The sequence below is a fragment of the Pseudoxanthomonas sp. PXM01 genome, from assembly GCF_014851815.1.
Lineage (GTDB): Bacteria > Pseudomonadota > Gammaproteobacteria > Xanthomonadales > Xanthomonadaceae > Pseudoxanthomonas_A.
This window is the reverse complement of the sequence record NZ_JACVAJ010000003.1, coordinates 280,666-508,856: the sequence shown is the minus strand read 5'-3', so window position 1 is coordinate 508,856 and position 228,191 is coordinate 280,666. Positions and strand designations below refer to the sequence as shown.

The window sequence follows — 228,191 nt, the reverse complement described above, 5'->3', positions numbered from 1 at the left end:
TGACTGCATCGCGCGCGTGCTGGCCGCCAACGGCTGGAACGCGAAGCGCGAGTTCTATTACAACGATGCCGGCGTGCAGATCGACAACCTGGCCAGGTCCACGCAGGCACGCGCACTCGGCCTGACGCCGGACAGCGAAGGCTGGCCTGAGGGCGGCTATCGCGGCGACTACATCGCCGACGTGGCCCAGGCCTACCTCAACGGCGATTCGGTCGAGGTCGAGGGCCACGTGGTGATCGGCGAAAAGGATCCGCAGGACCTCGACGCCATCCGCCGCTTCGCTGTGGCCTATCTGCGCCGCGAGCAGAACCTCGACCTGGCCGCGTTCGGCGTCTCGTTCGACCGCTACTTCCTGGAGAGCTCGCTGTACGCCGACGCGAAGGTCGAGGAAACCGTGCGCAAGCTGGTCGCCTCCGGCCACACCTACGAGGAAGGCGGCGCGCTGTGGCTGAAGTCCACCGACTTCGGCGATGACAAGGACCGCGTGATGCGCAAGTCCGACGGCAGCTACACCTACTTCGTGCCGGACGTCGCCTATCACCTCAGCAAGTGGCAGCGTGGCTACGAGCGCGCCATCACCGAACTCGGCGCCGACCATCATGGCTCGCTGGCGCGCGTGAAAGCCGGCCTGCAGGCGCTGGGCGAGGGCATCCCGCAGGGCTACCCCGAATACGTGCTGCACCAGATGGTCACCGTGATGCGCGGCGGCGAGGAAGTGAAACTCTCCAAGCGCGCCGGCAGCTACTTCACCCTGCGCGACCTGGTGGAGGAAACCAGCGCCGACGCGACGCGGTGGTTCCTGATCGCGCGCAAGCCGGATTCGCAGCTGACGTTCGACATCGATCTCGCCCGCCAGCAGAGCAACGACAACCCGGTGTTCTACGTGCAGTACGCGCACGCCCGCGTCTGCAGCCTGCTGCGCCAGGCCGGCGAGAAGGGCTACGCCTACGATCAGGCCAACGGCCTGGCGAACCTGGCGCGCCTGGACGACGACACCTCGCTGCAGCTGATGGCGGAACTGTCGCGCTATCCGGAAGTCGTGGAAGCCGCAGGCGAGTCGCTGGAGCCGCACGTCGTGGCGCAATACCTGCGCGAGTTGGCCTATGCTTTCCATACGTGGTACGCCGGCACGCCGGTGTTGATCGACGACGCGGCGGCGCGCGATGCGCGACTGGCGCTGGCCTTGGCGGTCCGCCAGGCGCTGGCGAATGGACTGGACCTGTTGGGCGTCAGCGCGCCCGAGAAGATGTGAGCGGAGAGCAGTAGATGGCAGCAAGGCGCGGCAAGAACCAGGCCACCCGCAATTCCGGCCATGCCACCCCACCCTGGGTGTGGCTGATCCTCGGCTTGCTGATCGGCCTGGCGGTGTATTTCATCGTGCCCGGCCTCGGCAAGAAGGACGGCGACGGCTTCTTCCGTCCGCAGCCGAACCCGGATGCCCAGCCTGCACCGATCGACAGCGCCGATGTCGATGCGGTGGTGCCGGATGCACCGGCCGATGCGCCGGCCACGCCTTCGACCGATGCAGGCGCGCCGAAGGAGACGCAGTACGATTTCTATACGCTGCTGCCGGGCAAGGAAGTGCAGATGTCCGATGCGGAACTCGCCGCCAGCGCGCGCGAGGAGGAAGCCCGCAAGGCCCGTGCCGCGCTGAATGGCCAGTCGCCGATCGCCGCCGCCACGCCTGCCACGACCGGGCCCGCGGCGCAGCCCGCGCCCATCGATGAATCGCCAGCCCCGCGTACGCCGGAAACGCCGCGGCCGGCGGATGCACCGCCGCCGCCCCGGGCCGCCACGACCGTGGCCAGCGCCGACACAGGGGCCCGCTACATCCTGCAGGCCGGTGCCTTCGGCGCCTCCGGCGACGCCGAGGCCACCAAGGCCAAGATCGCCATGCTCGGCCTCAGCGCCCGCGTGGAATCCGCGCAGATCAACGGCAAGACCGTGTACCGCGTCCGCATGGGGCCCTATGGCACCGCCAGCGAACTGGCCGAAGCGAAGCAGAAGCTCGCCAGCGGCGGCCTGCCCGCGATGGCGGTGAAAGCGCAGTGACGGCGCCGCGTCCTTCCTGGCAGCGGCTACTGCTGGCGACACTGCTGGCGCTGTTCGCCCTGTTGCTGGGCGCCACGCTGAGCAGCCTGCTGCCGGAAGCTTGGCGCCGTGGCGTTCCGACGGGGATGGGCTACCTGGCGCCCATGAGCTATCTCATTACCGCCGGCTGCATGGCGCTGGGTGGCGCGCTGGCCGGGCACCGGTTCGTCATCATCGCGGTAGGCCTGAGCGTTGCGTTGTGGACCAGTACGCTGGTGATGCTGGCGGGAGTCGGCGGACTTCAACCCGACGGCGCCTCGCCCCTAAGCCAAGTGCTGCGTGGCAACGCGTTGAACATGCTGCTCTCGGTCGCCGCAGCGACCTTGGGTACCCTCGCCGGCGCACGTTGGCGCGCCCAGCGCCGGGCTCGCAGCGCGCCAGCATCCTGATTCCCCCTTGCTGGAAACGCCATGACTCGTACTGCTCTCATCACCGGCGCCACGTCAGGCTTCGGCGCCGCTGCTGTCCGTCGTTTCGCAGCCGCGGGCTGGCGCGTGGTCGCCACCGGACGCCGCGTGGAGCGCCTGCAGGCGCTGGTGGATGACGTCGGTGCCGACAAGATGCATGCCGCCGCCTTCGACATCCGCGACGAGGCCGCCATGGACGCTGCCCTTGAGGCGCTGCCCGAGGGCTTCCGCGACATCGATCTGCTGGTGAACAACGCCGGCCTGGCCCAGGGCACGCTGCCCGCGCAGACGGCGTTGCTGTCGGACTGGCGCACGATGATCGACACCAACATCACCGCACTGGTCACGCTGACGCACCGGCTGCTGCCGACGCTGGTCGAACGCAAGGGCGCCATCATCAACATCAGCTCGGTCGCGGGCGTGTATCCGTACCCGGGCGGCAATGCCTACGGCGGCAGCAAGGCGTTTGTCAGCCAGTTCTCGCTGGGCCTGCGCAGCGACCTGCACGGCACCGGCGTGCGCGTGACGACGATCGAGCCGGGCATGGCGGAAACCGAGTTCACCCTCGTGCGCACGCATGGCGACCAGGCGGCGTCCGACAAGCTTTACACCGGCGCGAACCCGATGACGGCCGACGACATCGCCGAGTCGATCTTCTACGTCGCGACGCTGCCGCCGCACCTCAACGTTAACCGGCTGGAGATCATGCCGGTGACGCAGTCGTTCGCAGGCTTCCAGGTCGCACGCGAAGCGACCTGACGCTGTCCTACTTGCAGGGCAGCAGCTTCGCCGCCAGCCGGCCACCGCGGGTCAGCGCCGTCTTCACGGTCGTGTCGCCCGGCTTGATCTCGACATCCTTGATCATCTCGTCGTTGCGCGCCACGGTGTAATCCTGGCGCTGGTAGTGGTTCACCGCGCCGTATCCTGTATTGCTGGTGCCCGCATAGACATCCCGCGACATCGCCTGGTTGAAGGCGAACTGCATGAACAGGTAGTAGCGCCCCGGCTGCATTTCCTGGAACCGGAAATTGCCCTTCGCGTCGGTTTCCGTTTCGACCCGCGTGGCGTACGCATCGTCCGACATCGTGACCACGCGGTTCCGCTGATCCTTCTTGCGGAGCCTGACCCACTCGTCGAGATAGGGCGTCGCCGGGAACAGCATCACCTGTGTGTTGTCGGCCAGATAGACGTAGCCGTCGTGGTACGAGCATGCGACGCCCGTGATGCTGGCATTGCCCTTGTCCAGCGCCGCCACCGCCTGCGCCTTGTCGAAGGCGATCTGCGGCTGTACTTCTTCCACCTGTGGCCGCGTATCCACCTTGGGGGACGTCCTGAGCTGCGCCGCGGCGGGCCATGCCACCATCACGCAAGCCACGACACTCCACCACGACACGCGCCTGATCGTTCTGCTCATCCCTGACTCCCTGGTTGCTTCATGCATGTAGTCGCGCTCGCCATTTCGCAGGCGATGCCGCTCGCTGCCTGTCTATCATCGCGCCAACACCATGACAAGCCGACAGAGACTGCATCCAACGCCGTCAAGGCGACGTGCAGGATTCAGCCCAGCGGCTCATCCGACAGGTAGGTGTAGCCGGTCAGTCCGGCCTCAAGGGCATCGGCCAGGCGCTGCGATTCGTCCGCCGACAGGCCGGCTTCGTCCACGCGCTGCTGGTACACCGCGCGCAGGTCGTCCAGCCTGTAACCCACGTAATCGAGCATCACATCGGTGGTGTCGCCACGGCGCTGCTGCGTGAGCAGATAACCGGTGCCCGCATCGGCACTGACTTCCACCGCGTCGGTATCACCGAACAGGTTGTGGATGTCGCCGAGGATTTCCTGGTACGCACCGACCAGGAAGATGCCGAGGCGATAGCTCTCGCCGGGCTTCATCGCATGCAGCGGCAACGAGGAGTCCAGGCCCTCGTTCTCGACGTAGGTCTTGACCATGCCATCGGAATCGCAGGTCATGTCCGCGATGATGCCGCGACGCTGCGGCGCTTCGTCCAGGCGCTCGATCGGCACGATCGGGAACACCTGGTCGATCGCCCACACGTCGGGGATCGATTCGAACACGCTGAAATTGACAAAATACTTGTCAACCAGGCGCTCGTTCAGCTCGTCCAGCAGGTCGCGATGGCTGCGCTCCTCGCTGCTCAGGCGGCCACGCACGGCATGCGCGATGGCGTAGAACAGGTCGTCGATGCGCGCGCGATGCACCAGGTCGATCTGGCCCAGCGCGTACAGCGACAGGCCTTCGCTGTGGTGGTGCTGCGCCTCGTGGAAGAGCTCGACGGCCGGCCGCGTGTCGAGTTCGCCGTGGATCTCGCGCAGGTGGCGGATCACCGCCGGTTCGTCGTCGTGCGCGGGCGGCACGCGGCCTTCCGGCGCCTGCTCGACTTCCGACACGTTGACCACCAGCACGGCGTGGTGCGCAGTCATCGCGCGGCCGCATTCGGTAACGATGCGCGGCGGGTTCAAGCCATGCTGTTCGCAGGCTTCGGCCAGCGGCTGCACGATGTTGCTAGCGTACTGGCCGATGCCGTAGTTGATCGAGCAGTAGCTGCGCGACCGCGTGCCTTCGTAATCGATGCCCAGGCCACCGCCGACATCGACGTGGCTGATGGTCGCGCCAAGCTTCGACAACTCGACGAAATAGCGCGTCGCCTCGCGCATGCCGTTGGCGATGTCGCGCACGTTGCTGATCTGCGAACCCATGTGGAAGTGCAGCAGGCCCAGCGTGTCCTGCAGCCCGGCGTCGCGCAGCTGCTTCCACAGGTCCAGCACCTGGCGCGGGGAAAGGCCGAACTTGGCCTTGTCGCCACCGCTGTTCTGCCACTTACCCGCGCCCAGCGTGGCCAGGCGCATGCGCACGCCGAGACCGGGCTTGACGCCCAGCGCGCGCGACTCCTCGATGACCAGCGCCAGCTCGGACGGCTTCTCGATGACGATGAAGGTCTGCAGGCCCAGCTTGCGGCCGATCAGCGCCAAACGGATGTATTCCCGGTCCTTGTAGCCGTTGCAGACGATCAGCCCGCCCGGGCGCGACAGCGCCAGCACGGCCATCAGCTCGGGCTTGCTGCCCGCTTCCAGACCGAAGCCCTCACCCGCATGCGACGCCAGCGTGCCGGCGACGCCGCGATGCTGGTTGACCTTGATCGGATACACCGCGGTGTAGCCGCCCTTGTACTCCCAGTCGGCCTGTGCCTGCGCGAACGCCGCCTGCAACTTGCCCAGGCGGTCGCCGAGGATGTCGGGGAAACGCACCAGCAGCGGCAGCTGCGCGCCCTGCGCGCGCGCGGCGTCGACCACCTCGGGCAACGGGATCACCGGCCCCTGTACGCCCTTGGGCGACACCACGATGCGGCCGGCGGCGTCCACGTCGAAATACCCTTCGGCCCAGTGCGGGACGGAGTAGGTCTTGCGGGCGTGGTCGGTGGACCAGGACATGGCGGTTTTCCAGTGGGGTGGCGAACGGAGGCGCATTCTACAGGCTGCGGTCACATGGGTCCGTTACAATGCGCCCCCGCGCTCAAGCCCCTCTCCCGTCGGGAGAGGGGTTGGGGTGAGGGTTCGGCGAAGTCCCGATCACGCGGACATCGCTGCACTCACCGCACCCTCATCCGGCGCTACGCGCCACCTTCTCCCGACGGGAGAAGGGAACAGACTCCATCCTCCATCCGCAGGACATCGCCCCATGACCGCCAACGACACCTGGTTCATCGAACACTTCTCGCACACCGGCTCGGCCATCGGCTTCCGCACCACCGGCAAGCTGGACGAGGTGCAGTCGCCGTTCCAGAAGATCGAGATCTACGACAGCACCGACTGGGGCAAGCTGATGGTGATCGACGGCGCGATGATGCTGACCACGCGCGACAACTTCTTCTACCACGAGATGATCAGCCACCCGGTGCTGTTCACCCACGCCGCGCCGAAGCGCGTGGTGATCATCGGCGGTGGCGACTGCGGCACGCTGCGTGAGGTGCTCAAGCACCCGGGCCTGGAGAAGGCCACGCAGTGTGACATCGACGAGCAGGTCACCCGCATGGCGGAGAAGTACTTCCCCGAGCTGTGCGAGTCGAACGGCGATCCGCGCGCCGAGCTGCTGTTCGACGACGGCGTCGCCTACATGGCGAACTGCGAGCCGGGCAGCGTGGACGTGGTCATCGTCGACTCGACCGATCCGGTCGGTCCGGCGGAAGGCCTGTTCAACAAGGCGTTCTTCGAGAGCTGCTACCGCGCGCTGAAGCCGGACGGCCTGCTGGTGCAGCAGTCCGAGTCGCCGCTGGCGCTGCTGGACCTGATCAAGGACATGCGCGCGGAGATGGGCAAGGCCGGCTTCCAGTCGTTCAAGACGCTGCCGTTCCCGCAGCCGTGCTATCCGACCGGCTGGTGGAGCGTGACCATCGCCAGCAAGGCGGCGGGCGCCGACTTCGCGTTCCGCCAGGCAGACGCCGCGGCCAAGCCGTTCGACACGCTGTACTACACCGCGCACCTGCATACGGGCGTGCTGGTGGCACCGCCATTCGTGGCAAAGGCACTGGGCGAATAAGCACGCTGTGATCCGAGCTGAAGAAGCCCCGCATTGCGGGGCTTTTTCATTCTGTCGATCACACGGGCGGCTTTAGCGCCGTACTGCTTGGCTGGCGAGCGACAGGAATCCGGAAGCGAGAGCTTGCGCGTTCGCCAAATGGGTCACCGTAGTTTCCAAGTGGCGCAGGTAAAGCGCCCATTGTTCCCTCCCAAGCAAGTCCGCGTAGTCGATCTTGGTGGGTGTGCGCCAGCCTTCAAAGGCCTGGAGTCTCGAAATCCGTACATCGAGGTCCACTATTCCGCGGCGCGATGGCGACCGTACGGCGGCGCCGAGCATCCATGTCCTCCAGTGCTTGTTGCCCTTGGACTGATTGCACTTGCCGCAGGAAGGAACGAGATTGGCAATTTCCGTGATGTAACCGGTCGGCTGTCTGTTCAGCACCGTCGGCCGGAAATGATCCCATTCGGTCTTGGCATCACCACAGTATGCGCAGCGGCACAACCCCGGCGACATGCCAAGGATCGCGAGCGCTTCGTCCACCTCGTCGTCCGTCGGTGGCACGGCAGGCGTGATCGCCTGGAAGAAGGCAGCCGTGATGCTCGACGTACGTCCGCTGATCCGGCCACGCGTCAGCGGGAGATTGAAGTCTGGGTGCACGGTCTAGAGCGCGTCGGCGTCCAGTTCACCGGTGCGGATCCGCACCACGCGCTCGAGGTCGTAGACGAACACCTTGCCGTCGCCGATCTTGCCGGTGCCGGCGGCCTTCACGATGGCCTCGACCACCTGTTCGACCTGGTCGTTGGTCACCGCGACTTCCAGCTTCACCTTCGGCAGGAAATCCACCACGTACTCCGCGCCGCGATACAGCTCGGTGTGCCCCTTCTGCCGGCCGAAGCCCTTCACCTCGGTGACGGTGATGCCGGCAATGCCGGCCTCCGACAACGCCTCACGCACGTCGTCCAGCTTGAACGGCTTGATGATGGCCATGACCATTTTCATGCAGGGTCCTCCCATGGATGCTGCCCGCAGGATAGCGTGCCGAAGCCGCGCGCGGTTGCGGCCGCGGCCCGTCTCGCGGTTCAATGATCGCCTCGCCGCCCGGATATTTCCGACAGCGCTACGCAGCGAACGCCGATGGCGCGCATGCCCGCCCGCCCCGCAAGCTCGGTGCACTGCCGGAGAACACACATGATCGACCTCAACCACATCGACGACCTCGCCCGCCGCCTCAGCCAGCTGGTGCCGCCCGGCCTGCGCGACTCGCAGGAGGAACTGCAGCAGACCTTCAAGTCCGCACTGCAGGCAGGTCTGGCGAAGCTGGACCTGGTGACCCGCGAGGAATTCGACGTGCAGCAGGCCGTGCTGCTGCGCACGCGCGAGAAACTCGAAGCCCTTGAGCGCACGGTCGCCACGCTGGAAACCCAGCTGGCCGACAAGTCCGCCCAGTCCTGACCCCGCCGCCATGAGTCTGGCCCTGGTGAACAGCCGGGCACGGGCGGGCGTGTCCGCGCCCCCGGTCCGCGTGGAAGTGCATCTGTCCGGCGGCTTGCCATCCACCCAGATCGTCGGCCTGCCGGAAGCGGCCGTGCGCGAGGCGCGGGACCGCGTGCGTGCCGCCATCCTGTGCGCGCAGTTCGAATTCCCGACCCGCCGCATCACCGTCAACCTCGCGCCTGCGGACCTGCCCAAGGATGGCGGCCGCTTCGATCTGCCCATCGCGCTGGGCATCCTCGCCGCCAGCGGACAGATCCGTCGCGAAGCGCTGGCCGAGTACGAGTTCCTTGGCGAGCTCAGCCTGACCGGCGAACTGCGTGCCGTGGATGGCGTGCTGCCGGCGGCGCTGGCCGTGGCGGCGGCCGGCCGTACCCTGGTGGTGCCCGAGCCCAGCGGCCCGGAAGCCGCGCTGGCCCGCCAGGGGCAGGCCTTCACCGGACGCACGCTGCTGGAGGTCTGCGCGCTGCTGGAAGGGCGGAAACACCTGCCACCCGCGGTCGCACCGCCGCCGCTACCGTCCTCGATCCCCGACATGGCCGACGTGCGCGGGCAGGCCCATGCCCGCCGTGCGCTGGAAGTGGCCGCGGCCGGCGGCCATCACCTCCTGCTGGTGGGATCGCCCGGCTGCGGCAAAACACTGCTGGCCTCGCGGCTGCCGGGCCTGCTGCCCGATGCCACCGATACCGAAGCGATGGAGAGCGCCGCCATCGCCTCGGTCAGCGGGCGCGGCCTCGATCCGGCGCGCTGGCGCCAGCGTCCGTATCGCGCGCCGCACCACACGGCGAGCGCGGTGGCACTGGTCGGCGGCGGCGCGCAGCCACGGCCCGGCGAAATCTCGCTTGCCCACAATGGCGTGCTCTTCATGGACGAACTGCCCGAATGGTCGCGGGCCGCCCTGGAAGTGCTGCGCGAGCCCCTGGAATCGGGCACCGTGACCGTGTCGCGCGCCGCGAGGACGGCGGAGTTCCCCGCACGCTTCCAGCTCGTCGCCGCGATGAACCCGTGTCCGTGCGGCTGGGCTGGCGACTCCAGCGGGCGCTGCCGTTGCGGCGCCGATGGGGTGCGGCGCTACCGGAGCCGGCTGTCGGGGCCACTGCTGGACCGCATCGACCTGCACGTACACGTACCGCGCCTGCCGCCGCACGAACTGCGCCCCGACGCACCGGACGGCGAAAGCACCCTGTCCATACGGGCGCGCGTGCTCGCCGCACGTGCACGGCAGCATGCGCGCACCGGCCGACCCAACGCACGCATGGGCCAGGCCGAGACGATGGCGCACTGCCGGCTGGCGGCGCGCGACCAGGCGCTGCTCGAACGCGCGGTCGAACGCCTGCAACTGTCCGCGCGCAGCCTGCATCGCATCCTTCGGGTCGCGCGGACGATCGCCGACCTGGCGGACAGCGACACCATTGCCACGCCCCATCTGACCGAAGCACTGGGATATCGCGGACTGGATCGCGGCAGCGCGGCGTGACCTCTGGCCACCGCAGGCGAAGGCGGGCTGTGGTCTACTCGGGTCACACATCGCGCCGGCAGGCGTCCTGCCTGCTGCCACCCTCTCGCCACCCAGGAGTCCGCCCATGCGCCACACCGCATTCCGCCTCACGTTGCTAGCCTCGACCGTCGCCGTCGCGCTCGCTGCGCAGGCCGCGCCGTCCGCCGCCGACCGCATCGCCGGTACCGAACTGATTCCCCGCGAAGCCCTGTTCGGCAATCCCGAGCGGGCCAACGTGCAGATCAGCCCGGATGGCAAGTACCTGAGCTGGGTCGCCGCCGTCGATGGCGTGCTCAACGTCTGGGTCGCTCCCGCCGACAACCCCGTACAGGCGAAGGCCGTCACGCAGGACAAGGCACGTGGCATCCGCAGTTATTTCTGGTCGTACAACCCCGACACCCTGCTGTACCTGCGCGACAGCGGCGGCGACGAGGATTTCCACCTGTACGCGGTGGACCTGAAGACCGGTCAGGCGAAGGACCTGACGCCGTTCCCGAAGACCACGGCCCAGGTGGCCGGCGTCAGCCCGAAACATCCCGGCACGATCCTGGTCGGCATGAACGACCGCGACACCAAGTGGCACGACGTCTACAAGGTCGACCTGGCCAGCGGGCAGCGCACGCTGCTCGAAAAGAACGAATCCCAGATCGGCGGCTACATCGCCGATGCCGACTACCAGTTGCGTTACGCCACGCGCTCGCGCCCGGATGGCGGCGCCGACGTGCTGAAGCGCAGCGGGTCCGGCGGCTGGGAGAAGGTCGAGGACATTCCGTTCGAGGATGGACTGACCACCAGTCCCGGCGGATTGACGCTCGACGGCAAGACGCTCTACTTCACCGATTCGCGCGGCCGCAACACTGCCGCCCTGTTCGCGGTGGATGTCGCCAGCGGCAAGCGCACGCTGGTGCTGGAGGATGCCCGGGCCGATGTCGGGGGCACGCTGTCCGATCCGGCCACCGGCAAGGTGCAGGCGGTTTCGGTGGACTACCTGCGCGACGAATGGAAGGTGGTCGATCCATCGATCCGGGCCGATCTGGAGAAGCTCGAGGCGATCGGCCCAGGCGACGTGTCGGTCAACACGCGCACGCAGGACGACAAGACCTGGATCGTCGCGTACTCGGCCGCCGAAGCGCCGCTGGTGTACTACCGTTACGACCGTCCCGCCGGCACGCTGACCAAGCTGTTCTCGGCGCGTCCGAAACTCGAAGGCAAGCCGTTGGTGCCGCAGTGGCCGGTGGAAATCACTTCGCGCGACGACAAGACGCTGGTCAGCTACCTGACCCTGCCGCGCAGTGCCGACGCCGACAACGACGGCAAGGCCGACGCGCCGGTGCCGCTGGTGCTGCTGGTGCATGGAGGTCCATGGGCGCGCGATTCCTACGGCTACGGCGGCTACAACCAGTGGCTGGCCAATCGCGGCTATGCGGTGCTGTCGGTCAACTTCCGCGGCTCCACCGGCTTCGGCAAGGATTTCACCAATGCCGGCAACGGCGAGTGGGCCGGCAAGATGCATGACGACCTGATCGACGCCGTGCAGTGGGCGGTCAAGCAGGGCATCACCACGGAGGACAAGGTCGCGATCATGGGCGGCAGCTACGGCGGCTACGCCACGCTGACCGGCCTGACGTTCACGCCGGACACGTTCGCCTGCGGCGTCGACATCGTTGGCCCGTCCAATCTCAACACCCTGCTCAGCACGGTGCCGCCGTACTGGGCCAGCTTCTTCGAGCAACTGGCCAGGCGCATGGGCGACCCGCGCACCGAGGCCGGCAAGAAGTGGCTGACCGAACGCTCGCCGCTGACCCGCGCCGACCAGATCAAGAAGCCGCTGCTGATCGGCCAGGGTGCGAACGATCCACGCGTGAAGCAGGATGAAAGCGACCAGATCGTCAAGGCGATGACGGCCAAGCGCATCCCGGTGACGTACGTGCTGTTCCCCGATGAAGGCCATGGCTTCGCTCGCCCCGAAAACAACAAGGCGTTCAACGCGGTCACGGAGGGCTTCCTCGCCCAATGCCTGGGGGGGCGCGCCGAGCAGATCGGCAACGACCTGACGGGCTCCAGCATCAGCGTGCCGACCGGCGCCGACGGCGTCCTCGGCCTGTCCGAGGCGCTGAAGCGCCACACGCAGGAAGTGAAGAAGTAGGCAGAACTGCTACAGCGTCCCGACCCGCAGGGCGTGCCCTGAGGGTCGGGACGGCGTGATCCGCGTCAGGGACCGAGCTTCTCCGGCTCCCTGCAGGTCTGGCCACAGGCCGGCCGTTCTTCCATCAGCTTCTCCGCGGCCTGCCGAGCCTCGCGCAACTCGGCGACGGTGCGGCACACCCGCGTGGGCCGGTGGCTGCCCACCTGCTTGATGCGCTCGCAGACCAGTCGCTCGTCTTCGGCGCGGGTGATGGTGGCGTTGATGGCTTCCAGCGTGTTGATCGCCGACATCCTGTCGTCCATCGACAACTCATCGAGCGACTGCCGGCCCTTCGTCAGCGCAAGGAACCGGTCCTGCTTGGCGACCAGCGCCTCGCGCTCCGCCGCACCAAGATCCTTGAAGCGCCCCTGTCCGGCGAGCGCCTCCTGGCGCAACTGCACCTGCTGCGCATGGATCTCGGACAGTGCGCCGGTCGTGCGCGCAGTGGCCGACAGCGTGCCCGGCAGGCACAGCGAGAGAACGATGACGAGTCGAACCAGCATGGCGATCTCCGTGGACATCCGACGGCGGAACCACGACGCGCCCGGCGCGCCGGGGATCAGTTGCTCCTGCAGCCCGCGCCGCACATGACCTTCTGCTCCATGGTCTTCTCGGCTTCTTCGCGCTCTTTCCGCCGCTCGGCGACGGTTTTGCAGATGCGCGTCGGACGGTTGCTGCCGACCAGCTTCACGCGCTCGCAGACGAGGCGCTCGTCTTCGGCACGGGTGATCGCGGCCTTGATCCACTCCAGCGTGTTGATCGCCGTGGTCTGGTCGTCGCGCGCCAGGTCGCCCAGCGCGTTCTTGCCTTCGATCAGGGTGATCAGTTCGTTCTGCTTCTTGATCAGCGCCTGGCGATCGGGCTCGCTGATGTCCTTGAACGGACCCGCCTTGTCCATCGCCTGCTGGCGGTAGGAGATCTGCTCCTGGCGGATCTCGCCCAGGTCGGCTGTGGTGTTGCCATTGGCGGATGCGGCGGCCGAGGCCCCGAGCATCCATGCCGTGAAGAGAATGACGCCTGCGCGCATGCCAACCGCTCCCTGCCTGTCGTGGATGTAATGGAACTTACCCACGGCCGGGTCGCGTGTCGAGTGCCGCCCGTCCGCCGGGGGCGGCGGTCCGTCGCCCCCGGCAGGGTCCGTCAGGCGGCCTTTTCCTTCTCGTAGAACTGCTCTTCCTCGGTCGATCCCTTCAGCGCGGTGACGCTGGAGCTGCCGCCCTGGATGACGGTGGTGACGTCGTCGAAGTAGCCGGCGCCCACTTCCTGCTGATGGGAGACGAAGGTGTAGCCCTTCTCGCGCGCGGCGAATTCCTTCTCCTGCACCTGTTCGACGTAGTGCTTCATGCCTTCGCCACGCGCGTAGTCGTGGGCGAACTGGAAGCTGTTGAACCAGTTGATGTGGATGCCGGCCAGCGTGATGAACTGGAACTTGTAGCCCAGCGCCGACAGGTCATCCTGGAAGCGTGCGATCTGCGCGTCGTCCAGGTTCTTCTTCCAGTTGAAGCTGGGCGAGCAGTTGTAGGAGAGCAGCTTGCCCGGGTGCTTGGCGTGCACGGCCTGGGCGAACTCGCGGGCGAAGCCGATGTCCGGCGTGCCGGTTTCGCACCACACCAGGTCGGCGTACGGCGCATAGGCGACGCCGCGGCTGATCGCCTGCTCCAGGCCGTTCTTCACGCGGTAGAAGCCTTCTGCGGTGCGCTGGCCTGTAACGAACGGCTGGTCGTTGGCGTCGAAGTCGGAGGTCAGCAGGTTGGCGGCTTCCGCATCGGTGCGGGCCAGCACGATGGTCGACACGCCCAGCACGTCGGCCGCCAGGCGCGCGGCCTGCAGCTTCTGCACGGCTTCCTGCGTCGGCACCAGCACCTTGCCCCCCATGTGGCCGCACTTCTTCACCGCGGCCAGTTGGTCCTCGAAGTGCACGCCCGCGGCACCGGCGACGATCATGTTCTTCATCAGCTCGTAGGCGTTCAGCACGCCACCGAAGCCGGCCTCGCCGTCGGCGACGATCGGCAGGAAGAAGTCGATCGCATCCTTCTCGTCGGCCTTGCCGTCGCAGATGTTCTTCCACTGGATTTCGTCGGCGCGCTGGAAGGTGTTGTTGATGCGGCGGACCATGGTCGGCACCGAGTCGTAGGCGTACAGCGACTGGTCGGGATACATGGTCTCGGAGGTGTTGCCGTCGGCGGCGACCTGCCAGCCGGACAGGTAGACGGCTTCCAGGCCGGCCTTGGCCTGCTGCATCGCCTGACCCGCGCTGATCGCACCGAAGGCGTTGACGTAACCCTTCTTCGCGCTGCCGTTGACGAGATCCCACAGGCGCTCGGCGCCGCGGCGGGCCAGCGTGTACTCGGGCTGCACGGTACCGCGCAGGCGGACGACGTCGGCGGCGGCATAGTCGCGCTTCACGCCGGTCCAGCGCGGATTGCGGTCCCAGTCTTGCTGGATGGCGTCGATCTGCTGTTGCTTGGTGCTCATGGCGGGCTCTCTTTCGTCGTGCGGACGTCGTGGGTGGGGGCGGATCAGTCGATGCAGTCGTACGCGGGCAGGGTCAGGAAGTCGGCCAGGTCGTCGGCGCGGCTCAGGTGGTCGAGCAGGGCGATGGCCTCGGAGATGCGCTCGCCGCCGGGCAGCCGGCTGTGGTCGCCCAGCTTCGCGGGCAATGCGGCCAGCGTGCGCTGCAGCAGCGCGTAGTCGATCTGGGTGCCGTCGCACAGGTGCACGTCCGGCGTGTGCAGCCATTGCCAGATCTGCGTGCGTGAGATCTCGGCGGTGGCGGCGTCTTCCATCAGCCAGTGGATCGGCACGCAGCCGTTGCCGTCCAGCCATGCGGCCAGGTAGCGCACGCACACCTCCACGTTGCCTTCGAAGCCGGCGCGCGTGATGGTGCCGGTGGACGGGCGGATCAGGTCGTCGCGGGTCACCGCCACGTCCTCGCGCAGCACGCCGCGCTGGTTGGTCTGCGGCATGTGCTCGTCGAAGATCGCCTTCGCCACCGGGATCAGCGCCGGGTGCGCGACCCAGGTGCCGTCGTGGCCGGCGCTGACTTCGCGCAGCTTGTCGGCGCGCACGCGGGCCAGCGCCTGTTCGTTGGCGCCTTCGTCGTTGTTGATCGGGATCTGCGCGGCCATGCCGCCCATCGCATGTGCGCCGCGGCGATGGCAGGTCTGGATCAGCAGTTCCGAGTAGGCCTTCAGGAACGGCTGCGTCATCGTCACCTGGCCGCGCTCGGGCAGCACCTTGTCGGCGTGGCGGCGGAAGGTTTTCAGGTAGGAAAAAATGTAGTCCCAGCGGCCGCAGTTCAGACCGACGATGCGGTCGCGCAGCGCATGCAGGATCTCGTGCATCTCGAACACCGCCGGCAGCGTCTCGATCAGCACGGTGACCTTCATCTGGCCGTGCGGCAGGCCCAGCGCGGCTTCGATGTGCGACAGCGCGGTCTCCCACAGCGCGGCCTCTTCCATGCTCTGCAGCTTGGGCAGGTAGAAGTACGGGCCACGATCCTTCGCCTGCAGCGCGCGGGCGTTGTGCCAGGCGAACACGGCGACGTCGAACAGGCCGCCGGCGATCGGTGCGCCGTCGATCAGCACGTGCTTCTCGTCCAGATGCCAGCCGCGCGGGCGCACCAGCAGCACCGCCTGCTCGTCCTGCGGCTTCAGCGCGTAGTGCTTGCCGGCGCTTCCATCGAGCGCGGGGGCCGTGAACTGCAGGTCGCCGCGCACGGCGTCGGTCAGCGCGCGCTGGCCGGTCAGCAGGTTCTGCCAGGTCGGCGAGGTCGAATCCTCGAAGTCGGCCATGAACACCCTGGCGCCCGAGTTCAGCGCGTTGATGACCATCTTCGGGTCGACCGGCCCGGTGATCTCGACGCGGCGGTCCTGCAGCGCGTTCGGCACCGGCGCCACGGTCCAGTCGCCCTCGCGGATCGCGCGGGTGTCGTCACGGAAGTCCGGCAGGCCGCCGGCGTCGAAGAAGGCCTGGCGCTCGCGGCGGGCCCGCAGCCGGGCCTGGCGCTCGGGTTCGATCGCGCGATGCAGCGAGACCAGCAGCGCCAGCACGCCAGGAGGCAGCAGGGTGTCCTGGCCGGCCAGACTGGCCGTCAGGGCGATGCCGGGGGTGGGACGGTCGGCGCGGGGATCGCGGGTCGGCAGGGCGAAAGCGGGGGCGGACATGGGGCTCTCCTGGCGTCGTGCTGGAGGCGCACAGTGCTCCCGATCCGAATTATTTGACAAAACAGTTTTGTCAATGCACTAAATAAGCTGAGCTAATATTTGGCTAGAACGTGAGCTCTAAAGAGGCCCCAACCCCGCGATTTCCCTACAAATCCGACCGGATGAAGCCCTTGCGGGCCTTCTGCCAGACGGTCCGGCTGGGGTCGGTTTCGCGTGCGGCGGAGGCGCTTTTCGTCAGCCAGCCGGCCATCACCCTGCAATTGCAGGCCCTGGAACGGGACCTGGGGGTGACCCTCTTCGAGCGCAGCGGCCGCCGGTTGACGCCCAGCCGCGAGGGCCAGGTGCTGTACGAACTGGCTCAGCCACTGGTGGCGGGCCTGGACGGGCTGGACGCGACCTTCCGCGAAAAGGTCAGCGGACTGGAAGCCGGCGAGCTGAACGTGGCCGCCAACAGCTCCACCATCCTCTACCTGCTGCCGAAGATCGTGGAACACTTCCGCCAGCAGCACCCGGACGTGAAGCTGACCCTGCACAACGCCGCCACCGCCGACGGCACCGACCTGCTGCGCTCGGATGCGGTGGACCTGGCGGTGGGCTCGGTGCTCGACGTGCCGGCCGACCTCAGCTACGCGCCGGTCTACCGCTTCGAGCCGATGCTGATCACGCCACCCGACCATCCGCTGGCGAAGAAGCGCGACCTGCGCCTGGAGGACCTGTCGCCGTACGGCCTGATCCTGCCGCCGAAGCGGCTGATCACCTACCGGCTGGTGGACCTGGTATTCCAGCAGGCGCGCGTGCCGTACACGGTCGCACTGGAAGTCGGCGGCTGGGAGGTCATCAAGCAGTACGTCAGCATGGGCATGGGCATCTCGATCATCGCCTCGATCTGCCTGAGCGACAGCGACCGCGACCGCCTGGTCGCACGCTCGCTGGCGCAGTGGTTTCCCTCACGCAGCTATGGCGTGGTGGTGCGCAAGGGCAAGTTCCTGTCGCCGCAGGCGCGCGCCTTCATCGAACTGATCCAGCCGCATCTGTTCGAACGCCGCGAGTACGATGAGAGCGGGCATTCCGAGCGCTGACGCGATACGCCGATGAGCGGCCGTTACCGACAACACGACTTCGCATCGGGTCAGTCGCTGCTCTGCCACTGGGAGTATGTGCAGGGCAGTCAGGCGACACCTGCCCTCGTGTTGCCGGACGCCTGCGTCGATCTGCTCTGGGACGGTGACCGGCTTAGCGTCGCCGGACCCGATACGCAGGCCCAGTACGCGCGGCTCGCGCCAGACAGTCGATTGCAGGGCCTGCGCTTCGCGCCCACGGTGGCCGCGCGCTGGCTGGGTACGCCGCTGCACGTGCTGGCCAACCACCGTATCGAGCTGCGTGATCTCGGCATTCCGCGGCTCACCGCGCTTGCCGACCGGATGGACGAGCACGGACCCCAAGCGATGGCGTGGCTGGCCGGGCGGATCTTTGCCGAAGCGCCGACGCACGACGACGCCATGCGGGCCGTGCACGCACACCTGTCGGATGCGCGCCCGTTATCGATCGCGCAACTTGCCGGCGAACTCGGATTGACCGAGCGCACGCTGCTGCGACGCTGTGACGACGCGTTCGGCTACGGACCGAAAACGCTGGCGCGCATCCTGCGCCTGCAGCGCTTCCTGCACGCGCAGCGGAGCACACCCACCCTGCTGGAAGCCGCACTGGACGCGGGCTACTACGACGCCGCGCAGCTGGCAGGAGAGGCGCGACGCCTGACCGGACTGACCCCGACACAACTGGTCCTCCAGGTCGCAGGCTGACTGTCGGATTTCGCCAAGACAGCAGCGCGCGCACTGCCGCAGACTGGCGGCCTCTTCCACGGATACCTGCCATGAGCGCCGCCGAACACCATCACCGCATCGACTATCTCGAATTCACCGTCGCTTCCATCGCCGCGTCGAAGACGTTCTACGGCGACGCGTTCGGCTGGACGTTCCAGGACTACGGCCCGGACTACTGCGAATTCCGCGACGGCCGCCTGACCGGCGGCTTCGCGCATGGCACGCCCACGCCCGGTGGCGCGTTGGTGGTGCTGTATTCCACCGCGCTGGAGGACAGCCTGGCGCAGGTGGAGAAGGCGGGTGCACGCATCACAAAGCCGACCTTCGCGTTTCCCGGCGGGCGCCGCTTCCAGTTCGCCGATCCCGACGGCTACGAACTGGCGGTCTGGTCCACCACCTGATCAGCGCGCGTCGTAGCGCGTCAACAGGGCGCGGTGGCCCGACTGCCACTGCGCCAGCTCGCCCGCCGGCCCACCGAACGTGGTGTCGATGAAGGCCAGCGACAGCGATTCCGTCGCCTGCTTGACCTGCTCGCTGACCTCGCGCGAATCGAAGTAGCGATGGTCGGTGAACACGTTGTGGGTGCCATGGCGGTACACCGCCAGCACCTTGTGCGCGCCACCGATGGCGTCGAACACCTTCAGGCGGTCTTCCACGCCGGAACCGAAGCCCGGGATGCGAATGATGTCGTCGGCGGTGGTGACGTGCAGCGTGGGAATGTTGATGCCGGCCAGGATCGGGCGGAAGTCGTCGTCGCCATAGAACGGCGGCGCGGAGATGACGATGGCCGCGCTGAAGCGCGGATCGTGCAGGTCGATCGTCTTCCCGTCGCGCACCACCCGCGCGCCCGCCGCCATCAACGTGGTGTTGGCGCCGTACGAGTGACCCGCGGCGACGATGCGTGCGCGATCGACGTGCGCGCCCCACTCGCCGGCCAGCACCTGGTCGAGGGCGAACCGCTGGTCGCGCACGCGCGCGACGGCCTCGGTATCGCTGGCAGCCTGCTGGAAGCGCGACACCAGCCCGAACGGATTGCCCTGCCACAGCGCACGGTCGCTGCCGACGTGCTGCACGTGGATGCTGGCGATGCCGTGCTTCGCCCAGTAGCGGCCCAGGTAGGTGTAACCGTCCCGCGCGCTGCCGATGCCGTGCGAGAACACCACCAGCGGCACCTTGCCGGTGCGCGCCGCGTCCGGCCAGAACAGCTTCACCGGCACCGCGCGACCCCGCGCGGGATCGACCCAGTCCAGGTCCTGCACACGGTAGCCGGCACGCAGGTCGATGCCGGCATCGCTGCGCACGGGCACGTGCGACGACGCCACCAGCATGGGCGCCAGCAGCGACAGGGACAGCAGGACCACCACGCGGTGGCGACGGAGGAAAGCGGCGACGTTCATCGACAACACATCCGGGACAGGGAAACCGCACGCGCCGGGGCGCATGCACGCGACGACTCGGGTTCGCCGCGGGGCGCGGCGCTTGCTACTTCTTCTTGGGCCGTCCGGCCTTCACCGGCGCCAGCGCATCCAGCGCCTTCGCCAGCGCCTGCGGCGACAGCACGGACAGCGCCTGCAGGCCGGCGCGCAGCAGCTCGCTTTTCTTCGCCGGGCGCTGCACCTGCAGTGCGCGGCGCTTCAGCACATCGACCAGGGCGAAATCGTCGGCCGGCATGGTGAAGCTGTCGCGGACCAGCTTCGCCGGCGCAGCGCCTGCCGCCACGTCGGCGCCACCGGTTTCGCGCGTCTTGCGGGACTTGGCCACGGCACGCCCTTAAATCGTATAAACAATTTATACCTTTTCCAGAACGCGTCGCCAAGTCCCGGTCGCGGCCGATGAGCGGCGCGCATTCAGGCGGCACGGCAGGCCGACGGCGCGGCGGGCAGGATCTAGACTGTCGACCTCCCGTCGAGGTGGCCCCCATGCGCCCACGCACCGACGCTTCCCCTACCGGCCAACGCGCCGCCGCGCTCGCGGCTGGCGACGCGCGGTCGCTGGCGGCGGCGCTGGCGATCGCGCCTGCCGACCCGGCGGGTGTCCACGAGGCGCGCAAAAGTGTCCGCCGCCTGCGTTCCCTGCTGGCGCTGGGCCGGCGCACGCTGGGCAAGGACGCGGTCGACGCGATCGACCATGAACTGCGCGTGCTGGCCCGCGACCTGTCCGCGCTCCGCGATGGGCAGGTGGTGTACGACACGGCCCGGCAGCTGGCCGCCGACACCACGGATGCCGACGAGCACGCCACCTGGCACGCGTTGCTGCCACTGCTGGCCGAACGCCATCGGCAGCGGCTCGCCGACGTACTCGGCGAGGATCCCGGCTTCGTGCGTCGGCAGGCACAGGCGCACCGGCAAGCCGAACAGTTGCAGCGGCTGCCCTGGCACCGGCTCCACGGCCGCGACCTGCGACAGGCGCTTGCGCGGTCGATGCAGCGGCAAATGCGCGCCCAGGCGACCGCGCTGGCGTCGGGCAGCGTCGATGACCTGCACGCGTGGCGGCGCCGATCGCGCCGGCTGCGCATGCAGCTGACCGCGCTGCGCAAGCTGCACGTGCGCCCGCACCTGGGTGGTCAAGCCACCCTCCATCTGCGACAGGTCTCCAGGCTGGTGGACCAGTTGGGTGTCCTGCAGGACCTGGCGTTGCTGTCGGACGCACTGGACGCCCTGGAACATGCCCGCCGGAAGCCTCGCCCCACCGACCTCCGTCGCGCCAGGACGCCCTCGCCCATCCAGCCGCTGGCGTAGGCCACCCGCGTCAAGAACGCCACCCCGGGGCCGATAGTGACCCATACGGTCGCTCCGACCGGTGTCCGGGACCCTCGGGCGCCGCGGCGAGGCCGCAGATCCGGTGTTCCGGCACGCGGCCGGTCTGGCACGAAGCCTGCATCCCCTTGGGGTCGGCTTCCGTCGGATCGCCCTCCCCTCACGCAGGATCAAGGCCCAGGTGGATTCCACCCCCGCCCCTCCCGGCGACGCCCCGGCGTCATCGGCCCCACCCTCCCGCCGCGCCGGCCTGCCGCCGCTGGCGTGGGCGACGGCCGTGCTGTTGCTGGGTCTCGCCTGCACTGCGATCGTGGCCCATCGCGAATGGCGCGACCTGCAGCAGCGCGCGGACGATGCGCGCCACGCCTTGGCCGATGCCGGCGCCAGCCAGTTGCGCGTGCCGCTGGAACAGGCCGCCTCGATGCTGCGCGCCATGCAGACGGTGTACCTGGCCAACGACCAGATGGACCAGGCGCGCTTCAGCCAGTACCACGCCAGCCTGCGCAGTCCGCTCGCCACCGGCGCGTACACCTCGGTGGCGTTCGCACGGCGTTCGCCCGTCGACGAGCCGCTGGCGGATCACGTGTCGTACCGCTACGAATTCGTCGCCCCCTACCAGGCGAACGCATCGTTGATCGGCTTCGACATGGTGGGCCAGAAGGCCAACCTGGCCGCGCTGCTGCGCGCCCGCGATACCGACACGGTAGTGATCTCGGCGCCGTTCGCCCTGCGCCAGAGCACGCCCGCCGGCCAGAATCCGCTTGGCGTGACGCTGCGCCTGCCTGTCTATTCCGTCGGTCCCACGCCCGCGACACCGAACCAGCGCCGCGCACGCGAAATCGGTGCACTGGCCATCGGCATCCGCCTGCAGCCGCTGGTGGAAACCGCGATGGCCGGCGCGGTGCTGGACGGCTTCCGGGTGCGCCTGTACGACGCGACCGCCGGCGCGCACCCGTTCTACGACTCCGCCACGGCCATCGCCACCGGTCTGCCGGTGCAGCAGCGGCGGCTCGATTTCGGCGGCCGGCAATGGCGCATCGAGATGCAACCGCGTCCGCAGCCGCTGGATGTGGGTCGCCTCCAGGCCATCCTGGCCGGCGGGGGCGTGATCAGCCTGCTGCTGGCCGCGCTGGCCTGGTCGTTGGCCACCACGCGGAGACGCGCGGTCGCGCTGGGCGAACAGATGAGCCGGCGCTACCGCGAAAGCGAACTGCGCTTCCGCGCACTCAACGAACTGCTGCCCGCACTGGTGCTGCTGGCGGACGCCCGCGAAGGCAGGATCGCCTACGCCAACCAGGCGGCGCGCCTGCGCCTCGGCGATCCCACCGGTCTGCCACTGGCGACCCTGTTCTCCGATCCGCAACTGCAGGCGCGCGCCCGCGATGCCGTCGCCGTCGGCAACGACTGGGGCAACCTGGAGGCGGTGCTGCTGAGTCCCGGCGGCGGCGCATTCTGGGCGAGCGCCTCCGTCGCACAGGTCGATGTGGACGGCGCACCGCACCTGCTGATGGTGGCGACCGACATCTCCGAACAGCGCGAACTGACCGAGCGGCTGAGTTACCAGGCCACCCACGACGCACTGACCGAGTTGTGCAACCGGCGCGAGTTCGAGCGCCGCGTCGAGGAGGCCCTCGACGAACGCAGAGGGCGCGCGGTATGCGACCCCTGCGCGCTGCTGTACATCGACCTGGACCAGTTCAAGCTGATCAACGACGTGTCCGGCCACATGGCCGGCGACCAGTTGCTCGCGCAGCTCGCGCTGGCGATGCGCCAGCAACTGCGTGGCGGCGACGTGCTCGCGCGGCTGGGTGGCGACGAGTTCGGCCTGATGGCCTTCCATGTGGATGCCGAAGGCGCGCGTGCGCTCGCCGAACGCCTGCGCGAGCGCATCGAAGCGCTGATGTTCGTCTGGCAGGACCGCACCTATACCGTCAGCGCGAGCATCGGTGTAGTGGTGGTCGACCAGCAGGAGCCGACGCTGAAGGACTTGCTGGCCTGGGCGGACACCGCCTGCTACCTGGCCAAGGAGAACGGCCGCAACCGCGTGCACATGTACCGCGAGGACAACGAGACCACGCGTCGGCACGGCGAAATGGAATGGGCCAACCGCCTGCGCTGGGCGATGGAACAGGACCGCCTGCTGCTGGACTACCAGGAGATCGTGCCGCTCGACGGTCGCGACACCGCCACCAGCCTCGAACTGCTGCTGCGGCTGCGCGACGAGGACGGCGGCATCGTGCTGCCGGGCGCCTTCCTGCCCGCCGCCGAGCGCTACGGCCTGATGCCGGCGATCGACCGCTGGGTGATCCGCAACGCACTCGCCCACTTCGGCGAGCTGCACCACGCGGGCATGCGCCTGGGCACCTGCGCGATCAACCTGTCCGGCGCCAGCATCGAGGACGAGGGCCTGGCCGACTTCATCCTCGCCCGCATCACCGAATACGCGGTCCCGCCGCACGCGCTGTGCTTCGAGATCACCGAGACCGTCGCCGTGCGCAACCTGCTGAAGGTGGTGGGCGTGATCGAGCGCCTGCGCCGCGTCGGCTGCCGCATCGCGCTGGACGATTTCGGCGCCGGCATGTCGTCCTTCGGTTACCTGAAGAACCTGCCGGCGGACCTGATCAAGATCGACGGCAGCTTCATCCGCGATCTCGAGACCGACCCCATGAGCCGCACCATCGTCAGCGCCATCGCGCAGATCGGCCACCAGCGCGGCCTGAAGGTCGTGGCCGAGTGGGTGGCCAGCCCGAAGATCTGCGACGCGCTGCGTTCGCTGGGCGTGGACTACGGCCAGGGCTACGCGCTGCACCGCCCCGAGCGCGTGCTGTTCCAGCGCGAGGAACCGCCGCCGCGCCGCCTCGCCGTGGTGCGCTGAGGCGCTCTACTTCGCCGGTGCGTCGTCGATCGCGCGCGGTCGCACGTGCTCCAACAGGCTGACCAGGGTCTTGCCCGGCTCTTCCCACGGCATCATGTGGGCCGAGTGTTCGAACCAGACGCCCCGCTTGTACGGGGCCTGCACGCGCGCCAGCCAGGCTGCCGTGGGTTCGGACGGCGTGGTGTAGTCGTGCCGGCCCATGAACATCACCACCGGAATCGGAAAGCGCTCCACGCCGGTGAAATCGACCTGCAGGAATTCGTCCAGCAACCGGCCGAGCGAGAACACGCTGCCCGCGTTGATCGCGCAGCGCGCGGCATCGTCGTAGTCGGGCGACAGCCGCGGCCCCTGGTAGAAGTACTTCGAGTCTTCGCGGTACGCGGTGAGTCCGCCGTAGAACTGCGGCCACTTGCGCGCGATGATGATGCGCTCGCGGGTGATCGGCGTGTCGCCGGGATACGGCGCGATGGATTCCATTTCGCGGATGGCCTCGGCGTTGCCCTTCGCCCGCGCGGTGCGCAGGCCGTAGTCGAAGCTCACCTGTTCGTTGGTGCGCACGTTGATCACCTGGCCGATGCCGACGTAGGCGTGGAACAGATCGGGTCGCTGCAGCGCCGCGTGCATCGCCACCACCGTGCCCCAGCTGTGCGCCATCAGCACCAGCTTGCGCTTGTGGTAGCGGGTGCGCAGGTGTTCGGCCAATGCGATGGCGTCGTCCACGTAGCGCTGCACGTGCAGGGTGTCGGCCACGGCGTCCTGCGGATTCAGCACCAGCGTCTTGCCCGCGCCGCGCTGGTCGTAGTTCACCACGGTGAAGTACTCCTCCAGCGGGCGCTGGAACTGCCACAGCGTGGGGATGACCGGCGATGCGGGCCCGCCGTGCACGAACAGCACCATCGGGTTGTCGCGGTCCTGCCCGCGCACGTTCACCCATTGGCGGATGCCGCCGATCTCAACGGCGTACTCCTCCTGCACGCCCTCCGGCGCGACGATGCGCCCCAGGTCGGCGACGATCTCGCGCGCCGGCGCATAGCCCGACCGGTCCGGGCATCTCTCCTGCGCACCCACATGCGCGGGCAACAGGACGGCGGCCAGCATGGCCAACGCGACGACACGCTTCATGGTCACTCCCTGCAGCGGATGTGGCGCCATTGTCGGCGACGTCGCGCCGCGATGCCCCGGCCGATGGTCGTGGCGGATGCGTCGCCGGTCACGCTTCCGCCATGCCCCGGTGGCCATGCCTGCAGGGCGGGGCCGCGGGTGGATTCCTCGCGCCGGCCGCTTGCGGTCTAATGCAGCGGGGACAATCGCGAGGACACGATGAAGGCATGGATGTGGACGGCCTGCCTGCTGGCCGCGTCGCAGGGGCTGTGTGCGCAATCCGCCGCGCCGGTCGACGGGCACGATGCGCACCACCAGCAGCCGCCTGCCGCGATCAGCCTGGGCAAGACGGGTCCGTCGCTGCACGAGAAGCGCAAGCAGGGCGTCGCGCCCGCGTATGCCCGTCAATGGCGCGATGCCATGGCGCTGGGCGACAACGGCGATGCCGCCGACGCGGACCGCGCACTCGCCACGGTGATGGCGCGACCGGAATTCGCCGTGCTGAGCGCGGATGAACAGCGCGCCACGTGGTCGCGTGCCGGGTGGATGGCCATCGCCACCGGCAACATGGAGCACGCAAGGACACTGCTCCGACAGGCGCTGGAGGCGGGTTCGGACAATCTTGATGATTACTATCTCCTCGCCCAGGTCGAAGCCGAACTCGGGCACGCAGATGCAGCGGCGCATTCCCTGACACAGTTGGCAGAGCGCTGGCCCCAACGACTGGACGACCTGGACCCAGCTGCGATCTTCGGGATCGCGCATAAAGCGCCGCAAGCGCACGGGGTCGAGCGACGTCTGCTCGAGGCGTTGTTCGCAAGCGGCTGGACCAATCGCGGTCTGGGTGTCGGTGAACTCTGGTACCAACTGGCATCGCTACGACTGGCAGCGGGCGATACTCAGGGCATCGCTGAAGCGATCCGCCGGAGCGACGCCCCAGAAGCGTTGGTGAGCTTCCTTACAGATCGCCGCTTCGACGCGTGGATCGATCGCCAAGCACCCGGAATGGACGTCGCCTACGTTGCGCACCAGCGCGTGGCGCGGCTGGAAGATCTGGTCGAGCGCCGGCCAGACCTCCTAGAGGCCCGCATGGAGTTGGGCTACGCACTGATGTCCGTGGGTCGTCACGAAGACGTCATCGCGCTGTCGGACCAGACACAGGCGGAGATGCATGCCGCGTCATCCGGCGCAGCGGTGTTTGTGGACATGCAATACACCGTGTGGATCCTCGACAATCGAGCCAGCGCATTGGCCCGGCTGGGCCGCTGGGATGAAGCCATCACCCAGCTCAGGCAAGCCGCGAAGATGGAAGAGCAAGGCCAGTCGATCAATCTAGCCCGCCTGCTCTGCAATCTGGGCAGAACCCGTGAGGCCGCCGACGCCCTGGTACTGCCGGCGAGACCGACCCCCGATGGCAAAAGGCATGCTGCTGCGGTCCGGCATTGCATCGCCGTGCAGGAGGGCGACCGCGCCGCTGCACGTAAGGCATTCGCGGACATCCGTCGATATCGCAATGACTCTACCGTCAGCTGGATCAATGCCCTGCTACGCGCCGGGCGTCAGGAAGAGGCAGCCAGAGTTTTGCGCAATGCGCTTCGCGACGGAGAGCATTGGAGTGCCGCACTGGCGTCGCTGCAAACCTATCGCAGGCGCGCACCACTGCCCGCCGAGCAGGTCGTCATCGACGGCTGGCATGCGCTGGCGCAACGTAAAGACGTGCAGCGTGCGGTAGACAAGGCCGGCAGAATCGAAGCGTTCGATATCTACGAACCGTACAGCGATTGAATTTCGACGACCTCTTGCATGGCGCACAGGCGCAAGACCGTAAGGCGCCTGATGGACGTCGTGATGGCGGACATCCGTTGCATGCCGACGACATTAACCCACGCACCTCGCCCGCGATCAGGCGTGCGCCATCCATTGCCGCAGCAACGACTGTAGCGCGGCAGCGTGCGCATCCACGTCCTGCACGCCGGAGAACGAGCAGGTCGCGCGGTCCGGTCCCAGCCACGTCAGCAGGCCATCCGGATCGGCAATCGCACCGTCCGGCATCGCCTTCTTGCCCGCCCCCAGATGCAGCACCAGCAGCAGGCGGTCCGCGCGCCGCAGCTGCATCGTCGCGAAGTGGCGACCTTCCACATGGAAGCTCGGCGCGTTCCACTTGATGCCTTCGCCGATGCGCGCGTCGGCCGCCAGGATCACCTCGCGCAGACGGCGGATGGCGGCATCCTGCGGATGCGCAAGATCGGCGAGGAACGCGGCAACGTCGGTCGGCTGCGAGCGCGATGCCATGGTGTCCTGCCTGCCGTTCGCGACGCACGCGGGTCCGTGCCGGGCGGACGATACCGCGCGCGACCACGGATGCCCAGCGCGGGCGATGCCACGGATTGATCGGAATCAAGGTGCGTGCCGCGCGATCGACGTAGCGTGGAACGACGCAAGGCAATCACAGGAGCACGGAATGGACAGCACCATGAAAGCCGCCGTCGTGCGGGCGTTCGGCCAACCGCTGGTGATCGAGGAAGTGCCGGTGCCGCGCCCCGCGGCTGGCGACATCCTGGTCAAGATCGAAGCCTGTGGCGTCTGCCACACCGACCTGCATGCCGCCGAAGGCGACTGGCCGGTCAAGCCCAATCCGCCCTTCATCCCCGGTCACGAAGGCGTCGGTCACGTCGTCGCGGTCGGTGCCGGCGTCACCCACGTGAAGGAAGGCGACCGCGTCGGCATCCCGTGGCTGTACTCGGCCTGCGGCTATTGCGAGCACTGCCTTGGCGGCTGGGAAACGCTATGCGAAAGCCAGCAGAACACCGGCTACTCCATCAATGGCGGCTTCGCCGAATATGCGCTCGCCAACGCCGGCTACGTCGGCCACCTGCCGCAGAGCGTCGGTTTCGTCGAGATCGCGCCGATCCTCTGCGCCGGCGTCACCGTCTACAAGGGTCTGAAGGTCACCGACACCCAACCCGGTGACTGGGTGGTGATCTCCGGCATCGGCGGCCTGGGCCACATGGCCGTGCAGTACGCGAAGGCGATGGGCCTGAACGTGGCGGCGGTGGACGTGGACGACAGCAAGCTCGATCTCGCCCGTCGCCTCGGCGCGGCGGTCACCGTCAACGCGAAGACCACCGACCCGGTCGCCTACCTGAAGAAGGAGATCGGCGGCGCGCACGGTGCCCTGGTGACCGCGGTGTCGCCGAAGGCGTTCGAGCAGGCCATCGGCATGGTCCGCCGTGGCGGCACCGTCTCGCTCAATGGCCTGCCGCCGGGGCAGTTCCCGCTCGACATCTTCGGCATGGTGCTCAACGGGATCACCGTGCGCGGTTCCATCGTCGGCACGCGGCTGGACCTGCAGGAATCGCTCGACTTCGCGGCGATGGGCAAGGTGGCCGCCACCGTGGCGACCGACCGGCTGGAGAACATCAACGACGTGTTCGAACGCATGCGGGCCGGTGCGATCGAAGGCCGCATCGTGCTGGACTTCGCCGCCTGACCGCCGTGCCGGCATGAGGCTTCAGTCCCCCGCCGGCGACGCGTCGGCGGGGGATGCCTGCTGCACCGCCATCATCGCCTTCCCGCGGCCGGCCGGCAGCGGCTGGATGCGCAGGCCGCGATGACGGCACAGGTCGATAGCCGGGTACAGCGCGCTGCGGCCATTGGCGAATGCCACCCTCACGTCGTGGATGCATTGCTCGCCGGCGACCTGCACGGTGATGGCACCGCCACCGCCCGGCACATCAGCGTCGTGCAGCAGTTCGTTCCACGCCGTGCCGCCGGCGGGCGTTGCCGCGACCGAGACGACCCGGTCGTGCGCACGGTTGATCAGATCCAGGTAGTGGGTGCGTTCGCCAGCGACAGCGGTGAAGGCGGTCATGGCGGCGGCAAGCAGGGTGATGACGGACAGGCGATGCATGGCGTGATCTCCGGTGGAGGGGGCCACCGGCAACGCGGGATTGCGTGCGGGGCGAGCGCATCTCGCGCCCGTCCGGACAGGGCGGCAACGGATTCGTGACGAATCGTCGTGCGGCCAGGACGAATCGTAGGCCGTGACCTCCGCGCCTTCCCGTGCCCCCTGCCCCGCCCTACGATGCGCTCGCCGATTGGGAGTTCCGCATGAAGATCCGCCTGGGCACGCTCGAAGTCCGCCTGTCCCGCTACCTGGCCCTGTGGTCGTTCGTGGTGCTGGTGTTCGCGATGCAGGGCTGCGTCAACGACGCGGTCAATGCGCACCTGTGGCCCCCCACGACCTACCTGCGATGGTCCGCCGTGCAATGGCTCACGTGGGCGGCGCTGGCGCCGCTGGTCTTCCGCCTGGGCGAACAGCACCCCATTCCGTTCCCGCTGCAGGTGCGTCCGCTGCTGCGACACGTCGGCTACAGCCTCGGCGTGACGCTGCTGGCGATGGCGATCGGCGCCCTGGTGTCGTCGCTGTTCGAACCCAGCGGCTTCGGCAGCCAGCTCGGCCAGTTCATCAGCAAGCATTTCGCCATCGGCCTGCTCGCGTACTGGGCGCTGCTGGCGGTGCAGCAGCTGCTGCACTACCAGGCGGAGAAGGCACGCCGTGAACTCGAAGCGACGCGACTGGCGACCGAGCTGGCGCAGTCGCGCCTGCAGGTGCTGAAGAGCCAGTTGCAGCCGCACTTCCTGTTCAACACGCTGCACGCCATCGTCACCCTGCTGGACGAAGACAAGCTGTCCGCGGAGGACATGCTGCTGCGCCTGAGCGAGTTGCTGCGCGCGTTCCTGGAGGATTACGACGGCCAGGAAATCCCACTGCGGCGCGAGCTGGAACTGCTGGAGCTGTATCTCGGCATCCAGCGGCGGCGCTTCAAGGACCGCCTGACCACACGCATCCATGTCGCGCCGGACGTGCTGGACGCGGCCGTACCCAGCCTGGTGCTGCAGCCGATCGTCGAGAACGCGATCCGCTACGGCATCGGCCAGCATGTCGGCGACGACTGCGTCGAGATCGAATGCCGGCGCGAAGGCGGCGTGCTGTGCATCGACGTGCGCAACCACAACAGCACGCTGGATGAGGGCGGCCACGCCGGCGGGCACGGGATCGGGTTGTCCAACACGCGGATGCGCATGCGCGAGCTGTACGGCGACGACGCCAGCCTGCGGCTGGACCTGATCGTCCCGCGCGGGGTCGCCTGCCGGTTGCGGCTCCCCTTCCGCGAACTGGATGACGACGTGCTGCCGGAGCACGTACCGGCATGAGCCTCACCGCGCTGATCGTCGACGACGAGCCGATCGCACGCCATGCGGTGGCAAGGCTGCTGCGCGAGGACCCGGAGATCGAGGTGGTCGGCGAATGCGGTGATGGCGTGTCGGCGGTGGCGGCCATCCGCGACCTGTCGCCGGACTTGGTGTTCCTGGACATCCAGATGCCGGCGATCACCGGCCTGGACGTCGTGGCGACGATCGGGGCGGCACGGATGCCGGCGACCATCTTCGTCACCGCCTACGAGCAGTTCGCGGTGCGGGCGTTCGAGGCGAACGCGGTCGACTACCTGGTGAAGCCGTTCAGTCGCGAGCGCTTCGCGGAAACCCTGCGACGCGCGAAGCAGCGGCTGGCTACTGCGCGCGGCACCGACGCCGACACGACGTCGCGGATCATGCAGGCCCTGGCCTCACTGCAGCAGCGCGATGCCTATCTGGACCGGGTGCCGGTGCGCGAGAACGAGCGCGTGGTGCTGGTCGACGTGGACGACATCATCTGGATCAAGGCCAGCGGCAACACGGTGCGCCTGCACCTGGCCGACCGCGTGCACGAGCTGCGCGAGACCATGTCGGCACTGGCCGCGCGCCTGGATCCGCGCCGCTTCGCCCGCGTGCACCGCTCGGCGATCATCAACATCCGCCGGGTCAAGGACATCCATCCGTGGTTCAACGGCTACCACGTGGTGACGATGGACACCGGCCAGCAGCTGCGCATGAGCCGCTACCAGCACGAGGCGTTCCTGAAACTGGCGACGCTGCGGCGCGACGACTAGCCGGACGCGTCCTGCGCGTCCCCACCGATCATGCGCGCCGCCTGCGCCTTCCCGGCCGCCAGTGCGTCATGGCAGGTGAAGTAGTCGCGGCGGACGTCCACCCACGGTTCGCTCCATGCGCCCCCGCGGGTGTCGCGCACCCGGACGGCCAGCGACCACGACTGGTGTTCGTCGGGCCGCTCGATGACCACCTCCACCAGATGCCCCTGGCGGGTCGACAGATCCACTTTCTTCTGCATGCGCGCGTTCCCAGCAGGAAGATGTGTCGCCTTGCCTGGCCTGCGTTCCGGTCCGCCCTGGTCCATCAGGACCAACGCGGAAAACCGGCGCCGCGGGCCACCTATTCGGACTCGACGCCCGCCAGCTGCAGCACCCATCCGGGCACCACCGGCTCGCCGGTGTAGAACGTCTTGGGCTTCTTCTCGGCCATCGCCCAGCGATGCAGCCAGCTGGGACCATAGCGGCCGTTGTAGCCGTCCTCGCCGCGTGCGTACGCGGGATCGCGCAGCGCTTCGTCCAGCGTCACCACGCGGTAGCCGCGCCGCTGCACACCCGCCACCAGTTCGGCATACGCAACGGCATTCAGTTTGTTGGCATGCAGCAGCCACACCTGCGGCAGCGCGTAGCCCAGCAGCGCCTGCGACTGCGCTTCGTAGTAGTCGACCTTGTTGAGCATGTAGGGAATGTAGCCGCGCCGCAGCCGCTCCAGCGTGGCCGCACGCTCCGGTGTATCGGGCTGGCCGTCGAGCACGTTGGCGTAGGCGAGCGCCCAGACCCACTCGCCGTTGTCGACGGTGACCGGCGCGATGCGGTAGCCATGGCCGCCGAGGAAGGCCGACAGCGTGGCGCGATCCTCCGGCGTGCGGCCGGCGCGCAGGTAGGGATGGCGGAACCAGCGCGGCACCTGTCCGCGCTCGGCCAGCAGCGGTCGCAGCACGCGTTCGCCGTCGAGGATGTCCTGCTGGAACGCCGGCAATCCCACCGCGTGCACATCGAGATGGCCACGCGTGTGGTTGCCCAGCTCATGGCCCGCGTCCAGCCAGTCGCGCAGCATCGCCACGCGCGGCGCCTGCACCTCGCCATCGACCTCCAGCTTGCCCTCGTTGACGAAGCCCACCACCGGCACGCCCGCCTGCTCCAGCTGCGCCATCAGCTGCGCATGGCGCGAGGCCAGTTCCGCCGGTGGCGTCTTGTCCATCCGCTGCCACGGCAGGTCATCGATGGTGATGGCGATGCGGCGGTCGGGTTCGGCCGCCTGGGCGCTCAGCGCGAGGGTCGACAACAGCAGTACACGCAGGAGGAAGGGCACGCACGGTCCGGGAAGGCGGAGAGAAGCGGCGAGCTTAACGCCCCTGCGCTGCGCACGACCATCGCGCGAGCCTTCGCAGACCTTCAGGCCGCGTGATGATGTCGTGTCCTGCCGATGCGGCATGATGCGTAAAAAGGATCACGGACCCAAGGATCATCTGATGCGTGCATGGCTGTTGCTGCCCCTCCTGCTGCTGTCTTCCTTCGCCGCGCGTGCGGCCGATGCCTGCCCGCAGTTGTCGCAACAGGCGCCCTCTGACGTAGCCACCCGCATCGCCGCGGTCGCCTGCCGCGAGCACCTGATGTGGTACCGCCCCTTCATCGACCGCAACGGCAAGCTGGCGAATGCACCGATGATGGAAGCCGAGTCCTCGCTGCTGTCGATCGGCGACGACCGCGCCTGGCAGCGTGTTGCGCGCTACTGGCGCGACAGCGGCCTGCTCGCCGCCATCGGCCACCGTCGCGGCGCCACCGACTGCCTGTACGCCTCGGCGACCGGGCCGCAGGCCGAGGCCTGCCGCGGCTTCGTGGTGGATACGCCGTGGTCGGCCGCCTTCATCTCGTGGGTGATGCGCGAAGCCAGGGTGCCGGGCTTCCGCGGTTCCAGCCGCCACTTCACCTACGTGCAGGCGGCGTACCAGAACCCGTCGACGAATGCGTTCGACGTCATCGACGTGGCGCATGCCAAGCCGATGGTCGGCGACCTGATCTGCTACGTGCGCCAGTCGGGCCGGCTGTTCGGTCACCAGGGCCTGGTGCCGTTGCTGCGCAGTGGCAGCTCGCTCGACATGCATTGCGACATCGTGGTGGCGGTGAACCCGAACAACGACAGCACGGCCTACGCCATCGGCGGCAACGTGCAGCAGAGCGTCACCATGCGGATGCTGCCGCTGAACCGCAACGGCGAGTTCTGGGGCGGCCTGCCGCTGCGCATCGGCGACGGCACGCTGTGCGCCCCCGACAACGAGGCCGCGTGCAACATGAACCGCCAGGACTGGGCGGCGATCCTGCGGCTGAAGTCGCCGCAGCAGCTGGCGAAGCTGCCGGGCTACCTGCCACCCGCGCAGGACGCACCGGGCAGCGAGCCGACGGAGAAGGCGGAGTGCTGTGTTCACTGCGTCATCGGATCGGGTGTGCCAAGGTGCCCCGCAGAATCGGCGACACCCGCCGGTGCCGCCCCGACCACCGACACGGAGTCGCCCTGATGACCCTGCCCCGCCTCGGACTGCTGTCCGCTGCCCTGTTGCTCGGCGCCTGCACGACGACGACGCCCACCTCCGCGCCCAGCGCCACGCTGGCGGCGGGACAGCAGGCCACCGTCAACGGCACCGTCGTCAGCGTCGACACCACGCCGTGGACCTACGACGGCAGCGCCATCATCAAGATCGCGGCGGCCAACGGCCAGGTCGATGTGCATCTGCCCGCCCGCTGGAACCTGTGCAAGGCACCGCCGCCGGATGAGGTGCAGTCGCTGAAGGCCGGCGACCGCGTGCAGGCCACGGGCACCGTCACCGACGACGGCGGCCTGGTCGTCTGCGAGCAGGCGGATCACGGACTGCGCAGGACACCGTGACGCCCCCGCTTCCGAAGGGCGGGCCCAGGCCCGCCATTGCGGCAACAGACTTACGGTCGTTACTTCAGTTCGATGATCAGTGTTCGCGAAGCGACGCTGCCGCGATTCACGGTGTCGTGGCTCACGGGCCCGCCCCATTCGATGTGGCCGGCCGGCAGCGAGCGTTTCTCTTCGGTGCCGTCGGGATTCTTCTGCAGGGCCTCGCCCGGCGCCAGGAAGTAGATGATGTGGTCGCCGTGCGAGTGCATGCCGGTGCTGGCGCCCGGTTCGACGGTCAGTTCGATCACCCGGACCTTGTCGTTCTCCAGGATGACGCGCGCGCCATCACCGGCGGTCCGTGCGAGATCCTTCGCGGAAGACGTCGCGCAGGCGGCGATCGCCAGCACACCGACGATGAGGAAGACATTGCGATGCATGGGTCTGCTCCGGCGTGCGCGCTGCGACCGGTCATCGCGCCGCCACAGGGAAGACGCATGTGCAGGAGCTTCCGGCCTTCGTCACGCCGCCCGTGCACACGAAGCACGGCCCACCTGCGACCGCTCACTCGGCGACAACGCCGCGGCATCCGCGACCCGGTCACCGTTCGGCGGACGAAATCGCCGCCGCTGCCCGACGGACACCTCGCGCCAGGGGCTAATCCGCTTTCACCCAGCGCCCGTTGTCCTGCAGCACCACCTCGAAGCGCGCCCACAGACGGAATTCGTCGATGCCGGCGATCGCCGTCGTCCCTGCCTGTTCGCCGGCCACGACACGGTATTGCAGTGCGGCGCCCTCGCCGCCCACGACATGCCGCACGCTCCACAGGCGTCCGAGTTTTCCGTTGCTGTAGAAGCGTCCGTGGACGATGGCATCAGGATGGGTGATGTTCTTCTCGGCATGCTGCTTCGCCAGCTCCAGCAGCTCGGTGAGGTTCTCTGTGGTGATGTCGACGTAGGAGTTGAGCTGCTCCATCGCGGCGGAGAAGTCCTCCTGCGTCAGTTCGAACTGGCGCGCGGCCGGGCGCGTGGCGGGGATGGGCTGGCGACGCTTGTGCAGGTGCGCGGGATAGCGGCGCCACGGGAATAGCGCATTGAAGGCGATGGCCATCGCCAGGATCGCCACGACGTTGATCAGGATCGGCATCAGCACGTAGTGGTAGCCGAGCGCATGCACCTCCGGGCCGCCGATCACCGCCGCCAGCGCGGTGGCACCGCCGGGCGGATGGATGCAGCGCAGGTAGTACATGCCCAGCACCGCGAGACCAACCGCGAGGGCGGCAGTCCAGGCGTGGCCGGGGAACAGTTTCTGGCAGCTCACGCCGATGACCGCGGACAGCAGGTGGCCGCCGACCACGGCCCACGGCTGCGACAGCGCGCCCTGCGGCACGGCGAACAGCAGCACGGCGGAGGCACCCATCGAGGTGACCATCAACGCGCCACCGACAGCACCGGCGGCATGTTCGGGGAACGTCCAGCGGGTCAGCCAGTACACCGCCACGATGCCCAGCAGCGCGCCGACGCCGGAGATCCACTTCTCGCCGTGGCGGGTGGTATTGCGCTCGATGCCCAGCAGCAAGCGCAACTCGGTCAGGCGGGACGGCGTGCTCATAGGCGGGCGAACGATGAGGAGGCGACGCAGTCTATGCGAAGGACGCGCCCGGCCCGCGTCGTAGGGCGGGCCTGGGCCCGCCGCTTCAGAACATCAAGCTCGCGCGCTGAGCAACCCGATACGGCGGAACCACATCTCCAGCGGCACGGTCACCAGCGGCGGCACGGCGGCGATCACGGCCAGCAGCGTGGCCCACCACGGCCAGCGCAGGCGTAGGGCGGACAGCACGGTGGCGACGACGTAGAACAGGAAGGCGCCGCCATGCAGCGGGCCGAAGATCTTCACGCCCAGTTCGTTGGCCATCGGCCCGTACTTGAGGAACATGCCGATGAGCAGACCGGCCCAGGTGAAGCCTTCGATGAAGGCAGCGACAGCGAACAGGCGCCCGGCGGGCGCGAGGGGACGGGACATGCGGGGACTCCAGTGAGGGAATGCCGGATGCGATGGCGGCTGCTGCGCTCGCTGGCGGCGCGATCTCAACGGCTTGACTTAAGGGTACTTATGGCTTGATCAAACGCCGTTGACGCTATCGGCGCCATACCTTCAGCGAGACATGTTTCATCTAAGTAATAGACCACATTCATCCGCAACTTTTGAGGCCCTGCCATCAGGAGGAAGACTGGAATGAAAGGATGGTGATAAGGACAGGACCTCAGCAACATCCAGTGAATCGGAAGTAACGATTCCATGATTCTTGGCTTGATCGCTCGCACCAGTCTGAAATCCTGCGTGCGAGATCATCCACCCTACGATCGGTCCCCGAGAGTCGCCAAACCAAGCCGGGATATGAGCTAAAACACGTGAACTTCTGTGTCGAACATTCTGCAGTGTCTGAATGAACTGATCCATCTGCCCAACTGTAGCCTGGCTACTGTACTTCTTGCATTGCCCAACAACCCTCAGCTCTGCTCCAGGTGCCGCAAAAATATGGGCCCCAGAGGAAGCGGATATTGATGCAAAGAAATCTATGCCACCCTCGTTGCCCCGCCTTGTCAGAACATTTATCTTGCTGCCGACTGCACTACAAGCAACGCAAGCCAAGGCTTCATACTCTCGATCAGTTAAAGCATCGATGGCGCGAAGCAATTTCGGACGAGAAACCGCTAGTTTCCCTATCTCCTGCTGACCAGGATCATGAGAGGAGATCATCGCGTGTATCGGCGATGAAATCGCGCGAGCAGTCGCACTAACGGCTCGCAGCAGCGGCAAGCACCCTCTTCTTACATGCGCATCATTTTCCTGCTGAGCCCAGTTCCAATAACGCATTAGATTTGTGTCAGAAAAAGCCTCTGCGTCCATTCTAGGCAAGAGCAACTCAGACTCTGCTAATCGAGCCAGAAGACTCCGGAAATCCACCGGAGCGCCACCAATATCGGCCCGATGGAGAGCTGCAATGATCTTCTGCTTCTGACTCATACTTCAGGAGGTCAGGTCTGAAATCACATCCTTAAGACCATTCAGCCCATTCAGAATTCGCGCCTTAGTCTCTTGGTCTCGCATAGCAGCATAGGGAATATTGGCAATAGCCTTTGAACATTGCTCCAGTGCGGAAAAAAGATCCGACACAGGGTCAGCTCGACGCCGGGCATCTTCCTCCAGCTTCCGTGAAAGCATTATCGAATAGCATTTCTCTAGGTCTGATCCAGCACGAAATTGCTCGAAAAGATCGCGCTGATTGATCATCAATGAGGCAATCAGCCTGAGGTCGTCTCGTCGCGCAACACGACGATTCTCGAAATAACCTTTCTTGAGGACCCCCTCATCCTCGTCCGAGCGTGAATGAGGATATAGCCACGAGATGAACTCTTCAAAGTTTAGAGAGTTCTCAAATTTGTACTCAGCCTCCTTCCACTCCAGCCAATCGCGCAGCGGAGCAGAACTCTTACCAAACAGTTCTTGAAAGTAGGGATAGGACCTTTCATCGACTTGGTTTATGAACTGAGAGGCTGACCTTGCTTGATTGAATGCGTAGTAGCCGCGAACCCATTGGCCAGCGCCATGCGAGGTAAGACCAAATCGCTTACCCACCTGCGTGAGGTTCAGACCATCCTTCTCCATCTGCTCAACGAGCAGCTTCGCCTTGTTGAAGGCAGACCATTCGACGACACCGGAAATATGTCTAAGCCCCTGGAATATCCACGCAGCATCCTCATCAGAACCGGTGTACTGAAGGCAGGGAATAACCTGTAATGATTCACGAACCTCATCCGCGACGTTGGTTCCATCTAACGCCAGCTGACCAATCATTTTTGCTGCACAGATGCGACGATTTCCCTCTAGGACAAGATACTTTTCCTCATCAAACTTCTTCACCACCACTCGATCAATCGGGAGAAATCCATTTACCTCCATGCTCATACGCAGCTTTTCAACATCAAACTCGGCAAGCATTCTGCGCTGGGTTGCCTCTTGCACATCGACTTTTGCCCAGTCTTCTTGCGCTACGTATGTCCAGTCCGCTTCAGTAAAGCGCGGATTGTTTGGATCTAGAAAAATTTGAGCCAGCGGAATATCGACCGGCGTAAGAAACTGATGGAGTGATGACATTTCTCCAGACATAGAACCCTCGTCGTGTGTAGGCCACTTTGCGTACCTTAAGGCAATGTGCCATGCGCAATATAGCCTGCCCCTCCTGGCCGCCTAGAGGCGCCACTCTTCGCGATCAAGGAAGAAGCGAATCCTTGCCAACTCCTCCTCCACCGCAATACGAAATTTTGCGTCCCTGGACCCACGTCCATCTACATACCCAAACTTCGACCGCAGCTCCCCATCGACCACACTAAGATTAGCCCACCCAATCACCCGGTCACCCCACAACATCGGTAGCGCGTAGTACCCCAGCTTCCGCTTCGGTGCCGGCGTGTACGCCTCGAAGCGATACGTCCACCCCCAGAACATCTCGAACCGCCGACGGTCCCACACGATAGGATCGAACGGCGTCAGCAGGCGCACCTGGTCGTCCGGCTTCCAGCGTCGGGAGCGCGGATCCTCGTCCGCCGGCCAGTACCAGTCCACACCATCGACGCGTGCCGTGCCCAGCCGCTGACGCGCACGCTTCAATGCCGCCGCGCGCAGGTCGGTCCACTGCGGCACGCCGCTGCGCAGATAACCCAGCAACTGGCCCAGGCTCGCCGCCGGCAACGGCGCGTACTTGCGCACGATGATGTCGAGCAGCGCATCCAGCCGTGCTTCCGCATCCGACATGGCCACCGGCGTCGTGTCGCCGATGCGCGGCGCATAGACGCGCGTACCGCCTTCGCGACGCGCCACCCGCAACAGGCCGCGGTAATGCATGCCGTCCAGCAGCTGCGTGCTCGCGTTCGACGAACCACCGAACCAGTTGGTCGTCTTGCCATGCCCGAAGTGCGCATCCACCTCGCGCGGGTGCGCGCTGCCGCGCTCGCTGACGAACGCCAGCACCGCCTGCGCCTGCTTCCAGCGCGCGGGCGTCCAGACTTCGCGCGCCTTGCGCGGATGCATCAGCTGGTGGTGCTCGCGTGGCAGGAAGCCGTAGTTGACGAAGAAGTCTTCTTCCAGCGGCAGACGGGGATACCGCCGCTCCAGGTCGCCGGCGCGATAGCCGGCGACGCGGTGGCGCAGGGTCAGGTCCTGCGCACGTGCCGGCGCCCGGATCGGGTCCGCCTGCACGAAACCCAGCCGCTGGATCGCCCGCGGCAGGGTGGTCGGTTTGAACAGACTGCGGGCGACGGCATAGCGGCGCAGGTGATCCCCTGTGAGCGCCATGCCGTACGGCCCGCGACCGCGGTCACACGGTGACCGGGTTCGCCTTGTCCACGTCGATCTTGTACTGCTTGATCGCGCGGGCGACGTCCTTGCCGGTCATCTTGCCTTCCTTCGCCAGCGCCGCGATGGCCGCGTGGGCGATGTAGTAGCGATCGACTTCGAAGTGGCGACGCAGGTTGGCACGCGTGTCGCTGCGGCCGAAGCCGTCCGTGCCCAGGCAGGTGTACGCCGCCGGCACGAACGCGCGGATCTGGTCGGTGTAGGCGCGCACGTAGTCGGTAGCGGCGATCACCGGACCCTGGCGGCCTTCCAGCAGTTCCGTCACGTAGGCCTTGCGCGGCGTCTTCGCTTCCGGATTCAGGCGGTTCCAGCGCTCGACGTCGAAACCATCACGACGCAGCTCGTTGAAGCTCGGGCACGACCAGATGTCGGCGGTCACGCCGAAATCCTTGTCCAGCAGCTCGGCCGCCGCGATCGCCTCGCGCAGGATGGTGCCGCTGCCCAGCAGCTGCACGCGCAGCTCGCCCTTCTTCGGCTTGCCGGCATCGGTCAGCAGGTACATGCCCTTGATGATGCCTTCGGCCGCCCCTTCCGGCATTTCCGGGTGGGTGTAGTTCTCGTTCATCAGGGTGACGTAGTAGTACTCGTCCACCTGCTCCTGCAGCATCTTCTGCATGCCGTGCTGCATGACCACCGTCACCTCGAAGCCGAAGGTCGGGTCGTAGCTGCGCACATTGGGGATGCTGCCGGCGATGACGTGGCTGAAACCGTCCTCGTGCTGCAAGCCTTCGCCGTTGAGCGTCGTACGGCCCGCGGTGCCGCCCAGCAGGAAGCCGCGCGTGCGCATGTCCGCCGCCTGCCAGGCGATGTCGCCGATGCGCTGGAAGCCGAACATCGAGTAGTAGATGTAGAACGGCAGCATCGGCACGTTGCTGACCGAATAGCTGGTGCCCGCCGCCATCCACGACGACATCGCACCCGGCTCGCTGATGCCCTGCTGCAGCACCTGGCCGGACTGGTCCTCGCGGTAGTACATCAGCTGGTCGGCATCGACCGGCTTGTACTTCTGGCCGAACGGCGCGTAGATGCCGATCTGGCGGAACATGCCTTCCATGCCGAAGGTGCGCGCTTCGTCGGCGACGATCGGCACCAGGCGCGGGCCGACCTGCTTGTCGCGCAGCGCGATGTTCAAGGTCTGCACGAACGCCATCGTGGTGGAGATCTCGCGCTCGCCGGTGCTCTTCAGCAGGCGCTCGAAGGCCTCCAGCTTGGGCGTCTCGAACGACTCGCTGGCCTTGCGGCGACGCTGCGGCAGATAGCCGCCGAGCGCGGCGCGGCGCGACTTCAGGTACTGGATCTCCGGCGAGTCCTCGCCCGGGTGGTAGAACGGCACCTGCGCCGACTCTTCCAGCTGCTTGTCGCTGACCGGGATGTTGAAGCGGTCGCGGAACGTGCGGATGGCCTCGTCGTCCAGCTTCTTGGTCTGGTGGGTCGGGTTGAGCGATTCGCCCGCCGAGCCCATGCCGTAGCCCTTCACCGTCTTGGCCAGGATCACCGTGGGCATGCCCTTGGTGTTCACCGCCTCGTGGTAGGCCGCGTAGACCTTGTGCGGATCATGGCCACCGCGGTTCAGGCGCCAGATGTCGTCGTCGGACAGGTTGGCGACCATGGCCGCCGTCTCCGGGTACTTGCCGAAGAAGTTGTCGCGCGTGTACTTGCCGCCGAACGCCTTGCAGTTCTGGTACTCGCCGTCGACGGTTTCCATCATCAGCTTCTTCAGCGTGCCGGTGGTGTCGCGCGCGATGAGCGGATCCCAGTAGCTGCCCCACAGCAGCTTGATGACGTTCCAGCCACCGCCGCGGAACACGCCTTCCAGTTCCTGGATGATCTTGCCGTTGCCGCGCACCGGACCGTCCAGGCGCTGCAGGTTGCAGTTGACCACGAAGATCAGGTTGTCGAGGCCTTCGCGGCCGGCCAGCGCGATCGCGCCGAGGGTTTCCGGCTCGTCGCTCTCGCCGTCGCCGATGAAGCACCACACCTTGCGGTCGGACTTCTCGATCAGGCCGCGGTGCTCCAGGTACTTCATGAACTGCGCCTGGTAGATCGCCGCGAGTGGGCCCAGGCCCATCGACACGGTCGGCGTCTGCCAGTAGTCCGGCATCAGCCACGGGTGCGGGTAGGACGAGATGCCCTGGCCGTCGACTTCCATGCGGAAGTTGTCGAGCTGCTGCTCGCTGATGCGGCCTTCCAGGAACGAGCGCGCATAGATGCCCGGCGCGCTGTGGCCCTGGATGAACAACAGGTCGCCCGGATGGTTCTCGGACGGCGCGCGCCAGAAGTGGTTGAAACCGACGTCGTACAGCGTTGCGCCGGAGGCGAAGCTGGCGATGTGGCCGCCGAGGTCGCCGGGCTTGCGGTTGGCGCGCACGACGGTGGCCATCGCGTTCCAGCGGATGATCGAACGGATGCGCCATTCCAGCGCGGCGTCACCGGGGCTCTTGGCCTCGTTCTGCGGCGCGATGGTGTTGACGTATTCGGTGGTGGGCGAGAACGGCAGGTAGGCACCGGCGCGTCGGGTGACTTCGACCATGCCTTCGAGCAACTGGTGAGCACGCAGGGCGCCGTTCTTCTCGATCACCGCCTGCATGGAATCGATCCATTCGCGGGATTCCTGCGGATCCGGATCGCTCTGCAACATCTCGTTCAACCAGTTCATTCCCACTCCTGTTTCGCCACGCGTGGGGCGCAGCGTTGCGGTTTCTTGTAGACGTTGAAGTGTAACGCACGCACCCCGCGCGGGACCTGGCTACGCAGGCGTATGGAAAGGACATTGCGTGCCTGTCCCGAGACAACAGGCACACCAAAATCAGACCAATGCCGTATTGCAATGCAGCACATGAAGTGGGCTTATGATCGGCGTCCGGGGGGAAGCGGCGATCGGGATCGGCATGCGCAACGCAGTGCCCAGCAGTGTCGTGCCAGACAGGGAGGTCGCCGGTGCCGCGCACTGGCGCAGCAGCCTGCGCACGCGCATCGCCCTGTGGGCCGGACTGGTCAACGTGGTGCTGCTGGTATTGCTGGTGCTGGCGACGGCATGGTTCGCGCACCGGATGATCCTGGACGACGCGCGCCGCGACACCCATGCGACCGCACAGGAAGCCGCCCAGCGGCTCGATGCCGCGCTGCACGTGGTGACCATCACCACCCACGGTATCTCCGACCTGGTCGGGAGCGCTCAGTTGTCGCCCGACGAACTGGTTACCACGCTGCGCGCGATGGTGAAGGCCACGCCTGGCTGCGCTGGCGGCCTGCTGATCCTGGAGCCGCGCAACCGCGGGGACGCGCCGTTCGCCTATTACGTCGCCGCCAACGGCAACGATCGCGACTTCATCGCCGACGGCTATCCGTTCCGCGACCAGGGCTGGTACCAGCGTACCGTCGCCTCGCCCGGCGGCTGGTGGTCCGAGCCCTACCTCAACCAGACCGCTGGCGCCGTCTGGACGGTCACCTACAACATGCCCCTGCGCGAGCCCGGCCGGGGCGCCCGTACGCGCGGCATGGTCAGCCTGGACCTGCCACTGGCCAACCTCACCGATCCGGTCGATTCGCTGGCCCACCTGCCGGGCTGGCGGGTCTCGCTGGTCGCGCCCGGCGGCACGCTCGCGATGAATCCCGAGGTCGGCGTCGACCGCCTGGAGCGCCTCGAGGACTACATCGCCCGTGCCGGTCGCAGCGACCTGCGCCAGGCCGCCGAAGCGGTGCGCCTGCGCGAGCCCCTGCAGTTCGTGCACGTGGATGCGACCAGCGACGAGCGCCGCTACACCGTGGTGGAGCCGATCGGCGACAGCGGCTGGAGCCTGCTGGTCGCGCAGTCGTACGACCTGATCACCGACCGGCTGGCGCAGGCACTGTGGCTGCTGGCCGCGATCGGCGCGCTGCTGGCGCTGGTCTGCATGCTGGTGGTACGCAAGCTGGCGCACCACATCAGCCAGCCGATGGAAGGCCTGTCGTCGTCGGCGGCGCGCCTGGCGCAGGGCGACTACGAGATGCCGGTACCGCACGTGCACCGTCGCGACGAAGTCGGCCAGATGGCGCGCACGCTGGAGCACGCGCGCGGGTCGATCCGCCAGCAGCTGCGCGAGATCGAGGACATGACCGCGGCACGGCAGAAGCTGGAGAGCGAACTGTCGATCGCACGCGAGATCCAGCAGGCGATGCTGCCGCCGGGCCGCGTGATCGACCGCGAGCATGCGCACCTAGAAGCCTATGCGCGACTGGAGCCCGCCAAGGCGGTCGGCGGCGACTTCTACTGCTTCATCCAGACCGATCCAGACTGCCTGTGGTTCGCCATCGGCGACGTCTCCGACAAGGGCGTGCCGGCGGCGCTGTTCATGGCACGCACCGTGACGGTGCTGGAAGTCGCGGCCAGCACCCATCCGTCGCCGGAGCGCGTGCTCGCCGAAGCCTCGCGGCGGCTGGTGCAGGGCAATGACGCCTGCATGTTCGCCACCGTGCTGTGCGGGCGCGTGGACGTGCGCAGCGGCGCCTGCGTGCTGGCCAGCGCCGGCCACGATGCCCCCCTGCTGCTGCACGCCGATGGCCGCCACGAGGAACTGCCGGTGCAACCCGGGCCGCCGCTGGGCTTCGAAGTGGGCGACGCCTTCCCGCTGTGGTCGGGGCAGCTGCCCGCCGGCGCTACCCTGCTGGCCTGGACCGACGGCATCACCGAGGCCTTCGATGCCGGCAACGTCGCCTTCGGTACGGAGCGCATCCCCGACGCACTGCAGCCGGGCGCCACCGCGCGCGAGCAGTGCGAGCGGCTGATCACCCGGGTTCACGCGTTTACCGATCCCGCGCCACAATCCGACGACATCACCGTGCTCGCCATCCGCCGCCGGCTGGACAGCACCGCCACCCCGCCCGAAGCTCCGCCACCCCAGGAGGCTGCGCATGCAGATGCGACTCTTCATTCCCCGTGAGCACGCCCGCGTCGACGATCTGAATGCGTCGCTGGAAGCCGTGCTGGCCAACAACGGCGTCAGCCGGGCGATCCAGGGCGATGTACGGCTGATCGTCGAGGAACTGGCCAGCAACGCCATCGAACACGGCGACCTGGCCCGCGTCGACGCCGAGGAACACGAGCTGTGCGTGGACATCGCCATCCGCGACCGCCTGCTGACGCTGGAATTCCGCGAGAGCGGCGCGCCCTTCAACCCGCTCGAACAGCCCGCTCCGGACCTGGAGGCGGACATCCTGGAGCGGCCGACCGGCGGCCTCGGCCTGCATCTGGTCCGGCAGGTGGCCGAAATGGCCTCGTATCAGCGAATGGGTAACTACAACATCCTGCGCCTGTCGCTGCGCATACCCACCGAGGAGAACCCCGCATGAGCCTGGACATTCAGCTCGACCCGCCGGGCAAGGGCAGTCAGCGCGCACACCTGCGCGGCCGGCTGGACACGCACACCTACGAGGACCTGGACGAGGCGCTGGCACCGCTGCTGAACCGCCAGCTGCACTCGCTGGTGCTGGACCTGTCGGGACTGGACTACATCAGCAGCGCCGGCATCCGCTCGATCTTCAAGGCCCGCAAGGCGCTGTCGCCGCATGGCGGCAAGGTGCTGCTGGTCAACCCGCAGCCGCAGATCCAGAAGGTGCTCGACATGGTCAAGGCGGTGCCGTTGAACGAGATCTTCTCGTCCACCGCCGAGGCCGACGCCTACCTCGACGTGATGCAGCGCAAGGTGCTGGATGCAGCGGAGGACCCCGACTGACGCGACGCGCGCCGGTCTCACCTTCGCCTCACATTTGATTTACGATCCAGCGTCGCCTCCCTTTCTCCCCGGGCTCCCCCACCCGGCATATCCGCTACACCGAGATGCCCGATGACACTGGAGATTGAGGTCTACCCGCCGGTCAACGGCAACCAGTACGTACTGCTGTTCGGGCGGCTGGATACCGCCAGCTACGCGCAGCTCGACGACGCGCTGGCGCCGATGCTGGCCGCACGCCCGCAGGCGCTGGTGCTGGACCTGGCGCACCTGGACTACATCAGCAGCGCCGGCGTGCGCAGCATCCTCAAGGCACGAAAGGCGCTGGCCCCGCACGAAGGCCGCCTGCTGGTCGTGCATCCGCAGGAACAGATCCGCAAGGTCATCGAGATCGTGCAGGCGGTGCCCATGGACGAGATCTTCGAATCCAACGCCGACGCCGATGCCTACCTGGATGCGCTGCAGCGGCGGATTCTGGATGGCGAGGATGAAAGCTAGCGGGATGGAGATGTGGGATGTGGGAGCGACGTAAGTCGCGATGGACTACCGGTAAAGCCTCATCGCGACTTACGTCGCTCCCACACCTGGGCCCCCTGCACCTAACAAAGAAAGAAGCCCCGCATGCGGGGCTTCTTTCTTTCCGGTGATCCGCAGGACGATCAACCCGGCCCGTTGCGCTCCGCTTCGCGCTGCAGGCGGATCTGCGCATCGACGGCGGCGATCGCGGTCATGTTGATCACCCGGCGCGGTGTGGCGCTGGTGGTCAGGATGTGCACCGGCCTGGAGATGCCCATCAGGATCGGGCCGATCGCCACGCCGTCGGTCACCACGCGCACCATGTTGTAGGCGATGTTGGCCGCGTCCAGGTTGGGCATGACGAACAGGTTGGCGCGGCCGCTGAGCGTGCTGCCCGGCATCATGCGGCTGCGCAGCACCTCGTCCCACGCGGTGTCGCCCTGCATCTCGCCGTCGACGTTGAGGTCGGGCTTGCGCTTCAACAGCAACTCGCGGACCTTGCGCATCTTCAGCGAGCCCGGCGTTTCGTGGCTGCCGAAGTTGGAGTGCGACAGCAGCGCGATGCGCGGCTCGATGCCGAACAGCTTCAGGCGATAGGCGGCCTGCAGCGTGGCCTCGGCGATCTGCTCGGCGGTCGGGTCGTCCTGCACGTGCGTGTCGAGGAAGAAGTACGCGCCCTGGTTGTTGATCACGCCGGTCATGGCCGAGGTCGACTGCACGCCCGGATCCAGCGGGATCACGCTGCGCACGTAGCCCAGCTTCTTGTGGAAGCGGCCGACCAGGCCGGTGATCAGCGCGTCGGCTTCGCCGCGCGCGACCATGACCGCCGCGATCAGCGTGGGGCGCGAGCGCATCAGGTTCTTCGCCGCCGCCGGCGTCACGCCGCGGCGCGAGGTCAGCGCGTGGTAGTGCTGCCAGTAGTCGTTGAAACGCGGGTCGTCGTCCTGGTTGGTCACCTCGAAATCGACGCCGGCGCGCATGCGCAGGCTCAGGCGCTGGATGCGGGCGTCGATCACGTCGGGGCGGCCGATCAGGATCGGGAACGCCAGGCCTTCGTCGATCACCGTCTGCACCGCGCGCAGCACCGTCTCTTCCTCGCCCTCGGCATAGACCACGCGCTTCTTGTCGGCGCGCGCACGGTCGTAGACCGGCTTCATCATCAGGCTGGTGCGGTAGACGAACTGGCCCAGCTTCTCGCGGTAGGCCCACATGTCGTCGATCGGACGCAGCGCCACGCCGGAGTCCATCGCCGCCTGCGCCACCGCCGCGGCCACTTCGACCAGCAGGCGCGGGTCGAACGGGCGCGGGATCAGGTACTCGGGGCCGAAGCAGGGCACGTCGTCGCCGTAGGCGCTGCCCAGGTCGGACGCCTCGCGCCGCGCGAGCTTGGCGATGGCGTGCACGCAGGCGACCTTCATCGCCTCGTTGATGACCGTGGCGCCCACGTCCAGCGCACCGCGGAAGATGTACGGGAAGCAGAGCGCGTTGTTGACCTGGTTCGGGTAGTCGCTGCGGCCGGTGCCGATGATGACGTCCGGGCGCACGGCCTTGGCGTCGGCCGGCAGGATTTCTGGGTTCGGATTGGCCAGCGCCAGGATGACGGGCTTGTCCGCCATGGTCGCGACCATCTCCGGCTTCAGGATGCCGCCGGCCGACAGGCCCAGGAAGATGTCCGCGCCGGCGACGATCTCGGCCAGCGAGCGCTTGTCGGTATCGCGTGCGTACCGCGCCTTGTCCGGATCCAGGTGCGGACGGCCGGTGTAGATGACGCCATCGCGGTCGAACGCCAGGATGTTCTCCGGCTTCAGGCCCAGCGCGACGAGCATGTCGAGGCAGGCGATGCCCGCCGCACCGGCGCCGCTGGTGGCCAGCTTCACGTCGCCGATCTTCTTGCCGATCACTTCCAGCGCGTTGACCACCGCCGCACCGACGATGATCGCCGTGCCGTGCTGGTCGTCGTGGAACACCGGGATCTTCATCCGCTCGCGCAACTTGCGCTCGACGATGAAGCACTCCGGCGCCTTGATGTCTTCCAGGTTGATGCCGCCGAAGGTCGGCTCCAGCGAGGCGATGATGTCGACCAGCTTGTCGGGATCGGTCTCGTCGATCTCGATGTCGAACACGTCGATGCCGGCGAACTTCTGGAACAGCACGCCCTTGCCTTCCATCACCGGCTTGCCGGCCAGCGGACCGATGTTGCCCAGGCCCAGTACGGCGGTGCCGTTGGTGACCACGGCCACCAGGTTGCCGCGCGCGGTCAGCTCGCTGGCGGTGTTCGGATCCTCGACGATGGCTTCGCAGGCATAGGCCACGCCCGGCGAGTACGCCAGCGCCAGATCACGCTGGGTCAGCATCGGCTTGGTGGGGGCGACCTTGATCTTGCCCGGCGGAGACAGGCGGTGGTATTCCAGCGCGGCCTGCTTGAAATCGTCGTTCGTCATTGCGGAAACGGTGCCTGTGATGAAGGCGGGGGAGCGGCGATTCTACCCCTTCCCCACCGGGGCCGGACCCGGCCGATTGCGGCGCTGCATCACGCCATGGTCATGCGATGCGGGCTCAGGGTGCGAGGAAGCGACAGTCGTCACGCCGGCGCGACACATGCGCGCAGGTGTCGCGGAATGCATCCGGCGCGGGACGCGTGCCGGTATCCAGCCACTGCTCGAGCACCCGCAATGCGCTGGTGTAGGTCGTATCCCTGAGACGGCTGTGGTCGCTCTCGTCGGTGAGTGCCTGCAGCAGCAGGTGACCGCGACCGGCCGCCTCGACGGTGGCCTTGTAGGCCGCTTCGGCCTCGTACGACACGGTCGGATCGTGGCGCGCGTGCACGGTGACGGTGGGCAGCACGATCAGGCCGGACAGATCGGCGTCGTAGGCCAGCGCCGCGACGGCCGCAGGATCGGCCCTGAAACGCTCCACCTCTGCATTGAGCGCCGCATCGTCATGCGAGCCCCGATACGCCGTCTTTGCGTTGTCGAACGGATTGCGGCCACCCAGGCGCTTCTGCACCATGTCCTGGAAATGGAACGTGCCCCACGCCAGGTGCGCGACCAGCTGCTTCTCTACCACGCCAGTGACGGCCAGGATGTCGCGCAGGTTCGCGGCCTGTGCAGGCGAGCGCCTGGCTGCGGGCAGCTCGACGCCGGTGCAGGCGTCCACGCGCTTGCGCAGCTCGTCGCGCGTCATCCGCGCGTCGGCAGGCAGGCCTTGCCATACGGGGTATTGCACGTCACCGGTGGCCGGATGGTTGCGGCAGTAGTACTGGTAGACCGCGCGCAGGTCGGCGCGGAAGCCGTAGCCCTGCGTACCGCCGAACAGCAGGCCATTGGTGGTCAGTATGCCGTCGTAGTTCGGCTGTCCGTCGATGTCGAGCGCGTACAGTTCGGCCGCCTTCACCGCCACGTTGCCGCCCCACGACTGCCCATGCAGCAAGGTGCGCTCCGGACGGCCCCAGCGTGACCAGAACACGCGACGACTGACGTCTACGTCGGCCGCCGCCATCCGCACGCCGTAACCACCGCGGCGGTAGGTCGTGCCGATCCACGCGTAACCGCTGCGCACCATCACCGCGAAGCGCTCCAGGTCTTCCGCCGAATCGCCCGCCTTCGGCGCGCCGAGCCGCGGCCCGCCGTGCGCATGCACGATGAGCCGGCGGTTCCACGTGCGCGGCATCGCCACCATCAACCAGGCACCGTTCGCGTCGCGGGCTTCGTAGCAGTCGATCTGCGGACTGGCGGACGCCGGGCATGCGATCGCTGCGAAAGCCGGTTCGGCGTCCTTCCCGGCCGCGCTGGCAGGCAGCGCGGCCGTGCCCAGCACGGCCAAGACAGTGGCAATCCAACGGCGGCTCATCCTTCGCATCGCGGGTGCAGGCTCCTCAGAACGAGCGGCTGATGTTGACGTACCAGTAGCGGCCCCACGGATTGTGCAACGAACCGCGGTAACCGCCATCGGCCAGCGACGGCCCCTCGTCGGTCAGGTCGCGCACGCCCAGGCGCACGGCGGTGCCATCGGGGAAGCGGTACTGGCCGTACAGGTTGTGGGTCAGCCGCTGCTCGACCACCCACGGATCGCCCGACACGCCCAGCAGCTGCGGCTGTTCGAACGAACTCATGTACTGCGCCGAGTAGCCCACGCGCCAGGCCGACTTGTTCCAGGTCAGCGAGCCGCTGGCGCGCCATTCCGGGCGGCCGTTCTGGCCGATCAGCTGGCTCGGGTCCGGCAGCGGGGTCAGCGGATCGATGGTGCCCGCGGCGCGTGCGGCGTACAGCGCATTGACGATGTCGCCCGGATCGCGGGTGAACTCCAGCAGGCGCGTCGCATTGAGGTTGACCGAGAACGAGCCGAAACGCGTGCGGCGCAGCGACCAGTCCATGCCGAAGTCGATGCCGCCCGCCGTCTGCGGTTGCAGGTTGATGAAGCGGTCGTTGATGGCGATGACGCGTCCGACCGGATCGATGCCGGTACCGGCGAAGAAGTCGATGTCTTCCTGCGTGGGGGCCTCGCGCACCACCAGCGGATTGCTGCCGCCGTCGACGCGATTGAGGTAGTCCACCGTCAGTGCGGTCTGCGCACCGAGCAGGCCGACGATCTGCTCCTGCTTGATCTTCCAGCGATCGACGGTGAAGGTGAAGCTGCCGAAGCGCTCGGGGATGAAGGTCGGCTGGAACACCACGCCGAACGAGGTGTTGGTGCTCTCTTCGGGCTCCAGGTCCGGATTGCCCGCCACCAGCAGCGAGGCACCGGCGGTGTTCTGCCCGCAGGCACTGAACGAGGCGATGCGGCCGGCGCGCAGATCGGCTTCGCAGCGGATGTGGTCCATGCCGCTGGCCAGGCGCGAGTACTGCGTGGCGTTGGTCTGTTCGAGGTTCGGCGCACGGAAGCCTTCCGAATACGAACCGCGCAGGCGCACGCCGTCCACCAGGTCCCACGCCAGCGCCACCTTGGGCTTGGCGACCGAACCGAAGTCGGAGTAGTGCTCGTAGCGTCCGGCCAGCTGCATGTCGAGGCGATGCACCAGCGGGATGCCCATGTCTTCCGACACCAGCGGCACCGCGAATTCGACATAGGCCGAGCCGACGTTGCGCGAGCCGCGCGTGTCCGGATTCGGGCTGACCGCGGCGACGTTGCTGAGGTTGGTCTCGCCGGTCACCATGTCGGTGAAGGTGTAGGTGCCGTCGAGGTTGGCATCGCGGTCGTCGCGCTGGGTCTCACGGCGCGCTTCCGCACCGAAGGCGACGCCGACGTTGCCGGCCGGCAGCGAGAACAGGTCGCCGCGGCTCATCTTGAAGTCGGCCATCGTCAGCGTGGTGCGCGACTCGCGCACCAGGTCGAACACGATGCCGTCGGTCGCCGCCTGCGAACTCGGCGAGCAGTCGCCATAGGTCGGCGTGGCCACACAGCCGCCGCTGAACGGGTTGTATGCGTCCGGGGTGGCGAGGGCGAGCTGCTGCTGCAGCCTGGTCATGTTGATGTTGGGCGACCGGTCTTCGGCCTCGGCCTCGGAATACAGCAGCGCCGTTTCCCAGTTCCAGCCGTTCCACTCGCCGCGCAGGCCAGCGAGGAAGCGCGCCTGGTAGTTCTCCACGCGCACGCGCTGGAAGCCGGTATCGACGTAGCGGTAGTTGCTCATCTGCACCGGCAGGCCGGCGGCCGGCACGCCGGTCAGGCCGGGCAGGCGGTTCGGGTTCGGCGTGCCGTCGGGCAGCGTCGCCGCGCCGAACGGGTTCCAGTAGTTGGTCGCCGGAATCCACAGGCTGTTGAGGTTGACCACCGGCGGCTGCGTCGCTTCGCTGACCGCGTGATAGAAGCCGATTTCGCCGAACGCCTCGACCGTATCGGTGAGGTCGTGGTGGCCGGTCACGAACACGTTGATGCGCTCGACCGACGGCCGCACCGTGGTGCCGTGGCGCGTGTCGTAGCGCATGTCGCGGTTGGTGGTGTTGAAGTTGTGGTTGCCGCTGGCAAGGCACAGGTCGGTGCCGAAGCTGACGCCGCAACCGAAGCTCGACGGCTGGATGCGGAACGCACCGGCCGTGTTGGTCACCGCCGTGCCGTTGGAACGGATCACCGCGCGCGGACCGACCGTCAGGCGCGCCCACGGCGTATGCGACGAGCGGCCATCCAGCGCGGCCAGGCCGGCGAAATCCGGATAGTCGGCGAACAGCGCGCGCAGGTCGTCGGTCGCGGTGAAGTCCTGGTCCGACGCCATCAGCTCGGAGCGGTCGGTGTAGTTGATGAACGCCGACACGTTGCCGCGGTCGTAGTTCTTGCCGGCGAACAGGTTCACCTCGAACTCGTTCATGCCCGTGCCTTCGGCACTGCCGTAGCGCGTGCTGGCGCTGACGCCGTCGAAGTCGGTCTGCAGCACGGTGTTGACTACGCCGGCGACCGCATCGGCGCCGTAGATCGCGGCCGCGCCGTCGAGCAGGATCTCCATGCGGTCCAGGCCCGACACCGGGATCGCATTGGAATTGAAGCTCTGCACCGGCACCGTGCCGGTGTCGGATGTGCCCTGGCTGGTCGGGTGCTGCACCAGCCGGCGCCCGTTGAGCAGCACCAGCGTGTTGCCGACGCCGAGCGAGCGCAGGTTGACCGAGTTGACGTCGCCGCGCGCCGCGTTGCTGGTCTGCGGATTGTTGGACGCGTCGAACAGCACGTCGCCCATCTGCGGAATGGTGCGCATCAGCTCGTCGCCGGAGATCGCGCCGGCGGCATCGATCTGTTCGGCGCCCACGACCATCACCGGCAACGCGTCGGTGGTCGATGCGCCCTGGATATGCGAGCCGACCACGGTGACCTTGTCGAGCGTGGTGGGTTCCTCGGCGGGTGCCGATTGCGGCGCCGGTTCGGCCGGCGGCGTGGTGTCCTGGGCCGCGGCGGCGTGGATCACCGCCAGCAAGGCCAGGGTCAGGCTGCTCCGCGATAGCGCGGTGCGTCGGTTATGGGGTTGCATCGTTCAGTCCCTCCTCTGAAGACGTGGTGTGGCCGGCGTCAGTCGGCCGTGAGTCGTGTCGGGTCGCCCGGGCCTGCGGCCGGGTCCGGCGCGGCGGCGATGGGGGCGGACGGGCCGCCCAGCGCGCGCGCCAGCGCGTCGCGGTCGAGCGCGTTCTCCCAGCGCGCGACCACCAGCGTGGCCACCGCGTTGCCGGTGAAATTGGTCAGCGAGCGGCACTCGCTCATGAAGCGGTCGATGCCGAGGATCAGCGCCATGCCGGCGACGGGCACTTCCGGCACCACCGCCAGCGTCGCCGCCAGCGTGATGAAACCGGCGCCGGTCACGCCGGCCGCGCCCTTCGAGCTCAGCATCGCGACCAGCAGCAGCATGATCTGGTGGCCCAGGCTCAGCTCGGTATTGGTGGCCTGCGCGATGAACAGCGCGGCCAGCGTCATGTAGATGTTGGTGCCGTCCAGGTTGAACGAGTAGCCGGTCGGCACGACCAGGCCGACGACCGACTTCGACGCGCCGGCGCGCTCCATCTTCTCCATCAGCGACGGCAGTGCGGATTCGGACGACGAGGTGCCCAGCACCAGCAGCAGTTCCGCCTTCAGGTAGCGGATCAGGCGGAAGATCGAGAAGCCGCACCACCACGACACCAGGCCGAGGATGACGATCACGAACAGCAGCGAGGTGAGGTAGAACGAACCCACCAGCCACGCCAGGTTGACCAGCATGCCGACGCCGTACTTGCCGATGGTGAAGGCGATGGCGCCGAACGCACCGATGGGCGCCGCGCGCATCAGGATGTGCACCAGCCGGAACACCGGCGCGGTCAGCGCTTCCAGCAGGTTCAGCACCGGACGGCCCTTCTCGCCGACCAGCGCCAGCGACAGGCCGAACAGCACCGCCACGAACAGCACCTGCAGGATGTTGTCGCCCACCAGCGGGCTGACCAGCGTCTTCGGGATGATGTCCATCAGGAAGCCGACCAGCGACAGCTCGTGCGACTTCTGCACGTAGTCGTCGACCGCGGACCGGTCCAGGTCGGCCGGATTGATATTCATGCCGGCGCCGGGCTGGACCACGTGCGCGACGACCATGCCGATGACGAGCGCCAGCGTGGAGAAGAACAGGAAGTACGCCATCGCCTTGGCGAACACCCGGCCCACCGTGCGCAGGTGGGTCATGCCGGCGATGCCGGTGACGATGGTCAGGAAGATCACCGGCGCGATGATCATCTTCACCAGTTTGATGAAGGCGTCGCCCAGCGGCTTCATCGATTCGGCCAGCGCCGGCTCGAAATGCCCCAGCAATGCGCCCAGCACGATCGCCACGATCACCTGGAAGTAGAGCTGCTTGTACAGCGGCTGCTTCGGCGGCGGCACGAAAGGGGTATCGGCCAGTTGCATGGGGGAGACTCCGGAAAACGGCGGCGCCACCCGGATCGGCGGCCGGCATGTTGTACCCCCGCATCGCCGCCGCACCGATAACCTATTGGTACTAGCCCCCGCGCCTGCGGCAGTGCCCCAGTAGACTGGGCCCCCATGCTGCGTGCCCGCCGCCACCGCCAGATCCTGTCCGTCGTGCTGGCGATCCTCGGCGGCGCGGCGCTGGTGATGACGCTGGCCTACCACTGGGCCGGCACGCGCGCGCAGCGTGCGGAGACCACGCAGCTGGAACGCCAGCTCGACCTGCACGCGCAGGCCCTGCAGCAGCGCATCGACCGCTATCGCACGCTGCCGCAGGTGCTTGCGCAGGATCCCGACCTGCGCGATGCGCTGCTCGCGCCGGTCGACGACGCGCGCCGCAACGCGCTCAACCAGCGCCTGGAGGACGCCAACAGCGTCACCCGCTCCTCGACGCTGACGCTGATCGACCGCCACGGCACCGCGCTGGCCGCCAGCAACTGGCGTGAGCCCACCAGCAACGTCGGCGAGGACTACAGCTTCCGTCCCTACGTGAAACAGGCGCTGCGCGACGGGCAGGGGCAGTTCTACGGCATCGGCCTGACCACCGGCGAGCCGGGCTACTTCCTGTCGCAGGCGATCACCGGCGACGGCGGCGACGTCATCGGCCTCATCGTCATCAAGATCGAGCTGGACGCGCTGGAACAGGAATGGTTGCAGACACCGGACATCGTGCTCGTCAGCGATGCGCACGGAGTGATCTTCCTCGCCAGCCAGGACGCCTGGCGCTACCGCACGCTGCGCACGCTGACCGACGCCGACCGCCGCGAGCTCGACGCCACCCGCCAGTACGCGCGTCAGACCCTGCGTCAGCTGCAGTGGCAGAACCTGTCGGCCCCGGGCGACGGTGCGAGGCGCGTGCAGCTGCGCGACCCCACCCTGCCCGCGCCGGTGCTGTGGCAGTCGATGGCCCTGCCCGAGGAAGGCTGGCAACTGCACCTGCTGCATGATGCGTCGGCGATCACCGCGGCGGGCCGCACCGCCGCGCTCGCCGCCGGCGGCGTCTGGCTGGCGCTGTCGTTCCTGGCGTTGTTCATGCAGCAGCGCCGCCGCATCGCGCTGCTGCAGCGACGCAGCCGCGAGGAACTGGAAGCCGTGCTGCAACAGCACGCGCAGGAGCTGCGCACCGCGCAGGATGGCATCGTCGAAGCCGCGCGCTCCGCCGACGCCGGTCTCAGCCGCAGCCTCGAACACCTGCCGCAAGGCGTGGTGATCATCGATGCGGACCTGCGGCTGGTCGCGTGGAACTCGCGCTACATGGACCTGTTCCGCTTCCCGCCCGACCTGATCCACGTCGGCCGGCCGATCGAGGACGTGTTCCGCTACAACGCGCGCCGCGGCCTGCTCGGCCCGGGCCCGGTCGAAGAGGCGATCCAGCGGCGCATCGAGCACCTGCGCAGCGGCAAGCCGCACATGCGCGAGAGCGAGAAGGACGACGGCGTGGTGCTGGAGATCCGCGGCAACCCGTTGCCGGATGGCGGCTTCGTCACCAGCTACGCCGACATCACCAGCTACAAGAACGCGGCGCGCGAACTGCGCTCGCTGGCCGATGCGCTGGAACACCGCGTGGAAGAGCGCACGCGTGCGCTGGCCGACGCCACCCAGGCCGCGGAGAACGCCAACCGCTACAAGACGCGCTTCGTCGCCTCCGCCGTGCACGACCTGCTGCAACCGCTCAACGCCGCGCGCATGTTCGTGTCGGCGCTGCGCGGCCGCCTGCACGAGGACGAGGCGCGACGCATCGCCGACCACGTCGACAATGCGCTGACCGCGCAGGACGCCATCCTCAACAGCCTGCTCGACATCGCCCGGCTGGAATCCGGCGCGCTGCCGACGCGCGTGCGCGACTTCGCGCTGGCGCCGCTGCTGGAGGCGCTGGCGCGCGAGTTCGGCATGGCCGCGACCGAACGCGGGCTGGTGCTCGACAGCGTGCCTACGCGCGCCGTCGTGCGCAGCGACGAAGCCCTGCTGCGGCGGATCCTGCAGAACTTCCTGTCGAATGCGATCCGCTACACGCCGCGCGGCCGCGTGCTGCTCGGCGTGCGCCGCACCGGCGACGGCGTGCGCATCGAAGTGCACGACCAGGGACCGGGTATTCCCGAAGCCCTGCAGGCGGAAATCTTCGAAGAGTTCCGCCGCCTCAACGACGGCGTCGCCAGCGATCGGGGTGCCGGCCTGGGACTGGCGATCGTCGAACGCATCGGCCGCCTGCTCGGCCACCGCATCGGCCTGCGCTCGCACCTCGGCCGCGGCAGCGTGTTCTGGGTCGAGCTGCCGCACGGCGTCGCCACGGCGCCGATGGCGGAAACGTCGCCCGTGGTGGCCGATATCGACGACGGTTCGCCGCTGCGCGGACGCCGCGTGTGGTGCGTCGACGACGATCCGCGCGTCTGCGAGGCCACGCGCGCGCTGTTGCAACGCTGGGAATGCGAGGTCGGCCTGGCGGCCGGCCCGGCCGATGCGCTGGCGGCCGCGATGCCGGGACAGGCGCCCGACCTGCTGCTGCTCGACGTGCGGCTGGGCGACACCGACGGCCCGACGCTCTACACCCGTCTGTGCGAGCGCTGGAACAGCACGCCGCCGGTGATCCTGGTGACCGCCGAGCGCGACGATGCGCTGCGCGCGCTGGCGCTGCATCACGGCTGGGGTTTCCTCGCCAAGCCGGTGAAACCCGCGGCGCTGCGCGCGCTGATGACCCAACTCCACGTGCGCCGCGCGCACTGAGGATCAAGCCGATGCCGAGCCGATGCTGACCTACGTCATTCCCGTCCTCGCCATCGTGCTGCTGGGCGCCGCACTGCGACGGATGCGGCGCGTCCCCGATGGCCTGTTCCCGGCGATGGAGTGGTTTTCCTTCTATGTCGCCTTCCCCGCGCTGCTGTTCGTCGGCGCCGCGCGACTGAAGCTGTCCGCCCACGATGCGCTCGACCTGTCGCTCGCCGCGCTGCTGCCCACGTTGCTGCTGACCGGCCTGGTACTGCTGGCGCTGCGGTTCGCGAAACGCCTGCCCGATCCCAGTCGTTCGTCGGTGGTGCAGGGCGCGGTACGGCCGAGCAGCTACTTCGGGCTGGCGGTGGCGGCGCTGCTGTTCCCGCCCGAAACCACCGCGATGGTGATGCTGGCGCTGGCGATCTGCCTGCCGGTGGTCAACGTCATCTCGGTGGTCGCGCTGGCGGTCTGGGGCAGCGGCGATGCCAGCGCGCGCGGCATCGCGCGGGCACTCGCACGCAATCCGATCATCCTGGCGACGCTGGCCGGCCTGCTGTTCAACCTCAGCGGCCTGCCATTGCCGGTATCGATGGCGGCCGCGCTCGACATCCTCGCCGATGCGGCGCTGGCGCTCGGTCTGCTGTGCGTGGGCGGCGGCCTGCAATTCAACCGAGACCACGTGCGCCCGCTGCTGCTCGGTGCGACCTCCGCGCTGAAGCTGCTCGCCTTGCCGCTGCTGGCCGTGCTGGTCTGCCGCTGGCTGGACGCGAGCGCGGAGGTGACCGTGGCGGCGTGCTTCTACGCGGCGCTGCCCACGGCATCGAACGCCTACATCATGGCGCGGCAGATGGGCGGCGACGCACCGCTGATGGCCTCGCTGGTGACGTGGCAGACGCTGTTCGCCGCCGCCACCGTGCCGCTGGCGATGCAGCTGCCGCGCTGGCTGGGCTGACGCCTACTCGACCGGCGGACCTTCCGGCTCCAGCGATTTCACCAGCACCGCCGCCTGCGTGCGGCTGTGGCATTCCAGCTTCTTCAGGATCGCGGTGACATGCACCTTCACCGTGTTCTCGGCCAGGCCGAGTTCGTGCGCGATCTGCTTGTTGAGCAGGCCATCGGCCAGGCACAGCAATACGCGGAACTGCTGCGGTGTCAGCTGCGCCAGCCGCGCGGCGAGCGCGGCATCCTGCTCGGATCGCTCGGCGGTCAGCGGCGGGAACCACGCGCCGCCGTCCAGCACCGCCGCCACCGCCTCGCCGATGGTCTCGGCCGGCGACGACTTCGGGATGAAGCCGGCCGCGCCGAACTGCTGCGCGCGGCGGATCACCCGCGGATGCTCGTTCGACGAGATCACTACCACCGGCACTTCGGGATGCTCGCCGCGTACGTGCAGCAACGCGGAGAAGCCGTGCGCGCCCGGCATGGTCAGGTCCAGCAGCACCAGGTCGGTGTCCGGCCGCGCGTCCAGCGCCTGGCCCAGGCTGGCCGCGCTGGCGGCCTCGGCCACGGTGGCGCCGGGCAGCGCCTCGCGCAGCGCGTGGATCACCGCGGTGCGGAACAGCGGATGGTCGTCGGCCACCAGGATCGTCGTGCTCATGCGGGGAGTCTCGCATGCACCCTGCGCCCGGCTCCGGACCTAGTACCAAAGCATCAGCCCGCCGGACGGCTTGCAAATATTTTTCACGATCTACCCGGCCCATGCTACAAATCGGACCTCTGACCCCGGCAGGCATATCGCCATGGCTGAAAATCTGTTTCATCCGGAACCCACCGGCAAGGGGCTCGGCCCCGAGGCCCGCACCGCCGACGCCATCGCCGCGGCCGGCTGGTCGGTCCTGGACGGCGACGTCAGCCTGCCCGTGGCGGTGCTGCGCGACAGCGCGCTGCGCCACAACCTGGACTGGATGGCGCGCTTCATCGCCGCCTACGGCGTGGACCTCGCCCCGCACGGCAAGACCACGATGAGCCCGGAGCTGTTCGCCATGCAGCTCGACGCCGGCGCTTGGGGCATCACCCTGGCCACCGCGCCACAGGTTAGCGACGCCTACCGCCACGGCGTGCGCCGCGTGCTGATGGCGAACCAGCTGGTGGACCGCGCCAACATGGCGATCGTCGCCGACCTGCTACGCGATCCCGCCTTCGCGTTCTGCTGCCTGGTCGATTCGGCCGCGAACGCCGATGCGCTCGGCGCGTTCTTCGCCGCGCAGGGCCAGCGCCTGCGCGTGCTGCTGGAAGTCGGCGTCAGCGGCGGCCGCACCGGCGTGCGCGACGACGCGCAGGTCGCCGCCGTCGTCGAGGCGATCCGCCGTTGGCCGCAGTCGCTGGCGCTGGTCGGCGTGGAGACCTACGAAGGCGTGCTGAAGGACGAGGCCGGCGTGCGCACGCTGCTGCGCCGCACGGTCGACGTCCTGCAATCGCTGCGCGCGCAGGACGCGTTCGCCGAACCGCGCATCCTGCTGTCCGGCGCCGGCTCGGCCTGGTACGACGTGGTGGCGGAGGAATTCGCCGATGCCGCGCGCGATCCCGTCGTGCAGGTGCTGCTGCGGCCCGGTTGCTACCTGACCCACGATGTCGGCGCCTACCGCGAGGCCGCCACGCGTATCCATGCATCGAATCCGGTGGCGCGCGAAATGGCCGAAGGCCTGCAGCCGGCGTTGCAGCTATGGGCCTGCGTGCAGTCGCGCCCGGAAGCCACGCGCGCGATCGTCGGCCTGGGCAAGCGCGATGCCGCGTTCGACGCCGGCCTGCCAGTGCCCGCGTTGCGTTACCGCGCTGGCGAAGCCGCACCGACCCCGGTGCCGGCGCACTGGCGACTGGACGCGATCATGGACCAGCACGCCTTCCTGCACGTGGACGCCGACGACGACGTGCAGGTCGGCGACCTGCTGTGCTTCGACATCAGCCATCCCTGCCTGACCTTCGACAAGTGGCGGCATCTGCTGCGCGTGGACGACGACGTGCGCGTGACCGGCCTGGTGCACACGTACTTCTAATCCCTTACGAACGGAACCGCGCATGTCCCCGGGAAGCCTGCTGCTGGTCTACGCCGCCGTCGCGATCATCGCACTGATCGTCCTGATCGCGCGCTACCGGCTCAATCCGTTCATCACCCTGACGCTGGTGTCGCTGGGCCTGGCGCTGGTCGCCGGCATGCCGGCCACCGAGATCGTCGGCGCGTACGAACAGGGCGTCGGCCGCACGCTCGGCCACATCGCGCTGATCGTCGCGCTGGGCACCATGCTCGGCAAGATGATGGCCGAGTCCGGCGGCGCCGAGCGCATCGCGCGCACGCTGATCGCGCGCTTCGGCATGCGCCACGTGCACTGGGCGATGATGCTGGTGGCGTTCTGCATCGGCCTGCCGATCTTCTTCGAGGTCGGCTTCGTGCTGCTGGTGCCGATCGTGTTCAACGTCGCGCGCCGCACCGGCGTGCCTCTGCTGCTGGTCGGCCTGCCGATGGTCGCCGGCCTGTCGGTGGTGCACGGGCTGGTGCCGCCGCATCCGGCGGCGATGCTGGCGGTGAAGGCCTACGGCGCCGATGTCGGCCGCACAGTGTTCTTCGCCCTGCTGGTCGGGCTACCGACGGCGGCGCTGGCCGGCCCGGTGTTCGCGAAGTTCATCGCGCCGCGCGTGCAGGTGCCTGCGCACAACCCGATGGAACAGGCGCTGCTCGACGAGGGCCACGGCCAGGCGCCGGACGATGCGCTGCCCGGCTTCGGCATCACCGTCGCCACGCTGCTGCTGCCGGTCGCGCTGATGTTGCTCGGCGGCTGGGCGGACGTACTGGCGACGCCGGGCTCCTCGCTCAACGGCTTCTTCCACTTCATCGGCAACTCGGTGGTGGCGCTGCTGCTGGCGACGCTGATGAGCTTCGTCACCCTCGGCCTGATGCGCGGCTTCACCCGCGAGCAGATCCTGAAGTTCTCGCAGGAATGCCTGGCGCCCACCGCGGCGATCACCCTGCTGGTCGGCGCCGGCGGCGGCCTCAACGGCATCCTGGTGAAGACCGGCGTGGCCGCGGAGATCACCGCGCTGTCGCACCGCTTCGAACTGTCGCCGCTGCTGATGGGCTGGGCGGTCGCCGCGTTGATGCGCATCGCGACGGGGTCGGCGACGGTGGCGATGAGCACCGCCGCCGGCATCGTCGCGCCGGTCGCGCTGGCGGCCGGTTATCCGCACCCGGAACTGCTGGTGCTGGCCACCGGCGCCGGCGCGCTGATCCTGTCGCACGTCAACGACGGCGGGTTCTGGCTGGTGAAGGAGTACTTCAACATGAGCGTGGCGCAGACCTTCCGCACCTGGACGGTGCTGGAGACGATCATCTCGCTGGTCGCGCTGGCCTTGACCGCGGCACTCGCCGCCCTGCTCTGAGGCCGCCATGCACGATCTCGTCTACCAGCTGCGCCAGCGCCGCGACCGCTTCAGCCCGGTCGAACAGCGCATCGCCGACGCCATCCTCGCCGACCTGCCCGCCGCCGCGCAGTCCGGCGTGGGCGAACTGGCCGCGCGTGCCGGCGTCAGCGTCGCCGCCGTGTCGCGCTTCGCGAAGACGCTGGGTTGCGCGCACGTGCGCGAGCTGCGTGCGCGGCTGGCCGAAGCCGGCACCGTCGGCCGCCGTTTCCTCGACGACGCCGATGCGCCGCCACTGCCCGCGCTGCACGCGCAGATCGGCAGCGATGCCGAGGCCGCGCTGCGCCGCAACCTCGCCGGCCTGTCGGAATCCGTCGTGCACGCGCTGGCCGATGCGCTGGCGACCGCGCGGCGCGTGCACATCTTCGGCATGGGCGGCAGCTCGGCGGTGTTCGCGCAGGAACTGCAGCAGCGACTGACGCGACTGGGATTGCCGGTCGCCGCCTGCAGCGATGCGGTGGCGATGCGCATGCTGGCGGCGACGCTGGAAGGAGGCGACCTGGTGGTCGCGATGTCGGTCAGCGGACGCAACCGCGAACTGCTGGAGGCCTGCGAGATCGCGCTCGGCTACGGCGCTCGGCTCGCCGCATTCACTCGTGCCGACACGCCGCTGGCCACGCACGCGCACTGGCTGCTGCCGCTGGCGCTGGACGAGACCGACTTCGTGTTCAAGCCGTCGGCGTCGCGCTACGCGCTGCTGCTGGCCATCGACGTGCTCGCCACCACGGTGGCGCTGCGCGATCCCGCCGGCAACCGCGAGCGCCTGCGCCGCATCAAGCTGGCGCTGGACACCTGGCGCGGCGGCGGCGACGAGCGCCTGCCGCTGGGAGACTGAGCATGGCGACCGCACCGGACTACACCCTGCTGATCCGCGATGTATGGATCCACGACGGCAACGACATGCCGCCGGTCCGGGGCGATGTCGCGGTGCGCGACGATCGCGTGGTCGCGTTGGGCACGGTGACCGGCGACGCCGCGCAGGTGATCGAAGGCCACGGCCTCGCGCTGGCGCCAGGCTTCATCGACGTGCACACGCACGACGACCTGGAAGTGATCCGCCAACCCACGATGCCGGCGAAGCTCAGCCAGGGCGTCACCACGGTGGTGGTCGGCAACTGCGGCATCAGCGCCAGCCCGGTGCAACCGGGTCGCGTCGTGCCCGACCCCATGAACCTGCTCGGCGCCGATGACGAATTCCGCTATCCACGCTTCGCCGATTACCGCGCCGCGGTGGAGAACGCGCAGCCGGCGGTGAACGTCGCCGCGCTGGTCGGTCACACGGCACTACGACAGAACCATCTGGACCGGCTGGATCGCGCCGCGACGGGCGACGAGATCGTGGCGATGCGTATACAGCTGCGCGACGCGCTGGAAGCCGGCGCGCTCGGCCTCAGCACCGGCCTGGCCTATGCCTCCGCCTTCCACGCGCCCGACGACGAGGTGCGCGCGCTGTCCGAAGAGCTCGATGGTCGCCAGCACACCTACGCCAGCCACCTGCGCGACGAGTTCGCCGGCATCGTGCCCGCACTGGAGGAAGCGGTCGGTGTCGGTCGCCACAGCGGCGCACCGGTGCGGGTGTCGCACCTGAAGTGCGCCGGCGCGGACAACTGGGGACGCAGCAGCGAGGTGCTCGCCGCGCTCGACCACGAGGCGCACGACCACGATGTCGCCTGCGACTGCTATCCGTACGCGGCCAGTTCGTCGACGCTGGACCTGAAGCAGGTCACCCACGCCTACGACATCCTGGTGACGTGGTCCGAGCCGCATCCGGACCAGGGCGGACGCCTGCTGGCGCAGATCGCCGCCGACTGGAACGTCTCGCTGCTGGACGCCGCGCGCCAGCTGCAACCGGCCGGCGCGGTCTATCACTGCATGGACGAAGCCGACGTGCGCCGCATCCTGTCGCATCCGCGCACGATGGTCGGCTCCGACGGGCTGCCGCGCGATCCGCGACCGCATCCGCGCCTGTGGGGCAGCTTCCCGCGCGTGCTCGGCCACTACGCGCGCGATGTCGGCCTGTTCCCGCTGCACACCGCCGTGCACAAGATGACCGGACTGCCGGCCGCGCGCTTTGGCCTGCGCGACCGCGGCGTGCTGCGCGTCGGTGCGCAGGCCGACCTGGTGCTGTTCGATCCGGCGACGGTGCGCGACGTCGCCGACTTCCACGATCCGATCCGCCCGGCCGCCGGCATCCACGCGGTGTGGGTGGCGGGCCGGCTCGCCTACGACGGCATGCAGGTGGTCGGCCGCCATGGCCGCTTCCTCGCGCCGACCTGATTTCTTCTTTACGGAGCACACGACATGAGCGACATCACGCGATACGGCGCCGAGGGCGGCGTCGGCCAGGGCAAGCAGCACATGCCGTTCTCGCGCGCGGTGCAGGCCGACGGCTGGCTGTACGTGTCCGGCCAGGTGCCGATGCGCGACGGCGAACTGGTCGGCGGTACCGTCACCGAACAGGCGCACGTGGTGATCCAGAGCGTGCTCGCGATCATGGCCGAAGCCGGCTACGGCCCGGAGCACGTCGTCCGCTGCGGCGTATGGCTCGACGACGCACGCGACTTCTACGCGTTCAACACCGTGTTCAAGCACTACTTCGGCGAGCACCCGCCGGCGCGCGCCTGCGTCGAGTCGCGGATGGTGGTGGACTGCAAGGTGGAAGTGGACTGCGTCGCCTACAAGCGACCGACCGCCTGACGCGGCACCCGCATCACGTCGCCGCCGGATCCAGCTTGTCCAGGCGGATCCGGTTGGCGAACAGCGAGAACGCCAGCATGCCGGCCAGGCCGTTGGCGCGGCTGACCCAGCTCGGCAGCCAGCGCGGCGGCACCAGCACGCCGGCGTCGAACATCGGCTCGAACATGCCGACGTCTTCCAGCGTCATCTTGCCGGCGAACAGGCGACGGCACAGCCGCAAGCGATCCTGCTGCAGCGAGCGGCGGAAGAAGGTGTGCACGCCGATCAGCCCGCGCAGGTACACCGTGTCCTTGGTGAACGCCGCGCCGCCATTGGTGGGAACGCCGCGGAACACGCGCTGCGCGGACGAGAAACTCTCGGCCGGGTTCTGCCCCGCGTCGGTGAAGTAGCGGAACACCTGGATGAAGTCGGCGCCGGCCAGCGCCATCGCCACCGCCTCGATGCGCAGGCTGATGCGCTTCATCCGCTCGATGTCGATGCTGCCGGTGATCTGCTCGGCGAACGTGGCCAGCCCTTCCTGCGTAGCGGTCACCCGCGGCGAGGCCAGCGCCAGGCTGGGCAGCACGGTCTGTTCGCGCCCGTTCAACGCGGTCAATGAGTGCACCAGCGCCTCGTGCTGCAGCAGCTGGCGGCGGTCGTAGTCGCTGAAGGCCGCGCCGTGGCGCAACCGGATGCGTGTCGCGCCCGCGGCGGCTTTCGCGATCAGCTGGCGGTCCAGCTCCACAGTGATGACGCGGCCGTCGAAGAAATCGTCCAGGTCCGCCTGCAACTGCAACTGCAGCGCGGTCGCCGACACCGGGATCTGCTCCTCCGGCGCCAGCAGCTCGTGGTCCAGGTCGTTGGCGATGGCGATGAAGTGCCCGGCCGCATCGCGCGTGGTCGGACCGTCGCCGGGCAGGCATTCTTCCGGCGTGCCGAACAGCGCGATCGAGTGCGTCGTCACCGCCGGCGTGCCCAGCGATTCCAGGAGCTGCGCGGCGATGTCCCAGCTGCGCACCGACTCGCGCAGGTAGCACCCGAGCGGATGCGCCTCGTCCGCGGCGGAAGCGATGGCGGCCAGCTCGCGGCGCGCATCGCCGAAGTCCAGCCGCGGGTAGTCGATCACCGGCAGCTGCGGCTGGCCGCGCGTGACGCCGTCGAGGAACGGCGCCTGCACGTCGGCCGGCCAGCTGGCCAGGCTCAGCAGCTTGATGCCGCGCACGGCCTTGACCAGGCGCGCGTCGAGCGCGGCGTGATGGGCGATATCGGGCTGCATCGGGATCCTCCGGGCGCCACTGTAGCCCACGAAGCCCGCCACTCGACTATGCTCGGGGTTCGTCCAACAGTTGCGGGGGCAGCATGCTGGAGCTCGATGCGGTGCAGACGCTGGCGTTCGCCGGCCTCGCCCTGTTCCTCGGTTACGCGCTCTGCCGCTTCGTCCCGCTGTTCTCCAAATACAACCTGCCGGCGCCGGTGATCGGCGGCCTGGCGGTGGCGCTGGCCGTGCTGGTGGCGCGCAGCCGCGACGTCACCCTGTTCACGCTGGACACCAGCCTGCAGGCGCCGCTGATGATCGCGTTCTTCACCACCATCGGCGTCAACGCCAGCGTGGCGCTGCTGAAGCTCAGCGGGCGCCAGGTGGTGATCTTCCTGCTGCTGGCCACCGCGTTCGCGGTGGTGCAGAACCTGCTGGGCATGGCGGTGGCGATGGGCTTCGGCCTGCATCCGCTGTTCGGCGTGCTGGCCGGCTCCACCACGCTGACCGGCGGACCCGCGACCGGGCTGGCGTTCGCGCCGCTGTTCGAACAGGCCGGCGTGGAAGGCGCGGAATCGATCGCGGTCGCCTCGGCCATGGCCGGCATCCTCTGCGGCGGCCTGATCGGCGGACCGGTGGCGACGATGCTGATCCGCCGCCACAAGCTCTACGGCGGCGTGCGCCTGGGCAAGCCGGACGAATCGGCGGCCGAACCCACCGGTGCGCGCGACACGCTGGACTTCGCCAGCCGCGAGTCGGCCGCACTGAAGAGCATCGTGGTGATCCTGGTAGCGATGTGGGCCGGTGCCGGCGTCAGTCAGGGACTGGCGGCGGCGGGCCTCACGCTGCCCGCCTACGTCGGCGCGATGATGGTCGGCGCGCTGATCCGCTACTTCGATGACCGCACCGGCTGGATCGGCCTGCCGGTGGCGACGACGGACCTGATCGGCAACGTCTGCCTGGCGCTGTTCCTGTCGGTGGCGCTGATGAACCTCAAGCTGTGGGAACTGGCCGGTCTGGCCGCGCCGCTGCTGGTCAACCTCGCGCTGCAGGTGGCGCTGGTGGCGCTGTTCTGCGTGGTCGTGTTCCGCGTGATGGGCCGCGACTACGACGCCGCGGTGATGGGCGGCGGCTTCATCGGCTTCATGCTCGGCACCACCGCGAACGCGATGGCGGTGATGCGCACGCTGGTCGAACGCTACGGCATGGCCCCGCGCGCCTTCCTCGTCGCCCCGCTGGTGGGCGCGTTCTTCATCGACTTCACCAATGCGCTGATCATCACCGGGTTCATCAACCTCTGGGATTGAGTCGTCAGCATGAGAAGGAAGCTTGCCCGCGCCGTCGCAGCGAGCGTTGTCGGCCTGTTGCTGACCGGGTGCATCGGATACCACGCGTCCAAGGGCCGGTACGAGCCGGGATACTCGGAGGAGAAGATGTCCGCGGATTTGTTCCGGATCACCTACAACGGGCCGGGGCGGACGCGCGAGTCGCTGTTGCGCGCCAACGTCGAGCGACGTGCTGCGGAGATTTGCCCTTCAGGATTCGAGCTGACGGACTACCTCTACGATGGCGTCTATCTCCACGGGAATCCGACGTTCTACAACTTCGCCACTGCGGTCGCCCGCTGTAATCTCCGGGATTGATCAATCTCCGGTATTGGCCGTCATCCCGCCGAAAGCCGGGACCCAGCAACTTCAACGTCCGGATGACGGTAAGCGAAAGAAAAGACGCTGGGTCCCGGCTTTCGCCGGGATGACGGCAAGAACGGTGAGCTGTTACCGCTTCCCGTACTTGTCCGCCAACCGCTTGTTCAACGCTTTGTTCTGCACCTTCGCATGGGCCTTGTGGGCCAGGCGCGAGGCGAGTTTGTCGGCCGCGGCGGCGACTTCGTCGCGCAGCTTGAGGTAGTTGAGGAAGCGGCCTTCGTCCAGTTCCTCGCGCTCGATCGCGGCGCGTACCGCGCAGCCGGGCTCGCGGTCGTGCGAGCAGTCGCGGAACTTGCATTCTTCCGCCAGCGCTTCGATGTCGGCGAAGCCGCCGTCGGCCAGGTCTTCCTCGCCGGTCGGCTTCAACTCGCGCATGCCGGGCGTGTCGATCAGGCAGGCGCCCGCCGGCAGCGGGATCAGCGCACGGAAGGTGGTGGTGTGGCGGCCGCGCGAATCGCTCTCGCGCACTTCACCGGTCTTCATGCGCTCGTCGCCGAGCAGCGTATTGGTCAGCGTGGACTTGCCCGCGCCCGACGAACCGACCAGCACCACCGTATGGCCGGGCTCCAGCCACGGTTCGAGCTGCGCGACGCTCGCCGCGTCCTTCGCGTTGACGGTGAACACTGGCACGCCCTGCGCGGTGAGATCGGCCAGCACCTCGACCGCGTCGTCGGCGTATTCGGTGCGATCGGCCTTGGTCAGCACTACCACCGGCTGCGCGCCGCCACCGCCGACCAGCAGCAGGTAACGCTCGATGCGGCGCGGATTGAAGTCGGCATCCAGGCCGCAGACGATGAACACCGTATCGATGTTCGCCGCGATCACCTGCTGGTGGTAGTGCTCACCGGCCGCGCCGCGCTTGATGCCGGTGTGGCGCGGCAGCAGGGCGACGATGCGCGGACGCTTGGAGGACGCGTCTTCCAGCAGCACCCAGTCGCCGACCGCGGGGCGTTCATGGGCGGGGAAACGGGGGCGCTGCCACTCGGGCAGCGATTCGGCCTTCACGCCGACACCGGGGGCATTCGCCACCACGTAGCCGGAACGGTGCTGCTCGATCACCCGCGCCGGGGTGGCCTGCGGGTGCGCGTCCATCGCCTCGCGCCACGCGCTGTCCTCGGGTTCCCCCGTGTACGGCCAGCCAATGGACCGCAGAAGGGTGACGTCGGACACAGGCAGGACGGGGGTTTCGGGCATGGCGCGCATTCTAGACGCGGGCTGAAGCCAGCGGGGCCGGCAGGGCTAAATATCCGTTAAGCTGGCCCCCCCTTCCCAATTCAGCCCCTGTGCGGTAGCCGCCATGTCCACCCCGCCCGTCAAACCGCTCGCCACACGCGAACGCCTGTCCGAAGTCCGCTACGAAATCCGGGGCGAACTGGCACGGCGAGCCCGGGAGCTGGAAGCGCAGGGGCAGAAGCTGATCAAGCTCAACATCGGCAACCCGGGCGCGTTCGGCTTCCGTGCGCCGGAACACCTGCAGCGCGCGATCGCCGACGACATGGGTCGCACCGATCCGTACACGCACCAGCAGGGCCTGCCCTCGGCGCGCGATGCGATCGCCGCGGCGTACGCCAAGCGCGGCACGCCGGATGCGCATCCGGACCGCGTGTTCGTCGGCAACGGCGTGTCGGAACTGATCGACCTGTCGCTGCGTGCGCTGCTCAATCCCGGCGACGAAGTGCTGGTGCCTTCGCCCGACTATCCGCTGTGGTCGGCGGCGACCATCCTCAACGACGGTCGCCCGGTCTACTACCGCTGCGATCCCGACAACGACTTCCAGCCCGATCCCAACGAGATCGAGCAGCTGATCAGCTCCCGCACGCGCGCCATCGTGCTGATCAACCCGAACAACCCGACCGGCGCAACTTACTCACGCGAGCTGCTGGAGCGCATCGTCGCCATCGCGGCCAAGCACCGCCTGCTGCTGATGGTCGACGAGATCTACGACCAGGTGCTGTACGACGGCGCCACCTTCGTGCCGGTCGCGCCGCTGGCCGGCGATGTGCCGTGCATCACCTTCAGCGGTCTGAGCAAGGTGCACCGCGCCTGCGGCTGGCGCGTGGGCTGGGGTGTCGTATCCGGCCACGGCGACGTGGTGCGCGACTTCCTGCACGCGATGGACCTGCTCAGCGCGCTGCGCCTGTGCGCCAACGTGCCGGGCCAGTATGCGATCGACGCGGCGGTGAACGGTCCCGACACCATCAGCGCGCTGTGCGCGCCGGGTGGCCGCCTGTACGAAACCCGCCGCGCGGTGATCGAGGCCTGCGAAGCCAGCCCGCACCTGGACCTGGTGAACCCGGCCGGCGCGCTGTATGCGTTCCCGGCGGTGGTCGGCGATGCCGCGAAGAACTTCGACGACCACGCATTCGCGCTCGAGCTGATGGAAACCGAAGGCGTGCTGGTCGTGCCGGGCTCCAGCTTCAACGTGCCCTACCGCCACCATTTCCGCGTCACCCTGCTGCCGGAAGCGGCCACGATGCGCGAAGTCTTCGCCCGCATCGACCGCGCCCTCTCGCGTCGCGCGGAAGCGGCCACCAAGGTAGTGCCGATCAAGGGCAAGCCGCGGCCGGCGGCGGCGTAAGCCGGACGTTGGTTGGGGGCTGTTGTGGGAGCGACGTAAGTCGCGACGGGCCATCTGGATGTCGTCTCGCGACTTACGTCGCTCCCACATGCAGCTTCCATGGTGACGTGCGGCAGGCGTAGTACTGACCTTCATCGTTCGCGCAGGCAAGGAATGCCCATGACATGGAACCTTTATGACGTCGTCCGCTTGATCGCAGCGATTCCCTCCGAGAGGATCGACGCAGGCCAGTACGATGCGAACGATGTGCGCGTCGGCGACCTGGGCACGATCGTGATGGTCCTGACAGCACCCGATACGCGCGCGGCCTATGAGGTCGAGTGTGTCGGTCCTGATGGTCACACGCGCTGGCTGGCAACCCTGTTCGCGGACGAGATCGAGCGGGTATCACCGGCGGGAGCGACGTAAGTCGCGAACGGATCTCTTCGTCGTCCATCGCGACTTACGTCGCTCCCACAGGCAGGTTCCATGACCACCATCGCCGCCCCGCACACCACCGCCCTCACCACCGAGCTGCGCTACCTCGCGCTCGGCGATTCCTACACCATCGGCGAAGCCGTGGCCGAATCGGGCCGCTGGCCGATGCAGCTGGCGCTGTCGCTACGGCGCGAGGGCATCCTGCTCGGCGATCCACGCATCATCGCCACCACCGGCTGGACCACCGACGAACTCGACGCCGCGATCACCGCGGCGGAACCACTGGGTGAGCACGACTTCGTCACGCTGCTGATCGGCGTCAACAACCAGTACCGCGGCCGCGCCGTGGAGGAGTACCGCACGCAGTTCGCCGCGCTGCTGTGGCGCGCCATCGGCTTCGCCCGCCAGCGTCCCGACCGCGTGCTGGTGCTGTCGATTCCCGACTGGGGCGTCACCCCGTTCGCCGCGCAGTCCGACCGCGACACTGCACAGACCGCCCGCGAACTCGACGCCTACAACCTCGCCGCACGCCAGGTCTGCGCGCAGCGCGGCGTCGCCTTCGTCGACATCACCCCGGTCAGCCGGTCGCGTGGCGGCGAAGCGGCGATGCTCGCCGAGGACGGCCTGCATCCGTCCGCCGCGATGTACACCGAATGGACGCGGCTCGCGTTCCCGGTCGCGCATCATCTGCTGGCGGCGGGCTGATGGCGGACTCGAAGGTGCTTTTCAGGGTCGTCGTCGAAGACGGCGACGTCCATGTCGAAACCTTGTGGGCGACCGCACTCGGTGAAGATCGTTATCGCCTGGACAACCTGCCCTTCTACGCCTACGGCGTGTCCTGGGACGACATCGTCCTGGCACCGTTCGACGCGACGGAAGACATGGCGACCTTCCAGCATGTCGTGACCAAGACCGGCAATCGCACCGTGCGTCTGCTGCTGGATCCCCCGGTGTCCCCGGGAAACGCATCGGACGATATCCTGCAGCAACTGGTCGCCTTGGGCTGCGACTACGAGGGCTCGAATCGCGTCCGTATAGCCGTGAACATTCCAGCGGACGTATCGCTCGACAGCATCCGCCAGTACCTGATCGCACGTGAGCTGGTCTGGGAGCACGCCGATCCCACCTACGAGACGCTGTTTCCGGACAATCCCTGCTGACGGGGCTTACGCGGCGGCGACCGCGGCGATCTGCGCCATATCCGATTCCGGCAACACCGTCCGGTACCCCTGCGCGTCCAGCCACGCCAGCAGCTGCGCCAGGATCGCGAGGTTGTGCCCGTGCGCGGCACCTTCATGCAGCAGCACGATGGCGCCGGGGGCGATGTCGCGGGTGATGCGCGCCAGCACCTTGTCGGGCTGGCAGTCGACGCCGTCGAAGCCGCGCGCGCTCCACGCCACGCGGGTCAGGCCGTGGCGCTTCAGCGACAGGCCGACGAAGGGATTCGTCATGCCCACCACGCTGCGGTACCAGCGCGGCGTGGTGCCGGTGATCGCGGTGAGCATCGACTGGCTGCGGCCGATCTCGTCCTCCAACGCGCCCGGGCCCAGCCGCCAGAAGCGCGTGTCCGGGTGCGTGGCGCTGTGGTTGCCGATGCCGTGGCCACGGTCGCGGATGGCCTGCACCACCGCCGGCTGCGCCGCCGCGCGCTCGCCGACCAGGAAGAAGGTCGCCTTCGCGCCATGGCGCTCCAGCAGGTCGAGCATCGCGGCGGTGTCTGGCGAGGGGCCGTCGTCGATGGTCAGCCAGACCACGCGTTCCTCGGTGGGCAGGCGCGACAGGGCGGGGCAGAACAGGGTGGCGCGCGGGTACAGCGTGGCCCAGACCACGGGCAGGTGGGTGGCCAGCATCGCCGGCAGGCCGATCCGCCAGCCGTACTGCCACCACAGCCACGCCACGGCCACTTGCGACAGCGCCAGCAGGCCCAATATCAGTCCGGGACGACGCGGCGGACGATGCAGTGTTCCTGTCGTGCTCATGCCCCATGATGCCACGGGGCGTAAAATCCCCTTCCCCACGCCCTTCACGCTTTCCGGTGCCCGACATGTCCCTTGATCCCGCCCTGCGCTCGCGCATCGAATCCCTCCTGCAGTCCAACCGCGTGGTGCTCTTCATGAAGGGCCAGCCGACCATGCCGCAGTGCGGCTTCTCGGCCAAGGCGGTGGGCGCATTGTCGGCGCTGGGCGTGGACTACGCGCACGTCAACGTGCTGGCCGACCAGGAGATCCGCGAGGGCATCAAGGTCTACGGCGACTGGCCGACCATCCCGCAGCTGTACATCGACGGCGAACTCGTCGGCGGCAGCGACATCATCGAGCAGATGACCAACTCCGGCGAACTGGCCACCGTACTGGGCCTGGCCGCGCCCGACCGCACCCCGCCGGCGATCACCATCACCCCGGCCGCCGCCGAGATGCTGCAGAACGCCGTGGCCGACGCCGGCCCGGGCGCCGCGCTGGCGCTGTCGATCAACGCGCAGTTCCAGCCCAACTTCCAGTTGGCGCAGTTCGACGCCAACGCCATCGCCACCGAATCCAACGGCGTGCGCGTGCAGTTCGACATCGCCAGTGCACGCCGCGCCGACGGCATCACCATCGACTGGGTCGACGACATCCGCGGCAAGGGCCTGGCCATCGACAACCCGAATGCGCCCAAGCCGGTGCAGGCACTGTCGCCGATGGACGCCGACGCGAAGATCCGCGCCAGCGAAGTGCTGCTGGTCGACGTGCGCCCGGCCGATGAACGTTCGCTCGCATCGGTGAAGCTGCCCTTCAAGACCTTCGACGGCGCCGGCCGCAGCGAACTGGAAGCCCTGCCGAAGGACACCGCGCTGGCGTTCCTGTGCCACCACGGCGGCCGCAGCCAGCAGGCCGCGGAAGAGTTCCGCGCGCTCGGCTTCAACAATGTCTACAACGTCACCGGCGGCATCCATGCCTGGGCCGACGACGTGGACGGCACGGTCGGCAAGTACTGATCCGGCGCACGCCAAGCGACACACGGGAAAGCGGGCTTCGGCCCGCTTTCTTTTTGCGTGGCGGACAGGGTGTGCGCTCCGTAGGGTGGGCCTTGGCCCACCATCGCGGGCCTCGATCACGGTTGAACTTCCGGGATTTCGTCAAAGACCGCGACCACGACACATGGTAACGGCGGGCCAAGGCCCACCCTACATCAGCCCTTGAAGCCGCCCGCCGCCAGGTAGTCGCGCTCTTCCTGCGTGGAGGTGCGGCCCATCGCCTCGTTGCGATGCGGGAAGCGGCCGAAGCGGGCGATCAGGTCGTAGTGCAGCTGCGCGTACTTGAGGTATTCGTCGTTGCCGGTGGCGCGGAACAGGTCCATCGCGCGCTGCTGGTCGTCCAGGGTTTCGGAGTGTTCGTACGGCATGTAGAAGAAGATCTTCAGGTCCGGATCGACCTGCGCATCGAAGCCGGCTTCGATGGCGCGATCGGCGTAATGCCGTGCCAGGCCGTCGGTGGCGTAAGAGTGCGCGCTCTGGCGGAAGCAGTTGCGCGGGAACTGGTCCAGCAACAGGATCAGCGCCAGCGCGCCTTCGGCATCGCCCATCCAGCCTTCCAGCTCGCGCCGCGCCGCGCGGAAGTGCAGCCCGCGGAAGCGCTGGTCGAACTCGGCATCGAACGCATCGTCGTTGGCGAACCACTTCTCGTAGCCGGCGTTCTTCCAGAAGGTGATGACGTCACTGGATTCGTTCATGGTGTTACCTTCGGTTCGTATGAAGTATCAGACGGCGTCGCCCTGCGTGCCCGGTGGGCGAACCCGAGCACCATGCTACCGGCCAACAGCGTGGGAAGACCGTAGACGAGGCCAACATGGACCGCCGCCATCTGGGCCGTGCCCTCGAAGTCCTCCGGCGAGCGATTGAAGAACAGGATGGCGCACAGGGCACAGACAAGCAGCCCCGCCGACACGGTCATCCCTCCGATGACGCGCAGGGCGATGACCCGCCTCGTGCGCCACCTGGATGCGTCGCTGGATGCGTTCATCGATCCGGAATGACGTGCCCGATGCGCCAGAGCACGCCGGTCGGATCGATGAGGGTGAAGTCGCGGAGGCCCCAGGGCCGATCGTCCGGCGGACTGACGCGGACGGAGAATCTCCCGACCACACCCGACGCTTCGACGTTCCGGTGCCAGTCGTCCGCGTTCGCGACCAGCAGGTGCATGACGAAATTCTCCGCATGCTCGCGCAGGTAGAACTGCGACAGCAGGAACGCCGTCTTGCCGTGATGGATGTAGGCCAGGTCGTCCGACTCCATCGATACCCCGAAGCCCAGCGCCTCGTAGAACGCGATGGATTCGGCCAGATCCCGCGCGGGAACAAACGCCTTCATCTCGATCGTTTCAAGGTTCATGCGATCTGTCCTGTAGGGCTGACCATCGGGGCGAACGAGGCAGGCTCCCTCGACGGGACTAATGGGCCGCCGGTATCCCGGCGAGGATGGTGCCGATTTCCGACCATTCCGGATCGTGCTCGGCGGAGATGTCCATGAAGTCGTTCTCCGGCACCAGCGCTTCCATGGCGTCGACGTCCGTCGCGTAGAGGATCCAGCGCCGCTCCCCCAGACCCGTGCTCCGCGCCGCATTGAGAAACACACGTCGCTCGGGGTCCCATTCGCGGATGTCGTCTTCCAGATGGTTCAGCGCGGCCAGATCATCCTCGTAGAGAGGCAGGCCCTTCTCGTTTTCTTCGTAGGCGACCACGATCGTGATCCGCTGCGGGAAAGCCGCCCTCACCTGGGGCGGCGGAAGCGCGGGAATGACGCCGACGAAATGCGGACGATCTTCCGTCAATGAGCGGAGGAGAAGCCACTTCTCGCTATCGCTGTTCGCTGTCCCGGACGGCATGGATTCTGTCACCTATCGGTGCTCCGCGGCTGGTTTGGTCGGCGCGGCCGTGCCCCGCTCCAGGGCCTGCAGTGTAGGGAAGAACTCCGCATGCTGGCGGTAATCATAGGCGCCACCTGCGGTCGCGGCCGCAATGCGTGCGCACGCAGCCGTGGTCACTTCGCCTTCGGGGAACATCGCGCGCAGCGCGGTCGTGGCGGCGCCGGTGAACTCGGCCTTGCGCGCATCGGCGAATGCCTTGCCTTGCGCCTCACCCCCTGCCGCGGCGACCGCATCCGTCAGCACGAGCACGCGCTGCAGCGAGGGTTCCAGGTAGCGGTGGTTGCGCTGCTGCCAGCCCTGCAGCGCGGCACGCGCCTGGCTGCCGGCCTCGCCTTCGTAGGTGCCGCACTGTTTGCCCAGGGCTTCCAGCAGGGTGAGGCTGGTGGTGATGGCGAACCCGGCAGCGGCGTTGCGGGCTTCGGTCTCCACCGCCGTTTCGGCCGCCGCTGCCGTGCTTCCCAGCGACATGGCCAACGCCACGCCGATCCAGCGCTTGCGCTTCGTGTGGTCCTGCATCCTTGTCTCCTCAGGGGTCTTCCGGCGCGTCCATCTGAGCGAAGGCCTCATGAAGCTCGCGTGCACGGCCCTCCCTGGGCCAGCCCGTGACGGTCGCCACGACGCGTCCTTCGCGCATGAAATAGAACACCGGCGTCGCCCAGCTGTCGAACTGCGGCCAATCGCCCATCGCCACCGCGTAGCTCAGGCGTGCACGGGGATGCGCACGATTCCACGCCTGGATATCGCGCAGGTCGAGCGACCCGTTGGGCGGCGCCAGCCACAGCGCATCACCCAGCCGTGCGGACAACACGGGGTCCGCCTCGATCGCGGCGATGGCGCGTTGCGAGAAGCCGCAGCGCGGGTGCGACAGCACGACCACGCGCGTCGGCACGTCCTGTTCGACGACCTGCGCGGACAACGCCTCGGCATCGTCCGCCGGACGCCACACCACGACGCGGCCCGCGCCGGGCACATCGGCAGGGGGGACCGGTGGCAATGCCTGCAGCTGCAAGCCGGGATGGCTGCGCGCCAGTGCATTGGCGGCGTCGAACTGACGCGTCACCACCCAGGCGCGATATAGATCACGGCGGTGCGCGTCGGTCAGCGTCGATCGCGCGTCCAGGGACTGCGCGGTCCGCTGCAACAGCGCCGCATGCGCCGGTCCATGCGCATAGAAGACGACGCGGTTGGCAGCCTGGAACAGTTCCTCCAGCTCCTCGTCGGATGCGGCCGCCAGACGCTCCGGCGTGTAGGCCACTGCGAGATCGCGATCGAAGGCCTCCGTCATCCGGCGGGCGCGCTCGCGGGCGTCGTCTGTCGTCTGCTTCTCCACTTCCTGCAAACGGTTGTGAGCCGCCGCGATCCACGTCAGCAGGCGATTGCGCCCGATCAACGTGCTCCACGACGCCTTGGCGGGCACCAGCCAGTAGGCCTCGCATGTCCAGTTCCGGTTGTCCCAGCACACGTGGATGGCGGGATGGTCGCGACGCAACGCACCCATCGCGGGCGTGACCATGTACTCGCGCGACTCCCCCGCGCCAAGGCGTGCATCGTGTGTCAGCACGATGGCATCGTCGCCGAAATCCAGATTCGGTCGCGGCACACGCCGGATCACGGCGTCTTCCTGCCATACCAAGTCATTGGTGCGTATCAACACCCGCCTGCGGGACTGATTGGTAACGACCACCGTACCGCTGCCGGTCGCCGCGTCGATCTCGATGGCGCTTATCTCGATGTCGGCCGGTGCCGTGTCGGCTTGCCGCAGTGACGCGCACCCGGCAAACACCATGGCGCCGACGACCATCATCGCTTGCGGAACCGACGGCACACGGATCGCAGCGGCCATCCCGCTACTCGTCGAACCGCAGATGCCGTACCGACTTCCCGTTGCGGCGGATCAGCTTCAGCGCTTCGATGCCGACGGTGATGTGGTTCTCGACGAACGAGGAGCTGACCTTGGCGTCGCTGGCCTCGGTCTTCACGCCTTCCGGGATCATCGGCTGGTCGCTGACCAGCAGCAGCGCGCCGCACGGGATGCGGTTGGCGAAGCCGGCAGCGAAGACAGTGGCGGTCTCCATGTCGATGGCCATGCAGCGCATCGCGCGCAGGCGCTCCTTGAAGGCCAGGTCGTGTTCCCACACACGACGGTTGGTGGTGTACACCGTGCCGGTCCAGTAGTCGTGACCCAGGTCGCGGATCATCGTGGACACCGCGCGTTGCAGCGCGAACGCCGGCAGCGCCGGCACTTCCGGCAGCAGGTAGTCGTTGCTGGTGCCCTCGCCGCGGATCGCCGCGATCGGCAGCACCAGGTCGCCCAGCTGGTTCTTGCGCTTCAGCCCGCCGCACTTGCCGAGGAACAGCACCGCCTTCGGCATGATGGCCGACAGCAGGTCCATCATCGTGGCGGCGTTGGGGCTGCCCATGCCGAAGTTGATCATGGTGATGCCGTCGGCGGTGGCGCTGGCCATCGGCCGGTCCAGGCCGACGATGGGCGCACCGGTCAGCTGCGAAAACACGTTGAGGTAGCCACCGAAATTGGTGAGCAACACATGCTCGCCGAACTGGTCCAGGGGCACGCCGGTGTAGCGCGGCAGCCAGTTGTCGACGATCTCGTTCTTGTCCTTCATCTTGCCCTCGTTGCGTGCCTGCGTTCGTCCCGCGACGCCGCACGGCACAGGAGCCGCGCGGCGGACATCGGGGATCCCCCGATGGTGGCATGGAATTGCCTTCCATTAGTTTCATCCCTGAACGGGGAAAGGGGAATGGCGTTGGACGAACGAACAGGCAGGGGACGAAGGCGGACGGCGGCCGCCGGCAGAGACAGGCACGCCGATGTACAGCGCGCCTGGCAGGACTGAGCCGGCTTCCGCGAACCGTCCATGGACCCCGGCAACCCCCCTTCCCCCGGTGATCCCGCCTTCCTCAGCGACGACGACATCCGGCTGAGGCTGGATTTCCTCGATCTCGGCAGCGCCGATCGCGACCGCCTGCTGCAGCTGTGGGACGTGGTGCAGGCCAGCGAGAGCGCCAACATCGACCGCTTCTACGCGCAGGTGGGGGCCTTTGCCGAGACCGGCGCGTACATCCGCGACTGGCAGCAGCTGCAACGGCTGCACCACGCCCAGAAGCGCTACTCGCGCGACCTGTTCACCGCCCATGTCGACCGCCAGTACGTGGAGAACCGCTGGCGGATCGGCGCGGTACACCACCGCATCGGACTGGAACCGCATTGGTACCTGGCCGGCTGCAGCACGCTGCTGACCGCGATCATGGATTCGCTGCAGCCGCTGTTGCGCGAGGACCCGGAGTTCCATGCGCAGGCGTTGAAGTCCACCATCAAGCGGCTGTTCTTCGACATCGGTGTGGTCATGGACGCCTACGTGTCGGCCGACCGCAAGGCATTGTCGGACTCCACCGCTTCGTTGCGCGAAAGCGAGTCGCTGCTGTCCGAGGCGCATGACCTGGCGCAACTCGCCCGCTGGGAACTGCTGCTGCCGGAGGGACGCCTGCATTGCTGCGCACGGGCGCGCGAGATGCTGCGCACCGAGGACCTGCGGGAATGCGGCGGCTATGAACACCTGCGCCGCTGGGTGCATCCGCTGGACCGCCCGGCGCTGGATGCCGCCTTCGCCACCGCGGTCGCCAGCGGCATCGCCTACGACGTGCGCTACCGCGTCGAGGGCGACGGCCATCCGCCGCGCATGCTGCGCGAACGCGGCCGCGCCCTGGCCGATGTCCATGGCCACGGCAAGCGCGTGGTCGGCACCATCCAGGACATCTCGCGCCAGGTGTCGCAGCTCTCGCGCATCGAACAGCTGGCGCTGTACGACGACCTCACCGAACTTCCGAACCGCGCCCACTTCTATGCGGAGCTGGAACGCCTGATCACCGATGCGGCCGCGTCCGGGCGGGTGTTCTCGGTGTTGTTCATCGACCTGGACGAATTCAAGGACATCAACGACACCAAGGGCCATACCACCGGCGATGCGGTGCTGGTCGAGATCGGCCGCCGCCTGCGCGACGAACTGGACACCGGCCAGCACGTCGCGCGCCTGGGCGGCGACGAATTCGTGGTGCTGGCGCCGGATACGCGTGCGAAGGCGGCCCAGGCCATCGCGCGCCGGCTGAACGACGCGATCACCCAGCCGATGACCATCGGCGGCACGGTGTTCGGGCTGAAGGCGAGCATCGGCATTTCGGTGTATCCGCAGGATGGCGCCAGCAGCGAACTGCTGCTGCGCAACGCCGACACCGCGATGTACGAGGCCAAGCGGTCGCGCCTCACGGTGGGGACCTACCACCCCGACATGAGCGCGCGGCTGGAGCGCCGCGTGCAGCTGGCCGACCGCCTGGAGCGTGCACTGCGCGACGGCTCGCTGGAACTGCACTACCAGCCGCAGGTCGCCATCGCAGACGGCCGCCTGGTCGGCGCCGAAGCGTTGTTGCGCTGGCGCGACGCGGTGCTGGGGCAGGTGAGCCCGGACGAGTTCGTACCGCTGGCCGAGCATCGTGGCCTGATCCAGCCGCTCGGACGCTGGGTGATCGCGACGGCCTGTGCGCAGTTGCGCGCCTGGGATGCGGCTGGCCTGTCGCTGCCGGGCCGGCTGGCGATCAATCTATCGCCGCGGCAGTTCGACGATCCGGAGATGGCTGGCCTGCTGATCGAACAGATCGCGGCGGCGGGACTGCAGCCCCAGCGCTTCGACCTGGAGCTGACCGAGAGCGGACTGATGGCCGATCCGGACGCGTCGTTGGCGACGCTGTCGGAACTGAAATCGGCGGGCTTTTCATTGTCGCTGGACGACTTCGGCATGGGCTACTCGTCGCTGGCGCACCTGAAGGGTTTTCCGCTCAACCGGCTCAAGCTGGACCGCACGTTCGTGCGCGGCATGCTGGAGCACCGCCACGACTACGCCATCGTGGTGGCGACCATCGCCATGGCACGCAGCCTGGACCTGCAACTGACCGCCGAGGGCGTGGAAAGCGCCGCACAGGCCGACGTACTGCTTTCGCTCGGTTGCGGGCAGGCGCAGGGCTTCCTCTTCGATGCCGCGCTTTCGCCGGCCGACTTCGCCGCACGCTGGCTGATGCCTGCACGCGCGCAGGACGGTCAGCCCTCTTCGGTCAACGCATAGCCCTGCCGCCAGCGCAGCGCGGCGCACTGCAGGGCGGCGGCGCTGTCCAGCCCGAGCTTGTGCTTGATCTTCTCGCGGTGGCTTTCGACGGTCTTGACCGACAGCGCAAGATCGCGGGCGATTTTCGCGGGCCCCGCACCGGCGCCGATATGCAGGAAGACCTCGCGTTCGCGCGGCGACAGCGGCAAGTGCGCCTGCTGCCAGGTGCGCTGCGCCAGGCAGCCGCCACAGCGGTCGCGCTCGAAGCAGGCCAACGTGCATTCGGCCACGGTCAGCAACAGCTTGCGCGCGCTGGCTTCCGCGTCGGATTCGCTGAGCATGCCGCAGGCGGTCATCCGCCCAGGCAGCGGCGCCATGCCGACATGGTCGCGTGCGGTGACCAGGACAGTCTTGCAGGGCGATACATGCAACGCCGCGCCGATCTCGCGCACCTGGGCAGGATCGATCAGCAGCAGGTCGAACGGCGTCTCGCGCACGCACTCGCGCGTGCTGCGCGCATGGGCGCTGACGTGGATGTCGAAGGGCTTTCCGCTGGTTTCCAGCAATCGCACCAGCCCGTGCCGCACCAGTGCCTTGTCGACGGCCACCAGCACCTGCGATACACGCGCGGGAGTGGACTTCTGCGCCCCCTTGCCCGGGGCGCGCCGCGCAGGCGTGGCGCGGGGCGGCGAAGACGACCGGACGGGCGCTGGCATGTCGATGGAGGCCTGTCGGAGCGAGCGCGGAATATAGCAAGCGGCTGCGCCGCATCGCATTCGACCTGTGTCGTAGGGGGCACGCAGCGGGCACCGCGCACTTGGCAAGGTGGCGCACGGGCGGTTAGGTTTCGGGTCTCTCTCAGGGGACACATCCATGCAACCCACCTTGCTGGCCGGGCTCATCCTGGCTTCGCTGGGCAGCAGCGCACTTGCCGCCGCGCCCACTTCCCGCTTCACCCAGGACCCGTATCCGAGCACCTACCGTGCGCTCGCTTCCGGCCCCGTGCTGCTGGCCAACGCCACCGTGCTCACCGGCACCGGCGAACGCTTGGACGGCGCCGACGTGCTGCTGGCCGACGGCAAGGTGGTGGCGGTGGGGCGCGGCCTGTCCGCCCCCGAGGGCGCCACGCGCATCGACGCAACCGGCAAGTGGGTGACGCCAGGACTGATCGACGTGCACTCGCATCTGGGCGTGTACCCCAGCCCCGGCGTCAAGGCGCACAGCGACGGCAACGAGATGACCGCACCGGTGACCGCGAACGTGTGGGCCGAGCATTCGATCTGGGCGCAGGACCCCGGCTTCCACACCGCGCTGGCCGGCGGCGTGACCTCGATGCAGATCCTGCCCGGCTCGGCCAACCTGGTCGGCGGCCGTGGCGTGACGCTGAAGAACGTGCCGTCCACCAGCTACCAGGGCATGAAATTCCCCGGTGCGCCATGGGGGCTGAAGATGGCCTGCGGCGAGAACCCCAAGCGCGTCTACGGCGGCAAGGCCGGCCCGGCCACGCGCATGGGCAACGTGGCCGGCTACCGCGCGGCCTTCATCGATGCCAGCGAGTACCTGAAGAAGAACGCGCCCAAGCCGCAGCAACCGAAGAAGAAGCGCTGGTGGGAACGCGCCAGCGGCGACGACAAGGCGGACAGCGGCGGCGACAGCGGCGGCAAGCGCGACCTGAAGCTGGACACGCTGGCCGGCGCGATCAACGGCGAGATCCTGGTGCATATCCACTGCTACCGCGCCGACGAGATGACCACGATGCTCGACCTGGCGAAGGAGTTCGGCTTCAAGGTGTCCGCCTTCCACCACGGCGTGGAGGCGTACAAGCTGGCCGACCGGCTGGCGCAGGACGGCGTATGCGGCGCGCTGTGGGCCGACTGGTGGGGCTTCAAGATGGAAGCCTTCGACGGTATCCAGGAGAACATCGCGCTGGTCGACCGTCCGGCGAACAGCTGCGCCATCGTGCATTCGGATTCCGATGAAGGCATCCAGCGCCTCAACCAGGAGGCGGCGAAGGTGATGGCGAGCGCGCGTCGCGCCGGCATGGGCGAGATCGCCCCCGAACGTGCGATCCGCTGGGTGACCAGCAACGCGGCGAAGTCGCTGGGCATCGCCGAGCGTACCGGCACGCTGGAGGCCGGCAAGATGGCCGACGTGGTGGTGTGGAGCCAGAACCCCTTCAGCGTGTACGCCAAGGCCGAGCAGGTCTACATCGACGGCGCGCGCATCTACGACCGCAATGACCGGAGCAGGCAACCGGTGTCGGACTTCATGCTGGGCCAGGAGGTGACGCCATGAGCCGCGTGTTGTTTCGTGCGCTGTGCGTGGCACTGGCCGTGGCGTGTTCGCCCGCACTCGCCCAGGACGTATTGATCCGTAACGCCACCGTGCATACCGCCGGTGCGCAGGGCACGCTGAAGAATGCCGACGTGCTGGTACGCAACGGCATGGTGCAGGCGGTAGGCAGCGGCTTGGCCGCGCCGGGCGCGACAGTGGTGGAGGCCAACGGTCGCCCGCTGACGCCCGCGCTCTTCGGCGGCATCACCGAGATCGGGCTGGAGGAAGTGTCGGGCGAGTCGTCCACCGTGGATGCGTCGGTGACCCTGCAGGACCAGCCGATGCGGCCGGAGTTCGACGTGACGCTGGCGTACAACCCGGCGTCGGTGGTGATTCCGGTGTCGCGCGTGGAGGGCATCGGCTTCACCCTGCTGGCGGCATCCACCGGCGGCTCCTTCATCGCCGGCCAGGGCGGCGTGATGCGACTGGACGGCAGTGCCGATCCGGTCGGCCCGCGCGCACTGTTCGTGCGGTTGGGCAGCGGCGGTGCGGAACTGGCCGGAAAGTCGCGCGCGGCGCAGTGGATGCTGCTCGACCAGATGGTGGCCGAGGCGCGCGGTCGCGTGCCGGTGGATTCGCCGCATGCGCTGCTGACGCCGGCAGGCCGCGCGACGCTGGCGCGCTACCTGGCCGGCAACGGACGCATCGTGGTGCAGGTGAACCGCGCGGCGGACATCCGCCAGTTGTTGCGCTGGTCCCAGCGCGAGAACGTGCGCATCGCCATCGCCGGCGGTGCCGAAGCGTGGAAGCTCGCACCGCAACTCGCGCAGGCGAAGGTGCCGGTGTTCGTGGATGCGCTGGCGGACTTGCCGGCGGACTTCGACCAGATCGGCGCCACGCTGGAGAATGCCGCGCGGCTGGATGCCGCCGGCGTAAGCGTCAGCTTCTCGCAGGCCGGCGACGCCTCGCACAACGCGCGCAAGATCCGCCAGCTCGCCGGCAATGCGGTGGCCAACGGCCTGCCGTGGGAAGACGGCCTGGCTGGTCTGACGCGCGTGCCGGCGGAGACCTTCGGCGTCGGCGACCGCGTGGGCACCATCGCGCCGGGCAAGCTGGCCGACCTGGTGCTGTGGACCGCCGATCCGCTGGATGTATCGAGCACCGCGGAGCAGGTCTGGCTGGGTGGCCGCGCGATGCCGATGCGCTCGCGCCAGACCGAGCTGCGCGACCGTTACCTGCAGCCGTCCGGCCCGCTGCCGCGCGCGTACTCGAAGTAACCGCGCGGCGGTATCAGTCCATGGAGGCGCCTGCGGGCGCCTTCGTGCTGTCGGCGGCCGGGCAGGGCGCTTCTCCGGCGACCACGCGATCGCCGCCGGCGCGCTTGGCCGCGTACATGGCATGGTCGGCGCGTGCGATCAGCGAGGCGACGGTATCGCCGCCACGCGCCTGCGCCGCGCCGATGCTGGCGGTGACGTAGACCGCCACGCCATCCACCCGCGCGCAGTCGTGGCGGATGCGTGCGGCGACTTCCTCGCCGACGCGGAGCGCCGTGTGCAGTTCGACGCCGGACAGCACCAGCACGAACTCCTCGCCCCCCAGCCGGCCAAGCTGGTCGCCGTACTGGAACTGCTGGCTGACCACACGCGTGACCGCACGCAGGCAGGCATCGCCCACGGCATGGCCGTGACGGTCGTTGACCTGCTTGAAATGGTCCAGATCGATGAAGAGCAGCGACACCGGGATGTGTTCGCGCTGGCGTTCGATCAGTGCCCAGTCCAGGCGATGCTCGATCGCGCCGCGGTTGAGCACGCCGGTCAGGCCATCGCGCTCTGCGTGCGCCTTGGCGCTGTCGCGCTCGCGGCGGAAGGTCAGCATGCGGTCGGCCAGGCCCAGCGCCAGCACGACGGCCGTGAACGCGAGCATCCATGGCACGCCGTACTCCAGCCAGGGCTCGGCACGTTCGCCGCCGCTGAAACGCAGCGCGCGCCACATGGTGAACACCAGCGTCGGCACCCATGCGATCAGGACGTAGGCCGCATGCACCTGTCCCCGCCACCAGGCCACCATCAAGGTGACGAGAGCGATGGCGTTGGTCAGCAGGAACAGCGCGTTGGCGACGTCGGGGAACCAGGCCTTGTCCGCAGGCCAAGGCGACAGCAGCAGCACCAGCGTCAATCCGCAGCCGTACACGCCGACCAGCCGCATCAGGAACGCCAGTCGCGGCGTGACCTGGCGCAGGCCCGCATAGTCCAGCCACAACAGAACCAGCAGGACGGTCGCCAGCGATCCCGAAAACCAGATGCCCTGCGCGCCGAACTGCGCCAATGCGGACAGCCCGGGCCAGGCGTAGGCCTCGCCGTACGAGCACATCGCGTACAGCAGCTGGAACAGCATGGCCCCGGCGTACAGCCCATAGACGCGCTCGCGCAGCATCGCCCAGAACAGCAGCACCACCAGCGACACGCCCACCACCATGCCGATGGCCGGCAGCACCAGTCGCACGTGCCAGAGATCGGCGGCGGCGTAGGCGGGTGCGGATTCCACCGCGACCCGCAGCGGATAGCGCGCGCCTTCGACCTTCACGTCCACGGGTCCGTCGCCGGTCAGCGGGAACACCAGCCCACGCCGGCTGTACTGCGGGTCGAGGTCGGGGCTGAACATGTCCTGGCGGCGCGGCGCCCCCCCGCCGTGGGCCTGCACGGTCACGCGCGCGGTGTACGGGTGATAGAACACCAGCAGCGGCTCGACCACGCCGGGCGCCGGATACACCCGCCACTCGCCGTTGCCGACCACGCGCACACCGACCGCGCCGCTGTCGAAGCGACGTTCCGAAAACAGTCCTGCACGCTGTCCGGCCTGCTGTTCCAGCGCCAACGGCTGGGTGCGGTCGATCCGCGCAATGTTCTCCCCGTGCGCGCCGCCCGCCGGCAGCAGGGCCAACAGCAGCCAACACCACCACCGCTGCGTCATGTCGCCCCTTCCCTTGGCGGCGAGTGTCGGGCCGGGCCCGGCATCGAACAAGCCCGATTTCGGTAGTTTTGTGACTTGAAGCACAGAAATTGTGGGCCTGTACCCCGAGAAGGATCTGACGGGGCACGCGTTTTCTCCCGTCGCTCAAGTCACAAAAAAGGTGACGTACCGCACACTTCATGCGTTTATCCAGCGACTTGGCTGCCGTTCTCCGCTAGTTTTCCGGAGATAGATACAAATGCGACGAATGCCGGGAGGGGCTAGATGCGCATTGGAATAGTCGTTGATTCGGCGTGCGACCTGCCGCTGGAGTTCCTGGAGAAGCACAACATCGTGATCCTGCCGATCACGGTGCGCATCGGCGAGGCCGTGCTGGCCGACCATCGCGACGAGCAGGCGACGCTGAGCTTCCTGCATGCGCACGTGGCGGAACGTGGCCATGAGGCCGAGACCACGCCGTTCACCGTCAACCAGATCCGCGACCTGTTCCTGGGCCGGCTGGTGATCGACTACGACCACGTCTTCTGCATGACGATCACCAAGACGCGCTCGCCCATCCACGAGAACGCGATGCAGGCCAGCTTCGCCATCCTCAACGACTACAAGCCGGTGCGCCAAGCCGCGGGCCACAACTCGCCGTTCGCGCTGCGCGTGATCGATACGCAGAACCTGTTCGCCGCGCAGGGCATCACCGCGGTGGAAGCCGTGCGCATGCGCGACGCCGGCGCCAGCGTGCAGCAGATCCGCGTGCGCCTGGAAGAGCTGGCGCAGAACACGCACGGCTACATGATTCCGCGCGACCTGTACTACCTGCGCAACCGCGCGCGCACCAAGGGCGACCGCAGCGTCGGCCTGCTCAGCGCCGCGCTGGGCAGCGCACTGGACATCAAGCCCGTACTGTACGGCCATGCGGGAAACACCGAGCCGGTCGCGAAGATCAAGGGTTTCGAGAACGCGGTGGAGCAGATGTTCAAGTTCACCGGCAACCGCGTGATGTCCGGACTGATGACGCCCACCGTGTGCCTGAGCTACGGCGGCGAGTTGTCGGAGCTGCGTGCCCTGCCCGGCTACCAGCGCCTGCGCGATGTCTGCGAGAACAACAAGGTCGAGGTGTTCGAAAGCGTCATGAGCCTCACCGGCATGGTCAACGTGGGCAAGGGGGCCGTGGTCGCCGCCTTCGCCGCGCCACCGGCCCCGTTCAAGGTGGCATAACGGCGGGATAACACGCCGTGGATAACGCTATGCCCCAGGTTTCTGCCGGGGGTGCCATGGCCGTCCGTTACTACATCAGCCTGCCGGATCCCGGCCGCGCGCGCGGCGGCGATCCGGCTTTCAGTTTCGACGCGCATGGCGCGGAGGAATTCGCCGCGCAACTCCAGCACGCGTTGCGCACCAGCCATCTGTTCGACCGCTGGCGCGCCCGCCAGGAAGACCCCGATGAAGTCGACCCCGGCCTCGGCGTGGTCGACGACGGCGCGACGGTGAACGGACGTCAGGACGACCTCAGCATCCTGCTGGTGGCCACGTCATCCATTCCAGGGCAGGTCCTCAAGCACCGCCTTCGCCTGCTGGCGGGGCACGCGTGGGAACTTCGTGACGTCTCAGCCGCGTGAGCGGCGTGCGCCTGCCCGTGCTGCTCGCCTGGAGCGGCGGCAAGGATGCGGCGTGGACGCTGCACACCCTGCGCCAGCGCGATGATGTCGAGGTGGTCGGCCTGCTGACCACGGTGACCGAAGACTACGATCGCGTCTCGATGCAGGGCATCCGCCGCAGCGTGCTGCATGCGCAGGCGCACGCGACCGGCCTGCCGCTGCTGGAAGCGATGATTCCTGCCCGCTGCGCCAACGACGACTACGAGCGTGCGATGACGGACGCGCTCGCCCGCGCGGCGCAGCGTTGGCCGACGCTACGCACGATGGCCTTCGGCGACCTGTTCCTGGAAGACATTCGCGCCTACAGGGTGCAGAACCTGGCGAAGATCGGCTGGGACGTGATGACGCCGCTGTTCGGTGCGGACACCGCCGCGCTGGCACGTGAGATGGTCGAGGGCGGCCTGCGTGCGCACCTGTGCTGCGTGGATACCCAACAGCTGGAGGCGCGCTTCGCAGGCCATGCCTTCGATGCCGCGCTGTGGGACGCCTTGCCGGCAAGCATCGATCCCTGCGGCGAGAACGGCGAGTTCCACACCTGTGTTTGGGCCGGCCCGATGTTCGATGCGCCGCTCACGCTGACGCAGGGCGACACCGAATTGCGCGACGGGCGCTTCGCCTTCACCGACTTCGAGCTTGCGGATGCCTCGTAGGGTGGGCCTTGGCCCACCATCGCCATCCCGCACATACCGACGATCAGGATGGCGGGCCAGAGTCCGCCTTACGCGTTCAACGCCTTCGCGTGGTGCACGATGTGCTCGCCGATGAAGCTGGCGATGAAGTAGTAACTGTGGTCGTAGCCGGGCTGCAGGCGCAGCGTCAGCGGATGGCCAACGGCGTCGGCCGCGGCTTGCAAGAGTTCCGGCTTGAGCTGGGTCTGCAGGAACTCGTCCGCATCACCCTGGTCGACCAGCAGCGGCAACCGCTCCGATGCGCCGCGCACCAGTTCGACGGCATCGTACTGCTTCCAGCTTTCGCGATCGGCCCCGAGATACGCACCGAACGCCTTCTCGCCCCACGGCACCTGTGACGGCGCGACGATCGGCGAGAACGCCGAGACGCTGCGGTAGCGGCCCGGATTCTTCAGTGCGATGGTCAGCGCGCCATGTCCGCCCATCGAGTGTCCGCTGATCGCGCGCGCATCGGTCACCGGAAAGTGCGCTTCGACCAACGCCGGCAGCTCATGGACGATGTAGTCGTACATGCGGTAGTGGGCGGACCACGGCGTCTGCGTCGCGTCGACATAGAAACCGGCACCCTTGCCCAGGTCGTAACCCTCGGCGTCGGCCACCTCTTCACCACGCGGACTGGTGTCGGGCGCGACGAGGATCACACCGTGCTCGGCGGCGTACCGCTGCGCGCCCGCCTTGGTGATGAAATTCTGTTCGGTGCAGGTCAGGCCCGACAGCCAGTACAGCACCGGCAGCTTTCCGCCTTCGGCCTGCGGCGGCAGATAGACCGCGAAGCGCATCGTGCAGCCGAGGCTTTCCGACGCATGTTCGTAGACGTCCTGCCAGCCGCCGAAGCAGGCGCGATGCTCGATGCGCTCGATCGCCATGTCAGGCAACCCCCGTTGCGGGTGCGAGACGGATTTCGAAGGTCTTCAATGCAGATGCATCGCCTTTCGTCTCGATGCGCGAGGCCTCGGCAAGCAACCGGATCCGGGAGGCGTAGAACATCTCGGGAAGGTCCTCGTACTCGTCCGGGGCCGCGATCATCACGCCTGCGGTGATGAAGCCCGCCTTCTTCCACTCCCGACCCAGCGACGACAGGATCGTCCGATCGATCTTCTGCAGATCGTGTTCGCCGAGGCGCGCAATCGCATCGCGCGCGTCCTGATCAAGGGAGATGCCATCCATCGTCGCGCCCGGCATCGCGTCCGGGGCCATCTTCTGCAAGGACATCGTCATCTCAGTAGTGCACCACGCTGCGGATCGACTTGCCTTCATGCATCAGGTCGAAGGCCTCGTTGATGCCGTCCAGCGGCATGGTGTGGGTCACGAACGGAGCGAGTTCGATGTCGCCCTTCATCGCATCCTCGACCATGCCCGGCAGCTGTGAGCGTCCCTTCACGCCACCGAACGCCGTACCCATCCACTTGCGGCCGGTTACCAGCTGGAACGGGCGCGTGCTGATCTCCTGCCCCGCGCCGGCCACGCCGATGATGACGCTCTGGCCCCAACCGCGGTGCGCGCATTCCAGCGCCGCGCGCATGACGTTGACGTTGCCGATGCACTCGAACGAATGGTCGACGCCCCAGCCGGTCATCTCGACGATGACCTGCTGGATCGGCTTGTCGAAGTCCTTCGGGTTGACGCAGTCGGTGGCGCCGAACTGCTGGGCCATTTCGAACTTCGACGGATTCGTGTCGATGGCGATGATGCGGCCGGCCTTGGCCTGGCGCGCGCCCTGGATCACCGCCAGGCCGATGCCGCCCAGGCCGAACACGGCGACCGAATCGCCTTCCTGCACCTTCGCGGTGTTGTGCACGGCGCCGATGCCGGTAGTCACGCCGCAACCCAGCAGGCAGACGTGCTCCGGGTTCGCGTCCGGATTGATCTTGGCGAGCGACACCTCGGCGACCACGGTGTATTCGCTGAAGGTCGAGCACCCCATGTAGTGGTACAGCGGCTGGCCTTCGTAGGAGAAGCGCGAGGTGCCGTCCGGCATCACGCCCTTGCCCTGCGTGGCGCGCACCGAGGTGCAGAGGTTGGTCTTGCCGCTCTTGCAGAACAGGCATTCGCCGCACTCGGCGGTGTACAGCGGAATCACGTGGTCGCCCGGCTTCACGCTGGTCACGCCTTCGCCGACCTCGACCACGATGCCGGCGCCTTCATGGCCCAGCACGACCGGGAACAGGCCTTCCGGATCGTCGCCGGACAGCGTGAACGCGTCGGTGTGGCAGACGCCGGTGTGGGTGATCTTGACCAGCACTTCGCCGGCCTTGGGCGGAGCGACGTCGATCTCGACGATCTTCAGCGGTTCGCCTGCGGCGAAGGCGACGGCGGCACGGGATTTCATGGGGGCACTCCTGCTTACTTGAGATAGGAACGGACCAGCGCGACGGCGGCATCGATGCCGGCCTCGCGCTGTTCGGGGGTCGAGGCCGGATGCGCGAACTCCTCGCGCAGATGGCTTTCCAGGATTTCCGACATCAGACCGTTGACAGCGCCTCGCACCGCGGCGAGCTGCTGCAGCACCGGCGCGCAGTCTGCGCCTTCTTCCAGCGCACGCTCCAGCGCATCCAGCTGTCCGCGGATGCGTTTTACGCGGGTGAGCGCCTTCTTCTTGTCGGCGGGAGCGTGGGGCATGGTGTCGGCCCGGATAGTGGGGGGCAGTATACTGGCGCAGCCCCGGCACGGCAAAGTGCATCAGCAACCCCTACTGACGAAAGTCCCGACAGACCCACGTTCGCGAAGCTAGTGGGGGAGGTGCGAACGGATCAGGTTGACCGTCTCGGCAAGCTGCCTGGCGGAGGCCAGAACCCGCTTCCGACGCGCCGCATCGCCACCCGGCTCGTGCGGCGTCCCCTTCTGGCGGCCGGCGCCGTCGAATGTCGCGAGCTGAGGGGGTCCGATGCCCCAGTCGCTGCCCGGCTGCCGTGGCACGACATGGAAATGGAAGTGCGGCGTCTCCTGTCCGCTGTAGACCCCATTGTTCTGGAACGTAAGGAGTCCGAGGGGCTGGTACGTCCTGACGAGCGCCGCAGCGACCCGTTTGGCCGAAACCAGTATCGCGCTGCATTCCTGGTCGGAAAGCTCGAGCAGTGTGGCGACATGCCGTCGCGTGATGACGCAACACTGGCCAACCTCGAACTGCCAGGGGTTGATCACGGTGAGCGTGTGTTCGCTCTCCTCTATGATCTTCCACCCCTCTTCCCGTGCCGCCACGCAAAGGTCGCACGAATGCCTGACGGGAAGTTCGATCATGCCCTTCTCCTGTCCCACCGACTGATCGGCGCAAGCGCGATTGTAGGTCCCGCACCGGTTCGGCGACGAAGGCAGACGCGCGTCCTCTCCGTTGCCTTCCCCGCAGATGAGACACTGATACACGTGAGTGAACGCCCGCCCTGTATCGATGGAGTAGCCGCCAGCACGTTGCAGCTGCCTCCCGGGGCATGGACGACGGTACTGGACTGTCTGTGCGCGCGGTTTCCGGCGGTGCCGCGCACGCAGTGGCTGGAACGAATGGCGCGCGGACGGGTCCTGGACAGCGCCGGCGGAGCGGTGACGCCGTCAACCGCGTACCGCATGGGCCTCGAGGTCCACTACTACCGCGAAGTGGCGGACGAGCCGGCGATTCCGTTTGACGAGATCGTCGTGCATGCGGACGACCATCTGCTGGTGGCCGACAAGCCCCACTTCCTGCCGGTGACACCCGCCGGCCCCCATGTCCATGAAACCCTGTTGGCGCGGCTGATCCGTCGGACCGGCAACCCTGCGCTGGCGCCGCTGCACCGCCTCGATCGTGAGACGGCGGGACTCGTGCTGTTCTCGACCAATCCGGATAGCCGCGCGCGTTACCAGGCATTGTTTCGTGAGCGGAGGATCGAAAAGTCCTACGAGGCGATCGCACCGCCGCTGCCGGATCTTGCGTTTCCGTACACGCACGCCAGCCGCCTGGTCACCGGCGAGCCATTCTTCCGGATGCAGGAAATCGAGGGGCCGGCAAACAGCGAAACTCGGATCGATGTCCTCACGCACGGCGAGCGGCGCTGGCACTACGCGCTGAAACCGGTCTCCGGCCGGAAGCATCAGCTGCGCGTACACATGGCCGCGCTGGGCGCACCGATCGCCAACGACCCGATCTATCCTGCCGTGCAGCACCGCGCCGCCGGGGACTATTCGTCGCCGCTGCAGCTTCTCGCGACGACGCTCTCGTTCAACGACCCCCTCAGCGGCAGCGAGCGACGCTTCTCAAGCGGCTTCCGTCTCCGGACATAGGCCGCGACGTGCCAGGCATCCTTCCTCGGCAGCCGTCGTCGTCCCTACGCGATCCAAACGGGAAGGGCCCCTGTCGGGGCCCTTCCGGTACGCGATGCTCAGCGAGAATCAGAACCGGTAGCTCAATCCAAGGTTCAGCGAACGACCGTAACGGTAGTAACCCTGCGACTGCAGCGGATTGCCGTTGATGCTGTAGGTCTGCGCCTTGTCGAGCAGGTTGCTGCCCTCGAGCGAGAGGGTGAAGCGGTCGTTGAACTGGTAGGACACGTGTGCCGTCAGCCATGTGATCGCATCAGCCTGCTCGTTGTAGCCCTCACCCAGCACGTTGATGGCGGTAACGAAGCCATCGGTGCGATCGGCAGTGGCGCCGAGCGACCACGAGCCCTTTTCGTACATCACGCCCAGCGAGTACACCGACGGCGCGATGCCTTCCAGCGGACGCTCCTGGTCGCCGACGAAGCTCTTGGACCAGTTGCGCGTGTACTGCGCACGGAAGCCGAAGCCGTTCTCCCAGAAATGCTGCAAGCCGGCCTCGATGCCGCGCACCTTGGCGTAGTCGCCGTTGATCGGGCGCTGCACATTGAACAGGGTCGGCGCAGTACCGATCGGGGTACCGTCCGGCCGCAGGATCGGTCCGACGCCGATGTCCTGGCCGGGCTCCCAGCTGGTCGTCAGCTGGTTCTCGATGCGCTTGTAGAACACCGCGACGTTGAAGATCGAGTTCTCGCTGAAGTACCACTCCAGCGACACGTCGCCCTGCTTGGCTTCGTACGGCTTCAGGTCAACGTTGCCGCCGTAGATCTGGGTGAACTCGCCCCACGACACGCTGGCGGTGGTGTTGGTCGGCGCCAGCTTGTCCACCGGCGGGCGCGCCATCGTCCTGGCCGCGCCCACGCGCAGCTGCAGGTCATCGGTGAAGCGCCACGTGAAGTTGCCCGACGGCAGCAGATAGCTGTAGTCGCCATCCTGGCGGATCTGCGTGGGATCGGCGTAGTTCGCGGTGTAGTTGAACGCCCCGTTCTCGGTGATGCTGAGGATCGGCGCGTCCCAGGCCTGCGAGGTGGTCCGCGTCTTGACGAAGCGGACGCCTATGTCGGCGTTCCAGCGTTCGCCGGAGAAGTCGGCCTGGACGTAGGCGGTCTTGGTGTCCTCACTGACGCGGTAGCTTTCCAGCGGGTTCCACTGCGGCGTCGCATTGGAGAAGTCGTAGTTGCCACCCCCCGGGCGCGCGTTGCCGTTGTAGGCGGCGAGCTGGCTGAGGTAGTTCGGGACATCGAAGGCGAGGAACGTCCGCGGGAAGTCCGCGCTCACGCCGCGCATGAAGTTCGGCAACGTGAACGAATGCGACAGCACGTTGCCGCCCAGCGCACCGACGTTGATCGCGTAATCGCCGGAGTAGTAGTCCGCACCGCCGTTGAGCGTGTTGTTGATCAGGTCGCGCGTCTTCTTGCGGTCGGTCGCGGTGACACCGAAGTGCAGGTCGTCCAGGTTGAAGCGGCCGACGAACCACTTGCCGCCCACGGTGCCACCGGTGATCTCGTCGACGATGTTGTCGCCACGCAGTTCCATGTAGTGGGTATTGAAGTCCGAACCATCGAACTGCCCGTTGGCCAGGCCATTCGCCAGCTGGCGGCCGTCATCGAACACCGCGGTGACGTTGGGCACCGCGCCACCGCTGAGCTCGATGCGTGCGACGTTGGGCTGGTTCATGCGCAGCACCACATAGGTGTCCTGGCCGCCCGAGTAGCGCTTCGAGGTGGAGCGATAGACGTCACCCGTGAGGGTGAGGTCGTCGTTGACCCGCCATTCGGCGTTGGCGCCGTAGAGGTCGGTATCGACCACCCGGTGCTCGGTCATGTTGAGCAGCTCCGGGTTGAGGCGCAGTTCCGGATCGGGGTTGTCCATCGTGAAACCGGTGACGATGCCGTTCTGGATCGTCATGTCGGACCAGCGTCCCGGCGCGAACAGGGGGTAATAGGACTGCTGGTAGCCGACCTGCGGCGAATCGAGGCGCGTCTTCAGGCCGTCGAAGGTCAGCTTGAAGCTGTCGCTCGGACGCCACTCGATCTTCGCCGACAGCGCGCGGCGCTTTTTCTCTTCCAGGATCGAACCGACGCGGAACTGGCCCGGCGCGATCAGGCCGTACTCGTCCTCGTCCAGATTCCCGTTGCCATTGGGGTCGATGTGGCCGCCCCAGGTATTGCCCCACAGCCAGCTCTCGTCGTTGGGGTCCGCGTTGCGGCTCCAGCCACCGTCGTTGCCGGCGATGTCGGTACGGTCCTTGCGCTCGCCGTACACCACGCCGAGCAGGACGCCGATGGTGTCATCGGCGAACAGGTTGCTGTACGTCGCCGAGAACTTGTGTCCGTTGAACTCGGACATCTGGTTGCGGTCGCCTTCGAGGCGGATGACGCCCTGCTGACCGTCCTGGTCGAACGGGCTGGCCGAGCGCAGATTGATCAGGCCGCCGATGGCGCCTTCGGACAAGGAGGCCTGCGCGCCCTTGACCACGTCGGCGCCGCTGATCACGTCGGCCGGCAGTACGTCATAGGCGAAATCACGGCCCGCGCCGTCGGTGGCGAGGATGCGGCCATTGAAGGTCGTGAGGGTGTACTCGGGCCCAAGGCCGCGGACGCTGACCTTCTGGCCTTCGCCGCCGGCGGTGCGCGAGATGGACACACCGGTGATATGGCTCAGCGAGTCGGCGACGTTGTCGTCGGGGAACTTGCCCAGTTCCAGCGCGCTGATCGAATCCTGGACCGTGCCGGACTCGCGCTTCAGTTCGAGGGCACGCGCCATGCTGCCGCGCACGCCGGTGACGACCACGGTATCCAGGGTGGCGGGATCGCCCTGGCTCTCCTGCCCTGCCGGCGCCGGGTCCGCGTTCGCGGCCTCCGCCTGCTGGGCCAACGCGCCGACCGGCACGCTCAGAGCCAGGGCCACACTACAAAAGAGCAAGTTCCGGTGCAGCCGCGCGGTCTTCATGGGTCTCTCCTCAGAAGGTGGCAGTTTTGTTACGCAACCAAACGAAACCGAGCCTATATCATGTTTCGTTTTGTATCAATAGCGAAATGTAACGAAATAATCCATACTGCTCGCGCTACAAGGAGGTCCCATGTCCGCCACCCGTGATACCAGCCAACGCCGCCTGCAGATCAGCGAGCTCGTGCGCCAGCACGGCAGCGTCCAGGTGGCCACGCTCGCCCGCCGGTTCGGGGTGAGCATGCAGACGGTGCGCAAGGACCTGCGCTACCTGGCCGAGCGCGGCGTGATGGCCCGCGCCTACGGCGGCGCGATCGACAGCAGCGTGGTCGGCACCAGCAGCAGCGCCAGCAGCGAGCCGCACTACGAAGCCAAGCGGACCTCCCACCTGGACGAAAAGCGGCGCATCGGCCAGCGCGCGGCCGCACTGGTCAAGGCCGGCGATACCATCGCCATCGACTCCGGCACCACCGCCATCCAGCTGGCCGAGTCGCTGCCGAACATCGACGTCACCGTGGTCACCAACGATTTCGGCGTCCTCGGCGCGCTGGCGCCCAAGAACAACATCAACATCGTCATGCTGGGCGGCGAGCTGCGCCGCAAGAACATGGCCTTCTACGGCGGCCTGACCGTCGAGGCGCTGGACGCCCTGCACGTGGACATGCTGTTCCTCGGCGTGGACGGCCTGGACCTGGAGCGCGGCATCACCACGCACTACGAGCCGGAAGCCATGCTCAACCGCAAGATGGTGGAAGCGGCGCGCGTGGTGGTGGCGATCACCGACAGCTCCAAGTTCGGCAAGATCTGCCTGCACCGCATCGTGCCGGTCGGCGACCTCAACGTGCTGATCACCGACCGCGGTGCGCCGAGCGACATCGTCCAGGCGGCCGAACAGCTCGGCTTCGAGATCATCCTCGCCTAGTTGCGCGACGCGGTGCCGAACACGCGCACGGCATTGCGGTAGTAGACCTTGTCGATGACCTCGCGCGGCAACGCCAGTCCGGGCACGTCGGCATCGAGCGTGTCCACGCGCTGCACCCCATCGGTCGCCAGATAGCGCCAGTCCGCGGTCCATACGGCGTGCGCCGCCGCCCGGAACTCGGCCGGCTCGGTATCCGGATTGACGGTCAGGTCGGTGCCGTAGAGCAGCCTGTCCTGGTAACGGATGAAGAAGCCGCGCACCTTCTCGCGGTCGCGCAACGACTGGTACTGCACCTGGCTCATGCGCGCGGCCAGATCGACGGTGGCGTCCGGGAACCGATCCAGGAACGCGCCCAGGCGATCGACGTCGTACTCCAGGCTGCCCATATGCGCCCCGACGAAGCGCAGTCCCGGATGCGCCGCGACGAAACGGTCGCGCGTGGCGATCTGGTCGTCGTAGCTGGGCTGATCCGGATGCAGGTACATGTGGTACTGCGGATGGTTGCGGAAGTACTCGCGATCGTTGTCCGTGGTCATCTGATCCAGCGGCAGCCAACAGTTGTGCGGTTCGCCCTGGTGGCCGATCAGCACCAGACCCAGCGAGCGCACCTGCTCCGCCACCGGCGACAGGCCGGGATGGTCGAGCATGATCAGCCGGCCGTCGGCGTCCTTCTCGATCATGCCGACGTTCTTCCAGATCTTCACCGCGCGCGCGCCTTCGGATTTCGCTTCTGCGAGACCGGCGTTGACGCGATCGGCCCAGCCGGGCTTGCCGAAGTCGTCCATCGAGAACGTCGCCGCCCAGTGCAGCCTCGCGGGATCGGCCTTGGCGAGCGCGATCGCCACGGCATGCTGGTCGGCGATGCTCGGGAAGTCCGGGTAGTCGACATTGATCGACATCAGCTCGAATCCGTCCTGGCGCGCCTGTTCCAGAAACGCCGGATGGTCGACGTTGGCGTGCACATGGGCGTCGAACTTGGGGACGCGCGCGAAATCGTCCATGCCATAGGGCGTCGACGACGGCTGCGCCAGACCACTGCCTGCCCAGCCCAGGACGGCGGCCGCGACCGCCACTTTCCACCGCTTGATCATCACGCTACCTGCACCGTAACGAAACATGAAACGAAACATATCGCAACAAAAGTGTTGCATCAACTCCATGGACTCGCGCACAATCGGTCGCACCTCAACCGGAATGCCGCCCATGCCACCCATTGGTCGCCGCACCGTCTTGAAGCTTGCCGTCGGCAGCGCCGCCCTGGCCGCCCTGCCCTGGATGCCGGGCCGCGCCCTGGCCGCCGGCAGCGCCGCCATGACGGCCCAGGATGCCCTGCTGTCGCTGACGTTCGATCGCGCCATGCGCACCCGCGTCGCCTACCGGGGCAAGACCCTGACACCGTTCCAGGCCAGCGAAGTGCTGCTGCTGAAGGACGGCGGCGCCATCGATACCTTTGCCTTCAGTGGCGAGGAGCGGCAAGGGGTGACCGACGCGCGCCATGGCGCCGGCCTGCGCCACGTCTTCACCGGCGTGTCGAAGCAGGGTATCGAGAAGCAGGTCGCCGTGACCTTCTTCGAACAGTCTCCCGGCCTGGCCCTGATGCAGGTGCGCTACCGCAACACCGGCTCGCAGCCAATCGACGTGGCCGGCTGGCGCTCGGCCGCGCACGAACTGGCCGATGCGCCCGGCGGTTTCTGGAGCTTCTCCGGCACCACGCACGAAGACCGCCGCGACTGGGTGCAGCCGCTCGACAACGACTTCGACCAGCGCAACACGCTGGGCATGGACGCCTCCGATTACGGCGGCGGTACGCCGGTCGCGAACATCTGGCGCCGCGACGTGGGCCTGGCCGTCGGCCATGTCGAGCCCGTGCCGCGCACGCTCGACCTGCCCGTGCGCAAGACCGGCAAGGGCGCCAGCATCGCCGTGGAAGGCGCGCAGGCGGTGACGCTGGCGCCGGGCCAGGCGCTCTCCACCGAACGCACCTTCCTGTGCGCGCACACCGGCGACCATTTCGCTCCGCTCGTCCTCTACCGCGACTTCATGAGGGCCGAAGGCATCGCTGCGCCGCGGGCGCCGGCCTCCGCCTTCGAATCCACCTGGTGCGCCTGGGGTTACGAGCGCGACTTCACCGTTGCGCAGATCCTGGCGACGCTGCCGAAGGTGCGCGAGGTCGGCTTCCAGTGGGCCGTGCTCGACGATGGCTGGCAGACCAACGAAGGCGACTGGCAGATCGACCGCAGGAAGTTCCCGCGCGGCGACGAGGACATGCGTGCATTCGTGAAGGCGGTGCGCGCCGAGGGCCTGCGCCCGCGCCTGTGGCTGGCGCCGCTGGCCGCCGATCCCGGCAGCGAAGTCCTCTACAAACACAGCGACATGCTGCTGCTCGACGAGTACGGCTCCTTCCAGAAGGTCAGCTGGTGGAATGCGCTGACCCAATGCCCGGCCTACCAGCCCACCATCGACTATTACGTCGCGCTGGTGAAGAAGGCCATTGGCGACTGGGGCTTCGAAGGCATCAAGCTCGACGGCCAGCACCTCAACGCGGTCGCGCCGTGCCACAACCCGGCGCACAAGCACGCCAGCCCGAACGATTCCTGCGAGAAGCTGCCCGACTTCTGGAACGCGATCTACAAGGCCGCGCACGATATCAATCCGGACGCCGTGGTCGAGCTGTGCCCGTGCGGCACCGCGTTCGCCTTCCACAACCTGCCGGCGACCGACCAGTTCCCCTCGTCCGATCCGTTGTCGTCCTGGCAGGTGCGCAGCAAGGGCAAGAGCGTCAAGGCACTGATGGGGCGCGGCAGCAGCTACGCGGGCGACCATGTGGAACTGGCCGATGGCCGCGACGATTTCGCCTCCAGCATCGGCATCGGCGCGGTGATCTCGTCCAAGTTCACCTGGCCGCGCGACACCGACAATCCGACCGCACCGCTGCCCGAAGGCGGTTACGTGCTGACGCCGGAAAAGGAAGTGCTGTGGAAGAAGTGGGTCGCGCTTTACCGCGAACATATGCTGCCGCTGGGCGACTATCGCGGCGAGCTGTACGACATCGGCTTCGATGCGCCGGAGACGCACGCCATCGCCAAGGATGGAGCGATGTACTACGCCTTCTATGCGAAGGACTGGAACGGCACACTGGAACTGCGCGGACTCGGTGAAGGCCGCTACCGCGTCCGCGACCTGTTCAACGGTACCGATCTCGGCACGGTCGATGCGAAGGCGAATGCGCTGCGCGCCGGCTTCAGCCGCTTCCTGCTGCTGCAGGCCACGCCGGAGGCCGCCGCATGAGTGCCGTCGACGCCGCACCGCGCCGCCGCTGGCTGGCCTATGCGCTGACGACCGTCGCGCTGTGGGGCGTGTGGGGCGCGCTGGCCGGCCTGTCGGCGCAGCGCGGCTTCCCCGACACGCTGGTGTACTGCGTGTGGTCGCTGACGATGGTGCCTCCTGCATTGTTCATCCTGTGGCGCACCGGCTGGCAGCTCGACCGCTCGCCGCGCGCGGTCGCCTACGGCCTGGCGATCGGCCTGCTCGGCGCCGGCGGACAGATGCTGCTGTTCAAGGCGCTGACCATCGGGCCGGCCTACTTCATCTTCCCGATCATCTCGCTGTCGCCGGTCATCACCATCGTGCTGTCGTTCGCGCTGCTGCGCGAGCGCACCGGCTGGATGGGCGCATTGGGCATCGTGCTGGCGCTGGTCGCGCTGCCGCTGCTCGACCTGTCGTTCGGCGGTGGCACGCAAGGCCTGGGCTGGTTCGCGCTGGCGCTGATCATCATGGCGGCGTGGGGCGTGCAGGCGTACTTCATGAAGCTGGCCAACCACACGGTCAGCGCCGAAAGCATCTTCTTCTACATGATGGTCGGTGCCCTGCTGCTGGCCCCGGTGGCATGGGCGATGACCGACTGGAGCCAGCCGATCAATACCGGCCTGGACGGTCCGTGGATGACCGCGGCGATCCAGGTCTTGAATGCGGTCGGCGCACTGATGCTGGTGTACGCCTTCCGCTACGGCAAGGCGATCGTCGTCGCGCCGCTCACCAATGCCGGCGCGCCGCTGGTGACGGCAGTGCTGTCGCTGGTGTTCGCCAGCGTAGTGCCGGGCCCCTTGAAGATGGTCGGCCTGGCGCTGGCCCTGATTGCCTCGCTGCTGCTGGTGCTGGAACCCGAACGCCCTACCCCGCACGACGCCTGACCGGAACGACCGCATGCATGCCCTGCTCGACCTCATCGCCCGCCACAAGCAAGGCCACGCCGTCGGCGTGACCTCGGTGTGCTCTGCACACCCGATCGTCATCGAGGCGACGCTGCGGCACGCCGCGGAGAACGCATCACCGCTGGTGCTGTTCGAGGCCACCTGCAACCAGGTCAACCAGGACGGCGGCTATACCGGCATGACGCCGGCGGATTTCGTCGCCTTCGTGCACGGCATCGCCGGGCGGACCGGCTTCGACACCGCGCGCATCGCGCTGGGCGGCGACCACCTGGGTCCGAATCCATGGACATCGCTCGACGCGGACGCGGCGATGGACAAGGCCGAGGTGATGGTGGCGGCGTACGTCGCGGCCGGCTTCCGCAAGATCCACCTCGACTGCTCGATGGCCTGCGCCGGCGATCCCACGCCGTTGCCGGAAAGCGAGATCGTGCGCCGTGCCGTGCGCCTGTGCTGTGCCGCGGAAGCAGCCTACGGCCAGGCAGGCGGCGAACCGCCGGTGTACGTGATCGGTACCGAAGTGCCGGTGCCGGGTGGCGCCACCGAAGCCATCGAGGGCCTGGAGACCACCACGCCAGCCGCAGCGCGCGCGACCATCGAGGCACACCGCGAAGCATTCCTTGCCGCCGGCCTCGGCCGCGCGTGGGAGCGCGTCATCGCCTCCGTCGTGCAGCCGGGTGTCGAGTTCGACCATCATGACGTCATCGACTATGCGCCCGACAAGGCGCGGACCCTGAGCGACGCCATCGTGCCGCTGCAGGGCATGGTGTACGAAGCGCATTCCACCGACTACCAGACGCGCGAGGCGCTGCAGGCGCTGGTGCGCGACCATTTCGCCATCCTCAAGGTCGGCCCCGGCCTGACCTTCGCGCTGCGCGAGGCGCTGTGGGCGCTCGATGCCATCGAACGCGACTGGATCGCGCCCGGCAAGCGCGCCAACCTGCGCGACGTTGCGTTGCAACGCATGCGCGAACAGCCGAAGCACTGGCAGCGGTATTACCACGCGGATGGCGATGCGTTGACGGTCGACCTGCAGTACAGCCTGAGCGACCGCATCCGCTATTACTGGCCCGATCCGGTGATCGAAGCGGCACGCGCGCGGCTGTTCGCCAACCTGCGCGACAACCCGCCGCCGCTGCCACTGATCAGCCAATACCTCCCCCACGCATTGCACGCCCTCCGCCACGACCGCGCGACGTCCGATCCGCAGTCGCTGGCGATGGCGCATGTCAGTGCCGTCCTGGACGACTACCATCATGCCTGCCATCCCCATGAAAACCCCTGACCACCTCGGCGTCCCCGAATCCGACCTCCAGGCCGGCGGCGCGCTGTGGACCGCGCGCGAGATCGAACAGCAACCGCTGATGCTGGAGCGCACGCACGCGCTTCTCGCGGGGCTGCAGGCGCAGATCGACGCGTTCGCCGGGCCCATCGCGCAGGATCCGCGCGCGCGCGTCATCCTGACCGGTGCAGGCACGTCGGCCTACATCGGCCAGTGCCTGGCACCCCTGCTCGACCGCCACCTGCCGGCGCGCGTCGACGCGGTGCCGACCACCGATATCGTCAGCGCACCGCACCTGCACCTCGATCCGGCACAGCCGCTGCTGCTGGTGTCGTTCGGCCGCTCCGGCAACAGTCCCGAGAGCCTCGCGACCGTCGCACTCGTCGAATCGATCGTCGCCGATGTGCGCCACCTCGTGGTCACCTGCAATCCCGAGGGCGCGCTCGGTCGCGCGCCTGCGCGCCATCTGCTGACCCTGCAGTTGCCCGAGGAAACGCACGACGCCAGCTTCGCGATGACCTCCAGCTTCAGCTGCATGATGTACGCCACGCTCGCCGCCTTCATCGGCACGCCCCGACTGGAATCGCGCATCCCGGCGATCAGTCGCGCCACCGCGCAGACCATCGACCACGCCGGCCCGACCACGCAGGCGCTCGCGCTGGCGGGCTACGAGCGCGTCGTCTACCTCGGCAGCGGCGTGATGCAGGGACTGGCGCGCGAGGCGGCGTTGAAACTGGGCGAACTCAGCAATGGCGCCGTGGCGACCTGCTACGACACGCCGCTCGGCTTCCGTCATGGCCCCAAGACCTTCCTGCAGGCGCGCACGCTGGTCGTCGTGTTCGTGTCCAACGATCCGTTGACGCGCCAGTACGACCATGACCTGGTCGATGAGCTGCGCGGCGATCGCGTGGCCGCGCGCGTCATCGAAGTCAGTGCGCAACCGCGGGCCGAGGCCACGGCCGACACCATCCCCGTGCCCTTCCTCGCCGAGGCCGACGACGTCGACCTGCTGTGGCCCTACGTCACGGTCGCCCAGATGTTCGCGTTCCACGTATCGCGCGCGCTCGGACTGTCGCCCGACAATCCGAACAAGCAGGGCACGGTGAACCGCGTCGTGCAGGGCGTGCGCCTGCATTCGGTGCCATGACCGGAAGCCTCTACCTGGGCGTCGACGGCGGCGGAACCAAGACCCGGTTCGCGCTGATGGACGACGACGGCCAGTTGGTGGCGCAGGCACAGACGGGCACCACCTACCACCCGGAAGTCGGCTTCGACGGCGTACAGCAGATCCTGTCGGACGGCATCGCCACCGTGCTGGGACAAGTGGCGGTGGCCGACGCGGGCGCGATCGCCTATGCGTTCTTCGGCCTGCCGGCGCATGGCGAGGATACCCATGCCACGGCGCGCCTTGATGCGATTCCGGCACAGATCCTCGGGCACGACCGCTACCGCTGCGACAACGACATGGTCTGCGGCTGGGCCGGATCCCTAGCCTGCGGCGACGGCATCAACATCGTCGCCGGCACAGGATCGATCGGCTACGGCCAGCGCCAGGGCGTGGACGCGCGCGGCGGCGGCTGGGGCGAAACATTCTCCGATGAAGGCTCAGCCTACTGGATCGCGGTGCAGGGGCTGAACGCGTATTCGCGGATGAGCGATGGGCGCCTGCCGAAAGGGCCGTTGCATGCCCTCGTCAACGAACGCCTCGAACTCGCGTCCGATCTGGACCTGTGCGCGCGCATCTATGGCCCCGGCGTGGGCACACGTGCCGAGATCGCGCAGATCTCGCGCATCGTCGCCGACGCTGCGCGACAAGCAGACGGTGCGGCGCTGGACATCTACGCGCGCGCCGGGCAGGAGCTGGCCGACATCGTGCTGGCGATCCGCCAGCGGCTCGCCTTCGACAGTGAAGAGCGCATCGCCGTGTCGTACTCCGGCGGGGCCTTCAGCGCGGGCGACCTGCTGATGGCGCCCTTCGCCGCCGCCCTGCAGGCCGCCTCGCCCCAGTTCACCCTGCAGACGCCGCTGCACGAGCCCCACTACGGGGCCGCCCTCTATGCGCGCCTACTCGCGCACCGGACCGTCCTCGCGGCCTGACGCCCGCGTCTGTTCCTGATTCCAGGCCCCTGATCCCGGCGTGCGTACGTGCCGCCGGCCGTTGCCCCGTGCGCGGGTATCGGCCGTCGCGATGCCATTCGTCAGCGCCTGAGCACCCGGTCCCGCTCCAGGACCGATCCCGGCTTTCCGCTGCGTGTCCCCTGTGGATGCGGTTCTTCGCATACCACCCCATCGCCTATCCCAGGAGCTGCACGCCATGCGCCGACCCCCGCTGAAACTCGCCCTCGCCACCGCGTTGATCATCGCGCTGCCCGCCAGCAGCGCGCCACCTGCCGGTCCGGAAACGCAGGTGTGGATCGACGTCGCCACCCATTCGATGGCCGGCATGCCCGACATGGGCATGCTCGGCGGGCTCGCGGGCAGGATGATGGGGGGCGAGAAGGGCCCGCAGGGGTATCCGCAGTCGCGCAACATCCCTGCCACCCAGGGGCACGTGCTGGACATCGCGATGCACAACCGCCTCAAGCCGGGCGTAGCCGCGGAGCAGGCGGTACCGGCGGGACTCGGCGTCGGCAAGGCGCTGGCACTGCAGCCCCCGCCGCCAGGCAAGAACGTGGAGGAACCGAGGGAGCACGAGGTCCGCGACATCGAAGTGACCATCCGCCAGTACTGGGGCTGCGGCACCACCGTGCGCCCGGGGCAGCCGAAGGTGATGACGCTCAAGATCAAGAACGGGCAGTTCCAGCAGGACGGCGCGATCGCGCCCGGCCTGTTCGTCCCGGACCGCGACATCGACGTCAATCCCAGCTACGCGTTGTGGCCCAACCTGAAGAACAACCGGCGCGTCGGCGAGCGTTCGTCGATGGTCGGCCAGCACCGCATCACCGGCGATGGCGTGCCGACCTCGCTGCAGTTCGAGCTGGGACAGAACGCGGACTTCATGCCGAAGATCGCGCTGCAGACGCGCGGCGAACTGACCGACAGCATCGGCCTGAGCTGGCAGCCGGTGGATCGCGCGAAAGCCTATTTCCTCAACGCGATCGCCATGCAGGACGAACGCAACTTCACCACATGGAGCAGCGCCGAGGTGGCCGGCGCCGGCCATGAGCTGGTCAACTACCTGACCGGTTCCTACATCGACCGGTGGCTGAAGCAGAAGGTGCTGCTCGCGCCCGGCACGACCAGCTGCGCAATCCCACAGGGCATCTTCAAGAACACCGCCAAGGGCGGTGAGCACGGCGGCTTCGCCTCGCTCAACATGATCGCTTACGGCCCCGAAACCAACATCACCTGGCCGCCGAAGCCCACGGACCCGAAGCAGCCGTGGGATCCGGAATGGAACGTGCGCGTGCGCACCAAGGCCACCACGGTGGCGATGCTGGGCATGGACTTCGGCGACATGGGCGGCATGCCTTCCGACGAAGGGGATGGCGACGGCAAGCAGGCCCCGGAGAAGAAGGAAGAAGGCGGCGCGAAGAAACTGCTGCGCGGCCTGATGCGGAACTTCTGACGCCCGCCACGGGCAGGCCGCGCCTGCCCGCACTGCCATGGATGACATCCCGTGAAGCTCACCCTGCTACTGCTGTTCGCCTGCTCCATCCTGCTGTCCGCGTTGCCGGCCAGCGCGACCGATCCCTGCCCGCAGCTGCGCACGCAACTGGCATCGACCGACGTCGCCACGCGCATCGCCGCGATCGCCTGCCAGGAGAACCACGCCTGGTTCCGTCCCTTCATCGATGCGGACGGCCGCGCCGGTGGACAGGCGGTGTACGAAGCGGAAAACGATGCCCTTGCTGATGGCGCGCAGGCATGGCGCAAGGTCGCGGCCTACTGGAACGGCAGCGGGCTGGGCAGTGGCTGCGGGCAGGCCGGCGCTGCGTGCCGCAGCTTCGTGGTCGACACGCCGTGGTCAGCCGCGTTCGTGTCGTGGGTGATGCGGCAGGCGCGGGTGCCCGGCTTCAGCGCGTCGTCCCGCCACGTGGATTACGTGCGGGCGGCACTGCGCCCGGGTGCCGGCCCTTACCGCCTTGTCGCACCGCAGGCCGCGGCACCGTCGCCGGGCGACATGCTGTGCTACGTGCGGGGTCAGACGCGCGCACTGGGTCATGCGGGCCTGGTGAACGTGCTGGATACGGGCGGCGCGGGACTGCCGATGCATTGCGACATCGTGGTGGCGGCGCAGGCCGGCATCGCATGGCTGGTCGGCGGCAACGTGCAACAGACGGTCGCGTTGAGGATGCTGCGGCTCGACGACGCCGGCCGCTTCGCCGACCTGCCCATGCGTGGCGCAGGCGACGCGCCCTGCAGTCCTGACGCACCCGCGCAATGCAACCTCAACCGGCAGGACTGGGCGGCCCTGTTGCAGCTCAGGACACCCGATGCGCCATCGCTGCTCGCTGGAACCCCCTGATCGCACAGGACGCCATGCGCACACCCACAGCCTCGGAGAACCGCAAGTGACGCCATCGAAACACGTTCGTGGGTTTGTACTGCTCGCGCTTGCCGGGCTGGCCCTTTCGCTGGCGTCATGCACGCAAGGCACCGACGACCCGACGACAGACACGTCGGTGGACTCGAGGATACCGACACAGGCGCAGCTCGACGCGTTCGTCGCCGAAGGACCGGAGCCTTCGCTGCAGGCACTACGCCCGCTCGACTACTGGCTGCATTACCGGCTGCTGCAGGCCACCGGGGTCGAAGAGGCGCTCGGTGGCGAGGCGCGGACCGTGGCCGCGCTCAAGGCGCTGGCGGAAGACTACGAACGACAGGCGCGCGGCACACAGGCGCAGGTCCCGAAGATGATCCCCGCCGCGTTCACCGGCGAAGGCATGTCGAGTGGCTTCCTTGGGCTGGGCATGGGCACTTTCGGCGGATTCATGACCGGCGGCCTGCTGTCCGGCATGGTCGCCGACGCCTCCGACGACAAGCTGGCCGAACTGGCGAAGGAAGGGCCCATCAAGCTCGGCGGCAAGGAAGGCGCTGCGCAGGTCACCATCGGTTCGGACGGCAGCATCAGCCAGGAGTACACGTACGAAGGCAAGATCGCCGACGGCCTGACCGGCAAGATCAAGATGAAGATGAAGATGGATGCCTGCCCGGATGCACAAGGCAAGGTGACGGTGGTGTCGGACGTCGACTCGTCCGTGCGCGTCACCGGCAAGGAGGGCACCGGGGGCTACGTCCACTCGAAGTTCGTCTACGAACGCTGGCTGGACGACGATGCCCAGCTGATGCAGGGGCCCGACGGATCGTCTTCGAAGATGGATCTGAGGATGGGCGGTTACGAGAACTACGCCTCGCAGCACGTCGACATCAGTGCCGGCTGGTCGCGTGGTGGTCGCGAGACCTTCGAGAACCGGGGGGAACAGGGTTTCAGTATCTTCCGGCCCGACGAGGTGCAGCGCACGCAGCAACTGATGCAGGGCGCGCAACTGATCCAGACCCTGTTCGCGGAAATGATGCTGCGCGGCTCAGGCAAACAGACGCCGTGGGAAAGCGGTCGCTGCGTGGAGCTCAAGGCCACCAGCACTCCCGCCAAGCGCAAAGGCGCCAAGCCCTCCACCCACTATCAAGTGGACGCGATGCCGCGCGCCAAGTCCGACGGCGCGCCGGCAGGCGGCACCGTGACGGCCACGTTGAGCGGCGGTTCCAGCCTGGAGCCGGCGAGCGGCAAGGTGCCGGCCGATGCGAAGTACGCCTACACGGGTCCGGCGAACAAGGACGAGGCCGCCACGATCAAGTTCGAGGCCCGCAGCAAGCGCGGCGTGGGACGGGCGACGTTGGAGTTCGATACCAAGGAGATGCATGCATACCGCATCACGGTGTTTCCCGGGTGTTCCGGCGTCAGCGGCAAGGACGTCTGCGACCTGGCAAAGCCGTTCTCCATCCAGGGCGTCGGCTGCGGAGGTGGCGTCACCAGCGGCATGACGTTCACCCCGTCGGGCAACGCCGCGGGGAAGATGCACTGGAAGACCGGGGTCGGCGTGATCAGCGCCGACTTCAGCGGCACCTACACCGTGGAGGAGGGAGAAGAGGTGGGCTACCTGCACACCACGCTCACCGGCTGCGCGATGGGGCCCGGCGCGAAGGCATGCGGCGGCACCGGGCCGAGCATCACGATGACGCGGATCGAGACATGCGAGGACTGATCCACTGCAGGCGCGACGGACCGCATCGCTTGATCAGCTCTCGCTGACGTCCGTCCACCACCCCGTCACAGGCGCGTCGACAGCGCCTCTGCCTCGATGCGGTTGCGTTCGCCGGGGAGCAAGGCTTCCCGCATCACCGGCAGCGCCTCGTCCAGCAGCCGGCGCGCTTCCTTCCTGTCGCCGCGCGAGGCGACATCATCCGCCAAGGTCGCGCGGGCGATCGCCACGTCGACGTCGCTGGCGCTGGCCTGCAGGCGCTTGAGCGCCTCGCGCTGGTGCCGCTCGGCGGATGCCGCGTCGCCGCGCAGGCGGTCGAGGGTGGCTTCCATGGCGAAGAAGTAACCGAACTGCTCGTGGCTGTCGGCCATGCCGCGCTGTGTCATGCGCGCACGCAGCTCCGCCAGCAATGCTGCGCCACGGGCGGTGTCGCGCGTGCGCAGATGCAGGTTCAGCTGGTCGCCGAGCACCTGCGCATACTCGTCCGATGCGTCGCCATCCAGGCGCTGTGCGCGCGTGCGCAGATCCTCCAAGCGCGAGGCGGCCTCCTCGAAGGCGCCGTTGGCCACCAGCGCGCGTGCATGCACGCGCTCGATCGTGCGACGGAAGTTGTCGTCGGGAGAGACGCCCGCCTCGTCCAATCGGGCGATGCCTCGCTTCGAGCGCGCCAGCGCTGCTGCGTAATCGCCATACATGATGTCGATGGTGGCGATGTTGGATAGCGACATCGCCAGGTTGCGCGGACCCTCGCCGCGCTGGCTGGAAAACGTGTAGCTCCTGTCCGTGGCTTCCCGTGCCTCTCGATAGCGCCCCTGACCCAGCAGTGTTTCCGCCAGCGTCTGGTACCACACCGTCGCGCTGGTGCCGCCGTAGCCGCCGGTCTTCTCGGCGTCGGCGATGGCCTGCCGGACCACGCGTTCCGCGTCGGCGGGCTTGCCTTCCAGTATCAGTCCGGACACCAGGCCCCGGACCAGCGTACGGCGCGCCGGCGAATCCGCAGCGATGCCGTTTGCGTCCGCGTACGCCAAGCCCTCTCGGCTCACCGACAACAGGCGATGCCGGTCATTCTGAAAATTCGCCGCGGTGCTGAGGTCCGAATAGATGTCCAGTACCACTTCCACCGGCGGAGACGGCATGCGCTTGGCAAAGGCGAGGGAGGATTCGGCCCGCTTGCGGCACCATTCCAGGCCGTACTTCTCCACATGGCCCAGCGTCAGGTGCGCCATGGCCCGCAGCTGCTGCTCGGGATCGTCTGGGGCGAAGCGCTGGCGCAGGGCCACCGCGTGGTCGGCCGCCGCCAGGGACTCGGCATTGCGCTCCAGATCCCCCAGCGCATCGGAGTACGTCACCCAATCCTCGGCCAGCGCGAGCGCTTCTTCGCGCGTCTCCGGCACCACGCCCTTCAGCCCGGCCGCGGACAGCTCCACCGCCTGCTGCTCGTCGCCTATCGAACGGTAGAGTCGTCCCAGCATCCGCTGCATCGACTGCCTCACGCCGGGCTCGAGTGCGCGTCGGTCGAGCTTGGCGCGCGCCTGGTCGAGCAGCTGGCGCACGCTGACCTCGGTACTCATCGCCTGTTCTGGCGCCGCCGCGGTGAGCGTGTCGGCAAGGAATGTCAGCGTCGCGCGTGCATTCTCCGATTCGCGCTCGGCAATGCGCGCCTGCGCGCGCGCTTCGTGTGCCTGCCACAGCGCCACGCCGGTCCCGGCGAGCAACGCCACCGCGACGACACTGGCCGCGGTGGCGAGGCCCCGGTTGCGCCGCAGCCAGAGCCTCGCACGATCGGTGCGGGACAGCGATACCGCACTGATCGGACGGTCATCGAGCCATGCGCGCAGGTCGTTCGCCAGTACGTCCGCCGAGGCATAGCGCGCTTCGGGATCGCGGCGCAGGCAGGCTTGCACCACTTGCGCGAGGCTGCCACGCAGCGCGCGCGCCAGTGATGCGGGGCTGTGCCCGCCGCGATGCGCGGCCTGCTCCTGGCTGGCCTGCGACGCCGCCCGCGTCAGCGGTTCGGGATCGCGATCGAGCTGCTGCAGCTGGTGCGCCACCGGTGTTTCCCGCGTGACGCCGAACGGATGCGCGCCCGACAGCAGCCGGTGCAGCACCACGCCCAGCTGCCACAGGTCGGTGGCGGTGGTGATGGGTGCATCGAGCAGCTGTTCGGGCGATGCGTACTCGAACGTCAGCGCGCGATCAAGCGTAACCGTGTGCTGCTTCTCCGCCAGCTCCTTGGCGATGCCGAAGTCCAGCAGCTTCACCCGGCCATCGCCGTCGACCAGCAGGTTGGACGGCTTCAGGTCGCGATGCACCACCAGGTTGCGGTGGGCGTGGCGCACGGCATCGACCACCTGCAGGAACAGCACGATGCGTTGGCGCAGGCCGAGTTGCCTCTCGTCGCACCAGCGGTCGATCGGCTGGCCGTCGACCAGTTCCATCACGAACCACGGGTCGCCTTCGCTGCTGATGCCACCGTCCAGCAGGGTGGCGATGTTCGGATGACGCAACCGCGCCAGGATCTGCCGCTCGCGCAGGAAGCGTTCGCGTGCCGCCTGCGAATCGGTACCGGCACGTATCAGCTTCAACGCAGCACGCTGCGTATACGCACCATCGTCACGATCGACGCGGTACACCGCGCCCATGCCGCCATGGCCGAGGATGCCGGTGATGCGCCATGGACCGATGCTGCGGCCGACCAGCGCATCGCGCGCCACGTCGCCGTGCTCGTCGCGGAAGGCCTTGCCCCACGCGAGCGCGTCGCCGGCGAACGGTTCCGTGCAACTGGCGTCCGCCGCCAGCAGTCCATCGACCGCGGTACGCAGGGCGGCATCGTCGCCGCACGCATGGGCCAGCCAGGCAGGCCGTTCCGCGGGCGCGATCTCGACGGCCTCGCGGAACAGGGCCAACGCCCGCCGCCTGCGTTCGAGATCGGAATCGCTCACTTGCCCAGTTCCGCCAGCAGGAAGGCGCGCGCCGTGCGCCAGTCCCGACGTACCGTGCGCTCGCTGATGCCCAGCATCTGCGCGATCTCCGTTTCCTCGTAGCCGCCGAAGTAGCGCAGCTCGACGATCTGCGCCGCGCGTGCGTCGGCCTGCTGCAGCGCGTCGAGCAGCTCGTCCAGCGCCAACACCTCGACCACGGCGCGCTCGTCGCCCCCGAGCCGCGCCGTGAGCGTCAGGGCGTCCACGCCGCCACCGCGCTTCTGCGCCTGGGCGATGCGGGCATGGTCCACCAGCACCTGCCGCATCGCACGCGCCGACATCGCCAGCAGGTGCGCGCGGTCATTGGCGGCCAGGCGCTCGCCGGTCGCCATCTTCAGATAGGTTTCGTGCACCAGCACGGTGGTGTCGAGATTGTCGTGGTGCCGGCGCAGCTGCAGGTGCGCGGCCCGCTTGAGTTCGTCGTACAGGCTGGCGAACACGGCGTCCGCAGCGCGGACATCGCCTTCGCGTGCGCGCTTGAGCAGTTGGGTTACGGGAACCTGATCCATGCGTCGCTCGCCGGCTACGCCACGCGCCACGACGGCGCTCCGCGCCGTCTCCCCCTGTCACCGGACAGCAGGTCTCCCTGCGAGCCGGTCCATCGCTGACATGAACGCAAAGATCCCGGGAGCGAGGACAGGCGTGCCCGGCCCCATCTCCGCGCCCCGATTTGGTGCTAGTAAGCGAACTCGCGGAACACGCGGTCGATGTCGCCGTTCCATTCGCCATGGAACAGCGCGAGCTTGCGCTCGGCCGGCGTCTCGTTCGCCTCGACGATCTCGACCAGCGCATCGAGGAAGCCGCTTTCATCCACACCCTTGCTGTTGAGACGCGCACGACGCTGCAGGCCGCCGATGGCGATCTTCACCGCCTCGCGGGCGAGATCGCGCACGGTGCCGCCGCGGAACGGCAGCTTCAGCGCATGCTTCGGCACGCCGTCGCGCAGGGCGTGGCGTTCTTCCAGCGAGAAATCCTTGACCAGGTCCCAGGCCGCATCGAGCGCGGCATCGTCGTACAGCAGGCCCACCCAGAACGCAGGTAGCGCGCACAGCCGGTTCCACGGGCCACCGTCGGCGCCACGCATTTCCAGGAACTTCTTCATCCGCACTTCGGGGAACGCGGTGGTCAGGTGGTCGGACCAGTCGCGCAGCGTCGGCAGCTCGCCCGGCAGCACATCGAGTTCGCCGCGCAGGAACTTGCGGAACGACTTGCCGCTGGCGTCGTGATAGATGCCGTCGCGGTAGGAGAAGTACATCGGCACGTCGAGGATGTAGTCGACGTAGCGCTCGTAGCCGAAGCCTTCTTCGAACACGAAGTCGAGCATGCCGGTGCGGTCGCCGTCCGTGTCGGTCCAGATGTGCGAGCGGTAGCTCTGGTAACCGTTAGGCTTGCCTTCGGTGAACGGCGAGTCGGCGAACAGCGCGGTGGCGATCGGCTGCAGCGCCAGCGACACGCGGAACTTCTTCACCATGTCCGCTTCGCTGGAATAATCCAGGTTGACCTGCACCGTGCAGGTGCGCGTCATCATGTCCAGGCCGAGCTGGCCGACCTTGGGCATGTACGACTTCATGATCTGGTAGCGGCCCTTCGGCATCCACGGCATCTCGTCGCGGCGCCACTTGGGCTGGAACCCCATGCCGAGGAAGCCGAGCTGCAGTTCGTCGGCGACCTGCTTCACTTCCTTCAGGTGGCTGCCGACTTCCACGCAGGTCTGGTGGATGGTCTCCACCGCCGCGCCCGACAGCTCGAGCTGGCCAGCCGGCTCGAGCGTGACCGACGCGCCGTCCTTGGTCAGCGCGATCACGTGCCCCTTCTCCTCGACCGGTTCCCAGCCGAAGCGGGTCAGCCCTTTCAGCAACGCCTCGATGCCGCGGTCGCCGTCGAAGGTCGGCGGCCGCAGGTCGTCGAGGCGGAAACCGAACTTCTCGTGCTCAGTGCCGATACGCCAGTCCTGTACCGGCTTTTCGCCGGAAGCGATGTAGTCGACCAGCTGGGTACGGTCGGTGATCAGCGTGTCGGCGACGTGGCTGGGGCTGGACAAGGGCAGGGCTCGCAAGGGGAGTGCGGCGCCGACGGGTGGCGCCGCAAGGGCGGCACTATAACGTGACCACCCTCACGCGTTCATCGCCACCGGAACGCCGCAGCATCCCATCCATGGTCGCGATCGCGCACACCCGCACCTCAGAGCGGGCGCACGAACACCTGGAACGCGAGATCGCGCGGGCCGGACGCATCGAACAGCTCGATCCAGTGCGGCGGATTGCCACGGGCAATGAAGTACGCCTTGCCGGATCGATAGGTATCCCCGGAGGGCGCCAGCCACAGCATGCAGTATTCGGTGCGGCGTCCTGCAGGCACGGTCAGCGTGAACGCGTAATGCCCAGGCGGCAGCAGTGCCGGTTGGGCGAACTCCACCATCCGCATGCCGGGCACCGGTTGGCCGTAGGCATTCAACGCCGTGCCGGGTACTTCCTGGGTGGCCACCACCACGCCATTCGGCACATCGCCGGTGACGAGTTCAATCTCCACTCGCAGGAGCCGGGCCGCGCCGCAGTTGGCCGGCACCATCACGTGGCTGAGGTAACCCTCGACAGGCAGATGGAATACCTGCGCGAAGCGCTGCGCCGCGCTGCCACCGATATCGGTGTTGGCCGGCGAGACCACCTGCAGTTGCTCGGCTGCCACCCGCGCCGGTGCGATCGGCGGAGGTGCGGCAAGGGCCGCACCCGCGACCAGGAACAGGACGGAAGAGGACAGGGGAATACAACGCATGGCGGACTCCTCCACGGCGGGATGCCGGGTGGAGGTCTATGCGACGAACAAGGCCGACAGCGGACGACCCGCCTGGCGGACGCTTACAGGCCCAGCCAGTTGCCGACGACCAGGCGAGCTTCGTCCACGCCCTGCTTCGACTCGGCCGAGAACGTCTGCACGCTGACGGTGTCGCCGAAGGACGAGAACAGGTCCTTCTTCACCGCCTGCAGCGCCTGCGCCTGCTGGCCGCGGCCCAGCTTGTCGGCCTTGGTCAGCAGCGCGTGGGCAGGCAGGCCTCGCTGGACCGCATAGCCCAGCATCTGGCGGTCGTAGTCCTTCAGCGGATGGCGGATATCCATGACCACCACCAGGCCCTTGAGCGCTTCGCGGGTGCGGAAGTAGCGATCAATGAACGCCTGCCAGTGCGCCTGCAGATCCTGCGGCACCTTGGCGTAGCCGTAGCCTGGCAGGTCGACCAGATAACGCTCGGGCTGGACCTGGAAGAACACCAGCTGCTGGGTACGTCCCGGCGTCTTGGACACCCGGGCCAGGCGGTTGTGGTTGACCAGCGCGTTCAGCGCGCTCGACTTGCCGGCGTTGGACCGGCCGGCGAAGGCCACCTCGGACCCGCCGTCCTCCGGCAACTGGCGCGGGGTATGGGCGGAGAGCAGGTAGCTGGCGGAATTCAGGGGGTTCGACATGCCGCTAGGATCGCACGGGCCGGCCCGCCCGCCATGCTGAATTGACCGCAACGGGCCGCCGCGACGATAATTCGGCGGTTTCGCGGCCCCTCCGGGTGCCGTCTCAGTCAAGGGTTTCGGAGCTTTAGCATGCGCCACGCTCGCGTTATTGGACTTGCCGGACTGGCCGTACTGGCCGTGGGTGCGGTCGCTTTTGCACAGACCACCGTGGTTCCGGTGCCGGACAACGCGCCGGTCGAGACGGCGCCGCTGGACATCAACCTCGCCAAGACCACCTGGGGCGACGCCAAGGCCGGCCAGACCAAGGCGGCCGCCTGCGCGGCCTGCCACGGCGCCGACGGCAACCCGAGCGACCCGCAGTACCCGCGCATCGCCGGCCAGAGCGAGCGTTACGTCGCCCAGCAGCTGGCGCTGTTCGCCTCGGGCGAGCGCAATACCGGCATGGCGGCCGTGATGGCCCCGTTCGCGCAGATGCTCAACGCGCAGGACATGCGCGACGTGGGCGCCTACTTCGCCACCCAGAAGTCCGGTGCCGGTCTGGCGGACGACAGCGTCGTCGCCGATGGCCCCTACAAGGACATGAAGTTCTACGAAGTCGGCCAGCAGCTGTACCGCAACGGCGACGCCAAGCGAGGCGTGCCGGCCTGCATGGCCTGCCATGGCCCGACCGGTGCCGGCAACCCGGGCCCGGCCTACCCGCACATCGGCGGCCAGATGCAGGACTACACCGTGCGCCGCCTGACCGAGTACAAGGCCGGCACCACCACGCTGAAGGACGCTGCCCACTTCAACATCATGGCGCAGGTCGCCGGTCCGCTGACCGAGCAGGAAATCCAGGCGCTCGCCAGCTACCTGCAGGGCCTGCACGCCCGCGCCGACGATCTCGCGGCGGGCAAGGCCGGCAGCAAGTAATCCCGGGACCTCGGTCGCCTCGCGCGACCGGAGGTTCAAGCTCCTGTTCATCGCGCCGGCCCCACCATGGCCGGCGTTTCTTTTTTCAGCGGATGCCCGGTCGGCGGGCCCGCATACAGAGGAAGAGTCCCGATGGCGTCGCGTCTGCTGCCTGTGCTGATCACCCTGCTGGCCCTGTTGCCGGCCACCACACTCGCCGCGCCGCCGGCGCCCGCCCCGCTGGTCGAGGGCCAGGACTACGTGGTGATCCCTGATGGCACTCCCTTCGCGCCCGCCAAGGGCAAGATCGAGGTGGCCGAGGTGTTCGGCTACACCTGCATCCACTGCGCCCACCTGGAGCCCACGCTCGCCGCCTGGAAGAAGACGCTGCCGCGCGACGTGCAGCTGACGCCGGTGCCCGCAGCGTTCGGAGGCTACTGGATCCCGTATGCGCGCGCGTTCTTCGCCGCGAAACAGCTGGGCGTGCAGGAGCGCACCCACCAGGCCGTGTTCGACGCCCTGCACAAGGTCGGCTCCCTGCCCATCCAGAATGCATCTGCCGACGAGATCGCCGGCTTCTACGCCAGCCAAGGCGTCGACCGGGCCAGGTTCATGGCCGCCCTGCGTGGCCCCGAGGTCGATGCGCAGCTCGCCAAGTCGCGCGACTGGGTGGGCGCGGCCGGCGTGGAGGGCACGCCCACCCTCATCGTCAACGGCAAGTACCGCGTGATCGGCGGCCGCAACTACAGCGACATGCTGAAGATCGTCGATCGCCTCGTGGCCCGGGAACGCGGCCGCAAGTGATGACACCGTCATGGCAGCCACCCCGGACGCCATGCAGAATGTGATGTCCCCGGCCTGACCGGCACCCCTTTTCCCTGATCCTCCGGAGTTCGCGCGATGAAGTCCCGCCACGTCCTGATGCTGTCCCTGTTGCTGCCGCTGCTGGCAGCCTGCGGCCCGAAGCCCTCCACCGACACCACGCCGACCCCGGAAGCCCCGGCCACCCCGGCGACCGAGGCCAGCGCTACGCCCGCCGCCGAGACCGCCCCCGCGCCCGCCGACACCGCCACGCCCGCCGCAGGCGAAAGCGCCGAGGCCAGCGCCGCGCCGAACACCAATCCGGTCCTGCCGCCGCAGGGCCCGGCGCCGGTCGCGGGCACGGATTACGTCGTGATCCCCAACGGCCAGCCGTTCGCGCCGCTCAACGGCCAGGTCGAGGTCGTCGAGATGTTCGGTTACGTCTGCCCGGCCTGCGCCCGCTTCGCCCCGGAAGTCTCGGCGTGGAAGAAGAAGCAGCCGGCCGACGTGCGCGTCACCTACGTGCCGGTCGTGTTCGGTCCGGTGTGGGCGCCGTACGCCAAGGCGTACTACGCCGCCCAGGCCAAAGGTGTGGCCGACAAGAGCCATGACGCGGTGTTCAGCGCCATCCACCTGCAGCGCACGCTGCCAGGCGAAGGCCAGCCGCCGACCGATCCGGCGACCATCGCCGCTTGGTACGCCAAGCAGTACGGCGTGGACGCGAAGGAGTTCGTGTCGCTGATGAACGGCTTCAGCACCAACGCGCAGGTCGCCCGCGGCATGCAGTTCGCGAAGAACACCGGTATCGAAGGCACCCCCACCATCATCGTCAACGGCAAGTACCGCGTCACCGGCGGCCAGACCTACGCCGACGTGCTGCGCATCGCCGATCACCTGGTCGCCATGGAACGCGCGCAGCGCTGAGCGCCACGGAAGCCCCCACTTCCATGACCGAATCCGCTCCCGCGGCAGCGCGAAGGCTGCGCCTGCTCAGCGCCAACATCCAGGCCGGCTCCAGCACCCGCCGCTACAGCGACTACGTGACCCGCAGCTGGTCGCACGCGCTGCCGGCGGGCAACAAGCGCGGCAGCCTGGATGCGATCGCGCAGCTGGCCGGCGAGCACGACATCGTCGGCCTGCAGGAGGCGGATCCCGGCAGTCTGCGCTCGGGCTTCACCAACCAGACGCACTATCTGGCCGAGCGCGCCGGTTTCGACTACTGGACACACCAGCCCAACCGCAACGTCGCGCGCGTGGCGGGCAGCGCCAACGGCCTGCTCAGCAAGCTCGAGCCGGTGGAAGTCACCGACCACAGCCTGCCCGGCCGCATCAGCGGCCGTGGCGTGCTGGTGGCGCGCTTCGGCGACGGCGATGAAGGCCTCACCGTCGCCGTCGCCCATCTCTCGCTCGGCGCCAACTCGCGGCGCTCGCAGCTGGCCTTCATCGGTGAACTGCTGTCCGACCATCCGCACGCGGTGCTGATGGGCGACTTCAACTGCGTCCCCGACACGCCGGAAATGGAGCTGCTCTACAAGCGCACCCGCCTGCGTCCGCCCGCCTTCTGCGTGCCTACGTTTCCCAGCTGGCGCCCGCAGCGCGCGATCGACCACATCCTGCTCAGTGAAGGCCTGCGTGGCGACAACGCCCGCGCCATGCCGGCGGCCAACTCGGATCATCTGGCGCTCGCGATGGACATCGACGTGCCGGACAGCGCCCTGCGCTGATCCCGCTGCGACCCGTCAAGGCGCCGCCGCCACGCGCTGGCGGAACGCCGCCGCCTCCATCGGCCGTCCAAACAGGTAGCCCTGGTACAGCCGGCACCCCTGCTCACCCAGCAGCGTGAACTGCTCGTCCTGTTCGACACCTTCGGCGATCACGTCGATGCCGAGGTCGCGCCCCATCTGCAGCAGGTTGCGGGTGATCGAGGCGGCATGCGCATCGCGCACGATCCCGCGGGTGAATGCGCGATCGATCTTCATCTCGGCGAACGGCAGGTCGCGCAGATAGGACAGCGAGGCGTAACCCGCACCGAAGTCGTCCAGCGACAGGCGTACCCCCATCGCGTGCAGCGCACGCATCTTGTCCACGGCGTCGTCCATGTCGTGCACCAGCACGCTTTCGGTCAGCTCCAGCGTCAGCAGCCCGGCATCGATGCCGCTGCGCGTCACCGCATCGTCCACCTGCTGCACGAAATCCGGTTGCCGCAGCTGCAGCGCGCTGATGTTCACCGACAGCCGCATGCGATGCAGCGCGGGCTCCCGCCGCCATTCCGCCAACTGGCGGCAGGCGTCCTGCAGCACCCACTGGCCGAGCGGCAGGATGAAGCCGGTGTCCTCTGCCGCCTGCATGAAATCGGCGGGGCGGACCAGCCCGCGTTGTGCATCATCCCAACGCAGCAAGGCCTCCGCTCCGATGATGTGGCCACCTGCATCGACCTGCGGCTGGTAGAGCAGCAGGAAGCGGCGTTGCGACAGCGCATCGCGCAGGGCGCGGTGCAGCGCGCGGTGTTCGGCGACGTCGGTTTCGGCCAGCCGCAGCACGATCAGGAGACTGGCTGCCGCCGTGGCCAGGTTGATCCAGATGCCGATGCGCCGCACGTCTTCGGTGATCGCGAAGCGGTCCGGCGTCCCGACCGGCGCAGCGGCGAAGAACACGAACACGCCTATCAGTAGCGTGACCACGCCGTAGCGCAGCCACGGCCGCTCATCGCGGAACACGTGGTGCGCACATACGGCGAGCACCAGCAGGAAAACATGGACCGTCCTGGGAACCGCCGCGGTGGAGACATCCAGGAACGCCGAGAAGAAGCACAGCAGTGCGAACAGGCCCGTGAATGCCAGCCACGACGCCGCGCGCGTGCGCCGGAGGCGCGCCATCACGATCACCACCACGCCCAGCACCGCGAGCGCCATCTCCACCGCCGCCACGACCCACGCGCCACGCGATGCGAAGAACACGCCCCAGCCGAGGCCCAGCGACGCCATGATCAGCCCGGTCGCCAACAGCAGATGGAACGCACGGCGACGCCGCCGGTAGTCCACCCTCCCCATGGCACTCATGTTGTCGACCGGCATACCCACCCGATGACCGCCCCTGACCACCTCCTCGGCATCCTACTCGACCCGGCGTGCGCCGGAAGCAGAACGCCGGCACATGCCGGCGTCCTGTGTTGCGATCCGGTTCGCCTGCCTCAGAACCGCAGGTTCGCCCGTACATAGAAGAAGCGGCCGCCCGGAATGTCGTAGGTCGACGCTTCGTAGCCATTGAGCGAGCACGACGTGCACACCGGCGGATCCTCATCGAACAGGTTGTTGACGCCACCGGTCAGCTGAAAGCCCTTGAGCCACTCGAACTCGTAGCCCAGCTGCAGGTCGTGGTAGGTCGTCGCGGCCAGCGTGTTGGTGGTAGCCGTGCTGCAGAATGCAGCCGGATCCGCCGCCAGGCAGGCTTCCTCCATCTCGGACAGGTGGCGGACGCTCCAGGCGGCGTTCCAGTTGCCATGCTTCCAGTCCAGCGTGGCGGTGGAGGTCCATTCGGGAATGGCGGTGTCGTTCACCACGACGCCGGGACCCTGCGGTTGCACCTGGCCACCCGCGCCACGCGCTTCGTAGCGGGTCACGAAGGTGTTCTGCCAGCTCAGCTTGAAACGGCCGACGCTGGTTTCCGGCAGCGTCCAGAACACGTCCGCATCCCAGCCATCGGTCCGGATCTCGCCGAGGTTGATCAGGAAGTTGGCGAACGTATCGATTTCGCCCGACGCCAAGCGGTTGATCCCCGTGCAGTACTGCGGGTCCTGGGTGGTCGCGCACAGGTTCAGCTGGGTCTGCGCGTCGATGGCCTGGATGGCGCCTTCCAGGTTGTGCCGGTAGTACGTCACTTCGATGTCGAACTTGTCGGACCACGCCGCGTCTTCCGCGAACGACGGACTGAACACCAGGCCGGCGCTGAAGCTGCGCACGGTTTCCGGAGACAGCTCGGGATTGCCACCGGTCAACACCGGGATCTGCGGATCGTTCTGCCGGGCGCCTGCCGGCACGCCGGGGCAGGCGACCGGTGCGAGCGAGCCGGCCGGCGCACCCGGCGGCACCAGGCAGGGATCGACCAGCAGCGCATCGAAGCGGCTCTGCGAGCCGTACAGTTCGCCGATCGACGGCGCACGGAAGCCTTCCGCATACGTCGCGCGCAGCACCAGGTCTTCTGCCACCTGCCAGCGCAGACCGTACTTCGGCGTGAACTCGCCGCCGAACGTGGAGTAGTCCGAGTAGCGCCCGGCCAGGCTCAGGTCGATCTTGCCCGCGCCGCCCTGCTGCGCGTACAGCGGCACGTTGAACTCCAGGTACGCCTCGTTGACATCGTACTCGCCGGAGGTCGGCAACGACGGCACGCCGTTGTACTCGCCGGCCACCGTCTGCGGATCGGGGTTGTAGGCGCCTTCGTACTTGCGGTACTCGGCACCGGCGGCGAATTCGATATCGCCCGCCCAACCCTCGAACAGTGCGCCACTGAGATTGGCGGTGACCTGCGTCAGCTTCTGCTCGCTGCGATCGCGGAACAGTGGGCTGATGTAGGCCAGCATCGCCGGGGTGATGGTGTCGAAGCCGAAGATGTCCAGCGGCGTGCAACCGCTGGTTGCCGCGCACAAGGCCGGATCACCCAGTGCGATGGCGATGTTGCGTGCGTTGTAGCTGCCGTAGTTGGTCTGCTCGGCCTCGTTCTTGCTGAAAGCCGCGTTGACGTCCCAGAAGAACTGGCGCTCGCCACCGAACGATCCTTCCAGGCCGGCCGCCACGTACTGCGTATCGACTTCCTGCTCGAAGATGCGGGGCCCACCCTCGATCGGACGACGGCGGATGGTACCGATGTTGCCGTTCGGTCCGCTGCCGATCAGATCGAAGCCGAAGGGATTGAAGGGATGGTTGGCCGGAATGACGAGGTCGGCGGTGTAGCTGGTACCCGCGCCGGGTCCGAGGTCGATCGGCTCGGGGGCGGCCTGATTGGTGGACTCGCGTCGGTTGTACAGCGCCTTGGCGTAGAAGTTCAATTCCTCGGTGATCGAGAAGCGGTACTGGGCGAACGCGCCCATGCGCTTGGATGGCGTCATCAGCAGGTTGTAGGGCGCGTAGTTGAACGCGTCGCGGCCGAAGTCGAAGCACTGGAAGCCATCGGTGCGCGCGACACCCGAATCGCAGTCCGGCAGGTTGGGCGTGTAGACCGGGTTGGTTTGCCCGGGCTTCACCGACAGGTCGTACTCGTTGCCGTTGGGATCGGTGAACGCGTAGCGGCCACCGAGGATGCGGGAGCTTCCTCCCTGGATCGGAATGGACGAGATGTAGCGATCCGCCGAACTGACTTCCTTCTGCTCGGTATAGCTCAGGCTGAGGAACAGGTTGCTGCGTTCGTTGTCGAAACCCCACGCGACATCGGCGCCGGTGACCTCGCCGTCTCCCTTGTCGTATTGGCCATAGTTCAGCGTGACCTGGCCACCATCGAAGTTGCGGCGCGTGATGATGTTGACCACGCCGGCGATCGCATCGGAACCGTACAGCGATGACGCTCCGTCCTCCAGCACCTCGATCCGTTCGACCAGCGCGAGCGGAATGGTATTGAGATCGACCGCGGCGCTGACGCCGGAGGCGGACGACTCGTTGACCCAGCGCATGCCATCGACCAGCACCAGCACGCGCTTCGGCCCGAGGTTGCGGAGGTCCACTTGCGCCGAACCCGCGCCGACGCCGTCGCCGTTGGGTGAGAAGCCGAAGTTGCCCGACGAATTGAACTTGGTATTGAGTGCGGAGCCGGAGCCCGTCAGTTCCTGCAGGATGTCGCCGATGGAGGTCAGGCCGGTGCGTTCGATCTCTTGGCGCGACAAGACCTGCACGGGGACGCGTCCCTCCATTTCCGCACGCTTGATGCGACTGCCGGTCACGGTGAGCGTGTCGAGCGTGGTGGCTTCCTGCGCCACGGCGGTGGCGGGCAGGGTGAGGAGCACGGCGATTCGAATGGCCGAAGCCAGGGTGTGGCGGCGCGTGTTCATGGATTCTCTCTCCGGAAAGGGGCAGGCCGCACGGCACTCGCCTAAAGCGGCCTGTCCTTCGTTGTAAAGAATCGGTAAAACGCCGACAACGGAAACAAGTCACCGTTTTAAAAATGGTAACGGTGATTATCTGCGAGTAAATACGATTACACGGAGTTTCTACACACCATCGTCACGAGCATTAACGACTAAACGCATGTAGAGCATCGGTCGCCGTCTTCAGCCGCTGGCGACAATGGCGATACCCATGACCACCATGAACACGGCGAACACCCGCTTCAACGCCTTTCCGCCGATCCGGTGCGCGAGCTTGGTGCCGTAGGGCGCAGCGATCACGGAGGCGATCGCGACGCCGATGGCCGCAGGCAGATAGATGTAGCCGATCGCATGCGACGGCAACGCGCCCGGCGGCGCATGCAACGCATAGCCCAATGCACTGGCGAGGCCGATGGCGACGCCACAGGCGCTCGAGGTGCCCACCGCACGCACGGGCTGCACGCCCCGCGCGACCAGCAGCGGCACGGTCATGCTGCCGCCGCCGATGCCCACGACCGCCGACACCGCACCGACCACCGAGCCCGCCAGGCTCATCACCGGCCCGCGGGGTGCGGCCACGCCGCGCCCTTCCGGATGCGCGTTGTTTCCGAATGCCATCTGCGCACCGGCGATGAAGCAGTAGCCCGCCACGATCCAGCGCAGGACGTCGTCGTCCAGATAGACCGCCAGTCCACTGCCCAGCCATCCGCCCAGCAACAGGCCCGGCACCATCCAGGCCACCGTCGGCCACAGCACGCTGCCGCGCCGATGGTGCGAGTACGCCGACGATGTCGCCGTCAGTACGATGCTCGCCAGTGAACTCGCGAGTGCCGCGTGCATCGCGGCCTCCTTCGGAATGCCATGCAACGGCAGGATCCACGCCAGCGCGGCGACCAGCACCAGGCCACCGCCGATCCCCAGCAGGCCCGCGAGAATGCCGGCCAGCACGCCGAGCACCGGGAAAATCCACACACCTTCCACTCACCACCTCGTCGTCACGGCTGTCTACGGGTCGGTTCAGGCGGCTTGGGTATAGTCCCGGCATGATCCGTTTTCCCCCCGTTATCGTACTCGCTGCCCTCGCAGGCCTGTGTGCCGCACCGGTCCTCCACGCGCAGTCGCTCGACGCGCAGCGGTCCGCGATGCGTGATGCGCTCGCCGCCGCAGAGGCCGGTCGCATCGACGCCACCGCCTCGTCCGCCCTCGCTCGCCATCCGCTTTACGGGTGGGTCGAGTTCGCCGCGTTACGCCGCGACCCGAATGCGATATCGACGGCGCAGGCGCAGGCCTTCCTGGCGCGCTACGACGGTCAGGCGGTTGCGGGGCAGTTCCGGAATCTGTGGCTCGCCGCGCTCGCGCGGCGCCAGGACTGGCCCACCTTCCTCGGCGCATGGAAACCGACCGACAGCGCTGCCCTGCAATGCGCGCACCTGCAGGCACGCCAGGCGACGGGCCGCACGGACGCCGCCTGGACCGAGCAGGCGCAGGCGCTCTGGCGTAAGGGTGCCAAGTCGCTGCCCGATGGCTGCGACCCCGTGTTCAACCTGCTCGCCAGCCAGGGTGCGCTTGCACCGGCACTGCGGTGGGAGCGCATCGAGGCCGCCGCCGCCGAGCGCCAGACCGGCGTGATGCGCAGTGCCGCGCGCGGCCTGCCGGCCGACGAGGCCGCGCTCGCCAACGACTATGCCGCATTCATCGACACGGTCCATCCGCGCGCGATGAACTGGCCAAGGACCGACCGCAGCCGCCGGATGGCGGCCGCCGGACTGGCGAAGCTCGCGCAGAGCGATCCCGATACCGCCGAGCGCGTGCTGCCGCAATATGCGGACGCACTGGGCCTGGGCGAAGGCGAGCGTGGCCAGGTGCTGTATCAGATCGCGCTGTGGACGGTCGCATCGTACGGACCCGATTCCGCGCGCCGACTCGGCAACGTCCCGGAATCGGCCTACGACGAACGTCTGCACGAATGGCGCGTGCGCGAGGCACTGTCGCGGGGCGACTGGCCGGCCGCGCTCGCAGCGTTGCGGAAGATGCCGCCGGCGCAGCGCAACGACTCCCGCTGGCGCTACTTCGAAGCGCGCATGAGCGAGAAGACCGGCGATCGCGCCGGCGCACAGCGCCTGTTCCGCGAGACCGCCTCCAGTCCCACCTTCCACGGCTTCCTGGCCGCCGACCGGCTCGAGCAGCCGTATGCGCTGTGCGCGTGGATTCCCAACGATCCCGCCACGGCGAAGCAGGCGGTCGCGCGCGATCCCGCCATCGTGCGTGCGATGGAGCTGTGGCAGCTGGAACGCCCTGGCTGGGCGACCGCTGAGTGGAACGACGCACTGTCGCGCTTCGACGACACCCAGCGCCGCATCGCCGTCGAGGTCGCGCAGGACAATGGCTGGTTCGACCGGGCCGTGTTCTCGCTGGGCAAGCAGCCCGACGAACAGCGTCTGTACCGGTTGCGCTTCCCGCTGCATCACGATGACACCATCAAGCGCGAAGCGGCGAAGCACAACATCGATCCGGCGTGGGTCGCGGCCGAGATCCGTGCCGAGAGCATCTTCAATCCGAAGGCGCGCTCGGGTGCCAATGCGATGGGCCTGATGCAGGTCCTGCCGTCGACCGGCGCCGGTGTCGCCCGGCGGCTCGGCATTCCGTATGCCGGCGCGGCGAGCTTGTACGACTCGGATACCAACATCGCCATCGGTACGGCGTACCTGCGCGAGATGGAAGACAAGTACGGCGTGCCCTATGTCGCCATTGCCGCCTACAACGCAGGGCCGGCGCCGACAGCGCGCTGGCAGTCGCAGCGCCCCGGTTTCGATCCGGACATCTGGATCGAGACGATCAGCTACAAGGAGACGCGCGAGTACGTCGCGCGCGTGCTGGCCTTCAGCGTGATCTACGACTGGCGCCTCAACGGCACGGCGCTGCCGGTGAGCGACCGCCTGATGGGCCGCGTGCAGGCCAAGCGCAAGGCCTTCACCTGCCCGACCGCACAGATGCCGAAGAGCTGACAGCGGCGTGGGGCCTGTGGGAGCGATGTCCCACTCGCAGACAGTGGCGACGCGCATCCGGCATCATGTCGCCATGAAAACCTATCTCGTCGGTGGCGCAGTACGCGACCGGTTGCTGGGCCTGGCGCCGGGCGACCGCGATTGGGTCGTCGTGGGCGCGACGCAGGCACGGATGGAAGCGGATGGCTTCAAGGCCGTGGGCCGCGACTTCCCGGTGTTCCTGCATCCGGAGACGGGCGAGGAGTACGCGCTCGCCCGCACGGAGCGCAAGAGTGGCCGCGGCTATCGCGGCTTCGTGGTCGACGCCGATCCCTCGGTGACGCTGGAGGAAGACCTGCAGCGGCGCGACTTCACCCTCAATGCGATCGCGCAGGACGAGGACGGCACGCTGGTCGATCCCTATGGCGGCGCGCGCGACATCGAGGCGCGCGTCCTGCGCCACGTGGGTGAGGCCTTCATCGAGGATCCGCTGCGCGTGCTGCGCGCGGCCCGCTTCATGGCCCGCTTCGCGTCGCTGGGTTTCACGATCGCGCCGGAGACGATGGCATTGATGCGCGACATGGTCGCCAGCGGCGAACTGGATGCGCTGGTGCCCGAGCGCGTGTGGCAGGAGTTGCGTCGCGCGCTGGCCTCGACGACCCCGTCGGCGTTCCTGTCCACGCTGCGCGCCTGCGGTGCGCTGGCCGTGGTGCTGCCGGAAGTCGATGCGCTCTACGGCGTACCGCAGCGCGCGGAGTACCACCCGGAGGTGGACACCGGCATCCATCAGGAAATGGTCAGCGACATGGCGGCGCGGCTCGCGCCCGGCGATGCACGCATCGGCTTCGCGGCGCTGGTGCACGACCTCGGCAAGGCATTGACGCCGGCCGACGTGCTTCCCAAACACATCGGCCACGAACACGCGGGCGTGAAGCCGGTGATCGCGCTCTGCGAACGGCTCAAGGTCCCCGTCGACCATCGCGAGCTGGCGGTGATGGCGTGCCGCGAGCACCTCAACGTGCATCGCCTGGCCGAACTCCGCGATGCGACCGTGGTCGATCTGCTCACCCGCTGCGATGCGTTCCGGCGGCCGGAACGCATTCCGTGGTTGGCGACTGTGTGCGAGGCGGACAAGCGCGGCCGCGGCGGCAACGAAGAGGCGGACTATCCGCAGGGCCGCGAGCTGGTCCGCCTGCACGAGGCGGCGTGCAGCGTCGGCGCGCGCGATGTGGTCCGCGATGGCATGACGGGCCCCGAGATCGGTGCCGCCGTGCAGGCCGCGCGCGTGTCGGCGGTGCATCGCGCCCGTCAGACCGGCGGTTGAAGTAACAGGCCCTCGGGATCGCGTTTGCGGGTATGGTGGGCCTGCGGCCTGGGGAGCCGCCCACCACCACACACCACCCTTCGAGGAGCCCGTCATGGATCGTACGCGCACCCTTCTCTCCGCTTGCCTGGCCGCTGTCGGCTTCTGGGCAGCCGATGCCTACGCAGACGACTACGTCACCTGCGAAAGCCGCAACGACCGGTACCAGAGTTGCCCGATCTCGACGGCCGGTTACGTCACGCTGGATCGCCAGCTCTCCGGCACTGCGTGTACGCAGGGACGCACCTGGGACTACAACCGCCGGGAGATCTGGGTCGATGACGGTTGCCGTGCGAGCTTCCGCGTGCACACCAGCTCATCCGGGCACCACGACAACAACGATGCCAAGGTGGCGGCCGGCGTGCTGATCGGCGCGGCGATCCTGGGCGCGATCGCCTCGAATGCGAACAAGAAGGACGACAAGTACGACGACAACCGCTACCAGGGCGCGCGCCATTCCTCGTACGTCCCCGGCTGGATGGTAGGTACGTTCGAAGGCTACAACCCGCTCTACAACGCGGACGTCACCCTGACCATCGACAGCAGCGGGCGAGCGACGGGGCGCGCGAACGGGCAGACCATCAACGGCTGGATCAACGATGGCTATCTCAACGTCGGCAACAACGCGTTCAACATCGACCAGTCGCGCGACGGCTTCGTCACCTCGCAGGTCGGCGACCGACAGAACGAAGTGCGCTACCGCCGCGTCCGCTGACCCGCCGAATGGGCCCGGGCGGATCGCCCGGGCTCCAGCTCACGGCAACGGTTTGCAACTCAATCTGTTGCCGTAGAAGTCGACACTCGCCTCGCCCTGGTGTTCCCAGTACTCGATACCTTTTCGACCGTACTTGGAGCCACTTCCGGTTGGCTGCGGAAAGACGATCGCCTGATCGCTGCCCCATGTCATGACGGCCGCGACTGGGTCAATCTCGTTGTAGAACACCATGGTGAACGGCTTGCTGTTGTCCGTGCATCGGAACTCGACCGTCTTCGGGACCATGACATCGGGCGCAATGATCGCCAGTTCCACCAGGCGCGTCCTGTAAGCATCAAGCACGCATGAGCGTGCGTCTTCTTCTTTCCAGCAGTCGTCGCGTCCATTGATCCAGCCGCGCTCGGTGGCGGGGTCCTTCTTGCTCGATGAGGCATAGCGCTCGGAAAGCTGGCGGTCCAGCGCCGCCAATTCGGCGTCGCCGCATACCAGCTTCTCGGCATCGGATGCTGCCTTGGCGCAATCGAACGAGGGGACGGTCACGGCTTGCGCGGACGCCGGCGGGGCTGCAGCAGGTGTCTCTTCTGCAGATCCAGTGGAGGGAGCCTCCGGAACCTCGGAGCCCGACGGCGTGGGCGCGTCCTGCGCCTTGCATGCCGCGAGTATCAGCAAACCCATGCAAAAGAGGACGCGCGCCATGTGAAGTCTCCAAGGAAGCACGCCGGCATGCTATCGCTGGCGCCTTAGGACGGCGTCAACGCGACAGGCGCAGGCGGCTGATCGTGCCTCGCCCCGGCGCGGACTGGATCGACAGAGTCCAGCCCAGGTGCTCGCACAGGCGCGCCAGCAGGTCCAGGCCGATGCCTCCCCCCTCGCGACCGCCACCGCGCGCCATCTGCGCATAGAGGCGACTGATGTCTTCCGGCGTCATGCCATGGCCGGGGTCCTGCACGGTGACCGTGGCATCGCCGTCCAAGCCCACGTGGATCTCGCCGCTGTCGCTGTTCTCGATGGCGTTGCGCAGCAGGTTGCCGACCGCCGCCTGCACGATGTGCAGTGGCGCAGAGACGCTGCAGGGCGCCAGATCGTCGATGACGATGGACAGATCCTTGTCGACCATCAGATGCCGGTGGTCGTCGATGATGTCGGGCAGCAGCTCATGCAGCGGCACGACCTCGCTGCTGCGCGACAGGCGGGCGGGATCCTTCGCCAACGTCAGCAACAGCGCGACCAGACGCTCGACATCGCGCGCGGTGCGGTGGATGCGCTGCACCTGTTGCCGTGCGGGCGCTGGCAGGTCCTCGTGCCCGAGCGCCAGTTCGCTGGCGCCGGCGATGATGGCGATCGGCGTGCGAAGTTCGTGGCTGGTGGTATCGATGAAGACGCGCTCGCGCTCGACGAAGTCGTCCTGGCGGCGCAGGTAATCGTTGATGGCGTTGGTGATGACGTGCAGCTCCGAGCTCGCGCCTTCCGACAGTCCGACCTGTTGCCCCGTGTGGTCGGGCGACAGCGCGCCGATGTCACTGGCCAGGTCGGACAGGGGGCGCAGGGCCTTGCGGACACCGCGCGCCACCAGCACACCGATGATCACCAGGGCGACCAGCGCCAGGCAAAGCGATCCCAGCAGTACGGCATCCTCGATCGTTTCTATCCCCGTGATGTCGCGCACGACGAAGTAGCGCACGCCCTGCATCTGCTGGACCAGCACCACGTTCTCGCGGCCATCGAACCAGAAGTCGTCGTGCACGCCTTCCGGAAGCATGGACAGGCCGGGCGGGGGCTCGCGCCCCGGCACGCTGTACAGCTGCAGCGAGTCGGTGTCCTCCCACGCGTGGGCGGGGTCTTCGGCTGCCCGTTGCACGTGCGCGGCGATCTCGCGCTCGAGCAGCGACTTCCACACCCGGTCCTCGAGGAAATCATCGGCGATGACGAGGACGATGATGACGGCCAGCAATATCGCGTAGCCACCAAGCAGGCGCCGGATCTGCGCATGCAGGCTGCGACGCGACGTCATGCGTCCCTCGCCTCGTGCGGCACGGCCAGCCGGTAGCCGGTGCGCGGCAACGTCTGGATCAGCTTGACCGGGAACGGCCCGTCGACGCTGCGCCGCAACTCATAGATGTGGGAACGGAGCATATCGCCGTCCGGCGGATCGTCGCCCCACAGCGCATGTTCCAGTTGCTGGCGGGTGACGGCCGCCGGGCTGGCCTGCATCAGCGTCTCCAGCAGCTTGCGGCACGCGGGATACAGGTGCAGCACCTGCCCGGCGCGGGTGGCCTCCAGCGTGGCCAGGTCCAGCTTCAGGTCGTGCACTTCCAGCACCTTGCGTCGCTGGCGGCCCTGCGTGCGCGCCATCAGGGCTTCAAGCCGCACCTCCAGTTCCGGCAGGGCGAACGGCTTGGTCAGGTAGTCGTCGGCACCTGCCCGGAAGCCGGCGATCTTGTCGGGCAGCTCGTCGCGTGCGGTCAGCATGATGACCGGCAGGCCGGAATCGTGTTCCTCGCGCAGCCGCCGCAGGACCTCCGGGCCCTCCAGCCGCGGCAGCATCCAGTCGAGCACCAGTGCGTCGTAGGCCTGCGTGGTGGCCAGGTGCAGCCCGGTGACCCCGTCCGGGGCCGCGTCCAGCGTGTGGCCGCGTGCCTCGAAGTAGTCGAACAGGTTCGCCACCAGGTTCCGGTTGTCTTCGATCACCAGCAGCCGCATCGGCAGGACCTGCGCGAGGAAAGAGGACCGGCAGCATGGCGGGCCGGACGTCGAAGCGACGTCGGAGTTCCGACGAATCTCTTACCTCCCATGATCCACCATCGCGCGCCGACTTGCCGGACCCGCCCCTACCCATGCGATCGATGCACCTTCGACATGCGCCGCGCTGGCAGGCGCCCTTGCTTGCTGCGCTGATGGTGTGGGCATTGCTGGCGGGGCTGGGCCTGCGCGAGCCGATGCCGGCGGACGAGCCCCGCTTCGTGCTGGCGGCACGGACCATGGTGGAGTCCGGGGAGTGGCTGTTCCCCCATCGCGGCATCGAGCTGTACGCCGAGAAGCCGCCGGTGTTCATGTGGCTGCAGGCGGCCGGCTATCTGCTGGTTCGCGACTGGCATATCGCCTTCCTGCTGCCATCCCTGCTGTCGGCCCTGCTGACGCTGGCGCTGAGCGGCGACCTCGCACGACGGCTGTGGGGCCGCGGGGCGGTGCCGTATGCGGTGCTCGGCCTGTTCGTCTGCCTGCAGTTCGCCCTGCAGGCCAAGCGCGCACAGATCGACATGGTGCTGGTCGGCATGACCACGCTGTCTCTGTGGGCCTTGCTGCGCTATCTGCTGGAAAAACCCAGTCCGTGGTGGCTGCTGCTGGGCACGTTCGCCGCCGGCCTGGGCACGGTGACCAAGGGCGTCGGCTTCCTGCCGCTGCTGCTGTTCATTCCCTGGCTGTGGGTGCGGTGGAAGTCGCCCCAGGACCTGCCGGCGCACCGGGGCGTGCATGCGCTGGCGGGTATCGCCGGCTTCCTGCTGGGCGCCGGCGTGTGGCTGGTGCCGATGCTGGCGACGGCGCTGTCCTCCAGCGACCCCGCCCTGCACGCCTACGCGCGCGAGATGCTGTTCAAGCAGACGGGTACGCGCTACGCGAATGCCTGGCATCACGTGAAGCCGGCCTGGTACTACCTGCAGACGATGCTGACGCTGTGGCTGCCCGGCGTGTTGCTGGTGCCGTGGCTGCTGCCGGCGTGGTGGCGCCGCCTGAAGCGCATCGACGCACGCCACACGTTGTTGTTGGGCTGGGCGCTGCTGGTGCTGCTGTTCTTCAGCGCCAGTCCGGGCAAGCGCGAGGTCTACATCTTCCCGATGCTGCCGGCGCTCGCCGTCGCGGCCGCGCCATTGCTGCCCGGCCTGCTGCGCTTCCGCGGTGTGCGCACCACGCTGTGGGCGTATGTGTCGGTGCTGATCCTCATGACGGGTACGCTCGGCCTGTGGCTGATGGCCGCCCCGCCCGAGCGACTGCATGCGCTGGTCGACGGCCGTGGCATGGACATGACCACGGTTTCGCAATTCAGTCGATGGCTGCTCGGATTCGCCATCGTGGCCGCGCTGGTCGCGATCGCGGCGCGACGGCGCGTGGGGGTGGCCCTGGTCGCGGTGACGGCGGCGTTGTGGACGGCGTACGGCCTGGGCTTCATGCCGGCGATCAGTCCTGACAGTTCAGCGCAGGCGCTGATGCGGCGTGTCGGCGAACGCATCGGTCCGGAAGCGGAACTGGCCATGCTGGGCTGGCGCGAACAGCACCTGCTGCAGGCGGACAGGCCGGTCACCGACTTCGGCTTCAAGCAGCCGTGGGTGGACCAGTGGCAGCACGCGCATGCATGGCTGCTCGAGGCCCCGGACACGCGCTGGCTGTTCCTGCGCAAGGACGCCATCGGACCGTGCCTGGATCCGTCGCAGGTCGTCGACGTCGGCGCCTCCAACCGGCGCGACTGGATCCTGGCACCTGGCCACGCATGGATGACAGGGTGCGAGGTACCGGCCACCTGGTCCGCCGACGTCAGCGAAGACTGAACATCCAGCAACACCGTCTGTGGGGGACGTCGGCATGCGCGGCGTTTAACCCGGCTCCGACATGGGTCCGACCGCGTTACGACATCACGACGACCAGCATGCGCGCACCCCATCCCGCACGCGCCGCATGTCCGCTCCTTCGTCTTCCTTCCCGGTCATGCCGGAGCAGCGCCTTCCGGGGCTGTTGCCGGTCTCGATCGTCCTGCTGGTCGCGGCATGGCTGGCGGCGCAATCGCTCGACCAGCCATGGGCTTCGTGGTTGTTCCACCAGCAGGGAGATGCCTGGTCAATGAAGGGCAGCCTGCTGCTGGAGACGGTGCTGCACCGGGGCGGCCGCCTGATGAGCCAGCTGGCCTGGGCTGCGGTGTTGGCCGCGACGCTGTGGCATTGGCGCATGCCCACCGCGAAGCACTGGACACGCCCCGCCGCACGCCTGCTGCTGGCCGTCCTTCTATCCACCGCCTGCGTGGCAGTGCTGAAGGCCGCCACGCATATGGACTGCCCGTGGGATCTCGCCGGCTTCGGTGGGCAGCGGCCGCTCGTTCCGCTGTTCGCGCACCGTCCGGCCGAGCTCGGCACGCCAGGCTGCTTTCCCGCCGCGCACGCCGCCAGCGGCTACGCCTGGGTCGCGTCGTATTTCTTCTTCCTGCATGCCGCACCGCGCTGGCGACACGTCGCGCTGGCGGGCGGACTGCTGGCCGGCGCCGTGTTCGGGCTCGCGCAACAGCTGCGCGGCGCGCACTTCCTGTCGCACGACATCGCCAGCCTGGGCGTCTGCTGGACCATCGCCTGCGGTGTCGATCGCATCGGCGCGTGGCGCAACGCCCGCAGTGCCATGGAGGCACGCACGTGAGCGCCTCCGTCCTCGATCATGCAGCGATACCCTCACGCTGGCAGCGCGTGCGCGGGCTGCTGCAGGTGCGCCCGATGGTGTCGTCGGAGAGCCTGATCCTCTTCGCTTGCCTGTACTTCAGCCTGTTCGCCAACACGGTGTTCTGGCACGCCGCGGCGCCGCAGCCGTGGCTGCAGGGTCGTTGGGCGTTGTCGCTGTTCCTGCTGGTCACCGCCGTGCACGGCGTATGGCTGTCTCTGCTGGTGTGGCGCCGAACGGCACGCGTCGTGCTCTCCGTGCTGGTGGTGACAGCCGCGCTGGCAGGCCACTACATGGCGGCGTACGGCATCTACATCGACGCCGACATGATCCGCAACGTACTGCACACCGACTGGCGCGAGGCCAGCGACCTGCTCGGCGTCGATGCCCTGCTGCCGCTGCTCACCGCGCTACCTGCGCTGATCGTGATCTGGCGCGTGCGCCTGCGCGAGCGCACCTGGCCGCGCACGTTCGGTGTTCGCGCCGCGTTCCTTGCCGGCATGGTGGTGGTCGGCGTGGTCGGCGTGCTGCCGTCGACCCAGCAGCTGACCGCGTTCCTGCGCAACCAGCGCGAGGTGCGCTACCTGGTGACACCGGCGAACGTGCTGGTGTCGCTGATCAAGGTAGTCAGTGAGGATCCGCCCGGACAAAAGCGGGCCTTGCTGCCGATCGGCGAGGACGCCGTGCAGTCGCCGGCCGCCACGATGCGCCGGCCGCGCCTGCTGGTGCTGGTGGTCGGCGAGACCGCGCGCGCGGCCAACTGGGGCCTCAACGGCTACGCACGCCAGACCACGCCGGAACTGGCCAAGCGCGACGTGCTGAACTTTCCGCGCGTCGCCGCCTGCGGCAGCAGCACCGAAGTGTCGCTGCCATGCATGTTCTCGCCACAGGGGCGCGAGCACTACGACGAAGGCGAGATCCGCAGCCACCAGTCGCTGCTGCACGTCCTGCATCGCGCCGGCGTGGCCACGCTGTGGCGCGACAACCAGTCCGGCTGCAAGGGCGTGTGCGATGGCCTGCCCGTGGAAGATCTGCATGCGCGTACCGATGCCGGCCTGTGCAACGGCAAGCGCTGCTACGACGGCATCCTGGTGTCGGACCTGGCCGATGCCGCGCGCCGGCAGAAAGGCGACCGGGTCATCGTGCTGCACATGCTGGGCAATCACGGGCCCACCTATTCCGAACGCTATCCCCGGGATTTCGGCGTCTATACGCCGGTTTGCACCACGTCGGACCTAGGCCGCTGCACGCGCGTGCAGATCACCAATGCCTACGACAACGCACTGCGTTACACCGACCACGTCGTGGCGTCCGCCATCGACCAGTTGAAGGGCCTGGAGGACTACGACACCGCCCTGCTCTACGTCTCGGACCACGGCGAATCGCTGGGCGAGAAGGGGCTGTACCTGCACGGCATGCCGTACTCGATCGCACCGCGCGAGCAGCTCGAGGTGCCGATGGTGGCCTGGTTCTCCGACGGCTGGCGCGCCTCGACCGCCCTGGATTCCGCCTGCCTGCGCCGGCAGGCGACCGGCTCGCGTAGCCACGACGACCTGTTCCACACCGTCCTGGGCCTGACCGATGTGAAGACGGCCCTCTACCGGCCGGACCACGACATTTTCCTGACCTGTCGGGGAAGAGCATGACGCCACCCAACCCGAGACATGCCGCCATGACGAGCCTCTCCATCGTCATTCCCGTCTTCAACGAGCTCGAGAACATCGGAGCGCTGGTCCACGAAGTGGTGTTCCACCTGCGTGGACGGGTGGCGTTCGACATCGTCTGCGTGGACGACCACTCCGACGACGGCACCCGCGACGTGCTCACCACCCTGAAGGCCGAGGTGCCGGAACTGCGCGTGCTGCTGCACCAGCAGCGCAGCGGCCAGAGCGCGGCCATCCGCACCGGCGTGAAGCACGCGCTGTCGCCCTGGATCGCCACGCTCGACGGCGACGGGCAGAACGACCCCGCCGACCTCCTCAGACTACTGACGGCACGCGCCACCGCCAGTCCGCAGGTCCGTCTGTTCGCCGGCTGGCGCGTGGACCGCAAGGACACCGCGAGCAAGCGCTGGGCCTCGCGCTGGGCCAACCGCATCCGCCAGCGCCTGCTGCACGACGACACGCCAGATACGGGGTGCGGCATCAAACTGTTCGAGCGTGCCGCGTTCCTCGATCTGCCCTACTTCGACCACATGCATCGCTACCTGCCGGCCCTGATGCAGCGTGCCGGCTGGCAGACGGTCAGTGTGCCGGTCTCGCACCGGCCGCGCGGCGCCGGTCAATCCAAGTACACCAACCTCGGCCGCGCGCTGGTCGGCATCCGCGACCTGGTCGGCGTGTCGTGGCTGATCCAGCGCAGCCACGTGACCCCCATCAGCGAGCTCAACCTGGGGCGCAAGCCATGAACGCGATGGACCAGGAGCTGGTGTCGCTGGCGTGGACCGGCCTGCACATGACGCCATGGAAACTGATCGGCCTGACCGGCGCGGCGCTGTTCGGTGCACGCTGGCTGGTGCAATTCGTCGCCTCGCGTCGCGCGCGCCGCCCGGTGATCCCCCGCCTGTTCTGGTACATGAGCCTGTGCGGCAGCCTGATGGCGCTCGGCTACTTCCTGTTCTCGTCGAAGCAGGACGCCGTGGGCGTCCTGCAGAACCTGCTGCCGGCCTTCACCGCGGCCTACAGCCTGCACCTCGACATCCGCCACCGCCGCGAGCAGGCGGCTGCGGCCGCCGACGCGCGCGCGCATCCCGCACGCTGATCAGCTGCGGTTCGGCGTGAGCTTCAACAGGCGTCCGCCGCTGCCATCTTCGAGCAGCCACAGCGCACCGTCCGGCCCCTGCTCGACTTCGCGGATGCGCTTGCCCATCGCGTAGCGCCGCGATTCGCGCGCCTGCGTGCCGTTGAACTCGATCTCGATCAGGGCCTGCGATGCCAGGCCGCCGATGAACCCCTTGCCGCGGAACCACGGGAACAGGTTGCCGGAGTAGATCACGAAGCCGGCCGGCGCGATCACCGGCGTCCACCAGGCTTCGGGCGCATTGAAATCCGGGCGCGTCGAATGGTTGGGGATCGCCGTGCCGTCGTAATGGTTGCCGTTCGAAACCACCGGCCACCCGTAGTTGGTGCCGCGCTCGATCAGGTTCAGTTCGTCACCGCCCGCCGGCCCCATCTCGTGCGTCCACAGGCGCCCGGCATTGTCGAACGCGATCCCGAGCATGTTGCGGTGCCCGAGCGTCCATACCTGCGCGGCGATGCCGCCCTGCGCGGCGAACGGATTGTCGGCCGGCACGCTGCCGTCGTCGTTGAGCCGGATCAGCTTGCCCAGCGCGGACTGCAGGTCCTGCGCCGGCGTCATCGCCTGGCGATCGCTGGAGGTGATCCACAGCTTGCCGTCCGCACCGAACGCGAGGCGGTGTCCGTAATGCGCTTCGCCACTCACCTTGGGCAGCTGACGCCAGATCACCTGCAGGCCCGACAGGCTGCCGCCGTTGCCGCTGGCGTCGAGTTGCAGGGTCGCGCGCGCCACCGCGGCACCACGCGTGCCGCCACTGCCGGTTTCGGCATAACTGAGGTAGACCAATCGGTTGTCGGCGAAACGGGGATGCAGCAGTACGTCGCCGAGCCCGCCCTGCCCACCGTAGGCGACAGCCGGCACGCCGATGACCTCGCCGACCTGTCCCGTGGCGACGTTGGCCAACCGCAACTTGCCGGATTTCTCCGTCACCAGCAGGCGCCCATCGGGCAGGAAGGTCATTGCCCACGGTTCGTTGAACGTGGCGACCGGCGTGCTGGTGAACGGCGGGTCGGGCACGGCACGTGCGCGCGAGAGGCCAGCCATCACCCGTCCGGTATCCGGCGCGGCCGGAGGGGGCGACACGGCGACCGACGTCGGGCGCGCCACGGAGGCAGGCCGGGAGGCCACCACCGCTGTCACCCCCTCTTCGTCCACGGTCGTACGCTGGCACGCGGACAGGCACAGACAGCAGGCGAGCAGCAGCGGCATCTTCATGCAGGACATCCAGCGGGTGACTGGCTGCCGTTATACGCCATCGGGGCGGACGGCGGCGTTAGCAACGTTGCGTCAGACCTTGAGGTACCAGCGGCGGCGATCCATCTCCCGGACGACCCCCCACCACACCGCGACGAACGCCAGCGCGAAGGCCAGCGAGGGCACCTGCGGACCGAACCGCGGCGTCATCCATCCGGCGAAGCCCTGCTGGTACAGCGGCCCCATCCAGCCGAGACCCAGCAGCAGGTAGGTCATCAGCGCCGCGCCGACATAGGCGGCGATCGCGTTCACGCCGAAGCGCCGCCCGACGGCCGGCCACCCCAGCCGATCCACCAGCCCGTGCGCCGCCACCAGCGCGAGCATCGCGCATCCCGCCGTGAACATCGCATATGACGACGTCCACAACGCCTTGTTCAACGGGAACACCAGCGACCACGCCAGCCCCAGCAGGATCAGGGCGATGCCGACGCCACCGATCGTCGCTGTCGCACCTCTGCGCAGCCAGGCGCCCGCGCGCAGGCCGAACAGCACCGTCGCCACCGCGGGCAGCGTGCTCAGCAACCCCTCGGGATCCTGGCCCCGCATCAATGCCGAATCCCACTGGTACAGCCACGGGCCGAACAGCGCCGTGTCCACGCGCGCCGCGAGGTTCGTGAACGGGTCGTAGCCCCAGGGCGCCATCAGCGCCCAGTAGCCCAGCAGCAACGCGACGATCAGTGCGCACTGCGCGCGCGGCTTCAGGTACAGCGCGAGCAGGCCCGCGACGGCGAAGCACAGCCCGATCCGCTGCAGCACCCCCCAGGGCCGGAACGATGGCCGGTCCAGCAGCAGATACGCCAGCAGATGCAGCGCCAGGCCGAGCGCGACGATCTTCGCGGCGCGCCACAGCACCGCGCGTACCAGCACCGGCCGGGCCACGCCCGCTTCAGCGCGCGGCACCACACCCAGCGCGATCGACACGCCGACGATGAAAAGGAAGAAGGGAAACACCAGGTCGGTCGGGGTGACGCCATGCCATTCCGCATGCAGCAGCGGCGCATACACGTGCGACCAGTCGCCCGGTGTATTGACCAGCAGCATCGCGGCGACCGTCAGGCCGCGCAGCGCGTCGACGGACGCGAACCGGGCCGGTGCGACGCTCATGCGGCGAACGTCACTCGCCACCGATCCAGGTGCCGACCACCTGCAGGTCGGCATCCAGCGCGACCAGGTCGGCGCGCCAGCCCGGCGCGATGCGTCCGTGGGTATCGCCCAGCCCCAGGAAATCGGCCGGATACGTCGACGCCATGCGCGCCGCCTCGTCCAGGGGCAGGCCCAGCAGGCGCACGCTGTTGCGCACGGCGGTGGCCATGTCCAGCGCGGAGCCGGCCAGCGAACCGGCGGCATTGCGCACCACGCCATCCACGGCCGTGATGGTCTCGCCATAGAGATCGAAGGCAGGATCGTCGGACCCCACCATCGGCATCGCGTCCGTCACCAGGAACACCTTGCCGCGCGGCTTGGCCGCCAGCGCCACGCGCAGGCTGGCCGGATGCACGTGCACGCCGTCGACGATCACCCCGCACCAGCAGCCATCGTCTTCCAGCGCGGCGCCGACCGCGCCGGGTTCGCGCCCCTGCAGTGGCGACATCGCGTTGTACAGATGGGTGAAGCCGGACACGCCGGCTTCGATGCCGTCGCGGATCTGTTCGTACGTCGCGGCGGTATGACCCGCCACCACAATCGCGCCGCGATCCACCATCGCCCGGATGGTATCGGCGGGCACCTGCTCCGGCGCCAGCGTCAGCAGCGTCACGCCATTGTCAAGCGAGGTCGCCATCGCCACTTCACCGTCGTCCGGCACGCGGAACTTCGCCGCGTTGTGCGTTCCCTTGCGCGCCGGCGCGATGTACGGGCCCTCCAGGTGGATGCCGAGCACGCCCGGTACCGCGGCCTCGATGGCGGCGCGCGTCGCCTCGACCGCACGCGCCATCACCTCGGCATCGTCGCTGATCAGCGTCGGCAACAGACCGGTGGTACCGAAGCGTCGATGCGCCTCCGCGATGGTGCGGATCGCATCGACGCTCGTATCGTTGTTGAACAGCGATCCGCCGCCGCCATTGACCTGTGCATCGATGAAGCCGGGCACGAGCGAAGCGCCCTGCAGATCCTGCCGGGTGGCATCGGCGGGCAGTGCTTCGACAGCGACCAGGTCGACGATGAGGCCGCCCTGCATCAGCACGGCGAGCCCCTCGACGAAGCCGTCGGGCGTCAGTACACGGGCATTGCAGAGCGCGGTGGCGGGACGCAGTGCGTTCATACCGTTTCGGTGACCTTGTTGAGGTGCGGCGGCACGTCGGGATTGTGTCCGCGGCGCAATGCCAGCGCATTGATCGCGCGGTAGAAACTCTGGATGGTCAGCAGCGGCGCGCAGGCGGGATGCGGCGCTTCCACCAGCGGCAGGTCGCCCTGGCGCGAGGCGACCCACACCTGCGCGCCGCGGCCGCGAAACTCCTGCGCCAGCGCCAGCGTGCCGGCTTCGGTTTCGTCCGGCTGCGCGAAGCACAGCACCGGGAAGCCGGGGCCGACCAGCGCCATGGGGCCGTGCTTCACCTCGGCCGAGCTGTAGGCCTCGGCATGCAGGCCGCAGGTTTCCTTGAACTTGAGCGCGGCTTCCTGTGCGGCGGCCAGGCCGAGGCCACGGCCGAGCACGAACAGGTTGTGCGCGCCGACCAGTCCGTCGGTGAGCGGCGACCAGTCGGCCTGCCAGGCGCGCCGCAGCGCGTCGGGCAAGGCGAGCGCGGCATCGTGCAGCGGCGCCCCGTCCTTCCAGTACGCGGCCAGTTGCAGGATCGCGGCCAGCGAACCGAGATAGCTCTTGGTCGCCGCCACGCTGCGCTCCGGCCCGGCATGCATCGGCAGTACCGTGTCCGCCAGCTGGGCCAGCGGCGAATCGGCCACATTGACGATGGCGACGACGCGCGCGCCGGCCTCCTTCGCGGCGGTCGCGTTGCGCAGCAGGTCGGGACTCTTGCCCGACTGCGAGATCACCACGTAGAGCGCGCCCTCCAGCCGTTGCCTGGCTTCATAGACCGAACCGACCGACGGCGAGGCGGAAGCCGTCACCACGCCGAGCTGCGTCTCGAACAGGTATTTCGCATAGGTGGCGGCGTGATCGGAACTGCCGCGCGCGCAGGTGACGACGAAGGGCGGCGGGGTGCGACGGAGATCGGCAGCCAGCGCTTTCACCGTGTCGGCGTTGCGCGCGTACTGGTCGGCGATGATGGTCGAGGCCTGTGCGGCCTCCTGATGCATCAGCGTGTCGGCGGGAGTGGGAAGCGATGTCGTCATGTCGAAGGCGATTCAGGTCGTTCCGCGCGCGGGCGGACCGGTGCGGTGGAACCGCGCACGACCAGTTGCGGCACGAAGCCCTGGTTGTGCACGGGCGTGGGGTTGTCGTCGTAAGCGTCGGTGCGCAGCCCGGCGATCAGCAGGCGCGCGGCCTGCTTGGCGATGTCCTGCGTCGCCTGCTTGGCGGTGGTCAGCGGCGGCCACGACTGCTTGGAGAACGGGCTGTCCTCGAAGCCCGCGATGGACAGGTCGTAGGGCACGTTCATGCCGGCCGACTTGGCGGCCGCCAGGACACCGGCCGCGATCTCATCGTTGGAGCCGAAGATCGCCGTCGGCGGCTCGCGCAACGCCAGCAGGCGGCGCGCGCCGCGGAAGCCATCGTCGAACGTATAGTCGCCCGGCACCACCAGGTGCTTGTCGAGCGTGATGCCGTAGTCCTTCAGCGCCTTCTCGTAACCCGCGTAGCGCTCGGTACTGGACCGGTGCGCCAGTCCGCCCCACAGGAAGCCGATGCGCTGGTGGCCCAGCTGGATCAGGTGCTCGGTGATCTCGTAGGCGGCGTCGCGGTCGTCGACGTAGACGCAGGGCAGGCCATCCTCGGGGTCCTCGGTGGCCGCGATAATGCGCACCAGCTTCACGCCGCGTGCGGCGAGTGCCGTGACCAGATCGGCGCGCTCCGACATCGGCGCGGTCAGCACCAGGCCCGCCAGGCGCGAGCGCTGCACGAACTCCACCAGCTCCTCCGCCAGCAGCGGCGAGGTGGAGTCGACGGGATGGATCTGCAGGCCGAAGCCGGTCTCCTTGCACGCCGCCAGCACACCGTTCTGCACGCCGATGATGTGGTACGGGTTCGGGTTGTCGTACACCAGTCCGATCACGAACGGCGTGCCGCTGCGCAAGTTGCGCGCGGACTGGTCGGGCTCGTAGTCCAGTTCGGCGATCGCGTGCAGCACGCGCGCACGCGTGCCCTGCAGCACCGACGGTTCGTTGTTGATGACCCGGGACACGGTCTTCAGCGAGACCTTCGCGCGTTCGGCGACGTCCTTGATGGTGGGTCGGCGCATGGGCGTTTCCGTCATGGAGGCGAGTCCGCCATGATGCCGCGTTCCGGGACGGCCGTCGCCGCCCGTTTCGCGCTACCCACCCGATGCCCGGCGAGCGCGTAGTAGAGGATGTACAGGTAGGCGGGAATGGCCAGGCCGGCAAACACCCGCTGGAAGTCGTAGTGCTGCTTCAGCACCGCGAACGCCTGCGGCAGGATGGCGCCACCTGCGATGCCCATGATCAGCAGCGCCGAACCCATCTCGGTATGCCGGCCCAGCCCCTTGATCGCCAGCGGGAAGATCGCCGGCCACATCATCGCGTTGGCGAAGCCCAGCGCCGCCACGAAACCGACCGACACATAGCCGTGCGTCAGCAACGCGCCCAACGCGAACAGCACGCCGAGCGTGGCGGAGATGGCGAGGTAGCGTTCCTGCGACACGACACGCGGAATCAACGCCAGGCCGACCAGGTATCCCGCCAGCATCGCGAACAGCGTGTAGGTGGTGAACAGCTTGGTCTGGTCCAGTGGCAGACCGAAGCCCCTTCCGTACGTTCCGATCGCATCACCCGCCAGCACCTCCACGCCCACGTAGAGGAACAGGCACAGCACGCCAAGCCAGAGGTGCGGGAATCGCGACAGGCCGCGCTCGTCACCGGCCGCCTCCGACACGGCTACCGCGTTGACCTCCGACGGCTTCACCTCCGGCAGCGGCGAGAACAGGATGCCGACGGCGACCACCACCAGGACGCCCGCCATCACCAAGTAGGGCAGGTGGATCTTCGCCGCGAACGCATCGAGCAGCGCCGCCTTGCCGGCCGCATCCGCCGCTTCGACCTGCGCGGCCAGGTCGCCCACGCCATGCAGCACCAGCGTGCCGAGCACGAGCGGCGCCAGCATGCCGGCGACCTTGTTGCAGATGCCCATCAGCGCGATGCGCTGGGCGGCGCTTTCGATGGGGCCGAGGATGCTGACGTAGGGGTTCACCGCCGTCTGCAGCAGTGCCAGGCCACCGCCGATCACGAACAGGCCGGACAGTGCGCCGGGATACCAGCGTTGGGTGGAGAACTCGCCGAACATCGCGGCGCCGACCGCCATCACGAACAGGCTGGCCGCCAGACCCTTCTTCATGCCGGTGCGTTTGAGCAGCGCCGCCGCGGGCAGCGCCAGGAAGAAGTACGACAGGTAGAACACCATCAGCACGAGGAAGGCGTTCACCTCGTCCAGATCGAAGGCGAGTTGCACGAACGTGATCAGCGGCCCGTTGATCCAGGTGAAGAAGCCGATGATGAAGAACAGCACGCCGACGATGGCGAGCGAGCGGAGCGGGCCGGAACCGGCTGCGGTGGTCATGGAATCCCCTTGGACTGGCGATGCCTGGCGCCAGAGCGTCGGGCATCGGGAACAACGTTGTCAAAGCCAATCGGTGGAATCGGGAAATACCGCCGATGTCGCCGCGCCGAGACCATCAATGTGATGGCAGCGGCGTCGTGCACTGCAGCATCAAGTCCCGCAGGACTTGCCCGAAATCCCCCTTCCAATTCAACAATTAACGCCATTCCTGGATGCAATGATTCGCTGAATACGGAGATTGTTTCCGTTTCGCGATGCTTCCGTGCCAGCAAGGCGGCTATTTCATGACAGAGCCTTGACAACGTTGTCAAACACTTTCCACACTCCGGCCACATCGGGATGCATGCGTCCCGGCCGCGAACATGTGGGGAGACGTGTGGTCGCCATAGCCAATCCAATGCCGACGGATGCCATCAGCGGGGCGCACGACGCCTTCATCGCGGCGGATGTCGGCGGCACGCACGTCCGGATCGGCCTCGTCCGCGGCAGCCGCGATCCGGGCGAACCGGTCAGCGTGCTGGAGTACCGCAAGTACGCCTGTGCCGAGCACGCCGGCCTGGGCGACATCGTCGCCGACTTCATCGCCGGGCTTGGCGCAACGCGGGTGGGGCGTGCGGTCATCGCCAGCGCCGGCTACGCGCTTGAAGACGGCACCGTCATCACCAACAACCTGCCCTGGCGCCTGTCCCCGGCCGGGCTGCGCGCGCAACTGGGCTTCGACGACGTCCGCCTGGTCAACGATTTCGAAGCGGTGGCGCACGCCGCCGCGCAGATGGACGCCAGCGAGGTACTGCAGCTGACCGGGCCAGCCATCGCGCCGAAGCACGGCCCTACGCTGATCCTGGGCCCGGGCACCGGTCTCGGCGCCGCCGTCTGGATCCCTGCCGGCAAGCGCGCCGTCGTGCTCGCCACCGAAGCAGGCCAGGCCGCGCTGACCGCCGGCAACGCGCTGGAAATGTCGCTGCTGGAAGAGATGCTGAAGACCCGCACGCACGTGCCGGTCGAACAGGCGCTGTCGGGCCCCGGACTGATGAATCTCCACGCCGCGCTCCGCGCCGTGCGTGGCGCACCGCCCTCGCCCTACACCCACCCGGGCCAGATCACGGCGGCCGCGCAGTCGGGCGAGGACGCGCTGGCGCGCGAAAGCCTCGACGTGTTCTGCGGACTGCTGGGCAGCGTGGTCGGCGACATGGCGCTGCTGTACGGCGTGCAGGGCGGCGTGTACCTCGCCGGCGGCATCCTGCCGAAGATCCGCGATGTCCTGATCGGCAGCAGCTTCGTGCCTCGCTTCCTCAACAAGGGATCGATGCGCGAGGCGCTGGAACGCATTCCCGTGAAAGTCGTGGAGCACGGGCAGTTGGGTGTGATCGGTGCGGCCCGGTGGTACCTGGAACATCAACAAGACGAGTGAGAAGAGGGCGCCGGCACAGGCGCATGCGGTAGCGGCGAAGCCGGGGCTGGCGCGCCGTCGATGATGGGAAAACGCAAGACCAGGCACGGCGGAACAGCGCAAGCGATGGCTGCCGACACTCAAGCAGATCGGAGAGACACCATGAAGTACCGTAGATCCATTCTCTCGGCCACCATCGTGACCTGCCTCGGCATGGCTGTGCATGCGAAGGCGCAGGACGCCGCCGCGACCCCTGACGCGACCGAACTCGACACCATCGTCGTCACCGGCATCCGCGGCAGCATCGAAAAAGCACTCGACGCCAAGCGCGACGCCGCCACGCACGTCGAAGTCGTCACCGCCGAGGACGTCGGCAAGCTGCCCGCCAAGAACGTGGCCGACACGCTGCGCCAGCTGCCGGGCGTCAACATCGCCTCCTCGAGCGCCAGCGAAGGCGGCTTCGACGAAGCAGACCGGGTCAGCCTGCGCGGCACCAATCCCAGCCTCACCCAGACCCTGGTCAATGGCCACACCATCGGTACCGGCGACTGGTTCGTGCTCAGCCAGGTCGCCAACGTGGGTCGTAGCGTGAGCTATTCGCTGTACCCCTCCGAGATCGTGGACCGCGTGGTCGTGCACAAGACCTCCGAGGCGAAGCTGGTCGAAGGCGGTACCGCAGGCTCGGTGAACATCATCACCCGACGCCCCCTGCAGTTCGCCGATCCGCTCACCATCCAGGGCTCGATCGGCGCCGTGCACTCCGACCTGCCCGGCGACACCAAGCCGCAGCTCGATGCGCTGCTCAACTGGCGCAACGAAGAGCGCACCGCAGGCTTCATGGTGCAGGTATTCAACGAGGAGCGCAGCCTGCGCCGCGACGGACAGGAAGTGGTGGGCGGCTACGGCGCGATCGCGGAATTCCTGGCCGACGGCGTCACCCGGACGCCCGTTGCGATAAGCAACCCGGATCTGGTCGGTGTGCTGTATCCCAACCTGATCGGTGCCGCCTACTTCGAGCAAGTACGCAAGCGCAAGGGCGGCGTGGCCAACATCGAGGCCAAGGTCACCGACAACCTGACCCTGAACGTCAATGCGTTCTACTCGAAGCTGGAAGCGGACAACTACAACCGCAACTACATGATGTGGGCCAGCCAGTTCATCAATGCACGGGCACCCAGCAGCTACACGATCGCGAACGGCGTGCTGACCAGCGCCACCTACGCGCCGGTCACCGGCGGCGAGACCGTCACGCCCTACGGCGTGTACGACATGATCTCCCGTCCCGGCGCAGTCTCCACCTCCAAGTACATCGCGCTGGACGCAGAGTGGAATGCCAGCGATGCGCTGAAGTTCGTGTTCCAGTTCGGCACCACCAAGGGCTCGGGCTCCAGTCCGACCCAGGACGTGCTGGAAACCGGTCTGGCGGGCAATGCCGGCGCCAGCTGGAGCATGAATGGCGTGGGCAGCCCCATCGACTGGTCGCTGGGCGGTACCAATACCGCCGCGAACCACCTGCCCCAGAGCGGCTGGATCTTCGGCGACCAGGGCATCGACGTGCTCGACAAGGAAGACTGGGGCTCCGTCGACGGCCAGTTCTTCTTCGACAACAGCGTGCTGTCCTCGCTGGATTTCGGCTACCGCCGTGCAAGCCACGAGCGCAGCAACGACATGTCCATCGGACAAGGCCCGAACTGGGCGAGCGACTGGCAGAACATCGCCGCCTACCCGGGCGCGGGCGGCACGTATCCCGGTGATTTCGGCGTCGGTGGCAACGTGCCGACCGGCATCTGGTACTACACGCCGGCACAGCTGGCGGAGATCAACGCGCGATTCGCCAATCGCGCCAATCCGGGCCGGTTCAACTTCAGCAATGTCTACGGCGTGGAGGAAGACATCGATGCGCTGTATGCCCAGCTGAACTTCCGCGGCGACCGCTGGAGCGGCAACGCCGGCCTGCGCTACGTGCGCACAGCCACGGAGATTCTGTACAACCAGTCCGTCAATCCAAACGTACCCGGCGCCATCACCGGCTCGGACTTCGGCGCCTACCTGCCGGTTCTGGTCGACAACGACTACAACGAACTGTTGCCGAGCGTGAACTTCCGCTTCGACGTGACCGATACTCTTGTCGCGCGCGCATCGGCGAGCAAGACCATGACGCGCCCGGATTTCTCGGCCTTGGCCGGCGCGCTCACCCTGAACGATCTGACGCACGAAGGCAGCGGCGGCAACCCGAACCTCGAACCTCTCGTGTCGACGAACTTCGACGCGTCGCTGGAATGGTACTTCGCTCCTCGCGCGCTGCTGGCAGCCAGCATCTTCTCGATGGATCTGGACGGTTACGTCGACTTCGGCAACACCGTCATCCAGTACAAGGACCAGCAGGCAAGCATTGATGCCGGCACGGACGTCTACGCTGACTATCTGGTTTCGGTTCCGGTCAACTCGAATGGCAAGGTCAAGGGCTTCGAGCTGACGTACGAGCAGCCGATCGGCGAGAACTTCGGCATCAACGCCAACTACACCTATGTGGATGGCGAGGCCGACGGCGGCAAGCCGCTCAACGGCACGTCCGAGAACACGTACAACCTGTCGGCCTGGTACGAGAACTCGCGCTTCAATGCCCGCGTGAACTACAGCTACCGCAGCTCGTTCTACGCCGGCGTCAGTCGCGCGGACAACTTCTACCAGGACGACTTCGCCACGGTGTCGGCCTCACTGGGCTTCAAGGCCACCGACTGGCTGACGATCAGTCTGGACGGCCTGAACCTCAACAATCCGAAGCTGAAGTACTACACCGAGAACGACGCCGTGCCCGGCTACCTGCCGCACGCGTTCTACACCAATGGCCGTCAGTACTACCTGAACTTCCGCTTCAAGTTCTGATGCGGGTCAAGCGCCGGCAGGCCCCCTCGCCTGCCGGCGTGTTTTGGTTGTTACCGGTGCCCCCGCGCCGGCAAGGGAGAAAGACCAGGGGAGCGCCGGAACAGGCGCATCACGGGCAGGGCGTGGGGACGCCACCCGGTACATCGCAGGCGGCCGCAGGATCGGGCCGCATATTCTTCGCGCAATGATGGGAGAGACATCATGAAGCATCGCAAGACCGTTCTATCCGCCGCCATCGTGACGTGCCTGGGCTTCGCGGCCCATGCGCAGGCACAGGAAGCGGCAGCACCTGCTGCACCGAACACCGCAGAGGCGTCCGAACTCGACCGCGTGGTCGTCGTGGGCATCCGCGGAAGCCTCAAGCAGGCGATCGACACCAAGCGCGATGCGGACGCGATCATCGACGTCGTCACCGCGGAGGACGTGGGCAAGTTCCCGGCCACCAACGTGGCGGAAGCGATCACCATCATCCCGGGCGTGACCATCGACAAGGCCTTCGGCCAGGGCGAAAAGGTCAGCATCCTCGGCACCGATCCGGCGCTGAACCGCACGCTGCTCAATGGCCAGACGGTCGCTTCGGCGGACTGGTTCATCACCGACCAGCCGGGTCGTACGTTCAACTATTCGCTGCTGGCACCGCAGCTGGTCAGCAAGGTCGAGGTCTACAAGTCGCCGGAAGCGTGGCTGGACGAAGGCTCGATCGGCGGCACGGTGAACATCTCCACGCGCAAGCCGCTGGACCTGGAGCGCACCACCCTGTCCGGTTCGGTGGGCTACCTCTACAACGACCGCATCGAGAGCGGTGACCCGACGATCTCGGCCTTGTTCGGCTGGAAGAACGAAGCCAGCACCTTCGGCGTGGTGGTGTCGGCACAGCGCTCGGACGAGAGCATCCGTCGCGACGGCATCGAGTCCTACGGCACCGTGACCGGCGACCACTACATCAACAGCCGCGACGGCGCACCGAACTCGATCACCAGCACCAGCGATGACTGGTCCACCGGCTCGCCCGTCGTCATGCCGCCGAGCTGCGTGGGTGCCTGCCGCGACACGCTGCTGGCCAACCCCGACGCCGTGGCGCCGAACTCGATCAGCGCGCACTACTTCGAACAGCAGCGCGAGCGCGACACGCTGTCGGTGTCCCTGCAGTTCAAGCCGCACGAAAAGCTGGACATCGAGTTCAACGCACTGGACGTGAAGGCCGGCTACGACAACATCAGCCACTCCATGTTCGCCTTCAACGGCAACACGTGGAATTCGCTGGGCAACATGACCGGCCTGACCGTCGATGGTGGCGTGATCACGCAGGCGTCGTTCCGCAATGCGCTGACGGTCTACGACCTGATCAACCGCCAGGCCACGGTCGACACCGATTCCTACGACGTGAAGCTCACCTGGAAGGACGAAGGCTGGTTCGCCTCGGCCCATGCCGGCACCTCCAAGGCCAGCGGCGGCACCGGCCGCCAGGTGTTCGGCGAGTTCCTCAACAAGGCCAACTACAGCTACGACCTGACCGGCAAGGTGCCCACCCTGACTTTCCAGGGCTACCAGACCGACGCCATCCAGGACGTGGCCAGGCACTTCGCGCCGGCCCACCCCGGCAGCCCGTTCAACGATCCGAGCGCCTACAGCTTCGATCGCGGCGAACCCTGCAATCAGTTCTCCTGGGGCTGCGGCTGGCACGCCGATCCGGCCACCGCCGAGAACTGGCGCCCCGGCTGGGGCGGCAACATCGTCACCAAGCCGACCCGCGACGAAGAGAAGTACGCCCAGGCCGATTTCGGCATCCTGCTCGACTCGCCCATCTACCAGCTGCGGTTCGGCGTGAAGCGCCGCGAGCACGAGACCGGGCAGTCGATGGCCGGCGTGACGCTGGCGTCGATCAAGGGCTATGGCGACGTCAGCGCGGACCAGTTCGCGCCGCGCTCGCTGCCCAGCAACTACCTGAGCGGTTTCGGCAACGTCGGCGACCTCAACAGCCGCTTCACGATCGACGGCTGGGCACTGGCCGACTACATCCTCAGTGGCGACTGGCTGGCCCCGTGGCAGACCATGCCGGCACCGAGCACCTTCTACGATCCCTCGTTCGTGGCCAACACCTGGACCGTGACCGAAGATGTGACGGCAGCCTACGTGCAGGCCGATTTCAGCGCCGACCGCCTGCGCGGCAACGTCGGCGTGCGCCTGGTCCGCACCGAGTCTGACAGCACCAGCTGGCAGTGCATCGGCCAGCCCAGCTGCGTCGCCAACGCCGACAACAACTTCGTCCACAGCTACCAGCTGACCACCACGTCCAAGAAGTACAACGACGTGCTGCCGAACGTGAACCTGGTCTATGACCTGACCGACAGCGTGGTGCTGCGCGGCGCGGCGTCCAAGGTGATCTCGCGCCCCAACTACGGCGACATGTCCACCTACCTGTGGCTGGGCGACCAGACCCGCACGGGCGGCGGCGGCAACCCGGACCTGGACCCGTACGAGTCCACCAACCTGGACTTCTCGGCGGAATGGTACTTCGCCGAAGGCGGCATCCTGGCGGGCACGCTGTTCCACAAGAAGGTGGACAACTACATCCTGGTCAGCACGCAAAAGGAACAGCACTTCAACCAGGCCGAGCAGGAAGTCACCGAGTACGACGTCTCGCGTCCGAACAATGCCGGCAGCGCCACCATCAAGGGCTTCTCGGCCGCGTACCAGCAGACCTTCGGCCCCGGCTTCGGCCTGTTGGCCAACTGGACCTACGCCGAGGCCGAGGCCGACAACGGCGCCCAGCTGCCGTACAACTCCAAGAACCAGCTGAACCTCAGCCCGTTCTACGAGAGCGACCGCTTCAGCGCCCGCGTGACCTACTCGTGGCGCTCGAAGTACTACACCAACGTCGACCGCGGCAATTACCTGGTCACCGACGACTACGACTCGCTCGACGCCAATCTGAACTTCAGGCTCACCGACAACCTGAGCCTGGGATTGGACGGCATGAACCTGCTGGACAGCGAGTACCGCTCTTACGCCGAGGTGCCGGGCGTGGCCAACACCGAGAAGCTGGTGCGCGGCCTGTACCGCACGGGCCGCCGCTACATGGCAACGCTGCGCTTCCAGTTCTGATCTCTCCACCGATGTAACGACGTGAAGTTCCCTCACGGGCCTGGACTTGTCCGGGCCCGCTTTTTTTGGGCACGCTGTGCCCTTCGCTATCGAGGACACCGATGAAACGACCCATCGCCCATCGCGCCCTGGCCGGACTGGCCTTCGCCCTGCTGGCCTTGGCCGGTTGCACACCCAAGAGCGGCGACGACGCCGGCGCTGCTGCATCAACGCCGATCACACCGTCGCTGATTCCGGCGCCCGCCGACCTGCAGACGGGTGACGGCACCTTCAGCGTCAGCGCGGACACGCGCCTGTCCGCCAGTGGCGAGGCCGCGACGCGTGTCGCGCAGCAGTTCGCGGCCTACCTCCAGTCCGCAGGCGGCCCCGCATTGGCGACCACGCAGGACGAAGGCAAGGGCATGATCCGCTTCGTGCTGGAAGCCGCCGCGGCCGACAAGCAGAACCCGGAGGCCTACACGCTGGACGTCACGTCCGACGGCGTTACCGTGAAGGCGCACGACGAGCGGGGCCTGTTCTACGGCGCGGTGACGCTGTGGCAACTCGTCACCCAGGGCGACAAGGGCCGCGTCACGCTGCCTGCCCTGCACATCGAGGACGCACCGCGCTTCGGCTGGCGCGGCTTCATGCTGGATCCCGCGCGTCATTTCCAGCAGGTCGATGACGTGAAGAAGATCATCGATGCGATGGCGCTGCACAAGCTCAACACGCTGCACTGGCACCTGACCGACGACCAGGGCTGGCGCATCGAGATCAAGCAGTACCCGAAGCTCACCGAGATCGGCGGCTGCCGTATTCCCGCCGGCGACGGCGGCAAGGATCCGAAGACGGGCGAACCGCGCCCCTACTGCGGCTTCTACACGCAGGACCAGATCCGCGACGTGGTGAAGTACGCTGCCGAGCGCCACATCACCGTGGTGCCCGAGATCAACGTGCCGGGCCACGCGACGGCCGCGATTTCCGCCTATCCGGAGCTGGGCTCGATCGACACGCCGCTGGTGCCGTCGAACGAATGGGGCGTGTTCCCCAACCTGGTCAATGTGGAGGAGGGCACCATCACCTTCCTGGAGAACGTGCTGGGCGAAGTGGTCACCCTGTTCCCCGGCACCTACGTGCATGTCGGCGGCGACGAGGCGGTCAAGGACCAGTGGGAAGCCTCCGCGCGCGAACAGGCGCGCATGCGCCAGGTCGGTGCGAAGACCGAGATGGATCTGCAGGGCTATCTGGTCGAACGCCTGGAAAAGTACCTGTCCACGCACGGCAAGCGCCTGATCGGCTGGGACGAGATCCTGGAAGCCAAGCTGCCGCCCGAAGCCACGGTGATGTCGTGGCGCGGTATCGAGGGCGGCCTGCAGGCCGCGCGCCAGGGCCATGACGTGGTGATGTCGCCGTCCAACAAGACCTACCTCGACTATCTGCAGACCGCGTCGCCCAACGAACCGCCGGGCCGTCCGGCCCTGATCACGCTGCAGGATGTGTACGGCTTCGAGCCGGTCCCGGAGGAGCTGGAAGAAAGCCAGCGCCACCACATCCTCGGCATCCAGGCCAACCTGTGGACCGAGCACACCCGCACGTTCGCCCGCCTGCAGCACAATGCATTCCCGCGTCTCGCCGCGGTCGCGGAAACCGGCTGGACGCCGGCGGCGAAGAAGGACCTCGCCAGCTTCATCGCCCGCCTGCCCACGCAGCTGAAGCGCTACGACGCGATCGGCCTGGGCTATGCGAAGACGCCGTTCGAACCACTGATCGCCACCGAAGACGACCGCAAGGCCGGTACCGCGAAGGTCACGCTGTCCAATCCCCTCGACTACCCGGTGCACTACACCACCGACGGTAGCGAACCGACGCAGGCTTCGCCGACGTTCGCCACGCCGCTGGATGTGAAACTGCCGGCCACCGTGCGCGCCGCCGCGTTCGCCGATGGCCGTGCGCTGGCACCGGCATCCACGTTCGAACTGACACCGGCCGCGATGCTGTCGCGCACCGACGAGGCGATGGGCGTGTGCCCCGATGCCGGCCGCCTGCTGCTGCGGCTTGAAGACGATGGCCCGCTGGAAGGCGAGCGCGCGATCTTCAACGCGACGATCTTCTATCCGTGCTGGCAGTGGAACCAGGCCGACCTGGACGGCATCGCCTCGATCAAGGTCCGTGCGGGCCGCATCCCGTACTACTTCCAGTTGGCCCACGACGAGCCGAACCGCAATTTCGAGTCGGCGAAATCCCCGCTGGGTGAACTGGAGATCCTGGGTGGCGGCTGCAAGGGCCACACGCTGGCGACGGTGGCGTTGCCGGCGGCGCCGAATGCCGATGGCTTCCTCGACCTCGAGGCGGCACTGCCGGCCGGCACCACCGGCAAGCAGGACCTGTGCGTGCGCTTCACCGGCGATACGCGCCCGCAGATGTGGGTGCTGGACCGCATCACGCTGCAGCCGCGCTGAGACAGGCGACAGATCGGAAAGAAAAAAGCCGGGCATGTCCCGGCTTTTTTCTCAGGCCCGCGCTGGCTTCAGGCGAGCGTCGATGACCAGCAGCAACCGGCTGACCGGGGTCAGCACCGTCGCGAAACCGGCCAACACACCGAGCGTGTTGGCCAGTGCATCGCGGGGGTCGGCCATGCGCGTCGCCGTCAGCGTGCCCTGCGCGACCTCCAGCCCGATGCCGAGCAGGATCAGCAGTACCGCGGCGGCAACGCAGCCACGGCGCTTGGCGAACAGCTGCATGGCCGATGCCGACAGCAGCGCGTAAGCCAGGAAGTGCTCCACCTTGTCCCCGCCCTCCGGGACAGGCGGCAAGCCGCTCAGGTTGACCAGCGACAGCACGATCACCGCGATGATCGCCGCACACCACAAGCCCACCCACAGGCGCGGCCGCCGGAACGGCTTCAGTTCGAACAGCCGGCTCACAGGCGCCAGCTCAGGTCGTTGAACAGGAAGGCCGTACCGAACTCGACCTCGCTGGAGAAACCCATCACCTGGAAGCGCTCGCCCATCTCGCTGGGCAGGGTCAACCGTTTGGCCTCGTTGCGCAGGCGCAGCAGCGTGGTCTCGTCGGCACGCGCCTCCGCTTCGTTCAACCGCTCCTGCAGACCGTTGCCGAGAAGGAAGTTGGCCTGCGTCGTGTAACCGGCGAGATCGAACCCGGCCTGCGTCCCGGCCTCGGCCAATGCGGTGAAGTCGATCGAGGCGGTGATGTCCTGCAGTCCCGGCCACAGGTAAGGATCGTTGTGCACGCGATGGCGGTAGTACGCACGCAGCGTGCCGTCGTCACGGTCGGGCTGGTAGTACTCGCGCCGCGTGTAGCCATAGTCGGCGAACAGCATGGCCCCGCGGTCCAGTCCACCCATCACCGCCTGGATCCAGTACGGCAGCTGCGGCAGCAATTCCGAGCGGTAGCCATCGGGGAACGGCTGCTCGAGATAGCGTTCGACGTGGCGCACCGCGGCTGCCAGCAACGCATCGGCCGGGCGATCGGCGCGGACGAAGCGCCCTTCGCCATCCAGTACGACACCCTCCTCGAACACCTCGCCGTCGCGCAGCGTGAAGCGGGGCGTCGGCAGGGCGTCGATCACTTCGTTGGCGAACAGCACGCCGTTCCATGCCTCGGACGGCGGGCCGTCCAGCCACTCCACCAGATCGAACACCGGTGGAATCAGCCGCTGGCCGAGCCGCTCGCGCTGCCGCTCGCGCAGGTCCGCGCTGGGTTCGAGGATGGCGTAGCGCGCGGGCAGCGCATCCAGTTCGAGCAGCCGCTTGAGCATGATCTCGGCGAAGGCGCCGCTGCCGCCACCGATCTCGACGAATTCCGCCTCCGGACCCAGCTGTTGCAGCACCGGCGCGACCGCCTGCGCCACGCAGCTGGCGAACAGCGGCCCCAGCTCTGGCGCGGTGGTGAAATCGCCGGCTTCGCCGAACTTGGTGCTGCCGGCGCTGTAGTAGCCCAGTCCCGGCGCATACAGGCTGCGCTCCATGAAGCGCGAGAACGGCAGGCTGCCGCCCTCGGCGGCGATCTCCGCGCGGATCAGCGCAGCCAACTGGGCGCTGTGCGCCTGCGCAGCGTCATCGGGAAGGGGGAGATCGGCCTGCATGTCGCACCAGAAGCGGGAAACGACGCCATTGTACGGGCCGTTTCACAGTACGGCGCCAGCCCTAGCCAACCCCGGAGGCCACGCATAGAATCGTGATGCACAGCAGCAACGGACACGCCATGACCTATTGCGTCGGCATCGAAGTCAACGAAGGCCTGGTCTTCGCCGCGGATACCCGCACCAGCGCCTCGTTCGACGATGTGCGCGTGTACCGCAAGATGCACGTGTTCGAATGGCCGGGCGACCGCGTGTTCGTCATCATGTCGGCCGGCAACCTGGCCACCACGCAGCTGACCATCTCGCGCCTGCAGCGCGATGCCGACGATCCCCACGCGAAGCACAGCCTGCGCACGTTCTCGCACCTGTACGAAGTGGCGGAGTACGTCGGCGACACGCTGGTCGCCAGCCAGGTCAAGATGAGCGACGAGGCGCAGCAGAGCGGCGTCAACGTGCAGTCCACGCTGATCCTCGGCGGCCAGATCGCCGGCGAGCGCCCTGGCCTGTACATGATCTACCCGCTCGGCAACTGCATCGCCACCTCACCCGAGACGCCCTACCTGCAGATCGGCGAATCCAAGTACGGCAAGCCGATCCTCGACCGCATCATCCGTCCCGAAACGCCGCTGGAAGACGCGGCGCGCTGCGCGCTGGTCTCGCTGGACTCCACCATCCGCTCCAACCTGTCCGTCGGCATGCCGGTGGACATGGCGCTGCTGCGCAACGGCGACCTGAAGATCAGCCAGAAGATGCGGCTGGAGGCGGATACCCCGCTGTATTCGGAAATCCACGACACCTGGTCGCGCAAGCTGGAAGCCGCCGTGCACAGCCTGCCGCGCTTCCCGTGGGAACCGCAGCGGGACCCCGAACAGGAATCGCCCGGTCCACTGCCGGTGATGCCGCCGCGCCGCGCGCCTTCGCGGCAGGATCCGGGCGACGCGCAGGGGCAGCAGTAAGAAGAGGCCGGGGTGGGAGCGACGTCAGTCGCGACGGGTCGACATCGTCCTGATTTTCAAGAAGGTCGCGGCAGGCCATCGCGACTGACGTCGCTCCCACAAACAGCGTACACATCCCGCCACGCTGGCACTAACCGTGGAAATACCCTTCGGCGATCGCGTCGTGCAGCGCGCCGAGATGCACCTGGATCTGGTCCATGAACTGCGCAGGATTGCGCGTCGCCAGGACGGCCGGATCGGCATTGCGGGTCAGGCCGATCAGGCGATTGAGGTGGCGGTCCACGCCCGGACGCGGTGGCATGGTCGGCAGCACGCTCTGCACGCGCGACAGGCAGAAGTGCACGCTGCGCGGGAACTCGTTGTTCTGCAGCAGGAAGCGCAGCGCCAGTTCGGCGGTGACGCGCTGGCGCACGTGCCGGCGGAACATCTGGTAGCCGGCGAGCGAGCGCAGCACGCTCATCCACTGCATGTTCTGGAAGGCTTCGCGGTCGTCCTCGTTGCGCGGCGTGACCAGTCCTGACGCGCCCGCATCCATGATGCGCGTGGTCATGTCGGCCTGCTCCAGGCCGGTGCCCAGGCGCAGGAACTGGTAGCCGATGTCACGACTGACGTTGGCACTGAGCAGGCCCGACACTTTCAGGCAGCCGTCCACGATGCGCTGCAGGAACTCCAGGCGGTAACGCCGGCTCAGGCTGCGCTCACCCTGCGCATCGATATAGAGGTGCAGGTCGTTGATGGCTTCCCAGACGTCCTGCGGCAAGGTGTCGCGGATGCTGCGCAGGATCTCGCGTGCCGAATCCACCGACGTGCGCAGTGATGACGGATTGCGCTCGTCCAGCAGCAGGAAGCGGATCACGTCCGCATCGCCGGCCGCCTCGGCCGTCTCCGGATAGCAGCGCTCGAAGCATTCGCCCGCGCCGACGGTGTCGATCATCGGTCGCCAGGCGAAGCGCACGGAACGCGGCATGTCGAGCTGCAGCTGGCTGCCCACGCCAACCAGCCGCGCGGTGTTTTCCGCACGGCGGACGTAGCGGCTGAACCAGTAGAGGTTGTCGGCGACGCGCGACAGCATCAGGCGGCCCCCTCGTCGTCGGACAGGTCCACCACCCACGTATCCTTCGCGCCGCCGCCCTGCGAGGAATTCACCACCAGCGAGCCCTTCACCATCGCCACGCGCGTCAGGCCGCCGGTGGTCACGTAGGTATCCTGCCGCGACAGCACGAACGGCCGCAGGTCGATGTGCCGCGGCGACGGGCCCTGCTTGGTGACGATGGGCGCGGTGGACAACGCCAGCGTCGGCTGCGCCATGTAATTGCGCGGATTCGCTTCGATCAGCGCCTTGAACTTCTCGCGCTGGCGCTTGGTCGAGCGTGGGCCGATCAGCATGCCGTAGCCACCGGACTCGTTGGCCGGCTTCACCACCAGCTTCTCGATGTTCTCCAGCACGTACTTGCGTTCCTTCGCGTTGTGGCAGAGGTAGCTGGGCACGTTGGGCAGGATCGGATCCTCGTCGAGGTAGTACTTGATCATCTTCGGCACGTAGGCGAACACGACCTTGTCGTCCGCGACGCCGGCACCCGGTGCGTTCGCCAGCGCCACCTTGCCGGCACGCCAGCTGCGGATCAGGCCGGGCACGCCGAGCACCGAATCCGGATGGAACACTTCCGGATCGATGAACAGGTCATCCACGCGGCGGTACACCACATCGACGCGGCGCGGTCCGTAGACGGTGCGCATGTAGGTGCAGTCGTCGTCGGCAACGAACAGGTCGCTGCCTTCGACCAGCTCGATGCCCATCGCCTGCGCCAGGTAGGCGTGTTCGAAGTAGGCGCTGTTGAACACACCCGGCGTCAACAGTGCGATCACCGGGACATCGCCGGGTCGCGGCGATAGCGCGGCCAGCGTGTCGTAGAGCTGGCTGGGATACTCGTCCACTGGCAGGATCGAGCTGGTCTCGAACAGCTCCGGGAACACGCGCTTGGCCACCATGCGGTTTTCCAGCATGTAGCTGACACCGCTGGGAATGCGCAGGTTGTCTTCCAGCGCGTACAGCGTGCCGTCGCCGTCGCGCACGAGGTCGGAGCCGCAGATGTGCGCCCACACGCCCAGCGGCGGCGTGATGCCGACGCACTGCTCGCGGAAGTTCACCGAATCCTTCAGCAGCATCGCCGGGAACACCTTGTCCTTGACGATCTGCTGCTTGCCGTAGATGTCCCCGATGAACAGGTTCAGCGCGCGCATGCGCTGCTTCAGGCCGGCTTCGGTGCGCTGCCATTCGCTGAGCGGGATGATGCGCGGGATCAGGTCGAACGGCAGGGTGCGGTCGACGTTGCGGCCGTCGGAGTACACGGTGAAGGTGATGCCCTGCACGCGGGCCACCACGTCCGCGGCGAGCTGCCGTTCCGCGAGTTCGCGCCCGGACAGGCCGGCGAGGTATTCGACCAGACGGCGCGCGGCCGGTCGCGGCCGTCCATCGGCCTGGATCAGTTCGTCAAAGGTCGTGGTGCGGTACTTCGCCCAGTCCATTCGCCCTTTCCGCTGTCCTTCGCCGGCACATCCGACGAAGGGTGATGCGTCGCAACATGCACGGTCGGTGTGCGCGCCGTCAAGCATGGGCGCGGCGCGGAGCTCGATTCACGTTTTCGGCGTCGCGCTGCGCCATTTCGGTGCAAAGCGGAGACAATGCCCACGTCTGTCCCGGAGCCCACCATGTCCACCCCGCGTCGTGTCGTCCTGATCACCGGTGCAGCCCGCCGCATCGGCGCAGTGATCGCGCGCAGGCTGCATGCGGACGGCTACGACCTGGCACTGCATTACCGCGGCTCGGCCGCCGACCTGCGGTCGCTGGTCGGTGAACTGGAGGCGGCGCGCGCGGGCAGCACGCTGACGCTGCAGGCCGACCTGGCGGTCTTCGACCGGCTGCCGGAACTGGTGGCGAAGACCGTCGGCCACTACGGTCGACTGGACGCGCTGGTCAACAATGCTTCGGCGTTCTATCCCACGCCCGCAGGTCGCGCTACACCGGTGCAGTGGGAAGAGCTGTTCGGGGTCAACGCCCGCGCCCCGTTCTTCCTGGCCCAGGCCGCCGCGCCGCACCTGCGTGCCGCAGGGGGTGCCATCGTCAACATCGCCGACATCTACGCCGACAAGCCGCGCGCGGACCTCGCGGTCTATGCCGCATCGAAGGCGGCCCTGCTTGCGGTCTCGCGTGGCCTGGCGGTATCGCTGGCGCCGGAGGTGCGGGTGAACGCGGTGTCGCCCGGCGCCATCCTGTGGCCCGACGGCGGCATCGATGACGACGTGCAGGCGGGCCTGCTGGCGCAGACGCCGCTCGGACGTATCGGCGACCCCGGCGATATCGCCGGCACGGTGGCCTGGCTGCTCGGCGACGCGGCGAGCTATGTCACCGGGCAGGTGATCCGCGTGGACGGCGGACGCGGGATCGGCTGAACCCGTTCAATCGAAATCGATCATCACCACGTCCGGAGGCGCATCTCGGTCGGCATGTACCTGCCAAAGCGCATCCAGGCGCCGGCCACTGCGTGGATCGACCTTGTCGGGCGCGATATCGGCCAGCGGCAGCAGCACGAACGCATGCTTCAGCTCGTCGCGCGGCAGGCGCAGGTTGCCCGGCCCCTGCATCATCAGGTCGTCGTAGAACACGATGTCGATATCGAGCGTCCGGTCGGAGAAGCGCGGACCGCTACGGTCTCGGCCATGCGCGTCTTCCAGCGCATGCAGCCAGTCGTTCAGTGCGAGCGGATCGAGATCGCTGTCGATCACCGCCGCGGAGTTGAGGAAATCGGTGCCGTCGAAGCCGACCGAGCGCGTACGGTAGACCGGTGACAGCAACACCTCGCCGAAGCGTTCGCGCAGCGCGATGACGGCGGCACGCAGGTGGCGCTCGGGTTCGACGTTACTGCCCAGGCTGAGGTAGGCCAGTCCCATGGATCAGTCCGGGCGCACGCCACGTTCGATCAGCACGCCGACATTGCGCGCGCCGGTCACCGCGCCGGGTTTGCTCAGCTTCAAGCGCACCCAAGCCACGCCGAAGTCTTCGCGGATGATCGCTGCGCAGCGCTCGGCCAGCGTCTCGACCAAACCGAAATTCGCTTCCTCGACGAAGGCGATCAGCCGCTTCGACACGGCCTTGTAGTCCAGCGTGTGCGCAATGTCGTCGCTGGCCGCCGGCACGCGGTTGTCGAACGCCATTTCCACGTCCAGCGCAACGGTCTGGCGGATCCCGCGCTCCCAGTCGTAGATGCCGATGACGGTCTCGATGCGCAGGTCTTCGATGAAAACGATGTCCATGACGGGCTACAGGTAACGGAGTGCGCGCATGGTAACGGCAAACCGTTGCCGCGCCTGCATCACGCGGTCGCGCCCACCTGCGGCAGCGTGGCCATGTCCCAGCGCGGCGTGACCTTCACTTCCGCGGCCTCGTGCTGGCCCGCTTCCAGCCGGAGCGCGCCGGCGAAGGCGATCATCGCGCCGTTGTCGGTGCATAGCGACGGCCGCGGGAAGCAGGCGCGGCCGCCGCGCTTCGCCGCCATCTCCTGCAGCTTCGCGCGCAGCCGCTTGTTGGCGCCCACGCCACCGGCAATGACGATGACGTCGCTGCCAGCTTCATCCAGCGCGCGCTCGCACTTGATCGCCAGCGTGTCGACCACCGCATCCTCGAAGCCGCGCGCGATGTCGGCGCGGGTCTGTTCGGTCTGGTCGCTGTCGCGCCAGGCCAGCAGCACCTGGGTCTTCAGGCCGCTGAAACTGAAATCCAGTCCGGGCCGGTCGGTCATCGGCCGGGCGAACCTGAACCGGCCGGGCGTGCCCTGCTCCGCCAGCGCGGCCAGCTGCGGGCCGCCGGGGTACGGCAGGCCCATCATCTTGGCGGTCTTGTCGAAGGCCTCGCCGGCCGCGTCGTCCAGCGTCTCGCCGAGCAGGCGATACCGGCCGATGGCGTCGACGGCCACCAGCTGGGTGTGGCCGCCGGACACCAGCAGGGCCACGAACGGCGCTTCGGGTGGGTCGTCTTCCATCAACGGGGCCAGCAGGTGGCCTTCCATGTGGTGGACGCCGACCGCCGGCACCTCCAGCGCCCAGGCCAGCGAGCGGGCCACGCCCGCCCCGACCAGCAGGGCGCCGACCAGCCCGGGCCCGGCCGTATAGGCCACCCCGTCGATATCGGCGGTGGTCAGGCCGGCCTCGGCCAGGGTCTGGCGGACCAGCGGGAGCAGCTTGCGGACGTGGTCGCGACTGGCCAGCTCGGGCACCACGCCGCCGTATTCGGCATGCAGGGCGATCTGGCTGTAGACCGCGTGGGCGCGCAAGCCGGCGGCCCCGGGCAGGCCGGTGTCGTAGACGGCCACGCCGGTTTCGTCGCAGCTGGTTTCGATGCCGAGGACTCTCATGAGGGGGATCTGGGGGCTCGGAAAGGGGAGGGCAAGCCGACGGGATGCCCGGGGTGGGTTGCAGCGGCGGCTTCGGTCGCTATAATACGCGGCTCACCGGGCGTGCCCGGACCGTTTACACCACCGAGATTACGTATGCCCAGCGTCAAAGTCCGCGAAAACGAGCCGTTTGAGTTTGCGCTGCGTCGCTTCAAGCGCACCTGCGAAAAGGCCGGCGTCCTGGCCGAAACCCGCAAGCGCGAGTTCTACGAGAAGCCGACCCAGGAGCGCAAGCGCAAGGCCGCTGCTGCGGTGAAGCGTCAGCTGCGTCGCAGCTCGCGCGACGTCACCAAGCGCCAGCGCCTGTACTGAGCCGCGTCGCTTCGCGAGAAGCCGGCACGCGCGAGCGTCGCCGGCTTTTTGTGTTTTTGGCGTCTCACAGCCCCGTGCCACGCCCCTTCCTGTTCCCCCGGAGCCCACCATGTCCCTGAAACAGCAACTCACCGATGACATGAAGGCCGCGATGAAGGCCGGCGAGAAGGATCGCCTGGCGGTCATCCGCCTGATCAACGCTGCCATCAAGCAGCGCGAAGTCGACGAGCGCATCGAGCTGGACGACGCCGCCGTGCTGGCCGTGCTGGAAAAGATGGTCAAGCAGCGCAAGGACTCGGTGAGCCAGTTCGAAGCCGCCAACCGCGAGGACCTGGCCGCCATCGAGCGCGCCGAGCTGGCCGTGATCGACACCTACCTGCCCGCCAAGCTGGGCGAGGCCGAGATCCTGGCCGCCATCGACGCCGCCGTCGCCGAGACCGGCGCTACCGGCCCGGCCGACATGGGCAAGCTGATGGGCGTGCTGAAGCCGCGCCTCGCCGGCCAGGCCGACATGGGCCAGGTCTCGGCGTTGATCAAGAAGAAGCTCGCGGGCTGAGAGCCCGCCGCACGGTGCCGGCGGCTCTCCGGCGCCGCGCTCCATCCATGGCATGCTCATGCGATGGACACCCCCGCCATCACCCTACGCTCGGCCACCCGTGCCGACATTCCGCAGATCCTCGCCTTCATCGACGGTCTGGCCGAGTACGAAAAGCTCGCCCACGAAGCCGTGGCCACGCCTGCGCTGCTCGAAACGCACCTGTTCGGCGAACATCCGTCGGCCGAAGTCGTCATCGCCGAGGCCGATGGCGTGCCGGCCGGTTTCGCGCTGTTCTTCCGCTCGTTCTCCACCTTCCTCGGCAAGCCGGGCCTGTATCTCGAGGACCTGTTCGTGCTTCCGGACTACCGCGGGCTCGGCCTCGGCAAGCGCCTGATGCTGCATCTCGCGCAGCTGGCCGTGTCGCGCGGCTACGGCCGCTTCGAATGGTCGGTGCTCGACTGGAACGAACCCGCGATCCGCTTCTACCGCAGCCTCGGCGCCGTCGGCCTCGACGAGTGGACGGTGCAGCGCGTCAGCGGTGATGCCCTGCAGGCGCTCGCCCGCGGCGATGCGTGAACACCGCGACCACACGGTCGTAACGAACTGCTGACACGGCACTGGGCACGCTCGACGCATGGACCGTCGAGCCCACTTCCGCACACTCCGCGCGCGCGCACGCGATGCGGGCGAGCGCGCCAACCGCAGCCTGCCCGCCGCACTGGTGCGGCGCTTCATCGAAACCGACCTGATGACGCAGGCGGCGTCGCTGTCGTTCTACGCGCTGCTGTCGCTGGCACCGCTGCTGATCCTGCTGCTGTGGCTGACCGCCTCGCTGTACCCGCCGGCACAACAATCGTTGCTCGAGCAGATCCAGCAACTGGCGGGTCCCAGCGCCGCCACGGTCGCCGACACGGTGATCCGCAATGCCAGCGACCGGCCGGACGTCGGCTCGCTGGCCGGATGGTGGAGCACCGGCCTGCTTTTCATCGGTGCCACCGTCGTGTTCGCGCAGTTGCAGGGCGCGCTCAACCTGATCTTCCGCACCGATGCGCAACGGCTCAACGGTGTGCTGGCGTGGTTGAAGAAGCGCGTGTTCTCGCTCGGCGTGGTGCTGGCCATCGGCTTCCTGCTGGTCGTCTCGATGGTGGCCACGACGGCGCTGCAGGTTGTCTTCGCGCGGCTGCCTTCCGTGCTGCCCGCGCTCGGCTACACGACCACGCTGCTGCTGTACGCGCTCGCCTTCGCGTTCTTCTATCACTACCTGCCGGACCGGCGCGTGGCGTGGAAGCAAGCCTTCCTTGGCGGCGCCATCACCGCGTTGCTGTTCACTGCGGGACGCTACCTGATCGGCCTGTACCTGGCAGAAGCCGCGCCCGGCAGCGCATACGGCTCCATGGGCGCACTGGTGCTGTTGCTGGTCTGGGTCTACTACGCCAGCGTGGTGTTCTTCGTCGGCGCGCTGATCACCGCGGTGATCGACGAGCGCCTGCATGTACGGCGGCAGCTGTCGCCTGCGACACCGGAGGATCCGGCGGCGACGCCGCATCCGCCCAGTGATGGAGTTTCGATGTCTGGCCGATTCCCGGATTGAAGGTATTGGTGGGGTCCAGTGCGCGATAGAACCCGGCCAGCGCCGGTTTGGCGCGATAGAGATGGCCGACGTTGTGCTCGGCGGGATACGCGGCGCCACGCGCATCGAGCAGATCCCACAGGCGATGCTCCACCGCCAGCGGTTCTACACCCTTCTTCACGATGTAGTCCTGATGGAAGACGTGGCAGAAGAAATGCCCGTAGTACAGGCGCGCGATCATCGTGTCCGCCACGTCCGCAGGCAGACGTTCCACCCAGTCGCGATCGTCGCGGCGCAGGGCGATGTCCAGCGCGACGATGTCTTCGACCTGCGCGGCGTGCACGGCGCGATAACGCACCGCCGCACCGGCGACCGCGAAGCGCAGCAGGAACGCCTTGCGCCCCTCTTCCGCATCGCAGGCAAAGAAATCGCCTGCACGGTCGCCGAAGAAGCGGTCCAGGAATACGCGTGTCGCCTCGGCATCGCGGGTCGACACCTTCAGCAGCAGATGGTGTTCGTAGCGATCACGGTACGCGCGCAGCCGCGGCGGCAGGTGGTCGGGCAGCATCGCGGTCAGCGACTGCAGCACGCGATCCGCCAGCCCCGGCGCGCCGAACCGTTCGCACCATCCGTCCACACGGCTCTTCAGTGCGAACGCCGCGGGCACCCTGCCGGTACCGAAGCGGTCGATCAGCAGGAAGGTGTCCTTGCCGTAGCGGTCGCCGATGTCGAAGGCGTCGCGATGCAGGTATTCACCGGCGATCGGCAGCCGCTCGAACGCGGTCAGCAGATGACGGCGCACCTCCGTGAGATCGTCCGGATCGTTGCTGCCGAGGTAGAAAACGGATGCTGCGTCCTGTTCGAACGTATCCAGCCGCACCGCGAACACCGCCAGCCGCCCCGCGCAACCGGAGGCCTCGTGCAGGCGCGAGGGGTCGGCGTTGTAGCGCGCGGGCGTGGGCGCATCGACCTGGCGTACGTGTTCGGCGTAGCAGGGATCCGACGCCGCCTGCGCCGGATCGTTGACCACCGCGTCCGCGCCGTAGTCGCCGGCCTGCAACCGCGTCAGGATCTCTTCCGGCGTATCGCCCAGCGCGATGCCGAGATGGTTCACCAGCCGCAGCATTCCGTCTTCGCCAAGCTGCGCATACAGCGCCAGCTCGGTATACGCGGGTCCGCGCCGCACCAGCGCGCCACCGGAGTTGTTGCAGACGCCACCCATCACGGAGGCACCGATGCAGGAGGAGCCGATGACCGAATGCGGTTCGCGACCCAGCGGTGCCAGCCGCTTCTCCAGCACGTCCAGCGTCGCGCCCGGCAGGCAGACGACCTGGCGCCCGCCGTCGAGCATCTGCACGCCGGTCAGGCGCCGCGTGCTGACCAGCACGATGCCGCGGTCGTAGCCGTCGCCATCCGGCGTGGAACCGCCGGTTAACCCGGTGTTGGCCGCCTGCATCAGCACGATGCATCCTGCATCCACCGTGGCCTGCAGCACCCGCCACAGCTCCAGCAGCGTGCCCGGGCAGACGACCGCGAGCACCGTCCCGTCACCGAAGCGGTAGCCCTTGCGATAGCGCCGCGTCGCACGATCGCCGGTCAGTACATGCGCGCGGCCTACGGCTTCGCGCAGCTTCGCCAGCAGGACATCGTCAGAAGGGGCATGAACGGGCATGACCGCATGGTAGCGCGACGGCGCCATGCCCCGCCGTGGCATCCTATGCGTCCCATGGCCCGCATCCCCGACGCCTTCATCGACGAACTGCTCGCCCGGACGGATATCGTCGAGGTGGTGGGCGGGCGCGTGCCGCTGAAGCGGCAGGGCAAGGAGTATTCGGCCTGCTGTCCGTTCCACGACGAGCGTTCGCCGTCGTTCACGGTGTCGCCGACCAAGCAGTTCTACCACTGCTTCGGCTGCGGAGCGCACGGCACGGCGCTGTCGTTCCTGATGAACTACGACCGCCTCGAGTTTCTCGATGCGGTGGAAGAGCTCGCGCGCCGAAACGGCATGGAAGTGCCTCGCGAGACGCAGCAGCGCAACCAGAACAACGATACCCGCGACCTGTTCGGCGCGCTGGAAGCGGCGGCGCGCTTCTTCCAGCGCAACCTGGACGGCAGCGACAAGGCCAAGGTGTATCTCGATGGCCGTGGCGTGGATGCGGCGATCCGCACGCAGTTCATGATCGGCTACGCGCCGGATGGCTACTCGGCGCTGAAGGATGCGCTGGGCACGGACGAGCGGCGGATGAAGCTGCTGGACCGCGCCGGCCTGTTCTCGAAGAACGACCGCGGCCACGTCTACGACAAGTTCCGCGACCGGGTGATGTTCCCCATCCATGACCGCCGCGGACGGGTGATCGCCTTCGGCGGCCGCGTGCTGCAGAAGGACGACGGCCCCAAATACCTCAACTCGCCCGAGACGGCGCTGTTCCACAAGGGCCGCGAGCTGTACGGCCTATGGCAGGTGAAACAGGCCAACCAGAAGATCGCGCGGCTGGTTGTCGTCGAGGGCTACATGGACGTGGTGTCGCTATTCCAGTTCGGCGTGAAGGAAGCCGTCGCCACGCTGGGCACGGCCACCACACCGGAACACGCCGAGCTGCTGTTCCGCAACGCGCCCGATGTGTACTTCTGCTTCGATGGCGATGCCGCCGGCCAGCGCGCCGCGTGGCGTGCGCTGGAGTCGGTGCTGCCGCGCATGAAGGACGGACGGCAGGCGTTCTTCCTGTTCCTGCCCGACGGCGAAGATCCGGACACCATCGTGCGGCAGGAAGGCGCGGCGGGTTTCGATGCGCGCCTGCAGCAGGCGATGCCGCTGTCGCAGTTCTTCTTCGACGAACTGGCCAAGGACATCAAGTTGTCCACGCTGGACGGCAAGGCGCGCCTGGCCGAGCGCGCGCGTCCACTGCTCTCACAGATACCCGACGGCGCGTTCGGCGACCTGATGCGCCAGCGCCTGACCGAGATCACCGGCGTCGGCGCGGGCAACGCAAGCGCAACGCCTGCGGTACCGCCGGCACCCGCGCGTCGCGCCGCGCCGTCGCAAGGCGGGCACAACAAGCCCAGCCTCGTGCGCAGTATCATCGTGCGCCTGCTGCACAAGCCGGCGCTGGCACTGGCGATCGAGTCGACACATGGTTTTTCCGCGCTGCGGCTGGCTGGCATGGAGCTGCTGCTGGAACTGATCGATCTGGTGCATGCCCGCCCCGACATCACCACCGGCGTCCTGCTCGAGCACTTCGCCGAGCGCGATGAGGCCGCGGCGCTTCAGAAGCTGGCGATGCAGGACCTGCCGGGCGACGAGGACAGCTGGCGCCAGGAAATGCTCGACGCCGCCGTGCAGCTGGAGAAGCAGATGCTGCAGCAGCGGCTGGACGAACTGCAGGCCAAGCAGCGCAACGTGGGCCTGGACGAAACCGACAAGTACGAACTGCGCACCCTGCTGCAGGCCCGCATCGGCCGCCACTGAGGAGTCCGTGATGACCCGCTTCGCGCTTCTGCTGTCCACCCTGCTGGCGGGCGGCCTGTCGTTCGCGGCGCTGGCCGGCGACTTCGCCCAGCCCCAACCCGGCCTGCACACCGGCGGCCAACCGTCGCAGGAGGACTTGGCGCGCTTGAAAGCGGAGGGCGTGCGCACGGTGATCGATCTGCGCGGACCGCAGGAAGACCGCGGCTACGACGAAGCTGCCGAGGCGCGGCGCTTGGGACTGGAATACATCACGCTGCCGATCGCCGGCAAGGACGACGTCACTCCGGCGAACGCGAAGGCGTTGGGCGAGTTACTGAAGGCTCGAGACGGCGGCGTGCTGCTGCACTGTGCGTCCGGGAACCGCGTGGGAGCGTTGCTGGCGTTGGACGCGGTAGCGTCGGGCACCTCGAAGGAAGAAGCGCTTGAGCTGGGCCGGAAGGCAGGACTGAAGTCGCTGGAGCCGGTGGTGGTGGAGCGACTGGCGACGCCGGAACAGAACGACTGAAAGCCTTCTGTGGGAGCGACGTCGGTCGCGATCGCTTCGGCAGGTATCTCTGCCACCTTCGATGCCCGGTCTTCGTTATCGCGACCGACGTCGCTCCCACAGGAGGCAGGTAGGCAGCCGCGGGTTTACCCCGCCGGCACGAACTCGATGCCGGCCACCGCCGCCGCGGGCCGCAGCAGTGGCATCACCCAGTGGTCCACCAGCAGGAACGCGAACAACGCCATCAGGTAGACGATGGAGTAGTTGAACACGCGCATCGAGAAGAACTCATCCGGCGGATCGAGCAGGCGCCACGCGTACCAGAGGAACACAGCGCCCAGCACCAGCGCACCGCCCAGGTAGAAGAAGCCGCTCATGCCGAACACCACCGGCAGCACCGTCACTTCGACCAGCAGCACCGTGTAGAACAGGATCTGCCAGCGCGTGTACGTCACGCCGTGCGTCACCGGCAACATCGGCACCAGCGCGCGCGCATAGTCCTCGCGGCGGAAGATCGCCAGCGCCCAGAAATGCGGCGGCGTCCAGACGAAGATGATGAGCACCAGCAGCAGCGCATGCGGCCAGTCCCACTCGCCCTGCATGCCGGTCATCGTCGCCCAGCCCAGCAGCGGCGGCGCGGCACCGGCGATGCCGCCGATGACGATGTTCTGCGGCGTGGCGCGCTTCAGGAACACGGTATAGATCACCGCGTAACCGATCAGCGAAGCGAACGTCAGGATCGCGGTGATCGTGTTGACCCACAGCACCAGGATGGCCATCGACAACGCGGCCAGCGCCAGCGCGAAGACCAGCGCCTGCCACGGCTTCACCTGGCCCTGCACCAGCGGACGCCACGAGGTGCGCGCCATCTTGGCGTCGATGCGGGCGTCGAGCAGCTGGTTGATCGCGGCGGCGCTGGACGCGGCCAGCCAGATGCCGAGGAAACCCAGTGCGCCGCGCAGCAGCTCGGCGCCGTCGGGCAGGCCGTCGATGGCGAGGAACATGCCGACGATCGCGGTGAACACGATCAGCGCCACGACGCGCGGCTTGGTCAGATCCCAGTACTGGCGGAAGGTCGAGGCCATCAGTCGGGCCTGCGCAGGCGGGCGGTCAGCGAGACCAGGGTGAACAACAGCAGCACCGCGCCCGCGTTGTGCGCGACGGCCACCGGCAGCGGCAGGTTGAGCTTGACGTTGAGGATGCCCAGCGTGACCTGCGCGACGATCAGCACGACCAGCGTCAGCGACCAGCTGCGCATGCCGGGCGTGCGGAACAGGCGCAGCGCCAGCGCCAGCACGTACAGCGCGACAACCACCGCCATGATGCGATGGCTCAGCTGGATCGCGATGCGCGCCGCGCCGTCGAGCACGCCGCCTTCATAGTCGACGCCGATGCCGCGCCACAGCACGAAGGCTTCACTGAAGTCCGTTGGCGGCATCCACTGGCCCACGCATTTCGGGAAGTCCATGCCGCAGGCAAGCGCGGCGTAGTTCGCGCTGACCCAGCCGCCCAGCGCGATCTGGATGCCGAGCAGCGCCAGGCCACCGATCAGCCAGCGCCGCAGCACGGTAGCGTCCGCGAGCGTGATGGGGCGATCGGTGGCACGCCACGCCATCCACACCAGCAGCGAGAACGTGGTCAGGCCGCCCAGCAGATGACCCATCACCACGATCGGCTTCAACAGCCATGTCACCGTCCACATGCCCAGCAGGGCCTGGAAGATGATGACCGCCAGCGTCAGCGCGCCTGCGCGGGCCAGATCGATGTTCGACCAGCGCAAGGCTGCGAACAGCAGGATCGCTTCACCGATGATCGCGAGCACCGACGCTTCCACGTGCTCGCCGTGCATGTACAGCGGAATCGCCGCACCGACCAGACCCGCGGCGACCAGGATCTGCGCGATGCCCCAGCGCCGGCGGCGCGCGGCCAGCAAGGCCAGCATCAGCACCAGGACGCCCAGCGACGCGGCGAGGTGGCGGTGCACCTGCTCGCGCCACGCCTTGTGGGTTTCGAACGGACGGATCTCGCTGGCGACATGCGAGGCGGCTTCATCCACCGCCTTCGGCCACGCGGCGCGGCCGTAGCAGGTCGGCCAGTCGGGGCAACTCAGGCCGGCATCGGACAGGCGCACGAACGCGCCGAACACGACGACGCACAGGGTCAGCGCGACCGCCAGCCAGGCGATGCGATGGAAGTGCCGATAGATCACAGGGCGCGCAACAACGTTCATCATCATCTGCAATTCTGGCGGTGGCTCAGATGAGCTTGATCAGCTTGGCGACATCGGTGCGCAAGCCGCCGGGGTCGAAGCCCGGGGCGTAGCGCAGGATGACGAAGCCGTGGGGATCGATCACGTAGACCGGCGTGCCGGCCGCGTCGTCCACCTGCGGCAGGCGCGTGCGCAGCGGATCGTCGGACCGTACCAGGCGTAGTGCCGAGTGGCGCGGCGCATCGGCCGGATAGTCGCCCAGCCACAGGATGTCGACTTCATCCGCGTTGTGGCCGAACAGCTGCCACACGGTATCCAGATCGCGGGCCAGCTTCGTGCAGGCCTGCGCGCAGCCCGGCGCGGGCGCGGCAACGATGCGCCAGCGGCGCTCCGCCGGCTTCCAGTCGTAAACGCCTCCCTCGGCAAGCGTCGGCACGAGGTCGCGCGCATCGGCGGGAGGTTGCAGCATCACGCCATGGTTCTTGTGCCCGGCCGGCTGCCAGCCGGAGAAGCGCAGGAGACCGGCGCCGAAGACGGTGCCGAAGAAGAGGGCGAACAGGGCGACGAGCATCCACCGCCCGCGACGCCGCTGGGCGGGATCGAATGGTTTTGGGTCCATGGGCGCATTTTCTCACGCCCGGACGATCATTGCCCCTTCCGCGCGGCGCGCCGGCCGCGCCAGGTCAGCACCAGCGCGGTGACCAATACCGCACCCGCGAGGCCGAACCACTGCACCGCATAGCCCACATGGCGTTCCGGCGGCAGCGTGTTGGGCAGGATGTCCAGGTCGCGTGCATAGCCGATGGGCAGGTCCGGATCCAGCTTCAGCACGCGCGGCGCGACGGAAGACAGGCCCAGGGCCTCGGCGATCTCCTGCCGCTGCAGCGCGATCACCAGCAGACTGCCATCCGGCTGCGCGCTGGGCGGCGCATGGGCGATGCCCTCCGAGGGCGGCGGCACCAGCAGTCCCGCGACGCGCTGCGTGCCAGGCAGCGGCGCCACGGCCGGCATCGTGCGATTGCCCGGCACCGGCAGCCAACCCAGTTCCACCAGCAGCGGTGCCCCCGCGCTGGCAGGCTGGAAGACACGATAGACACGCACGCCGGGCTGGCGATCGCGGGTCTGGTTGTCGAGCAGGACGGCCGGCGCGGGCAGGAACTCGCCTTCGCCTACGGCCCAGTCGTACGCCTGCGTGCGCGCCGGATCGGCGGCCGACGCCAGTGGCTGCGGCTGGCGCTCGGCCAGTACACGCGCGGTCTCCTCCAGCATCGCTTCCTTCTGTTCGGCCCGGCCCCACTGCCAGGCGCCAAGACTGCCGAACAGGGACATGGCCAGCACGGCCAGGGTCCAGCCCACCGGCAGCGGCATGCGCCGGCTCACGGGCTGCGTCCGAATGTCGCACCCGCCCACCCCTGCGGATGGCGCGATAATGCGCGCCTCACTGCCGAGGTCCCGCCGAGGACGCCATGAACGATTCGCTGAAAACCCTGCTGATCATCGCCTTCCTCATCCTCATCGTGTGGAACCTGGGCGCAGGCCTGTACTACATGCTGGTCGACAAGGGCGAGAGCAAGCGCACCGTGAATGCGCTCACCCGCCGCATCGCCCTGTCCGTCGGCCTGATCCTGCTGGTCGTGCTGGCCATCAAGATGGGCTGGATCCAGCCGCACGGCATCAACCGGGGCTGAGCGGGCATTGTCCCGCGCGCGGCATCCCGCGCCAACCGGGCAAAAGAAAAGGGCCGGCATTGCCGGCCCTTCCGTTGTCGCGGTACCGCCTGCTCAGACCACGTAGACGAACAGGAACAGGCCCAGCCACACCACGTCGACGAAGTGCCAGTACCACGCCACGGCTTCGAAGCCGAAGTGGTCGTTCTTCGAGAAGTGGCCCTTGGCGCAGCGGAACCAGATGATCGCCAGCATGATCGTACCCAGCGTCACGTGCAGGCCGTGGAAGCCGGTCAGCATGAAGAACGTGGAGCCGTAGATGCCCGAACCCAGCGTCAGGTTCAGCTCCTTGTAGGCGTGGATGTACTCTTCGACCTGGAAGAACAGGAACACGCAGCCCAGCAGCACGGTGGCGCCCAGCCAGATCAGCAGCTGGCTGCGGTGGCCGGCCTTCAGCGCGTGGTGCGCGATGGTGATGGTCACGCCCGAGGTCAGCAGGATCAGCGTGTTGAGCAGCGGCAGGCCCCACGCCGGGATGGTCTGGAAGTGACCGCCCACCTGGCCCGGACCCGCGCTCGGCCATGCGGCCGAGAAGCCCTCCCACAGCAGGCTGTTGGTCATCACGCCGTCGCCTTCGCCCCCCAGCCACGGCAGCGACAGCGTGCGGGCGTAGAACAGCGCGCCGAAGAACGCAGCGAAGAACATCACTTCCGAGAAGATGAACCACACCATGCCCATGCGGAATGACACGTCCACCTGGCGGTTGTAGCTGCCGCTCACCGACTCGCGGATCACGTCGCCGAACCACATGAACAGCGTCGCGCACAGGCCGACGACGCCGGCGTAGAACGTCCACATGCCGAACGAAAGATCGTTGAGCCAGCTGGCCACGCCGAACATCGTGATGAACATGGCGATGGAGCCCACGAACGGCCACTTGGAGCTGTGCGGCACGAAGTAGATGTTGGCGTCTGGCGATGGGGCGTTTGCCATGGCGATGCTTCCGGTTGCTAAGGCGTGATCAGGGTGCCGCGAGCGGCGAAGGCGACGCCGTGCCCGTGCCGATCTGCGCGGTCAGGGCGTCGTTCTTGAAGAAGGTATACGACAGGGTGATCGTTTTCACTGCCGCCGGCAGGTCCGGATCCACGATGAAGCGGACCGGCATGTCGCGGCTTTCGCCGGGCTGCAGGGTCTGTGCGGTGAAGCAGAAGCACTCGGTCTTGGTGAAATAGCCGGAGGCGCGCGCCGGCGCGACCGACGGCACCGCGCTGCCGACCACGGCGCGCTCGCTCTCGTTACGGGCGAAGTACTTGGCTTCGTACAGCTCGCCGGGCACGACCTGCATGGTCAGCTGCTCGGGATGGAACGCCCACGGCAGCTTGGAGTTCACGCCACCATCGAACTGCACGGTGACCGTGCGCTTGGCCTTCGCTGCCGCGACCGCGGCGGCCTGGCCCGGGCCCTGTTCCAGGCGGATGCCGAACACCTTCTCGCAGGCGATGCGGTACAGCGGCACCAGCGAGAACGTCAGCACGAACACCGCCATTGCCACGCCCACGAGCTTGAAGATGCCCGCCGAATTGGACTTGGCCGCACTCATGCGCTCAGCACCGCACGGCCGATGAAGGCCGCGAAGATCGCGAAGGCGATACCGCCGATCACCCACGCAGTCCGCAGCACCGCCTTGCGGCGGCGTGCGAGTTCTTCGGGGGTGAAGGCGGGAACGTTCATGCAGGCGCGCTCAGCCGTCTCAGTGCGTGACGTCGCCGTGCGCCAGGTCGCCGTCCTTGATGACCGGCGGCGTGGTGAAGGTGTGGTGCGGTGCCGGCGACGGCACGGTCCACTCCAGGCCCTTGGCGTTTTCCCAGGCGCGCGCTTCGGCCTTGGCGCCGTTGCGCAGCGAGGCCCACAGGATCGCAGCCATCATGAACGGCGTGACGAACATGCCGAACGCGCCGATCGAGCTGATCAGGTTCCAGTCCGCGAACACCGGGTTGTAATCCGGAATACGGCGCGGCATGCCGGCCAGGCCCAGGAAGTGCTGCGGGAAGAACAGCAGGTTGACGAAGACGATCGTCCACCAGAAGTGGAACTTGCCCCAGAACTCGTTGTACATGCGGCCGGTCCACTTCGGCCACCAGTAGTAGGTGGCGGCGATGATGGAGAACAGCGCGCCGGTCACCAGCACGTAGTGGAAGTGCGCCACCACGAAGTAGGTGTCGTGGTACTGGAAGTCCGCCGGGACGATGGCCAGCATCAGGCCGGAGAAGCCGCCGATGGTGAACAGGATCACGAAGCCCACGGCCCACAGCATCGGCGTCTCGAAGGACAGCGAGCCCTTCCACATCGTGCTGACCCAGTTGAACACCTTCACGCCGGTCGGGATCGCGATCAGCATGGTGGCGAACATGAAGTAGATCTCGCCGCCCAGCGGCATGCCCACCGTGAACATGTGGTGCGCCCACACGATGAACGACAGGAAGGCGATCGACGCGGTCGCGTACACCATGGCCTGGTAGCCGAACAGCGGCTTGCGGCTGAAGGTCGGGATGATTTCCGACACCACGCCGAACGCCGGCAGGATCATGATGTAGACCTCGGGGTGACCGAAGAACCAGAAGATGTGCTGGTACATCACCGGGTCGCCGCCGCCGGCCGCATTGAAGAAGCTGGTGCCGAAGAACTTGTCGGTCAGCAGCATGGTCACGGCACCGGCGAGCACCGGCATGACCGCGATCAGCAGGAACGCGGTGATCAGCCAGGTCCAGCAGAAGATCGGCATCTTCAGCAGGTCGATGCCCGGCGCGCGCATGTTCAGCACGGTGGCGATGATGTTGATGGCGCCCATGATCGAGCTGACGCCCATCATGTGGATCGCGAAGATGGTGAACGCGACGTTGTAGCCACCCTGCAGCGACAGCGGCGGGTACAGCGTCCAGCCACCGGCCGGCGCACCGCCCGGCAGGAACAGCGACATCAGCAGCAGGGTGAAGGCGAACGGCATGATCCAGAAGGACCAATTGTTCATGCGCGGCAGCGCCATGTCCGGCGCGCCGACCTGCAGCGGGATCATCCAGTTCGCCAGGCCGACGAAGGCCGGCATCACGCCGCCGAAGATCATGACCAGCGCGTGCACGGTGGTCATCTGGTTGAAGAATTCGGGGCTGACGAACTGCAGGCCCGGCACCATCAGTTCGGCACGGATGATCACCGACATGCCCGCGCCGATGATGAACATGATGAAGCTGAAGATCAGGTAGAGGGTACCGATGTCCTTGTGGTTCGTGGAGAAGAACCACCGGTCGATGAAGCCCTGCTGGTGACCGTGATGATCGTCGTGATGGTCGACGGCGGAGTTGGCCATGTGCTTACTCTCTTGAAGCTAAATCGGACGATCGATCAGCCCTGCGCCGACGGCGCGGGGGTCTCGGCGATAGGGGCGGCATCGGTGGCCGGAGCAGCGTCGGCCGGAGCGGCCTCCGGTGCCGGCGCGGCCGGGGCGGGTTCGGCGGCAGGCGCAGGCTTCTTGGACGCCAGCCACTGCGCGAACTCGGCCTTCGGCACCGCCTTCACGACGATCGGCATGAACCCGTGGTCCTTGCCGCACAGCTCGGCGCACTGGCCGCGGTAGATGCCCGGCTCCTTGATGTCGGTCCAGGCCTCGTTGACGATGCCCGGGATCGCGTCCTGCTTCCAGCCCAGTGCCGGCACCCACCACGCGTGGATGACGTCGTCGGCGGTGATCACGAAGCGGATCTTGGTGTCGGTGGGCAGCACCAGCTGGTTGTCGACGTCCAGCAGATAGTGCGGGTGCGCCTTGATCTCTTCCTGCGTGGCGTTCTTGTTCTGGCGCAGGCGGTCGGACTCGCGGTCCAGACGGCTGGTGAAGGACACGTCCTCGCCCAGGTACTCGTACTTCCACATCCACTGGTAGCCGGTGACCTTGACGGTCATCTCGGCATCGCGGGTGTCGTACATCGCGATCAGCTTGGCGGTCGCCGGCCAGGCCATGACCACCAGGATCAGCACCGGAATGACGGTCCAGATGATCTCGGCCGTGGTGTTGTGGCTGAACTGCGCCGCCACCGCACCCTTGGACTTGCGGAACTTGAACATCGCCCAGCCCATCGCGCCGAACACGATGACGCCGATCACGATGCAGACCCACAGCGCGATCATGTGCGCGTCGTAGGCGTGCTGCGAGGACGTGGTGACGCCCTTGCCCATGTTCAGCTGCCACCGGTGCGGGTCAGCCGACTGCGCCCAGGCCAGCGCCGGCATCGCCAGCAGCGTGCACGCCATCGCCAACCGCTTCCACATCCCATTCACTTGCGTCATTGCCTAGACCCCAATGCGTCATCGGTTGCGGCCACTCGCGGCCGCCAGTAAATCCTGCAAGGTCTCCGCCAGCCCCCGTCGCTCGGCCGGTCCCAGGAAGTCGCCCACCTGTACCTGCCTGCCACTGGACGCCAGCGAAATCCTTTCGCCTCCCCGCTCGATGTCCAGGCGGACCCAATACGGGTGCGCACGGAACACCAACCCTCCGCCGGAGGTGGTCACCTCCACCGCATCGGGCCCGATGCGGATCTCCTCGCCCCGGTCGCCCTGTCGCCACGACGCATGCAACGCCGTGGCCACGATGGCCGAATGGAGCAGCGCAAAGGCCGGCGCGAAGGCATTGCCTCCCCACCAGCCCAGCACGGCGACGACCCACATCGCACCCGACAATGCCGCGAACAACATCACGAACTGGCGGCGCGTCAGCGCCCGCGGCGGCCGCAGGCGGAGCTGCACGCCGTGTCCGTCGCACGATGACGGCACCACTTCGATCATGTCGTCCGCCACACGATCCGGGCTGCGGAAAACCGCTGAATGGTAGCCCCCGAGCACAGGGGGCGGCAAGTTGCATTGATCGAGGACAACGCGCAGCGGCCCGCCTGCAGGGCCGCATCGCGCACCGATGGGGGCGTTCCGCGACCTGCGTCACCGCCTCGCCAACCGACGCGCGCGAGACCCGCAAACCCCGCACGACAGGCATATCCGGGCTGCCCGCCCGGCCCTAAACTAATGGACTGCCTTTGGACTGCCCTGCCGTCATGTCGACCCCTTCGCCCGTCCCCTCGCCCACCGCTCCGCCGGCTGGCGCCATCGTGTCCCCCGAACTCCCCAGCCTGCCGCCGGCCTTGCGGGCCGCCATCACGGCCGCCTGGCTGCGCGACGAGACGGACCACGTCCGCGAACTGCTCGAGCAGGCCCGCCTGCCGGCCGAGGCGCAGATGCAGGCGCAGAAGCTGGCCGTGGACCTGGTGAAGCGGGTCCGCGCCCGCGCGCAGGACCAGGGCGCCATCGAAGCCTTCATGCGGCAGTACGACCTGGGCAGCGAGGAAGGCGTCCTGCTGATGTGCGTGGCCGAGGCCCTGCTGCGCATTCCGGACCAGGAGACCGCCGACAAGCTGATCCGCGACAAGCTGGGCGATGCGGACTGGGAAAAGCACCTGGGCCAGAGCGACTCGGTGCTGGTCAACGCCTCCACCTGGGGCCTGATGCTGACCGGCAAGCTGGTCAACCTGAACGACCTGACCAAGGCAGACGTGACCGGCGCCTTCAAGCGCCTGGTCGGCCGCGTGGGCGAGCCGGTGATCCGCCTGGCCGTGCGTCAGGCGATGCGCATCATGGGCCACCAGTTCGTCATGGGCCGCACCATCGACGAAGCGCTGGCGCGCAGCCGCAAGGGCGACAACGCCGACTACCGCTATTCGTTCGACATGCTGGGCGAGGGAGCGCTGACCACGAAGGACGCCGCGCGCTACCTGGAGGCCTACCGCCAGGCGATCCATGCGATCGGCCGTACCGGCCCGTTCGCCGACGTGCTCGCCGCCCCCAGCATCTCGATCAAGCTGTCCGCCCTGCATCCGCGCTACGAGCACGCCAAGCGCGCCCGCGTGATGAAGGATCTGGCCCCCGCCATCCTCGAACTGGCCCAGCTGGCCAAGTCCTATGCCATCGGCTTCACCATCGACGCCGAAGAGGCCGATCGTCTTGAACTGTCGCTGGACCTGATCGAGGCCACCTTCTCCGATCCTTCGCTGGCCGGCTGGGAAGGCTATGGCTTGGCCGTGCAGGCGTACCAGAAGCGCACGCCGTACGTGATCGACTTCCTCGCCGATCTGGCGCGCCGCGTCGGCCGCCGCATGCCGGTGCGCCTGGTGAAGGGCGCGTACTGGGACGCCGAGATCAAGCGCGCGCAGATCGACGGCCATCCGGGCTATCCGGTGTTCACCCGCAAGCCGAACACCGACGTGTCGTACCTCGCCAACGCGCGTCGCATGCTCGACCACGGCGACGCGCTGTATCCGATGTTCGCCACCCACAACGCGCAGACCATCGCCGCGATCCGCTTCATCGCCGCCGGCCGCCCGTACGAGCACCAGAAGCTGCACGGCATGGGCGATGACCTGTACGCCGAAGTGGTGCCGAAGCACCGCCTCGACACGCCGTGCCGCGTGTATGCGCCGGTCGGCTCGCACGAGGACCTGCTGCCGTACCTGGTGCGCCGCCTGCTCGAGAACGGCGCCAACAGCAGCTTCGTCAACCGCATCACCGACGAGAACGTCGCCATCGAGGACCTGGTGCGCGACCCGGTGCAGACGGTGTCCGAATTCGACTCCATTCCGCACCCGCGCATCCCGCTGCCGGTCGATCTTTTCCGGAGCCAGCCGGCTCCCATCGCCTCTTCTGACAGGAACAACTCCATGGGCGCCAACCTCGCCAACGACAACGACCTGCGCGCCCTGGCCGAGCGCATCAACGCGGCGGTGAAGCCGTGGCGTGCCGCGCCGCTGGTGCCGGGCGCGGTCGTGTCCAGTGCGGCGCTACCGGTGACCAACCCCGCCGACCGTCGCCAGACCGTCGGCGAATGGCAGCCGGCCGACAGCGCCGCCGTCGAGAAGGCACTGGCGAACGCCGTCGCCGCGCAGCCGGCGTGGGACCGCACGCCGGCCGCCAGCCGCGCCGCGATCCTCGAGCACGCCGCCAACCTGCTGGAACAGCGCCTGCCCGACTACATCGCGCTGTGCGTGAAGGAAGCCGGCAAGACCATCCCCGACGGCGTCGCCGAAGTGCGCGAAGCGGTCGATTTCCTGCGCTACTACGCCGCGCAGGCGCGCACGCAGTTCGGTGCGCCGGAACACCTGCCGGGCCCGACCGGCGAATCCAACCAGCTGCAGCTGCAGGGCCGGGGCGTGTTCGTCTGCATCAGCCCGTGGAACTTCCCGCTGGCGATCTTCCTGGGCCAGGTCAGCGCCGCGCTCGCCGCGGGCAACAGCGTGATCGCCAAGCCCGCCGAGCAGACCAACCTGATCGGCCACGCCGCGGTGAAGCTGCTGCATGAAGCCGGCATTCCCGAAGCCGTCCTGCAGTTCCTGCCCGGCGACGGTGCCACCGTCGGCGCCGCGCTGACGAAGGATCCGCGTGTCGCCGGCGTGGCCTTCACCGGTTCCACCGAGACCGCCCGCGCGATCAACCGCGCGCTCGCCGGCCGCGAGGCCGGTCCGATCGCCACGCTGATCGCCGAAACGGGCGGCCAGAACGCCTTCATCGCCGACTCCTCCGCGCTGCCGGAGCAGCTGGTGAAGGATGCGATGGGCTCCGCCTTCACCTCCGCCGGCCAGCGCTGCTCGGCCGCGCGCGTGCTGTTCGTGCAGGACGACATCGCCGACAAGGTCATGACGATGCTCGCCGGCGCGATGGACGAACTGAAGATCGGCGACCCCGGCCTGCTCTCGACCGACGTCGGCCCGGTCATCGACGCCGACGCGCTGAAGATCCTCGACGACCACGCCGTGCGCATGGCCAAGGAAGCGCGCCTGATCAAGCAGGCGAACGCAGGCGACGACACCACGAACGGCACGTTCTTCGCGCCGCGTGCGTGGGAACTGAAATCGCTTGACCAGTTGCAGAAGGAGATCTTCGGGCCGGCGCTGCACGTCGTGCGCTGGAAGGCCGACGACCTGGACAAGGTGATCGACCAGATCAACGCCACCGGCTATGGACTGACGCTGGGCGTGCATTCGCGCATCGACGAGACCATCGACCGCATCGCGGCGCGGGTGAAGGTCGGCAACGTCTACGTCAACCGCAACCAGATCGGCGCCGTGGTCGGCGTGCAGCCGTTCGGTGGCCAGGGCCTGTCGGGCACCGGCCCCAAGGCCGGCGGACCGCACTACCTGCCGCGCTTCGCCACCGAGAAGACGGTCACCGTCAACACCACGGCGGCCGGCGGAAACGCCTCGTTGCTGACGCTGGGCGAATGACGCAACGGCCAACCATACCGTGATGTGATGCGAAGCCCCGCCTCGTGCGGGGCTTTTTCTTGACCATGACCCACGGCACTGACGTTGCCGGTCGTGTCTGCCGATCCTGCAGAATGCGTGGTCGCCGTCGCTGAACTTCCGCCTCACGTGCGCGAGCATCGACACCGTGCCACTGCCGGATTGCGCCGTATCCTGCGTTCTGGCATCGACAGGAAGTTGCCCCGCCAGCGAGGCCCCCAGGACGCATGACCACCGATTTCTACAACCTGCTGCTCAGCGACTGCGCGTTGGCCGCCGTGCTGCTGGCGCTGTTCTTCTACGTGGGCAAGGTGTCGCGTGGCGTGCGCGGCATCGCCACCTGGGGCGTGGCGCACTTCCTGTATTCGCTGGGCGCGGCGATGCTGGATGGCACCGCCCAGACGCTGGAGCGCGCAGGAAACGAGACACTGGCAGACGGCATCGCCGGTGCCGGCGGCCTGTTGGCATGCGCCGGCCTGGTCGGCCTGGCGTGGTCGATTATCCAGTTCGTGCAGCAGCGCACGCTGGCATGGTGGGAACGCGCGCTGCTGCCGCTATGCCTGGCGTTCTCGCTGGCCGGCGTGGTGAGCGGCGGCGGTGTCGACGCCCAGGGCGCGGCGATGAGCGCCACCGAGGTGATCGTGCTGCTGGTGATGCTGCGCCACCTGTTCGCGCTGCGCAGCGCGCCGGACCACGTGCCTGCGCGGCTGATGATCGTCGGCTGCGCGGTGCTGCTGTGGCTCTACGCCGGCGACCTGCTGGCGGCGTTGACCGGCCGCTACGGCCCCAACCCGATGTGGGTGAACCTGGACCTCTCGATCTGGTTCATGCTCAATTTCTGCATGCTGATGCTGGCCAGCTTCCGCGCCGCGGAACCGCTGCGTCGCGGCGCGCTGTTCGATCCGCTCACCGGCGCACTCAACCGGCGCGGGCTGGACAACGAATTGCAATCCCTCGACGGATGGACCGCCTCCGAACACGGACTCGCGGTGATCGCGCTCGACCTGGACCACTTCAAGGCGGTCAACGACGATCACGGCCACGAAGCCGGCGACCTGGTGCTGCAACGCTTCTCCGACGTGGTGCACGGCTGCATCCGCAGCGGGGACCTGTTCGCGCGCCTGGGTGGCGAGGAGTTCATGCTGGTGATGCGCGACACGCCGCCGGACACGGCACACGCGCTGGCGGAACGCATCCGCCAGCAGGTGATGGCGCTGGAATTCGCGCCGAGCGGCCATGACTTCCGCGTCACCGTCAGCCTCGGCATCTCCTTCACCGCCGAGCGCGATGCGCCTTACGACACGCTGATGCGGCTCGCCGACGAGGCGCTGTACGCCGCCAAGCACAAGGGCCGCAACCGGATCGAGGTACGCTGGCATCCCGCCTGACCCCGAGATCGCCATGCCGCGTCGCCATCGCCTCGTCCTCGCCCTGGTCCTGTGTGCTGCCGCACCGCTTGCCGACGCATCGGCGCACCGCACCGTCTGCCCCGCCGATCCGGGCCACGCGCCCTCGGGCGAGCTGACGGCCGCGCGCGTGACCGTGGCCAAGGTCGACGACGACCAGGATCGCCTCTACGAAGGCGCGGTGTGGAAGGACGGTGCGCTGTACCTGTCGGACTTCGTCCACAGCGGGACCTTCCCTTCGCGCATCCGCCGCTTCACGCCCCCGGACCGTTGGGAAACGGTGGTCGAAGACAGCGGCAGCAATGGCCTGACGCTGGACCTCGACGGGAATCTCATCGCCGCCACGCACGACCGCAAGCAGGTGGCACGCGTGGATCTGGCCGACGGCACGCGCACGGGGCTCGTCTCCACGTTCGAGGGCGCGCCGTTCAATTCGCCGAACGACCTGGTGATGGCCGCCGACGGCACGCTCTACTTCACCGATCCCGACTACCAGCGCAAGGCCGCGCCCGGCGGACAACCGCGTACGCGCGTCTATCGCCATCGCGACGGCGAGACGACCGTTGTGGACGACAGCCTGCGCAACCCCAACGGCATCGCCCTGTCGCCGGACGGCGAGACGTTGTACGTCGCCGGCGGCACGGACGACGGCGACGTACTACGCACCTATGCCGTGAAGGACGGCGTGCCGGGCCCGGGGCGCGACCTCGCCCGCATCGGCGGTGGCGACGGGCTGGCGGTGGACTGCCTGGGCAACGTCTACGTCACCGAGCACGGCGAACGCCGCGTGCGTGTGTTCTCGCCGGCGGGCGACGTACTGGCGACGATCAAGGTGGACGCCAACATCACCAACGCCGCGTTCGGCGGCAAGGACCGGCGCACGCTGTTCCTCACCGGCGCGAAGAGCCTGTGGTCGATCGAACTGCCGGTCGCCGGCCTGCCGTATTGATCCACGCCGCAGGAAGGACCCCGATGCCTTGCGCCCGGAATTGCGGGGGCTGAAGCCGCATCCACATGAACACGCAAAGAAAAACCCCGCCTGGGCGGGGTTTTTCGTCGTTCCGGTTCGCGGTGCGATCAGAACTTGTACTGCATCGACACGCCGAACAGGTTGGCGCCACCGTCGTACTGACCAACCAGGCGCGAGCCGCTGGACGACAGCAGGTCGATCTCCGGCTTGTCGGCCAGTTCCAGGCGCACGTAGCTGGCGTTGAGCTCCAGGTTGTCGCTGACGTTCCAGCTCAGGCCCAGCGAGTACCAGTTGCGGTCTTCGTCGGGCATGCGCGGGGTGCGGTGCGCACGCGCCACCGGGGACTCGTCGCGCGCGATACCGGCACGCAGGGTGAACTTGTCGTTGAGCGCGAACTCGCCGCCCAGCGAATAGAACCAGCTGTCGTGCCAGTCGTAGTTCTCCACCGCGTCGGCCTGCAGCGGGTTGTCGAACTCGATGCGGATTTCCTTCAGCGAATCCCAACCGGTGTGCACGCCTTCGGCCATGATCGCGAAGCGCTCGGTGGCCTGGTAGGTGGCGCTGAAGGTGTGGGTGGCCGGGGTGGTCAGCTTGGCGCCGCCGCCGTCAGTCGGCAGGTACACCGCGCTGCCCAGCACGCCGCGCACGTTGGCCGGCACGTCGAAGGTCGCGTCGCCGCGCAGCTCGTGGTCGATCTCGGAGCGGTAGGAGTAGCCCAGCGACAGCTTGTCGGTCGGGCGCAGGCTGATGCCGGCCAGCCAGCCGAAGCTGTTGTCGGTACCGGAGATGCTGGCCACGCCGTCGTTCTTCTGCGGGCCGAACGGAGCGGCGACCGGGTTGGGCGTGATGCACAGCGTCGCGGCCACGCGGCAGATGCCGGCGCCGAAGTCGACGGCGTTGGTCAGGGTCACGTCGGCGTGTTCGTAGATCACGCCGAAGCCCACCGAGGCGCGGTCGGACAGCTCGATCGAGGCGGCCAGCGTCAGGTCGACGATCTTCACGTCGGACTCCAGCGCGTGGTAACGGCCCACCCAGTCGGACTCGTAGTCGGTCTTCAGGCCGAACGGCGCGCTGATCATGGCGCCCAGGGTCACGTATTCGAACTGGTCGCTCAGCGGCAGGATGAAGGACATGGCCGGCACGGCGGCGATGTCGCCGGCGTCTCCGCCGTCACCGCCACGCAGCGGCTGCTGCAGGGCGCTGCCGGCCGCGGCGGTGCCGCCACCGGTGAATTCGAACGACAGATCGATCGCGGTGACGTCGGCCTGGAAGGTCTTGTCGGTGAAGGTGGACATCAGGGCGGGGTTGTTGACCACCACCGAGGCGTCGCCCTTGGCCGAAGCCGAGCCGGCCATCGCGCGGCCCTGGGCCTTGACGCTGTTTTCCTTCAGCTGGAAGGCGGCCGCGTGGACGTCGCCATAGGCGAGGACGCCGGCGATGCCGAGGGCCAGCGCCGAAATGCGCGTGAGGTTCTTAGCAAAATCCATGGAATGTCTCCGGAGACGTGGGTAAAGAGCACCTGCGCCGTTCAGGGCCGCGGGTGTGTTGTCCACCCGTTCGGCCTGCCGGAAGCCCCTCCCGACATACGACGCCGTATGCAGTATACCTGCTAACCAAACTCTAACAATCCACCGTAAGTCATTGCCCCTGTTCAGGTTCGTCGCGACGCGCCATGGGCAGCCAGCCGGTGACCCGGTACAGTGCGGCCGCATGTTCGTCTCGCTCCCTTCCCGCCGGAAACCCCACGTCCGCTGGGCCACGCCCCTTCTTCTGGTGCTGCTGTCGGCGGCCTTCTGCTGGGCGCTGACCCTGGGGGACGCGGCCCAGGGTCACCTGCTGACCCGGTGGGGGGCGCTGACCGGCGGCATGGTGGCGCCGGAGGTCTGGCTGGCCTCACTGCAAAGCGGCACGGTGCTGAGGCTGTTCACCGCGCTGTTCCTGCATGCGGACTGGGCCCACCTGCTCGGCAACCTGGTGTTCCTGCTCATCTTCGGCCTGCCCTCGGAGCGGGCGATGGGGCCGTGGCGGTTCCTGCTGCTGTTCCTGGTCGGCGGCGCCGTGGCCAATGTCGCCGCCGTGCTGAGCATCGGCACGCCGGACCGCGTCATCATCGGCGCCAGTGGCGCCATCTCCGCGGTCATCGGTGCCTACCTGGCGCTGTTCCCCACCGCGAAGCTCGGCGTGGTACTGCCGCTGGGACTGTTCCTGGAGTTCGTGAAGGCGCCCGCCTCGCTGCTGATCGGCATCTGGGCGCTGCTGCAGGTGGTGTTCGCCTATACCGGACCGACCTTCGGTGCCGTGGCGTGGTGGGCGCATATCGCCGGCTTCCTGTTCGGCGTCGTGTTCGCGCTGTTCGTGCGTGCGGCGATCGCGCGGCGCATGCGCAAGCGGCAGGGCTACTGATCCGTCGCCAGCCACCAGACCTATAATCGCGGCATGAAGAACACGCTCTACAAGATCACGTTCCACAACCACACCAAGGTCTACGAGCTGTACGCACGCAGCGTCGCCGCCAGCGGCCTGTGGGGGTTCACCGAAGTCAGCGACCTGGTGTTCGACGTGCACGAGGGCCTGGTCGTCGATCCTACCGAAGAGCGCCTGCGCGACGAGTTCGGCGGCACGAAGGTGTTGCACCTGCCGATGCAGAGCATCATCCGCGTGGAAGAAGTGGAGCGGAAAGGACAGTCCGCCATCCGCGATGCGGCGACCGGCGAGAAAGTGGTGACACCGTTCCCGATGCCGGCCAAGCCACGCTAGGCGGACGGCGATCCTTTTCCCTACAAAAGGCGTTCAACGCTGCTGCTTGTCCGACGGCGCCTTGGCCGTCGTCGCCACCTTCTTCAGTTCCACCAGCGCCGCAGTGATCGGCGCATCGCCGTCCAGCACGTCGCCGGGCGCGTAGCCCGCGGCGCCTTCCTCGTCGCCGCGCAGGTGGCCCGGCAGCGTCGCTTCGGTGATGTAGAGCTGGCCGTCCTGCTCGACCACCGAGCCCGGCTTGCCGCCCGTCTCCGGCTTCACCACCACATCCGGCACGATGCCGCTGGCCTGGATCGACTTGCCGCTGGGCGTGTAGTACCGCGCCGTGGTCAGCTTGACCGAGTCGCCGTTGTCCAGCGGCAACACGGTCTGCACCGAGCCCTTGCCGAAGGTGCGGCTGCCGACCACGCGCGCGCGGCCGTTGTCGCGCAGCGCGCCCGCCAGCACTTCCGACGCACTGGCGGAACCGGCGTCCACCAGCACCACCACCGGCGCACCGTTGAGGCGGTCGCCCGGCGTGGCGTCGAACTTGGAATCGCTGATCGACATGCGCCCGCGGGTGCTGACGATGCCGCCCTTGTCGAGCAGATCGTCCGCCACCTGCACGGCGGCGAGCAGCAGGCCACCGGGGTTGCTGCGCAGGTCCAGCACCAGGCCGCGCAGCTTGCCGCCCTGCTGCAGCTTGTCGATCTGCCGCTGGAACTCGGCGGCGGTGTCGGTCTGGAAGGCCTTGATCCGTACGTAGCCGTAGCCCGGCTCGAGCATGCGGCTGGCGACACTGTTCACGCGGATGGTTTCGCGGGTCAGGGACACGTCGAACGGCTTCGGCATGCCGTCGCGCACGATGGTCAGCACGATCTTGCTGCCCGGCACGCCGCGCAGCGGCTCCATGCCGTCTTCGGCGCTGATCGGCTTGCCGTCGATCGCGGTGATGAGGTCGCCGGACTTGATGCCCGCCTTCGCCGCGGGCGTGTCGTCGATCGGCGATACGACCAGCAACGTCCGGTCGGGCTGCTGCATCAGCTCCACGCCGATGCCTTCGTAGGCGCCGTTGGCCTGCTCGTCGAAGGCTTCGGAATCGGCCTTGTCGAAGTAGGTGCTGTGCGGATCGAGGTCGAGCAGCAGGCCGCGGATCGCCGACTGCATCAGCTTCTTGTCCTCGACCGGCTCGACGTACGCTTCCTTGACCGCATTGAACACAGCCACGTAGCGGCGGATCTCCTCCAGCGGCACCTTCGGCGCGTTCTCGGCGGCATCGGGATCATCGCTGGGCGCGACCACCGGCGGCGTCTCCGGCATGGGCGCCTGCTGCTGCGCCCACGCCGGCAGCGCGGCAAGCAGGGCGACGGTCAGGATGGCCAGGGGAAAACGCGGCATGCGGACGCTCCAGAGGGTGCTCGGATGGGACTTCGCACGCATGCGCGAAGTTCACCGGATTATGCGCGAAGCCCCGAACGCCAGATGTTCAAGCCGGGTTAGGACCCGCGGCGCTGTTCATCGCCGCTGCAGCCACGAGGACGGGTCCACCGGCTGGCCGTTGCGGCGCAGTTCGAAGTACAGCGCCGCCTGGCCCTGTCCGCCCGACGTGCCGACGCGCGCGACCGCATCGCCGCGCTTCACCCGGTCGCCACTGTCCTTCAGCAGGCTGTCGTTGTGCGCATACAGGCTCATGTAGCCGTTGCCGTGGTCGAGGATCAGGATCAGGCCGTAGCCGGTCATCCATTCCGAGAACACCACCGTGCCGTCGGCCACCGCGGTGACCGGCGTTCCCGACGGCGCGCCGATCAATACACCGGTGCTGGCGCGTCCGTCCGGCAGACGACCGCCGTAGCGCGCCAGCAGGTTGCCCGAGACCGGCCAGCCCAGTCCGCCGACCTTCAGCTGCGGCGCGGAAGCGACCGCGGGTCGCGGCGTCGATGCGCGTGGCGTGCGCGCAGACGGTGTGTTGCCTTCGCGCTTCTGCGCGGCCGCTGCAGCGGCAGCTTCGCGTCGCGCCGCGGCCCGACGTTCGGCCTCGGCACGCGCCGCGGCTGCGCGCAGGTTTTTCAGCAGCGTCTCGAGCGAACGCGCGTCCTGGCCAAGCGCCTTCTCCTTCGCCGCACGGTCCTGGTAACGCTGATCGAGGTCGGCCATCAGGCTCGCGCGCGCCTTGCGATCCTTCTCCAGCTGCGCGACCTGGCCACGCTGTCGCGCCCGCGCCGCGTCCAGTTCGGCCTGGCGGGCGACGATGTCGCGCTCCACCTGGTCCAGCGCGGCCAGTTCGGTGTTGAGGGATTCGATGCGCCGTGCCTGGTCGCGCTGCACGTAGCGGTGGTAGGCCAGCAGGCGGTTGGCATCAGCCACGCGGTCCTGCGACAGCAGCACCTTCAACGGCGCATCGTCGCCGCGCTGGTAGGCCGAGCGCACCAGCGCCGTCAGCTGCTTGCGCTGCGCCGCCTGCTGGCCCTGCATCGCATCGCGCTTGCGCTGCAGCTCGTCCAGCGCCGCGGCTTCGCGGCGCAACGCCGCTTCGGTGTCGGACAGCGATCGCGCGGTGCGGCCGACCTGTTCGTCCGCATCGCGCAGCTGGCGCGACGCGGCACCGCGCTCGCTTTCCAGCTTGCGCCGTTCCTGCCCGATCGACTTCAACTCGCTGCGCACGCGCTCCAGCTTGCGCTCGGTCTCGCGCGACGTCTGCGCGGTCGAGGTCGCGACGACCGACAGGCCGGCCAGCAGGATCGCGACGAATGCAGCGCGCGTGCGGTGCGGCATCAGGCGTCGATCAGGCTGCGGCCGCTCATGTCGGCCGGCTGCGGCAGACCCAGCAGTTGCAGCAGCGTCGGCGCGACATCGCGCAACGCACCACCGCTGCGCAGCGTGACCGCGGGCGCGCCCTCCGGCTGCACCAGCACCAGCGGCACCGGGCCGACCGTGTGCGCGGTGTGCGGCTGGCCGGTGGCCGGGTCGCGCATCATCTCCAGGTTGCCGTGGTCGGCGGTGATGATCATCGCGCCGCCCGCCTGGCGTACGGCGGCATCGACCGCACCCACGGCCTTGTCCACCGCCTGCGCGGCCAGGATCGCCGCCTGCAGGTCGCCGCTGTGGCCGACCATGTCGGGATTGGCGATGTTGCAGACGATCGCGTCGAAGCGGCCCGTGCCGATCGCCTCGACCAGCTTCGCGGTCAGCTCGGGGCAGCTCATCTCCGGCTGCAGGTCGTAGGTGGCGACCTTGGGGCTGGGGATCAGGATGCGCTCCTCGCCGTCGAACACGTCCTCGCGCCCGCCGCTGAAGAAGAACGTCACGTGCGCGTACTTCTCCGTCTCGGCGATGCGCAGCTGGGTCAGCCCATGCTCGGCCAGCAGTTCGCCGAAGGTCTCGCGCAGGTCGTCCGGCCCGAACGCCACCGGCGCCGGCAACTTGGCGTCGTACTCGGTCAGGCAGACGTAGCGCGCGAGCGCCGGCACGCGCCGCTCGAAGCCATCGAACGCCGGCGACACGAAGGCCGCGCTCAGCTGGCGCGCGCGGTCGGCGCGGAAGTTCATGAACACCACCGCGTCGCCATCGGCCATCGCCTGCGCACCGTCGATCACCGTCGGCAGCACGAACTCGTCGTTCTCGCCGCGCGCATAGGCGTCCTCCAGCGCGGCCACGCCCGTCGCGGCGCGGTACTCGCTCTTCGCCTCGACGATCGCATCCCACGCCAGCTGCACGCGGTCCCAACGCTTGTCGCGATCCATCGCGTAGTAGCGGCCGCTGACCGAGGCGATATGCGCATTGCCGAGCGTCGCGCACAGGTCCTGCAACGCGCGCAGGCTGGGTTCGGCCGACTTCGGCGGCGTGTCGCGGCCGTCGAGGAAGGCGTGTACCGCGACGCGCGGCACGCCCTGGCGCTTGGCCAGTTCGAGCATCGCGAAGATGTGCAGTTCATGGCTGTGCACGCCACCCGGCGACAGCAGGCCGAAGACATGCAGGGTCTTGCCGCCGATCTTCGCGGCCTCGCAGGCCGCCACGAGCTCGGCATTGGTGTAGAAGCTGCCATCTTCGATGGCGGCATCGATGCGGGTGAGGTCCTGATAGACGATGCGGCCGGCGCCCAGATTCATGTGGCCCACTTCCGAATTGCCCATCTGCCCGTCCGGCAGGCCCACGTGACGGCCTTCGGTGTGGATCAGCGTGTGCGGCGCGGTGGCCAGCAGGCGGCGCCAGTTCGGCAGCTCGGCCTGCGCAAGTGCATTGTCCGTGGGATCTTCGCGATGCCCCCAGCCATCCAGGATCAGCAGCACGACGGGCTTGGGACGCTTCACGGACGCAGGGGATGCGGACACGGCAGGATTCCAGTGACTTCAGGCAGGTGACGATTGTAGCGAAGCATGGTGCCATCCACGCCGGTGCAACGGTGTTTAAACCCTTGGGCATACCGCCGCATCAGACCGATACGAGACCACCCGAGAGGCAACCCCATGATCCGTCCCCGCACCGCCCTGCTGCTGACCCTGGCCCTGGCCACCACCCCTGCGCTGGCCCAGCAGGAAATCTCCAAGGTCAACGGCAGCATCACCGCCGACGCCGGCCAGACCTATGGCGACCTGGATACCGTGAACGGCAGCATCCGCATCGGCGACGGCGTCACCGCCGAAGACGCCAGCACCGTCAACGGCAGCATCACCGTCGGCGACAAGGCCGTCGTGGAATCGCTGGAAACCGTCAACGGCGGCATCCGCACCGGCAAGGACGTGAACGTCCGCAAGGACGTCGAGACCGTCAACGGCAGCATCTTCATCGATCGCGGCGGCGTGGTCGGCGGCGATGTCGAGACCGTCAACGGCGCCATCGGCCTGGTCGGCACGCAGGTCGGCGGCAGCATCGAGACCGTCCGCGGCGACGTCACCGTCGGCGTCGGCTCGAAGGTCCGCGGCGGCCTGCGCGTGCAGAAGTCCACCGGCTTCTTCAACACCGACAGCAAGAAGCCGCCGCGCATCGTGATCGGCCCCAATGCCGAAGTGAACGGCCCGCTGGTGTTCGAGCGTCCCGTGGTGCTGTACGTGCACACCAGCGCCAAGATCGGCCCGGTAACCGGCGCCACCGCCAAGTCGTTCAGCACTGACACCGCGCCGGCCGAGTAAGTCCCTGCATGCGGGCGGGTCCGGCACAGGTCCGGCCCGCCCTTTGTGGCTAGAATCGGGATTCCGTTCGTTGAGGAATCCCGATGTCCCGCAAGTTGATGCTGGTGCTTGCCACCGCGGCCGCCCTGGCCGCGTGCAAGCAAGAAACCGCGGCGCCCGCGCCCGAGGCGGCCACGCCGCCGCCCGCCGCCGCCCACACCTTCACCGCCGACATCACCGAGGCCGACTTCGCCGACATGGTGAACACGCTGGCCTCGGACGAATTCGAAGGCCGCGCCCCGGGCTCGGTCGGCGAAGAGAAGACCGCGACTTACCTCGAAGCGCAGATGAAGCGCATCGGCCTGCAGCCGGGCAACAACGGCAGCTATTTCCAGGACGTGCCGATGGTGGAAACCACCGCCGACGAGGCCGCCACCACTCTGTCGCTGACCACCTCGGCCGGCAAGCGCGACCTGAAGTTCGGCACCGACTACGTGATCGGTACCCGCACCGGCCAGACCGACGTCAAGCTGGATGCCAGCGACCTGGTGTTCGTCGGCTACGGCGTCGATGCACCGGAGCAGACGTGGAACGACTACGCCGGCCAGGACTGGACCGGCAAGACCGTGGTGATCTTCGTCAACGACCCGGGCTTCCACGCCAAGGACGAGACGCTGTTCGGCGGCAACCGCATGACCTACTACGGGCGCTGGACCTACAAGTTCGAAGAGGCCGCGCGCAAGGGCGCCGCTGCCGCGCTGATCGTGCACGACACCGCCGGCGCCAGTTACGGCTGGGACGTGGTGAAGAATTCCTGGTCCGGCGCGCAGTACGACCTGCCGGCCAAGGACGATCCGGAAAAGCGCATCCCGCTGCAGGGCTGGCTGAGCGCCGAGGCCGCCAAGCAGCTATTCGCCGATGCCGGCCTCGACCTGGACGCCGCCTACGCCAGCGCCGGCAAGCGCGGCTTCAAGCCGGTGCCGCTGAAGGCGCAGGTGTCCGCCGCGCTGAAGAGCAGCATCACCGAGAAGACCTCGCGCAACGTCATCGGCGTACTGCCGGGCGCCAGCAAGCCCGACGAAGCCGTGCTGTACATGGCCCACTGGGACCACCTGGGCAAGCACGAGGGCGAGGAAGGCGACAACATCTACAACGGTGCCGTCGACAACGCGACCGGCGTGGCCGGCATCCTGGAGATCGCCGAAGCGTTCGCCCACCAGGATCCGAAGCCCGCGCGCTCGGTAGTGTTCGTGGCGGTGACGCTGGAGGAATCCGGCCTGCTCGGCTCCAAGTACTACGTCGCGCACCCGACCTTCCCGCTCAACAAGATCGCCGGCGTGATCAACCTCGACGCGATGAGCGTCGGCGGCAAGTCGCGCGACTTCGTCGTCACCGGCAAGGGCAACTCGCAGCTGGAAGACATGCTGAAGGTCTACGCCGACCAGCAGGGCCGCGTGCTCGCCGAGGAAGGCAACCCGGCCGGCGGCTACTACTTCCGCAGCGACCACTTCAACTTCGCCAAGGCCGGCGTGCCGGCGCTGTACGCCAAGGGCGGCAACGACCTGCTGGACGGCGGCGTCGAAGCGGGCAAGGCGGCGAGCGAGGAGTACGCCAAGCGCTACCACCAGGCCAGCGACGAAGTGCACGACGGCTGGAAGCTCGACGGCGTGGTGCAGGACCTGCAGGCGCTGTACGGCGTCGGCAAGGACCTGGCGGTCGAAGACAAATGGCCGACCTGGTACGACGGCAACCCCTTCAAGGCCGCGCGCGACGCGATGATGAAGGCAGAGCCGGCGAAGAAGTAAGCCGACGTCGACAGTGCGATACGAAAGCGGCGCCGAAAGGCGCCGTTTTCTTTTCCGGTCCCATGATCGACCGGTGATGTCTCCTGTGGGAGCGACGTAAGTCGCGATGAAGCTCTACCGGTAGCCCATCGCGACTTACGTCGCTCCCACACCATCTTCCCATTGTGCCCCTCACTTCTCTCCCCGTGCCGGGGAAAGGGAGCGAAAGCATGGACGCCTGCACCGCGCACCCACTACCCTGCGCCATCCTCGGAGGGAATACGCATGGCCATCGCTTACTGGTGCATCCTGATCACCGCACTGCTGCCGTACCTGTGGGTCTTCATCGCCAAGCGCTCCGGTGAGCGCTACAACAACCGCAACCCGCGCGCGTGGCTGGCCAAGCAGGACGGCAACTACAAAGTGCAGCGCGCCAACGCCGCGCACCTCAACGGCTTCGAGGCGTTTCCCGCCTTCGTCGCCGGCGTGCTGATGGCGCAGCTGGCCGGCGTGCCGACGGACACCATCACGCCGCTGGCCATCGCCTTCGTCGTCGCGCGCGTGCTGCACGGCGTCTTCTACCTGGCCGACAAGCAGTCGCTGCGCAGCCTCATCTGGCTGGTCGGCATGCTGTGCGCGGTCGCGCTGATGGTGCTGGCGGCGATGAGGGTGGCCTGAGACATCGCTTCCTGTTCACAGGAACTACTTGGCAATAGGTGTGGGAGCGACGTAAGTCGCGATGGGCCACCGGTAACGCCTCATCGCGACTTACGTCGCTCCCACATCCATCACCGCGCCCGACGGATCCGCTACCGCAAATCCCCTTCCCACCCGAACAGCGCGTACGCCTTTAGGAATTCCGCATCCAGCGGCGCCACCACGTCGATGCGCTCGCCGGTCAGCGGATGCGGAAACGCCAGCCGCACCGCGTGCAGCAGCATGCGGTGCACGCCCTGCATGCGGAAGTTCCGGTTGTGGCGGCCATCGCCGTGGCTGGTGTCGCCGATCAGGTGATGGAACGCGTGCTTGAGGTGCCGGCGGATCTGGCGGAAGCGGCCGGTTTCCGGCTGGCAGCGCAACAGGGCGTACCGTGAGGTTTCGAACTCGCCCGACGGCAGCGGCAGTTCACCCGTCGCCAGCCGCACGAAGCGCGTCAGCGCCGGCTTCTTCTCCGGCTTGCCCGGGCCGCCATCGATCGCGTGATCGACGATGAAGTCCGACTCCGGCCAGCCGCGGCACACAGCAAGGTAATCCTTCTCCACCTCGCGCGACATCAGCACCTTGCCCAGCGTGGACGCGCTGTCGCGGTCGAACGCCACCAGCAGGCAGCCGCTGGTGGCGCGGTCCAGCCGGTGGATCAGGAAGATCGGCTTGCCGAACTGCGCGCGCAGGCGGTCGGCGACGAAGTCGGTCTCGCCGCGCGCCAGTTTGCTGTCATGCGCCATCACGCCGGCGGGCTTGTTCACCACCGCGATCTGCGCATCGGCGTACAGCACGGGCAGTGCGCCGTCGTCGGTCGTGGTCTCACCGTAATCCATGAATCAACCTTTCCTGCAAATCTGCGACACTCGGGGTCCGCCGCACGCGATGGACGCCCGCGGCACTGTTGGAGGATCGTGGATGTCGTCACCCCGCTTCATTGTCGCACTCGGACTGGCCGTCACGCTGGCCCTGGGTCATCCCGTCACGCTGCAGGCGCAGACCGCGTTGCCGAAGGGCGTCGCCGCCGGCCCCAGCATCGAGGGCATCAGCGAATACACCCTGGCCAACGGCCTGCGCGTGCTGCTGTTCCCCGATGCCACCAAGCCCACCGTGACCGTCAACCTGGTCTACCAGGTGGGCTCGGTGCACGAGAACTACGGCGATACCGGCATGGCGCACCTGCTGGAACACCTGCTGTTCAAAGGCACGCCCACGCAGTCCGACATCAGCGGCGAGATGAAGAAGCGCGGCATCGACTTCAACGCCACCACCGGCCTGGACCGCACCAACTACTTCGCCTCGTTCCCCGCGAACAACGACACCTTGGAGTGGGTGCTGAAGATGGAAGCGGACCGCATGGTCCATTCCAACGTCGCGAAGAAGGATCTCGACAGCGAGATGACCGTGGTCCGCAACGAGCTGGAGGCCGGCGAGAACAACCCCGGCGGCGTGCTGTTCCAGCGCATCCGCTCCACCGCGTTCCTGTGGCACAACTACGGCAACACCACCATCGGCGCGCGCAGCGACGTGGAAGGCGTGCCGATCGACAAGCTGCAGGCGTTCTACCGCCAGTGGTACCAGCCGGACAACGCCACGCTGATCCTCGCCGGCCGCCTCGACACCGCCGACGTGCTGGCGCGCGTCGCCCGCCACTTCGGCCCGCTGAAGAAGCCCGCCCGTCCGCTGCCGCGCTTCTACACCACCGAGCCCGCGCAGGACGGCGAGCGCGAGGTCACCGTGCGCCGCGTCGGCAACCTGCGCCTGGTCGCCGCCGCCTACCACGTGCCCGCCGTCGCGCATGCCGACAACGCGCCGCTGAGCGTGCTGGCGAACGTGCTGGGCCACACGCCGGGCGGCCGCCTGCACAAGGCGCTGGTCGAGGGCAAGCTGGCCGCGGGCAGCGGCGCCAACAGCGAATCGATGCGCGATCCGGGCCTGATGACGGTCGTGGCCGTGATTCCGGCCGACGGCGATGCGAAGAAGACCGAAGCCGAGCTGCTGAAGCAGGTCGAACAGATCGCGTCGCACCCGATCACCCAGCAGGAAGTCGATGAAGCCAGGCAACGCATCGGCAACGCGTACGACCTGTACTTCACCGACGTCAACGCGGTCGGCATGGGCCTGTCGGAATTCCAGTCGGCCGGCGACTGGCGCCTGCTGTTCACCAGCCGCGATGCCATCGACAAGGTCACCGCCGCCGACGTCAACCGCGTCGCCGCCGCCTACCTGAAGTCGAGCAACCGCACGCTGGGCCGTTTCATTCCCAGCGAGACGCCGGACCGTGTGGAGATTCCCGCCGCGCCCGCCGTCGCCACGCTGGTGGACGGCTACACCGGTCGTGCCGCGGTCAGTGCGGGCGAGCAGTTCGATCCCTCGCCGCAGAACATCGAGTCGCGCACGCAGACTTTCACGCTCGGCAAGGCGCTGCGCGTATCGCTGCTGCCGAAGAAGACGCGTGGCGGCACGGTGATCGTCGACGCCAACTTCCGCTTCGCCGACGAGGCCGCGCTGACCGGCCGCGAGGGCGCCGCCGGCATGGCCGGCGCGATGCTGATGCGTGGCAGCAAGACGCTGACGCGCACGCAGATCGACCAGCGCATGGAACAGCTGAAGACGCAGGGCAACATCAGCGGCAGCCTGCAGGGGGCGGCCATCGGCCTGCAGACGCGACGCGAGCACCTGGCCGACGCGCTGGCGCTGGCCGCCGACGTGCTGCGCAACCCGGCGTTCCCGGAGGCGGAGTTCGAACAGCTGCGCGTGCAGGCGCTGACCGGCATGGAGGCCTCGCGCCAGGAACCGGGCGCGATCGCCGGCCGCGCACTGGGGCAGTATTTCGACCCGTGGCCGGCCGGCCATCCGCTGCGCACCCGCACGCTGGACGAATCCATCGCCTTGATGAAGACGCTGAAGCTGGACGACGTGCGCGCGTTCCATCGCGACATCTACGGCACCTCCGAAGGCGAGATCGCCATCGTCGGCGACTTCGATCCGGTCGCCGTGCGCGCGCAGCTCGAACAGCTGTTCGCCGGTTGGCAGGCGGGCAAGCCGTACGCGTCCATCGACACGCGCTACACGGACGTCGCGGCGAAGCAGCAGCGCTTCGAAACGCCGGACAAGCCCAACGCCGTGCTGCTGGCGCGGCAGAACCTGTCGCTGCGCGTGACCGACGCCGACTATCCCGCGATGATCGTGGCCAACCGCATCTTCGGCGGCGGTGCGCTGAAGTCGCGCCTGGGCGACCGCATCCGTCAGCAGGAAGGCCTCAGCTACGGCGTCTCCAGCGGCATCCGCGCCGACGACAGCCGCAGCGGCAAGGACGATGCCGGCAGCTTCACTGTGCAGGCCATCGCCGCGCCGGAGAACATGGCCAAGGTGGAAGCGCTGGTGCGCGAAGAGCTGGACAGGCTGCTGAAGGACGGCATCACCGCGGAGGAACTGAAGGACGCGGTGGCCGGCACGCTGACCGAACGCCAGCAGGCCCGCGCCGAGGACGGCACCATCGCCGGCATGCTGACCGACCAGCTGTACTTCGGCCGCACCATGCAGTTCACCAGCGACCTGGATGCGAAGTACGCCGCGCTGACGCGCGAGCAGGTCAACGCGGCGATCCGCAAGTACCTGAAGCCGGAGGCGCTGAGCGTGTTCGTGGCGGGCGATTTCGCGAAGAAGGCGACGGGCGCAGCGGCGACCTCGGGAGGCACGCCATGACGATTGAAACCGACGCCAAGCGCGAGGCCTCGCTTGCCCGCTGGCAGAAAATCCGCGACCAGGGACCGCTGCGCTTCATCCTGCTGCGCGGCGTGCTCGGCTGGGGTGTCCCCACCGCCTTGCTGTGGTGCGGACTGATGACGGTGTTCACCGAGCGGGAGTTCGTGCCGTTGCTGATCGCCGCCCTGATCGGCTTCCCCGTCTGCGGCCTGATCTGGGGCGGCGCGATGTGGTTCATCGCGGAGCGGAAGTTCGGACCGCCGCCGCGCTGATCGCGCAGGCGTGATATCTCGACATGCAAAGACGGCCCCGCGAGGGGCCGTTTTCGTTGTGGGAATGCCGCGGGTCCTGATCTTCCGCGCTCGCCCCCTCACCCCAGCCCTCTCCCCCGTGCCGGGGGAGAAGGGGCGACCCATCGGAAGGTCCGCGTCGATGATCCCGCTACGGCGAAATGCCCCTCTACCCCGCTTGCGGGGGAGAGGGTTGGGGTGAGGGGGCCAACGCGCGGACTCACCTGACGCACGGCACCGCTCGATGGCGCTCAGTGCTCCGTTCGTCTCACGTTGAGCCTTGCGCCCCGGGCTCAGGGCCCGGCGACGGAGCTCCGCGCTCCATCGATGGAGCGCGGAATGCCAACGATCGCCCTCGGAAAGCCATCGACGGAGCTCCCCCATGCCATCGATGGGTTTCAAAGACCCATCGATCGCACATCGAAAGCCATCGATGGCACATTCAGACCCATCGATGGCTCGCTGAAAGCGATCGATGGCTTTCCGGAACCCATCGATCGCTTTCAAAGTGCCACCCCATCGCCCTCGGAATCCCATCGATGGCTCGTCGAGTGCCATCGATGGCACTTTTCGCCTGGCGCCTGGCTTTCCGAGCCCGATCGACGGCGCTCGGAGCACGATCTCCCGGTTCCGCCGCTACGGCAACCGCAGTGCCACCACCAACGGGAAATGGTCGGACGGATAGCGCTGATCCCAGCGAGTCGTCACCGAGGCGATCGACTCGGGCTGTGCGCCCTTCACGAAGATCCAGTCGATGCGTTTGTCGGCCTTGCCGGTGAAGCCGTGGAACGTCGCGTCGCTGCCTTCGACGCGCGGCGCGGTCGTCCAAGCGTCCTGCAACGTGCGCGCAAGCACCGCGTGCACTTCGCTGTCCGGCGCGGTGTTGAAGTCGCCGATCAGCACCACCGGCACGCCGGCCGGCAGCGTGGCCAGACGCGCGGCGATGGCCGTCGCCCCTTTCACGCGCGCCGCTTCGTCCTGGTCGCGGTACGGCAGGTGCGTATTGAACAGATAGAAGCGCTTGCCATCGCGGCGCTGCTCGAACAGCGCCCACGTGACCATGCGCGGATACAGATGCTGCCAGGTGATGCTGCCGGGCACGTCGGGCGTATCGGACAGCCAGAAGTCGCCGGACTCGACCACCTTCAGCCGGTCCTTGCGATAGAACACGCCCATGTGTTCGCCGCCGCCATCGGCATCGCGCCCGCGACCGAACCAGGCGTACTGCGGCAATGCCTTCGCCAGGTAGTCGGCCTGCATCTTCACCAGTTCCTGCATCCCGATCACGTCCGGCTGCTGCTCCTGCAGCATGCGCACCGCCAGCGGCTTGCGCGTCTCCCAGTAGTCCACGCCATCGCTTTCCACCGGCAGGCGGATGTTGAAACTCATGATGCGCAGGGGGGTATCGGCGGCGATGGCAGGCATCGTGGCGGCGGCCAGGATCGTCCCGATCAGCAGGGAGCGCAGCAGGGGCATGGCGGTCTTCCGGTTCGACTCGCACCAGTATAGGAACTGCGGTAACGTCGCGCTCCATCGGGGAGAGGGAGTTCGACCATGCAGGGAATGAAGCGCATCGCCGTCCGTGCCGTCTGGCTGTTGTCCGCCTTGGCCTGTCCATCCCTGGTGCTTGCGCAGGAGGACGCACCTGCGCCGATGGACGATGCGCAGATCGCGCAAGCCCTTCTGGACGCGGAAGCCACCGGGCGGGCGATCTACCTGCATGACCAGGCCGCCGCCGTCGCCTCCGATGCCGTGATGACGCTGAAGGCGTTCCGTCAGGACGGCAAGCAGGGACGCCTGGGCGGCTGGATTACCGAACAGCGGGATGAAGGCATCGCGGTGACCTTCCTGAGCAGCGACGCGGAGCCGCGTGCGCGCTATCGCGTGACGGTGGGCAGCGAGGGCCGCGTCATCGGCGACGCCCAGGCGTTGGCCGAGCCCGCCACGCTGACACCTTATGAACTCGGCGCCGCACGTGCACGCAACACGGCGGCCCATGCGGAGTTCGCTCCATGTTCCCGCAGCTACAACACTGTGGTGTTGGCCGATCCGCGCGAAGGCGGCGGCTGGATCGCGTATCTGCTGCCGGGAACGACAAAGCAGGGCGTGGTTCCCATCGGCGGCAGTTACAGGCTGGACCTGGATGCTGCTGGTCAGAAGATCGTCCGGCAGCGGCCTTTCACGCGCAGCTGCATCGCGCTGGCGGGGCGGCATGGGGAGAAGGACAGCGAGACCGTGGCCATGATGATCACGCATCTGCTCGATCCGGCGCCCACTGAAGTCCACGTGTTCTGGAGCCTGTGGGCACGCACTCCGATGTTCGTGGGAACCTCTGCCGGCCTGTGGAAGATCGAGAATGGCAGGGTGACGATGACCTCGCGCGACGAGAAGGAAAGCCCGTGACTCTGCCGTCTCTTGTGCTGCTCGCCCTCGCGCTGTCGTCCGGCGCGGACAACCGTTTCCTTCATATCGTGCCGCTTCTCGAGGTCTCCCCGGATCCCCTCGGCGACTGTGCGCGCATGCGACTCAAGCCGTTCGTCAGTCCGTACGGCATCCAGCAGCCGTGGCCCGTGGTGGACGCGCCATCACAGGACCTGATGCTGGCGCAGGAGCGGCCGTTATCGGATACCGGGCAGGTCGCGGATGGCTATGCGCACTTCGTGCATATCGACGAGCGCGCACGTGCGGTCTACGTGATCCAACAAGGCGGCTTCGCCGGCACCACCAAGGTGTATGGGCCGTTGCCGCTGCCCCGCTGCACGCCGGCCGTCGAGACACCGGAAGCACCGCGGCGCTGACGGCCGCGGTGTCGGCGCGGATCAGGCCGAGCGACGCTGGCCACCGTGCTTACCCTCTGCGATTTCTTCCACCAGCTTCGCGCAGAAGGCAGGCAGGTCCTTCGGCGTGCGGCTGGTGACCAGTCCCTTGTCGACGACGACCTCATCGTCCTTCCAGGTGGCGCCGGCGTTCTCAAGATCCTTGCGGATGTTCGGCACCGAGGTGATGGTGCGGCCTTTCAGTACGTCGGCGTTGGCCAGTACCCACGGACCATGGCAGATCGCACCGACCGGCTTGCCGGCCTCGAAGAAGCCGCGGGTGAACGCGAGCGCCTGGTCGTCGACGCGCAAGGCATCGGGATTGAACAGCCCGCCAGGAATGACCAGCGCGTCGTAATCCTGCGCGCTGACGTCGGACAGGACGTGGTCGACCTCGACCTGTTCGCCCTTGTCGAAGTGCTTGAAGCCCTGGATGCGGCCGCTTTCCAGGGAGACGATGTCGACCTCGGCCGCGTGTTCCTTCAACGCGCGCATCGGCTCGGTCAGTTCGGACTGCTCGAAGCCGTCGGTGGCGAGGATGGCGACGCGTTTTCCGGTCAGGTGGCTCATGGGAAGACTCCCGTGGGAAAGGAAGTTCACCGTAGACTCCCTGCCGCGTACGGCACGCGAAAGAATCGTTGTGACCGCGTCAACATCGACGGTCCGCATGCGCCATGATCCGCTGGTTCATAGGCAGACGGCTCGCTGGTGGACCGCGCGATCCTTGCGGGTGTCGCTGTGAGTTGACGACGGGCCACGCTGGGAACTGCGGAGGTATTCCTAGCCACGCTAACGCGGAGTACGCTGACCGTCTGAGCGGCCGCCCGTGACGGATACGCGGCTGCCAGGCAGTACGACAGTACCAATGGACGGGATGGAGCCCACATGAACCTGTTTGCCCTTCTGCTTGCCGCAACAACACCAATCACTCCACATTGCGTCGCCGGCGATGAAGCCGCCACGGCACTTGCAGCGACGCGCGAAACACCTACGCCCCTCGGGCTGATCGTTGGCACAGGCAGCGACTGGGGCGCGAAATTCCTCATCGTCGGCACCACCCATCACCTTGGCGTCCCCGGGATTCCGACGCGCGAAGGCACGGAGCGGATCACCTACTACGCCGCAGGACGACAGCTGACCTGCAGCCAGGTGCTCGAACGCTCGACGTGCCCCGCGCTCGATCTGGAACTCCGCGCCTACCGTGATCGCGCCTATGCGGTGATGCACAACCGTTCGAAGTTGCGCGCCGGCGCGGCCTACCATCCGCCGTTTGCGTTGCTGCATGCGCAGGATGGGGACGGCAACGTCACCCGGATCGTCTCCACGCAGTCGGAGCACCCGCTCATGCATGACACGGCGCAGACCTTCTCCGCCATCGCCCCCTGCACGGCCGATGTAGACATGCGCATCGGCCAACCCTGATCATCGGAAGCGACGTCGCGGATCCACCCTCGCGACACGACGGAGCCGATGATGGAGCGCGTGAAGATCGTTCTGCGTAGCCTGCTGGCCCTGGCACTCGCCATCATCGCGATCCCGCTGGTGAACCTGGCCGGCAGCGAAGTGGCTGCGCTGCTCGGACTCCCGCCGGGCGGCGATACACGACTGGGTTACGACCTGCTGTGGGTATTCCTCGCCGGCCTCGTGGGCAGCGCTCTGATGGTTGGCGTGGCTGCGGTGGCGAAGACCGCGCACGCATGGACGATCTTCGCGATCTACCTGGGGCTGGACGTGTACGTGACCGTGGTGGCGTGGGACGACTTCCCGCGCTGGTTCACGCTCGCCTGCCTGCTGACGTTGCCGGTGCAGGTGTGGCTGGGCTGGTGGCTGGTCTGGGGTCGCAGGCGCGCCTGAGCGCGCCCGAACGGATCACCGTCGCGGCCACGCCGCGAGCAACGCCCACAGGCCGCCGATGCCGGCGATCCACGCGGCGGCGGGAATGTCGAACAGGCTGGGCCCGCCCGCTTCCAGCGCGTACAGGACGGCCGCGACGATCAGCAGGCCGACGCCGAGGATCGCGGCGACCACGCGACGCTGCATGCCCTTCATCGTCAGCGCGAGATCGGCGAGATCCTTCGACCGCAGCGCGAGTTCGTGCCGGCCCTCGACCTGCTGGCTGAGCCACGCGTGCACCAGCCGCGGCATGTCGGGTGCGTGGGTCATGATTTCCGGCAGGCGCTTGCGGAACTCCTGCGCGGCGCGCTGCGGGCTGTAGCGTTCCAGCAGGATGCGTTCCAGCACCGGTCGCGCGACCGCCCAGATGTCGATCTGCGGATCGAGCTGGCGGCCGACGCCTTCGATGTTCAGCAGCGTCTTCTGCAGCAGGATCAGCTGCGGCTGCAGCGTCAGCTCGTAACGCTGCGCGGTGCGGAACAGCTTGGCCAGCACTTCGGCCAGCGAGATCTCGCTGAGCGGGCGGGTGAAGTACGGCTCGCACACCGCGCGTGCGGCGGCTTCCAGTTCGTCGATGCGGATGTGCGACGGCATCCAGCCGGCCTGCACGTGCAGCTCGGCGATGCGGCGGTAATCGCGGTTGAAGATCGCCATGAAGTTCTCGGCGAGCCAGTACTGGTCGTCGCGCGAGAGCTGGCCCATGATGCCGAAGTCCAGCGCGATGAAGCGCGGATCGGTCTTGCGCTCCGGATCGACCCAGATGTTGCCGGCATGCGCATCGGCGTGGAAGAAGTTGTCGCGGAACACCTGCTGGTAGAACACGCGCACGCCCTTCGCGGCGAGCGCCTTGCGGTCGATGCCGGCGGCGTCGAGGGCGGCGATGTCGTCGGACGGGATGCCGCGCACGCGCTCCATCGTCATCGCGCGCTCGGCAGTATGCGACCAGATCACCTCGGGCACGTACAGGTCGGGTGAGTCGGCCCAGTTGCGCCGCAGCAGGCTGGCGTTGCCGGCTTCGCGCTGCAGGTCGAGTTCGGCGGCCAGCGTGTTCTCGATCTCGGCGACGACTTCGCGCGGACGGATCTTGTCGGCGTTGGGATGCGCGCGTTCGACGATGGCGGCGATGCTTTCCAGCAGTGCGATGTCGCCGGCGATCTGCTTGCGGATGTCCGGGCGCAGCACCTTGACCACGACCTCGCGCCCGCCGGGCAGCGTGGCCGCATGCACCTGCGCGATGGAGGCCGAGGCCAGCGGCGTGGTGTCGAACTGCTCGAAGGCTTCGTGGATCGGACGGCCGAGCTCCTCTTCGACCAGCACGCGGGCGCGGTCGCCGTCGAACGGAGCGACGCGGTCCTGCAGCAGGGTCAGTTCTTCGGCGATGTCCGGCGGGATCAGATCGCGCCGCGTCGAGAGGATCTGGCCGAACTTGACGAAGATCGGGCCGAGTTCCTGCAGCGCCAGACGCAGGCGTGCACCGCGCGGCTGCGCGGCGATCTCGGCCGAGGCGCGCGGCACGAACGGACGGCCCAGGCGCAGCCAGCGTTCGACCGGCGTGCCGTCGAGCAGGTCATCGAGACGATAGCGGAGCAACACGCGGCCAATGCGGCTGGCCCGCAACACCGACCTCATGCGCGCTGCTCCACGCGCGCGGCGAGACGTCCTACCCGAACCGCCATGCGTTCGACATCGTCGCGGATCGCATCGACGTCGTCATGGAAGGCGTTGAGTTCCTCGCGGCCGATGACGTCGCGCGATTCCTCGGTGACGTACTCGGCGGCGCTTTCCGCCAGGTTGCCGGCGGCGGTACGCGCCTGCTGCAGGCCACCGCGCACGGCATTGGCCACCTGCACGCCGATCACGTCGCCGAACACACGCGTGAACGGCAGCGACCAGTCAGGATCGAAGCGGGTGGCGAGCGTCTGCAGGCGACGCGCGAGATCGGCGTCGCCGGACACCTTGACCTTGCCGACCGGCGTGGCGTGGTCGCGGCGGAAGAACGGCAGCTGGCCGAGCAGGCCACCCAGCGTGCTGCGCACGGCGAGGTCGGCTTCCAGCACTTCACTGGCGGGGCCGACCTGCAGGCGGCCACCACCGACCATGATGTCCATCGCCAGCGGTGGTGTATCGACTTTCAGCTGGATGCGACGCCCTTCGAGCGGCAGCAAGGCCGCGGAGGTGTCGGGATCAAGCGCGAGCGCCTGGTTGAGTGCGGCTTCCAGTGCACGGCCGGCAAGCGGCTTGAGGGCATCGAACGGAGACAGGTCCATGCCGCCATTCTAGCGGCAAAGCCTGTACGCCCCGCCCGCCCGTCTGCCTGCGTCATGCGGGCTCGGGGCGGGCTCGACAGCATCCTGCCGTCCCGGCGGAGAGAGACGGTGTCGCGTCAGACGCGTTTGCCGCGCAGCAGCGAGATGATCGCCAGGATCACGAAGACGACGAACAGCACCCACGCGATGTTGGTGGCGGCGCCGGCGATGCCGCTGAAACCCAGCACGGCGGCGATGAGCGCGATGACGAAGAAAATGACGGCGTAGCGCAGCATGGAAACTCCTTTTGGCATCTGGCCAGTGGTACAGCCGGAAGTGGCGTGGGCCATGCTGGAATGCCGGGAGTCATCGTCGCGTGAGCGTGCGCCGTGCGCAGACGGATTCGCTTAAGCGTGGTGAGGGGCGCGTGAAGCACCCATCGGCTCAGACCGGGTGGTCGCGCAGCCAGGCGCGCAGCCGATCGAAGCCTTCGTCCATCGACACGCGCGGCACGTAACCGAAGTCGCGCCGTGCCGGCGCCATGTCGTACCAGTGCGCGGTGCTGAGCTGTTCGGCGAGGAAGCGCGTCATCGGCGGTTCGCCCTTCAGCGGCAGGACCGTCCACAGCGTCTCGCAGACCGCACCGATGCGGTAGGCGGCGGTGAACGACAGCTGCTTGTCGGCGCGCGGCGCGCCCGCCGTCTCCAGCAGCGCGTTGAGCAGCTTGCGCATCGGCCACGGCTCGCCGTTGGAAATGAAGTAGGCCTTGCCGGCGCAGGCCGCGCCCGGCGCAAGATGGTCGAACGCATCGAAATGCGCCTGCGCGGCGTTGTCGATGTAGGTGGTGTCGACGTGGTTCTCGCCGCTGCCGACGATGCGCAGGCGACCGGCGCGCGCGCGCGACACCAGGCGCGGCAGGATCTGGTGGTCGCCCGGTCCCCAGATGAGGCGCGGTCGCAGCGCCACCGTCGCCAGCGTGGCGTCGTTGGCGGCCAGCACCGCCTTCTCCGCGATCATCTTGGTGGTGGCGTAGGGCGCCTTGAACCCCTCGCCGTACGGTACGTCGGCCGCGCTGCCCCCTTCGACCGGATGCGTCGCGCGGTGCGTCACGCTGGGCGTGGAGGTGTAGACCAGACGACCGATGCCATGCGCGCGGCACGCGTCCAGCACGTTCTGGGTACCGACGACGTTGGCGTCGTGGTAGCTCTTGTAGCTGCCCCAGGCACCCGCCTTGGCGGCGTTGTGGAAGATCGCGTCGACGCCTTGCGCGGCATGCGTCACCGCATGGCCGTCCGCCAGGTCGCCCTGCACCTGGCCAACGCCGAGTTCGCGCAGCACCGGGTAGTTCCCGCGGTTGAAGCTGATGACCTCATGCCCGCGCTCGACCAGGCCACGGCACAGCGCCTGCCCCAGGAAACCACCGCCGCCGGTGACGAGAATCTTCATGTTGCGGGTTCCTCAGGAAAGCGATGACGGAGTGGGTATACGAAGCGTCAGCAGGCCGCGCGCGAAGAAGCGATGCTGGCGCTCGATCCGCGCCATCTCCTCGCCCGGCAGGGCGTGCACGGCATGGCCGAGCAGGTCGCGGAGCAGCGCGCATTCGGCGGCTTCCAGCACCGTGGTGGCGTAGTCGTTGAAACACACACCGGTGTCGAGGTCGAGGCTGCGCACCAGCGGGCTGGTCGCCACCTCGAGCGCGTCGAAAGCGGGCACCGCCGGGGCCGCTTCATCCAGCGACGCCAGCGCCTGCGCAAGATCGGTGCCGAAATTCGCCATAGACCAGGTGGCCGCGATCCTGTCGCGACCACGTGCGCAGGCGCGTCGTGTTTCGTCGGGCGCGGCCAGATCCTGTGCGATCCGCTCGGCCACCGCGCGGTACGCGCGCAGGTCCGGCCCCTGTCCGGGCACCGGCGCCATGCCGGCGGTTTCCAGCACCTGGATGCCGTGCTCCGGCGGCAGCAGGTGACGGTTGTTGCCCGCGCCATTCGTATAGACCGGACAGCCCTGGTACACCGATTCCAGCGGGTAGAAGCCGAACGGCTCGGGGAAGCGGTTATAGGCCAGCGCGAAGCGGCAGGCGCGCATGACCTGCACGACCGCACGCTGCGTCAGATGCTGCAGCGGCACGAAAAAATCCGCGCACCGGAAACCGGTGCCGGCGAGCATGCCGTCGAGGGCGGCGCAGCGCTCCTGGTTGAGTGATGCGTCGGAGATCAGCAGCATCACGCGCGCGGCGCCGGTCTCGCGCGCGCGGACGTTCAGCCAGTAGAGGATGGCGACGGTGGCGACCAGGTCCTGCTTGTCGTGCTGCAGGGCATGGCCCAGCACCGCCTTGTCCGCCAACGCCAGCACGCCGGCGGGCAGGTCGTTCCCCTGCGCGAAACCCGGATGGCCGTCGGGCGCCTCCACGCAGGGCACCGGCAGGCGCACATCGCGCGTGGTGGCGACACCGACGGGATTCAGCAGGCGGCGCCGCGTCCAGTTGGGCGTGGCGAACAGGGCGCGCAGCACGTCCGCCTGATAGGGCGAATTGCCCAGGTGCAGGTCGACGGCGGCGTTGGTCAGCCAGTTGCCGGTGCCGTACACCAGGCCGTGGTACAGCACCACGTTGCGCGCGGCGTGCGTCCGGTCCGGCGGCAGCACCAGCGTGCCGGCGCCGTCGTACAGCGCCACGTCGGCACGCGATCGCCCGGCGTGGCGTGCGTACTCCGCTGCCAGGGCGAACGGCAGCATGGCTTCTTCGGTGCCGCCCCCGGCCAGCGGCGGCTGGAAGCCGTCCACCTTCATTCCACGCGCTTCCAGCAGCGGTCGGATGGCGTCGTTGACGTAGCCCACCGATCCCAGGAACGGCGGCCCCCCGGTGCGCGACAGGAAAAGGCTGACCGTGTCCGTCATCGATGCGACCCGTCGGCGAGCCGCGAGGCCGCCCATACGGCCAGCTTTTCGCGGCCGATCTTGGCGTTGTGGCGGATGTCGACCGGGAAGCCCGGATGCGGCAGATAGGCGGTGATGCGCGCGGTGTGCGGATGGCGTGCGGCGATCGCACGTAGCTCCGCCTCGATGCGCACAGGCTCGGCGCTGACGCCGGGCTGCAGTTCGTAGCAGAGCACGGGACGCTGCTGACCGGGCTCGCCGACGCCGACCAGCGCGGTGCGCCGCACCTGCGGATGCGTGTTGAAGACCGGTTCGACCTGTTCGGTATAGAGCGGACCGTCGGCGGTTTCGACGCGCTGCGTCTTGCGACCGCAGAACCACAGCCGGCCCTCGCCATCGAACCAGCCGACGTCGCCCATGCGGTGCACGACGCGCTCGCTGCCGTCGGCCTGCGTCTCGCGGATCTTGGCGATGCGGGTGGCGGCGTCGCGGCGGAAGTAGGTGTCGGTGGCGGTGGGTCCGGCGACGGTGATTTCGCCGACCTCGCCATCCTTCAGTAGCTCGACCTCGGCCCAGTCAGCGATGGCGTCATCAGTGATGCGGATGATGCGGACCTCGTTGGGCGGCACGGCGCGGCCCACGCAGGTACCGGCGCCGGCTTCGGTCGCCGCGCGTGTCGACTCCAGTTCGCGTCCTTCGATGACGGCGACCGGCAGGCATTCGGTGGCGCCGTACGGTGTCCAGAACTGGCCGGTTTCCGGCAGCAGCGTGCGGATCTTCGCGACGACCTCCGGCGGCACCGGTGCGCCGGCGGAGGTCACGCGCTGCACGGTCGGCAATGGCTGGCCGTGGTCGGCGAGCACCTTCATCAGCGCCGGCGACCCGAACAGCTGGGTGACGCCGAAGCGTGCGATGGCGTCGTGCAGCTTGTGGGGATCGGCGCTGGCCGGACGCGTGGGATCCATGTCGGGGATCACCGAGGTCAACCCGAGCGCGGGATCGAACAGGGCGAACGGCGGGAACGTCGGCAGGTCGACGCCGCCGGGCTGCATGCCGAACGCATTGCGCAGCAACTCGATCTGCGCGACGAAATGGCGGTGGCGGTAAACCACGCCCTTCGGCACGCCGGTGGAGCCGCTGGTGAACAGGATGCCGGCGACGTCGTCGGGCGCCGTGGCCGCGAGCTGCGGGCCGGCCCCGGCGCCACGCGCCTCGATCTTCGCCAGCGTGGTGCCGCCCCAGGCCCAGCGTGTGCCGACGGTGACGATCTTCTTCGCCGACTTCGCCCAGCCCAATACGCAGCGCGCGACCTGCGCCAGCGGGATGCCGATGAAGGCCTCAGGCTCCGCTTCGTCCAGGCACTGCTTCAGCGCGCGGCGATCGATGCCGGGGTCCACCAGCACCGGCACGGCACCGGCCTTGAACAGCGCGAACATCAACAGGAAGAACTCCGGCGACGGCCGCACCATCACCACCGCGCGCGTGCCGCGGCCGATGCCGCAGGCGCCGAGGCCGGCGGCGATGGCGTCGCTGCGCGCGTCCAGCTGCGCGTAGGTGAGGTCGCGGGTGTAGCGGCCTGCGCCGTCGGGGCAGCGCATCGCCACCTGGTCGGGCCGCTCGCGGGCCAGCCGGGGCAGGCTGGCGGCGATGTTGCACGGTTCGGTCATGCGGCCATTGTCGCCGCTGGACGGTACTTGCGTCAGCCCGCGGCGTTGGCAGAATGCGCGTCCCGCCCGCGCACCGCCGCCAGCCGACCTCCGATGCATCCCTGCCTGACCTGCGGCGCCTGCTGCGCCCACTTCCGCGTCAGCTTCCACTGGAGCGAAGCGGATCCCGACCAGGGCGGCGTGGTGCCGATCGAACTGACCGAGCCGCTGCGCGTGCACGAGCGCGTGATGCGCGGCACCTCGCAGAAGAGCCCGTGGTGCGTGGCGCTGGATGCCGACATCGGCCGCTACAGCCGCTGCACGATCCACGACCGGCGCCCGTCGGTGTGCGCATTGGTGCCGGCGTCGCTGGAGTTCGGCGAACGCAGCGCGCAGTGCGACAAGGCGCGGCTGGCGCATGGGTTGCCGCTGCTGGAGGAAGCCGACTGGGTGGGCGTGGTGGAGGCGGACAAGAATCCGTTGCCGGAGCTTTAGTCCTTCTCCCCTTGTGGGAGAAGGTGGTGCGAAGCACCGGATGAGGGGTTGCGAGCGCAGCGAGCCGCTCGGACATCCGTCAAACAAAGCAACGGCAAGAGCGCCCCTCATCCGCCTTCGGCACCTTCTCCCCGCTGTCGCAGGGAGAAGGACTCATCCTTCGGGGAGAAGGGACTACGCCAACGGATGGCGATCCAGGAAATCCCGGATCAGCGGCACCAGGATCTCGTGCTTGTCTTCCAGCACGTAGTGGCCGGCGTCTTCGTAGGCATGCACTTCGGCATTCGGCAGCGCGGCGCGGAAGCCGTCGAGGAAGTGCCGATCAAACACGAAGTCCTTCAGGCCCCAGCCGAGAAACACCGGGCGATCCGCGAACGACGGCAGTGCCTTGCCGGCAGCGTCGAGCAGCGGCCACGCCTTGTCCTGCGGGCCGAGCGGGATGTCCTGCATGAAGCGGATGGTGGAGATGCGGTTCGCCCACGTGTCGTACGGCGACACATAGGCGCGGCGCACGTCGGCCGGCATGCGCCGCTCGACGCCGATCCACGACGCGCCTGCGGAGAAGGCATTGAAGCCGCGGATGATCCACTCACCGATCGTCCAGTCGCGACCGAGCCCGATCTGCCACGGCATCGCCTTCGCGGCGGGCATCGGGAACGCGGCGGTGTTGGTGACCACCAGTCGCTTCACCTGCACGGCGTGCGACAGCGCCCAGCCGAAGCCGATCATGCCGCCCCAGTCGTGCACGGCCAGCGTGACCGAGCCGGTGATGCCGAGGTGCTTCAACAGCGACGCCACATCGTCGACGCGCGACTGCAGGGTGTACTCGTAGCGGCTGTCGTCCGGCTTGTCCGACAGGCCCATGCCGATGTGGTCGGGCACGATGCAGCGGTACCTGTCGGACAGACCCGCCACCAGCGTGCGCCAGTAATAGCTCCACGACGGATTGCCGTGCAGCATCACCACGACCTCGCCATCGCGCGGGCCTTCGTCGAGGTAGTTCATCGACAGGCCCGGACGGACCTCGAAGCGCTTCGGATGGGAGGGATAGCCGGGAAGGTTCATCGTGCGTCGCCGCCGTCAAAGAAAAGGGCCGGCGAACCGGCCCCTGGAAGGCTCATGCGGGGTGGGATTACCACTCCACCTCGGCCATCGTGCAGTTCAGGCCCGAGCCGATGCCGAGCAGCGCGATGCGGTCGCCCTTCTTCAGTTTGCCCAGTTCCTTCAGCTTGCTCAGCACGATCGGCACGCTGGCCGGGCCGATGTTGCCGTGTTCGGTGAAGATGGTCATGACCTTCTGCGGGTCGATGCCGAAGGACTTCACGAATGCCTGCGTGTGCGGGCGGCTGACCTGGTGGATGACGAACTGGTCCAGTTCGTCCACCGCCCAGCCCAGCGCGACCTTGGCGGCGGCGAAGGTCTTGTTGGCCAGCTTCATGCCCTCGATCAGCAGCATGCGGGTATCGGTGACCATGCGGTCCAGGTTGCCGCGGCAGAGCTTGTTCCACTCGGTCGCCGAGCGGGTCACGCCGCCCTTGTAGCGCGGCGCTTCCGGCGCCAGCGCGCGGCGCGTCAGCACCATCGCCACGGCGCCGCAGCCCAGGGTGAGGGCGGCCAGTTCGTCGCGGAACTGCTGTTCGGTGACGTCGGGGGCGTTGAGGCGCTCGATGGTCTTCTCGTAGACCAGGTTGGCGGTCTCGCCGTCGACGACCAGCGCGTAGTCGATCTCGTCGCGCTCGAGCATGCGGGCGGCGATGTCCATGCCGTTGATGAAGGCCAGGCAGGCGTTGGCCACGTCGAAGGTCTGGCAGTGGTCGCCCACGCCCAGGTTGCCGCAGACGATGCTGGCCGTGGACGGTTCCAGGTAGTCGCGGCTGACCGAGGTGTTGACCACCAGGCCGACCTTGTCGGCGCCGATGCCGGCATCTTCCAGCGCCTTCCTGGCGGCGAGCGTGGCGGCGTCGGAGGCCTGCACGTCGGCGTCCCACAGGCGGCGGGCATGCACGCCGGCCACGTCGTTCAACACGTCGGTCTTGATGCCCAGGCGGTCGAGCGTGGGCTGCAGACGGGCGTTGATTTCAGCGGACGTCAGCGTGTGCGGCGCATCGATATGCGCCAGTCCCGCGATGGAGACATTCTTGAAGAGCATCGAGGTTAGCGCCAAGGCTCAGGCGAAGGGGCCGACAAGGGTAACGGCTTCCCGCCTTCACCGCATCTTTACGGGGACGCTGGACCCGCGAGGCTCCGCCTCAAATGTGACTCAGTTCACGTTTTATCGGCCGCAACGGAAGGCCGCGAACCGTTGCTCGCCGTCGGCGGGGTCGCCCAGGGGCTGCAGGGTGTCGGCCTGGACGCCCGGCGCCTCGTTGCGGGCCAGGGTTTCCAGTTCGTCCCGCACGCGCAGGGTATTGCGGTCATAGAACGCGACGCTGCCCGGCACCTTCACGGTGATCTCGCTGCGCTTCTCGCAGCCGGTGGGGGCGGCGCCTGCCGGAACCACGCGCACGGTCTTGGCCTCCGGCGCCAGGTGCACCCAGGTGCAGGCGGACAACAGCAGCGTGGACGCGGCAGCAATCAGGACGAGACGCATCGGGGTCACCTTGGAGTGTGAGTCGTGGCCATTCTGGCCGATGCCGGATGAATCGATCCGGGCCATGCGCCGCCCCGTTCCCCGGCATCAGGCCGGGGAACGGGAACGGAAGACGTCGACCGGCGACGTCGCAGGCGCGGCTTACTTCTTGATGTTGCCGTCGGCGTCCAGCTCGACGGCGTCGCCCAGTTGCAGCGCGCGGACCGACTCGCCGACCTTGGACAGGTCACCGACCACCACCCAGGTCAGCGAGGACGGCGACAACGTGCCGGCAGCCTTGGCGACGTCGGCCGCACCGATCGCCTCGTTGCGCGCCTTGTACTGCACGATGTAGTCGTCCGGCCGGCCATAGCGCTGGTTGGAGGCGATCTGGCCCAGCACGGCGGACGCGGTCTCGTAGGCACCCGGCAGTTCCAGCGTGTTCGCCGCGCGGATCTTGGTGATCTCGTCGGGCTTGGCCGGGGCCTGGCCGGTGGCGAACTCGCTGATTTCCTTCTGCAGTTCCTTCATCGAGTCGGCCGTGCGGTCGCTCTGCACGGCGGCGCTGGCCCACCAGGGGCGCTGGCCGAGCGAGTTGCGGGCACCGCTGTAGGAGCCGTACGCCCAGTGCTTGTCCTCGCGCAGGTTCATGTTGAGGCGCGAGCTGAACTGTCCGCCCAGCACGCCGTTGGCGAAGTCGAAATCGATGGTGCCGGCGTCGCCGGTGGGCGGCACCAGCTGCGCGGCATAGACGTTCGACTGGATGGCACCGGGCTGGTCGATCAGGAACACGCGCGCCTTGGCCGCGTTGGCGACCTTCGGCACGGCGGCCAGCTTCGGCGCATTCGGCGCCGCCTTCCAGTCGCCCAGGCGGGCTTCCAGCAGCGGCACGATCTCGGCCAGCGTGGTGTCGCCGACGATGGTGATGCGCGCCTGCGACGGCTGCAGCCAGTCGCGATGGAAGGCGACCAGATCGTCGCGGGTCAGCGAGGCGATCGATGCTTCCGTGCCCGAGCCGGTGAACGGGATGGCATACGGATGGCCCGCGCCGTACAGCAGCGGCGGCAGCGTGCGCAGCGCGGCGGTCTGCGGGCGGGCCTTCTCCTGCTTGATGCCGGCGATCCAGGTGGCGCGCACACGCTCCACTTCGCCCGTGGCGAAGGTCGGACGACGCAGCACGTCGGCCAGCAGGTCCAGCGACGGCGCCAGCTTGTCGGTCAATGCCGACAGGCCGACCGAGGCCGAATCCAGCCCGGCACCGGTCGTCAGTTCCGCCCCCAGCGCTTCCTTGCGGGCGGCGAAATCAAGCGCGCCGTACTCGCCGGCCCCTTCGTCCATCATCTGCAGCGCGAAGCTGGCGGTGCCGAGCTTCTTGCCGACGTCGGCGGCGTAACCGCCGGGGAACTCGACGTTGAACTGCACCACGGGCGTTTCATGGCGTTCGGCCAGCGTGACCTGCATGCCGTTGGACAGCGTGGCGCGCTGCACGGCAGGGAACTTCAGGTCGGGGAACGTGGTGGTCTTCGGCACGCCGGCCTTCCGGTCGACCGTGCTGGGCGTGGTCTTGAACTTCGGATCGACCTTCGGCGTGGCCGCCGGCCTGGTGGCCGGTGCGGCGAACACGGTCTCCGGCAGGGCCGAGGCGGGCGTTTCGCTCGGCTGCACGAGGATGGTGTGCGAGCCGCCGCTCAGCCACTTCCTGGCCGCGGCCTGGACCTCGGCCGGGGTCGCGCTGGCGTAGATGGCCAGGTCGTCCTTGTAGCAGTCCGGCTTGCTCTGGTAGACGGCGCACGAGGCCAGCACGTCGGACTTGCCGCCGAAGCCGCCGATGCGCTCGATGCCGCGCACGAAGCCGGCCACGCCGGAGACGCGAGCGCGCTCCAGTTCCTCGGCCGTCGGCCCCTGGGTGATCAGGCGCTTGAGTTCCTCGTCCAGCGCCGCCTCGACCTTGGCCGGATCGACGCCTTCCTTGACCGTGGACATCAGGAAGAAGGTGCCGCTGATCTCGCTGCTCCACTGGTAGGCGGACGCCTGGTCGGCGATCTTCTCGCCGTGCACCAGCCGCGTGTCGAAGCGCGAAGCGGCGCTGCCGCCGAGCACTTGCGCGAACAGGTCGAGCAGCGTGGCGTCCTTCGTGCCCATCTCGGCGACGGGCCAGGCGCGGTAGACACGCACCTGCGGCACGCGGTCCGGGATGGTCTCGCGGGTGTCCTTGGCGTGCGTGGGGATGTTGGTCTTCATGTCCGCCAGCGTGGCGCTGGCCGGGATGTCGCCGAAGTAGCGGGTGACCTTCTCCTTCGCGGTGGCGACGTCGATGTCGCCGGCCAGCACCAGCACCGCGTTGTTCGGGCCATACCAGCTGCGGAACCAGGTCTTCACGTCGTCCAGCGTGGCGGCGTCGAGATCGGCCATCGAGCCGATGGTCTGCCAGCTGTAGGGATGGCCGGCGGGATACAGCGCCTCGAACATGCGCGCGCTGATGCGGCGGCCGTAGGGCTGGTTCTCGCCCTGGCGCTTTTCGTTCTGCACCACGCCGCGCTGCTCGTCGAGCGCCTTCTGGTCGATCGCGCCGAGCAGGTGGCCCATGCGGTCGGACTCCATCCACAGCGCCATGTCGAGCGCGGTGGTCGGCACGTTCTGGAAGTAGTTGGTGCGGTCCTGGTTGGTGGTGCCGTTCTGGTCGGTGGCGCCGACCAGCTCGAACGGAGTGAAGAACTCGCCGTCATGGTTTTCGCTGCCCTGGAACATCAGGTGTTCGAACAGGTGCGCGAAACCGGTACGGCCCGGGGTCTCGTTCTTGCTTCCCACGTGGTACCAGATGTTGACGGCCACGATCGGCGCCTTGCGATCGGTGTGCACGATCACCCGCAGCCCGTTCGGCAGGGTGAATTCCTCGTAGGGGATCACGATGTCCGCGCCGGCGGCCGGCTTCGCATACGTCGGGGCCGGTGCGTACGCCAGGCCTCCGAGGGCGGCGGACAGGGCAACGGCGAGCAGGGCGGCACGGGGCCGGCGGGAAAGGGACATGGACACTCCTTTGACTACTGAATGGGCCTGCAGAACCGTCGATGCTAGCCGCCGCCCGCGGTCATTACACTAGGCCACAAGCCATGACCAACGGCATGGGTACCGCCGGCGCATGGCCACCGACCCCGTGGAGGCGACATGGACCGCAAGCACTGCCTGGTGACCGGGGCCAACCGCGGCCTGGGACTGGAACTGGCCACCCAGTTGCTGGCCCGCCAGCGGCATGTGGTCGCGACCTGCCGCCACCCCGGCAAGGCGACGGCGTTGAACCGTCTGGCCGGCGAGCATCCGGGGCGCCTGCACGTGCTGCCGCTGGACGTGGCCGATGCCCGCAGCCGCGATGCGCTGCTGCGCGACCTGCCCCTGGTCACCGATGAGCAGCCACTGCACCTGCTCATCAACAACGCCGGCGTGCTCCGCGGCGGCGAACGCTTCGGCCAGGTTGCCGCCGACGATCTGGACGCCAGTTTCCACACCCACGCCGCGGGCCCGTTCCTGCTGACGCAGGCGCTGGCGCCGCAACTCGCGGACGGGGCCGTGGTGGCCAACCTCTCGTCGGAGATCGGTTCGATCGCGTTGCGGCAGGAGTTCCGCACGCCCAGCTACGCCATCGGCAAGGCCGCGCAGAACATGGTCACGTCGCTGCTCTCGCAGGCCTTGGCGTCGCGCGGCATCAAGGTCGTCGCCCTGCATCCGGGCTGGGTGCGTACCGACATGGGCGGCGACAACGCCGCGCTCTCTGTAGCGGAATCCGCGGCAGGCCTGCTGCAGGTGATCGATCACCTCACGCCCGAAGACAGCGGGCGCTTCCTCGACTGGCAGGGTGGACCGCTGCCCTGGTGAAACTGAACGTTGGCTGCGCCGATCCGCACACAGCGCAACGTTTCCGAGTTGAACGGCATCCAAACACTTGCGCACCGGAATGACCGGGCGCGGGGCGAAGCGGCGTGTTCGCAGTCACAACGAACATCACCGCCCGTCTTGATTCACGCAGGACGGACACCGGACGGACAGACGTTTCGGACAGCGGACACGCAGGAAGCGAAATAAATACAGAAATATCAATAACTTGTGTTTGGCATGGTTTCTGCGTTCCCAAGAACAAGAAAGCGCAGCACCCGGCAAACCTGACTGAAGCCTGAATCAAATCACCAAAACGAAAAGTTTTGCTTGATCGCTCCGTCTAGGTGTACTACCTTACTACCACACCACCCAACAACATCACTACAGAGGCATGACAATGAACGCCAAGAACCTCCTCCCTCTGACCGCCGCCGCCGTGTTCGCCCTGTGTGCCGGCGCCATGGTCGTCTCGGCCACCCACGCCGACAACAACCACAACGTCGCCAGCCAGACCACCCGCATCGTCGACCTGCCGACCGTGACGGTGACGCCGAACGCCGAAGACCTGGCGCACTACAACACCTACAAGGACACCAAGATCGTCGACCTGGCCACGGTCACCGTGACGCCGACCGCCGAAGACCTGGCCCAGTTCGTCGCCCAGCAGGCGGTTCGCGTGATCGACATGCCGGTGGTCACCGTGCGCCCGTCGGCCGAGGACATGCAGCAGATCGCGGTGCAGGCGGGCGTGCTGGCCGGCCAGCTGGCTTCGCGCTGATACGCAGGCAACACACGCTTCACCTGCGTCATCGCGCAAGCCCGCTGCGGCCGGAGTTCCACCGCAACACCCCGCCCGTGAGGTCGTGCAGCGCCGCGTAGAATGCGCGCCATGACCGACACCCTGGACATCGACGTCCTGCTGTACCAGCCGGAAATTCCCCCGAATACCGGCAATGCCATCCGCCTCTGCGCGAACACCGGCGCGCGGCTGCACCTGATCGAACCGCTCGGGTTCGCATTGGAAGACAAGCAGCTCAAGCGCGCCGGCCTGGACTACCACGAGTACGCCACGCTGCAGGTCCACGCCTCGCTCGATGCGGCCCTGCAGCGCATCCGCCCTGCGCGTCTGTTCGCACTGAGCACGCGGGGCAGCGTCCGCCACGACCAGCCCGCCTACGGTCCGGGCGATGCCTTCCTGTTCGGCCCCGAAACGCGCGGCCTGCCGCAGGACGTACTGGACGGTGTGCCCGAAGGCCAGCGCATCCGCCTGCCGATGCGCCCGAACAACCGCAGCCTCAACCTGTCCAACACGGTGGCCGTGGTGGTGTTCGAGGCATGGCGACAGGCAGGATTCGTCGGCGGTGCGTGACCTGTCGGGCGTTTTTGTGGGACCGACGTGAGTCGCGACCGCACGCGTTGACGGCCGATACGCCCCACATCAAGGCAGGACTCATCGGCAAAACGCCCTTGCAGCCTTCATCCGCCCCATCCGAGACCGGTATCTCCATCGGGCCGCGATCGCGACTCACGTCGCTCCCACAGCAGCAAACGGGATTTACCCGAATCGCGCCAGCCCATAGGGCGCCAGCGGAATCTCCGGCCGATCGCCCGCCATCATCTGGTCGACCAGCCTGCCGGTGACCGGGCCCTGTGTCAGGCCAAGGTGGCCGTGGCCGGTGGCGACGAAAATTCCTTCGCCCGGCACGCGGTCGATGATGGGCAGCGAGTCTGGCGTGCACGGGCGGTTGCCTGCCCATTCCGATACCGGTTCGCCGGTAATCCCCGGGAACAGCTTGCGCGCTTCCGGATCGAGGCGATGGATCAGCGCGTAGTGCGGATCGCGGCCCAGCGCGGTCAGTTCCTTGATGCTGGTCATGCGGATGCCGGCCTGCATCGGCGACACCACCATGTAGCGCTCGGCCCACAGCGTGGGACGCTGCACCACCGCTGACGCCTGCGGGTACATCAGGTGGTAGCCGCGCGCGGGAATCACCGGGATCTTCAAGCCGAACGGACGCAGCAGCGCGTTGCTCCACGCACCCGCGGCCACGACCACGCGGCCGGCATGCACGGGGCCGTGATCGGTATCGACGCGGTAGCCGTCGCCGTGCCTGGCGATCGCCGACGCACTGGCGGTCAGCGATGCCGCCCCGCGCGCGCGCAGGTCATCGAACAGGCGCCGGCAGAACTCGCCCGGATCGCGCATCGCCAGGGAATCACGCTGGAACACCGCGCGCTGGAAGCCCGCGCCGATGTTGGGTTCGAGGTCACGCAGCTGGGCAGCATCGAGCACGTCGAACGCGACCCGGCGCTCGCGCATCAGTCCACGTTCCCACTCGCCCTTCTCGAACGTGGCGTCCTCGCTGTAGACGTGCAGGTAGCCCGTGTGGCCGATCAGTTCGCCCGCACCGATCCGCTCGCCCAGATCCAGCCAGGCAGCGCGCGAGGCGGTGTTGATCGCACTGAGGGCATCGATGATCGGCACCACATGCTGCAGCCGGCCCTGGTTGAGGAACTGCAGTAGCCAGCGCGCATAGGACGGGCTGACGGCCCAATCCAGCTTCAGCGGCGCCAGCGGGTTGGCCAGCATGCGCAACGCCTTGGTGACGATGCCCGGCGTGGATTGCGGCATCACGTTGCCGACCGAGATGGAGCCGGCATTGCCGAACGAGGTCTCGCCCGCCGGCCCCTTGGCGTCGATCAGCAGGCAGGACAGCCCGCGATCCATCAGGTGATGGGCCGTCGACAAGCCGACGATACCGCTGCCGATCACCGCGACATCGGCGGTCTGCGGCGAGGAAGAAGAAGAAGGGGAAGGACTCATTGGATCGGGACGTCGTAGGCGGTGCGTGGGGTGGGTTCGGGACGGAAGGTGAAGTGCCACCACTCCATCGCGTAGTTCTGGAAGCCGTGACGCGCCATCGCCTGCACCAGCCGCTCGCGGTTGCGGCGCTGTTCGTCGGTGATGGACGGGTCCGCAGTGTTGGCGCGCGGATCGAAGAAGTCGAACGGCGTGCCCATGTCGAGTTCAACGCAGGCATCGCGTTCGCATCGGACCAGGGTCAGGTCGAGCGTGGCGCCACGACTGTGCCCGGAGGTCTCGGCGATGTAGCCGTCGAGCAGGCTCGCCTTCTCCAGGTTCGGGTAGTACGCGGCCTTCGTGCGCTGGTCGCCCGGATCGCGCGCCCAGCGGACGAAGTGCTGGACCGCGCGCACGGGGCGATAGCAGTCGAACACCTTCAGCGACAGGCCTTCCCGCTCGACGTCCTGCTGCACCCGCACCAGCGCTTGCGCGACCGGCGCCAGCAGCAGGCACTTGGGCGCTTCATAGCCGGTGACGGGCGTGCCGACGAAGTTGTTGCCGCCTGCGTAGCGGATGTCCTGCTGCAGGCCGGGAACGACCGTGGCGGCATCGACCAGATCCACGTCGGCTGCTTCCTTTGCAGGCGAGACCTGCACACCCAGCGAGGACGCACAGGCGCCCAGCCACGGCAAGGTACAGATCAGCAGCAGCCACGCACCGCGCACGTCAGCGGCACGCCTGCGTGCGGTGGAAATCGAGATCGGCATAGTCGTAGCTGAAGTCCGCGTCCGGATCGACATGCGACAGTGTAAGCCGGGCATCGCCACCTGCAGGCGGCGTGGCGAAGTGCAGCCACGGCTCCGCATCCACGCTGTCGTCGTCCCAGTCCACCAGCCAGCGTTCGTCCACGCGCATGACGGTGCCCGACAGCATCGGCGAGCGTGCGGCCACGAAGCGCACGCGATCGCCATCGGGACACAACGCGACGTCGCCGAACCAGGGGTCGCGGTAGTGTCCGGTCCATGCCGCCAGCGACCGCGCGCTGGCGATCGCGCGATGGCGCGTGTCCGCCTTCGGCTTGGCAGCCCGCTCGCCGGTACGCTCCTGTTCCAGCAGTCCTGCGTAATGCGCGACGGTCGGCGAAGTCGAAGGTGCAGTGAACTGTTTGGTCAACACCTGCCCCAGCACCGTACGGGCGGCCTCGCCTTCGCCGTTGATCAGAATGACGATGCCGGTGCGCTGGTCCGGCAACAGGATCACCGACGAGTACATGCCCGCCAGCGTGCCGGTATGCGCGACTTTCCACACGCCATCGACATCCGACAACCGCCAGCCATACCCATACGCGGAGAAGTGGCTGTTGTCCCAGGCACGCATCCGCGCGCTGACCGGCATCGGCATGTGCGCGGTCCACACCGCCTTGCGCTGCGCTGGCGACAGCCACGCGGGCGTCGCGTCGGGCGACAGCCACATGCGCATCCACGTCAGCATGTCGTCGAGGCTGCAGCGGATGCCGCCGGCCGCCATGGACGTGACGTTGGGAACCACCTCATCATCTTCGCGGATGGCACGATTGCCTTGCGACGTGCGCATGTGCGGCTGCGCCACGTTGCCCACGGCCGCGCGGTTCCATTCGCCGACCTGGCAGCGCGACAGCCCGAGCGGCGCGAACAGTTCGCGCTTCACCAGTTCTTCGTAGGACGCTCCCCCTGCCACGGCCGCGACTTCGCCCGCCACGACATACAGCAGGTTGTCGTAGGCGTACGCAGCACGGAAGCTGTGGGTCGGCTTGAGGTGTTGCAGGCCGGCGATGATGTCGTTCCGGGTGAACCGGTTCGGTTCCGGCCACAGCATCAGGTCGCCCGCGCCCAGCCCCAGACCACTGTTGTGGATCAGCAGATCGCGTACCTGCATCTGCTGCGTGACCCACGGATCATGCATGCGGAACTGCGGCAGGTACTTCGTGACCGGATCGTCCCACTTGAGCTTGCCGGCGTCGACCAGTCGCGCCAGCACGCCGGCCGTCATCGCCTTGCTGTTGGAGGCGATCTTGAACAGCGTGTCGTTGTCGATCCTCTCATCGCTGCCGGCCCGCAGCTCACCCAGCGCGCGCGTGTACGCGACCTCGCCATCGCGGATGACGCCGACCGCCAGGCCCGGCAGGCCGTAGCGCTCGAATGTCTGTTCCACGGCGGCGTCGATGGCGGCATTGCCGGGCTCGGCGTGCGCGATGGGCGCCAACAGCGCCAGGCAGGCAAGGAAATGCTTCATGGCGTGGCTCACGTTTCCGGAGATTCCGAGCGCGCTGCCCTGCACGCAGACGAGCCGTCGCCGACATTGCCGGCGACGGTCCGAGGCTTGCTGCAGGTCGACGACGGATCAGGTCAGTCGAACTTGTACTCGACCATCAGCGCGAACGAACGGCCACGCGGATCGGCGACACGCGGTTCCCATGCGGCACCTGAAGCGAAGTCGTTGTAGTGGGCGGTGAACGGCGGATCCTCATTGAGCAGGTTACGCACGATGAAGGTGAACTTGGCGTTCTCCAGCCCCGTCCAGCCCAGGCTGTAGTTGTAGGTGATGTAGTCGTCGACGTCCGGATTCCAGTTTTCCGGAATGTAGCTGTTGTTGACCACGCTGACCGGGACTTCGTCCTTGTAACCATCGCGGTAGATCTGCGTGAGCGTGTGCGACCAGTCGCCCTTGGCCCACGCGAAACTCAGCGTGTGCTTCCATTTCAGCGGCAGGTTGTAATAGCGGATGTACTTGCCGACCTGGTTCGGACCGTACGGCGTGCTCTCCAGCGCCTTTTCCTGGAAGCTGTCGATGTAGCTGCCGTTGAGGTTGACGCGGAAGGTGCCGCCGGCAAGGTCGCCAATCACGTTGGCATCCAGCTCGATGCCGCTGATCAGGGTGCCGCCGGAGTTGATGAAGCGGCGATCGATGCCGACCACCTGGCCGCTGCTGTCCCGGATCCAGTTGGCGGCGAACAGGTCGTAGTTGGCGACCAGGGTGGCCTGGTTGGGCACGCGGATGGTGTTGGTACGCTCGATCTCCCACCAGTCCAGGCTGACATTGAAGTGTTCGTTAGGCGCGAACACCACGCCGAAGCTCTTCTGGTCGGACGTTTCGGGTTTCAGGTCGGCCTTGCCGCCGGTCAGGATGTCCGGCTGGATCGCCGTGCAGCCCGGGATCGCCGGATTGGCGACACCGCCGGGGCAGCTGGCCGGATCGACCAGGTCGAAGCCGGTGTACGGGCTGGACGTCACGCCACTGAACAGCTTGGTGAATTCCGGCACCTTGAAGCCGTCACTGATCGCACCGCGGAAGGCCAGCGATTCGATCGGCTGCCACTTGAACGAGAACTTCGGGTTGATCGTGCTGCCGAAGCCGTCGTAATCGTCGCGGCGTACCGCCAGGCTCACTTCCAGGCTGTCCACGATCGGCAGGAAGGCCTCGGCGTAGACCGCCTTCACATCGCGCGACACCTTCGGCAGATTATTGGTGGCGTCGAATGGCGCACCGAAAATGTAGCTGTTGTCCAGGACGATGCCGTCCTTTGTCGAGCCGAACTCGAACTCTTCGCGACGCAGATCCACGCCGACCGCCGCCATCACTTCGCCGCCCCACAGGTTGAAGCCGAGACCGCCGGAGAACGCGGCATCCAGCGTGGTGACGGTCGACTCGCCGCCATACAGGCGCACGCCCGCCGCCGAGGCCGCCTGCAGCATCGCGACCCCCGCGGGATCATGCTGCTGGCCCGGCATCAGGAAAGGATTCAGCAGCCCGCTGCCCAGCGCCGCCTTGAAGCCCGGCGTGAAGTAGTAGCCGCTGCCCAGCACGGATTCGGCTTCGCTGGATGCGCGCGACAGGCCGACGTCGTAGTCCCAGCTGCCGATCGTGCCGTCGACGCCGACCAGGAAGCGATACGCCTTGGTGGTCGTCTCGATCTGGCGCGGGCCGCAGACTTCGCAGCGCCAGCGATACGGAATCGGATTGCCGTACACCAGGTTGCCACTGCCGAAGTACGACGACAGTGCGTTGAAGACCATGTTGTAGGTCGCCAGCGACTGCGCGTTACCGGGCAGGTACGGGTACCAGGTGCTCGGCCCCAGCGCCGAAGCGGCCGTCGAGGCACTCGAGGTGATCTGCTGCGCTTCGAACTGACGGTTGGACTCGGAACGCGAGGCCATGGCTTCGGCGTAGAAACGATGGTTCTCGCCGAGCTTGAACGTGGCACGGCCCAGCGCCTGCAGGCTTTCCTGCGGCTGCTGCATCACCTGCGCCGCCGGATAGTCCCACGCACAGGCGTACTTCGAGTTGGCGACGCCCCACAGCCGGTACGCGTACGGGCCCATCATGTCGCCGCCGGCCTCGCAGCCCGCCGCACCCGGCAGGTTGAGGATGTTGATCAGCGCCTGCCCGCCGCCACCGGCGGGATCGGCCAGCGTACCGGTGATGATGCCGCCGGCGATGTTGGATACCGTGGCGAACGGCGTGCCGCGGGTATCGGGCGACAGGCCCCGGTCGAGCTGGAACGTGTTCGCGTAGTCGCGGTCGCTGCCCAGAAGGATCTCGTTCTCGCGATAGTTCATCGTGCCCCAGACGTTCCAGCCGTCCGAGTCGATGTCGCCCATGCCGCCGAGCACACTGTAGGTGTAGATGTTGCCGCCGCCATCCTGGGTAACGTCGAAACCCGCGTTGACCGTGATGCCCTGGTAGTCGCTGCGGGTGATGAAGTTGATCACGCCGCCGATGGCGTCGGTGCCGTAGACCGCCGAGGCGCCGTCGCGCAGCACTTCGACGCGGTCGATGGCGGCGAACGGAATCGAATTGAGGTCCACAGCCTGCCCACGCAGGCCATGGGTGGCGACGCGGCGGCCGTTCAACAGAACCAGCGTTGCGTCGGCACCCTGGCCACGCAGGTTGGCGCCGGACACACCGTTGTTGCCACGCAGGTCTGCCGGCGCGATGCCGGCATTCGACGCCAAGCTGTCGGAGGCGTTGCTGGCGACGTTGAGGAACTGCAGCAGCTGTTCCGCCGACGTGATGCCCTGTGCCTCGATCTCCGCTTTCTGGATGATGGTGACGGGCAATGCGGCTTCCACATCGGTGCGCTTGATGCGCGAACCGGTGACGGTCACCGTATCGAGCGTGCGGGCACCACTGGCAGGTGCCGCATCCTGTGCGAGCACGACGCCCGGAACGGCCAAGCCCAGCAGGATGGCGGAAGCGAGGTGGGTGGGCCTAAGCGAAAGGCGTCGAGCGGGCATGCAGATCTCTCCTCTGAATGTCTGGAACGCGCGGTGCGCGCGACCGGTGTGATGGACTGCGATGCGCTCGACGCGTCGTTCCGGGGCCAATGCCTCGCCCATGCGATGCATGCGGCGCAGCGACTGATCGATCCCCGGCCCGCATGGCTCCCCATTCGCGCCTTCCCGCGCATCCATCCCGGATGCGCACCACAGATTGCCTGGTGAAACGGACTGCACCGGCACCCCTGCCGGTAAAACCCCTGTGATGGCGGTTTAGCATGCAGCTTGACCGCAGTCAATAAATTATTCTTGTGGTGCAAAAAAACTGACTTGAATATTCCTGCCCGTCACGGTGACGTGGCAGGTGGAGCGGTCAACGCATGCAGGATGCGCAGGTCTTCGGCATCCAGTTCCGACCCTTCCATGCCGCGGAAGCGATGGTGGAACGCACGCACCGTATCGGGGCGATTGTCGGTGGAGTAGCCGATCGCCTGCAGCGCCAGCCACGGATCGAATCCGGGCGGCGGATCGCCGGCACCCTCCGCCGGCCACACGCCGAAGCCGGCGTCCGCCAGACGCTTCCAGGGGAACAGCGGGCCCGGATCGATCTTGCGGGTCGGTGCCAGATCCGAATGGCCGATGATCTGTGTCGGTGGAATACGCAGACGCTGCGTCAGGTCGCGCAGCAGCACGATCAGGCTGTCGATCTGCGCATCGGGAAACGGACTCTTGCCGTCGTTGTCGATCTCGATGCCGATGGACGCGTTGTTGACATCGGTGATCGCGCCCCAGCTTCCGGCGCCCGCGTGCCAGGCGCGCTGCGTGTCGCTGACCAACTGGTAGATCTTGCCGTCCTTGCCCAGGAGATAGTGTGAGCTGACGCGTCCGCCGCTGTTGCGGCTGCGAAGGGTATCCAGCGACTGCTCCACCGAATCCTGTTCGGTGTAGTGCAGCACGATGACCACCGGCCGGCGCTCATCGAAGTTCTTCGACGGCACCCAGGTGGCGAGCGGATTGCGTGGTGCGGAGTGGGCGCAGGCGCCCAGCAACATGACCAGCGTCAGCAGGATGGCGGAGCGACGCAGCGGGCGGAAAAGCATCGTCATGACAGGACCTCGCGATGGAGCTGGAGACAGGAATAGCACGGAGCGCCTCGGGAAGGCGCGCCACATGGACAAAGAAAGGCCTGCCGCGAACGGCAGGCCACCGGAGAAATCAAAAGCCCGAACCTGCGGCCGTGATCAGAAATTCCAGGTCACCACCAGTTGGGCGTAACGCGGGGACTGCCAGCGGGTGCCGGTGCCGAAGGTGGAGCGCATCTGGCCGGGCTGGCCCTCGTAGCGCGCACTCACGTTGACGACCTCCTGATCGTTGAGCAGGTTGTAGACCGAGAAGCGCGCCTTCAGGTCGATGCCTTCCACCGGCAAGGTCCACGTGACGTTGGCACCAAGGTTGTAGGTCCATGGCATGCGGCCGAACGCACCGCGCTCGGTTCGCTGATAGACTCGGTCGGCCCAGTTTCCGGAGCAGTTCTGGACGCACAGCCAGCCCGTGCCGCCACCGCTACCCGTGCTGGTGTAGCTGGCCACGGCCAGGTTCTCGTCCGGCCAGGTGACGCCGAAGGCGGTGATCGGACCGCCGGACAGCGCGGTGAACGTGCCGCCGACCGACCACATCTCGTTGAACTTGTAACTGGCACGCAGTTTGATCTGGTGCTCGTGATCGTTGAACAGCACGCCATAGCGATCGTTGTTGGCCGGGTGATCCCAGTGCTGGGTCATGCCGGTGTCGCCGTAGTTGGTATCCGAGTTGACCGGTCCCTCGTGGTTGCCTTCGGACTTCGACCACAGGTACGACGCGTTGAACGCCCACTTGTCGTCCCACGCGCGGTCGATCTGGAACTCGACCGCCTTGTAGGTGCGCTTGGGTTTGGAGTAGCCCACGATGCGGTTGCTGCCGACCGTGATGTAGCCTTCTTTCGAGGTATCGATGGTGACCCAGCCGTCCTGGGCGCACCCCATGTCGGTGGTGCCCCACAGCGTCAGCGATTCGCCAGGATTGATGATCGGCCAGATCGTGCCGTGCCTCACGCCGCACAGTGCGTTGATGCGCGCATCGCCCAGGTCGTTTGTCATGCGTCGATAGGTGGCATTGATGCCCCACGACCACGCCTGGTTGATCATGGTCTGGAAGCCGACGATCGCCTCGTCCTGGTACACCGCATCCAGGTCGCGATCGACGCTTTGCCGCGTGTCGTTCACGACGACGTTCATCGACTGGTCCACCGGGCCGATCTGCGCCCCGATCACGGGCGCCATGTACGACGCGCCGGTGATCGGGTTGGTTTCGGCACGCCAGCCATCCAGTGCGTAGTAGGTGTACTCGTCGGTGAGACCGCCTGCGAAGTTATAGTTGATGATGCTGGGGATAGGCAGGTAGTAGCGCCCCAGATTGCCGAACAGCTTGGTGCTGCCGTCGCCCTTCATGTCCCAGGAGAAGCCCAGACGCGGCGAGAACAGGTTGTCCTGCTCGATGAAGGTGTTGCCGACCGCATCCATGTTCTCGAACGTATCCAGGCGCAGGCCGAGGTTCAGCAGCAGGTTCGGCGTCACGCTCCAGATGTCTTCCACATAGAACGCGCTCGCCTTGGTATCGAACGCGCCACCGTCGGACCGTTCGCGCCCAGTGATGACGGCGCTGACGCCCGCCGGCACGATGCCGCCGTTGGACAGCGTGTCGCCGGGGTTCTGCGCGGTCACGGTGTAGCGCATGCCGGTCGGACCCGGGTAGGACGTGAAGCGTTCGGTATTCATCTCCTCGCGATCGATGCCGAAACGGAGCAGGTGATCGCCCAGCGTCCATTCGAAGTCCAATCGACCCACCTTGCGCTCGTCGTGATGGTCGACGACCGACGTGCTGGTGCTCGGGTGGCATGAAACCGGCGGGCGACCCATGGCGGTGTAGGCCGCGTTGTAGGTCGTGCCGATGATCACCTGTGAGCACAGTTCGTCGGCGGACGAGTAGACCAGCGCCTGGGTACGGTTGATGCCGTACATCGCCTTGGCGGTGAAGTTGTCGCCGAAGTGGCCGGTGTAGGTGACCGATCCATTCTTGCCGCCGCTCTCGGCCGTGCTCTTGCCGACATACGCGCCCTTGGTGGCGGTGGCGAAGGTGTAGCCATAGGTGTCGACTTCGGCCTCGCCCTCGTCCGAGAAGGCCAGCAGCTCCAGCAGATGGTCGTCATTGATCTGCCAGTCCATCTTGACGCCCCAGAACCCGTTGCCGGATTCGTTCTTGCTCCAGCTGCTGCCCAGCGCATTCGTATAGCTCGCGTCGTTGTCGCGCTGCTCGAACATCGCGAACAGGAACAACTTGTCCTTCACCACCGGCCCTGATGCCCAGACATTGTTCTTCATCCAGGACTGGCGGTCATGACTGGACAGCACATTGGTGCTGCCATCGGCGTAATAGTGATCGTCCGCCGTAGAACGCCACGCGGCGGGCTCGAAGGTCGACTGGATGCCGCCCTGGAACTCGTTGGTGCCGCGCCGCGTGACTGCGTTGATCACGCCGCCCGTGCTGCGGCCGAATTCCACCGAGTAGCCGCCGGTCTTGACTTGGAACTCCTGGAAGAAACCAAACGGCGCACTCGAGAAGCTCTGCCTCCGGTAGAAGTCGGTGACGTTGAGGCCATTGATGAACACCGAGTTCTCGGCGATCGAAGAGCCGCCGAACGAGATGCCACCCAGCGACGAGTTGCCGGAGATCACGCCGGGTGCGAGCAGCGCCACCGATGTCAGGCTCTGGTCGACCGGAATTCGTGCGAGTTCCTCACGGTTGATGTTGGTGGCCGACTCCGTCGAGCGTACGTCCACCCGGTTGATCACCCGCGACCCCACCACCTGCACGGCGTTTAGGTTCACCACGCCACCGTCGGCACCGAGGTTGACCGTGGTCGTACCGCCCAGCGACACGTTGACACCGACGGCATCGCCTACATCGGCGCCGTCGCGCTTGACCTGCAGGCGGTACTCGCCGATAGGCAGCTGGGTCAGGCGGTAGCTGCCGTTGCCTTCCACCGTGACGGTGCGGGTGGCGCCCGTCGCGGTATTAGTGATCGTGATCTGATCGCCCGCGCTGGCGCGACCCGCGACCGCGCCGGTCGCGCTCTGCGCCATCGCCAGCGGTGCCATCGTGGCGATGCATGCGCCCAGGGCAATGCCCAGTGCCGCCTTCTTCAGAACCTTGCCTTTCATCCCCGCTCTCTCCTGCTAAAGATGTTGGTAGAAACGTGTGGTGGTGTCAGCCGCGCCCATCCCGCGGCAGCATGGTCCATTCGAACGTGTAGTCCCATTGGTCGAAGTAGAGGTTGCCGCCCTTCCACTCGACTTCGCCGCGCTGCAGGTCCACGGTTTCTGAGCGCACGTGCTGCTTGGCGGGGATGAACTCGCGCGAGTAGTCGTCGTTGAACGCCACGCGATACGCATCCAGCCCACCGAGGTAGAACCAGCGCAGCGCCGGATCGTCCGATGCCAACTGGCCGGTGGTCACGTCCATCGGCACCCAGCCGTAAGGTGCGAGGTACAGCGCACCCCAGTCGTGCATGGTGTCGTGGCCTTCCACGTCCTCCGAGTAGGCCCAGCCCGACTGCCAGCGCGCGGGAATGCCGTTCATGCGCAGCAGCGTGATCAGCAGCAGCGTCTGCTGTCCGCAGTCGGCATGGCCGGCGCGGAAGGCGTGGTCGCTGATGTTGCTGATCGTGGAGTACTCGCGCGCACCGGCCCACGGAATGCGGTCCACGGCGGCAAACAGTTTCTGGGCGATGCGGTACGGGTTCTTCTCGTCGCCCACGATCTGCTCGCTGAAGCGGCGCAGGTCGTCGCTGAAGACGACATGCGGGGCGCGCTCGGCGAGGAAGGCAGCGAGTTCCGGCGTGGCCGTCGCGGGCACTACACGGTCGGGATCCATCGCCACGCGGCGCGCGTGCATCGTCACCTCGTACGTCACCGAGAAGGTCGTCGGTGCGCCGGCGACCGCCGGCTGCTCGAAGTAGGCGGTGCGCTGCAGCGCGCGTTCCGGCGCCACCTGCGGACGGCCCGGCTGGCTGGCCACCAGTGCGATGGCCTCCTGCTGGCCCGCGATGGCACGCGGATACGGCAGCCAGGCGCGCACGGTCTCCCCCGCCGGCACGGCGTCGGGTTTCACGCTGAGGGTGTGGGTGATGCGCACGCGACGCGGCAGCACGCTGGTCGCGCCGGTGGCTTTGGCGACCTGCATCACGTCGCGATGATGGCGGTGCAGCGCCTCGTAAGGGCCTTGCACGAAGGCCCGCACCGGCGGCGCACGGCGCGCGGCGGCCTCCGGACTCAGGCGGAACAGGTTCGACACCGACCGGCTGAAGTAGCGCGGCTCACCGTCGATATCCAGCCGCTCGATCAGCCCGGCGCTGTCCCAGCGCTGGAACTCGTCCTCGCCCAGGTCCGGCACGTGCGTGCGGAGGCGTTCGCGCACGGCGTCAGCGTCGAGGGTGAAATCTAGGCGGATGCGGCGCATGCGTTCGCGCTGGAACAACAAGGCTTCCCGGTCTGCGGCTGCCGCATCGGTCGCGGCCAGCGCACGGGCGATGGCGGCTTCCGCGCTCTGGAAGCGTCCACGGTCGATGTCGGCGACGATGGCAGAGAGCGGGTCACCGGCCTCGGCCAGACCCGTCACCGGGAGTACCATCGGCCACCCGCACAGCGACAGCCACGCGGCCAGCCGGCGCCGGGTGCGCCTGCCGCGTTCTGTCACCACGTGCTGGCTCCTGCTGGCATCCACGTCGTACATCCCCACGCCGACTGGTCACGGCTGTGTAACACGGCATGAACACAAGGGTCAATAATTTATTCTTGATTTTTATATCGGAAGAAATAAATATTCTTGTGGAAACCGTCCCCGGCATGGCGTCATGGTTGCCGGGTGGATGGGTCTGACAGAGGGGAGTGGATGAACGCATCGATGCCGTATCGGCCTTTGGCCCGGCGACTCACGGGCGGACGCACCGGGCCGGGGGGGCGCCTGAAAGCCCTCGCCCTGCTGAGCCTGCTTGCCGCCGGCATGCCCGCTCTGGCGCGCGACCCGCTGCCTGTTCCCGCCCATGCCGTCATCGGCGTGCAGGACCGGCACCTCCAGGCCGACGACTGGGTCCGGCGTCTCGCCGAGCCGGACCGGCCGCTGCTCAACGGCACCGGCGTGGCGGCGCAGAACGACCGCATGTGGCAGAGCGACCGGCATCTCCATGTGTTGCAGAACCTGCCCCCGGACCTCACGCGCGCGCAGGTTCGCGGCTGGCTGGACCCGCTGTCCGCTCCTCCGACCCGTACGCTGTACGACGAGCGGGGCGTTGAGATCACGAAGCCACAGCTGGCTGCCATCATCGCCAATGCCGCCGTGGACGCGGTCGCCGCCACCGCCCCCGCACGCTACGGGCTGGTGGTGCACCGCGCCGACCTCCGTACCTTTCCGACCCGCCAGCGCGTTTTCAGCAGCCAGGGCGAGACGGACATCGACCGCTTCCAGGAAAGCGCGCTGTTCCCGGGTTCGCCGGTGGTCATCGCGCACACCAGCGCCGACGGCGACTGGTACTTCGTGGTGAGCTCGCGGTACGCCGCGTGGATAGAAAAGCGGTTCGTCGGCGAAGGTGCCCGCGACAAGGTGCTCGGCTACGGCGCGGGCACGTCCGCCCTGGTGGTGACCGGCGCCACCGTGCGTACCGTCTACAACCCGGAGGAGGCCGGCATCTCGGCGCTGCAGCTGGACATGGGTGTCCGGGTCCCGGTGCTGGCCGACTGGCCGGCCGACAAGGCAGTGAACGGGCAACACCCCTATACCTCGCACGTCATCCAGCTGCCGGTGCGCCGTGCCGACGGCGCGCTCGCCCTGCTGCCGGCCTTGCTGCCGCGCACCGCCGACGTCGCACCGGATTACCTGCCGTACACCGCGGCCAACCTGCTGCGCCAGAGCTTCAAGTTCCTCGGCGAGCGCTACGGCTGGGGCCACGGCTACGACAGCCGCGATTGCAGCGGCTTCGTGTCGGAGGTCTACCAGAGCATGGGCATCGTCCTGCCGCGCAACACCAGCGCGCAGGCCGTCAGCCCGGCACTGGAACGCATCGGCTTCG

201 protein-coding genes and 1 pseudogene (2 of these 202 only partly in view) are annotated in these 228,191 nt (G+C 67.7%); 97 read left to right on the top strand and 105 right to left on the bottom strand.

Translation table 11 applies throughout. The annotated features are described in order from the left end of the window. The 4 genes in view from argS to IB230_RS18905 are tightly spaced (at most 21 nt apart) and all read left to right on the top strand, a layout consistent with a single transcriptional unit that may run on beyond the window. Window positions 1-1,252, top strand: the 3' portion of a protein-coding gene (argS, locus tag IB230_RS18920) for an arginine--tRNA ligase (RefSeq protein WP_192274407.1). It extends 437 nt beyond the left edge of the window; the window shows 1,252 of its 1,689 coding nt (coding positions 438-1,689); its start codon lies off the left edge, out of view; it ends in the stop codon at window positions 1,250-1,252. 14 nt (window positions 1,253-1,266) lie between these two features. After that, the gene (locus tag IB230_RS18915; RefSeq protein ID WP_192274406.1) at window positions 1,267-2,052 is read left to right on the top strand and encodes an SPOR domain-containing protein; all 786 of its coding nucleotides are present in this window, start codon (window positions 1,267-1,269) and stop codon (window positions 2,050-2,052) included. Then, window positions 2,049-2,480, top strand: coding sequence for a hypothetical protein (locus IB230_RS18910; protein ID WP_192274405.1), 432 nt, complete (start codon window positions 2,049-2,051; stop codon window positions 2,478-2,480). The genes IB230_RS18915 and IB230_RS18910 overlap by 4 nt, the downstream gene beginning before the upstream one ends. Before the next feature lie 21 nt (window positions 2,481-2,501). After that, the gene (locus IB230_RS18905; protein WP_192274404.1) at window positions 2,502-3,257 is read left to right on the top strand and encodes an SDR family NAD(P)-dependent oxidoreductase; all 756 of its coding nucleotides are present in this window, start codon (window positions 2,502-2,504) and stop codon (window positions 3,255-3,257) included. A gap of 7 nt (window positions 3,258-3,264) precedes the next feature. Here the strand turns inward: IB230_RS18905 and IB230_RS18900 are convergent, their stop codons facing one another. Together IB230_RS18900 and speA are read right to left on the bottom strand one after the other, a co-directional pair. Next, window positions 3,265-3,912 carry a carboxypeptidase-like regulatory domain-containing protein gene (locus tag IB230_RS18900; protein WP_192274403.1) on the bottom strand — a complete coding sequence of 216 codons (648 nt, stop codon included), beginning with the start codon at window positions 3,910-3,912 and terminating at the stop codon, window positions 3,265-3,267. 143 nt (window positions 3,913-4,055) lie between these two features. Beyond that, on the bottom strand, window positions 4,056-5,945 hold the full coding sequence (gene speA, locus IB230_RS18895; RefSeq protein ID WP_192274402.1) for an arginine decarboxylase: 1,890 nt from the start codon (window positions 5,943-5,945) through the stop codon (window positions 4,056-4,058). A gap of 247 nt (window positions 5,946-6,192) precedes the next feature. Between speA and speE the strand changes: the two genes are divergently transcribed. Next, on the top strand, window positions 6,193-7,050 hold the full coding sequence (speE, locus tag IB230_RS18890) for a polyamine aminopropyltransferase (protein ID WP_192274401.1): 858 nt from the start codon (window positions 6,193-6,195) through the stop codon (window positions 7,048-7,050). Between the two features lie 72 nt (window positions 7,051-7,122). Here the strand turns inward: speE and IB230_RS18885 are convergent, their stop codons facing one another. Both IB230_RS18885 and IB230_RS18880 read right to left on the bottom strand, forming a co-directional pair. Then, complete coding sequence (locus IB230_RS18885; protein ID WP_343227368.1) at window positions 7,123-7,689, bottom strand: HNH endonuclease; 567 nt, start codon at window positions 7,687-7,689, stop codon at window positions 7,123-7,125. A gap of 3 nt (window positions 7,690-7,692) precedes the next feature. Beyond that, complete coding sequence (locus IB230_RS18880; RefSeq protein ID WP_192274400.1) at window positions 7,693-8,031, bottom strand: P-II family nitrogen regulator; 339 nt, start codon at window positions 8,029-8,031, stop codon at window positions 7,693-7,695. Between the two features lie 189 nt (window positions 8,032-8,220). On the opposite strand from IB230_RS18880, the gene IB230_RS18875 reads away from it, so the two are divergent. From IB230_RS18875 to IB230_RS18865, 3 genes are all read left to right on the top strand, one after another. After that, entirely contained in the window at window positions 8,221-8,484 is a 264-nt protein-coding gene (locus IB230_RS18875) for an accessory factor UbiK family protein (RefSeq protein WP_192274399.1), read from the top strand. 10 nt (window positions 8,485-8,494) lie between these two features. Continuing rightward, window positions 8,495-10,000, top strand: coding sequence for a YifB family Mg chelatase-like AAA ATPase (locus IB230_RS18870; protein ID WP_192274398.1), 1,506 nt, complete (start codon window positions 8,495-8,497; stop codon window positions 9,998-10,000). Between the two features lie 106 nt (window positions 10,001-10,106). Next, the gene (locus IB230_RS18865) at window positions 10,107-12,167 is read left to right on the top strand and encodes a S9 family peptidase (protein WP_192274397.1); all 2,061 of its coding nucleotides are present in this window, start codon (window positions 10,107-10,109) and stop codon (window positions 12,165-12,167) included. Window positions 12,168-12,232: 65 nt separating this feature from the next. Here the strand turns inward: IB230_RS18865 and IB230_RS18860 are convergent, their stop codons facing one another. From IB230_RS18860 to aceB, 4 genes are all read right to left on the bottom strand, one after another. Further along, entirely contained in the window at window positions 12,233-12,709 is a 477-nt protein-coding gene (locus IB230_RS18860) for a hypothetical protein (RefSeq protein WP_192274396.1), read from the bottom strand. 56 nt (window positions 12,710-12,765) lie between these two features. Next, on the bottom strand, window positions 12,766-13,233 hold the full coding sequence (locus IB230_RS18855; protein ID WP_192274395.1) for a hypothetical protein: 468 nt from the start codon (window positions 13,231-13,233) through the stop codon (window positions 12,766-12,768). Between the two features lie 113 nt (window positions 13,234-13,346). Further along, entirely contained in the window at window positions 13,347-14,681 is a 1,335-nt protein-coding gene (gene aceA, locus IB230_RS18850) for an isocitrate lyase (protein WP_192274394.1), read from the bottom strand. Window positions 14,682-14,725: 44 nt separating this feature from the next. Beyond that, window positions 14,726-16,372, bottom strand: coding sequence for a malate synthase A (gene aceB, locus IB230_RS18845; protein ID WP_192274393.1), 1,647 nt, complete (start codon window positions 16,370-16,372; stop codon window positions 14,726-14,728). Between the two features lie 161 nt (window positions 16,373-16,533). Here aceB and IB230_RS18840 point away from each other — a divergent pair, with 161 nt between their 5' ends. From IB230_RS18840 to IB230_RS18830, 3 genes are all read left to right on the top strand, one after another. Beyond that, the gene (locus tag IB230_RS18840; protein ID WP_192274392.1) at window positions 16,534-17,451 is read left to right on the top strand and encodes a LysR family transcriptional regulator; all 918 of its coding nucleotides are present in this window, start codon (window positions 16,534-16,536) and stop codon (window positions 17,449-17,451) included. A gap of 12 nt (window positions 17,452-17,463) precedes the next feature. Further along, window positions 17,464-18,174, top strand: coding sequence for an AraC family transcriptional regulator (locus tag IB230_RS18835; protein ID WP_192274391.1), 711 nt, complete (start codon window positions 17,464-17,466; stop codon window positions 18,172-18,174). Window positions 18,175-18,245: 71 nt separating this feature from the next. After that, window positions 18,246-18,596, top strand: a complete 351-nt coding sequence (locus tag IB230_RS18830) for a VOC family protein (RefSeq protein WP_192274390.1) — start codon at window positions 18,246-18,248, stop codon at window positions 18,594-18,596. Here the strand turns inward: IB230_RS18830 and IB230_RS18825 are convergent, their stop codons facing one another. Next, window positions 18,597-19,592, bottom strand: coding sequence for a hypothetical protein (locus IB230_RS18825; protein WP_225589663.1), 996 nt, complete (start codon window positions 19,590-19,592; stop codon window positions 18,597-18,599). Between the two features lie 85 nt (window positions 19,593-19,677). Further along, window positions 19,678-19,956 (bottom strand): hypothetical protein, encoded by a 279-nt coding sequence (locus IB230_RS18820; protein ID WP_192274389.1) that lies wholly within the window; start codon window positions 19,954-19,956, stop codon window positions 19,678-19,680. Window positions 19,957-20,114: 158 nt separating this feature from the next. Here IB230_RS18820 and IB230_RS18815 point away from each other — a divergent pair, with 158 nt between their 5' ends. Both IB230_RS18815 and IB230_RS18810 read left to right on the top strand, forming a co-directional pair. Continuing rightward, the gene (locus IB230_RS18815; protein WP_192274388.1) at window positions 20,115-20,933 is read left to right on the top strand and encodes a CHAD domain-containing protein; all 819 of its coding nucleotides are present in this window, start codon (window positions 20,115-20,117) and stop codon (window positions 20,931-20,933) included. A 199-nt stretch (window positions 20,934-21,132) separates the two neighbouring features. After that, complete coding sequence (locus IB230_RS18810; RefSeq protein WP_192274387.1) at window positions 21,133-23,826, top strand: EAL domain-containing protein; 2,694 nt, start codon at window positions 21,133-21,135, stop codon at window positions 23,824-23,826. Between the two features lie 6 nt (window positions 23,827-23,832). Here the strand turns inward: IB230_RS18810 and IB230_RS18805 are convergent, their stop codons facing one another. Further along, the gene (locus IB230_RS18805; RefSeq protein ID WP_192274386.1) at window positions 23,833-24,948 is read right to left on the bottom strand and encodes an alpha/beta hydrolase; all 1,116 of its coding nucleotides are present in this window, start codon (window positions 24,946-24,948) and stop codon (window positions 23,833-23,835) included. 198 nt (window positions 24,949-25,146) lie between these two features. Between IB230_RS18805 and IB230_RS18800 the strand changes: the two genes are divergently transcribed. Continuing rightward, window positions 25,147-26,712, top strand: a complete 1,566-nt coding sequence (locus IB230_RS18800; protein ID WP_192274385.1) for a tetratricopeptide repeat protein — start codon at window positions 25,147-25,149, stop codon at window positions 26,710-26,712. A 117-nt stretch (window positions 26,713-26,829) separates the two neighbouring features. Here the strand turns inward: IB230_RS18800 and IB230_RS18795 are convergent, their stop codons facing one another. Next, a complete protein-coding gene (locus IB230_RS18795; RefSeq protein WP_192274384.1) occupies window positions 26,830-27,219 on the bottom strand; it encodes a DUF1801 domain-containing protein in 390 nt (129 codons plus the stop codon). A gap of 169 nt (window positions 27,220-27,388) precedes the next feature. On the opposite strand from IB230_RS18795, the gene adhP reads away from it, so the two are divergent. Then, window positions 27,389-28,417, top strand: coding sequence for an alcohol dehydrogenase AdhP (gene adhP, locus IB230_RS18790; protein WP_192274383.1), 1,029 nt, complete (start codon window positions 27,389-27,391; stop codon window positions 28,415-28,417). 21 nt (window positions 28,418-28,438) lie between these two features. Here adhP and IB230_RS18785 read toward each other — a convergent pair whose 3' ends face one another. After that, the gene (locus IB230_RS18785) at window positions 28,439-28,837 is read right to left on the bottom strand and encodes a hypothetical protein (protein WP_192274382.1); all 399 of its coding nucleotides are present in this window, start codon (window positions 28,835-28,837) and stop codon (window positions 28,439-28,441) included. Between the two features lie 200 nt (window positions 28,838-29,037). Between IB230_RS18785 and IB230_RS18780 the strand changes: the two genes are divergently transcribed. Both IB230_RS18780 and IB230_RS18775 read left to right on the top strand, forming a co-directional pair. Further along, a complete protein-coding gene (locus IB230_RS18780) occupies window positions 29,038-30,144 on the top strand; it encodes a histidine kinase (protein WP_192274381.1) in 1,107 nt (368 codons plus the stop codon). Next, window positions 30,141-30,920, top strand: coding sequence for a response regulator (locus tag IB230_RS18775; RefSeq protein WP_192274380.1), 780 nt, complete (start codon window positions 30,141-30,143; stop codon window positions 30,918-30,920). The genes IB230_RS18780 and IB230_RS18775 overlap by 4 nt, the downstream gene beginning before the upstream one ends. Here the strand turns inward: IB230_RS18775 and IB230_RS18770 are convergent. Then, on the bottom strand, window positions 30,917-31,159 hold the full coding sequence (locus IB230_RS18770) for a hypothetical protein (RefSeq protein WP_192274379.1): 243 nt from the start codon (window positions 31,157-31,159) through the stop codon (window positions 30,917-30,919). The genes IB230_RS18775 and IB230_RS18770 overlap by 4 nt on opposite strands. Window positions 31,160-31,260: 101 nt before the next feature. Then, complete coding sequence (locus IB230_RS18765) at window positions 31,261-32,229, bottom strand: polysaccharide deacetylase family protein (RefSeq protein ID WP_192274378.1); 969 nt, start codon at window positions 32,227-32,229, stop codon at window positions 31,261-31,263. 160 nt (window positions 32,230-32,389) lie between these two features. Here IB230_RS18765 and IB230_RS18760 point away from each other — a divergent pair, with 160 nt between their 5' ends. Continuing rightward, complete coding sequence (locus tag IB230_RS18760) at window positions 32,390-33,433, top strand: DUF2272 domain-containing protein (protein WP_192274377.1); 1,044 nt, start codon at window positions 32,390-32,392, stop codon at window positions 33,431-33,433. After that, window positions 33,433-33,801, top strand: a complete 369-nt coding sequence (locus IB230_RS18755; protein ID WP_192274376.1) for a hypothetical protein — start codon at window positions 33,433-33,435, stop codon at window positions 33,799-33,801. Before IB230_RS18760 ends, IB230_RS18755 begins: the two co-directional genes overlap by 1 nt. 59 nt (window positions 33,802-33,860) lie before the next feature. Here the strand turns inward: IB230_RS18755 and IB230_RS18750 are convergent, their stop codons facing one another. From IB230_RS18750 to aceE, 7 genes are all read right to left on the bottom strand, one after another. Further along, a complete protein-coding gene (locus tag IB230_RS18750) occupies window positions 33,861-34,217 on the bottom strand; it encodes a hypothetical protein (RefSeq protein WP_192274375.1) in 357 nt (118 codons plus the stop codon). Window positions 34,218-34,434: 217 nt separating this feature from the next. Then, window positions 34,435-35,388, bottom strand: coding sequence for an HPP family protein (locus IB230_RS18745; RefSeq protein ID WP_192274374.1), 954 nt, complete (start codon window positions 35,386-35,388; stop codon window positions 34,435-34,437). A gap of 93 nt (window positions 35,389-35,481) precedes the next feature. After that, window positions 35,482-35,799 carry a DUF3817 domain-containing protein gene (locus IB230_RS18740; RefSeq protein WP_192274373.1) on the bottom strand — a complete coding sequence of 106 codons (318 nt, stop codon included), beginning with the start codon at window positions 35,797-35,799 and terminating at the stop codon, window positions 35,482-35,484. Window positions 35,800-35,946: 147 nt separating this feature from the next. Further along, on the bottom strand, window positions 35,947-36,804 hold the full coding sequence (locus IB230_RS18735) for a restriction endonuclease (RefSeq protein ID WP_192274372.1): 858 nt from the start codon (window positions 36,802-36,804) through the stop codon (window positions 35,947-35,949). Window positions 36,805-36,807: 3 nt separating this feature from the next. Continuing rightward, window positions 36,808-37,947 carry a ParB/Srx family N-terminal domain-containing protein gene (locus tag IB230_RS18730; protein ID WP_192274371.1) on the bottom strand — a complete coding sequence of 380 codons (1,140 nt, stop codon included), beginning with the start codon at window positions 37,945-37,947 and terminating at the stop codon, window positions 36,808-36,810. 81 nt (window positions 37,948-38,028) lie between these two features. Continuing rightward, entirely contained in the window at window positions 38,029-39,132 is a 1,104-nt protein-coding gene (locus IB230_RS18725) for a crosslink repair DNA glycosylase YcaQ family protein (protein ID WP_192274370.1), read from the bottom strand. Window positions 39,133-39,154: 22 nt separating this feature from the next. Beyond that, window positions 39,155-41,848, bottom strand: coding sequence for a pyruvate dehydrogenase (acetyl-transferring), homodimeric type (gene aceE / locus IB230_RS18720; protein WP_192274369.1), 2,694 nt, complete (start codon window positions 41,846-41,848; stop codon window positions 39,155-39,157). Window positions 41,849-42,080: 232 nt separating this feature from the next. Between aceE and IB230_RS18715 the strand changes: the two genes are divergently transcribed. The 4 genes from IB230_RS18715 (at window position 42,081) to IB230_RS18700 (ending at window position 45,398) form a co-directional block, all read left to right on the top strand. After that, window positions 42,081-44,111 (top strand): SpoIIE family protein phosphatase, encoded by a 2,031-nt coding sequence (locus IB230_RS18715; protein ID WP_192274368.1) that lies wholly within the window; start codon window positions 42,081-42,083, stop codon window positions 44,109-44,111. After that, window positions 44,083-44,520, top strand: coding sequence for an ATP-binding protein (locus IB230_RS18710; protein ID WP_192274367.1), 438 nt, complete (start codon window positions 44,083-44,085; stop codon window positions 44,518-44,520). The genes IB230_RS18715 and IB230_RS18710 overlap by 29 nt, the downstream gene beginning before the upstream one ends. Continuing rightward, complete coding sequence (locus IB230_RS18705; protein WP_192274366.1) at window positions 44,517-44,903, top strand: STAS domain-containing protein; 387 nt, start codon at window positions 44,517-44,519, stop codon at window positions 44,901-44,903. The genes IB230_RS18710 and IB230_RS18705 overlap by 4 nt, the downstream gene beginning before the upstream one ends. 111 nt (window positions 44,904-45,014) lie before the next feature. Then, on the top strand, window positions 45,015-45,398 hold the full coding sequence (locus tag IB230_RS18700; RefSeq protein WP_192274365.1) for an STAS domain-containing protein: 384 nt from the start codon (window positions 45,015-45,017) through the stop codon (window positions 45,396-45,398). Between the two features lie 161 nt (window positions 45,399-45,559). Here the strand turns inward: IB230_RS18700 and IB230_RS18695 are convergent, their stop codons facing one another. The 4 genes from IB230_RS18695 to IB230_RS18680 form a co-directional block, all read right to left on the bottom strand. Further along, window positions 45,560-47,857 (bottom strand): NADP-dependent malic enzyme, encoded by a 2,298-nt coding sequence (locus tag IB230_RS18695; protein ID WP_192274364.1) that lies wholly within the window; start codon window positions 47,855-47,857, stop codon window positions 45,560-45,562. A 115-nt stretch (window positions 47,858-47,972) separates the two neighbouring features. Next, on the bottom strand, window positions 47,973-49,265 hold the full coding sequence (locus IB230_RS18690; RefSeq protein ID WP_192274363.1) for a hypothetical protein: 1,293 nt from the start codon (window positions 49,263-49,265) through the stop codon (window positions 47,973-47,975). A 25-nt stretch (window positions 49,266-49,290) separates the two neighbouring features. After that, complete coding sequence (locus IB230_RS18685; protein ID WP_192274362.1) at window positions 49,291-52,368, bottom strand: TonB-dependent receptor; 3,078 nt, start codon at window positions 52,366-52,368, stop codon at window positions 49,291-49,293. 38 nt (window positions 52,369-52,406) lie between these two features. Further along, a complete protein-coding gene (locus tag IB230_RS18680; protein WP_192274361.1) occupies window positions 52,407-53,762 on the bottom strand; it encodes a dicarboxylate/amino acid:cation symporter in 1,356 nt (451 codons plus the stop codon). Between the two features lie 138 nt (window positions 53,763-53,900). On the opposite strand from IB230_RS18680, the gene IB230_RS18675 reads away from it, so the two are divergent. Both IB230_RS18675 and IB230_RS18670 read left to right on the top strand, forming a co-directional pair. Further along, entirely contained in the window at window positions 53,901-56,543 is a 2,643-nt protein-coding gene (locus IB230_RS18675) for a PAS-domain containing protein (RefSeq protein ID WP_192274458.1), read from the top strand. Window positions 56,544-56,565: 22 nt separating this feature from the next. Continuing rightward, the gene (locus tag IB230_RS18670; RefSeq protein ID WP_192274360.1) at window positions 56,566-57,480 is read left to right on the top strand and encodes an AEC family transporter; all 915 of its coding nucleotides are present in this window, start codon (window positions 56,566-56,568) and stop codon (window positions 57,478-57,480) included. Window positions 57,481-57,483: 3 nt separating this feature from the next. On the opposite strand, the gene IB230_RS18665 is transcribed toward IB230_RS18670, so the two are convergent. Then, window positions 57,484-58,125 carry a response regulator transcription factor gene (locus IB230_RS18665; RefSeq protein ID WP_192274359.1) on the bottom strand — a complete coding sequence of 214 codons (642 nt, stop codon included), beginning with the start codon at window positions 58,123-58,125 and terminating at the stop codon, window positions 57,484-57,486. Window positions 58,126-58,267: 142 nt separating this feature from the next. On the opposite strand from IB230_RS18665, the gene IB230_RS18660 reads away from it, so the two are divergent. The 5 genes from IB230_RS18660 to IB230_RS18640 are packed head-to-tail and all read left to right on the top strand — an operon-like array spanning window position 58,268 to window position 63,635. Continuing rightward, window positions 58,268-59,521, top strand: coding sequence for an amino acid deaminase (locus tag IB230_RS18660; RefSeq protein ID WP_192274358.1), 1,254 nt, complete (start codon window positions 58,268-58,270; stop codon window positions 59,519-59,521). Window positions 59,522-59,543: 22 nt separating this feature from the next. Further along, on the top strand, window positions 59,544-60,899 hold the full coding sequence (locus IB230_RS18655) for a gluconate:H+ symporter (RefSeq protein ID WP_192274357.1): 1,356 nt from the start codon (window positions 59,544-59,546) through the stop codon (window positions 60,897-60,899). Window positions 60,900-60,906: 7 nt separating this feature from the next. Then, window positions 60,907-61,773: a MurR/RpiR family transcriptional regulator gene (locus IB230_RS18650; RefSeq protein ID WP_192274356.1), complete on the top strand. Its 867-nt coding sequence runs from the start codon at window positions 60,907-60,909 to the stop codon at window positions 61,771-61,773. A gap of 2 nt (window positions 61,774-61,775) precedes the next feature. Next, window positions 61,776-63,215, top strand: a complete 1,440-nt coding sequence (locus tag IB230_RS18645; RefSeq protein WP_192274355.1) for a D-aminoacylase — start codon at window positions 61,776-61,778, stop codon at window positions 63,213-63,215. 24 nt (window positions 63,216-63,239) lie between these two features. Continuing rightward, window positions 63,240-63,635: a Rid family hydrolase gene (locus tag IB230_RS18640; RefSeq protein WP_192274354.1), complete on the top strand. Its 396-nt coding sequence runs from the start codon at window positions 63,240-63,242 to the stop codon at window positions 63,633-63,635. Window positions 63,636-63,648: 13 nt separating this feature from the next. On the opposite strand, the gene IB230_RS18635 is transcribed toward IB230_RS18640, so the two are convergent. Then, on the bottom strand, window positions 63,649-64,890 hold the full coding sequence (locus tag IB230_RS18635) for a flavohemoglobin expression-modulating QEGLA motif protein (RefSeq protein WP_192274353.1): 1,242 nt from the start codon (window positions 64,888-64,890) through the stop codon (window positions 63,649-63,651). An 83-nt stretch (window positions 64,891-64,973) separates the two neighbouring features. Between IB230_RS18635 and gltS the strand changes: the two genes are divergently transcribed. Together gltS and IB230_RS18625 are read left to right on the top strand one after the other, a co-directional pair. Then, window positions 64,974-66,176 (top strand): sodium/glutamate symporter, encoded by a 1,203-nt coding sequence (gene gltS / locus IB230_RS18630; protein ID WP_192274352.1) that lies wholly within the window; start codon window positions 64,974-64,976, stop codon window positions 66,174-66,176. 9 nt (window positions 66,177-66,185) lie between these two features. Beyond that, a complete protein-coding gene (locus IB230_RS18625; protein WP_192274351.1) occupies window positions 66,186-66,512 on the top strand; it encodes a hypothetical protein in 327 nt (108 codons plus the stop codon). 132 nt (window positions 66,513-66,644) lie between these two features. Here the strand turns inward: IB230_RS18625 and rsgA are convergent, their stop codons facing one another. Continuing rightward, window positions 66,645-67,778 carry a ribosome small subunit-dependent GTPase A gene (rsgA, locus tag IB230_RS18620; RefSeq protein ID WP_192274350.1) on the bottom strand — a complete coding sequence of 378 codons (1,134 nt, stop codon included), beginning with the start codon at window positions 67,776-67,778 and terminating at the stop codon, window positions 66,645-66,647. A 94-nt stretch (window positions 67,779-67,872) separates the two neighbouring features. Here rsgA and IB230_RS18615 point away from each other — a divergent pair, with 94 nt between their 5' ends. The 4 genes from IB230_RS18615 to IB230_RS18600 all read left to right on the top strand — a co-directional run bounded on the left by IB230_RS18615 (window position 67,873) and on the right by IB230_RS18600 (window position 70,730). Continuing rightward, window positions 67,873-69,153 (top strand): pyridoxal phosphate-dependent aminotransferase, encoded by a 1,281-nt coding sequence (locus IB230_RS18615; RefSeq protein WP_192274349.1) that lies wholly within the window; start codon window positions 67,873-67,875, stop codon window positions 69,151-69,153. A gap of 159 nt (window positions 69,154-69,312) precedes the next feature. Then, on the top strand, window positions 69,313-69,561 hold the full coding sequence (locus IB230_RS18610; protein ID WP_192274348.1) for a DUF4926 domain-containing protein: 249 nt from the start codon (window positions 69,313-69,315) through the stop codon (window positions 69,559-69,561). A 60-nt stretch (window positions 69,562-69,621) separates the two neighbouring features. Then, window positions 69,622-70,275 carry an SGNH/GDSL hydrolase family protein gene (locus IB230_RS18605; RefSeq protein WP_192274347.1) on the top strand — a complete coding sequence of 218 codons (654 nt, stop codon included), beginning with the start codon at window positions 69,622-69,624 and terminating at the stop codon, window positions 70,273-70,275. After that, window positions 70,275-70,730 carry a DUF4265 domain-containing protein gene (locus IB230_RS18600; protein WP_192274346.1) on the top strand — a complete coding sequence of 152 codons (456 nt, stop codon included), beginning with the start codon at window positions 70,275-70,277 and terminating at the stop codon, window positions 70,728-70,730. Before IB230_RS18605 ends, IB230_RS18600 begins: the two co-directional genes overlap by 1 nt. A gap of 6 nt (window positions 70,731-70,736) precedes the next feature. Here IB230_RS18600 and IB230_RS18595 read toward each other — a convergent pair whose 3' ends face one another. Next, entirely contained in the window at window positions 70,737-71,549 is an 813-nt protein-coding gene (locus tag IB230_RS18595) for a polysaccharide deacetylase family protein (RefSeq protein WP_192274345.1), read from the bottom strand. Between the two features lie 65 nt (window positions 71,550-71,614). Between IB230_RS18595 and grxD the strand changes: the two genes are divergently transcribed. Then, entirely contained in the window at window positions 71,615-72,544 is a 930-nt protein-coding gene (gene grxD, locus IB230_RS18590; RefSeq protein ID WP_192274344.1) for a Grx4 family monothiol glutaredoxin, read from the top strand. Window positions 72,545-72,738: 194 nt separating this feature from the next. Here grxD and IB230_RS18585 read toward each other — a convergent pair whose 3' ends face one another. From IB230_RS18585 to IB230_RS18555, 7 genes are read right to left on the bottom strand one after another with little or no spacing between them, the layout of a single operon-like run. Beyond that, entirely contained in the window at window positions 72,739-73,278 is a 540-nt protein-coding gene (locus tag IB230_RS18585) for a DUF924 family protein (protein WP_192274343.1), read from the bottom strand. Then, window positions 73,275-73,568, bottom strand: coding sequence for a hypothetical protein (locus tag IB230_RS18580; protein ID WP_192274342.1), 294 nt, complete (start codon window positions 73,566-73,568; stop codon window positions 73,275-73,277). The genes IB230_RS18585 and IB230_RS18580 overlap by 4 nt, the downstream gene beginning before the upstream one ends. Next, a complete protein-coding gene (locus tag IB230_RS18575; RefSeq protein ID WP_192274341.1) occupies window positions 73,565-73,936 on the bottom strand; it encodes a VOC family protein in 372 nt (123 codons plus the stop codon). The genes IB230_RS18580 and IB230_RS18575 overlap by 4 nt, the downstream gene beginning before the upstream one ends. A 58-nt stretch (window positions 73,937-73,994) precedes the next feature. Next, entirely contained in the window at window positions 73,995-74,441 is a 447-nt protein-coding gene (locus IB230_RS18570; RefSeq protein ID WP_192274340.1) for a DUF695 domain-containing protein, read from the bottom strand. Beyond that, a complete protein-coding gene (locus IB230_RS18565) occupies window positions 74,442-74,987 on the bottom strand; it encodes a hypothetical protein (protein WP_192274339.1) in 546 nt (181 codons plus the stop codon). A gap of 10 nt (window positions 74,988-74,997) precedes the next feature. Then, entirely contained in the window at window positions 74,998-76,314 is a 1,317-nt protein-coding gene (locus tag IB230_RS18560; RefSeq protein WP_192274338.1) for a hypothetical protein, read from the bottom strand. Window positions 76,315-76,318: 4 nt separating this feature from the next. After that, the gene (locus tag IB230_RS18555; RefSeq protein WP_192274337.1) at window positions 76,319-77,095 is read right to left on the bottom strand and encodes an AMP nucleosidase; all 777 of its coding nucleotides are present in this window, start codon (window positions 77,093-77,095) and stop codon (window positions 76,319-76,321) included. A gap of 252 nt (window positions 77,096-77,347) precedes the next feature. On the opposite strand from IB230_RS18555, the gene IB230_RS18550 reads away from it, so the two are divergent. Further along, window positions 77,348-79,603: an EAL domain-containing protein gene (locus IB230_RS18550; RefSeq protein WP_192274336.1), complete on the top strand. Its 2,256-nt coding sequence runs from the start codon at window positions 77,348-77,350 to the stop codon at window positions 79,601-79,603. Here IB230_RS18550 and IB230_RS18545 read toward each other — a convergent pair. After that, the gene (locus tag IB230_RS18545) at window positions 79,579-80,298 is read right to left on the bottom strand and encodes a LuxR C-terminal-related transcriptional regulator (RefSeq protein WP_192274335.1); all 720 of its coding nucleotides are present in this window, start codon (window positions 80,296-80,298) and stop codon (window positions 79,579-79,581) included. The two genes, IB230_RS18550 and IB230_RS18545, sit on opposite strands and share 25 nt — an antisense overlap. Window positions 80,299-80,455: 157 nt before the next feature. Between IB230_RS18545 and IB230_RS18540 the strand changes: the two genes are divergently transcribed. Continuing rightward, the gene (locus tag IB230_RS18540; RefSeq protein WP_192274334.1) at window positions 80,456-81,877 is read left to right on the top strand and encodes an amidohydrolase; all 1,422 of its coding nucleotides are present in this window, start codon (window positions 80,456-80,458) and stop codon (window positions 81,875-81,877) included. Then, entirely contained in the window at window positions 81,874-83,133 is a 1,260-nt protein-coding gene (locus IB230_RS18535; protein WP_192274333.1) for an amidohydrolase family protein, read from the top strand. The genes IB230_RS18540 and IB230_RS18535 overlap by 4 nt, the downstream gene beginning before the upstream one ends. Before the next feature lie 13 nt (window positions 83,134-83,146). On the opposite strand, the gene IB230_RS18530 is transcribed toward IB230_RS18535, so the two are convergent. Next, the gene (locus IB230_RS18530) at window positions 83,147-84,826 is read right to left on the bottom strand and encodes a diguanylate cyclase (RefSeq protein WP_192274332.1); all 1,680 of its coding nucleotides are present in this window, start codon (window positions 84,824-84,826) and stop codon (window positions 83,147-83,149) included. A gap of 264 nt (window positions 84,827-85,090) precedes the next feature. On the opposite strand from IB230_RS18530, the gene IB230_RS18525 reads away from it, so the two are divergent. Genes IB230_RS18525 through IB230_RS18515 form a run of 3 tightly spaced genes read left to right on the top strand, consistent with a single transcriptional unit; the run spans window position 85,091 to window position 87,128 of the window. After that, window positions 85,091-86,038 (top strand): DegV family protein, encoded by a 948-nt coding sequence (locus IB230_RS18525; RefSeq protein ID WP_192274331.1) that lies wholly within the window; start codon window positions 85,091-85,093, stop codon window positions 86,036-86,038. Between the two features lie 56 nt (window positions 86,039-86,094). Further along, a complete protein-coding gene (locus IB230_RS18520) occupies window positions 86,095-86,439 on the top strand; it encodes a hypothetical protein (protein WP_192274457.1) in 345 nt (114 codons plus the stop codon). Beyond that, a complete protein-coding gene (locus tag IB230_RS18515; RefSeq protein ID WP_343227365.1) occupies window positions 86,436-87,128 on the top strand; it encodes an ATP-binding protein in 693 nt (230 codons plus the stop codon). The genes IB230_RS18520 and IB230_RS18515 overlap by 4 nt, the downstream gene beginning before the upstream one ends. A 68-nt stretch (window positions 87,129-87,196) precedes the next feature. Here IB230_RS18515 and fghA read toward each other — a convergent pair whose 3' ends face one another. From fghA to IB230_RS18490, 5 genes are all read right to left on the bottom strand, one after another. After that, window positions 87,197-88,027 carry an S-formylglutathione hydrolase gene (gene fghA / locus IB230_RS18510; RefSeq protein WP_192274455.1) on the bottom strand — a complete coding sequence of 277 codons (831 nt, stop codon included), beginning with the start codon at window positions 88,025-88,027 and terminating at the stop codon, window positions 87,197-87,199. Between the two features lie 7 nt (window positions 88,028-88,034). Continuing rightward, window positions 88,035-88,364, bottom strand: coding sequence for a DUF3658 domain-containing protein (locus tag IB230_RS18505; RefSeq protein ID WP_192274330.1), 330 nt, complete (start codon window positions 88,362-88,364; stop codon window positions 88,035-88,037). A gap of 22 nt (window positions 88,365-88,386) precedes the next feature. After that, the gene (locus tag IB230_RS18500; protein ID WP_192274329.1) at window positions 88,387-89,496 is read right to left on the bottom strand and encodes an S-(hydroxymethyl)glutathione dehydrogenase/class III alcohol dehydrogenase; all 1,110 of its coding nucleotides are present in this window, start codon (window positions 89,494-89,496) and stop codon (window positions 88,387-88,389) included. A 14-nt stretch (window positions 89,497-89,510) separates the two neighbouring features. Continuing rightward, window positions 89,511-89,786, bottom strand: coding sequence for a formaldehyde-responsive transcriptional repressor FrmR (frmR, locus tag IB230_RS18495; RefSeq protein ID WP_192274328.1), 276 nt, complete (start codon window positions 89,784-89,786; stop codon window positions 89,511-89,513). A gap of 108 nt (window positions 89,787-89,894) precedes the next feature. Beyond that, on the bottom strand, window positions 89,895-90,404 hold the full coding sequence (locus IB230_RS18490; RefSeq protein ID WP_192274327.1) for an HIT family protein: 510 nt from the start codon (window positions 90,402-90,404) through the stop codon (window positions 89,895-89,897). Window positions 90,405-90,635: 231 nt separating this feature from the next. On the opposite strand from IB230_RS18490, the gene IB230_RS18485 reads away from it, so the two are divergent. After that, the gene (locus IB230_RS18485; protein ID WP_343227364.1) at window positions 90,636-91,418 is read left to right on the top strand and encodes a pseudouridine synthase; all 783 of its coding nucleotides are present in this window, start codon (window positions 90,636-90,638) and stop codon (window positions 91,416-91,418) included. A gap of 108 nt (window positions 91,419-91,526) precedes the next feature. Here the strand turns inward: IB230_RS18485 and IB230_RS18480 are convergent, their stop codons facing one another. Continuing rightward, complete coding sequence (locus IB230_RS18480; protein ID WP_192274325.1) at window positions 91,527-94,403, bottom strand: TonB-dependent receptor; 2,877 nt, start codon at window positions 94,401-94,403, stop codon at window positions 91,527-91,529. Window positions 94,404-94,533: 130 nt separating this feature from the next. On the opposite strand from IB230_RS18480, the gene IB230_RS18475 reads away from it, so the two are divergent. Further along, a complete protein-coding gene (locus IB230_RS18475) occupies window positions 94,534-95,322 on the top strand; it encodes a DeoR/GlpR family DNA-binding transcription regulator (protein WP_192274324.1) in 789 nt (262 codons plus the stop codon). On the opposite strand, the gene IB230_RS18470 is transcribed toward IB230_RS18475, so the two are convergent. After that, window positions 95,319-96,440 (bottom strand): amidohydrolase family protein, encoded by a 1,122-nt coding sequence (locus tag IB230_RS18470; RefSeq protein WP_192274323.1) that lies wholly within the window; start codon window positions 96,438-96,440, stop codon window positions 95,319-95,321. The two genes, IB230_RS18475 and IB230_RS18470, sit on opposite strands and share 4 nt — an antisense overlap. A gap of 85 nt (window positions 96,441-96,525) precedes the next feature. Between IB230_RS18470 and IB230_RS18465 the strand changes: the two genes are divergently transcribed. The 8 genes from IB230_RS18465 (at window position 96,526) to IB230_RS18430 (ending at window position 107,018) form a co-directional block, all read left to right on the top strand. After that, window positions 96,526-98,610, top strand: coding sequence for a glycoside hydrolase family 36 protein (locus IB230_RS18465; protein WP_192274322.1), 2,085 nt, complete (start codon window positions 96,526-96,528; stop codon window positions 98,608-98,610). Next, window positions 98,607-99,512, top strand: coding sequence for a DMT family transporter (locus tag IB230_RS18460; protein WP_192274321.1), 906 nt, complete (start codon window positions 98,607-98,609; stop codon window positions 99,510-99,512). Before IB230_RS18465 ends, IB230_RS18460 begins: the two co-directional genes overlap by 4 nt. 13 nt (window positions 99,513-99,525) lie before the next feature. Continuing rightward, window positions 99,526-100,815 (top strand): D-tagatose-bisphosphate aldolase, class II, non-catalytic subunit, encoded by a 1,290-nt coding sequence (locus IB230_RS18455; protein ID WP_192274320.1) that lies wholly within the window; start codon window positions 99,526-99,528, stop codon window positions 100,813-100,815. Then, complete coding sequence (locus tag IB230_RS18450) at window positions 100,802-101,959, top strand: SIS domain-containing protein (RefSeq protein ID WP_225589661.1); 1,158 nt, start codon at window positions 100,802-100,804, stop codon at window positions 101,957-101,959. The genes IB230_RS18455 and IB230_RS18450 overlap by 14 nt, the downstream gene beginning before the upstream one ends. After that, entirely contained in the window at window positions 101,956-102,909 is a 954-nt protein-coding gene (locus tag IB230_RS18445; protein WP_192274318.1) for a BadF/BadG/BcrA/BcrD ATPase family protein, read from the top strand. The genes IB230_RS18450 and IB230_RS18445 overlap by 4 nt, the downstream gene beginning before the upstream one ends. 217 nt (window positions 102,910-103,126) lie before the next feature. Further along, window positions 103,127-104,380 (top strand): hypothetical protein, encoded by a 1,254-nt coding sequence (locus tag IB230_RS18440; RefSeq protein WP_192274317.1) that lies wholly within the window; start codon window positions 103,127-103,129, stop codon window positions 104,378-104,380. A 51-nt stretch (window positions 104,381-104,431) separates the two neighbouring features. Continuing rightward, window positions 104,432-105,280: a DUF2272 domain-containing protein gene (locus IB230_RS18435; protein WP_192274316.1), complete on the top strand. Its 849-nt coding sequence runs from the start codon at window positions 104,432-104,434 to the stop codon at window positions 105,278-105,280. A 46-nt stretch (window positions 105,281-105,326) separates the two neighbouring features. After that, window positions 105,327-107,018, top strand: a complete 1,692-nt coding sequence (locus IB230_RS18430; RefSeq protein ID WP_192274315.1) for a hypothetical protein — start codon at window positions 105,327-105,329, stop codon at window positions 107,016-107,018. Between the two features lie 65 nt (window positions 107,019-107,083). Here the strand turns inward: IB230_RS18430 and IB230_RS18425 are convergent, their stop codons facing one another. The 5 genes from IB230_RS18425 to yihA form a co-directional block, all read right to left on the bottom strand. Next, entirely contained in the window at window positions 107,084-109,957 is a 2,874-nt protein-coding gene (locus IB230_RS18425; protein WP_192274314.1) for a serine/threonine-protein kinase, read from the bottom strand. Beyond that, window positions 109,954-110,505: an ECF-type sigma factor gene (locus tag IB230_RS18420; protein ID WP_192274313.1), complete on the bottom strand. Its 552-nt coding sequence runs from the start codon at window positions 110,503-110,505 to the stop codon at window positions 109,954-109,956. The genes IB230_RS18425 and IB230_RS18420 overlap by 4 nt, the downstream gene beginning before the upstream one ends. Window positions 110,506-110,672: 167 nt before the next feature. Continuing rightward, window positions 110,673-112,037, bottom strand: coding sequence for a glutamate--cysteine ligase (locus IB230_RS18415; RefSeq protein WP_192274312.1), 1,365 nt, complete (start codon window positions 112,035-112,037; stop codon window positions 110,673-110,675). A gap of 140 nt (window positions 112,038-112,177) precedes the next feature. Further along, entirely contained in the window at window positions 112,178-112,768 is a 591-nt protein-coding gene (locus IB230_RS18410; RefSeq protein ID WP_192274311.1) for a hypothetical protein, read from the bottom strand. Window positions 112,769-112,851: 83 nt separating this feature from the next. Then, window positions 112,852-113,451, bottom strand: a complete 600-nt coding sequence (yihA, locus tag IB230_RS18405) for a ribosome biogenesis GTP-binding protein YihA/YsxC (RefSeq protein ID WP_192274310.1) — start codon at window positions 113,449-113,451, stop codon at window positions 112,852-112,854. 129 nt (window positions 113,452-113,580) lie between these two features. On the opposite strand from yihA, the gene IB230_RS18400 reads away from it, so the two are divergent. From IB230_RS18400 to IB230_RS18385, 4 genes are all read left to right on the top strand, one after another. Next, window positions 113,581-114,363, top strand: coding sequence for a c-type cytochrome (locus tag IB230_RS18400; protein WP_192274309.1), 783 nt, complete (start codon window positions 113,581-113,583; stop codon window positions 114,361-114,363). A gap of 132 nt (window positions 114,364-114,495) precedes the next feature. Next, window positions 114,496-115,146: a thiol:disulfide interchange protein DsbA/DsbL gene (locus IB230_RS18395; protein WP_192274308.1), complete on the top strand. Its 651-nt coding sequence runs from the start codon at window positions 114,496-114,498 to the stop codon at window positions 115,144-115,146. A 96-nt stretch (window positions 115,147-115,242) separates the two neighbouring features. Beyond that, window positions 115,243-116,067, top strand: a complete 825-nt coding sequence (locus IB230_RS18390) for a thiol:disulfide interchange protein DsbA/DsbL (protein WP_192274307.1) — start codon at window positions 115,243-115,245, stop codon at window positions 116,065-116,067. A 23-nt stretch (window positions 116,068-116,090) separates the two neighbouring features. Continuing rightward, on the top strand, window positions 116,091-116,867 hold the full coding sequence (locus IB230_RS18385; protein WP_192274306.1) for an endonuclease/exonuclease/phosphatase family protein: 777 nt from the start codon (window positions 116,091-116,093) through the stop codon (window positions 116,865-116,867). A gap of 15 nt (window positions 116,868-116,882) precedes the next feature. On the opposite strand, the gene IB230_RS18380 is transcribed toward IB230_RS18385, so the two are convergent. The 3 genes from IB230_RS18380 to IB230_RS18370 all read right to left on the bottom strand — a co-directional run bounded on the left by IB230_RS18380 (window position 116,883) and on the right by IB230_RS18370 (window position 122,194). After that, window positions 116,883-118,202: an EAL domain-containing protein gene (locus tag IB230_RS18380; RefSeq protein WP_192274305.1), complete on the bottom strand. Its 1,320-nt coding sequence runs from the start codon at window positions 118,200-118,202 to the stop codon at window positions 116,883-116,885. Window positions 118,203-118,333: 131 nt separating this feature from the next. Continuing rightward, the gene (locus IB230_RS18375; RefSeq protein ID WP_192274304.1) at window positions 118,334-121,177 is read right to left on the bottom strand and encodes a TonB-dependent receptor; all 2,844 of its coding nucleotides are present in this window, start codon (window positions 121,175-121,177) and stop codon (window positions 118,334-118,336) included. Between the two features lie 219 nt (window positions 121,178-121,396). Further along, window positions 121,397-122,194: a sulfite exporter TauE/SafE family protein gene (locus IB230_RS18370; protein WP_343227363.1), complete on the bottom strand. Its 798-nt coding sequence runs from the start codon at window positions 122,192-122,194 to the stop codon at window positions 121,397-121,399. Between the two features lie 62 nt (window positions 122,195-122,256). Here IB230_RS18370 and IB230_RS18365 point away from each other — a divergent pair, with 62 nt between their 5' ends. The 3 genes from IB230_RS18365 to IB230_RS18355 all read left to right on the top strand — a co-directional run bounded on the left by IB230_RS18365 (window position 122,257) and on the right by IB230_RS18355 (window position 126,275). Beyond that, a complete protein-coding gene (locus tag IB230_RS18365; RefSeq protein ID WP_192274303.1) occupies window positions 122,257-124,218 on the top strand; it encodes a transglycosylase SLT domain-containing protein in 1,962 nt (653 codons plus the stop codon). Window positions 124,219-124,291: 73 nt separating this feature from the next. Further along, on the top strand, window positions 124,292-125,521 hold the full coding sequence (locus IB230_RS18360) for a multifunctional CCA addition/repair protein (protein WP_192274302.1): 1,230 nt from the start codon (window positions 124,292-124,294) through the stop codon (window positions 125,519-125,521). 94 nt (window positions 125,522-125,615) lie between these two features. Continuing rightward, on the top strand, window positions 125,616-126,275 hold the full coding sequence (locus tag IB230_RS18355) for a DUF3011 domain-containing protein (RefSeq protein WP_192274301.1): 660 nt from the start codon (window positions 125,616-125,618) through the stop codon (window positions 126,273-126,275). Between the two features lie 39 nt (window positions 126,276-126,314). Here the strand turns inward: IB230_RS18355 and IB230_RS18350 are convergent, their stop codons facing one another. The 3 genes from IB230_RS18350 to IB230_RS18340 are packed head-to-tail and all read right to left on the bottom strand — an operon-like array spanning window position 126,315 to window position 128,975. Beyond that, entirely contained in the window at window positions 126,315-126,971 is a 657-nt protein-coding gene (locus tag IB230_RS18350; protein WP_192274300.1) for an MliC family protein, read from the bottom strand. A 55-nt stretch (window positions 126,972-127,026) separates the two neighbouring features. After that, the gene (locus IB230_RS18345; protein ID WP_192274299.1) at window positions 127,027-128,286 is read right to left on the bottom strand and encodes a HAMP domain-containing sensor histidine kinase; all 1,260 of its coding nucleotides are present in this window, start codon (window positions 128,284-128,286) and stop codon (window positions 127,027-127,029) included. Beyond that, window positions 128,283-128,975: a response regulator transcription factor gene (locus IB230_RS18340; RefSeq protein WP_192274298.1), complete on the bottom strand. Its 693-nt coding sequence runs from the start codon at window positions 128,973-128,975 to the stop codon at window positions 128,283-128,285. The genes IB230_RS18345 and IB230_RS18340 overlap by 4 nt, the downstream gene beginning before the upstream one ends. Window positions 128,976-129,118: 143 nt before the next feature. Between IB230_RS18340 and IB230_RS18335 the strand changes: the two genes are divergently transcribed. The 5 genes from IB230_RS18335 (at window position 129,119) to IB230_RS18315 (ending at window position 134,447) form a co-directional block, all read left to right on the top strand. After that, window positions 129,119-130,816 carry a glycosyltransferase family 39 protein gene (locus IB230_RS18335; RefSeq protein ID WP_225589660.1) on the top strand — a complete coding sequence of 566 codons (1,698 nt, stop codon included), beginning with the start codon at window positions 129,119-129,121 and terminating at the stop codon, window positions 130,814-130,816. Window positions 130,817-130,943: 127 nt separating this feature from the next. Further along, the gene (locus tag IB230_RS18330; RefSeq protein ID WP_192274296.1) at window positions 130,944-131,669 is read left to right on the top strand and encodes a phosphatase PAP2 family protein; all 726 of its coding nucleotides are present in this window, start codon (window positions 130,944-130,946) and stop codon (window positions 131,667-131,669) included. Beyond that, on the top strand, window positions 131,666-133,333 hold the full coding sequence (locus tag IB230_RS18325; RefSeq protein WP_192274295.1) for a phosphoethanolamine--lipid A transferase: 1,668 nt from the start codon (window positions 131,666-131,668) through the stop codon (window positions 133,331-133,333). Before IB230_RS18330 ends, IB230_RS18325 begins: the two co-directional genes overlap by 4 nt. Window positions 133,334-133,359: 26 nt before the next feature. Beyond that, complete coding sequence (locus IB230_RS18320) at window positions 133,360-134,094, top strand: glycosyltransferase family 2 protein (protein WP_192274294.1); 735 nt, start codon at window positions 133,360-133,362, stop codon at window positions 134,092-134,094. Continuing rightward, the gene (locus IB230_RS18315) at window positions 134,091-134,447 is read left to right on the top strand and encodes a lipid-A-disaccharide synthase N-terminal domain-containing protein (protein WP_192274293.1); all 357 of its coding nucleotides are present in this window, start codon (window positions 134,091-134,093) and stop codon (window positions 134,445-134,447) included. Before IB230_RS18320 ends, IB230_RS18315 begins: the two co-directional genes overlap by 4 nt. On the opposite strand, the gene IB230_RS18310 is transcribed toward IB230_RS18315, so the two are convergent. The 6 genes from IB230_RS18310 to IB230_RS18285 form a co-directional block, all read right to left on the bottom strand. After that, window positions 134,448-135,527 (bottom strand): PQQ-dependent sugar dehydrogenase, encoded by a 1,080-nt coding sequence (locus IB230_RS18310; protein ID WP_192274453.1) that lies wholly within the window; start codon window positions 135,525-135,527, stop codon window positions 134,448-134,450. Window positions 135,528-135,770: 243 nt separating this feature from the next. After that, window positions 135,771-136,841 carry a heparan-alpha-glucosaminide N-acetyltransferase domain-containing protein gene (locus tag IB230_RS18305; protein ID WP_192274292.1) on the bottom strand — a complete coding sequence of 357 codons (1,071 nt, stop codon included), beginning with the start codon at window positions 136,839-136,841 and terminating at the stop codon, window positions 135,771-135,773. Window positions 136,842-136,851: 10 nt separating this feature from the next. Beyond that, window positions 136,852-137,997 carry an N-acetylglucosamine-6-phosphate deacetylase gene (nagA, locus tag IB230_RS18300; RefSeq protein ID WP_192274291.1) on the bottom strand — a complete coding sequence of 382 codons (1,146 nt, stop codon included), beginning with the start codon at window positions 137,995-137,997 and terminating at the stop codon, window positions 136,852-136,854. Beyond that, window positions 137,994-139,028, bottom strand: coding sequence for an SIS domain-containing protein (locus tag IB230_RS18295; RefSeq protein ID WP_192274290.1), 1,035 nt, complete (start codon window positions 139,026-139,028; stop codon window positions 137,994-137,996). The genes nagA and IB230_RS18295 overlap by 4 nt, the downstream gene beginning before the upstream one ends. Beyond that, complete coding sequence (locus IB230_RS18290; RefSeq protein ID WP_062354235.1) at window positions 139,025-140,092, bottom strand: LacI family DNA-binding transcriptional regulator; 1,068 nt, start codon at window positions 140,090-140,092, stop codon at window positions 139,025-139,027. The genes IB230_RS18295 and IB230_RS18290 overlap by 4 nt, the downstream gene beginning before the upstream one ends. 11 nt (window positions 140,093-140,103) lie before the next feature. Next, on the bottom strand, window positions 140,104-141,423 hold the full coding sequence (locus tag IB230_RS18285; protein WP_192274289.1) for a sugar MFS transporter: 1,320 nt from the start codon (window positions 141,421-141,423) through the stop codon (window positions 140,104-140,106). A gap of 397 nt (window positions 141,424-141,820) precedes the next feature. On the opposite strand from IB230_RS18285, the gene IB230_RS18280 reads away from it, so the two are divergent. The 4 genes from IB230_RS18280 (at window position 141,821) to IB230_RS18265 (ending at window position 151,242) form a co-directional block, all read left to right on the top strand. After that, window positions 141,821-142,834: a glucokinase family protein gene (locus IB230_RS18280; protein WP_192274288.1), complete on the top strand. Its 1,014-nt coding sequence runs from the start codon at window positions 141,821-141,823 to the stop codon at window positions 142,832-142,834. A gap of 141 nt (window positions 142,835-142,975) precedes the next feature. After that, window positions 142,976-145,699, top strand: a complete 2,724-nt coding sequence (locus IB230_RS18275) for a TonB-dependent receptor (protein ID WP_192274287.1) — start codon at window positions 142,976-142,978, stop codon at window positions 145,697-145,699. Between the two features lie 201 nt (window positions 145,700-145,900). Further along, on the top strand, window positions 145,901-148,804 hold the full coding sequence (locus IB230_RS18270) for a TonB-dependent receptor (RefSeq protein WP_192274286.1): 2,904 nt from the start codon (window positions 145,901-145,903) through the stop codon (window positions 148,802-148,804). 101 nt (window positions 148,805-148,905) lie between these two features. Beyond that, window positions 148,906-151,242, top strand: coding sequence for a family 20 glycosylhydrolase (locus IB230_RS18265; protein WP_192274285.1), 2,337 nt, complete (start codon window positions 148,906-148,908; stop codon window positions 151,240-151,242). A 51-nt stretch (window positions 151,243-151,293) separates the two neighbouring features. Here the strand turns inward: IB230_RS18265 and IB230_RS18260 are convergent, their stop codons facing one another. Next, entirely contained in the window at window positions 151,294-151,716 is a 423-nt protein-coding gene (locus tag IB230_RS18260) for a VanZ family protein (protein WP_192274452.1), read from the bottom strand. After that, on the bottom strand, window positions 151,704-152,888 hold the full coding sequence (locus IB230_RS18255) for a class I SAM-dependent methyltransferase (protein ID WP_192274284.1): 1,185 nt from the start codon (window positions 152,886-152,888) through the stop codon (window positions 151,704-151,706). The genes IB230_RS18260 and IB230_RS18255 overlap by 13 nt, the downstream gene beginning before the upstream one ends. 119 nt (window positions 152,889-153,007) lie before the next feature. Here IB230_RS18255 and IB230_RS18250 point away from each other — a divergent pair, with 119 nt between their 5' ends. Continuing rightward, a complete protein-coding gene (locus IB230_RS18250; protein ID WP_192274283.1) occupies window positions 153,008-153,841 on the top strand; it encodes a 20S proteasome subunit A/B in 834 nt (277 codons plus the stop codon). 130 nt (window positions 153,842-153,971) lie between these two features. On the opposite strand, the gene IB230_RS18245 is transcribed toward IB230_RS18250, so the two are convergent. Next, window positions 153,972-154,913 carry an alpha-E domain-containing protein gene (locus IB230_RS18245; protein ID WP_192274282.1) on the bottom strand — a complete coding sequence of 314 codons (942 nt, stop codon included), beginning with the start codon at window positions 154,911-154,913 and terminating at the stop codon, window positions 153,972-153,974. Next, complete coding sequence (locus tag IB230_RS18240; protein WP_192274281.1) at window positions 154,913-156,367, bottom strand: circularly permuted type 2 ATP-grasp protein; 1,455 nt, start codon at window positions 156,365-156,367, stop codon at window positions 154,913-154,915. The genes IB230_RS18245 and IB230_RS18240 overlap by 1 nt, the downstream gene beginning before the upstream one ends. Window positions 156,368-156,550: 183 nt before the next feature. Here IB230_RS18240 and IB230_RS18235 point away from each other — a divergent pair, with 183 nt between their 5' ends. Then, a complete protein-coding gene (locus IB230_RS18235; protein ID WP_192274280.1) occupies window positions 156,551-157,291 on the top strand; it encodes a pteridine reductase in 741 nt (246 codons plus the stop codon). 6 nt (window positions 157,292-157,297) lie between these two features. Here IB230_RS18235 and folK read toward each other — a convergent pair whose 3' ends face one another. The 3 genes from folK to tsaD are packed head-to-tail and all read right to left on the bottom strand — an operon-like array spanning window position 157,298 to window position 159,249. Further along, window positions 157,298-157,789, bottom strand: a complete 492-nt coding sequence (gene folK / locus IB230_RS18230) for a 2-amino-4-hydroxy-6-hydroxymethyldihydropteridine diphosphokinase (protein ID WP_192274279.1) — start codon at window positions 157,787-157,789, stop codon at window positions 157,298-157,300. A gap of 3 nt (window positions 157,790-157,792) precedes the next feature. Further along, on the bottom strand, window positions 157,793-158,152 hold the full coding sequence (gene folB, locus IB230_RS18225; RefSeq protein WP_192274278.1) for a dihydroneopterin aldolase: 360 nt from the start codon (window positions 158,150-158,152) through the stop codon (window positions 157,793-157,795). 59 nt (window positions 158,153-158,211) lie between these two features. Then, window positions 158,212-159,249 (bottom strand): tRNA (adenosine(37)-N6)-threonylcarbamoyltransferase complex transferase subunit TsaD, encoded by a 1,038-nt coding sequence (tsaD, locus tag IB230_RS18220; protein ID WP_192274277.1) that lies wholly within the window; start codon window positions 159,247-159,249, stop codon window positions 158,212-158,214. 135 nt (window positions 159,250-159,384) lie between these two features. On the opposite strand from tsaD, the gene rpsU reads away from it, so the two are divergent. The 4 genes from rpsU to IB230_RS18200 all read left to right on the top strand — a co-directional run bounded on the left by rpsU (window position 159,385) and on the right by IB230_RS18200 (window position 161,729). Next, a complete protein-coding gene (rpsU, locus tag IB230_RS18215) occupies window positions 159,385-159,600 on the top strand; it encodes a 30S ribosomal protein S21 (protein ID WP_002808376.1) in 216 nt (71 codons plus the stop codon). A 109-nt stretch (window positions 159,601-159,709) separates the two neighbouring features. Further along, window positions 159,710-160,156, top strand: coding sequence for a GatB/YqeY domain-containing protein (locus IB230_RS18210; RefSeq protein ID WP_192274276.1), 447 nt, complete (start codon window positions 159,710-159,712; stop codon window positions 160,154-160,156). A gap of 63 nt (window positions 160,157-160,219) precedes the next feature. Continuing rightward, a complete protein-coding gene (locus IB230_RS18205; RefSeq protein WP_192274275.1) occupies window positions 160,220-160,714 on the top strand; it encodes a GNAT family N-acetyltransferase in 495 nt (164 codons plus the stop codon). 58 nt (window positions 160,715-160,772) lie between these two features. Beyond that, window positions 160,773-161,729 carry a YihY/virulence factor BrkB family protein gene (locus IB230_RS18200; RefSeq protein WP_192274274.1) on the top strand — a complete coding sequence of 319 codons (957 nt, stop codon included), beginning with the start codon at window positions 160,773-160,775 and terminating at the stop codon, window positions 161,727-161,729. Here the strand turns inward: IB230_RS18200 and dld are convergent. After that, window positions 161,701-163,380, bottom strand: a pseudogene (gene dld, locus IB230_RS18195) (D-lactate dehydrogenase); the annotation flags it as partial. The gene IB230_RS18200 and the pseudogene dld overlap by 29 nt on opposite strands. 54 nt (window positions 163,381-163,434) lie before the next feature. Between dld and dnaG the strand changes: the two are divergent. Beyond that, on the top strand, window positions 163,435-165,174 hold the full coding sequence (gene dnaG, locus IB230_RS18190) for a DNA primase (protein WP_192274273.1): 1,740 nt from the start codon (window positions 163,435-163,437) through the stop codon (window positions 165,172-165,174). A 10-nt stretch (window positions 165,175-165,184) separates the two neighbouring features. Then, window positions 165,185-165,679 (top strand): protein tyrosine phosphatase family protein, encoded by a 495-nt coding sequence (locus IB230_RS18185; RefSeq protein WP_192274272.1) that lies wholly within the window; start codon window positions 165,185-165,187, stop codon window positions 165,677-165,679. 125 nt (window positions 165,680-165,804) lie between these two features. Here the strand turns inward: IB230_RS18185 and cyoE are convergent, their stop codons facing one another. The 4 genes from cyoE to IB230_RS18165 are packed head-to-tail and all read right to left on the bottom strand — an operon-like array spanning window position 165,805 to window position 169,247. After that, the gene (gene cyoE / locus IB230_RS18180; protein ID WP_192274271.1) at window positions 165,805-166,743 is read right to left on the bottom strand and encodes a heme o synthase; all 939 of its coding nucleotides are present in this window, start codon (window positions 166,741-166,743) and stop codon (window positions 165,805-165,807) included. Then, window positions 166,743-167,888, bottom strand: a complete 1,146-nt coding sequence (locus tag IB230_RS18175; RefSeq protein ID WP_192274270.1) for a COX15/CtaA family protein — start codon at window positions 167,886-167,888, stop codon at window positions 166,743-166,745. The genes cyoE and IB230_RS18175 overlap by 1 nt, the downstream gene beginning before the upstream one ends. A gap of 25 nt (window positions 167,889-167,913) precedes the next feature. Further along, window positions 167,914-168,486, bottom strand: coding sequence for a hypothetical protein (locus IB230_RS18170; RefSeq protein ID WP_192274269.1), 573 nt, complete (start codon window positions 168,484-168,486; stop codon window positions 167,914-167,916). A 26-nt stretch (window positions 168,487-168,512) separates the two neighbouring features. Beyond that, complete coding sequence (locus IB230_RS18165; protein ID WP_343227362.1) at window positions 168,513-169,247, bottom strand: SURF1 family protein; 735 nt, start codon at window positions 169,245-169,247, stop codon at window positions 168,513-168,515. A gap of 86 nt (window positions 169,248-169,333) precedes the next feature. Between IB230_RS18165 and IB230_RS18160 the strand changes: the two genes are divergently transcribed. Then, window positions 169,334-169,555, top strand: a complete 222-nt coding sequence (locus tag IB230_RS18160) for a twin transmembrane helix small protein (RefSeq protein ID WP_192274268.1) — start codon at window positions 169,334-169,336, stop codon at window positions 169,553-169,555. A 93-nt stretch (window positions 169,556-169,648) separates the two neighbouring features. Here the strand turns inward: IB230_RS18160 and IB230_RS18155 are convergent, their stop codons facing one another. The 6 genes from IB230_RS18155 to IB230_RS18135 are packed head-to-tail and all read right to left on the bottom strand — an operon-like array spanning window position 169,649 to window position 174,367. Next, window positions 169,649-170,527, bottom strand: a complete 879-nt coding sequence (locus IB230_RS18155) for a cytochrome c oxidase subunit 3 (protein WP_192274267.1) — start codon at window positions 170,525-170,527, stop codon at window positions 169,649-169,651. A 28-nt stretch (window positions 170,528-170,555) separates the two neighbouring features. Continuing rightward, entirely contained in the window at window positions 170,556-171,134 is a 579-nt protein-coding gene (locus IB230_RS18150; RefSeq protein WP_192274266.1) for a cytochrome c oxidase assembly protein, read from the bottom strand. Next, window positions 171,131-171,265, bottom strand: a complete 135-nt coding sequence (locus IB230_RS19880; protein ID WP_255430509.1) for a hypothetical protein — start codon at window positions 171,263-171,265, stop codon at window positions 171,131-171,133. Before IB230_RS19880 ends, IB230_RS18150 begins: the two co-directional genes overlap by 4 nt. Before the next feature lie 19 nt (window positions 171,266-171,284). Next, a complete protein-coding gene (gene ctaD / locus IB230_RS18145) occupies window positions 171,285-172,898 on the bottom strand; it encodes a cytochrome c oxidase subunit I (protein ID WP_192274265.1) in 1,614 nt (537 codons plus the stop codon). A 35-nt stretch (window positions 172,899-172,933) separates the two neighbouring features. Further along, the gene (gene coxB, locus IB230_RS18140; protein WP_225589681.1) at window positions 172,934-173,854 is read right to left on the bottom strand and encodes a cytochrome c oxidase subunit II; all 921 of its coding nucleotides are present in this window, start codon (window positions 173,852-173,854) and stop codon (window positions 172,934-172,936) included. Between the two features lie 36 nt (window positions 173,855-173,890). Beyond that, the gene (locus IB230_RS18135) at window positions 173,891-174,367 is read right to left on the bottom strand and encodes a DUF2244 domain-containing protein (RefSeq protein ID WP_192274264.1); all 477 of its coding nucleotides are present in this window, start codon (window positions 174,365-174,367) and stop codon (window positions 173,891-173,893) included. Window positions 174,368-174,630: 263 nt separating this feature from the next. Here IB230_RS18135 and putA point away from each other — a divergent pair, with 263 nt between their 5' ends. From putA to IB230_RS18120, 3 genes are all read left to right on the top strand, one after another. Then, the gene (gene putA, locus IB230_RS18130; protein ID WP_192274263.1) at window positions 174,631-177,846 is read left to right on the top strand and encodes a bifunctional proline dehydrogenase/L-glutamate gamma-semialdehyde dehydrogenase PutA; all 3,216 of its coding nucleotides are present in this window, start codon (window positions 174,631-174,633) and stop codon (window positions 177,844-177,846) included. A 245-nt stretch (window positions 177,847-178,091) separates the two neighbouring features. Next, a complete protein-coding gene (locus IB230_RS18125; protein ID WP_192274262.1) occupies window positions 178,092-179,252 on the top strand; it encodes a GGDEF domain-containing protein in 1,161 nt (386 codons plus the stop codon). Between the two features lie 13 nt (window positions 179,253-179,265). Next, window positions 179,266-180,219 carry an SMP-30/gluconolactonase/LRE family protein gene (locus IB230_RS18120; RefSeq protein WP_192274261.1) on the top strand — a complete coding sequence of 318 codons (954 nt, stop codon included), beginning with the start codon at window positions 179,266-179,268 and terminating at the stop codon, window positions 180,217-180,219. 128 nt (window positions 180,220-180,347) lie between these two features. On the opposite strand, the gene IB230_RS18115 is transcribed toward IB230_RS18120, so the two are convergent. Then, window positions 180,348-181,727 (bottom strand): outer membrane protein transport protein, encoded by a 1,380-nt coding sequence (locus IB230_RS18115; protein WP_192274260.1) that lies wholly within the window; start codon window positions 181,725-181,727, stop codon window positions 180,348-180,350. Between the two features lie 223 nt (window positions 181,728-181,950). On the opposite strand from IB230_RS18115, the gene IB230_RS18110 reads away from it, so the two are divergent. Both IB230_RS18110 and IB230_RS18105 read left to right on the top strand, forming a co-directional pair. Further along, window positions 181,951-182,643, top strand: a complete 693-nt coding sequence (locus IB230_RS18110) for a rhomboid family intramembrane serine protease (protein WP_192274259.1) — start codon at window positions 181,951-181,953, stop codon at window positions 182,641-182,643. Between the two features lie 33 nt (window positions 182,644-182,676). Then, window positions 182,677-182,997: a DUF1820 family protein gene (locus IB230_RS18105; RefSeq protein ID WP_192274258.1), complete on the top strand. Its 321-nt coding sequence runs from the start codon at window positions 182,677-182,679 to the stop codon at window positions 182,995-182,997. A gap of 33 nt (window positions 182,998-183,030) precedes the next feature. Here the strand turns inward: IB230_RS18105 and IB230_RS18100 are convergent, their stop codons facing one another. The 3 genes from IB230_RS18100 to gpmI all read right to left on the bottom strand — a co-directional run bounded on the left by IB230_RS18100 (window position 183,031) and on the right by gpmI (window position 187,304). Further along, the gene (locus IB230_RS18100) at window positions 183,031-184,374 is read right to left on the bottom strand and encodes a S41 family peptidase (protein ID WP_192274257.1); all 1,344 of its coding nucleotides are present in this window, start codon (window positions 184,372-184,374) and stop codon (window positions 183,031-183,033) included. 117 nt (window positions 184,375-184,491) lie between these two features. Further along, window positions 184,492-185,748 carry a peptidoglycan DD-metalloendopeptidase family protein gene (locus IB230_RS18095; protein WP_192274256.1) on the bottom strand — a complete coding sequence of 419 codons (1,257 nt, stop codon included), beginning with the start codon at window positions 185,746-185,748 and terminating at the stop codon, window positions 184,492-184,494. Further along, on the bottom strand, window positions 185,748-187,304 hold the full coding sequence (gene gpmI / locus IB230_RS18090) for a 2,3-bisphosphoglycerate-independent phosphoglycerate mutase (RefSeq protein WP_343227361.1): 1,557 nt from the start codon (window positions 187,302-187,304) through the stop codon (window positions 185,748-185,750). Before gpmI ends, IB230_RS18095 begins: the two co-directional genes overlap by 1 nt. Window positions 187,305-187,442: 138 nt before the next feature. On the opposite strand from gpmI, the gene IB230_RS18085 reads away from it, so the two are divergent. The 3 genes from IB230_RS18085 to IB230_RS18075 all read left to right on the top strand — a co-directional run bounded on the left by IB230_RS18085 (window position 187,443) and on the right by IB230_RS18075 (window position 190,543). Further along, a complete protein-coding gene (locus IB230_RS18085; protein ID WP_192274448.1) occupies window positions 187,443-188,102 on the top strand; it encodes a hypothetical protein in 660 nt (219 codons plus the stop codon). Between the two features lie 83 nt (window positions 188,103-188,185). Next, window positions 188,186-189,886: a M28 family metallopeptidase gene (locus IB230_RS18080; protein WP_192274255.1), complete on the top strand. Its 1,701-nt coding sequence runs from the start codon at window positions 188,186-188,188 to the stop codon at window positions 189,884-189,886. A 264-nt stretch (window positions 189,887-190,150) separates the two neighbouring features. Then, window positions 190,151-190,543 carry an MAPEG family protein gene (locus IB230_RS18075; protein WP_192274254.1) on the top strand — a complete coding sequence of 131 codons (393 nt, stop codon included), beginning with the start codon at window positions 190,151-190,153 and terminating at the stop codon, window positions 190,541-190,543. Window positions 190,544-190,674: 131 nt separating this feature from the next. Here IB230_RS18075 and IB230_RS18070 read toward each other — a convergent pair whose 3' ends face one another. Beyond that, on the bottom strand, window positions 190,675-191,403 hold the full coding sequence (locus IB230_RS18070) for a pseudouridine synthase (RefSeq protein WP_192274253.1): 729 nt from the start codon (window positions 191,401-191,403) through the stop codon (window positions 190,675-190,677). 82 nt (window positions 191,404-191,485) lie between these two features. Here IB230_RS18070 and IB230_RS18065 point away from each other — a divergent pair, with 82 nt between their 5' ends. Continuing rightward, window positions 191,486-194,275: a pitrilysin family protein gene (locus IB230_RS18065; RefSeq protein WP_192274252.1), complete on the top strand. Its 2,790-nt coding sequence runs from the start codon at window positions 191,486-191,488 to the stop codon at window positions 194,273-194,275. Next, window positions 194,272-194,547 (top strand): hypothetical protein, encoded by a 276-nt coding sequence (locus tag IB230_RS18060; RefSeq protein WP_192274251.1) that lies wholly within the window; start codon window positions 194,272-194,274, stop codon window positions 194,545-194,547. The genes IB230_RS18065 and IB230_RS18060 overlap by 4 nt, the downstream gene beginning before the upstream one ends. 654 nt (window positions 194,548-195,201) lie before the next feature. Here the strand turns inward: IB230_RS18060 and IB230_RS18055 are convergent. Further along, on the bottom strand, window positions 195,202-196,041 hold the full coding sequence (locus tag IB230_RS18055) for an endonuclease/exonuclease/phosphatase family protein (protein WP_192274250.1): 840 nt from the start codon (window positions 196,039-196,041) through the stop codon (window positions 195,202-195,204). Between the two features lie 78 nt (window positions 196,042-196,119). Between IB230_RS18055 and IB230_RS18050 the strand changes: the two genes are divergently transcribed. After that, on the top strand, window positions 196,120-196,968 hold the full coding sequence (locus tag IB230_RS18050) for a hypothetical protein (RefSeq protein WP_192274249.1): 849 nt from the start codon (window positions 196,120-196,122) through the stop codon (window positions 196,966-196,968). Continuing rightward, on the top strand, window positions 196,965-197,363 hold the full coding sequence (locus IB230_RS18045; protein WP_192274248.1) for a hypothetical protein: 399 nt from the start codon (window positions 196,965-196,967) through the stop codon (window positions 197,361-197,363). Before IB230_RS18050 ends, IB230_RS18045 begins: the two co-directional genes overlap by 4 nt. A 21-nt stretch (window positions 197,364-197,384) precedes the next feature. Here IB230_RS18045 and IB230_RS18040 read toward each other — a convergent pair whose 3' ends face one another. Continuing rightward, on the bottom strand, window positions 197,385-197,951 hold the full coding sequence (locus IB230_RS18040; RefSeq protein ID WP_192274247.1) for a type 1 glutamine amidotransferase domain-containing protein: 567 nt from the start codon (window positions 197,949-197,951) through the stop codon (window positions 197,385-197,387). Window positions 197,952-198,266: 315 nt separating this feature from the next. Here IB230_RS18040 and IB230_RS18035 point away from each other — a divergent pair, with 315 nt between their 5' ends. Together IB230_RS18035 and IB230_RS18030 are read left to right on the top strand one after the other, a co-directional pair. Continuing rightward, a complete protein-coding gene (locus tag IB230_RS18035) occupies window positions 198,267-198,803 on the top strand; it encodes a hypothetical protein (protein WP_192274246.1) in 537 nt (178 codons plus the stop codon). Between the two features lie 60 nt (window positions 198,804-198,863). Beyond that, entirely contained in the window at window positions 198,864-199,235 is a 372-nt protein-coding gene (locus tag IB230_RS18030; protein WP_192274245.1) for a hypothetical protein, read from the top strand. A 15-nt stretch (window positions 199,236-199,250) separates the two neighbouring features. Here the strand turns inward: IB230_RS18030 and ubiB are convergent, their stop codons facing one another. From ubiB to oleC, 6 genes are all read right to left on the bottom strand, one after another. Then, window positions 199,251-200,903 (bottom strand): ubiquinone biosynthesis regulatory protein kinase UbiB, encoded by a 1,653-nt coding sequence (ubiB, locus tag IB230_RS18025; RefSeq protein ID WP_192274244.1) that lies wholly within the window; start codon window positions 200,901-200,903, stop codon window positions 199,251-199,253. Then, complete coding sequence (locus IB230_RS18020) at window positions 200,900-201,541, bottom strand: SCP2 sterol-binding domain-containing protein (protein WP_192274243.1); 642 nt, start codon at window positions 201,539-201,541, stop codon at window positions 200,900-200,902. Before IB230_RS18020 ends, ubiB begins: the two co-directional genes overlap by 4 nt. A gap of 116 nt (window positions 201,542-201,657) precedes the next feature. After that, window positions 201,658-201,816 (bottom strand): DUF1328 domain-containing protein, encoded by a 159-nt coding sequence (locus IB230_RS18015; RefSeq protein WP_146388387.1) that lies wholly within the window; start codon window positions 201,814-201,816, stop codon window positions 201,658-201,660. Window positions 201,817-201,964: 148 nt separating this feature from the next. Then, on the bottom strand, window positions 201,965-202,966 hold the full coding sequence (oleD, locus tag IB230_RS18010; RefSeq protein WP_192274242.1) for a 2-alkyl-3-oxoalkanoate reductase: 1,002 nt from the start codon (window positions 202,964-202,966) through the stop codon (window positions 201,965-201,967). Window positions 202,967-202,978: 12 nt separating this feature from the next. Beyond that, entirely contained in the window at window positions 202,979-204,415 is a 1,437-nt protein-coding gene (locus IB230_RS18005; RefSeq protein WP_192274241.1) for a hypothetical protein, read from the bottom strand. Next, a complete protein-coding gene (gene oleC, locus IB230_RS18000; protein WP_192274240.1) occupies window positions 204,412-206,061 on the bottom strand; it encodes an olefin beta-lactone synthetase in 1,650 nt (549 codons plus the stop codon). Before oleC ends, IB230_RS18005 begins: the two co-directional genes overlap by 4 nt. Window positions 206,062-206,154: 93 nt before the next feature. Here oleC and IB230_RS17995 point away from each other — a divergent pair, with 93 nt between their 5' ends. Beyond that, complete coding sequence (locus IB230_RS17995) at window positions 206,155-206,535, top strand: YkgJ family cysteine cluster protein (RefSeq protein ID WP_192274239.1); 381 nt, start codon at window positions 206,155-206,157, stop codon at window positions 206,533-206,535. A 174-nt stretch (window positions 206,536-206,709) separates the two neighbouring features. Here the strand turns inward: IB230_RS17995 and IB230_RS17990 are convergent, their stop codons facing one another. The 4 genes from IB230_RS17990 to IB230_RS17975 form a co-directional block, all read right to left on the bottom strand. Beyond that, window positions 206,710-207,600, bottom strand: a complete 891-nt coding sequence (locus IB230_RS17990) for an alpha/beta fold hydrolase (protein WP_192274238.1) — start codon at window positions 207,598-207,600, stop codon at window positions 206,710-206,712. A 67-nt stretch (window positions 207,601-207,667) separates the two neighbouring features. Next, window positions 207,668-208,684, bottom strand: a complete 1,017-nt coding sequence (locus IB230_RS17985) for a 3-oxoacyl-ACP synthase III (RefSeq protein ID WP_192274237.1) — start codon at window positions 208,682-208,684, stop codon at window positions 207,668-207,670. Between the two features lie 123 nt (window positions 208,685-208,807). Then, complete coding sequence (locus IB230_RS17980; RefSeq protein WP_192274236.1) at window positions 208,808-209,125, bottom strand: DUF4156 domain-containing protein; 318 nt, start codon at window positions 209,123-209,125, stop codon at window positions 208,808-208,810. 141 nt (window positions 209,126-209,266) lie between these two features. Continuing rightward, a complete protein-coding gene (locus IB230_RS17975; protein WP_192274235.1) occupies window positions 209,267-212,131 on the bottom strand; it encodes a pitrilysin family protein in 2,865 nt (954 codons plus the stop codon). Between the two features lie 138 nt (window positions 212,132-212,269). Between IB230_RS17975 and IB230_RS17970 the strand changes: the two genes are divergently transcribed. The 3 genes from IB230_RS17970 to trmL all read left to right on the top strand — a co-directional run bounded on the left by IB230_RS17970 (window position 212,270) and on the right by trmL (window position 214,343). Beyond that, entirely contained in the window at window positions 212,270-212,974 is a 705-nt protein-coding gene (locus tag IB230_RS17970) for an SDR family oxidoreductase (RefSeq protein WP_192274234.1), read from the top strand. A 397-nt stretch (window positions 212,975-213,371) separates the two neighbouring features. After that, complete coding sequence (locus tag IB230_RS17965) at window positions 213,372-213,752, top strand: hypothetical protein (protein ID WP_192274233.1); 381 nt, start codon at window positions 213,372-213,374, stop codon at window positions 213,750-213,752. Between the two features lie 111 nt (window positions 213,753-213,863). Then, entirely contained in the window at window positions 213,864-214,343 is a 480-nt protein-coding gene (gene trmL / locus IB230_RS17960; protein ID WP_192274232.1) for a tRNA (uridine(34)/cytosine(34)/5-carboxymethylaminomethyluridine(34)-2'-O)-methyltransferase TrmL, read from the top strand. Between the two features lie 186 nt (window positions 214,344-214,529). Here the strand turns inward: trmL and IB230_RS17955 are convergent, their stop codons facing one another. The 7 genes from IB230_RS17955 to IB230_RS17925 form a co-directional block, all read right to left on the bottom strand. Beyond that, complete coding sequence (locus IB230_RS17955; RefSeq protein ID WP_192274231.1) at window positions 214,530-215,798, bottom strand: FAD-dependent oxidoreductase; 1,269 nt, start codon at window positions 215,796-215,798, stop codon at window positions 214,530-214,532. Next, complete coding sequence (locus tag IB230_RS17950; RefSeq protein WP_192274230.1) at window positions 215,795-216,544, bottom strand: M15 family metallopeptidase; 750 nt, start codon at window positions 216,542-216,544, stop codon at window positions 215,795-215,797. Before IB230_RS17950 ends, IB230_RS17955 begins: the two co-directional genes overlap by 4 nt. Further along, entirely contained in the window at window positions 216,504-218,048 is a 1,545-nt protein-coding gene (locus tag IB230_RS17945) for a serine hydrolase (RefSeq protein ID WP_192274229.1), read from the bottom strand. The genes IB230_RS17950 and IB230_RS17945 overlap by 41 nt, the downstream gene beginning before the upstream one ends. Before the next feature lie 113 nt (window positions 218,049-218,161). Continuing rightward, a complete protein-coding gene (locus IB230_RS17940) occupies window positions 218,162-221,050 on the bottom strand; it encodes a TonB-dependent receptor (protein ID WP_192274228.1) in 2,889 nt (962 codons plus the stop codon). A gap of 329 nt (window positions 221,051-221,379) precedes the next feature. Further along, the gene (locus tag IB230_RS17935) at window positions 221,380-222,138 is read right to left on the bottom strand and encodes an N-acetylmuramoyl-L-alanine amidase (RefSeq protein WP_225589657.1); all 759 of its coding nucleotides are present in this window, start codon (window positions 222,136-222,138) and stop codon (window positions 221,380-221,382) included. A gap of 135 nt (window positions 222,139-222,273) precedes the next feature. Then, window positions 222,274-225,288, bottom strand: a complete 3,015-nt coding sequence (locus tag IB230_RS17930; protein WP_192274227.1) for a TonB-dependent receptor — start codon at window positions 225,286-225,288, stop codon at window positions 222,274-222,276. A 46-nt stretch (window positions 225,289-225,334) separates the two neighbouring features. Next, complete coding sequence (locus IB230_RS17925) at window positions 225,335-226,756, bottom strand: transglutaminase domain-containing protein (RefSeq protein ID WP_192274446.1); 1,422 nt, start codon at window positions 226,754-226,756, stop codon at window positions 225,335-225,337. Window positions 226,757-227,017: 261 nt separating this feature from the next. On the opposite strand from IB230_RS17925, the gene IB230_RS17920 reads away from it, so the two are divergent. Beyond that, window positions 227,018-228,191: the 5' portion of an SH3 domain-containing protein gene (locus IB230_RS17920; RefSeq protein WP_225589656.1), read on the top strand. The gene runs 293 nt beyond the window's last position; the window shows 1,174 of its 1,467 coding nt (coding positions 1-1,174); it begins with the start codon at window positions 227,018-227,020; its stop codon lies beyond the right edge, outside the window.

Excerpts from the sequence above, each read along its gene's own strand:
- IB230_RS18915 (WP_192274406.1), top strand. The coding sequence starts at position 1,267 with ATGGCAGCAAGGCGCGGCAAGAACCAGGCCACCCGCAATTCCGGCCAT.
- IB230_RS18905 (WP_192274404.1), top strand. The coding sequence starts at position 2,502 with ATGACTCGTACTGCTCTCATCACCGGCGCCACGTCAGGCTTCGGCGCC.
- IB230_RS18900 (WP_192274403.1), bottom strand. The coding sequence starts at position 3,912 with ATGAGCAGAACGATCAGGCGCGTGTCGTGGTGGAGTGTCGTGGCTTGC.
- speA (WP_192274402.1), bottom strand. The coding sequence starts at position 5,945 with ATGTCCTGGTCCACCGACCACGCCCGCAAGACCTACTCCGTCCCGCAC.
- speE (WP_192274401.1), top strand. The coding sequence starts at position 6,193 with ATGACCGCCAACGACACCTGGTTCATCGAACACTTCTCGCACACCGGC.
- IB230_RS18880 (WP_192274400.1), bottom strand. The coding sequence starts at position 8,031 with ATGAAAATGGTCATGGCCATCATCAAGCCGTTCAAGCTGGACGACGTG.
- IB230_RS18875 (WP_192274399.1), top strand. The coding sequence starts at position 8,221 with ATGATCGACCTCAACCACATCGACGACCTCGCCCGCCGCCTCAGCCAG.
- IB230_RS18870 (WP_192274398.1), top strand. The coding sequence starts at position 8,495 with ATGAGTCTGGCCCTGGTGAACAGCCGGGCACGGGCGGGCGTGTCCGCG.
- IB230_RS18865 (WP_192274397.1), top strand. The coding sequence starts at position 10,107 with ATGCGCCACACCGCATTCCGCCTCACGTTGCTAGCCTCGACCGTCGCC.
- IB230_RS18860 (WP_192274396.1), bottom strand. The coding sequence starts at position 12,709 with ATGCTGGTTCGACTCGTCATCGTTCTCTCGCTGTGCCTGCCGGGCACG.
- IB230_RS18855 (WP_192274395.1), bottom strand. The coding sequence starts at position 13,233 with ATGCGCGCAGGCGTCATTCTCTTCACGGCATGGATGCTCGGGGCCTCG.
- aceA (WP_192274394.1), bottom strand. The coding sequence starts at position 14,681 with ATGAGCACCAAGCAACAGCAGATCGACGCCATCCAGCAAGACTGGGAC.
- aceB (WP_192274393.1), bottom strand. The coding sequence starts at position 16,372 with ATGTCCGCCCCCGCTTTCGCCCTGCCGACCCGCGATCCCCGCGCCGAC.
- IB230_RS18840 (WP_192274392.1), top strand. The coding sequence starts at position 16,534 with ATGAAGCCCTTGCGGGCCTTCTGCCAGACGGTCCGGCTGGGGTCGGTT.
- IB230_RS18835 (WP_192274391.1), top strand. The coding sequence starts at position 17,464 with ATGAGCGGCCGTTACCGACAACACGACTTCGCATCGGGTCAGTCGCTG.
- IB230_RS18830 (WP_192274390.1), top strand. The coding sequence starts at position 18,246 with ATGAGCGCCGCCGAACACCATCACCGCATCGACTATCTCGAATTCACC.
- IB230_RS18825 (WP_225589663.1), bottom strand. The coding sequence starts at position 19,592 with ATGAACGTCGCCGCTTTCCTCCGTCGCCACCGCGTGGTGGTCCTGCTG.
- IB230_RS18815 (WP_192274388.1), top strand. The coding sequence starts at position 20,115 with ATGCGCCCACGCACCGACGCTTCCCCTACCGGCCAACGCGCCGCCGCG.
- IB230_RS18805 (WP_192274386.1), bottom strand. The coding sequence starts at position 24,948 with ATGAAGCGTGTCGTCGCGTTGGCCATGCTGGCCGCCGTCCTGTTGCCC.
- IB230_RS18800 (WP_192274385.1), top strand. The coding sequence starts at position 25,147 with ATGAAGGCATGGATGTGGACGGCCTGCCTGCTGGCCGCGTCGCAGGGG.
- IB230_RS18795 (WP_192274384.1), bottom strand. The coding sequence starts at position 27,219 with ATGGCATCGCGCTCGCAGCCGACCGACGTTGCCGCGTTCCTCGCCGAT.
- adhP (WP_192274383.1), top strand. The coding sequence starts at position 27,389 with ATGGACAGCACCATGAAAGCCGCCGTCGTGCGGGCGTTCGGCCAACCG.
- IB230_RS18785 (WP_192274382.1), bottom strand. The coding sequence starts at position 28,837 with ATGCATCGCCTGTCCGTCATCACCCTGCTTGCCGCCGCCATGACCGCC.
- IB230_RS18780 (WP_192274381.1), top strand. The coding sequence starts at position 29,038 with ATGAAGATCCGCCTGGGCACGCTCGAAGTCCGCCTGTCCCGCTACCTG.
- IB230_RS18775 (WP_192274380.1), top strand. The coding sequence starts at position 30,141 with ATGAGCCTCACCGCGCTGATCGTCGACGACGAGCCGATCGCACGCCAT.
- IB230_RS18770 (WP_192274379.1), bottom strand. The coding sequence starts at position 31,159 with ATGCAGAAGAAAGTGGATCTGTCGACCCGCCAGGGGCATCTGGTGGAG.
- IB230_RS18760 (WP_192274377.1), top strand. The coding sequence starts at position 32,390 with ATGCGTGCATGGCTGTTGCTGCCCCTCCTGCTGCTGTCTTCCTTCGCC.
- IB230_RS18755 (WP_192274376.1), top strand. The coding sequence starts at position 33,433 with ATGACCCTGCCCCGCCTCGGACTGCTGTCCGCTGCCCTGTTGCTCGGC.
- IB230_RS18750 (WP_192274375.1), bottom strand. The coding sequence starts at position 34,217 with ATGCATCGCAATGTCTTCCTCATCGTCGGTGTGCTGGCGATCGCCGCC.
- IB230_RS18745 (WP_192274374.1), bottom strand. The coding sequence starts at position 35,388 with ATGAGCACGCCGTCCCGCCTGACCGAGTTGCGCTTGCTGCTGGGCATC.
- IB230_RS18740 (WP_192274373.1), bottom strand. The coding sequence starts at position 35,799 with ATGTCCCGTCCCCTCGCGCCCGCCGGGCGCCTGTTCGCTGTCGCTGCC.
- IB230_RS18735 (WP_192274372.1), bottom strand. The coding sequence starts at position 36,804 with ATGAGTCAGAAGCAGAAGATCATTGCAGCTCTCCATCGGGCCGATATT.
- IB230_RS18730 (WP_192274371.1), bottom strand. The coding sequence starts at position 37,947 with ATGTCTGGAGAAATGTCATCACTCCATCAGTTTCTTACGCCGGTCGAT.
- IB230_RS18725 (WP_192274370.1), bottom strand. The coding sequence starts at position 39,132 with ATGGCGCTCACAGGGGATCACCTGCGCCGCTATGCCGTCGCCCGCAGT.
- aceE (WP_192274369.1), bottom strand. The coding sequence starts at position 41,848 with ATGAACTGGTTGAACGAGATGTTGCAGAGCGATCCGGATCCGCAGGAA.
- IB230_RS18715 (WP_192274368.1), top strand. The coding sequence starts at position 42,081 with ATGCGCAACGCAGTGCCCAGCAGTGTCGTGCCAGACAGGGAGGTCGCC.
- IB230_RS18710 (WP_192274367.1), top strand. The coding sequence starts at position 44,083 with ATGCAGATGCGACTCTTCATTCCCCGTGAGCACGCCCGCGTCGACGAT.
- IB230_RS18705 (WP_192274366.1), top strand. The coding sequence starts at position 44,517 with ATGAGCCTGGACATTCAGCTCGACCCGCCGGGCAAGGGCAGTCAGCGC.
- IB230_RS18700 (WP_192274365.1), top strand. The coding sequence starts at position 45,015 with ATGACACTGGAGATTGAGGTCTACCCGCCGGTCAACGGCAACCAGTAC.
- IB230_RS18695 (WP_192274364.1), bottom strand. The coding sequence starts at position 47,857 with ATGACGAACGACGATTTCAAGCAGGCCGCGCTGGAATACCACCGCCTG.
- IB230_RS18690 (WP_192274363.1), bottom strand. The coding sequence starts at position 49,265 with ATGAGCCGCCGTTGGATTGCCACTGTCTTGGCCGTGCTGGGCACGGCC.
- IB230_RS18685 (WP_192274362.1), bottom strand. The coding sequence starts at position 52,368 with ATGCAACCCCATAACCGACGCACCGCGCTATCGCGGAGCAGCCTGACC.
- IB230_RS18680 (WP_192274361.1), bottom strand. The coding sequence starts at position 53,762 with ATGCAACTGGCCGATACCCCTTTCGTGCCGCCGCCGAAGCAGCCGCTG.
- IB230_RS18670 (WP_192274360.1), top strand. The coding sequence starts at position 56,566 with ATGCTGACCTACGTCATTCCCGTCCTCGCCATCGTGCTGCTGGGCGCC.
- IB230_RS18665 (WP_192274359.1), bottom strand. The coding sequence starts at position 58,125 with ATGAGCACGACGATCCTGGTGGCCGACGACCATCCGCTGTTCCGCACC.
- IB230_RS18660 (WP_192274358.1), top strand. The coding sequence starts at position 58,268 with ATGGCTGAAAATCTGTTTCATCCGGAACCCACCGGCAAGGGGCTCGGC.
- IB230_RS18655 (WP_192274357.1), top strand. The coding sequence starts at position 59,544 with ATGTCCCCGGGAAGCCTGCTGCTGGTCTACGCCGCCGTCGCGATCATC.
- IB230_RS18650 (WP_192274356.1), top strand. The coding sequence starts at position 60,907 with ATGCACGATCTCGTCTACCAGCTGCGCCAGCGCCGCGACCGCTTCAGC.
- IB230_RS18645 (WP_192274355.1), top strand. The coding sequence starts at position 61,776 with ATGGCGACCGCACCGGACTACACCCTGCTGATCCGCGATGTATGGATC.
- IB230_RS18640 (WP_192274354.1), top strand. The coding sequence starts at position 63,240 with ATGAGCGACATCACGCGATACGGCGCCGAGGGCGGCGTCGGCCAGGGC.
- IB230_RS18635 (WP_192274353.1), bottom strand. The coding sequence starts at position 64,890 with ATGCAGCCCGATATCGCCCATCACGCCGCGCTCGACGCGCGCCTGGTC.
- gltS (WP_192274352.1), top strand. The coding sequence starts at position 64,974 with ATGCTGGAGCTCGATGCGGTGCAGACGCTGGCGTTCGCCGGCCTCGCC.
- IB230_RS18625 (WP_192274351.1), top strand. The coding sequence starts at position 66,186 with ATGAGAAGGAAGCTTGCCCGCGCCGTCGCAGCGAGCGTTGTCGGCCTG.
- rsgA (WP_192274350.1), bottom strand. The coding sequence starts at position 67,778 with ATGCGCGCCATGCCCGAAACCCCCGTCCTGCCTGTGTCCGACGTCACC.
- IB230_RS18615 (WP_192274349.1), top strand. The coding sequence starts at position 67,873 with ATGTCCACCCCGCCCGTCAAACCGCTCGCCACACGCGAACGCCTGTCC.
- IB230_RS18610 (WP_192274348.1), top strand. The coding sequence starts at position 69,313 with ATGACATGGAACCTTTATGACGTCGTCCGCTTGATCGCAGCGATTCCC.
- IB230_RS18605 (WP_192274347.1), top strand. The coding sequence starts at position 69,622 with ATGACCACCATCGCCGCCCCGCACACCACCGCCCTCACCACCGAGCTG.
- IB230_RS18600 (WP_192274346.1), top strand. The coding sequence starts at position 70,275 with ATGGCGGACTCGAAGGTGCTTTTCAGGGTCGTCGTCGAAGACGGCGAC.
- IB230_RS18595 (WP_192274345.1), bottom strand. The coding sequence starts at position 71,549 with ATGAGCACGACAGGAACACTGCATCGTCCGCCGCGTCGTCCCGGACTG.
- grxD (WP_192274344.1), top strand. The coding sequence starts at position 71,615 with ATGTCCCTTGATCCCGCCCTGCGCTCGCGCATCGAATCCCTCCTGCAG.
- IB230_RS18585 (WP_192274343.1), bottom strand. The coding sequence starts at position 73,278 with ATGAACGAATCCAGTGACGTCATCACCTTCTGGAAGAACGCCGGCTAC.
- IB230_RS18580 (WP_192274342.1), bottom strand. The coding sequence starts at position 73,568 with ATGAACGCATCCAGCGACGCATCCAGGTGGCGCACGAGGCGGGTCATC.
- IB230_RS18575 (WP_192274341.1), bottom strand. The coding sequence starts at position 73,936 with ATGAACCTTGAAACGATCGAGATGAAGGCGTTTGTTCCCGCGCGGGAT.
- IB230_RS18565 (WP_192274339.1), bottom strand. The coding sequence starts at position 74,987 with ATGCAGGACCACACGAAGCGCAAGCGCTGGATCGGCGTGGCGTTGGCC.
- IB230_RS18560 (WP_192274338.1), bottom strand. The coding sequence starts at position 76,314 with ATGGCCGCTGCGATCCGTGTGCCGTCGGTTCCGCAAGCGATGATGGTC.
- IB230_RS18555 (WP_192274337.1), bottom strand. The coding sequence starts at position 77,095 with ATGAAGGACAAGAACGAGATCGTCGACAACTGGCTGCCGCGCTACACC.
- IB230_RS18550 (WP_192274336.1), top strand. The coding sequence starts at position 77,348 with ATGGACCCCGGCAACCCCCCTTCCCCCGGTGATCCCGCCTTCCTCAGC.
- IB230_RS18545 (WP_192274335.1), bottom strand. The coding sequence starts at position 80,298 with ATGCCAGCGCCCGTCCGGTCGTCTTCGCCGCCCCGCGCCACGCCTGCG.
- IB230_RS18540 (WP_192274334.1), top strand. The coding sequence starts at position 80,456 with ATGCAACCCACCTTGCTGGCCGGGCTCATCCTGGCTTCGCTGGGCAGC.
- IB230_RS18535 (WP_192274333.1), top strand. The coding sequence starts at position 81,874 with ATGAGCCGCGTGTTGTTTCGTGCGCTGTGCGTGGCACTGGCCGTGGCG.
- IB230_RS18530 (WP_192274332.1), bottom strand. The coding sequence starts at position 84,826 with ATGACGCAGCGGTGGTGGTGTTGGCTGCTGTTGGCCCTGCTGCCGGCG.
- IB230_RS18525 (WP_192274331.1), top strand. The coding sequence starts at position 85,091 with ATGCGCATTGGAATAGTCGTTGATTCGGCGTGCGACCTGCCGCTGGAG.
- IB230_RS18520 (WP_192274457.1), top strand. The coding sequence starts at position 86,095 with ATGGCCGTCCGTTACTACATCAGCCTGCCGGATCCCGGCCGCGCGCGC.
- IB230_RS18505 (WP_192274330.1), bottom strand. The coding sequence starts at position 88,364 with ATGGCCCCGGACGCGATGCCGGGCGCGACGATGGATGGCATCTCCCTT.
- IB230_RS18500 (WP_192274329.1), bottom strand. The coding sequence starts at position 89,496 with ATGAAATCCCGTGCCGCCGTCGCCTTCGCCGCAGGCGAACCGCTGAAG.
- frmR (WP_192274328.1), bottom strand. The coding sequence starts at position 89,786 with ATGCCCCACGCTCCCGCCGACAAGAAGAAGGCGCTCACCCGCGTAAAA.
- IB230_RS18490 (WP_192274327.1), bottom strand. The coding sequence starts at position 90,404 with ATGATCGAACTTCCCGTCAGGCATTCGTGCGACCTTTGCGTGGCGGCA.
- IB230_RS18480 (WP_192274325.1), bottom strand. The coding sequence starts at position 94,403 with ATGAAGACCGCGCGGCTGCACCGGAACTTGCTCTTTTGTAGTGTGGCC.
- IB230_RS18475 (WP_192274324.1), top strand. The coding sequence starts at position 94,534 with ATGTCCGCCACCCGTGATACCAGCCAACGCCGCCTGCAGATCAGCGAG.
- IB230_RS18470 (WP_192274323.1), bottom strand. The coding sequence starts at position 96,440 with ATGTTTCGTTACGGTGCAGGTAGCGTGATGATCAAGCGGTGGAAAGTG.
- IB230_RS18465 (WP_192274322.1), top strand. The coding sequence starts at position 96,526 with ATGCCACCCATTGGTCGCCGCACCGTCTTGAAGCTTGCCGTCGGCAGC.
- IB230_RS18460 (WP_192274321.1), top strand. The coding sequence starts at position 98,607 with ATGAGTGCCGTCGACGCCGCACCGCGCCGCCGCTGGCTGGCCTATGCG.
- IB230_RS18455 (WP_192274320.1), top strand. The coding sequence starts at position 99,526 with ATGCATGCCCTGCTCGACCTCATCGCCCGCCACAAGCAAGGCCACGCC.
- IB230_RS18450 (WP_225589661.1), top strand. The coding sequence starts at position 100,802 with ATGAAAACCCCTGACCACCTCGGCGTCCCCGAATCCGACCTCCAGGCC.
- IB230_RS18445 (WP_192274318.1), top strand. The coding sequence starts at position 101,956 with ATGACCGGAAGCCTCTACCTGGGCGTCGACGGCGGCGGAACCAAGACC.
- IB230_RS18440 (WP_192274317.1), top strand. The coding sequence starts at position 103,127 with ATGCGCCGACCCCCGCTGAAACTCGCCCTCGCCACCGCGTTGATCATC.
- IB230_RS18420 (WP_192274313.1), bottom strand. The coding sequence starts at position 110,505 with ATGGATCAGGTTCCCGTAACCCAACTGCTCAAGCGCGCACGCGAAGGC.
- IB230_RS18410 (WP_192274311.1), bottom strand. The coding sequence starts at position 112,768 with ATGCGTTGTATTCCCCTGTCCTCTTCCGTCCTGTTCCTGGTCGCGGGT.
- yihA (WP_192274310.1), bottom strand. The coding sequence starts at position 113,451 with ATGTCGAACCCCCTGAATTCCGCCAGCTACCTGCTCTCCGCCCATACC.
- IB230_RS18400 (WP_192274309.1), top strand. The coding sequence starts at position 113,581 with ATGCGCCACGCTCGCGTTATTGGACTTGCCGGACTGGCCGTACTGGCC.
- IB230_RS18395 (WP_192274308.1), top strand. The coding sequence starts at position 114,496 with ATGGCGTCGCGTCTGCTGCCTGTGCTGATCACCCTGCTGGCCCTGTTG.
- IB230_RS18390 (WP_192274307.1), top strand. The coding sequence starts at position 115,243 with ATGAAGTCCCGCCACGTCCTGATGCTGTCCCTGTTGCTGCCGCTGCTG.
- IB230_RS18385 (WP_192274306.1), top strand. The coding sequence starts at position 116,091 with ATGACCGAATCCGCTCCCGCGGCAGCGCGAAGGCTGCGCCTGCTCAGC.
- IB230_RS18380 (WP_192274305.1), bottom strand. The coding sequence starts at position 118,202 with ATGAGTGCCATGGGGAGGGTGGACTACCGGCGGCGTCGCCGTGCGTTC.
- IB230_RS18375 (WP_192274304.1), bottom strand. The coding sequence starts at position 121,177 with ATGAACACGCGCCGCCACACCCTGGCTTCGGCCATTCGAATCGCCGTG.
- IB230_RS18365 (WP_192274303.1), top strand. The coding sequence starts at position 122,257 with ATGATCCGTTTTCCCCCCGTTATCGTACTCGCTGCCCTCGCAGGCCTG.
- IB230_RS18360 (WP_192274302.1), top strand. The coding sequence starts at position 124,292 with ATGAAAACCTATCTCGTCGGTGGCGCAGTACGCGACCGGTTGCTGGGC.
- IB230_RS18355 (WP_192274301.1), top strand. The coding sequence starts at position 125,616 with ATGGATCGTACGCGCACCCTTCTCTCCGCTTGCCTGGCCGCTGTCGGC.
- IB230_RS18350 (WP_192274300.1), bottom strand. The coding sequence starts at position 126,971 with ATGGCGCGCGTCCTCTTTTGCATGGGTTTGCTGATACTCGCGGCATGC.
- IB230_RS18345 (WP_192274299.1), bottom strand. The coding sequence starts at position 128,286 with ATGACGTCGCGTCGCAGCCTGCATGCGCAGATCCGGCGCCTGCTTGGT.
- IB230_RS18340 (WP_192274298.1), bottom strand. The coding sequence starts at position 128,975 with ATGCGGCTGCTGGTGATCGAAGACAACCGGAACCTGGTGGCGAACCTG.
- IB230_RS18335 (WP_225589660.1), top strand. The coding sequence starts at position 129,119 with ATGCACCTTCGACATGCGCCGCGCTGGCAGGCGCCCTTGCTTGCTGCG.
- IB230_RS18330 (WP_192274296.1), top strand. The coding sequence starts at position 130,944 with ATGTCCGCTCCTTCGTCTTCCTTCCCGGTCATGCCGGAGCAGCGCCTT.
- IB230_RS18320 (WP_192274294.1), top strand. The coding sequence starts at position 133,360 with ATGACGAGCCTCTCCATCGTCATTCCCGTCTTCAACGAGCTCGAGAAC.
- IB230_RS18315 (WP_192274293.1), top strand. The coding sequence starts at position 134,091 with ATGAACGCGATGGACCAGGAGCTGGTGTCGCTGGCGTGGACCGGCCTG.
- IB230_RS18310 (WP_192274453.1), bottom strand. The coding sequence starts at position 135,527 with ATGGCTGGCCTCTCGCGCGCACGTGCCGTGCCCGACCCGCCGTTCACC.
- IB230_RS18305 (WP_192274292.1), bottom strand. The coding sequence starts at position 136,841 with ATGAGCGTCGCACCGGCCCGGTTCGCGTCCGTCGACGCGCTGCGCGGC.
- nagA (WP_192274291.1), bottom strand. The coding sequence starts at position 137,997 with ATGAACGCACTGCGTCCCGCCACCGCGCTCTGCAATGCCCGTGTACTG.
- IB230_RS18295 (WP_192274290.1), bottom strand. The coding sequence starts at position 139,028 with ATGACGACATCGCTTCCCACTCCCGCCGACACGCTGATGCATCAGGAG.
- IB230_RS18290 (WP_062354235.1), bottom strand. The coding sequence starts at position 140,092 with ATGCGCCGACCCACCATCAAGGACGTCGCCGAACGCGCGAAGGTCTCG.
- IB230_RS18285 (WP_192274289.1), bottom strand. The coding sequence starts at position 141,423 with ATGACCACCGCAGCCGGTTCCGGCCCGCTCCGCTCGCTCGCCATCGTC.
- IB230_RS18280 (WP_192274288.1), top strand. The coding sequence starts at position 141,821 with ATGCCGACGGATGCCATCAGCGGGGCGCACGACGCCTTCATCGCGGCG.
- IB230_RS18275 (WP_192274287.1), top strand. The coding sequence starts at position 142,976 with ATGAAGTACCGTAGATCCATTCTCTCGGCCACCATCGTGACCTGCCTC.
- IB230_RS18270 (WP_192274286.1), top strand. The coding sequence starts at position 145,901 with ATGAAGCATCGCAAGACCGTTCTATCCGCCGCCATCGTGACGTGCCTG.
- IB230_RS18265 (WP_192274285.1), top strand. The coding sequence starts at position 148,906 with ATGAAACGACCCATCGCCCATCGCGCCCTGGCCGGACTGGCCTTCGCC.
- IB230_RS18255 (WP_192274284.1), bottom strand. The coding sequence starts at position 152,888 with ATGCAGGCCGATCTCCCCCTTCCCGATGACGCTGCGCAGGCGCACAGC.
- IB230_RS18250 (WP_192274283.1), top strand. The coding sequence starts at position 153,008 with ATGACCTATTGCGTCGGCATCGAAGTCAACGAAGGCCTGGTCTTCGCC.
- IB230_RS18245 (WP_192274282.1), bottom strand. The coding sequence starts at position 154,913 with ATGCTGTCGCGCGTCGCCGACAACCTCTACTGGTTCAGCCGCTACGTC.
- IB230_RS18240 (WP_192274281.1), bottom strand. The coding sequence starts at position 156,367 with ATGGACTGGGCGAAGTACCGCACCACGACCTTTGACGAACTGATCCAG.
- IB230_RS18235 (WP_192274280.1), top strand. The coding sequence starts at position 156,551 with ATGTCCACCCCGCGTCGTGTCGTCCTGATCACCGGTGCAGCCCGCCGC.
- folK (WP_192274279.1), bottom strand. The coding sequence starts at position 157,789 with ATGGGACTGGCCTACCTCAGCCTGGGCAGTAACGTCGAACCCGAGCGC.
- folB (WP_192274278.1), bottom strand. The coding sequence starts at position 158,152 with ATGGACATCGTTTTCATCGAAGACCTGCGCATCGAGACCGTCATCGGC.
- tsaD (WP_192274277.1), bottom strand. The coding sequence starts at position 159,249 with ATGAGAGTCCTCGGCATCGAAACCAGCTGCGACGAAACCGGCGTGGCC.
- rpsU (WP_002808376.1), top strand. The coding sequence starts at position 159,385 with ATGCCCAGCGTCAAAGTCCGCGAAAACGAGCCGTTTGAGTTTGCGCTG.
- IB230_RS18210 (WP_192274276.1), top strand. The coding sequence starts at position 159,710 with ATGTCCCTGAAACAGCAACTCACCGATGACATGAAGGCCGCGATGAAG.
- IB230_RS18205 (WP_192274275.1), top strand. The coding sequence starts at position 160,220 with ATGGACACCCCCGCCATCACCCTACGCTCGGCCACCCGTGCCGACATT.
- IB230_RS18200 (WP_192274274.1), top strand. The coding sequence starts at position 160,773 with ATGGACCGTCGAGCCCACTTCCGCACACTCCGCGCGCGCGCACGCGAT.
- dnaG (WP_192274273.1), top strand. The coding sequence starts at position 163,435 with ATGGCCCGCATCCCCGACGCCTTCATCGACGAACTGCTCGCCCGGACG.
- IB230_RS18185 (WP_192274272.1), top strand. The coding sequence starts at position 165,185 with ATGACCCGCTTCGCGCTTCTGCTGTCCACCCTGCTGGCGGGCGGCCTG.
- cyoE (WP_192274271.1), bottom strand. The coding sequence starts at position 166,743 with ATGGCCTCGACCTTCCGCCAGTACTGGGATCTGACCAAGCCGCGCGTC.
- IB230_RS18175 (WP_192274270.1), bottom strand. The coding sequence starts at position 167,888 with ATGAACGTTGTTGCGCGCCCTGTGATCTATCGGCACTTCCATCGCATC.
- IB230_RS18170 (WP_192274269.1), bottom strand. The coding sequence starts at position 168,486 with ATGGACCCAAAACCATTCGATCCCGCCCAGCGGCGTCGCGGGCGGTGG.
- IB230_RS18160 (WP_192274268.1), top strand. The coding sequence starts at position 169,334 with ATGAACGATTCGCTGAAAACCCTGCTGATCATCGCCTTCCTCATCCTC.
- IB230_RS18155 (WP_192274267.1), bottom strand. The coding sequence starts at position 170,527 with ATGGCAAACGCCCCATCGCCAGACGCCAACATCTACTTCGTGCCGCAC.
- IB230_RS18150 (WP_192274266.1), bottom strand. The coding sequence starts at position 171,134 with ATGAGTGCGGCCAAGTCCAATTCGGCGGGCATCTTCAAGCTCGTGGGC.
- IB230_RS19880 (WP_255430509.1), bottom strand. The coding sequence starts at position 171,265 with ATGAACGTTCCCGCCTTCACCCCCGAAGAACTCGCACGCCGCCGCAAG.
- ctaD (WP_192274265.1), bottom strand. The coding sequence starts at position 172,898 with ATGGCCAACTCCGCCGTCGACCATCACGACGATCATCACGGTCACCAG.
- coxB (WP_225589681.1), bottom strand. The coding sequence starts at position 173,854 with ATGTGGAAGCGGTTGGCGATGGCGTGCACGCTGCTGGCGATGCCGGCG.
- IB230_RS18135 (WP_192274264.1), bottom strand. The coding sequence starts at position 174,367 with ATGATCGAAGTGGTGCCGTCATCGTGCGACGGACACGGCGTGCAGCTC.
- putA (WP_192274263.1), top strand. The coding sequence starts at position 174,631 with ATGTCGACCCCTTCGCCCGTCCCCTCGCCCACCGCTCCGCCGGCTGGC.
- IB230_RS18125 (WP_192274262.1), top strand. The coding sequence starts at position 178,092 with ATGACCACCGATTTCTACAACCTGCTGCTCAGCGACTGCGCGTTGGCC.
- IB230_RS18120 (WP_192274261.1), top strand. The coding sequence starts at position 179,266 with ATGCCGCGTCGCCATCGCCTCGTCCTCGCCCTGGTCCTGTGTGCTGCC.
- IB230_RS18115 (WP_192274260.1), bottom strand. The coding sequence starts at position 181,727 with ATGGATTTTGCTAAGAACCTCACGCGCATTTCGGCGCTGGCCCTCGGC.
- IB230_RS18110 (WP_192274259.1), top strand. The coding sequence starts at position 181,951 with ATGTTCGTCTCGCTCCCTTCCCGCCGGAAACCCCACGTCCGCTGGGCC.
- IB230_RS18105 (WP_192274258.1), top strand. The coding sequence starts at position 182,677 with ATGAAGAACACGCTCTACAAGATCACGTTCCACAACCACACCAAGGTC.
- IB230_RS18100 (WP_192274257.1), bottom strand. The coding sequence starts at position 184,374 with ATGCCGCGTTTTCCCCTGGCCATCCTGACCGTCGCCCTGCTTGCCGCG.
- IB230_RS18095 (WP_192274256.1), bottom strand. The coding sequence starts at position 185,748 with ATGCCGCACCGCACGCGCGCTGCATTCGTCGCGATCCTGCTGGCCGGC.
- IB230_RS18080 (WP_192274255.1), top strand. The coding sequence starts at position 188,186 with ATGTCCCGCAAGTTGATGCTGGTGCTTGCCACCGCGGCCGCCCTGGCC.
- IB230_RS18075 (WP_192274254.1), top strand. The coding sequence starts at position 190,151 with ATGGCCATCGCTTACTGGTGCATCCTGATCACCGCACTGCTGCCGTAC.
- IB230_RS18070 (WP_192274253.1), bottom strand. The coding sequence starts at position 191,403 with ATGGATTACGGTGAGACCACGACCGACGACGGCGCACTGCCCGTGCTG.
- IB230_RS18065 (WP_192274252.1), top strand. The coding sequence starts at position 191,486 with ATGTCGTCACCCCGCTTCATTGTCGCACTCGGACTGGCCGTCACGCTG.
- IB230_RS18060 (WP_192274251.1), top strand. The coding sequence starts at position 194,272 with ATGACGATTGAAACCGACGCCAAGCGCGAGGCCTCGCTTGCCCGCTGG.
- IB230_RS18055 (WP_192274250.1), bottom strand. The coding sequence starts at position 196,041 with ATGCCCCTGCTGCGCTCCCTGCTGATCGGGACGATCCTGGCCGCCGCC.
- IB230_RS18050 (WP_192274249.1), top strand. The coding sequence starts at position 196,120 with ATGCAGGGAATGAAGCGCATCGCCGTCCGTGCCGTCTGGCTGTTGTCC.
- IB230_RS18040 (WP_192274247.1), bottom strand. The coding sequence starts at position 197,951 with ATGAGCCACCTGACCGGAAAACGCGTCGCCATCCTCGCCACCGACGGC.
- IB230_RS18035 (WP_192274246.1), top strand. The coding sequence starts at position 198,267 with ATGAACCTGTTTGCCCTTCTGCTTGCCGCAACAACACCAATCACTCCA.
- ubiB (WP_192274244.1), bottom strand. The coding sequence starts at position 200,903 with ATGAGGTCGGTGTTGCGGGCCAGCCGCATTGGCCGCGTGTTGCTCCGC.
- IB230_RS18020 (WP_192274243.1), bottom strand. The coding sequence starts at position 201,541 with ATGGACCTGTCTCCGTTCGATGCCCTCAAGCCGCTTGCCGGCCGTGCA.
- IB230_RS18015 (WP_146388387.1), bottom strand. The coding sequence starts at position 201,816 with ATGCTGCGCTACGCCGTCATTTTCTTCGTCATCGCGCTCATCGCCGCC.
- oleD (WP_192274242.1), bottom strand. The coding sequence starts at position 202,966 with ATGAAGATTCTCGTCACCGGCGGCGGTGGTTTCCTGGGGCAGGCGCTG.
- IB230_RS18005 (WP_192274241.1), bottom strand. The coding sequence starts at position 204,415 with ATGACGGACACGGTCAGCCTTTTCCTGTCGCGCACCGGGGGGCCGCCG.
- oleC (WP_192274240.1), bottom strand. The coding sequence starts at position 206,061 with ATGACCGAACCGTGCAACATCGCCGCCAGCCTGCCCCGGCTGGCCCGC.
- IB230_RS17995 (WP_192274239.1), top strand. The coding sequence starts at position 206,155 with ATGCATCCCTGCCTGACCTGCGGCGCCTGCTGCGCCCACTTCCGCGTC.
- IB230_RS17990 (WP_192274238.1), bottom strand. The coding sequence starts at position 207,600 with ATGAACCTTCCCGGCTATCCCTCCCATCCGAAGCGCTTCGAGGTCCGT.
- IB230_RS17985 (WP_192274237.1), bottom strand. The coding sequence starts at position 208,684 with ATGCTCTTCAAGAATGTCTCCATCGCGGGACTGGCGCATATCGATGCG.
- IB230_RS17980 (WP_192274236.1), bottom strand. The coding sequence starts at position 209,125 with ATGCGTCTCGTCCTGATTGCTGCCGCGTCCACGCTGCTGTTGTCCGCC.
- IB230_RS17975 (WP_192274235.1), bottom strand. The coding sequence starts at position 212,131 with ATGTCCCTTTCCCGCCGGCCCCGTGCCGCCCTGCTCGCCGTTGCCCTG.
- IB230_RS17970 (WP_192274234.1), top strand. The coding sequence starts at position 212,270 with ATGGACCGCAAGCACTGCCTGGTGACCGGGGCCAACCGCGGCCTGGGA.
- IB230_RS17965 (WP_192274233.1), top strand. The coding sequence starts at position 213,372 with ATGAACGCCAAGAACCTCCTCCCTCTGACCGCCGCCGCCGTGTTCGCC.
- trmL (WP_192274232.1), top strand. The coding sequence starts at position 213,864 with ATGACCGACACCCTGGACATCGACGTCCTGCTGTACCAGCCGGAAATT.
- IB230_RS17955 (WP_192274231.1), bottom strand. The coding sequence starts at position 215,798 with ATGAGTCCTTCCCCTTCTTCTTCTTCCTCGCCGCAGACCGCCGATGTC.
- IB230_RS17950 (WP_192274230.1), bottom strand. The coding sequence starts at position 216,544 with ATGCCGATCTCGATTTCCACCGCACGCAGGCGTGCCGCTGACGTGCGC.
- IB230_RS17945 (WP_192274229.1), bottom strand. The coding sequence starts at position 218,048 with ATGAAGCATTTCCTTGCCTGCCTGGCGCTGTTGGCGCCCATCGCGCAC.
- IB230_RS17940 (WP_192274228.1), bottom strand. The coding sequence starts at position 221,050 with ATGCCCGCTCGACGCCTTTCGCTTAGGCCCACCCACCTCGCTTCCGCC.
- IB230_RS17935 (WP_225589657.1), bottom strand. The coding sequence starts at position 222,138 with ATGACGATGCTTTTCCGCCCGCTGCGTCGCTCCGCCATCCTGCTGACG.
- IB230_RS17930 (WP_192274227.1), bottom strand. The coding sequence starts at position 225,288 with ATGAAAGGCAAGGTTCTGAAGAAGGCGGCACTGGGCATTGCCCTGGGC.
- IB230_RS17925 (WP_192274446.1), bottom strand. The coding sequence starts at position 226,756 with ATGGTACTCCCGGTGACGGGTCTGGCCGAGGCCGGTGACCCGCTCTCT.